This window comes from Rhodococcus sp. LB1, assembly GCF_001583455.1.
GTDB classification, from domain to species: domain Bacteria; phylum Actinomycetota; class Actinomycetes; order Mycobacteriales; family Mycobacteriaceae; genus Rhodococcus_F; species Rhodococcus_F opacus.
The window spans coordinates 474-231,159 of the sequence record NZ_LTCZ01000334.1 but is presented as its reverse complement, the minus strand read 5'-3'; the positions used below and the strand labels follow the sequence as shown (position 1 = coordinate 231,159).

Sequence of the window (230,686 nt, the reverse complement as noted above, 5' to 3'; positions counted from 1 at the left end):
CGGGGCCCGGTTCGACGGATCGCAGTGGACATTCCTGAAGTTCAAGCCGGAGGATCTGTTCGCGCTGTACGGGATCGACGTGGGGGAGATGAACGTCTGGCGCCGGGTCCTCGACCACGTCGAGGACAATCTCGCGGCGGGAATGCTGTCGACCGTCGAGGTGGATGCGCACTGGCTCCCGGACACCGTGGGCACCGGTTACCGCGAGGGTCACACCAAGACGACGATCGTCGCGAACTACATCGACCGGGAGGCCGGTGTGCTCGAGTATTTCCACAACAGCGGGTATCACCGGCTGGCCGGTGACGACTTTCGCGGGTTGTTCGGGCTCGACGTCGCCGGATCGGCGACCTTCACCCCCTACGTGGAGCAGGTCCGGTTCGACGGGGACCCGGGGTACCGGCCGGCGCGCTTCGAGGCGGTACTGCGCCATCATCTCGCCACCCGACCGGACGGGAATCCGGTGCGCGATCTCGGTGAGCGGGTGGTCGCCGACGTGCCCTGGATCCGCGACGCGGGCATCGACACCTTTCACCTGTGGACGTTCGGGGTGTTGCGGCAGTGCGGTGCCACCGCGGAATTGGCCGCCGACGTCTGCGAGTACCTCGAGCGCAACGGGTTCGCGGGGGCGGCGGCGTTCGCGCCGGGCTTCCGGGCGGTGGCGCAGGGCGCGAAGAGTGTGCAGTTCCAGATGGCTCGGGCCGCTCGCGGACGCAGTGTCGACCCGTCGGCTCAACTCGACGGCATGGCCGAGGCGTGGGAACGGTCGGTGGACGGCGTGGCGCGAGTGGTCGGACGCGAGTAGTGGATCTTCTCACCGGTGCTCGGTGGCGGTGTGTGGCAACGGAACCGGGATCGGTCACCGATCCCTCGGGACTGGCTCGTGTGCCGGGTCCGTGGTACCACGCGCAGGTGCCGGGCACCGCGGCAGGCGCGATCCGGGCGATCGACGGCGCTGCGGCGGCCGCGGCGAAGACCGATGCGGTGGACTGGTGGTTCGTCACCGACGTGTGCGGCGACGGACCGGGGCCGTGGCGTCTCGAGTTCGACGGCCTCGCCTCGCATGCGGAGGTGTGGGCCGGTGACGACCTCGTCCTGTCGTCGGAGTCGATGTTCGTGCCGGCCGCGGTCGAACTCGCTTCCCGCCCCGGCACGGTCACGCTGGCGATCCGTTTTCCGTCGCTCGATGCCGCGCTGCGCCGCCGACGGCCACGCGGACGCTGGCGGTCGTCGCTGGTGAGCGCGCAGGGACTGCGCTGGATTCGCACGAGCCTGCTCGGTCGCGCCCCGGTCTTCGGCGGTGTGCCGGCCCCGGTGGGTCCGTGGCGGGCGGCGCGTCTGCACGACGGCGCAGCCCCTGTCCTGTCGGACCGTCACGTGGTCACCACCGTGGAGGGCGGCGCGGGCGTACTGGACCTCGCCGTGCGCGTGCACCGCTCGGCCGCGCCGGCGCCTGTCGTGCGGCTCGGCGACCTCACCGTGGACGGGACAATCGTGGACTCCGGGCCCGGCGCGCAGGAGGTCCGCGCTCACCTGCGCGTCCCCGACGTCCGGTTGTGGTGGCCCCACACCCACGGCATCCCCGTGACGTATCCGCTGAGCGTCGTCCTGGGGGAGCACGTCGTCGACCTGGGTGCGGTCGGATTCCGCACCGTGTGCGCGGCGCGCGGTGACGGCGGATTCCGGCTGTCGGTCAACGGCGTCGACGTGTACTGCCGCGGCGCCGTCTGGACGCCGGTGGATCCGGTCGGGCTGGGCGGCCGGGATCAGACGCGGGCCACTCTCGAGCGGGTGGTCGGGGCCGGCCTGAACATGGTCCGCGTGCCGGGCACGGCGGTGTACGAGGACGCCGCATTCTGGGACGACTGTGCCGAACTCGGTGTCATGGTGTGGCAGGACGCCATGCTGTCGACGTTCGACCCGCCCGACGACCAGCCGTTCCTGGACCTGCTGACCGCGGAGGTCGAGGCGGTGCTGCGGCCGCTGTCCGGTAACCCCGCGCTCACCGTGTTCAGCGGAGGCAGCGAGACCGAACAGCAACCGGCAATGCTCGGACTCGCGGTGCCGCACATGACGGCGGTGCACGACGTGATCCCGGCGGTGGTCGGTAGGACGGCGCCGGGGGTGGTGCCGGTGTCGTCGTCACCGACCTCGCCGCCGGGCAGCGATGCGCTCGCGACCCACGTGGGGACGGGTATCGCGCACTACTTCGGTGTCGGGGGCTACCGGCTTCCGCCGTCCGACGTCCGTCAGGCCCGGGTGCGGTTCGCCGCCGAATGCCTCGCATTCTCGATCCCCCCGTCGGATGCGGCGATCGAGGCCGAGTTCGGCAGCCTCGCGGCGGCCGGCCACCATCCACGGTGGAAGGCGGCCGTGCCGCGGGACAACGGCGCGTCCTGGGACTTCGAGGACGTCCGCGATCACTACGTGCGGACGCTGTTCGGCGAGGAACCGTCGACGGTCCGCTGGAGCGACCCCGAGCGGTACCTCGCCCTCGGTCGGGCCGCCGTCTGCGAGGTGTTCGCGGCGACTCTCGGTTTCTGGCGACGGCCCGATTCGGGATGCGACGGCGCCCTGGTGCTCGCGCTCCGCGACCTCGAACCCGGCGCCGGGTGGGGGCTGCTCGACTCCGACGGCAGGCCCAAGGCGCCGTGGTTCGTGATGCGGCGGATGTCGCTGCCGGTCGCCGTCCTCCTCGCCGAGGACGGACTGGACGGACTGCGGATCGACGCGCTCAACGACTCCGACCACACGGTCGTGGGGGAGTTGCGGGTGCAGGTGCACACCCGCACGGGTGCCCGGGCGTTCGACGTCACCGAACCGGTGACCCTCGCCGGGCACGCGGCCCGCCGGTGGTCGCTCGACACGGTGCTCGGGCGTTTCACCGACGCGACACACGTCCACCGTTTCGGCCCCCGCGGGTACGAGAGCGTGACCGTCACCCTGTCGAGCGAGGACGGTGTCGTCGCCGAGTCCGTGCACCTCGTCGGCGGACCTGCCCGGGCCCTCGAACGCACCGTCGGCCTGACGGCGGTGGCGCGGCAGGCGGCGCCCGGGGACTGGGTCGTCGACGTCGGAACCGACGGCGCCGCCCAGTACGTCCACCTCGAACTCCGCGGCTTCGAACCGGCGGACTCCTGGTTCCACCTGCCGCCCGGCGGAGCGCGAATCGTGCCGGTGCGCAGGACCGGGACAGCGGACGCGGTGACCGGGCACGTGCGGGCGCTGAACTCGGTGGCCGTCACACCGGTCGTGCAGGTCTGCACCTGATACGGACCCCGGTCCGTCCGTGTGCGATATCGACTAGGCTGGCTCAGTCCGCAACTGGCCGCTCGTCCCGGCCCGAGCTGTTCGCCGGCAGTTCGTCATCACTGCTCAGGAGTGCGTCGTTGTCTTCCCCGCTCATCGCTGCCGAGCCCTCGTCCGACACCCCGCTCGCCGGTCTGGCGAAGATCGCGCTGGGCGACGCAGTCATCGCGCAGGTGACCGAGGCGCTCGGGCGGCATCACCTCGACATCGTCGCGCCCGCACCCGCCCGGCCGTTCGTGGCCGCGGCTCTCGCCGAGCGCACCCATCTGCTGCTGGTCACCGCGACCGGTCGCGAGGCCGACGACCTCACCGCCGAACTGCAGGAGATGATCGGCGACGCCGTGGCGCAGTTCCCGTCGTGGGAGACGCTGCCGCACGAACGGCTGTCGCCGAGCGCCGACACGGTCGGTCGCCGCGTGGAGGTGCTCCGCAGACTCGCGCGCCCGGACGACCGCTCGTACGGGGCTCCGCTCCAGGTCATCGTCACCACCGTCCGTTCGCTGGTGCAACCCATGGCCCCCGGTCTCGGTGAGATCGAACCGGTCACGCTGCGCGTGGGTGTCGAGCACGACTTCGACGGGCTGATCCAGCGGCTCGTCGAAATGGCGTACACGCGCGTCGACATGGTGGGCAAGCGCGGCGAGTTCGCCGTCCGCGGCGGCATCCTGGACCTGTTCTCACCCACCGCGGATCATCCCGTGCGCGTCGAATTCTGGGGCGACGAGGTCACCGAGTTGCGCGCGTTCTCCGTCGCGGATCAGAGGTCGCTGCCCGAACTCGACATCGACGCCGTGATCGCCCCGCCGTGCCGCGAACTGCTCCTCACCGAGGACGTCCGCGACCGCGCCGCGCAGCTCGCGGTCGACAACCAGGCCGACGCCGCGCTCGTCGAGATGCTCGACAAGATGTCGGCCGGCATCCCGGTGGAGGGCATGGAGGCACTGCTGCCCGTGCTGCGGCCGGGGCAACTCCAGTTGCTCACCGACGTGCTGCCCGAGAGCGCGCACGTGCTGCTGTGCGATCCGGAGAAGATCCGGACGCGCGCCACCGACCTGGTGCGCACCGGTCAGGAGTTCCTCGAGGCGTCGTGGACGGCGGCCTCGATCGGCGGCGCCGTCCCGCTCGACACCTCGGTGCTGAAGGGCGACGGCATCGACCTCGGCGCCTCCGCCTACCGCTCGCTCAGTCAGGTCCGGGAATCCGCGGAGACCACGGGTCTGCCGTGGTGGACGCTGAGCCCGCTCGCGTCCGGCAACGGCGAGGAACTGGAGCTGGCGGTCACGCCGGCACCCCAGGTCCGCGGTTCCGACGACCTGCTGTCGGAACTGTTCGTGAGCCTGCGCGCCCACGTCACCACCGGCGGGCGGGCCGTCATCGTGGTCGCGGGCGCCGGCACCGCGCATCGCGTGCTCGAGCGTCTTCGCGAGGCCGAGGTACCCGCGGCGGAACTCGCGCCCGGTACCGAGCCCCCGCGGGGCCAGGTCGGGGTGCTGCGCGGTTCGCTCCACGACGGCCTGGTCTTCCCCGGCGACGCCTCCACCGCCGGACTCGTCATCGTCACGGAGGCCGACCTCACCGGCAACCGGGTGGCCGCGGTCGGCGACGGCAAGAGGCTGCCGGCGAAGCGCCGCAACCAGGTGGACCCGCTCGCTCTGACCGCCGGGGACATGGTGGTGCACGACCAGCACGGCATCGGACGATTCGTCGAGATGGTCGAACGCACCATCGGCGGCGCGCGGCGCGAGTACCTCGTGATCGAGTACGCCGCCAGCAAGCGCGGACACCCGGGCGACCGTCTGTTCGTCCCGATGGAGTCGCTCGACCAGCTGTCGCGGTACGTGGGCGGCGAGCTGCCCGCGCTGAGCAAGCTCGGCGGTTCCGACTGGGCCAACACCAAACGCAAGGCGCGCAAGGCGGTTCGTGAGATCGCCGGTGAACTCGTCCAGCTGTACGCGGCGCGGCAGGCCGCACCCGGTCATGCGTTCGGCCCGGACACCCCGTGGCAGAAGGAGATGGAGGACGCCTTCGCGTTCACCGAGACCCACGACCAGCTGACGGTCATCAGCGAGGTCAAGGCCGACATGGAGAAGGCGGTCCCGATGGACCGCGTCGTCATCGGCGACGTCGGCTACGGCAAGACCGAGATCGCGGTGCGGGCGGCGTTCAAGGCCGTGCAGGACGGCAAGCAGGTGGCGGTCCTGGTGCCGACGACCCTCCTCGCTCAGCAGCACCTGCAGACGTTCACCGAGCGCATGGCGGCGTTCCCGGTGACGGTGCGCGGGCTCTCCCGCTTCACGGATGCGGGGGACTCCAAGGAGATCATCGCCGGCATGGCGGACGGCGAGATCGACGTCGTGGTCGGCACGCACCGGCTGCTGCAGACCGGGATCCGGTGGAAGGACCTGGGCCTCGTCATCGTCGACGAGGAACAGCGCTTCGGTGTGGAACACAAGGAGCACATCAAGGCGCTGCGCACCCACGTGGACGTTCTCACGATGTCGGCCACGCCGATCCCGCGAACGCTGGAGATGAGCATGGCGGGCATCCGCGAGATGTCCACGATCCTCACACCGCCGGAGGAGCGGCACCCCATCCTCACCTATGTCGGCGCGTACGCAGACAAGCAGGTCGCCGCGGCCATCCGACGGGAACTGCTCCGCGACGGGCAGGTGTTCTACGTCCACAACCGGGTCAGCTCGATCGACAAGTCGGCCCAGCGTATCCGCGACCTCGTCCCCGAGGCGCGGGTCGTGGTGGCGCACGGCCAGATGAACGAGGACACGCTCGAGCGGACCGTGCAGGGCTTCTGGGAACGCGACTACGACGTGCTGGTGTGCACCACGATCATCGAGACGGGTCTCGACATCTCCAACGCCAACACGCTCATCGTCGAACGCGCCGATTCCCTCGGCCTGTCGCAGCTGCACCAGTTGCGCGGTCGTGTCGGGCGTAGCCGGGAACGCGGCTACGCGTACTTCCTGTACCCGCCGGAGAAGCCGCTCACGGAGACGGCCTACGACCGCCTCGCGACCATTTCGCAGAACTCCGATCTCGGTGCCGGCATGGCGGTCGCGATGAAGGACCTCGAGATCCGCGGCGCCGGAAACGTGCTGGGCGCCGAGCAGTCCGGTCACGTCGCGGGTGTCGGGTTCGACCTGTACGTGCGGCTGGTGGGGGAGGCGGTCGAGGCGTTCCGGGCGGCCGCCGACGGCAAGCCGATCACGACGGAGGACGCCCCGAAGGAGGTCCGTATCGACCTGCCCGTCGACGCGCACATCCCTCCCGATTACGTCACCAGCGACCGTCTCCGGCTCGAGGGATACCGCAAGCTCGCGGCGGCCACCGAACTCGACGGCATCACGGCCGTGGTCGACGAACTCGTCGACCGGTACGGACCGCTCCCCGAGGAGGTCCGCCGACTGGTTTCGGTGGCCAAGCTGCGCCTGCTGGCCCGCGAGTACGGACTCGAGGAAATCGCCGTGGTCGGGACGCAGCTGAAGATCGCGCCGATGGCCCTGCCCGACTCGAAGCAGTTGCGTCTCAAGCGGATCTACCCGAGCGCGCAGTACCGTGCCACCACCGGGATGGTGCAGCTGCCGCTGCCCCGGGCAGGTTCCGGCGGAATCGGCGCGGAGCGGGTGCGGGACGTGGAGTTGCTGCAGTACATCGCCGATTTCGTGCTCGCGCTGGACGGCAAGGCTGCCGGGTCCGTGGTGATGGAGGCCTGACCGATGACGGTGGTCCTGCTCGACCCGTTGCGGCCCACGACGATCCCGATGCAGGCGGTCGGGGTGGTCGGTGACGGAGTGGAGTTCACCGACGAGGTACCCGAAGCCGTGCGGACGTTGCTGACCGAAGCACCCGGGGCCGCCGTCCTGGTCAGTACCGATCCCGACCATCCGGCCGTGCGCGAGTGGGTCGCGTCGGGGTCCCGGGTCATCGCGGCACCGAAGGTCCCGGGCGACAACCTCGTCGAGGCAGCCGAGGTGATGGACCGATTGTGGAGTTACGGCGGCTGGGAAGTGACGCAGACGCACCGCACCCTGTCGCACTACCTCGTCGAGGAGACGTACGAGGTGCTCGACGCGATCGAGTCGTCCGAACCCGGCGATCTCCGGGAAGAACTCGGAGACCTGCTGCTGCAGGTCCTGTTCCATTCGCGCATCGCGTCGGCGTCGGGCAATTTCGACATCGACGACGTGGCCGCGACCCTGGTGGCCAAGCTCGTGCACCGCAGTCCCCACCTCGGGGAAGACGTCGTCGGGCCGATCGACATCGCGGAGCAGGAACGGGCATGGGAGATCAGGAAGGCGGCGGAGAAGGCGCGGAGTTCGTGCCTCGACGGCGTCGCGATGAGTCAGCCCGCGGCGTCCCTCGCGGCGAAGGTGATCGCCCGCGCGAGCAAGGCCGGCCTGCCGCCCGAACTCGTGCCCGTCGAGCTCGAGTCCGGTCTGGTAGCTGAGGCGGAGGCCGAGACGAGACTCCGGGCGGCGACGCACGCGTTCATCACCCGGATCCGGGTAGCCGAGAATGCGGCGCGTGCACAGGGGAAGTCCTCGCTCGGAGCAGCGGACTGGACGGGTCACTGGCCGTCGTGAGGGCGGCCGTTCCACGCGATCGTTTCGGTTTGCCGAAATGTAACTGAGTTTTAAATCACTTCGCGTTAACTGGTGCGCACGAAACAAACTTGAGATAGGTTTACCCCTGCAAAGAAGACCGATGGTCGAAAACATTGAAGTTTTCTGAACTGCGGGGGTTCGAACGGTCTCTGCTTCCTTTGCACGCTGCACGTGGTGAGGACATCACTCCAGACAAGGGGTGGTCAGTGCTCGCATGGGACGACTGTGATGCTGCCGGGCCATTCGCCCGACGAGGAAAGACGGACAAATGAGCCTGTACACGCCTGATCGCCTGGAACCCTCCGACGGTACCGACGTCGTGGGCGTCGACCAACGCAATGGCGAAGACAACGGTCGCAACGACGGGGACGGGTCGCAGCGGCCGACGGTCACGGTCGTCGTGCCTGCCATGAACGAAGCCAAGAATCTCCCGCACGTTGCCGCGCGGATGCCGGCCGACATCGACGAGATCGTCTTCGTCGACGGACATTCCGTCGACGACACGGTCGAGGTGGCCAAGAGTCTGTGGCCTGACGCCACGGTCGTGACGCAGAGCCGAAAGGGCAAGGGCAATGCCTTGGCCTGCGGTTTCCTCGCCTCCACGTCGGACATCATCGTGATGATCGACGCCGACGGATCCACCGACCCGGCCGAGATCCCGCTGTTCGTCGGGGCTCTCGTGGCAGGCGCGGACTTCGCGAAGGGAACCCGATTCGCCGCCGGCGGAGGAAGCTCGGACATCACGTTCAGCAGAAAGCTCGGCAACAAGGCGTTGAACGCCATCGTCAACCTCAAGTTCGGGGCCTCGTTCAGCGATTTGTGCTACGGCTACAACGCATTCTGGCGCCACCACGTCCCGGTGATGGCATTGCCGTCCGTCGATGCGGCCGAGGCGCAGTGGGGCGACGGCTTCGAGATCGAGACACTCATCAACGTGCGGGTCGCCAACGCGGGCCTGAAGATCACCGAGGTGCCGAGTTTCGAACAGGACCGCATCCACGGCGAGAGCAATCTCAACGCGGTACGTGACGGGCTCCGGGTGCTGCGCACCATCAGGAGCGAGCAACGCACCTCCGCACCTGACGTGTTCCCGGCCCCCGTCTCGCGAGGCTGAGCAACCATGACGGTGTCCACACTCGTGTCCTGCTCCGTCGTGATCTGCGCCTACACCACCCAACGGTGGACCGACCTGTGTGCTGCAGTCGACTCGGTGCTCACGCAGAACGTGCCCGTGCTCGAGGTCCTGGTGGTGATCGACCACTCCGAGGAACTGTTCTCGCGTGCCGAACGGCACTTCGCAGAGCAGACCCGGGTGACCGTGCTGCGTAACTCCGGGTCGAAGGGGCTCTCCGGAGCCCGCAACACGGGCGTGCGCGCGGCGCGCGGCGACATGATCGCGTTCCTCGACGACGATGCGCGCGCCGAACCCGACTGGTACCGGGTGTCCGCCGCCCACTACTCCGACCCCGACGTGCTCGGTGTGGGGGGATTCGCGAGTCCCGTCTGGCCCGCGGACCGCCCCGTGTGGATGCCCGCCGAGTTCGACTGGGTGGTCGGCTGCAGCTACGTCGGCCAGCCGACACGTATCGAGCCGGTGCGGAACTTCATCGGCTGCAACATGTCTCTTCGGCGCACGGTCTTCGACGCCGTCGACGGGTTCAGCGACGGGATCGGCCGGGTCGGGACGACGCCGGTCGGGTGCGAGGAGACCGAACTCTGCATCCGGATCCGCGCCCACCAGCCCACTGCGCAGCTGCTGTTCGACCCCGCGATGAAGGTGGCGCACCGCGTCAGCGACGACCGCACCACGTTCCGCTACTTCCTCTCGCGCTGCTTCCACGAGGGCATGTCGAAAGCGCTGGTCTCCGATCTCGTCGGGGCCGGCGACGCGCTCAGCAGCGAACGGGCGTACACCGCGCGTGTACTCCCGCGAGCCGTCGTCACGGGAATCGCCTCCCCGCGGCACGGCGGACTGGCCCGGGCCGGTGCTGTGGTCGCGGGGCTCACGGCGACCACAGCCGGCTACGTCCGGGGTCTCGTCGGTCTGCGATCGAAGCGGGTGACGGAATGACCGGAACACTCGATCGCCGGATCGACCTCGCGCCCGCTCTCGTGAGTGACGAGGCACCGACGTGGGACGGGGCCGTCTGGGTCGGCGAACTACGCGGTCCCGTCCGAGACGACACCGAATACCGGCTGGAGCGAGCCGAGGGGTATCGGCGTGCCCGGCTGCTCGTGCGAGAAGAGCGCACCCTGTTGGGATTCGTCGAGCTGGACATCGAGGACGGCGGACTCGACGCCGCCGCATTGCGGCGCGCATCGGATGGGCTCCTGCCGGGAGCGGTGGCCGAAAGCGCCGCCGCCACCGCCGCATCCGGCCCTTCCGTCACCGTGGTGGTGTGCACCCGGGACCGGGTAGACAGCCTGAAGGTCGCCCTGGAATCGATCCTGTCGCTCGACCATCCCGACTACGAGGTGATCGTGGTCGACAACGCATCCCGCACGGATGCCACGCAGCGGTTCGTCACCGAACTCGGCGACCCCCGTGTGCGCGTCGTGACCGAGCCCCGCCCGGGCCTGTCCCGGGCGCGCAATGCGGGCGTCCGCGCGGCGAACACGGAGATCGTCGCCTTCACCGACGACGACGTCGTCGTCGACCCGCACTGGCTCACCGAACTCGTCGCCGGATTCGGCGCCGGTAATGCGGTGGCGTGCGTGTGCGGGATCGTCCCGAGCGGGGAGATCCGCACACCCGCGCAGGCGTACTTCGATCAGCGGGTGGGGTGGGCGAGTTCCTGCGTCCCACGGTTGTTCGACCTCGCGCACCCGCCCGCCGACGTGCCGCTCTTCCCGTTCCAGGTCGGCGTCTACGGCACCGGTGCGAATTTCGCGGTCGATCGGCAGGCCGTGTTCGCGCTGGGTGGTTTCGACGAAGCGCTCGGGGCGGGAGCCCCCACCGACGGTGGCGAAGACCTCGACATGTTCTTCCGCGTACTGCACGCCGGGCGGCAGTTGGCGTACCGGCCCGGGGCTGTCGTGTGGCATCGGCACCGGGCGGACAACGATGCGCTCGCCGTCCAGGCGCGCGGCTACGGACTCGGACTCGGTGCCTGGCTGGCCAAGATCGCCGTCGACCCCCGCACCGCCTGGCTCGCAGCGCGCATCGCCGTGCGGCAGGCGCCGACGTTTCTCCGTCTGTCGCGGAAGATGTCCCGCGTGGCCACCCCTCCGGACGGTCTCGCCGACGACCTTCCCGTGGGGATCGGAGCCACCGAGCTGCGGTCCATCGCGCGTGGTCCGTTCGCCTATCTGAAGGCCCGAGTGGAGGGCCGGGATCCGGCACCGCTGAGGGGGTTGACCGATGAGGGCCCATCCTGATCTCGCCGGCCGCACCGACGGCACCCGGTTCGCCACCTGGTTCGGACCGGAGGACGCGCCGCTGTTCGGCGTCGTCGATCTTCCCGCGGACGGCCGCTGCCGCGGTGCCGTCGTCCTCTGCCCGCCGATCGGCAAGGAACAGGTCGATGCGTATCGCGGAATGGTGTATCTCGCCCAGCAATTGCGGGCTCGCGGTCTACTGGTGTTGCGGTTCGACTACCGCGGCACCGGTGACTCGCCGGGCGCCCAGGACGATTCCGACGCGGTCGCCGGATGGCTCGAGAGCATCCGGAGGGCCGTCGATTTCGTGCGCAGCTGCGGCATCACGGACGTCGGGCTGGTCGGCCTCCGGGTCGGCGCCCTGCTCGCCGCACAGGTCGCCGCGACGTGCGGTCCGGTGCGGGCCGTGACCTTGTGGGACCCGGTGGTGCGCGGCCGCGCCTACCTGCGCAAGCAGACCGCGCTCCACCGGATGGTGGTCGGTCCCGAGGATGCGGACGATCCGCGGATCACCCTCATCGGTGCGGTGCTCGCACCGGCCGCGGCTACCGCACTGTCGGCGATGACTCTGCGAGCGGCCACCCCGCCGCCGGGCGCGAAGGTCCTGATGGCGTTGCGGGAGAGCGAGGTCGATTCCGTCGGGATGCGTGAGGCCGTCGCGTCCTGGAACGCCGAGAACTTCTCGGTTCACGACTACGAATCGTTCCTCGAGCCGCCGGACTTCGTGGTCCGGATCCCGTTCGGCGACATCGACCGGATCGCCGACTGGATGTCCGCGTCCTTCGGCGACCAGCACACCGGTGCGGCACTCGATCTCCGCACCACCGCCGTCGTGGATCGGACCGTCGACGGCAGGCACGTCGTCGAGACGCTGGGCTTCGCGGGAGCATCCGAACTCTTCACGATCCGAACGTCCGTCGCGGCGGAGCGGGGTGCGGCGCCCAACCCTGCGGCGCCGACCGTGATCTTCCACGGCACCGCCAACGAGCACCGCGTCGGACCGGTCCGGCTGTGGGCCGAGACGGCGCGCGAACTCGCCGCCCACGGGATCGTCGGCGTCCGCTTCGATCGTCGCGGCACCGGCGACACCGGCACGGTGCAGCGCGGCGAATGCACCACCATCTACACGGACGAATCCCGGGACGACGCCGTCGACATCATCTCCGTCAGCGGTGCGCAGCCCGAATCGGCTGTGCTCGTGGGCATGTGTTCGGGTGCGTGGAACTCGAGCTACGCCGCCCTCCGGCGTCCCGTCCGGGCGGTGGTCCTGGTCAACATGGCGGACTGGACCATCACCCGTCAGGCGTTCGTGAAGCAGTCGATGATGGACGCCGACCGGGGTTCCCTGAAGGGTGCAGCGCTCGCGCTGCTCCACCGGCACGCGGCGACGGCGAAAAGGTACCTGCGGGTGTGGATGCCGTACCGCTACTGGTTGTGGCTGGGCCGGGCCGGGTTGCTGCAGGTGCCGGAGGTCATGCTCGCTCCGCTGAACGAGCGTGGCGTGCACACCACCGTTCTGCTCTCGCCGATCGACTACGCCGCGTTCGTCGAGAACCAGGGCGAGCGCAGCCTTCGCCGGCTCCGGCGCGCCGGCTGGAACGGACGCCTGGTGACGTACCCGTCCGGCGATCACTCGCTGTACAGCACCGCCCTGCGGGACAGGGTCCTGCGGGACGTCCTCGCCACCACGCTCGGCGAACTGACCGTGGGCCCTGTCGACGACGCCCGTGACGATTCCCGGCCGGAGTTGGTCGGGTAGCCATGGGATCCCCGACAGCGACGCAGTCGCAACTACGCGCGAAGCACCGTGCCGAGCAGCCACCGCACTCCGCGGGGCGGAATCTGCAGCTCAACTCGATGGCCCTGATGCTGTCGAGTGTCGTCACCGGTGTACTCGGCCTCGCCTTCTGGGGCGCGGCCGCGCGATTGTTCCCCGCCGATCAGGTGGGCGTGGCGTCCGCTCTCATCTCGACGGCGATCATGCTGTCGACGCTGTCGAATCTCAGCCTCGGCTCGATGTTCGAGCGCTTCCTGCCCGTGGCGGGCCACCGTGCGGGACCGTTGCTGGTCAAGGGTTTCGCCGCCGTGGCCACACTGGCCTTCGTGTCGGCCGTCGGGCTCATCGTCCTCGGTCCGCGGGACACGCTGTTCGAGAACAACCTGGAAATCGCGATCTATCCGGTGTTCGTCGTCGTCCTCGCACTCTTCGCTCTTCAGGACCAGACGGTCTCAGGGCTGGGCGTGGCCCGCTGGGCGGCGTCGAAGAACGTCTTCCACGCGCTGGCCAAACTGCTCGCGGTCGTGGTGCTCGCGGCGTCGGGGTCGGCGCTCGCCATCGTCGCGTCCTGGGGGGTCACCGCGGCGATCGCCGTTGTGGTCGTGTTGACGTCGATGGGCCTGCGCATCCGGTCCGACCCTCGATACCGGCAGGTACCCGCGCTGCCCTCCAACAAGGAACTCGGAGTGTACTTCGGTTCCTCGTACGGCATTTCGGCGCTGGGGGCCATCGCCCCGCTCGTCGTCCCGCTGATCGTCGTCACTCGGGTCGGCACCGCGGCGAACGCGTACTTCGCAGTGACCTGGTCGATCGTCAGCGCCCTCTACATCATGGTGAACCTCATGGTGGGCCCGTTCGTCGCCGAGGCCGCCGCGCATCCGGACAAGATCGTCAGCCTGTCGCGCCGGTTCGTCCGCACCATTGCCGTGGTCGCGGTGGTGGGCGGATTCGGGCTGGCCTTCGTCGCGCCGCCCGCACTCGGATTCATCGGTGACGAATACCGTGCGGAAGGAACGCCTCTGCTCCACCTCGCCGCGGTGTTCGTGCCTCTCACCGTCATCGGCGCCGTCTACGACGGTCTCGCGCGGGTGTACCGCCGGCTGACCCTCGCCGTCGTCACCCAGTGCCTGGCCACGGTGGTCATCATCGTCGGCAGCCTGGTCTTCAGCGCGTCGATCGGGGTCGCGGGTGTGGGCTGGGCGTATCTCGCGGCCGAGACGCTCACCGCCGTGATCCTCGCAGGACCGCTCATCTCGTGGCTCCGCCGACTCCAGAACCGCGCCAAGTGGGAGCGGTGGCTGGCCAAGAAGAGTATGAATCCGAAACCGATGTGGCAGGTGTCCGATGTCGACGCATAGAGCGAGTACCCGCGACCTGATGCGCAGCGGGAGCCGGATGATCACCGCGATCGGTCCCGTCCGACTGCCGAGCATCGGCGAGATCCGGGACACGCTGACCCTGCTCGCGCACGCGGGTGGGCGGCACACCCCGATCGGTCTCGTCCCGGCCCCCGGGTCACGCCGGTGGGAGCACCGACCGCAGGACTTCCTCGGGCAGGTACGGGAACTCGAACCCTGTACCCGGGAGGAGGTGCCGCAGTTGCTGACCCGGCTGGCACGGTCGGGTGCGTCCGCGCACGCGCTGAACGTCGCGGTCGCGGGTGATTTCCTCCTGCTCGACATCTCCCACGGACTCGGCGACGGCAGGCTCGCGCTGTCTCTCGTCCGTGCCGTCGCCGGCGGCCGCACCGGGACGCCGGTTCCGGAATGGGCGCGGACCCGAGACAGCGCACTGCCGCTCGCACGCGCCCTGACCCGGACCTTCGCGTCGACCCCCACACGTGTCGCGTCGCTTCTCGAGTCCCGGCCCGCTGCCACACACGGTTCCGGATCGGCCGGGGTGGTCGTGCCGTGGCACCGCGCGCCCACCGCGGTCATCGCGTCCACAGCGTCCGGGACCACCGCAGAACTGCGTCGCTGGCGGGATCGGGAAATGCCCCGGGCGTCGGTGTCGTCGTTGCTGTTCGCGGCCGTCGCGCGGGCAATGCGGAGTCATGGACTGGCTGTCGACGACACGGTCGACGTCCTCTTCGACTGCCGCCGGTACCTTCCCGAGGCTGCGACGGTGAACGGTAACTTCGCTGTTCTGGTGCGCTTCTCACTGTCGGACCCGGGTGATGCCGCCGAGATGAGCGCGGCGATCACGCAGGCCACAGCGTCGGGCCGGCCGCTCGCCTCGCTCGCACTCAGCACCGCCACGTTCCGCAGGCGGGTGCGGGCCGGCAGTGCGCACGCGCAGGCCACCCACGTTCCTGCGGACCCCCGGACGCGGCTCGTGTACTCCGACATGGGAGAGGCCGCACTGCTGGCCGATCTCGACTGGACCGACGAGCCCGGCCGGCGTCTCGTCACCGCACTGAGCGAACCGGCCGACCCTGCATCGATCGTCTTCAACTCGGTGCGCCACGGTTCCGAACTGGACGTGTCGGCGTCGCTGCACGACAACGTCTTCGACCCCGAACTCGTCCGCACCGCACTCGCGGACGCATTGTGCGACCCACTGTCTCTACTGTCTCGAAGGATGTTCTGACCATGCCCTCACACGTCCTCGAGACATCGAAGCGGACTCCGCTGTACCTCACCGTTGCCGTCCTGCAGTTGTTCGTCGTCGAATTCCTCGTCGCCGGCACGTGGCGCGGTCACTACAGCTACTCCGCCAACTTCATCAGTGACCTCGGCGTCCCGTTCTGCGGCACGGACGGAAACGCGCCGTGCAGCAAGACATCACTGCTGATGGACGCGTCGTTCGTGGTGACCGGACTCGCCTACATGGTTGCCGCCGTCCTCTGGCACCGCATCGAACGGGTGCTGCCGCCGGCCCCTGTCGTCTTCCTGGTGGTGGCCGGGATCGGCGGAGTAGTGGTCGGTCTGGCGCCGTCGAACACGCACTGGGAACTGCATTCACTCGGCGCCACGCTGTTCCTCATCTTCGGCAGTCTCTTCACACTGACGACGGCACTCACCGTCTGGCCTCGGATATCCGGGCCGGCAACGTACCTCGCCCTCGCACTCGGGGTCCTCGGACTGGTGGGGTACTTCTGCTTCACCTACTCCTGGGACCTCGGACTCGGCGTGGGTGGTATCGAACGGGTCGCGGCCTACTCGGCGATCCTGGGGTTCGTCGTGTGCGTCCACCTCGTGACACAACTGCCGTCGGTTCGACATTCGGCCGTCGTCCGGGTCGGAGACAGTGCCGGTGCATAGGCAGCTGAACCGTCCACGCAGAACCCGCGCCGTGTCTGCGGCCACGGTGTTCCTCGCGCTCGTCTGCATCGGCGCCACCGGGTGGTACGCGTCGAGCGATGTCGCGCAGGCATCGAGGAAGGCCGAGTCTGTGCTCATGTTCGACGATTTCGTCGGGCCCGCCGGAACCGCGCCCGACCCCCGCTACTGGGGACACGCAGTCGGGGGAGGAGGCTGGGGAAACGACGAGGCGCAGGTCTATACGGACGATCCCGTCAATTCCCGGCTCGACGGCGAGGGCAACCTCGTGATCGAAGCACGTCCCGACGGGTCGGGTTACACGTCCGCCCGGCTTGGCACCCTCGACCGCTTCGCATTCCAGTACGGACGGGCCGAGGCCCGCATCAAGCTGCCGAGCGGACAGGGCCTGCACCCGGCGTTCTGGTTGATGGGCACGGACGTCAACCGTGTGGGCTGGCCGCAGTCGGGGGAGATCGACGTGATCGAGACGATCAACGACGCGTCGTTCTACCACAGTGCGCTGCACGGCCCCTCCGCGGACGGCACGCCCTGGGAAGTGAAAGCGGAAGGCAGCGGGAACATGTCGGAAGATTTTCACGACTACTGGGTGGAGCGGTCGCCGGACCGGGTCACGTTCGGTATCGACGACGCGGTGACCGGCGAGTTCTCGCGTGCCGACCTGGCCCCAGGGCAGGAGTGGGTGTTCGACAAACCGTTCTCCCTGTTGCTGAACGTCGCCGTCGGGGGACGGTGGCCGGGCGACGTCGGAGCCGACACGACGTTTCCCGCCACGATGCTCGTCGACTGGGTGAGGGTCACCGATGAGTGATCTGCTCACTGCGGAGCGCCTCGACACCAGGGCTCCGGAGCTGACCCGGTACTACGACGTCGCCGCGCTGGCCTCGGCGGTCGCGGGACTGACGTCCCTGGCGCCGCTTCCGTCGTCGGTGAGTTCGGTGCTACTGACGGTGTTCGTGTTGCTCGGACCGGGTCTCGCGATCGTGACGTGGATGCGGATACCGGTCGCCGCAGCCGTCGCGGCCGTCCCCGTTCTCGGACTGTCCGTGGTGACTGCGGCCACCACCGTCGTGGCCTGGTTCTACCGATGGCCCGCGACGGGTCTGCTGCTGGTGATGGTCCTTGCCGTCGTAGTGTCCGCGCTGCGGCATCGGTGGCACGACACCGGCGCCGAGCCGGTTCGCGCGGTGACCGTGCAGCAGGTGTCGCTCCGTCTGTCGCAACGGTGGCACGTTGCCCGCCGCAACCGGCCCCTGATCCTCGTTGCCGTGGCGCTCGCCGTGTGGGTGGTGGTTCTCTTCGGGCTCGGCTCCACTGCGTACTCACAGTTCGGTCTGCTGTTCGTCGGCAGCGGGCCCGGCCTGGTGGTGTGCGCGCTGATGATGCTCGGTGCGTTCGTCTGGGCTCTTCGCAAGAGGGCTGTCGGGACCGCCGCCGTGGCCGTGCTCGGCGTGATCGTGGTGGAACGGCTCACCCCGACCCTCATCACCGACGTGCCCATCTACGGGTGGACGTACAAGCACCTCGGCGTGGTCGACTACATCCAGCAGTTCCAGACACTGCCGCCCAAGGGCGTCGACATCTACGGCGAGTGGCCGGGCTTCTTCACCGCGTTCGCGTGGTTCGGCGACATCACGTCCGCGGACATGATGTCGATCGCCCACTGGTTCGCGCCGGTGATCCACGTGCTGCTGGCGGTCGTGATCGCCGCGATCGCCCGGCTCCTCGGGTTCGGCATGCGGGTGGCACTGACGGCTGCGATGGTGGCGGAACTCGCCAACTGGGTGGGGCAGGACTACTTCTCGCCGCAGGCCATCGCCCTCGTCATGGCGCTGGGTGTGGTGGCACTGCTGGTGGTGTCGACGGAGCACCGCTCTGCGGCGTACCTGTCGATCCTCGTCTTCGCCGCTCTGGTGCCCACCCACCAGCTGACCCCGTACTGGCTGTTCGGCGTGACAGTGGCCCTGGCGGTGACGCGGAAGATCCGTCCGTGGTGGATCCCGGTTCCCTACTTCGGGATCCTCGTCGCCTATCTCGTTCCCCGGCTGGACATCGTGGCACCGTACGGGCTGCTGTCCGGTTTCAACCCGGTCGACAACGCCGCCAGCAACGTGACCGCCGTCGGCACGTTCGGGAAGATCTTCACCTCCGCCGTGTGCCGTTCCCTGTCAGCGGGCATCATCCTGCTCGCCGTGGTCTGTGCGATCGTCCTCTGGCGTCGCAAGCGTCCCGCCTGGGTCGCGACCGTCATGGCGTTCAGCTCGTTCGCGCTGCTGGCCGGTCAGAGCTACGGCGGTGAGGCGATCTTCCGGGTCTATCTCTACGCCGTGCCCGGGTGCGCGATTCTCATCGCGCCGATCCTCGTGGACGCCCTCACGATCAGGTTCCGGTCCGGATTGCTCCGTCGAGTCGTCCCGGTCGGACTCGCGAGCGGACTGGCGTACGTGACGTTCGCGGGCCTGCAAGGCTATTTCGGGCTGTGGTCGCTGGTCATCGGGTATCAGTCCCAGGTGACGTTCGCAGCGGACATCCTCGCGAACGAGAAGCCGCCGGCGACGATCATGTCGCTCTATCCCGCCGGTCTTCCCACTCGGGTCAGCGCCGACTACATCACGTTCGCCGTCGTCGACAAGGACTTCGATCAACCTCTGCTGGCCTTGCCCCCGGCCGTGCTGGAGGGCTTCCCGCACGGCGGCCAGATCGAGATGCTCACCGCGGATGCGGCGGAACGCGCCGGCGACACGTATCTCGTGTTCAACACGCAGGGCACTGCCGCCATCCGCTACTACGGCTACCTTCCGGACGGATCCGTCGAGAACTTCGAGGACCAGATGCGGTCCAGCCCGGACTGGTCCGTGTACGCGCAGGACGACAACAGCACGATCTTCCGTTACACGGGGCCGCGCCGGTAACGGCCACGTCGCGTATTCGGTCACGACCGGTCGCGGCGACGCCTAGCATCGGCACATGCGGCGGATGCGCTCGGCCCTGGTCGAGATTGCGTTGACGTGCTCGGTGGCGCTGTGCGCGCTGTCCCTCACCCCGGCTGTTGCCGCCGCCGTGCCCGGCGGTGGAGCCGTCCGGACCGCCTACCCCGGATACACCGTGATCGGCAGCGACGAATTCGACGGACCCGCAAACGCGGCACCCAATCCACTGTTCTGGGGCTACGACCTCGGCGGCGGTGGGTGGGGCAACAACGAGAAGCAGGTGTACACCGACTCCCGGCAGAATTCGCGGCTCGACGGCAACGGTCGCCTCGTCGTCGAGGCCCGCAGAAACGGTGGCGGATTCACGTCGGCTCGACTCGTGACCCGTGGAAAGTTCGAATTCACGTACGGGGTGATCGAGGCACGGATTCAGGTACCGTCCGGTCCGGGAATCCATCCCGCGTTCTGGACGCTCGGAAGCAACATCACCAGCGTCGGGTGGCCTGCCTGCGGCGAGATCGACATCCTCGAAGTGATCGGGGACGGTTCGCGATACCACGCGGGAGTGCACGGCCCGACCGTCGGCGGCGGGCACTGGGAACGCTCGACGGACGGCTCTATCGGTGCGAACCTCAGCGCAGGTTTCCACGATTACGCCCTGATCAAAGCGCCCGGCCGCATCTCGGTGGGCATCGACGGGAACATCGTCGGCACGGTCACCACGGCGGACCTGCGACCCGAGGAGCGCTGGGTGTTCGACGCCCCGGCGTACCTGCTGCTCGATGTGGCCGTCGGCGGGAACTGGCCCGGACCGGTCACGTCGTCGACTCGCTTTCCCGCCACCATGCTGGTGGACTGGGTGAGGTTCTCCCAGTGACGTCCGGGACGCGCGAGTTTCGGGTGTGAATAGAATCAGCTTCATGGCCGTGTCGAACTCAGAGTGCCGCTGCGGCCACCCATTCGCCGCTCACGAGCACTACCGCAAGGGCACGTCCTGTGCACTGTGCGACTGTCCTCGGTTCCGGCGGCCGCTTCCCCGGTTGATCCGGAAGCTCGTCGGCCGCTGACCGCGATCCGCGCACGTAGTGGTGCGGATCGGGCAGCGATGTCGAACGCTCGTGCTCGCCCGTCTGCCTTACGGTGACGACGGAAACATACTACGGGTATCTTTCTGGACTATATTTCAATACGTGCGTCGTGCAAAGATGGATGTCTGGATACTTTGAATCCAATAATTCACTGACGGCAGGCGGCAGTTCGGGTGGTGACGATGGGACATCGTACAGCCGAGCGGGTGGGGACCTCGTCGAGTGCCCAGGCCGTGTGGAGAGGCGGTCTGTGGGCGATCGCGGTCGCATTCATCGTCCCGTCGCTGCTTTTCGCGGTGGGGTGGTGGTCGGGATGGGATGGAGCGTTCACGACGATCGTGATTGCCGACGTGAGTTTGCTGGTGTTCGCTGTGCTCGCCACTGCGTGTGCCGCCTGGGCTGCCTGGGTAGGGCGGGGCATGGTGCGCCACAGCTGGTCGGCGTTGGCAGGTGGGCTGGCGGCGTGGTCGGTCGGTCAAGCCATCTGGTGCTACTACGTGGTGAAGGAGGGAAGTGATCAGATACCGTTCCCCTCCGCGGCGGCTGCGGCGTATCTGTTGTTTCCGGTCGGCGCATGCGCGGCGTTGTTGCTGTTCCCGGCCGGTGACAGCGGACACTCCCGTACCCGGCTGATTCTGGACGGAATCATCGTGGCCGGTTCACTGTTCGTGGTGTCGTGGGTGAGCGTGCTCGGCAGCGTGTACCACGCGGGGAGCGACACACCGGCCAGCCTCGTGTTGTCCCTCGCCTATCCTGTCGCGGACCTGGTGATTGCGACGATGGCGATTGTGGTGCTGACCCGAGCGGTGGCCGGGCAACGCCTGACCCTGGGATTGCTGTGCATCGGGATCATCCTGATGGCACTGTCTGCCAGCGCAGTCTCCTACCTGACCGCGCTGGGCACCTATCGCAACGGCGGTGTGACCGACCTGGGCTGGGTGGCCGCCTTCGTCGCGATCGGGCTGGCGGCACTGTCGAGCACCCGCACACCGTCACCCGAACCGGTCCCGGTGCAGATTCCGTCCCGGGCACGGTTGTGGTTGCCGTACGTTCCGTTGTTGCTGGCCGTTGCCGTCGGCCTGCAGCGGGAGCTGCCCGGACTGGGCTCCGGCCCGATTCCCGCTGCGATCATGGTCCTGGTGTTCGCCTTGCTGTCACGGCAGTTCATCGTGTTGGCCGAGAACCGGCGGTTGTTGCTCACCGTCGCCCGACAGGCCTTTCGCGACCGACTGACCGGACTGGCGAACCGTGCGTTGTTTCTCGACCGTCTCGACCAGGCAGTGCAACGCCAACGGCGGGAACTGACACCGATCGTGGTGTTGTGTGTGGACCTCGACGATTTCAAAACAGTCAACGACAGCCTCGGCCATCCCGCAGGGGACGAGCTGTTGATCCGCGTTGCCGAACGGCTCACCGGGTGCATGCGGAGCACCGACACCGTAGCCCGGCTCGGAGGTGACGAGTTCGCGGCCCTGGTCGAAGGGAGCGTCGAGGATGCCCTGTCGGCCGCAGATCGGGTGCTGGAGGCATTCATCCCGCCGTTCGTCATCGACGGTGTCGCGCTCTCCATCCGTCCCAGCATCGGGCTGACCATTGCCACCTCCGAGGTCCCCGACGCGACCACCGAGAGCCTGCTCAAACAGGCAGATTTGGCAATGTACGCGGCCAAACGCTGCGGCGGTGGCTGCCTTCGCAGTTTCACGCCGAATCCGGCCGGCTTCGAGGAGTTCGACGGGCGACCCTATGTCGACCACCACGCCTCCCGCACCATCGACACCCGGCACGGGGAGATCGAGAAACTGCCTCGAGCCGTGGAACCCGCGACAGACCAGGCGCTCTCGGGGTGGGGTACCGCAACTGGATTGACGTCGGCACACAGCCGAACACGGCCATTTCGGACCGGCTGGGTGTCGCCACCCGGTCGGTCACGGCGCGGTGTGACGGCGGTGTTCGGGATTCTGCTGATTTGTGCGGTCCTGTACGGGATCTCGATCGCGGTAGGTGATCAGGCCGGCTGGATGGTGCTACGCGAGGCGCTCTACGACGGAATGACGCTGTCGGTCGCCTTCGTGGTCGCCGCTCGCGCGTGGTGGGTGCCGGCCGAGCGCCAGGCGTGGTGGCTGATCGCGCTGGGGCTGACAAGCTGGTGCGTGGGCGATGTCGTGGCGATGTCGTGGGTGCCTGAGGGGCAGTCCCCATCGGTGGCCGATCCACTGAAGTTGGCGTTCTACCCACTCGTCTACACCGGGCTGGTGTTGCTCCTCCGCGCGCGAGCGCGGCGGCTACCGGCAGAGATCTGGTTGGATGCACTCACCGCCGGGTTGACGCTGGCGGCTCTGGCAGCGGCCCTCGCATTCGGTCCGATCGAGTCGGTGGCGAGCGGGTCCCCCGCAGCGGTGATCGTCGGGTTGGCGTACCCGGTGGGAGACGTGCTGCTCCTCGCGCTTGCGGTCGGCGCCCTCGCAGTGCTGGGTTGGCGTGCCGAGCAGCGGTGGGTGCTGCTCGTTGCAGGGTTCATGCTGTTCGCGGTGGCCGACACCGTTTACCTGTTCCGTAGTGCTGACGGCTACGTCGAGGGCACGTGGATCGATGCGCTCCCGCACGCCGCGGTGGTGCTGGTGGCCTTGGCCAGTTGGCGGGCCCCCGGCCGACGGCGATCCAATCAGCTTCCCGGACTGGCTATCTGGGTCCCCCCGCTGGTGTGCACCGCTGCGGCGGTGGGCCTCCTGGTGCTCGACCACGATGCGAGGCTGTCGCGGCTCGCGGTGGTTCTGGCCGCGCTCAGCCTGGTCGCGGTCGCGGCCCGATTCGCAGTGACGTTCCGTGAAGTGGTCGTCCTGACCGACAGCCACCGCGAGGCGAGGACCGACGACCTCACGAACCTGGCAAACCGGCGGGCAATCACGGCCGCGTTGACGGCCGAATACTTCGACCATGTGGCACAGCCGGCCGGGCAATCCCACCGCCCGGGTCCCGGCATGCTGCTGATGGATCTGGACCGGTTCAAGGAGATCAATGATTCCTTCGGACGGTACGTGGGCGATCAATTGCTGCGCCAGGTCGCGGACCGGCTGGCGCGGTCGGTGCGACCGGGTGATCTGCCGGCCCGGATAGGTGGAGACGCGTTCGCGGTCCTACTCCCGTCAGGGATCGATCTTACGGAAGCCCGTGCGCTGGCTGGTCGTCTCCTCGACGCGTTGCGCGAGCCGTTCCACCTCGATGAGATCACCGTTCACGTCGAGGCGAGCATCGGGATCGCCCTCTGCCCGCAACATTGCGCCAACCCCCAGGACCTTCTTCAGCGCGCCGGGGTGGCGATGTATCGGGCCAAGTGCGACCGCCGCGCGCTCGAGGTGTACGACGCCGCCGAGTACCAACGCAGCATCGAGGAGAGGCAGTCCATCGAGGAGTTGCGCACAGCGATCGCCGGCGACGAGCTCACGTGCTACTACCAACCGAAGGTCAGCGCGTGCGACGGGCAGGTGCACAGCGTCGAGGCTCTCGTTCGATGGGAGCACCCTCGCCACGGCCTACTCCTGCCCGATCAATTCCTTCCTCACGCCGAACAGTCGGGCCTGATGCGCCCACTGACGACGAGAGTGCTGGAGCTTGCCCTGGGTCAAGCGCGCACCTGGCTCGATCGCGGGATATCGCTGACCGTCGCGGTGAACCTGTCGGTCACGAATCTGCTCGACGCAGACCTGGTTGCCGAGATCGACCGGCTCTTGAAGGACTTTCGATTACCCGCCGACGCACTCATCCTCGAGATCACCGAAAGTGTCCTGATGACCGACTACATGCGCGCCAGAAGGGTGGTCGAGGCGCTGCAGGGTCTGGGAATCGGATTGTCGATCGACGACTATGGCACCGGGTGGTCCTCCCTTGCCTATCTGCAGGACCTTGCCGTCGATGAGCTGAAACTCGACCGGGTCTTCGTCGCCCGCCTCGCCAGCGACCCTCGATCCGTCGCGATTGTGCGATCGACCGTGGAGCTCGCGCACAGCCTGGGCGCGTCCCTGGTCGCCGAAGGTGTCGAAGACGAGGAAACCCTGAGGGCCCTGCGTCGATACGGCTGCGACGTCACCCAGGGGCATTACCACGGCCGCCCGCTGCCTCCCGACCAGCTCGACCTTCGGTTGCTCGGCCGGCACCGTTGATGCGATACGACTGTCCGGCGCGTTGATCGGGACGCTCTACGTGAACAGGCCCTGACCCCAGTACTGCCCCTCGGCGAGGCCGGGCGGGCAGGCGAAGAGGGCGGAACCGACGTGCTGGATGTACTCGTTCATCGCGTCGTTCCTGGACAGGTTGAGCTGCATCGGCACGAACTGTTCCTGTGGGTTGCGGCAGTAGGCGATGAAGAAGAGTCCGGCGTCGAGGTGGCCGAAACCGTCGGAGCCGTCGGTGAAGTTGTATCCGCGACGCAGGATCTGGATGCCGCCGAGTTCCTGAGCGGATGCCAGTCGCACGTGCGCGTCGACGTCGATGACGGGGTCGTGACCCTTCTTGGAATCGAAGTCGAGTTCGTCGAATTCCGCCTTGCCGCTGAGGGGGGCGCCGGTGCCCTTGGACCGTCCGATCACGCGTTCCTGCTCGCCGAGCACGGTGCGGTCCCACTGCTCGATGAGCATGCGGATCCGCCGCGCCACGAGGTACGCGCCGCCGCCCATCCACGCCTGGTCGTCGTCGGACGCCACCCACACGTGCTGGTCGAGGACGCCGGGTTCCTCGGCCTTGATGTTGTTCGTTCCGTCCTTGAACCCGAACAGGTTTCGCGGCGTGTCCTGGGTGGTCGACGTCGACGAGGTGCGGCCGAACCCCAGCTGCGACCACCGGACGGAGGCCGTCCCGAACGCGACGCGCGCCAGGTTGCGGATGGCGTGGACGGCCACCTGCGGGTCGTTGGCGCACGCCTGGATCGCGATGTCGCCGCCGCTGCGCGCCGGATCCAGGTTGTCCGCCCGGAAGTGCGGAAGCTCTTCGAGCGCCGCGGGTTTCTTGGACGCGAACCCGAAGCGGTCGTCGAACAGCGAGGGCCCGAACCCGATGGTGAGCGTCAGCTGGGACGCCGGCAGGCCGAGCGCCTCCCCGGTGTCGCTGGGCGGAACGTAGGCTCCGTCGCCGATGGCACCGTCCGGGGTGGCCTCCTCGCCCGCGGTCATCCGCTGGGCCATCTCGGTCCACTTCTTCAGCAGTGCTTCGAGTTCCTCACGGGACTTCGTGGTGACGTCGAACGCCACGAAGTGCATCCGGTCCTGCGCGGGTGTCACGATGCCCGCCTGGTGTTCACCTCGGAAGGCGACGACGTCGGCGTGCGAGAGCGGCGGTTCGGCGGCGGTGGCACGCCCGACCAGTGCGCCGGCGCCGGCGAGGGCGGCTCCCGCCCCGACGGCGCCGAACAGACGTCGTCGGGACACTCCCTTGCGCTCGTCCACCGAGGTGGTCGTGTCGGTCGTACCGGTCGGATCAGTCATGATTATGCGCCTGCTACCACGCCCTGGACCTGGCTGACCTCGGCCGAGAGGGCGTCGATCTTGCGCGACAGTTCCTGGCGCTGTTGTTCGTTGACAGTGTCGTAGAAGACGAACCCGTCACCCTGGCGGTATTGAGCGAGTTCGGCATCGAGGTCCGCGAAACGCTGGGTGATGTTCGCGGCCAGTTCGGGATTGCGTTCGTCGATGATCGGCTGCAGTGCGGCGACCGCGGCCTGCGAGCCGTCGACGTTGGCCTGGAAGTCCCACAGGTCGGTGTGCGAGAAGATGTCTTCCTCACCGGTGATCTTCGACGTCGAGATCTCGTCGAGCAGTCCCTGCGCGTCGCCGGCGATCTTGGTGGGATCGATCGTGTAGTCCTCGGCGTTCACCTGGTCGGCGAGGTACTGGACGTCGACGACGAGTTGGTCGGCGATCGCGTTGGTGTCGGGCTGGGGACCGGTGACCCACAGATCCTTCTCGAGCCGGTGGAAGCCCGTCCATTCCTGCCCGGGTTCGAGGTCGGCCTCCCGCAGGTCGAGCTTGGGGTCGAGTTCGCCGAAGCTCTCCGCCTCGGGCTCGATGCGCTCGTAGTAGGTGCGGGAGACGGGGAAGAGTGCCTTGGCCTGATCGATGTTGCCGGCCTTGACGGCGTCGACGAACTGCTGCGTGGTGTCCTGCAGGGCCACGACCTGACTGCGGATGTAGCGGCGGTAGCCGTCGGCGGCCTCGGCGAGCTGTCCGCTCTCGTCGGAGGCGCTCATCGAGTCTCCGGTGACGGTGAACTCCTGGCGGATGCCGTCGCCGACCATGCCGGGCTTGCATGCGAGCTGGTAGGTGCCGGCGTCGGGCAGCGACACGATGAGCTGGCGGGTGAGGCCGGGACCGATGTTCTCGACCTCGCCCATCGCCCGGTCGCCCTCGGCGAATACGTAGAACTCGGTGACCTTGGTGCCGTTGTTCGTGACCTGGAACGTGCTGTTCCCGGTGGTCCCGGAGTCGGCGCTGACGTCACACGTGTCGTCGCTCGCGGTGACGGTGATGTCGTCGGTGCTCGCAGTCGACTTCTCGGTGCAGCCGGCGAGCGCCAGCGGCAGTACGGCGACCGAGGCGAGGGCGAAGGTGGTTCGGCGCGTGGTCTTCATGGGCGGAAGGTGCCTTTCATGAAACGGTCTCGTCGGGGGTGGGGGAGGCGGTGCGCTCGGGTGCCGCGGGGGCCGGTGTGGGTGCGGCGACGGGCCGGAGGAACAGGAAGAGGACCACGACGACGTACACGACCCAGGCGACGGCCTGCAGGACCGTCGGGTCGGGCCGGAAGTTGAAGATGCCGGCCAGGACGGTGCCGTACCAGCTGGACGCGTCGTAGCCGTCCGAGATGTCGAAGGCGAGTGCCGAGCCGCCGGGCAGGACTCCGCCGATCTGCAGGGCATGAATGCCGTACCCGAGGATTCCGGCGGCGACGATGATCAGGAAGATGCCGGTGTACTTGAAGAACTTCGCGAAGTCGAGCCGGACGGCGCCGAAGTACAACAGGACCGTCAATATCGCGGCGGCGACGATACCGAGCAGGAGGCCGACGAGAGGCCAGGCGCTACCCGCTGTGTTCTCTGCGTACCCGACCATCAGGAGCGCCGTCTCGACGCCTTCCCTGCCGACGGCGAAGAACGCAAGGGTGAGCACCGCGATGGGCCCCGCGACCAAAGCTTTCTCCATGCCCGCCTTGAGGTCGTGGGAGATGGTCCGCGCGGCCTTGCGCATCCACAGCACCATGACGGTGACGATCGCGACCGCGACGAGGGACGCGACGCCGGCGATGACCTCCGCGGTGAGTCCGGTGACGGTGGACGTTCCGTAATGGATGACGAGGAAGATCGCGGCCACCATCGCGACGGCGATACCGACGCCGAGCCAGACCCACTTGAGTGCATCCTTGCGCTCCGCTTTCACGAGGAACGCGGCAAGGATCATGACGACGATGCCTGCCTCGAGGCCCTCGCGCAGACCGATCAATCCACTGCCGAACAGCTGTGTGGCGATCGACGGCGCGGTCCCTGCGGCGAGGACTGACATGCACACTCCTGGGCGAGGCGGGGTCGAGCCGAGTGGTCCGCAAGGTTGGGTAGGCAACCTTGCAGTAGGCAAGGCGAACCTTAGCCCTGAAGAAAAACATACACCGCGCCTGCTAATCCGAAGAAGCCCTCACCAGCACTTTTACAACCCTTTACCTTTGGTGTGTTGCCTCGCCGCGACCCGGCGCGGTGCGGGTGCCGTCCCGCGTGGCCGGGATCGACGAGTTTCGTGTGGATGATGGAGACGTGAACCGATATCCCGCGCGGCCGAAACGTCGTTCCCGATGGCCCGGACCGCTGTTCGCTCTTCTCGCGGCGACGGTGGTCGTGGTTCTCGCCTACGGCGCATGCTCGCGGGAGCAGCAACCGAGGATCGCGATTCCGGAAGGCATCCCACCCGGGCCCGGCGCGGCCACCCCGCCGATCGACATCAACGCACCCGGGCGTTCGGCGGATCAGCTGCACGGATGGTCCGCCGGGCTGGCCGACTCGATCGGCGTCGGGAGTACCGCGCTCGAGGCGTACGGCTACGCGGCGACGGTGATGGCCGAGACGAAGCCGGAATGCGGAATCGGGTGGACCACCCTCGCCGGAATCGCGAGTGTGGAGAGCCGGCACGGCACCCACGCCGGTTCGGCGGTCGGGCCCACCGGTCAGGTGACGCCCGAGATCCGGGGTATCCCCCTCGACGGGGGACCTGGTGTCGCCGAAATCCCCGACACCGACGGCGGGGCGATGGACGGTGACCCGGTGCACGACCGCGCGATGGGTCCACTGCAGTTCATTCCCGAGACCTGGAAGCGGTGGGGGGTCGACGCGAACGGTGACGGCGTGGCCGACGCCGACAACATCGACGACGCGGCGCTGACCGCCGCCCGCTACCTGTGCGAGCGTGGCGGCGACCTCACCGCTGCGGAGGGCTGGCAGTCGGCGCTGATGGCCTACAACCTGTCGGGGGAGTACCTCACGCTGGTACGCGACCGGGCGTCCGCCTACTCGGTCGGGGTTCGCCCGTAATCCTTCCACCACCACTTTGTGACGTGATCGGCGCCACATCGATGGGTGTCGTGCGGACGGCTCGCCGTCCGCGGGGCGCGCCATCCCGCGCCGGTTTCGGTGTGCCGTTACGCTGTGTGCTGGCACGATCTGGTGTCCCTGGCACGATCGGACCGGTCGATGCACAGTGCGAAGCCCATATAAGGAGAATCAGCAAGTGTCCATCATTGAGCAGGTCGGAGCCCGTGAGATCCTCGATTCCCGTGGTAACCCCACGGTGGAGGTCGAGGTGCTGCTCGACGACGGAAGTTTCGCTCGCGCCGCGGTCCCGTCGGGTGCATCGACCGGTGAGCACGAGGCCGTCGAATTGCGTGACGGTGGCGACCGGTATGGCGGCAAGGGTGTCGAGAAGGCCGTCGAGGCCGTCCTGAGCGAGATCGCTCCGGCCATCATCGGGATCGACGCCACCGAGCAGCGGACCGTCGACCAGGCCCTGCTGGACGCCGACGGCACCCCGGACAAGTCGCGTCTGGGCGCCAACGCGCTCCTGGGTGCGTCGCTGGCGGTGGCCCGCGCGGCTGCCGAGTCGTCGGGTCTGGATCTCTTCCGTTACGTCGGTGGCCCCAACGCCCACGTCCTTCCCGTCCCGATGATGAACATCCTCAACGGAGGTGCGCACGCCGACACCGGTGTCGACGTCCAGGAGTTCATGGTCGCCCCGATCGGTGCCGCCACGTTCAAGGAGTCGCTGCGCTGGGGCGCCGAGGTGTACCACGCCCTCAAGTCGGTGCTGAAGGAGAAGGGCCTGGCCACCGGTCTCGGTGACGAGGGCGGCTTCGCCCCCGACGTCGCGGGCACCAAGGAAGCACTGGACCTGATCAGCGTCGCCATCGGCAAGACGGGCCTGGTCCTGGGCACCGACGTGGCACTCGCACTCGACGTCGCCGCCACCGAGTTCTACACCGACGGCACCGGCTACAAGTTCGAGGGCAGCAACCGGACCGCGGCCGAGATGTCGGCGTTCTACGCCGAGCTGGTCGATGCCTACCCGATCGTGTCCATCGAGGACCCGCTGGACGAGGACGACTGGGACGGCTGGGTCGCCCTGACCGATCAGATCGGCAACAAGGTCCAGCTCGTCGGTGACGACCTGTTCGTCACCAATCCGGAGCGTCTCGAAGAGGGCATCGTCAAGGGTGCCGCGAACGCTTTGCTGGTGAAGGTCAACCAGATCGGCACGCTGACCGAGACCCTCGACGCCGTCGACCTCGCGCACCGCAACGGCTACAAGACGATGATGAGCCACCGGTCCGGTGAGACCGAGGACACCACCATCGCCGACCTCGCGGTCGCCGTGGGCAGCGGTCAGATCAAGACCGGTGCCCCCGCACGCAGCGAGCGTGTCGCCAAGTACAACCAGCTGCTGCGCATCGAGGAGAACCTGGGCGACGCCGCCCGCTACGCCGGCGAGGTCGCGTTCCCGCGGTTCGCGTTCGAAGGCTGACGTTCGACAGTCGAGTAAGGGGTGTTGGGGTAGGTGGCACAGCGCGGCAGGCCGCGGTCGTCCGGAGCAAGTCCGGGCGGCCGCGGCTCCGGGCGGGGTGAACGGGTCCGCGGAAACCGGGCGGACGGCGCGCCGGGCGGAGCGCGGCGCCCCCGCACCACCAAGTCGACGACGCCGGGGCAGGCCGACGGCAAGCCGGACGCCGTCGACGGCGCCGACACAGGCAAGGTGCTTCCCGGTCGCGCCCGCCCGAGACGGGTGGGTGCGACCGGGGCCGCCCGCACAATTCGCTCCGAGCACACGATCCTCGGACTGTCGACGGGCCGGGCGCTCGTCCTCGTCATGGTCGTGCTGCTTCTCGCGCTCACCCTCGCGGTTCCGCTGCGCAACTACCTCACCCAGCGTGGGGAAGCGGATCGTATTGCGGCGGAACAGGTTCAGCTCGAAAAGGATCTGCAGGAACTGCGGATACTCGAGGAGCGCTACTCCGACCCCGCCTACATCGAGGCGCAGGCACGCGGCCGGCTCCGGTGGGTGAAGCCCGGCGACACCCCGTTCCAGGTGCAGCTGCCCGGCGACTACAAGGAGCCGGAGAAGCCGGAGGAGAAGGACGCCGAGATGGCAGGCCCCTGGTACTCCGACCTGTGGAAGACCATTTCAGAACCGCCGGCCGCGCCCGAGGTGCAGCCGGCACCGGCTCCGGCGCCCCCCATGGTGCCGCCGCCCGTACCGCCAGAACCAGGAGAACCCACCGGGTGACCACTTCGTCCGACCCGTCCAATCCCGTGCCGCAGGAAGACCTCGACGCCGTCGCCGCCCAGCTGGGCCGCGAACCGCGTGGAGTGCTCGAGATCGCGTACCGCAGTCCCGACGGCACGCCCGGCGTCGTGAAGACCGCGCCCAAACTTCCGGACGGAACACCGTTCCCGACGCTGTACTACCTGACCGATCCGCGACTGACCGCGGAGGCCAGCCGGCAGGAGTCCGCGGGGGTGATGCGTGAGATGACCGAGCGTCTCGGGCAGGACCCGGAACTCGCGGCCGCGTACCTGCGCGCCCACCAGTCGTATCTCGCCGAGCGTGACGCCATCGAGCCGCTGGGAACGGACTTCACCGGCGGCGGAATGCCCGAGCGCGTCAAATGCCTGCACGTGCTGATGGCCCACTCGCTGGCGAAGGGACCGGGCGTCAACCCGCTGGGCGACGAATCGGTGGCCCTCGCCGCGTCCGCGGCAGGCGGAAAGCTGAGGGGCACCGCGATTCCCGCGGACTGGCCCGGCATCGACGACGTCGAAAGTCCCGAGCAGTGACCCGCGTCGCCGCCGTCGACTGCGGCACGAACTCCATCCGCCTGCTCGTCGCCGACGTCGACGAGCAGGGCACACTGCACGACGTGTGTCGCGAGATGCGCGTCGTCCGGCTGGGACAGGGCGTGGACGCCACCGGGCGCCTGGCGCCCGAGGCCATCGAACGCACCCGGGTCGCGTTGAGCGAGTACGCCGGAATGATCGCGGACGCCGGCGCCACCGCAGTCCGCATGGTCGCCACGTCTGCCACCCGCGACGCGTCCAATCGGGAGGACTTCTTCTCGATGACCCGCGAGGTGCTGGGCGCCGTCATCCCCGGCGCCGGGGCCGAAGTCATCACCGGCGACGAGGAAGCACGGCTGTCGTTCAACGGCGCGGTCGGGGAACTCGATCCGTCGCAGGGACCGTTCGTGGTCGTGGACCTCGGCGGCGGTTCCACCGAAGTGGTCCTGGGCGACGAATCCGGCGTCCACGCCGCCTTCTCCACCGACATCGGATGCGTGCGCATCACGGAGCGCTGCCTCCACGACGATCCGCCGACACCTGCACAGGTCGAGGAGGCCCGCGCGTTCGCGCAGGAACGCCTGGACGAGGCGTTCGCGCATGTCCCCGTCGAACAGGCCCACACCTGGGTGGGCGTCGCCGGAACGATGACCACCATTGCCGCGCTCGCCGAAGAACTGCCCGAGTACGACGCCGAGCAGGTGCACCTGTCCCGCATCCCGATGCCCCGGCTGCGCGAGGTCTGCGACTCGCTGATCGCCATGACCCACACCGAGCGGGCCGCCCTCGGCCCGATGCACCCGGGACGGGTCGACGTCATCGGCGGCGGCGCGATCGTGACCCTGACACTGGCCGACGCATTCGAGAAGAAGGCGGGCATCGACCAACTCGTCGTCAGCGAACACGACATCCTCGACGGAATCGCATTGTCGATCGCCTGAGCTAGTGTGATCTGCGCACGGTCGCCGAGCGACACCCTCGGCGACCGGTGGCCCCTATAGCCCAATTGGCAGAGGCAGCGGACTTAAAATCCGCACAGTGTCGGTTCGAGTCCGACTGGGGGCACCACCATGCAGGCGTGCTTCAGCGGCGGGTCAGGACGTTCGGACGAGTTCCGCCCGCATCTGGGTGAACAGGAACAGTCCGGTGCGTCCCGAGATCTGCTCGTACGCGCGCACGACGTCGTCGATGAACTCCGGCACGGCTGCGTCGTCGAGGTGCGTGGTCCAGTCGGTGGATCCGACGGTGCACCACCGCGCGAATTCCTCCCGGGAACCGAAATCCCATTCGACGTCGCGCACGACGAGGTCGGTGGTGTCGAGTCCTGCCACCCTCGCGATGTCGCGGAACTTTTCCGGTTGGATGTGGATGAACGGCGCCGAGAAGTCGGTGAAGTACTCCGCCCATCGCGGGCGCGCCGCCACGGCCATCAAGACGTCTTCGACACTGGTCCGCGGGCCGGCGCACACGATCTGGATGATCACCCGTCCGCCGTCCACGGCGCTGCGGGCGATTCCGGCCAATGCCACCTGCAGGTCGGGGACCCAGTGCAGCGCGTTGAACGACACCGCGACGTCGAACTCGCCGTCGAACGGAAGGTCGCGTGCGTCGGCGATACGGAACTCGGCGCGGGTGCCGTCCGGCACGGCTCTGGATTGGGCCTTCGCGATCATCCGCGGCGATGCGTCCACTCCGACCACCGAACCGCCGGGAAGCCGTTCCGCGATCCGGAGCGTGACGAATCCGTCGCCGCATCCCACGTCGAGCACCCGTTCATTGCCCGCGAGGGCGAGTTCCGCGATCGACTTCTCCGCGACGGCGCGCTGGAGGGCGCCGACGTCGGCGTAGCCCTCGCCGTCCCAATCGACCATGACGGCCGAGCCCGGCCTACCTCAGGCGCCCTGGTGGTGCGGGCTCGAGTGTGCGCCGCCGCCGGATCGCGCGATGGACGCGCGGACGCGGGCCGTGGCCTGCCAGATCTGGGTGCTGTCGTGGACGCTGATGACCGGTATGCCCTGTTCGCGGGCATTCTGAACGGTCAGCGCGTCCTGGGATGAGCCGACCCCGTCGAGGACGTCCTCGGTGACGATCGCGCAGAGCGCGGGGCCGTCCATCTTCCGGACGGGCTCGAGTCCGTGGACCACCATCCACTGCTTGACCATCGCCCAGTGCGACACCTCTTTGTACCGCGTGGGGTTGCCGATGAAGAGAACCCGACGGGAGCGGCGGGCGCGAGCGATATCTATGTGCGTGACGGTAGCCATGGCGGAGGGTTCCTGTCCGTTGCGGGATTCCGTACTGTCAATCCCCGCTCGCGGCGGTTTCGTTACGCGTCGGTCCAAGAAGTTCGCCATTCCCGCGTACGTGAGTGAGAAAGAGTGCTCGAACACGCTTTGCCGCTCACGTACGCACGGTCCGTCAGCTGCCGAACGGGCTACCGGACGAGCCTCCGCCGCCCGGCCCGGATGTCTCGGTGACGGTGACGATGGTGGGTTCGACGGTGCCGTTGGTCAGCGGCGGGATGCTTCCCCACTGCTCGAACGACGGCACGCTCGAGCAAGTCCATTGCACCGTGTATTCGCCGGGGTCGAGGGTGGCCGTGAGCTCGCCGTCGTCTCCGCCCAACACGGTGGTCGGGCCCACGGTGGCGACCGAGACGGTTCCGTCGACGGACCGGACGTCCATCACGCACACCACTGCCCCGGGGGCGGCGTACCGGACGTCCATCACCACGACATTCCCATCGACGCCGATACCGACCGTGAGGTCTTCGGGTGCCGCGGACGCGGTGGGTGCGGCGAGTAGACCCGCGCCGGCGACAGCGGCGGCGATACCTACGGTTCGTGCAATCGTTACCTTCATCGGTGCATCCTTCCGGACTTCTTTGTTACCGGTTGATACGAGGCAGGAGCCACCCGGGAGTATCGCACCTCGAACCCTCATCTGCTGGGATGTGGAAGGTGGAACACTTGCTGGTCTGGGAGTTCAGCGTGTCGATCCGACACCTGGTGCATCGAAGGAGACGGCGAAGTGCTCGGACGGAAGAACTACACGAAGGACGAAATCGATCACGCCGAGGCGTCCGTCGCGGAGCAGGTCGCCGCGTACACGTCGCTGACGGGGGCGATTGCGGGCGAGGTCACGGGCGAGAAGGTTTTCGCCGCCCTCGAGGACTTCGAGCCGCTGTTCTTCGCCAACATGGTCCTGGTGCTGGACCGTTACTTCGTCCACCGGATCCGGGCGGTGACGGGCAAGGACGGGAACCCGCTCAACGAAGTCGAGATCATCGCGGACTCGTTGATGAGCAATGACGGCGTCCTGCGCGGCATCAGCGTCCTGAAGTATGTCTCCGACCAGTCCGTTCTGAAGCTGGAGATCGGCGACCGGATCCGCGTGAGCGCCGACGAATTCGAGCGGCTGTCGGCGGCGTTCTTCGCGGAACTGCGGTCACGGTTCCTGGCATGAGTGTCTGGTTCACGTCCGATCTGCACCTTCGTCACGCACGGCTGGTGGAGATCCGGGGCTTCGAAACGGAGATCGACGCGCACGACCAATCCATCCTCGACGCGCTGGGCGCCGCCGTCGGGAGCGGCGATCAACTCTGGATACTCGGCGACATCACCGTCGGAGGTAAGGCCGCCGAGGACTGGGCGCTGCGCGCACTCGACGAGTTCGCGCGGAAGCGGAACGTCGAAATGCATCTGATCCCCGGCAATCACGACTCGTGTCACCCGATGGCGAACCGCAACAGCCACATCCGGCAACGGGTGTTCCTGGAGACGTTCGCATCGGTGCAGTTGTTCGCGCGGCGCAAGATCGCGGGCGTGACGGTGCTGCTCTCCCATTTCCCGTACGTCGGCGACCACACCGCGGAGGACCGGGGCGTGACGTACCGGTTGCAGGACGAGGGAGACTGGTTGCTGCACGGGCACACTCACCAGGACGGCGTGCTCGACCCGTCCGTGCACCCGCGGCAGATCCACGTGGGCTGGGACAGTTGGCGCAGGCCCGTGCACGTCGACGAGATCGGGGAGATCATCGGATCGGACGCGTCGACCCGGTGACCGGTGTGGCGTCGGCGCGGTATCTGCCGGGCGTCGATCCGTGCGTGTTCTTGAACAGCCGGGAGAAGTGGGCGGCCTCGGCGAAACCCCAGCGGGCACCGATGGCCGAGACGGGCAGATCGCGGTAACGGGGGTCGGCGAGATCGCGTCGGCACTGCTCGAGACGGCGGCGTCGGATCCATCCGCTCACCGTGTCGCCGTCGGCCTCGAAGATCTTCTGCAGGTGCCGCACCGAGATGTGATGCGCGGTGGCGATCGAGTGGAGATCCAGCTCCCGGTCGGCGAGCCGCTCGTCGATGAAGGCGGTGACCCGAACTCGCAGTGCGTTCCCGCGCGACTGCTGGATCAGCCCGTCGGCGAGGTGGAGTTGCTCCGCGAAAGCGGCCGCGACCAGATCGAGGACGGCGTCGCCGAGGTGGACCGCGACGGTGGGGGAGGCGTCGGCGATCTGCTCGCCGAGCCCGCGCAACAGCGGGGTGACGACGGCACCGAGCCCCCGGCCGCCCGGCACCCGGCGCGCGGTGAGCTGGGCGATGCCGTCGGGCGGAACGCGGAGCAGGTGCCGGGGGAACATCACGACGAGCATCCGGAACCGGTCGTCGAACGACAGCTGATACGGCCGGGTCGTGTCGTAGATCGCGAAGTCGCCGGGGGCGAGCGCGGCTGCGCGGCCGTCCTGGCTCAGGACGCAAGACCCGCGCACCTGCAGTCCGAGTTTGAAGTAGTCGGGGTTGGCGGTGCGGATGGTCCGGGGTGTTCGGCGAATGACGTGCGGGGCGGCCGTGACCTCGCTGATCCGGATCGCACCGACCGTCGCGCCGCGCACGACGCCACGGAAGTCGTCGTGGTCTGCCGACGTCATCTCGAGGGGGACGAACGCGTCGCTCACCGACTCGCGGAACTCGTCGAACGAGACGAGGCGTTCCCCCGGACGGATGAGACTGCTCACGACCACCTACCTCAACTGCGTTTGACGGCTTCGCGTGCGGCGGTGCCCGACGCCAGCTTCTCCAGCAACCCGATCAGGACGAGCCGTTCCGACGCTGTCAGCGTCTCGGTCCACGTCTGCTCACGCTTGTTGTGCGCCGAGTACGTGCTGACGATGGCGTCGTGCCCGGCGTCGGTGAGTTCGAGGTCGACCGCCCGGCGGTCGCCTGCGGACGGTCGCCGCGTCACGAGACCGTCGCGCTCGAGCGTATTCACCAGCGCCGACACGGCAGACCTGCTCATCCCGGACAGCGAGGCCACCCGCTTGGCTTCGCACGGTCCGGCGAGCCACAACACGAACAGCACCCGGAATCCGGGCCAGCTCCACCCGCTGGGCCGGTGGACCGTCGACTCGAGGTCGTAGACGAGGGCACTGGTCACGCGGTGCAGCGCGAGAACCAGCCGCATGGACACCGGATCGACCTCGGGCAGTTCGTCGACGGTCTTGCCCACCGCGAAGTCCACGAAGGACAGGAAGTCCAGGTTGCTCTGGTCGGTCGTCTCGTCGGGCATGAGCACAGGTTAGCGGCCGAATCGGTGTAATCAAAGCCTTGACCATTGGCACCCGTGAGTACTTGTCAACCGCCCGACGTTGATAAGTACTCACAGGCCGCGTGCGGCATTGCCCGCGTCGACGGGCAGGACGATGCCGCTGATGTGTGCGCTGCCCTCGGCGGTGAGGAACAGCACGACCCGGGTGATCTCGGCGGCGTCCAGCCATGCCACGGGCTGGGCGTGCAGGCTGCGGAACACCGGTTCCACGTCCTGCGCTCCGGGCATCTCCAGGTCCGGCCGCATCATTCGGTAGAGGGCGTCGTTGTGAATCATCGGTGTCGAGATATTGCCCGGTGCAATCGCATTCACCGTGATGCCGTGCGGGGCGAGGTCGAGCGCCGCGCTCTTGGTGAGCCCGATGACACCCCACTTCGACGCCGCGTACGCGGCCATGTTGGTGTTGCCGGCCCGGCCGAGCATCGACGAGATGGTGACGATCCGGCCGTATCCCCGCCGGATCATTCCGGGCGCCACCGCTCCCACGGTGTTGAAGACGCCGGTGAGATTGGAACCGATCGCCTCCGACCACTGCTCCTGCGTGAGCGACTGCACCGGGGCGGCCACCGAGACGCCGGCATTCGCGACCGCGACGTCGATTCGCCCGAACTCGGACTCCGCCTCCGCGACCAATGCGTCCATCGCGGCCCGGTCCGCGGTGTCCGCCTTGGCGGTGATGCACCGGCGGCCGGTGGCGCGCACCAGCTCCGCGGTCTCGTCGAGATCGGCGGCAGTGGCCAGGGGATAGTTCACGGCCGGGCTGTCCTCGCAGCGGTCGCACAGAACTATGTCCGCTCCGCGTTCGGCCAGTGCGACCGCGTGGCTGCGGCCCTGACCGCGGGCGCCGCCGGTGATCAGGGCGACCCGGCCTTCGAAGTCTTCCATCGTCGTTCTCCTGTCCGGGCGGATCAGCGCAGCTTGATGCTGCCGCCGTCCGCCATCAGTGTCTGTCCGGTCATGTACCGCGAATCTTCGGACGCGAGGAACACCGCGACGGGCGCGATGTCGGTCTCGGGATCGCCGATCCGCTGGAGCGGAACCTTCGCCACGGACGCGGCGGCGCGTTCGGGGAATCGTTCCTGCCAGGCGAGGACGCCCTCGGTCGCGGCGAACGGGCAGATCACGTTGACCCGGATCTGATCGGCGGCCCACTCGTTGGCCGCCACCCGGCTGACGCCGCGGATCGCTTCCTTCGCCGCGGCGTACGACGTCTGGGTGGGCATGCCGTCGAGCCCGGACCCGGACGCGAAGTTGATCACCGAACCCTTCGCCGCCTTCAACTGCTCGTAGCAGGCCTGCATGAGGTGCACGACCGGATAGAACCCGGTCCGGAACGAGAGGTCGAACATCTCCTGGGTGTGGTCGATCAACAGTGCCTGCCGGGATGCGTGGGCGTTGTTGACCAGCACGTCCACGGATCCGAACGCGGCGACGGCGGCGTCCCGGATCTGCTCGGCGGACTCGCGCCGGGAGATGTCGGCGTTCAGGAAGCGAGCGGACGATCCCAGTTCCTGCTCGAGATCCTTGCCGCGTTCGTCGTCGATGTCGACGAACAGGACGTCGGCGCCCTCGCGGACGAACACCGTCGTCACGGCCCGGCCGATGCCTCCGGCGCCGCCGGTCACGATCGCCGTCTTTCCGTGCAGCCTCATCGTGTGCTCCTTCTGCCAGTGTGGCTCAGGCACCGGCGGTGTCGCCGGTCGCCAGCGCGAACTTCTCCAGTTCGGCGACGCTGAACGCGGCATAATTCTCATACGGTCCGCGGCCGGCGAAATAAGGTGTGAGAAGCTCCTCGAGCTCCTCGGGTGAGAACGCGGAACCCGCTGCGTCGAAGCGATTCTCGACCTTCGGTGCCGCCATCAGTGCGACCATCTTGCCGTACACGACGAACACCTGTCCGTTGACCTGGTCGGCGGCGGGGGAGGACAGGTAGTGGACGAGGGTGGCGACCCGTTCGGGGGACAGGGGGTCGAGTCCCGCGTCGGCCGTGTTCTCGCCGAACGCGTCGGCGGTCATGGCCGTCCTGGCGCGCGGGCAGATCGCGTTGGCGCGCACCCCGTAGCGGGACAGGCCCTGTGCCGTCGACAGTGTGAGTGCAGTGATCCCGGCCTTCGCGGCCGAGTAGTTGGGCTGGCCCGCCGATCCGAACAGGAATGCCTCGGACGACGTGTTGACGACCCGCCCGTATACGGGGCCTCCGGCGGCCTTGCTCGCCTCGCGCCAGTGCACTGCCGCGGCCCGCAACGTGGCGGCGTGCCCCTTGAGGTGGACGCGGATGACGTCGTCCCAGTCGGACTCGGAGAGGTTGAAAATCATCTTGTCGCGCAGGATTCCGGCGTTGTTGACGAGGATGTCCATCGATCCGAACGTGCTGACGGCCTCGTGCACGAGGCGTTCGCCCAGCGACCAGTCGGAGACGTCGCCGGTCACGGCGGTGGCGCGGCCGCCGGCCGCCGCGATCTCCGCGGCCACTGCGTGTGCGCCGTCGCCCATGTCGTTGACGACGACTGCCGCCCCGGCGGCGGCGAGTGCGAGGGCTTCGGCCCGGCCGAGGCCTGCGCCCGCGCCGGTGACGACGGCAGTGCGTCCGGCGAGGCTGAGTGATTCCGTCATGGGAACTCCTGATTGCGAGAAGAATTAGATTTCATTCTAGTTGTATCGCATAAACTACTGATCAGTCACCAAAGAAGCGCAATCTGATAGAGGAATGTTTTCTACTTTCCCTGCCGATTCGGCATCGATGACACCGGCTGCGGGCAGGTCTCGGTGAGTGGGAACTGTGGTCGACGTCACTGGGCGGCATGCCAGGTTGGGCGTGCTGATCCTCTCGAATCCCCCGGAGCCACATATGCATAACATGCCCCTGTCCCCAGGTGAGGCGGAGCGCGCACCGCTCTCACGCGGGAAGTCGTTCGCTCTCCTGGCCTTGATCATCCTTCTGGTCGAAGTCATCCCGCTCGCCTACAACTTCGTCACCCCGGCGCTACCGGAGATCGCGAAACACTTCGGCACCGCGAACGTCGGCTGGGTGATCACGATCGTCACGCTCGTCCTCGCCGCCTCGACTCCGCTCGTCGGCAAACTCGGCGACATCTACGGCAAGAAGCGGATGATGCTCGTGTCCGCCGCGGTGTTCGGCGCCGGTTCACTACTCGGCGCGCTGGCCCCCAACTTCGAACTCTTCCTCGTGGGCCGCGGACTCCAGGGTGCGGGGATGGCGATACTCGTGCTCGCCTACGGGTTGATCCGAGACATACTGCCCCCGTCGATCATTCCCGTGGCCGTGGGCTTCGTCGCCACCGGAATGGGCGCCAGCACCATCCTCGGCCCGATCATCGGCGGCTACCTCATCGACCACTTCGGCTACACCGGCGTGTTCTGGGCGCAACTCCTCCACGTGGCGGTCGTCGGAATCGCGGTCGCGATCTTCGTTCCCGAGACCACACTGCGGACGCGGTCGAAGCTCGACGTGCTCGGCGCGGCCATCCTCGGCCTCGGCGCATTCGTGCTGCTGTTCGGCATCGGCAAAGCCACCGCGTGGGGTTACACGGCCCCGCAGACGCTTCTGTGTGTGGGCGGCGGGCTCGCCATTCTCGCCGGCTGGCTGCTCTACGAACGCACGCCGAAGGAACCGCTCATCGACCTGCAGATGCTGAAGCAGGGACCCGTCGCGAAGACATTGGCCGCCAGCGGTTTCGTCCAGTTCGTCCTGGTCAGTCATTCGATGCTCATCCCGATGTTCGTGATGACCGATCCCGACCTCGGTCTCGGTTACGGATTCGGAGTGACCGCCCTTGCCGTCGCCGTCTACACCGTCCCCACGGGCGTCGTGTCGATGATCGCGGGCCCGGTCGGCGGATACTTCACCCGTCGTATCGGCCCGGCGCCGGTTCTGGTGTTCGGCGGCGCGTCCCTCGCTCTCGGATCGTTCCTGCTCGCTACGCTGCACGACTCGACGGTCCAGATGATGTTCGGGCAGTTGGTGATCGGCCTCGGGCTCGGTTCCGCGTCGGCGACGCTGCCGAACCTCATCATGCGCACCGTGCCCGCGCAGACGCAGGGGATTGCCGGCGGGATGCTGAACCTGTCCGGCTCGCTGGGCAGTGCGATCGGCAGTCAGGTGATGATCGCCATCGTCGCGATCCCCGGTGTCGTGCTGGTGGGCCGCGCCGCGCAGTATTCGGAGAAGGGCTTCGTCTACGCCTTCTTCACACTCGCCGTCGCGGGACTGCTGGCCGCGGTGATGGGACTTCTCCTCACTCGCAACAAGATCGAGCGTCCAGTGGACGCGACGGCGCCCAAGTCGGAGATGGTCGCCTGATCTTTCCTCCGCGCACATCGTTCCTCCGCGCGCACCGACACGAGGCCCGTATCATCTGCGGGCCTCGTGTCGGTGTGGCAGAGCCGGTGCTCAGGCGCGCACACCAGCCGCCAGCAGGGTGCGCGCCTCCTCCCGACCGTCGAGCAACCGATTGACGCGCCGGGTCACCTTCCACGCGCCGTCGATCTTGGCGAGCTCCCACCGGTTGGCGGTGATCCGGTGGACGCGGAACCCGTCGTCGTCGTGAATGATCAACTGCGACTTGCACGTGGCCACCGCGGTGTCACCGTCGACGCGCACGTGCCCGGGCTCGAGCATGTGCGCGCAGCCACCACCGATCCAGCCCTGATGCGCCTGCGACTGCACCATCGCCGTGATGGCCGCATGCCCGCGCATCACCCCGGTGTCGACGTCGTACACGCCGTCCTCGGTCCACAGCCGCGCGACCGCGTCGGCCGAACCGCTGTCGATGGCGGGACCGTAGGCGGTCATCAATTCGAGGATGGCGAGCTTGTCTTCGAGTGCGGTGACGCGTTCGGCGAGTGCGCGGACGAGTTCGTCGGTGCCGGTCATGGACGGATCCTGTCTTCGGTTGCGGTGCGGAAGGAGAGGCCGAGTTCGTCGCCCAACTGCCGGAGGGCCTCCAGTTGCTCGCAGTAGTGGGCTGCGCTCGTGGACGCGAGGGTGACGCTGACGACGGTCGTCCCGGCGTCGCGTCGTCGTTCGAGGGCGCGGGTCACGGTGTCGCGGGAGCCGATCGGGTCCAGGGGCGCGCCCGCGCTGAGGACCACGTCGAATCCGTCGGGGACGTCGACCCTGGCGAGCAGCGCGCACAACTCGTCGAGAGAGAGGCCGAACGGCACCCACCCGTCGCCGAGCGTCGCAGCGCGGCGCAGGGACCGCAGTGTCCGTCCCCCGATCCACAGCGGGACCCGCGGCTGGACGGCGTGCGGTTCGACGACGACGCCGTCGAAGTCGAAGAACGTGCCGTGGTACTCGGGTCGAGATTGCGACAGCGACGCACGGAGCGCCGCGAGTGCGTCGTCGGCGCGGGCGCCCCGGTCGTCGAAGTGGGCGCCGAGCAGGTCGAATTCCTCGCGCAGGCTGCCCACGCCGAGGCCCAGGACGAGCCGGCCGCCGCTGACGACGTCGAGCGTGCCGTAGCGCTTCGCGATCTCGAGGGGGTGGTGATACCCGAGTACGAGAACCTGGGTAGCGAGGCGGATGCCGGTGGTCTGGGCGGCGAGGAACCCGAGTGTCGCGAGCGGGTCCCAGTAGGTGCCGCCGCGCTCGACCGCGACGTCGGTGGGTACGGCGACGTGCTCGCTGCAGGTGAGGTGGTGGTAGCCGAGGCGGTCGGCAGTGCGGGCGATCGCGGTCAACTCCGCGATGCCGGCGCCGAGCTCCCAGTCTGCGCGGACGGCGGGGTGCGCGATGACGATGGGCGGCGCGATTCCTATGTGCATCAGTTCGTTACTCCGCTGTCGGGGGGTCGGTCTGTCGTCACCGTTGTAGTGGAGGTGCCCGGGTGCCGCGCGGGCATTCCCGGTGACCGGACGCGGCGGTTGTCCGAATTCTTCCCCGCGGCGGGCACGACTGGTACATTTTAAGAATTCATTTCAATTTTTGTCGGGCGTATGCGTGTGACCAGGATATTTGGAGGCGTCGATGACTGTCGTCGATTCGGATGATGCACTGTCGGTACCCGCTGCGAAGAAGGATCTGCCCCCGTCGATGGTCGAGCGGATGACGCTGATCCTCGACGCGTTCGACGGCCGCACGTCGCGCCTGACCCTCGAGGAGGTCGCGTGCCGCACCCGGCTGCCGCGGTCCACGGTGCACCGCATCCTCGACCAGTTGGTCCGCCTCGACTGGGTCGACCACGCGAGCTTCGGCTATTGCCTCGGACGGCGCGCGATGGGGCTCGGCGGCGGCGACAACGGGCACAGCCAGGTGCGGGCCGCGGCGGCCCCGCTGCTGCACGAACTGCACATGCAGACCGGAATGGTGGTGCACCTGGCCGTGCTGGACGGCGCGGAGAGCGTGTATCTGGACAAGGTGGGCGGGCGAATGGCCGCGAGCCTGCCGTCGCGGGTGGGTGGGCGCGTTCCCGCCTACACGACGGCGGGCGGCAAGGCGATGCTGGCGTGGGTCGACCCGGAGCAGGTCGACAGCATGTACGGGCCGCGGCTCAACCGGAGCACGGACCGCACGATCACCGAACTGTCCACACTGCACCAGGAGCTCAACCGGATCCGGCAGCGCCGCGGTCTCGCGTTCGAGCGGGGGGAGGCGGTGCGCGGAATCGGTTGCGTCGGTGTCGCGGTCCGCAGCGCCGACGGGCCGGTGGCCGGCATCTCGCTGTGCGGCGACGCGCGCACCGTCCAACTCGAACGCGTCGCCCCGCTCGTCGTCGACGCCGCGAGGGAAGTCACCCGGACGCTCCACCCCGAGCTGGGAACACCCCGTCGCGGCCGCCGGACCCCGGAAATGCCGGACAGCTCCTGGTCGACCGAGACCCTGGACCAGCTCCTCGCGGTGCAGTCCGGGCAATGGCTGTAGCGCCCGTGCGCGCGTGACGAGTCTCCGGACTCGCTACGCGCGCACGGGTCGCGGAGCGGCGTCGAGGCCGAAACCGCCCCGGAAGAACACCATCGGACGCTCCTCGCACACCGATTCGAGTTCCAGGACGCGTCCGATCACCACGTCGTGGTCGCCGGCGGTATGCACCGACTGCACGTCCGCGTGCACGCGCACGAGAACCCCCGGCAGCGACGGCGTCGACCACCGCGACGGCTCCCAGGACAGACCGTCGAACTTGGTGCCCCGGCTCGAGCCGAACCGGAAACAGAGGTCCGTCTGGTCCTCGCGCAGCACGTTGATCGTGAAGCGCCCCGACCGCCGGATGCGCGGCCATGCCCGCCCGCGGTGATCGGCGCAGAACAGGATCAGCGGCGGCTCCAGGGACACCGACGCGAACGACTGACACGTGAATCCCACCGGACCCTCCGTGTCGAGCCCGGTCACCACTGTCACTCCGCTGGCGAATTGGCCGAGGGCACGGCGCATCTCGTCCGGTGACGGTGCGTCCGAGCGTGTCCCGGGCTGGGTGCCGGCCGGTTCCGTTGCCATCAGACCGCCTCCGATTGCTCTTCCGTCGCCGACCCGTTCGACGATCGTCCCCGAGGCTAAGGACGGCCCGGAAACGTCACGAGATGCCGTCTCGGTCAGTGGAAATCCCCGGCCGATGCCTGCGCGAGCAGGGCGATGTCTCGCTGACCGGGATCGCTTCTGTCCGAGCCGGGAGCGCGCTGGCAACGTGACCGACCATGACGACTGACTCGAGTTACGAGGGCACCCTGAAGGAGCTGAAGACCGACCTCGGCGTGCTTCGCTACCACGAGGCCGGCGACGGCCCGCCTCTTCTGCTGCTGCACGGCTCCGGCCCCGGCGTGACGGGGTGGCGCAACTTCCGCGGCAACCTCGGCGTCTTCGCCGAGCACTTCCGCACCTTCGTCCTGGAGTTCCCGGGATTCGGGGTCAGCGACGACTTCGGCGGTCATCCGATGCTCACCGCAGGCGACGCGGTACTCCGCTTCCTCGACGGGCTCGGACTCGACGAGGTGGCGATGCTCGGAAACTCGATGGGCGGCATTGTCGCCACCCAGTTCGCCATCGCACACCCCGACCGGGTCGGCAAGCTGATCACCATCGGGGGCATCGGCAGGAACCTCTTCAGCCCCGGCCCCGGTGAGGGCATCAACCTCCTGATGGAGTTCACGGACGACCCCACCCGGGAACGACTGATCGCGTGGCTGCACTCGATGGTGTTCGACCCCGCGATGGTCACCGAGGAACTGATCGAGGAACGCTGGACGCAGGCAACCGACCCCGAGACCCTCGCCAGCGCCCGCAAGATGTACAGCAAGGCGGCGTTCGAGGCCGGCGCCAAGGCGGCACTCGAGTCCGATGCGACGCCGTACTGGGCTCAGCTGCACAAGGTGAAGGCGCCGACGCTGCTCACGTGGGGTCGCGACGACCGGGTCAGCCCGCTGGACATGGCGATCATCCCGATGCGGTCGATTCCGCGGGCGGAACTGCACGTGTTCCCGAACTGCGGGCACTGGGCGATGATCGAGCAGAAGACGGCGTTCGAGAGTGCCGTCCTCGCCTTCCTGCTCCGCAAGGACGGCACCGGACGATGAGCGGCACCGAAGAAAACTTCGACACCACAGTCGATTTCCTCGTCGTCGGCAGCGGTGGCGGCGGCATGGCCGCGGCGATCACCGCGGCCGACCGGGGAATCGACACTCTCGTCATCGACAAGGGCGCCACGTTCGGCGGATCCACCGCCATCTCCGGGGGCGGCATCTGGATTCCCAACGCCCCGACACTGCGGGAGAAGGGGGTGGTCGACTCGCGGGAATCGATCCGCCGCTACCTCGACATCATCACCGAGGGCACGGTTCCCGCCGACCGTCTCGACGCGTTCGTCGACAAGGGCCCCGAGCTGATGGACCTGCTCGACCGCAGCCCGCACATGAAGCTCTACTGGGTGAAGGGCTACTCCGACTACCACCCGGAGTACGACGGCGGCCGTCCGCTCGGACGCACCATCGAATGCAAGCCGTTCGACACCCGGGCGCTGAAGGAGGACGAGCAGTACCAGCGGCCGAACAGCATGAAGGGTCCGCTGGGACTGTGGGTCACGTCCAAGGACTACCACGACCTCGCGATGGTCAAGCGCACCTGGAAGGGCCGCAAGGCATCACTGGTCGCGGCGTGGCGGGTGGCGTCCAACGTGATCCGCCGCCGCCACATGGCCACCGGCGGCCGCGCACTCGTGGCGCGAATGCGGATGGTCCTCCAGGACGCCGGGGTGCCGCTGTGGCTGAAGACGTCGATGACGGAACTGATCGTCGACGGAACCGGTGCGGTCGTGGGCGTGCTCGCCGAGCGTGACGGGCAGACGATCCGTATCGGCGCGCGTCGCGGTGTGCTGCTCGCGACCGGCGGCTTCGACCACAACCAGGACATGCGCGCGAAGTACCTGCCCAAGCACGGCGTCCCGGACGTCAGCGCCGGCGCCCGGGAGAACACCGGCGACGGCATCGTCGCGGGCCAGAAGCTCGGCGCGGCAGTCGACCTCATGGACGACGCCTGGTGGATGCCGTCGGTGTTCCACCCGATGGGCGCCGTGATCCCGCTCGTGTCGGAGCGGTGTATTCCGCCGTCGGTGATCGTCAACGGCCGCGGCGAACGCTTCACCAACGAGTCGTCGCCGTACGTGAATTTCGTCCACGACCAACTCGACGGCGGTCACGTCCCGGCGTGGTTCGTGATGGACGGCAAGGCGAAGTCGCGGTACCCGTTCGCGCAGGTGCTGCCGGGTGTGCCGTTCCCGCAGGGGTTCTACGACTCCGGGGTCGTGCACAAGGCGGACACGCTGCGTGACCTCGCCGACGCGATCGGCGTCAAGGCCGACACCCTGGTCGCGACCATCGACCGGTTCAACGGCTTCGCCCGCACCGGCAAGGACGAGGACTTCGGCCGCGGCGACAGCGCATACGACCGGTACTACGGCGACCCGACGATGAAGAACCCGTGCCTCGACGAGATCGTCGAGGGACCGTTCTACGCGATCCGGTGCGAGGCCGGCGACCTGGGCACCAAGGGCGGCCTCGTCACCGACGCCGACGCGCGGGTGCTCCGCGAGGACGGTTCCGTCATCGACGGCCTGTACGCCACCGGCAACACGTCGGCGTCGGTGATGGGCAACGAATACGCCGGTGCGGGCGCGACCATCGGTCCCGCCATGGTGTTCGGCTACATCGCCGCGCTGCACGTCGCCGACGTGAGTGGCAAAGGGTCCCCGGACACACGACAGCACTCACGTGCGGGAGAGGTGGCGTGATGCTGAGCGATTCGCAACGACTGTCCGCCGCCCACCTCCTGCGGAACGCCGAACACGGCCGTGCGCCGATCGACCCGTTGACCACCGTGTTCCCGGGCATCGACGTCGTCGACGCCTACGAGATCGCGCTGATCAACATCCGGGCGCGGCGGGAAGCGGGGGAGACGGTGTACGGCCACAAGGTCGGGCTGTCGTCCGAGGTCATGCAGAAGATGATGGGCGTCGACGAACCCGACTACGGGCATCTGCTGTCGAGCATGGTGTACGCCGAGGGGACGCCGATCGACACCGCCCGATTCTGCTACCCGCGCATCGAGGTGGAGATCGGGTACGTCCTCGGCGAGACCCTGCCGGGGGAGGGATGCACCGAGGCGGACGTGCTGGCGGCCACCGAATACATCGTTCCCAGCATCGAACTGATCGACTCCCGCATCACCGACTGGAAGATCGGACTCGCCGACACGATCGCCGACAACGCGTCCTCGGCCGGGGTGATCCTCGGTGCCGGACGGGTGGAACCGGCGAACGTCGACATCGGCGGGATCTCCGCCGTGCTGTTCCAAGGTGAGGAGGAGATCGCGCGGGGCGAGGCGTCGGCGGTGCTCGGCAATCCCACGAAGGCCGTGGCGTGGCTGGCCCGGAAGGTCGCGAGCTTCGGAGTGCGACTGGAGGCCGGGCACGTGATCCTGCCCGGCTCGTGCACCCGCGCGATCGACGCCCGGCCCGGCGACGTGTTCCGCGCCGATTTCAGTGACATCGGTTCCGTATCAGTAGAATTCAAGTAAAGGCGACAACTGTGACCAAGGCTCTCGCCGCGATCGTCGGATCCGGCAACATCGGCACCGACCTCCTGTACAAGCTCCTCCGCTCGGAGATCATCGAGCCCCGCTGGATGATCGGCGTCGACCCGGACAGCGAGGGACTGGAGCGCGCCGCGGACCGGGGTGTGATCGCCAGTGCCGAGGGCGTCGACTGGCTGCTCGCCCAGGACGAGCGTCCCGACATCGTCTTCGAGGCCACGTCCGCCTACGTGCACCGGGTGAACGCGCCCCGTTACCGGGAACTCGGCATCCAGGCCGTCGACCTCACCCCCGCCGCGCTCGGACCTGCCGTCGTGCCCGCCGTGAACATGGGCGAGCACCGGACCGCGTCGAACGTCAACCTCATCACGTGCGGCGGCCAGGCGACCATCCCGATGGTCCACGCCGTCTCCCGGATCACCGAGGTGGCGTACGCCGAGATCGTCGCCAGCGTGGCGTCGCCGTCCGCAGGCCCGGGTACCCGCGCGAACATCGACGAGTTCACGATCACCACGAGCCGGGGCATCGAGACGATCGGCGGGGCGAAGAAGGGCAAGGCCATCATCATCCTGAACCCGGCCGAACCGCCGATGTTCATGAAGGACACCGTGTTCTGCTCCATTCCCGCCGACGCCGACCGGGACGCGATCACCGCGTCCATCCACGACGTCGCGGCATCCGTGCAGGCGTACGTCCCCGGCTACCGCCTGCGCGCCGAACCGCAGTTCGACGACCCGACGCCGATCAGCGGTGGCCTCGCCCGGGTCGGCATCTTCCTCGAGGTCGAGGGAGCGGGCGACTTTCTGCCGCCCTATTCCGGCAACCTCGACATCATGACCGCCGCCGCCACCAAGGTCGGCGAGAGCTTCGCGACGCAGATCCTCGGCGCGAGCGTCTGAGCGCGTCCGCCCCATTCACTCTTCGAAGGAATACCGATGCCTTACAGTGCTGATCTCGACATCCGGGTGACGGACTCGTCGCTGCGCGACGGCTCCCACGCCAAGCGACACCAGTTCACCGTCGAACACGTCCGCTCGATCGTCGGGGCGCTCGACGCCGCCGGGGTTCCGGTCATCGAGGTCACCCACGGCGACGGACTCGGCGGTTCCTCGTTCAACTACGGCTTCAGCCACACCCCGGAGCAGGAGCTGATCAAGGCCGCCGTGGAGACCGCGGAACGGGCGAAGATCGCCTTCCTCATGCTCCCCGGGCTGGGCGTGCAATCCGACATCCGGGAGGCGGCGGACAACGGCGCGAGCATCTGCCGCATCGCCACGCACTGCACCGAAGCCGACATCTCCGTGCAGCATTTCGGGCTCGCCCGCGACCTCGGGCTGGAGACGGTCGGGTTCCTCATGATGTCGCACAGCCAACCCCCCGAGGTGCTCGCGCAGCAGGCCCGGATCATGGCCGACGCCGGATGCCAGTGCGTGTACGTGGTCGATTCGGCCGGGGCACTGATCATGAACGCCGTCAGCGACCGCGTGTCCGCACTGGTGACCGAACTCGGCGACGACGCACAGGTCGGCTTCCACGGTCACGAGAACCTCGGCCTCGGCGTCGCCAACTCGGTGCTCGCCGTCGAGGCCGGCGCCCTGCAGATCGACGGCTCCACCCGGCGTTTCGGTGCGGGTGCGGGCAACACTCCGGTCGAGGCGTTCGCCGCCGTCACCGAGAAGCTCGGAATCCGCACGGGCATTGACACTCTGAAGATCATCGACGCCGCCGAGGACGTTGTCCGGCCGATCATGGACGGCGACTGCCTGCTCGACCGGCTGTCGCTGACCATGGGCTACGCGGGTGTCTACTCCAGCTTCCTCAAGCACGCCGATTCCCACGCCCGCCGGTACGGCGTGTCCGGTGCGGAGATCCTCATCGAGGCCGGCCGACGCAAGCTGGTCGGCGGTCAGGAGGACCAGCTGATCGAGATCGCCCTCGGTCTCGCAGACCGGGACTCCGCGGGTTCCACAGTCGCCGAGAAGAAGTCCGCCTAGGCGTTTCGCCGGGTACCGACACCAGAAAGCCGAGATCATCATGGGCCAGGTTCTTGACAGGATCGAACAGTACGCGGACGAGATCCGTGCGGAAGGCGTCGAGGGCGACAAGCTGATGCGCCTGTCCGACACCTCCGCGAAAAGGTTACGCGACTCCGGCGTGATGCGGATGCTGCAGCCCAAGGAGTACGGCGGCTACGAATCCCACCCGCGCGAGTTCGCGGAGACCGCGATGGGCATCGGCGCCATCGACGGGGCCGCGGGCTGGGTCAGCGGCATCGTCGGCGTCCACCCGTGGGAACTCGCATTCTTCGACCGCACCGCCCAGGACGAGGTGTGGGGCGAGGACTCCGACATGTGGATGGCCTCGCCGTACGCGCCGATGGGGGTCGCGACTCCCGTCGACGGCGGGTACGTCCTCAACGGACGGTGGTCGTTCTCCTCGGGCACCGACCACTGCGGGTGGATCATGATCGGCGCCGCGGTCGGCGACCGGGACGGCAACCGGGTGATGCCCCCGAAGATCCTGCACGTGCTGCTGCCACGCTCCGACTACGACATCGACCAGGACAGCTGGAACGTCGTCGGACTGCGCGGCACCGGGTCCAAGGACCTGATCGTCAAGGACGCGTTCATCCCGCAGCACCGGACCCTGCAGGCCGACAAGGTGTTCGACGGGTCCGCGCCGAAGGAGTTCGGCCGCACCCAGACGCTCTACAACTTCCCGTTCTCGTGCATCTTCCCGCTCGGCATCACGTCCTCGCTCATCGGCATCGCCGAGGGTGCGCTGGCCTGCCACCTGAATGCGCAGCGTGAACGTGTCACCGTGTCGGGCACCGCGATCAAGGAAGACCCGTACGTACTGTTCGCGATCGGCGAGGCGGCGGCGGAGATCGCGGCGTCGCGCGCGGCGATCCTCGAGACGGTCGACCGGTTCTGGGACATGACCGAGAAGGGGCAGGACGTCTCGTTCGAACTCCGCTCCATCGGCCGGCGCACGCAGACGGCCGCCGCGTGGCGGGCGGTGCGCGCCGTGGACGAGATCTTCGCACGCTCCGGTGGCGGTGCGCTCCAACTGAAGACACCCCTGCAGCGCTTCTGGCGGGACGCCCACGCCGGCCTCTCTCACGCCATCCACGTGCCGGGGTCGATCTTCCACTCCTCGGCTCTGACCCAGCTCGGCGGGGAACCTCAGGGCATCCACCGCTCGATGATCTAGGCGCTCCGCGCCCGTGCGTGGTTAGCGAGTCAACCACGCACGGGTGGCGGAGCCGCCTCCAGGAAAGGACTTTCACATGACCGACATTCGAGGACTCGGCTACCTCAGGATCCAGACGAAGGACGTGCCACGCTGGCGTGAGCTGGTGGTGGACGGGCTGGGCATGGCCGAGGGTTTCGGCCCCGAGCCCGACGGCCTGTACCTGCGCGTCGACGAGCGGCGGTCGCGGCTGATCGTCCTCCCCGGTGACACGGACAAGGCACTCGCGGTGGGGTGGGAGGTGCGCGACCAGTTCGCTCTCCAGCGGGTGCGTGAGCAGGTGGAGAAATCGGGTGTCACGGTCGACGTCCTGTCCGAGGAGGAGTCGCGCCACCGCGACGCAGAGCAGGTGATCGCGTTCGACGATCCGTCCGGCACACGGGTGGAGGTGTTCTTCGGGCCCGTGCTCGACCACAGTCCGGTCGTCACTCCGCACGGCGGGCGGTTCGTCACCGGCGCACAGGGTCTGGGGCACGTGGTCCTCCCGACGCCGGCGTTCGAGGAGGCCTACACGTTCTACACCGAGGTGCTGGGCTTCCTGCCGCGAGGGGCGATCCGGCTCGGACCGGCCGACGCCCCGGGACCGGCCCGCCGGGTGCGGTTCATGGGCGTCAATCAGCGCCATCACAGCCTCGCGTTGTGCCCTGCGCCGCGCAGCGGCGAACCCGGAATGGTGCATCTGATGACGGAGGTCGACACCCTCGACGCCGTCGGCCAGGCACTCGACCGGCTCGGCAAGCTCGGCTTCTCCATCTCGTCGACCCTCGGCCGGCACACCAACGACCGCATGGTGTCGTTCTATGTGCGTGCCCCCGGCGGCTGGGACCTCGAGTTCGGCACGGAGGGCATGCTCGTCGACGAGACGCACTACACCGCCGAGGAGATCACGGCGGACAGCTACTGGGGTCACGACTGGTCGGGTTCCGAGCCGCTGGCGGCGTTCTCATGATGTTGTCGCGCGCCCGGATCGGCGCGGTGGCCGCACTCGTCCTCCTCGGTGGAACCGCCTGTTCCACTGCGACATCCGAGACGGCGACGGACCCGGGCGCACTGCGACCGGGCCAGCTTCTCTCGTCCCGCGCCGTCGCGGACGGTCCCGCACTGCCGAGCGCCGGACGGAACGAGGTGATCACCTACGCGTCGCGGGACGGCAACGGCGACCCTGTCGTCGTGTCGGGCACCGTGTCGATTCCCCGCACGCCGGCACCCGAGGGCGGGTATCCGGTGATCAGTTGGGCGCACGGCACGACCGGCGTCGCGGACGCCTGCGCCCCGTCCGCGGATTTCGCCGGCGGCCCCGCCCACGGCTATCTCTCCGGGGTGGACGCGTCCCTCGACGACTGGGTCGCCAAGGGATATGCGGTGGTGAGCACGGACTACCAGGGTCTGGGCACGCCGGGGATCCACCCGTACATCAACGGTGACACCGAGACGAACGCCGTCGTGGACATCGTGCGCGCCGCCCGGGCGATGGATCCGGCGGTCGGCTCGACGTGGTTCGTGATCGGTCACAGCCAGGGTGGGCAGGCGGCGTTGTTCACCGCCGCGCAGGGCGGGGAGCGCGCGCCGGAACTGCACCTCGGTGGTGCGGTGGCGATCGCGCCGGGCAACGGGCTCGACCAGACGCCGCAGTACTTCCGCTCGGGTGTTCCGGGTATCGAAGCGGCCGAGGCGTTCCTCCCGCTGATCCTCCTCGGAGCCCAGGCCGCGGATCCCGCCATCGACCCGTCGGCGTTGCTGACGGAGCAGGCGCAACCGTTGCTGACGGTGGCGCGGACCGGGTGCATCGACGACATCCGGAAGGTGCCGCCCGTGCCCGCGGGTCAGGTCTTCCGTCCCGACGCCGATCTGGGACCGCTCACCGAGTACCTGGCCCGCCAGGAGCCGTCGAGGGTCCACGTGCAGGTCCCGACGCTGGTCGCGCAGAGCTCCGGCGACCTGGTGGTGAGCGAGCCGTCGACGGATCTGATGGTGAAGACGTTGCAGGACAACGGGAATGAGCTGACGTATCGGACGTACGAGGGTGCGGACCATCGCGGGACGATCGGTGCGTCGCAGAAGGACGCGCAGGATTTCGTCGCCGGGATCCTCGCCGGCTGAGGATGCCGGGACCTCGCCCGACGACGCGACCATCAACAGAATGTTGACAACAGACTGTTGATAGCGTGTGGTGGTCGGGTGACCACCGACGACCAGACACACGCGGCCGAACTCGATCAGGCACGCACGACGCTGAACGAGGCCGGTGCCGCGCGACTCGAGCGGCGTCCCTGGGAGCATTCCGGGCAGCCACGTTCGGACACCGACCTCGTCAGGTTCGCGGCGTGGGCCGGCCGGGACGCACAGGGCACGGACCCGGCGGTGCTCGCGGCCGGGCTGCGGCTGCTGTCGTCAGCTCGGGTCGAGCTCGATCAGATCGAGTCCGGCCTGCTGTTTGCTGCCCGTGCCAGTGGGATGACCTGGCCGCAGGTCGCGGAGGAGCTCGGCCTGGGTTCGGCGCAGGCTGCCCAGCAGCGTCTGAACCGGGTCCTTGCCAGGGCCGGCGACCGCGACGCGGAGGCCTGAGCATGCCGATCGTCCCCCTGCCGGACGCGTCGGAGGGTTGCGGTGCCAAGGCCCGCAACCTCGGCCTGCTGCTGCGTGCCGGATTCCGGGTGCCCGACGGATTCGTGATACCCGACCCGCTCGGCGATCCCGGTTGGGAGCGGGAGATCGACATCGGACTGCGCCGTCTCGGGCCCGGTCCGTTCGCGGTGCGCTCGTCCGCCCTCGCGGAGGACGGCGTCGAGTGCTCGTTCGCCGGACAGCTGACCACGACGCTCGGGGTCACCACCAGCGCCGAGGTGATCGAGGCGGTGCATCGCAGCGCCGCGTCGGGCTCCTCGCCCGAAGCCGTCGCCTACGCGGCTCGCACCGATCGGGAAGCCCCCGCGTCGGCCGGGGTGATCGTGCAGGTGATGGTGCAACCCGAGACGGCCGGAGTCATGTTCACCCGGCACCCGCTCACCGGTACCGAGCAGGTGGTGATCGAGGCTGCGCGGGGCCTGGGTGACACTGTCGTGGCCGGGACCGTCACTCCGGAGGCGTACCTGGTCGACGGTGCGCATGTGCAGGTCGCCCGGCACCGCGGCGGGCAACTGCTGACCACTGCCCAGGCCCTCGCCCTCGCGGCGCTGGGACGCGATATCGAGAGCCTGTTCGGCCGCCCGCAGGACATCGAGTGGGCGATCGCCGGCGACGAGATCCGGGTCCTGCAGGCCCGCCCGATCACGACCGCTCCCACCGCCGCGCTGCCAGTGCGAGCCACGTCGGGCGACGTTCTGCTGACAGGCGTGGCAGCCGGCCCGGGCACTGCCGTCGGGCCTGCGCGGATCATCGGCAGCCTGGACGACTTCGCCCGCTTTCGTCCGGGCGACGTGCTGGTCTGCCGTACGACCTCGCCGGCGTGGACCCCGCTGCTCGCCCGCGCGTGCGCGGTGGTCACCGAGACGGGCGGGATGCTCGCGCACGCCGCGATCGTGGCCCGCGAATTCGGCATCCCGGCAGTCCTGGCGGCGCCGGGGGCCATGACCATCCTGACCGAGGGCCGACGGGTCCGCGTCGACGGCACCCACGGGCACGTCGGCACCGCCACCGGCAACGCGGGGACGAGTTGATGTCGCACCGCACCCCGTCGGACATCCTGGTGCTGCACGCCGTGCGGATCCTGGGCTACGCGGAGACCGCGCGCATCGCGGCCCGGTTCGCCCTGCCTGCAGGGCTGGCCGCAGAGCACCTGCTCGATGCCGAGGCCCGTGGGTGGGTCACCCACACCGACTTTGCCGGGGACAGCGGCTGGTCCCTGACCGAAACCGGGAAGGTCCACGGCGAGCGACTGCTCGCCGCCGAGCTCGACCGGTGCGGCTCCCGCGCCGTGGTGGTGCAGGTGCACCAGGACTTCCTGCCGCACAACGTCGCCGTGGCGGATGCGTGCACCGCCTGGCAGCTGGCCGAGATGGGTTTCGGCGAGTCGACCGTGACCCTCGACGAGACGATCACCCGGCTGGCGACCGCGGCGGACGCCCTGGGCGAATTCGAGGCGCGCCTGGTCGCGGGCATGGACCGGTTCGCCGGTTATCACCGGCGGTTCGCCGGCGGCGTCGAGCGAGCGGGCACCGATCCGGCCTGGATCACGGCAACCGACCGCGACTCCTGCCACCGCGTCTGGTTCGAGTTCCACGAGGACCTCATCACTTCTCTCGGCCTGGCCCGATGACAGGCCTAGTCTCGAACTATGGGCCTGCGACTGCGAGACAGCATCGGACGTCAGTTGCGCGAGCTTCGCTACGAGCCGACGGCGAAGCGGATCCGTGCGGTGCTGAACGGGACCACCGTGGTCGACAGTGACCGTGCGGTCCTGGTCTGGGAACCGCGGCGCGTCGTTCCCACGTACGCGGTGCCGGCGGAAGACATCGACGCGGAGTTGTCGCCGGAGCCAACGGATTCGGTGCCGGCGGAAGGAGCAGGTGACGTCGGTTTCGCCCTGCCGGACGTGACGACGCTGCCGGTACTCGATCCGCGGGTGCCGTTCTCGGTGCACAGCACGGAGGGCGAACCCGTCTCGCTCCGCACCGCCGGCGCAGGGTATGCCCTGGGGTTCCGGCCCGGAGACGAGGACCTGACCGGGTACGTGGTTCTCGATTTCGACGGCTTCGACCGCTGGCTCGAGGAGGACGACGAGATCGTCGGTCATCCGCACGACCCGTTCCAGCGCATCGACGTTCGCCGCACGTCCCGCCATATCCGGGTGATGCTGGGCGACACCCTCCTCGCCGACACTCGGCGCGCGAAAATGCTGTTCGAAACACTGCTTCCGGTCCGCTACTACCTGCCGCCCGGCGACGTCGTCGCGGAACTTCAACCGAGTGCGACGACGTCGTACTGCGCCTACAAGGGCGAGGCCGCCTACCGGTCCGCGGTCACCGCCGGCGGAGTGCTTCACGACATCGCGTGGCGATACGACGAGCCCCTCGTCGACGCGTCGGAAGTTCGGGGGCTCGTGGCCTTCTTCGACGAGCGGCTCGATCTGGTCGTCGACGGTGTGGCCCGGCCTCGGCCGGTGACTCCCTGGTCCTAGGGCGTGTTTCAAAAGTGGTTTGGCTGTGGGTTTTCGATCAAGTGGGGTGTGTCGCTGCCGTTGTATGAGCGAGGTCTCCGGTATCTGGGTTTAGCGACCAAGCAAAAACCTGAATATCGGAGACCTCGTGCCCAGCGTAGCGGTGCCGGGGCGGGCGGACCTGACCGACGCGCAATGGGCGCGGTTGGTTCCGCTGCTGCCTCGGGGCAAGAAGGCGGGCCGCCCGCCGAAGTGGACGAAACGGCAGCTCATCGACGGAATCCGGTGGCGGATCCGAGCGGGGACACCGTGGCGGGACGTCCCGGCCCGGTACGGGCCATGGCAGACCGTCTACGGGTTGTTCCGACGGTGGCAGCGGGCGGGGGTGTGGGCGCAGATCCTGACCGCGTTGCAGGCACTCGCCGACGCCGCGGGTGCGATCGTGTGGGACGTCAGTGTGGACTCGACCATCGCGCGGGCCCACCAACACGCGGCCGGCGCCCGCCGGGATCCCAACTCGCAGTCCGAGCCGCCCGGCGGGGTCGAAACCGAGCCCGCCGACCATGCGTTGGGGCGCTCCCGGGGCGGGTGGACCACCAAGACCCATCTTGCCTGCGAGCAGGGCCGCAAACCACTGTCGATCGTGGTCACCGCAGGTCAGTGCGGTGACAGTCCGCAGTTCACTACGGTTGTCGAAGCGATCAGCGTGCCGCGGCCTGGTCGTGGGCGGCCCCGGAATCGACCGGACTGCGTTCTCGCGGACAAGGCCTACAGCAGCGCCGCGAACCGCACGTACCTGCGCACACGCGGGATCCGCGCGACCATCCCGACCAAGGCCGACCAAGCAGCCAACAGGAAGAAGAAGGGCTCGTCCGGTGGGCGGCCACCAACGTTCGACGCCGAGCACTACAAGCAACGCCATGCAGTCGAGTGCGGCATCAATCAACTCAAGCAGAACCGTGCTGTGGCAACCAGATACGACAAGCTTGCGGTTCGCTACACCGCCACCGTCCGGATCGCCGCCATCAATCAGTGGCTCCGCACCGCCGACTTCTGAAACACGCCCTAGTACTCCTCGCCGGCGCCGGTGTCGGCGCGCCCGAGGACGATCTCGAGCGCCCGGGCCTCGTGCGCGTGTCCGAGCAATTCGTATCCGACGACCGTGACGACCGGTGCCAGCATCACCACGATCAGACACCACGCCATCGACACGCCTTGCGCCGCCAGCACCAGTGCGAGCGCGATCGTGGCCGCGGTCAGGACGAGGAGCAGGATGTGGAACGGGTCGGGCACCCGCAGCAGATACGTGTACAGCGCGTAGACGCCCGCGAGGAAGATCGCGACGGGCGCGGCGACGGAGAGCACCGTCGCCGTCCCGCCGAGATGGGAGGCGTGTTCGATGTAATACGCCGCCACGTGTAGTCCGGCCCCCACCGCGGCCAGCGACGCGAAGAGCGCGATGTGGCTGTAACCCCAGACGAACGACCGGCTGCGGTACACCTCGAGCACCTCGGCCGACGGCAGGGTGTAGTACACCCACCACAGTCCGAACGTGAGTCCGATGCCCGCGACCGCGACGAGTACCGCGTCCAGTGTCCAGCCCTGGTGTTCGACCACGGCGGACAGTGATGCCACGGTGCCGATCACACCTTCGCCGAGTGTGATGATGACGAGCAGGCCGTGACGCTCGACGATGTGGTGTGCGTGCCAGGGTGTTCCGCCCTTGTACCGTTCGGCGATGACGGGGCTGGTCAGCTCGACGAGTATGAGTATCGCGCCGAGGCCGAACGCGTACTCGACGGTGAGGGGAGCGATCACCAACGCGACCCAGCCGATCTGCGCGATGACGAGCGTCGTGGCGTACGTCAGTGACGCGGAACGGTGCTCGGGGTCGTGTTTGGCGGCGCGCAGCCATTGGAACACCATGGCGACCCGCATGACGATGTACCCGGACACCATCACGGAATTGTCGAGTTCGACTCCGCGGTCGATGGACGCGAACATCGGAGGCATACCGAGCGCCAGGATGACGACGCCGATCATCTGGATCATGGTGGTGACCCGGTAGATCCAGTCGTCGGTGTCGTAGGCCGACGCGAACCAGGAGAAGTTGATCCACGCCCAGATGATCGAGAACATCGCGAACGCGAATCCCGCCAGCCCGGCGGCGACGTGTCCTTCGGCGACGAGGTGCGCGAACTGATCGCCTGCGACGCCGAACGCGACGACGAACGTCAGGTCGAACAGCAGCTCCAACGGCGTTGCCGCACGGTGTTCCTCGTGCGGATCACGCCCCACCATCTTCTGGACGCGGTGGGCGAGGCTCCTGCTGTTCGGTGCCGGTTGTCCGGGCGCGTTCACGGCGGTCCGCTACGGAGTTCCCTGGTCTGCCTGCACCACGAGGTCCGCGACCGCGCCGGGCTGGGACACCAGGACGGCGTGCGACGCGGGAATTTCCGTGATCCGGGCCCCCGCGCGCGTGGCCATGAACCGCTCAGCGGCTGCCGGAATCACGCGATCGTTCTGAGCGACCATGGCCCAGCTGGGGGTCGACGCCCACGACGGATCGGCGGTCGGTTCGAGGTTCGCGACGAGTGCCGCCGACTTCTGGTGTGCGATCATGTCGGCGACCGTGGCGTCCGGGACGTCCTGGGCGAACACCTCGTGGAATCGGCCGGGGTCGATGTAACCGTCGAGGTTTCTCCCGGCGATTCCGGTGGGATCGTTCTCGACGACCTTCACCTGAAGCACCGGCGGGAGCAGCTGGCTGCCGGGGAACCGGATCGGATCGAGGTTCAGCATGACCGGCTCGCCCTGCGCCGGGGCGAAGGCCGCCACGTAGACGAGGGCCTCGACGTTCGGCGAATGCACATTGGTGATGACCGCGCCGCCGTACGAGTGACCGACGAGCACCACCGGCCCCGGGATGTCCGCGAGCACCTTTTCGATGGCGGCGGAGTCGTATGCCGGTCCGCGCAACGGGTTGTCGGGCACCACGACTTCGTATCCTCGGCCGCGCAGTTCCGCGGCCACCGCATCCCAGCTGGTCGTGTCGGCGAACGCGCCGTGGACCAGCACCACCGTCGGCAGATCCTGGGCGAGGGCCGGTCCGGCCCCCACAGTGAGCGTGCCGGCAGCCGCGATCGCGCACGCGGCAACGGCGGTTCGAAGGCGAAGAAGTCGCATCACTCGTCTCCCGAGTCAGGAAAGAACACAGTGGTTAGGGGTGAAGGGGCCTGCGCGCCAGGTGTAGTCGTGCGACGACAGGCATCGCCGTACGAGAGCAACGCCGTGGCCTGGCCCTTCGTCGCTGAGATTACTCGCCTGCAGCGCGGTCGGCATCATTTCGGCTAGCGTGATCGGAGGGGGATGTTCCGCTCGTCCGTGCACGCTCCGCCGTCGTCAGGAGGAACCCCGTGGATCTCGCCTTACGTGGCACCGTCGCCGTGGTCACCGGAGCCAGCAAGGGTATCGGGCTCGCCATCACCCGGGCGCTCGCCGCGGAAGGTGCGTTCGTGGTGGCGGGGGCGCGCTCGCCCAGCCCCGAACTGGACGAACTCGTCCGCAGCGGAACAGTGGAGGCGGTGAGCGTCGACCTGTCGACCCCCACCGGTCCGGGCGAACTCGTCGCCGCCGCCACTGCTCGGGGCAGTCTCGGCATAGTCGTCAACAACGTCGGCGCCGCCCACCCGAGACTGACCGGTTTCCTCGACGTGACCGACGAAGACTGGATCACGACGATGAATCTCAACCTGATGTCGGCGGTGCGGACGATCCGCGCCGCCCTGCCCACGATGATCGCGGCGGGCCGGGGAAGCATCGTGACCACGAGTTCGGTCAACAGTTTCCTGCCCGACCCCACCGTCATCGACTACTGCGCGTCCAAGGCCGCGCTCACCAACTTCTCGAAGGCCCTGTCGAAAGAGGTGGGACCGTTGGGTATTCGGGTGAACACCGTCAGCCCCGGTCCGGTGTCGACCGCCCTCTGGCTCGGCGACGACGGGGTCGCCGCCACGGTGGCGCGCGCCGCAGGCGGTGACCCGGAGGCAGTGGCGGAGCGTGTCGCGGAGCAGGCGGTCACGGGCCGGTTCACCCGCCCGGACGAGGTGGCGGATCTCGTCGTGTTCCTCGCGAGCGACCGGGCGGGCAATGTGACGGGCTCCGATTTCGTGATCGACGGCGGACTCGTCACCACCCTCTGACGTCCGCGGCTACCGGCGGCCCAGAAGTTTCCGCATACCCTCGGCTGCCCCGCGCACGAGTGCGTCGCGGGGGAAACCGCTGCGCTTGCGCACCGCGTCGTCGTTGCCGCCCGCCACCCAGACCGGGCCGTCGGCGATGTGTGCGAGCCCCTCACGGGCAACGTCTTCGGGTTCGGCGACCTTCATTCCGGGAAGATCGAAGTTCAGGCCCGCCCGGACCATCGCCGGCGTGCGGGTGACGCCGAGGACCAGTTCGACCACGTGGACGCCGAACGGCGCGAGTTCGAGCCAGAGGCTTTCCGCGAAGATCCGGCCGAACGCCTTGGATGCGGCGTAGATGCTCTGGTCTTCCGAACCCAGGTACCCGGCCAGCGAACCGACCAGCACGATGCCGCCCCGGCCGCGGTCCTTCATCCTCGCGCCGAAATGCTGCGAAAGGTGCAGCTGCGAAGTGATGTTCAGGTCGATGACACGCTGGAAGCCGGTGAGGTCACCGCTGACGAACTCGTGTCCGTAACTGTTGGCCCCGGCGTTGAAGATCAGCAACCCGACCTCGACGTCGTCGGTGGCCGTGCGGATCCGGTCGAGGGCATCCGGATCGAGGAGATCGAGCGCGAGTGTGCGCACCAGGACGCCATGGGCGCGGACCGTGGCCGCGGTCTCCTCGAGCGGCCCGGGCTTACGGGCGATCAGCACGAGGTTGATCCCCGCGCGGCCCAGTTCCTCGGCGAAACTCGCGCCCACACCCTCGGAGCCGCCTGCGATCACGGCCCACGGACCGTAGTGCTCGGTGTCGATCATGTTGTGTCCTTCCGGAAATTGTTCAGTGGGCGACGACGGGGGTCGGGACGGGGTCGGGATCGCGCACCGGGACGACGCCCGCCTCCGCGGCTCGGGTGATCGACGCCGTCAGCGCCGAACATCCTTTCCGGGGAGTACCGGGGCGCCCCGGCCCGGCGCTGCCGATCTCATGGCACCGGGCGCGGGCCGCGTCGTCCCACTGAACGGAAGTGTGTTCCCAGCTGTTCTTCTGGACCAGGACGCTCGCGCCGCACTCAGTGCACTGCAGCGGTTGCATCGGCTTCGCGCGCCTTTCGTGCGAGGTTCTCTTCGACTTCCCTCTTCCACGACTCGACCGGCCGGGTGGTGTCGAGCTCGAACTCGAACCGCTCGGTCATCTGCGGGGTCACCGCATCGACGTCGACGTAGAACTGCTCGTACCACCGTCGCAGCTGGTAGACCGGGCCGTCTTCCTCGCACAGCAGCGGATTCTCGATGCGGGTCTTGTTCTTCCAGATCTCGATGTCCTGCTCGAAACCCTTCGCGATGAACGTGCCGAAATTCTTCGCCATCTCGGTGGCAGCGTCGCCTTCGAGGTCCTTCGACTTCTTGACGATGATGCCGTACTGCAGCACGAACCTGTCGGCGCTGACAGGGTAGTGGCAGTTGATCAGCACGGAGTCGACGTCGTGCGTCTCGTAGCGGTACGTCAGGTCGTCGACCATGAACGACGGGCCGAAATACGTCGCATCCGAGCGGCTTCCGACCATCTTGGGCTGACCCGACGCGTGCGGGCGCATGTCGTCGCGGGCCTGCCCGCGCATGAACTGGCCGGCGACGTGGCCCTCGAAGACGTTCTTGAAGTACGTGGGGAACGAGTAGTGCACGTAGAAGAAGTGCGCCATGTCGACGATGTTGTCGACCACCTCGCGGCAGTTGGTGTCGACCGTGGTCCGATACCAGACCCAGTCCGTCCACTCGTCGTCGAGTGCGCCTTCGATGCGGGGAATCGTGACGTCCGCGGGCGGCGGATTGCCCTCCGGATCGTTCCACACGAACAACATCCCGTCCTGGTCGAGCGCGTGCCACGACCGGGTCCGGGCGAGCGGCGGAACCCGGCGCGCGTACGGAATCTTCTTGCACCGGCCGTTGCTTCCCCACCGCCAGTCGTGGAACGGGCACGCCACCTCGTCGCCCTTGACCGTGCCCTGGCTGAGGTCGCCGCCCATGTGCCGGCAGTAGCCGTCGAGCACGGCGAGATCACCCGCACTGTCGGCGAAGACGACGAGCTTGGTCCCGAACGCTTCGACGGAATGGGGCTTGCCGTCCCGGAATGCCTCGGACAATCCGATGCAGTGCCATCCACGGGCGAATCGGGTGGGCGCTGCGCCCGCGTCGATTTCGCGTACCTCGACTGTCTCGGACTGTTGGGTGGTCACGATGCGTCCCGTCCTCTCCTGGGCTTGTGCGGTGCCCTGCACGCTAAGTGAGCGTGGACGGCCCGCATGACGTGGTCCCACTGGACGGGACCGGGCGGTGGGGCGGCGTTTCCCGTTGAGCGAGACGCCTGTCCACGCACGGGTGTGATCGCCCTACCCTCCGACAGATGACGAACGAGGTCCTGAGATCGATCCGCGGCCTGCTGCCGATGATCGCGGAACGCGCTGACAAGGTCGACGAGTCGCGGCGGGTGTCCGAACAGGTGATCCGTGAGCTCGGCGACGCCGGATTGTTCAAGATGCTGCAGCCCAGGCGGTACGGCGGCACGGAAAGCGATCCGGTGCACTTCTACGAGGTGGTGCGCGCCGTGTCCGGTGTGTGCGGCTCGACGGGCTGGCTGGCGTCCGTGCTCGGGGTGCACCCGTGGCACCTGGCCCTATTCGACGACCGGGCGCAGCGTGACGTGTGGGGCCACGACGATTCGGTGCTCGTGTCGTCCGCCTACGCACCCGTCGGGCGGCTCGTCCCCGTCGAGGGCGGCTACCGGCTGACGGGGGACTGGCATTTCTCCTCGGGCTGCGAGCACGCGTCGTGGGCGCTGCTCGGCGCGATGGTGGTCGGGACCGAAGGCCGCCCGGTCGATTTCATGACGGCGCTGGTGCCGCGGTCGGATTACCGCATCCACGACGTCTGGGACGTGGTGGGGATGCGCGGCACCGCCAGCAACGAGATCAGCGCCGAGGAGGTGTTCGTTCCCGACTACCGGATCAAGAGGAATTACGAGACGGCGCAACTGCGCGGACCCGGACAGAAGGTGAACCGGGGACCGCTGTACCGGCTGCCGTTCGCCACACTCTTCACCACGGCCGTCGCCGCCCCCGGAGTGGGAGTCGTGGCGGGATGCTACGAACGCTATCTGACGTTCATGCGGGAACGAGTGCGGCTCAGCCTCGGTGGCGGAAGATTCGTCGACGACCAGTTCGCCCAGGTCGCGGTGGCCCGGGCGTCGTCCGAGATCGACGCCGCGATACTGCAGATGGATCGCAACGTGCGTGAACTGTGGGAACTGGCGGAGGCCGGTGACGAACTCCCCATGGGTCTGCGCCTGCGGGTGCGCCGCGATCAGGTTCGCGCGACCGAGCGAGCCCTCGACGCGATCGACCTGCTGTTCAAGACCGCCGGCGGAAGTTCGCTGTCCCGCGGCAACGCGATCGAACGGTCGTGGCGCGACGCCCACGCGGGCAGCGTGCACGTGGCCAACGAGCCCGAACGCGCCCTCGCCCTGTTCGGCAGGGGCGCGTTCGGGCTCCCGGTGGAGGACAACCTCGTGTAGTCAGCTCCGCATGTGCTGAACTGCCCGGTAGGAGAAGACCATTGCGGTTCCGAGCGGCACACCCGGGCCGGGATAGAACCGGCCGCTGAGCGACGCGCTCGTGTTACCGGCCGCATACAGTCCGTCGATGGGTGTGCCGTCGGCGCGCAGGACCCGGGCGTCGGCGTCGGTCCGGACCCCGCCCTTGGTACCGAGATCGCTGAGCACGATGCGGGCCGCGTGGAACGGGCCCTGCGACACCGGGCTCAGTGCCGGGTTCGGTGGTGCGTCCGCACCCGTGCCCGGAGGGCAGAAGAAGTTGTCGTACGGGTCCTCTCCCCGGTGGAAGGACTCGTCGACGCCGTGCTTGGCGAAGTCGTTGAACTGTTCGACGCTGCGGCGCAGTGCGTCTGCGGGGACGCCGATCTTCTCCGCGAGTTCCTCGATCGTGTCGGCCGAGACCCAGGTGCCCGCCGCGTGATGCTTCTCGGCGGAGATGTTCGGAATGGAGATGGCAGGCAACACGGGCCCGCCCTCCTTCGAGTCGAACACGAGATACGAACTGCTGCTGCCGTGCTCGATCATCGCTCGGCCGAACTGGTCGTACGGCAGCGATTCGTTGAGGTACCGCTCTCCGGACGTGTCGACGAGAATGCCGCCGCGCACGCCCACCATGAAAGCGCCGGAGCCGTCCGGAAGTTCGACCCCGGGGCACCACCACGCCTCGTCGAGTAGTGCGGTGTCCGCGCCGATCTCCACCGCCGCCCGCAGGAGGTCGCCGGTGTTCGCGCCGCGCGGGCCCATGCTCCAGGCCGCCCGGCCCGGTGTTCCGTTCTCGGTGCGCAGGGCCGCGTTGCCCTCGATTCCGCCTGCCGCGAGCAGCACGCCGCGCGTCGCCCGGATCCGGACGGTCTCACCGGCGGCGTTCGTCGCCTCGACGCCGACGACCCGTCCGTCCTCGACGATCAGCGAGCGCGCGGCGGTCTCGGTGCGCAGTTCCACGTGCCCGGTGCCGTGCAGAGCCATGAGAAGGCGGCCGATCAGGGCGCGGCCACCGTTCAGCGTTCCCTCCGGATGCGGTTCCCCGGCCCGGTCGACGTCGGCCTCGGGCCGGATGACCTCGCGCAGGTCCCCGATCTCGTCGCTCGGCAGGTCCAGCGGGTTGATCGCGCGACCGTAGTCCATCCGGCCGGGTGCCTTGTAGTAGTCGGGGAACGCGCGCCACTCGAACTCGATGTGGGGATCGCGTTCGAGAAGGTCGACGACGTCGGGCGCGGTGGCGACGTACGCCTCCTGACGGTCGATCTCCTCGTCGCCCACCACTGCGCGCAGGTACGTGCGCGCCTTGTCCGTGGAGTCGCCGATGCCGGCGCGCTCCTGCACGGCGGTGCCCGGCAGCCACACCGCGGCGCCGGAGTACGCGGACGTGCCGCCGAACAGTGGGGTCTTCTCGAGGACGAGGGTGCGCAATCCCTGCGAAGCGGCCGTGTATGCGCCGGTCAGCGCGCCGCCCCCCGAACCGACCACCAGCACGTCGCACTCGGTTGTCCAGTCCTGCATCGTCGTTTCCTCCGTTGATGGTCTGTGGAGACTGGCGGTCCAGTCGTGGGGTTCACGCAATCGCATCCGGGCGACCTGCGGCACGTGCGGTCCCACTCACCGGACGAAATTCGATGGTTTCCCGATCCAATGCGAGAATCGACACCGGATCCGGGGCTGTGTGCGGAGTGAAGGGGGATCGAGGGTGCCGAGAATCGCCGAAGTGCGGGACGCTGCCGAACCGAGTTCGGAGGAACAGCGGGCCCGCCACGTCCGCATGCTCGAGGCCGCCATCGAACTGGCCACCGAGAAGGAACTCGCCCGGGTCCAGATGCACGAGGTGGCCAAACGTGCCGGCGTCGCGATCGGGACGCTGTACCGGTACTTTCCGTCGAAGACGCATCTGTTCGTCGCGGTGATGGTCGATCAGATCGACCGGATGGGTGCCGGGTTCAAGAAGAGTGCGCCCCCCGGCGAATCGCCGCAGGATGCGGTGTACAACGTTCTGGTCCGCGCCACCCGCGGGCTGTTGCGCCGGCCCGCATTGTCCACCGCGATGATCCAGTCCACGAGCACCGCCAACGTCGCGTCCGTGCCGGACGCGGGGAAGGTCGACCGGGCATTCCGGCAGATCATGCTGGACGCCGCGGGGATCGAACACCCGACCGAGGAAGATCTGACGGCACTGCGCCTGCTGGTGCAGTTGTGGTTCGGCGTGATCCAGTCCTGCCTCAACGGCCGCGTCTCGATTCCGGACGCCGATTCCGACATTCGTAAGGCCTGCGACCTCCTGCTCGTCAACCTGTCGCACCGCTGACGCTCGTCGGTCCGGGTGCCGGCGCGTCCGCGACCGTGAAGTGAAATTCATTCCGTCTGTCTGACCTGCGATGACGGTTTGTTTGCACGGCAAACGGTATTGATGTCTTCTCAGAAATAGAATAAATTCCAATTATGAGCCGCGGCTGAGTCCGTGAGTCAGAAGAATCCGAGGAGTAGAACATGGGCAATGCCGTCATCGTCGACGCGGCACGGACACCGATCGGGCGCCGGCGCGGGGCACTGTCCGGACTGCACCCGGCCGAACTACTCGGTGCCGCACAGCGGGGTGTCCTCGAACGGGCCGGTGTCGCCCCGGCGGACATCGGGCAGATCGTCGGTGGATGCGTCACCCAGGCGGGTGAGCAGTCCAACAACGTGACCCGGCAGGCGTGGCTGCACGCGGGACTGCCGTACGCGACGGCGGCCACGTCGCTCGACTGCGCCTGCGGATCTTCCCAGCAGGCCGTGCACGTCGTGGCGGGTCTCGTCGCGTCCGGCCAGATCTCTGCCGGAATCGGGTGCGGTGTCGAGGCGATGAGCCGGGTGTTCCTCGGCCAGGCCGTTACACCGGAGACCGGCAACCCGTACCCGGACGACTGGGCGATCGACATGGGCGACCAGTTCACGTCCGCCCAGCGAATCGCCGACCGGCGCGGGCTCGGGCGCGGCGACGTCGACGCGTTCGGGCTCGAGTCGCAGCGACGCGCCGCCCGGGCCTGGGCGGAAGGACGGTTCGACCGCGAGATCGTTCCCGTCACCGCTCCCGTCGTGGACAAGTCCGGCGCACCCACCGGTGAACTCGCGGTGGTCACCCGGGACGGGGGACTGCGCGAGACGACCGCAGAGGCCCTGTCTGCCCTGAAGCCCGTGATCGACGGCCACATCCACACCGCGGGCAACTCGTCCCAGATCAGCGACGGCGCCGCCGCCGTCCTGCTCATGGACGGCGGCCGTGCCCGCGAACTCGGATTGCGGCCGCGCGCGAGGATCGTCGCGTCCGGCATGGTCGGCTCCGACCCGTACTACCACCTCGACGGGCCGATCGAGTCGACGCGGATGGTCCTCGAGCGCGCCGGAATGTCTTTGGGCGACATCGATCTCGTCGAGATCAACGAGGCATTCGCGTCCGTCGTGCTGTCGTGGGCGCAGGTGCACGGAGCCGACATGTCGAAGGTGAACGTCAACGGCGGGGCCATCGCACTCGGACATCCGGTGGGCTCCACCGGGGCCCGGCTGATCACGACCGCCCTGCACGAACTGGAGCGCTCCGACACCTCCACCGCGCTGGTCACGATGTGCGCCGGTGGCGCGCTGTCCACCGCAACCATCATCGAACGCATCTGACCCCGAACGATCGACGAGGCCGACATGACAATGGGATTGACCGAAGAAGAGCGCGACCTGCGCGACTCGGTGCGGGGCTGGGCCACACGGACCGTGACCCCGGCCGTGCTCCGGGGGGCCGTCGAGGCCAAGACCGAGCAGCGACCGCTGTTCTGGAAGTCGTTGGCGGACCTGGGCGTACTGGGACTCCACCTGCCCGAGGACGTGGGCGGGGCGGGGTGCGGGCTGGTGGAACTGGCAGTGGTCACCGAGGAACTGGGCCGGGTCCTGCTGCCCGGTCCCTTCCTCCCGACCGTGCTGCTCGGCGCCGTCCTGCACGAGTCCGGGCGCACGGGTGAGCTCTCCGGGCTGGCCGACGGTTCGGCCCTCGGCGCCGTGGCCCTGCAGCCGGGTTCGCTGCGGCTCGTCCGGGACGGCGGAGTGGTGACGCTGGACGGTGAGTCCGGGTACGTCCTCGGCGGGCAGGTGGGCGACCTGTTCCTGCTCGCGGCGAGGGACGGCGACGAGACCGCGTTCGTAGCGCTCGCCCGCGACCGGCTCGACGTGACCGACCTGCCCAGCCACGACGTGGTGCGCCGCAACGCGACCGCTTCGGTGAGCGGCCTCGAGATCGCCGAATGCGATGTCCTGCACATCGATTCGCAGCGTGTTCTCGATCTGGCGGCCACCTTGTTCGCCGCCGAGGCCTCGGGTGTCGCCGACTGGGCGGTGACCACCGCCGCCGACTACGCCAAGGTGCGCCACCAGTTCGGCCGCCCCATCGGCCAGTTCCAGGGGGTGAAACACCGGGTAGCCCGCATGCTCTGCCTCGCCGAACAGGCCCGGGTCTGTGCGTGGGACGCGGCCCGTGCGATGAATCCCGGAAGCAGTGCCAGGGCCGCGACGGCTGCGCCGCGCTGCAGTGCGGCGGAGGCGTCTCTCGCGGCCGCGGTCGCCGGAGCAACCGGACCCGACGCGGCGTTCTCCGTCACCAAGGACTGCATCCAGGTGCTCGGCGGCATCGGCTACACCTGGGAACACGACGCCCACCTGTACCTGCGCCGGGCGCAGTCGCTGCGGATCCTGCTCGGGTCCACCGCATCGTGGCGGCGGCGCGTGGCCCGCGCGACCCTGGGCGGGGCCCGTCGGGTGCTCGGGATCGACCTGCCTCCGGACGCCGACAGCATCCGCGCCGGCGTGCTCGCGGAACTCGCGCCAGCCGCCGCACTGGACGACGCGGAGCGCAGGACGTACCTGGCCGAGAAGGGCTACACCGCACCGCACCTCCCCGCACCGTGGGGCAGGGGGGCGGGCGCCGTGGAACAACTCGTGATCGCGGAGGAACTGCGCGCGGCCGCGCTGAAGCCCCACGACATGATCATCGGCAACTGGGTGGTACCCACGCTCATCGCCCACGGCAGCGAAGAACAGTTGCAGCGCTTCGTGCCCCCGTCACTGCGCGGCGACCTCGTCTGGTGCCAGCTGTTCTCCGAACCCGGCGCCGGATCGGACCTCGCCGGCCTGACCACCCGGGCCACCAAGGTGGACGGCGGCTGGGTGCTGCGGGGGCAGAAGGTGTGGACGTCGATGGCCCGGGACGCGGACTGGGGTATCTGCCTCGCCCGCACAGATGCCTCGGTGCCCAAACACAAGGGATTGTCGTACTTCCTGATCGACATGAGGGGCAGCGACGGCCTCGACATCCGGCCGCTGCGTGAGATCACCGGCGAGGCACTGTTCAACGAGGTGTTCCTCGACGACGTGTTCGTCCCCGACGAACTCCTCGTGGGCGAACCGGGCGACGGCTGGAAGCTCGCCCGCACGACCCTCGCCAACGAACGGGTGTCGCTGTCGCACGACTCCTCGCTGGGCTCCGGCGGCGAGGCTCTGCTGACGCTGGCCGGCGAGCTGCCCGGCGGCATCGACGACGAGCAGCTGACCGTGCTCGGCAAGGTCCTCTGCGACGCACAGTCCGGCGGCCTGATGGGGCTGCGCACCACCCTGCGCTCGATCGCGGGCGGGCAACCGGGCGCCGAGTCGTCGGTCGCGAAGCTGCTCGGCGTCGAACACATCCAGCAGGTGTGGGAGGTGGCGATGGACTGGGCCGGACCGCGCGCCCTGCTCGGCGACCGGCCCCGCACGTCCGCTACGCAGATGTTCCTGAACTCGCAGTGCATGTCGATCGCGGGCGGCACCACCAACGTCCAGCTCAACATCATCGGCGAACGACTGCTGGGTCTGCCGCGTGACCCCGCGCCCGGAAAGGGAGCGTGACCTGACATGGCGATCGACGTGAAGGCCGCGCTGACCGCGGAACCGGCCGTGCGTGACGTGGCGTGGACCGAGCGTGATGTGATGCTCTACCACCTCGGACTCGGCGCCGGCGGGAACGCCCAGGACCCCGCGGAACTGCGCTGGGTGTACGAGAAGGACTTGCAGGTGCTGCCGACGTTCGCGCTCGTCGCGGGACAGGGAATCTCGGCCGGCGACGCACCGGCGTCCGGGCTGGGCCTGCCCGGTATCGACATCGACCTGCGCAAGATCCTGCACGGCGGACAGTTGCTCACCGTGCACGCGCCCATTCCTCCGTCAGGTGGGGCCCGGGTGTCCTCGCGGGTGGCGGACGTGTGGGACAAGGGCAAGGCTGCCGTCATCGTGCTCGAACAGACGGCCACCGACTCGGGCGGGAACCCGTTGTGGACCACGGGGATGCAGATCTGGGCCCGCGATGAGGGCGGGTTCGGCGGCTCCCCGGGACCTGAGTCGGTGGCCACGGTGCCGGCCCGCGAACCCGACAAGGTGCTGGTGTCGCGCACCGGGACGGCGCAGGCCCTGCTCTACCGGCTCAGCGGCGACCTCAACCCGCTGCACGCGGACCCCGAATTCGCGGCCGCGGCCGGGTTCGAAAGGCCGATCCTGCACGGGCTCGCGTCGTACGGTGTGGTGTGCAAGGCCGTCGTCGACGGGATGCTGGACGGCGATCCCACGCGACTGCGCCACTACGAGGTGCGGTTCGCGGGCTCGCTGTACCCGGGCGAGACCGTCGAGACCGCGGTCTGGTACGACGGCGACCGGTTGACCCTGCGCGCGACGTGCCCCGACCGTGACGGGCAACCGGTGCTGACCCAGGCGACGATGGAGGTGAGCGGGTGAGCGTCGGTACGCACCCCACGTTCGAGAACAGCCCGTCGGGAACGGTGCTGACGTCACCGCCCGATGGTTCCGCCGTCGACCGGGCGACCGAGGCCGCCCGGCGCGTGGTCGACGCGCTGCTGCGGACCGATCGCGGCAACGCCAACCTCGACCGCGTCGCGGAAGAGCTGAACAGCATCGCCGAGCACCTCGAGGAACACGCGCCCGCCGTCGCCGAGCGGCTGATCGACATGTGGAACGGCGAGGGCGTCACCCGGCACGATCCCGTCACCGGACCCGAGAACGCGCTCGCGCCGCCCGTGGTCCTCGAGGGGCTGTCCGACGGATCGGTCCGGGGCACCGTCACGCTGACCATCCCGTACCAGGGGCCGCCCGGGCACGTCCACGGCGGCGTGTCCGCGCTCCTGCTCGATCACGTCCTCGGCGTCGCCAACGCCTGGGGTGGAAAAGCCGGCATGACAGCGCAGTTGAGCACCCGCTACCACCGCCCGACGCCGCTGTTCGAACCACTCACCCTGACCGGGAAGCTGATGTCGGTCGACGGTCGCAAGATCACCACCGTCGGCGACATCCGGACCGCGGACGGCGAGGTGTGCGTCTCGGTCGAGGGACTGTTCGTCGACAAGACCGTGCCCCGCCCACGATGACCCCGATCAGGAGCAGACAATGATCAGGAACAGACAATGACCTCACCCGACCGTTTCGAGAACCAGGTCGTCTTCGTCACCGGCGCGGCGCGCGGGCAGGGCCGCGCCGAGGCCGTCCGGTTCGCGTCCGAGGGCGCCGACGTCATCGCGATCGACGCCTGCACCGAATTCGCGTCCACCGCCTATCCCGGCGCCACGGAAGACGACCTGGCCGAGACGGTCCGGCTCGTCGAATCCACCGGCCGGCGGATCGTCGCCGCCACCGCGGACGTGCGCGATTTCGACGGACTCTCGCGCGCCCTCGCCGACGGCATCGAGCAGTTGGGGCGCCTCGACGTCGTGATCGCGAACGCGGGCATCTGTTCGGGGGCGTTGTCGTGGGAGATCACCGCCGAGCAGTGGCAGGAGACGGTCGACGTCAACCTCACGGGAACGTTCCACACCGCGAAGGCGGCGGTTCCGCATCTGATCGAACAGGGTGAGGGCGGCGCCGTCGTTTTCACGAGTTCGGTGTCCGGGCTGAAGGGCACGCCGTTCACCGGGCACTACGTCGCCACCAAGCATGGCATCACCGGGCTCGCCAAGACGATGGCGAACGAACTCGGGGAGCACCGCATCCGCGTCAATACGGTGCACCCGGCGGGTGTGGACACCGGCATGAAGGTGCGCGACCTGCACCCGCTCATCGCCCGGTACGCGTCGACGCTCGGCTCCATCTACCAGAACTCACTGCCCTACCGCATCACCCAGCCGGAGGACGTCGCCGCCGTCGTCGCCTGGGTGTGTTCCGACGAGGCGAAATACATCACCGGGGCGCAGATTCCCGTCGACCTCGGCAACCTCATTCGCTGACGTTCGCCGTCTGTGTTCGCCGAATGTCACAGTGGTGCGGCGTTCATACGGTGATGTCCCGGCGGGCCATCTTGCCGGTCGCATTGCGGGGCAACAGGTCCGTGGTGATCCGCCAGCGGGTCGGGACCTTGAAATACGACAGGCGATCCGCGGCGTACTCGCGCAGTTCCGCCTCGGTGGTCACGGCACCCGGTCGCAACACCACGACAGCCGCCACCTCCTGACCCAGATCCTCGTGGGGCGACCCGATCACCGCGCACTCGAGCACGTCGGGGTGTTCGTCGAGGCACTGCTCGATCTCGGTGGGGTACACGTTCTCCCCGCCGCGCAGAATCAGATCCGAGCGCCGCCCGGTGAGGCGCAGGCGGCCGTTCTCGACGAGTCCGTAGTCGCCGGTCCGGAGCCACCGGCCGGGGGCGATCGCCGCGGCGGTGGCGGCCTCGTCCTCCCAGTACCCGAGCATCACGAACGGGCTGCGCACGCACACCTCACCCTCGACGCCGTCGGGCAGCCATTCGCCGTACGGATCGCGGATCTCCATGCTCACCGTGATGATGGGCCGCCCCAGCGTGCCCGGGAACTGTTCGAGTTCGGGGGCGGTGGCGACGGCGATCGCCGTGCTGCACTCGGTGAGTCCGTAACTGTCCACGAGCGCGTTGCGGGCGAACGGCACCTTCTCCCGGAGCCGTTCCTTGAACGCGACCGACGACGGTGCGGACGCCAGCGAGAACGAGGTGAGCGACGACAGGTCGTACCGGTCGAGGTCGTCGTGCTCCACGAGACGCGACGCCATGGTGGGTACCGCGCCCCAGTTGGTGACGCGTTCGCGCTCGACGAGACGCAGCACGGCGTCCACGTCGAATCCGCCCTGGTACATGACGACGGCACCGCCGGTCGCCAGCCGCGGAATCACCAGATTGTGCAGGCTCGCGATGTGGAACAGGGGAGAGGTCAGGAGGTAGCGCAGCGGGCTCGGTACCGCCGGATCGACGGGCCGTCCGCTGAATTCGCCGACCACGGCGTCGCTGAAGCGGTGGTAGTCGACGACGGCCAGGATGTTGCGCTGCGAGTGAAGCGCACCCTTGGGCCGGCCGCTCGTGCCGCTGGTGTAGAGGATGGCGGCGGGATCGTCCTCGTCGACGTCGGTGTGCGGCATCGGGGATCCCGCGTACCGCGCGAAGATCGCAGGCAGATCGTCCTCCATCGTGAGGACGGGGAGATCGGTGCTGACGGCGGTGAGCGTCTCGGCGCGTTTCGCGTCGGCGATCACCACGCTCGGGCGACTGTGGGCGAGCCCGTACTCGACTTCCCGCGGAACCCACCAGCCGTTCAATCCGACACTGATGGCGCCGAGAACCTGCGTGGCCCAGAATGCGATCACCCACTCGGGGGTGTTCGCGGCCAGGATCGCCACTCGGTCGCCCTTGCCGACGCCGTGGTCCTCGCGCAGCGCCGTCGCCAGGGCCGCGACCGCCGCGGCGTGCTCGGTGTACGACAGCCTGCGGTCGGCGGTGACGAGGTAGTCGCGGTCGCCCCACCGGAGCGACGTGGTGAGGAGTTCGCCGACCGAGCGTCCACGGTTCTTCATCACCGGCATCCGGGTGCCGAGCACAGCCTCCTCGACGAGCTCGAACCGTCCACCGGGTCCGGTGAGACGCGACATCACCTGATCCAGGTGCAACTGTGGATCTGTAGGGGCAGTCATCAAGGCGACCTTTCGTCCTCGGGCACTCGTACCGACACAACATGGCACGCCGTGACGGGCGCCCGGACGTGGTTACCACTCAGCGAGACTGCCGCGATCCGTGACGTCCCGGCGCCATTACGTTCGACAGCGAATCGCAGCTGGAGGAACACTATGACGATAGATCTCGACCCGCCCACAGTGAAGGTCGATCCGCTCGCCCCGGCCAAGCTCGGGCCGATCACTCTGCGCAATCGCGTGATCAAGGCAGCGACGTACGAGGGGCTGACTCCGAAGGGTCTGGTCACCGACGAGCTCATCGAATTCCATCGGCAACCCGCCGCCGGGGGCGTCGGTATGACGACGGTCGCGTACTGCGCCGTCGCCCCCGACGGCCGGACGTCGCCGGGCCAGATCCAGTGGACCGACGAGACGATGCCGGGCCTGCGGAAGCTGACCGACGCCATCCACGACGAGGGCGCGGCAGTGTCGGCGCAGATCGGCCACGCGGGACCGGTCGCGGCCGCGAAGTACATCGGGTATCCCGCGCTGGGCCCGTCCCGCGCGTTCCGGATGACCACCCAGAACTTCTCCAAGCCGGCGACTGCGGCAGATATCGCCCGGATCGTCGAGGCACACGCCGACGCGGCTCGCCGCGCGGTGGAGTCGGGGTTCGACGCCGTGGAGATCCATTTCGGCCACAACTACCTGATCAGCTCCTTTCTCAGCCCGAAGGTCAACAAGCGCACGGACGAGTACGGCGGATCACTGGCGAACCGCGCCCGGTTCGCGCTCGAGACCGCCCGCGCCGTACGCGACGCCGTGGGGGACAGGATCGCGATCCTCGCCAAGCTGAACATGGACGACGGTGTGCCCGGGGGCTTCTGGGTGGACGAGGCGATCCAGGTGGCGCAATGGCTCGAGCAGGACGGTTCGCTGGACGCGCTCGAGCTCACCGCGGGCAGTTCGCTGCTGAACCCGATGTACCTGTTCAAAGGCGACGCGCCGCTCCGTGAGTTCGCCGCCGTCATGCCGCAGCCGACGAAACTGGGAATCCGGTTGGTCGGCAAGCACTTCCTGAAGGAATACCCCTACCGCGACGCCTACCTCCTCGAGGACGCCCGCCAGATCAGAGCCGCCGTGACGATGCCGCTCGTCCTACTCGGTGGCATCACCGGCAAGGCGACCATGGACCTGGCGATGGAGGAAGGATTCCAGTTCGTGGCCGTCGCACGGGCACTCCTGCGGGAACCCGACCTCGTCAACCGGATCACGGAGGAGACCCACAACCCCGGTCTGTGCATTCACTGCAACAAGTGCATGACGGCCATCTACGGTGGCACCCACTGCGTGCTCCGCGTGCCGTGAGCGTGCATACCGTGTCGACAGGAGAGATGGAGTTGGAACGCACCACGATCGCCGAGATGCTGCTCGACCGGCTGGGTGACGACAGGCTGGGAGTCCGTACCCGGGAACGGGATTGGACGTGGGACGAGGTGGTCCACGAGAGTGCGGCATGCGGCGCGGTCGCATCCTCGCTGCGGACAGAGGGGCCGTTCCACATCGGCGTGCTACTCGAGAACACCCCCGAGTTCCTGTTCTGGCTGGGCGGTGCCGCGCTCGCCGGAGCCACGATCGTCGGCATCAACCCGACGCGGCGCGGGGCGGAACTCGAAGCCGAGATCCGGTACGTCGACTGCCAGCTGATCGTCACGGACACCGCGGGGAAGGCACAGCTCGCCGGTCTCGACCTCGGGCTGTCCGACGACCGTTTCCTGCTCGTCGACGACCCGGCCTACGCCGAACGCGTCGCGGCCCACGCGGTCGCGAATCCGGTGGAGGATCCCGCGATCGACGCGTCGACCCTGTTCCTGCTGCTCTTCACGTCCGGCACCACCGGCACGTCGAAGGCGGTGCGGTGCAGTCAGGGCCGGCTCGCCCGGCTGGCGTACTCGAACACCGCGAAGTACGGCCACGTGCGGGAGGACGTCGACTACTGCTGCATGCCGCTGTTCCACGGCAACGCGCTGATGGCGCTGTGGGCGCCCGCACTCGCCAACGGCGCCACCGTCTGCCTGCCGCGCAAGTTCTCCGCGTCCGGGTTCCTGCCCGACGTCCGGTTCTTCGGCGCCACATTCTTCACCTACGTCGGCAAGGCGCTGGCGTACCTGATGGCCACCCCGGAGCAACCCGACGACCGTGACAACACGCTCGTCCGCGGTTTCGGGACCGAGGCCTCCCCGGAGGACAAGACCGAATTCGTCCGCCGGTTCGGCGCCGAACTGTACGAAGGGTACGGCTCGAGCGAAGGCGCCGGTTCGGTGACGCTCGACCCCGACGCCCCCGAGGGTGCGCTCGGCAGACCCGCGAACGAGAACATCGTCATCGTCGACCCCGACACCCGCGCGGAGAAGGCCCGGGCGCGGCTCGACGAGCACGGTCGCGTACTCAACCCGGACGAGGCGATCGGCGAAATGGTCGACAAGGCCGGCGCGGCGCGATTCGAGGGCTACTACAAGAACGAGGACGCGATCGCGGACCGCATCCGGCACGGCTGGTACTGGACGGGCGACCTCGGGTACATCGACGAGGCCGGCTTCATCTACTTCGCCGGCCGGAAGGGCGACTGGATCCGGGTGGACGGGGAGAACACCTCGGCGTTGATGGTGGAGCGGATTCTGCGCCGCCACCCCAAGGTGGTCGCCACCGGCGTGTACGCCGTCCCCGACCCGCGGTCGGGCGATCAGGTGATGGCCGCCGTCGAGGTGTCGGATCCGACCGATTTCGATCCGGCGGAGTTCGCCGCGTTCCTCCGCAGCCAGGACGACCTGGGTACGAAGGCCGCTCCCCGCTTCGTCCGGGTGTCGACGGACCTGCCGGTGACGGGATCGAACAAGGTGCTCAAACGAACGCTGCAGGAACAGCGCTGGCGTTGCGACGATCCGGTCTTCCGGTGGGTGGGACGCGGTGTTCCCGAGTACCACGAGATGACCGACAGTGAGCAGGCCGCGCTGGAGCAGGAGTTCCACACGCACGGCCGGCAACGATTCCTGCACGTGTGACGGTGAGGGTGACATGAAACTGGGTGTGGTGGTTCCCGTCGAACTGGGACGGGCGGGCGAGCCCGAATGGATACTCGAATTCGCGAGGGCCGCCGAATCGCTCGGATTCGACGAGATCTCCGCCGTCGAGCATTCGGTCGTCATCGCGGACACGGCGAGTGCCTATCCGTACTCGCCCACCGGGAAGTCGCACCTGCCCGATGACTGCAGCCTGCCGGACCCGCTGGAACTGCTGTCGTTCGTCGCCGGCGCCACCACGACCCTGGGTCTCGCGACGGGCGTGCTGGTGCTGCCCAACCACCACCCGGTGGTGCTGGCGAAACGCCTCGCCACCCTGGACCGGCTGTCCGCGGGGCGCCTCCGCATCTGCCTCGGTCTCGGCTGGATGCGCGAGGAGATCGAGGCCTGCGGCGGCGACTTCGACCGGCGCGGCGCGGTCGCCGACGAGGCGATCGCGGTGATGCGGGCGCTGTGGTCGGGCACCACCGCCGTCGACTTCGCGGGCGAACACTTCTCCTTCCGCGGCGCCCAGAGCTGGCCCAAACCCCACCGGGATTCGGGAGTGCCGCTCTACATCGGCGGACACAGCCCGGCGGCCGCACGACGGGCCGGGCGGCTGGGTGACGGCTTCCAGCCGCTCGGCCTGGCCGGCGACGACCTGGACCGGGCGATCTCCCGGATGCGGGCGGCGGCGGCGGACGCCGGCCGCGATCCCGCCGACGTCGACCTCGTGCTGGGTGCCACGCTGCCGCGGCTGGACGAGGCCACACTCGACCGGTCCCGGGAACTGGGCGCGAATCGGCTCGTGCTGTCGGCGTCCCGGAACGTGCAGTCGCTCGACCAGGTCATCGACGAGATGGCCGAGTGCTCGGCCAGGTTGGGGCTCAGTCCGGCACGGTGACCGGCACGTCCTCGCTGAAGTCGACGATCAGTTCGCGCCGGGAGAACCGCCAGCCGGTGTCGCCGAGCACATACCGGTCGTGGTATCGCAGCGCGATCCGGTTGTCACGGTAGCCGTTTCGGCCGGAGTAGACGTGATGCGCGGTGCAGTAGGTCTCACCCGACGCCGTCGACCCGTCCACGTCGATCACCTGCTGGTGGACGACGTGCCGGGTCGACTGCAGATGCGAGACCGCGTCCACGACGGCGGACGCGAGCACGTCGCCGCCGCGGAGTTCGGATGCTGTGCCGGTGCCCGTCAAGGCCGGCGGGAGGACGAACGTCGCGTCGGGGTCGAACAACGACGCGAGCGTTGCCGCCTCGCGCCGGTCGACGGCTCGGGCATAGCGGGCGGTGAGTTCGGTGAGAGCGAATCCGGTGGCCATCCGACCATTCCAGCGGACATTCGGCACCGGCGACAACCACCTCCCGCTGACCGAGACATCGGCAGTGAGGCGGGGGAGCGCTGGCTAGCGTCCAGAACACACGTGGCGACAGCCACGCACACGTTTGAGGAGAACGCCGATGGATCTGAGGGAATCGCCCGCGCAGCGGGAACTCCGGCGGGAGCTGCGCGCCTACTTCGCGGCGCTGCTGCCGGAAGAGAAGCGGCGCGTCGCGGGTGAGGAGGGTGTCGGCGGCGAGCATTTTCGCGACATCGTGCGACTGCTGGGCAAGGACGGCTGGCTGGGTATCGGATGGCCCGTGGAATACGGCGGGCAGGGACGGTCGATCGAAGACCAGTTCGTGTTCTTCGACGAGGTGCAGAGGGCCGGGTTGCCGTTCCCGTTCGTCACCGTCAACACCGTCGGCCCCACCCTGATGAAGTACGGCACCGAGGAGCAGAAGGCGCGGTTCCTCCCCGGCATCCTCGCCGGCGACATCGTCTTCGCCATCGGCTACACCGAACCGGAGGCCGGCACCGACCTCGCGTCCCTGCAGACCCGGGCCGTGCGCGACGGGGACACCTGGGTTGTCGACGGCAACAAGGTCTTCACCAGTGGCGCCAACACGGCCGACTACGTGTGGCTGGCGTGCCGCACCGATGCAAATGCATCCAAGCACAAGGGCATCTCGATCCTCATCGTTCCCACCGACGATCCCGGCTTCAGCTGGTCGCCGATCCACACCGTGGGAGGGCTGACCGTCACGTCGACGTACTACAGCGGGATCCGGGTCGGCGATCAGGACGTCGTGGGCGACGTCCACGGCGGGTGGCAGCTGATCACCGCGCAACTCAACCACGAACGCATCGGGCTCGCGGCGCTGGGCGGACGTACACTCGGGCTGTGGCACCAGGTCCTCGACTGGGCCCGGGAGAACGGTGTCCTCGACATCCCGTGGGTGCAGACGGATTTCGCGCGCACTCACGCGAAGCTCGAGGCGATGCGACTGCTGAACTGGAAGATGACCGCGGCCGTCGCGCGGGATGCGTTGTCGGGGGCGGACGCCGGTGCCACCAAGACGTACGGCACCGAAACCCATGTCGAGGTCTATCGCACGCTGCTCGGGATCCTCGGCGCCGCCGGGCGGCTGCGTCCGGGCTCACCGGGCGCGATCCTCGCCGGTCAGATCGAACAGATCTCCCGGCAGAGCGTGGTCAACACGTTCGGCGGCGGCGTCAACGAGGTGCTCCGCGACATGGTGGGCACCCTCGGCCTCGGACTCGTCCGTGAGAAGAGGGTGAAATGAGCGAACTCCTCGCCCGGCTGCGCGCCTTCGAGGGACGGACGATCGTTCCGGCCACCTGGGGTCCCGATCCCGTGAACACGCCGATGATCCGGCACTGGGTCGAGTCGATGGGCGATACGAACCCCGTCTATCTCGACGACAACTCCGCACGCGCCACCGGCCGCGACGGCGCCGTGGCACCCGCCCGGCGCCGACCCGTCGGCCGTGTGGACCGAATTGATCGCCACGCTCGACGAGGCGGGATTCACGTCCGTCGTCGCCACCGATTCCGATCAGGAGTTCTTCGCCGAACTCCGCCCCGGTGACCGGGTGAACATGACCGAGGTGGTCGAGTCCGTGTCCGCGGAGAAGCAGACGGGCCTCGGCGCCGGACATTTCGTCACCACCCTCAAGACGTACCGCACCGGCGACGGTGAGGTCGTCGGCACGCAGCGGTGGCGGACCCTGCGCTTCCGGCCCGCCGAACGCCCGGCACCGCGCGCCCTGCGTCCGCGGCCTGCACTCAACGACGACAACGCCTTCTGGTTCGCGGCCGCGCGCGAGCACCGCCTCGTCATCCAGCGGTGCGTCACCTGCGGTGTGCTGCGGCACCCGACCGGACCGATGTGCGGGGAGTGCCGCTCCACCGAATGGGACACCGTCGACGCGTCGGGGCGGGGCATCGTCTACACGTTCGTCGTCAATCACCATCCGAAGATCGACGCCTTCGACTACCCACTGATCGTCGCGGTGATCGAACTCGAGGAGGGCACCCGGCTGATCGCCAACATGACGGGTGTCGAACCCGCGGATGTGCACATCGGGATGCCGGTGGAACTGGACTGGATCGACGCCGACCCGGAACTCACACTTCCCGCATTCCGGCCCGCAGCATCGGAGGAACACTGATGGACTTCACATTCAGCGAGGAACAGGAAGCGGTCCGCGGACTGGCCGCGGACGTGTTCGCCGCCAGGTCGCGGCCCGAGAGGATCACGGAGGTCGAGTCCTCGGCCGAACGGATCGACCGGGAACTGTGGCGCGAACTGGCCGGCACGGGATTGCTCGGCATCGCCCTGCCCGAGCACCTCGGGGGCGGCGGCACGGGGCTCGCCGAACTGTACGTCCTGCTCGAGGAACAGGGCAGGCACGTGGCGCCGGTACCGGTGTGGCCGCACGTCCTCGGCGCGCTCGCGATCAGCGAATTCGGGACGCGGCAGCAGCGGGAAGCCCTCGTGCCGTCCGCCGCCGACGGCAGCCTGATCCTCACCGTCGGGCTCGAGGAGTTCGGACCGTACGTCGCGGGCGAACCGTCGACGACGGCGATCGAGGTGGACGGTGGGTGGCAGGTGCACGGTGCCAAGGCCGCGGTCCCGGTGGCGCACGTCGCCGAGCGCGTCCTCGTCTCCGCGACCACCGACACCGGTCCGGCGTTGTTCCTGGTGGATCCGGACGCGGTGGGAGTGACTGCGCAGCAGGCGGAGTCGACCACGCGCGAAATCTGCGCGAACCTGACCTTCGACGCCGCCCCGGCGGAACCGGTCGGTCCGGCGGACGGTACCGCTGTCCGGTGGCTGCTCGAGCGGGTGGAACTCGCGCTCGCGGCCGCGCAGCTCGGGGTGGGCGAGGGTGCCGTGCGTCAGGCCGTCACGTATCTCAACGGCCGCACCCAGTTCGGCCGCCCGCTCGCGACGTTCCAGGCCGTGACCCATCAGCTCGCGGACTGCTACATCGACCTCGAGGCCATGCGCGTCACATTGTGGCAGGCCGTCTGGCTCCTCGCGAACGGCGAGGATCCGGGAACCGCGGTGCTGGTGGCCAAGTGGTGGGCCACCGACGGCGGTCAGCGCGTGGTTCACCGCACCCAGCACGTGCACGGCGGAATCGGAGTCGACACCGACTACCCGGTGCACCGGCACCTGCTGTGGGGCAAGCAACTCGCCGCCACTCTCGGCGGCGCGAGTTCCGACCTGGCACGTCTGGGTGCGCAGCTGGCGGCCGGCGTCGAGGTGGTCGCATGACCGCAGCCGTCGACACCGCCCGCGGCTACGGGGACGTCGCCGTCGGCGAGAACCTGCCGGAGCTGACGATCCCCCTGACCCGCACCCTGATCGTCGCCACCGCCCTCGCCACCCGCGACTTCCAGGACGTCCACCACGACCCGGCACTCGCGGTGGCGAGAGGGTCGAAGGATGTGTTCATGAACATCCTCACCACCAACGGGCTGGTGGGACGGTTCGTCACCGACTGGGCCGGCCCGCGGGCGTCGTTGCGCCGGATCGCGGTGCGGCTCGGTGCCCCCAACTACCCCGGCGACGTGATGACCCTGACCGGTGAGGTGATCGAGAAGGACGACGGCCTGGTGACCGTGAAGGTCCGCGGCGCGAACAGCCTCGGTGATCACGTCACCGGCACCGTCGTCGTCGCCTGGCCTGCACGAGGAGACCTGTGACCAGCCCCCTGTCGGGCGCCGCCGCCATCGTCGGTATCGGCGCCACCGAATTCTCCAAGAACTCCGGGCGCAGCGAACTGCAACTGGCGTGCGAGGCGATCGTCGCCGCACTCGCCGACGCGGGCATCGACCCGTCCGAGGTCGACGGACTGTCCACGTACACCGCCGAGACCAACGGGGAGGTGCTCGTCGCCCGCAACACGGGCATCGGCGAGCTGAAGTTCTTCTCCCGCATCGGGTACGGCGGCGGCGCCGCGTGCGCCACCGTCCAGCAGGCGGCGATGGCCGTGGCGACGGGCATCGCCGACGTCGTCGTCTGCTACCGCGCCTTCAACGAACGGTCCGGTGTGCGGTACGGACTCGGGCAGCACGACCGCCCGATGGACAGCACTGCGGACCGGGCGGCGTACGCCTGGCTGACCCCGCAGGGACTGTCGACGCCGGCCCAGTGGGTGGCGATGTTCGCCCGCCGGTACATGCATCGGTACGGCGCCACGAGTGAGGACTTCGGCCGGGTCGCGGTCGTCGCACGTAAGCACGCCGCCGACAACCCGGCCGCCTGGTTCCACGGGCGGCCCATCACCCTCGACGACCACCAGAAGTCGCGGTGGATCGCCGAACCGCTGCACCTGCTGGACTGCTGCCAGGAAACCGACGGCGGCCAGGCCCTCGTCGTCGTCTCCGCCGAACGCGCCAAGGACCTCCGCACCATCCCGGCGATCGTCAAGGCAGCCGCGCAGGGCTCCGGCAAGGACCAGCACATGATGGCCAGCTACTACCGGCCCGACATCACCGGAATACCCGAAATGGGCCTCGTGGGCAGGCAACTCTACGGGCAGAGCGGTCTCGCGCCCGACAACATCTCGGCGGCGATCCTCTACGACCACTTCACCCCGCTCGTCCTCCCGCAACTGGAGGAACTGGGTTTCTGCGATCCCGGCGAGGCGAAGGACTTCATCCGGGACGGTAATCTCGAGGTCGGCGGCCGACTCCCGGCGAACACCCACGGCGGCCAGATCGGCGAGGCCTACCTGCACGGCGTCAACGGCATCGCCGAGGCAGTTCGCCTGATCCGCGGAACGTCGACGACACAACCGGACGGCATCGGCAACGTGCTGGTGACCGCGGGCACCGCCGTGCCCACCAGCGGCCTGATCCTGGGTAGAGAGGACTGATCATGACGACAACCGAACGCACGACGGCAGGAGCGTGGCGAGGCGAGGACCTCGGCACCCGCACCGTGAGTTACGACGAGCGCGACGCCATCCTGTACGCACTGTCGGTGGGTGCGCGGGCCACCGAATTGGACCTCGTCTTCGAGGAGCATCTGCGGGTGCTGCCCACGTTCGCTCTCACCCTCGCCCAATGGGCGCCTGACGAACTGGGGTCGCGGGGCGCGTTCGACACGAAGACGGCGCTGCACGGATCGCAGGAACTGACGGTGCTCGCGCCGCTTCCCCGTCGCGGCGAGATCGCGTTGTCGGCGTCGGTCGGCGAGGTGTGGGACAAGGGCTCGGCCGCCGTGTTCGACGTGCGCGTCGAGTCCGAGTTCTTCGTCGCCACCTGGTCGCTGTTCGCGCCCGGCGCCGGCGGTTTCGGCGGCGATCGAGGTCCCGCGAAACCGTCTCGGCCCGAGGGTGAACCGGCCGTGGACGCTGTTCTGCGGACCGCGGGGAACCAGGCGGCGCTGTACCGGCTGACCGGCGACCGGCACCACATCCACATCGACCCGGCGGCGGCCGAGCGGATCGGACAGCCCCGGCCGATCATGCACGGCCTGTGCACGCTCGCCGCGAGCACGCTGGAACTCGCCCGAGCGCTGGACGTCCACCCGGCCGACCTCGTCCGGCTGGAGGGACGATTCGCCGCACCGGTCTACCCGGGCGACGCGCCGACGTTGCGGGCCTGGGGTGATGCGGGTGATGCGTCGTTCGAACTCGTCGAGGACGACCGCCCGGTGATCGCCGGGGCCCGCGCCGCGTTCGGCTGACAGCACGGTCGCCCGCCGTCGCCGAATGTCACACCGGTGCAGGTGAACCGAACCGGGGTGACATTCGGCGGGGGAGGCGGGGTCAGAAATGGGTCGCGAGGTACCGCGCCGGGTATTCACCGCCGCCGTGGACGGCGAGATCGGCGCCGTTCACGTACGACGCCTGGGCGCTCGCGAGGAACAGGCAGGCGCCCGCGATGTCGGACGGCACAGCCATCCGTCCCATCGGCAGGGTCCGGGTGACGGCGGCGCCGCCGTCCTCGCCGTAGACGGAGGCCGCACTCTCGGTGCGGATGAGTCCGGTGGTGATGTGATTGATCCGCACCTTCGGAGCCCATTCGAGCGCAAGCGCTTTCGTCAGCACGAGGAGCCCCGCCTTCGCCGCACTGTAGGCGGCGGTTCCGGGTTGCGGATCGTGAGCGGAGACGCTGCCGATGTTCACGATGGCCCCGCCGTCGGACTGCTGCTGCATCACCGCGTTGGCCGCCTGGGCAACGGTGAAGGGTGCCAGCAGATTCAGCGCGATGATCTTCTCGACGAACCGCGGCGAGACGGTGGCCGCGTCCGCGTCGGGTGAGCCACCCGCGTTGTTGACGAGAACGTCGAGGCGGCCGTATCGGGTCACGGCCTCGTCAATCAGTGCCGCCGCGTCGGCCGGATCACGGACGTCGGTGGCCCGGAATGCGGCGGTGCGGTCACCGTGTGCGGGCAGGGTGTCCGGCGTGGAGCGGCCACAGACGAGCACGTTCGCGCCCGCGGCGAGAAACGACGCGGCGACGACGAAACCGATGCCTTTGGTTCCGCCGGTCACGACGACGCTCCGGCCATGGAAATCGAGGGGAGGGAGGTTTGTCACGGGAAGCCTTCGGAGTGAGGGAGCGCGAGGATGCCTGGCGCTCGAATTGATCGCGTGAAAGCGGCACTAGGGCCGGAAACAAGCAAATGCTTGGTTTGATAGTAGGCGAACGGGAGTGGACATGGGCAAGCTCGACGGCAAGGTCGCATTGATCACGGGTGCGGGGCAGGGGATCGGGCAGGGAATCGCCACGGCCCTCGCCAAGGAGGGTGCGGCGATCGTCGTCGCCGGGCGAACGGAGTCGAAACTGCACACCACGTGCCGGCTGCTCGCGGGATTCGGTGCCCGCAGTGAGCCGGTCGTGTGCGACGTCAGCAGGCGTGCGGACATCGCGTCCGCCGTCGAGCGGACCGTGGACGTGTTCGGCGGCGTCGACATCCTGGTCAACAACGCCAACGACTGCACACCGGGACCGATCCTGTCGGTGGTCGACGAGGAGTACGAGCGGTCCTTCGCCACCGGGCCGCTCGCGACGCTGCGCATGATGCAGTCGTGTCACCCGCACATGAAGGCCCGGGGAGGTGGCGTCATCGTCAACCTCGTCACGTCGGCGGCGGTGCGCTGGGACGCGAGCAACTACGGCGCATACGGCTCGATCAAGGAGGGAATGCGTTCGCTGACCAGGTCGGCGGCGTGCGAGTGGGGCCGGGACGGCATCCGGGTGCTGTCCGTCGCCCCGCACGCCAAGAGTCCGGCGCTCGAGCGATGGATGGACAGGAACCCGGACGAGGCGGCGGAGTTCGTGGCGGGCATCCCGCTCGGACGGGTCGGCGACGCCGAAACCGACATCGGACGCGCCGTCGTGTTCCTCGTGAGCGAGGACGCGGGCTACCTCACCGGGGCCACCATCCCCCTGGACGGCGGGCAGTCTCGTTGGGGCTGACGGCGGGCATCCGGGTCCCGCACAGCGGGAAGGCCAGGGGCCGGCGCGCTCGATCTGCACTAGTTTCGGCAGGATCGAATTACCGTAGCGAGAGGGCACCATCGCGATGACGACCGTTGAAACACCACGCAGTTCGCGATCAGTAGTGGTCACCGTGGCCGCTGTCGTGGAGGAGACGTCCGACGCCCGGTCGCTGGTGTTCGACGTCCCCGACGAGCGCCGGCACGAATTCGCCTACAAGCCCGGACAGTTCCTGACCCTGCGTATCCCGAGCGACCGGACCGGATCCGTCGCCCGGTGTTACTCCCTGGCCAGTTCGCCGTTCACCGACGCCCTGCCGAAGGTGACGATCAAACGCACCGCAGGCGGCTACGGCTCACACTGGCTGTGCGACAACGTCGGCGTCGGAGACCGGATCGAGGTTCTGCCGCCCGCCGGGGTGTTCACACCGGCCAGCCTGGACGAAGACCTGATCCTGTTCGCCGCGGGCAGCGGAATCACCCCGGTGATGTCGATTCTCAAGTCGGCGCTCAGCGAGGGCGACGGGAAAGTCGTTCTCGTCTACGCCAATCGGGACGAGAAGTCGATCATTTTCGCCGGGGAGTTGCGGGAGCTCGCGGCCCGCCACGACGACCGGCTGACAGTCGTGCACTGGCTCGAGAGCGTGCAGGGTCTGCCGACGCCGCGGCAGTTGGCCACTCTGTCGGACCGGTTCCGGAACCACCGGGCCTACCTGTGCGGACCGCGACCCTTCATGGACGCGATCCACGAGGCGCTCGCGCTCGCGGGGACGCCGCGCGACCGCGTGCACGCCGAGGTGTTCACGTCGCTCTCCGGCGATCCGTTCGCCGACGTCGTCGTCGACTCACTGCCGGACACGGGGGAGGCGTCGACGGTGGAGGTGCAACTCGACGGCGAAGCGCACAACCTGAGCTGGCCACGAACCGCGACGCTCGTCGACGTGATGCTCTCGAAGGGACTCGACGTCCCGTACTCCTGCCGCGAAGGCGAATGTGGTTCCTGCGCATGCACGGTGGTGGAGGGCGAGGTGGACATGGAGAACACGTCGATCCTCGATCCCGAAGACCTTGCGAGCGGCTACATCCTCGCGTGCCAGGCGCGTCCCGTCTCCGAGCACGTGCGGGTGGAGTTCTGACCGGAGTCGGCTATTTCTCCGTCTGCGATGCCGCGGCGCGGGCGCCCAGATCGGCCAGACGGATCGGGTAGCGCGGGGGCCGATCGACGATCACTTCACGAGTGACGCCGAGGTCGCGGTCGACGTGGAGCAGTTCGCCCGACTGCAGCGGCATCCAGCCGGGGTCCTCGTCCATCTGCTCGCTGGCGACGACCACCGCCGGATACTCGGCGAGATGCTCGGACCTGGCACGGATCCGGCCGGGAGTGCTCGCGTGCTGGAGGTGGCGACCACCGCTCGGACCGCCCGCGCGCCGCTCGAGGAACAGCAGGTCGTGGGTGTCCGGGTACCGGAGCGCCCACAATTCGCCGGGTGTGGTCAGCAGGATGTTGAGCGCGTAGATCGGCACGTTGTCGGCCAGCCATCGGGCGGCCGAGGTGATGCCGGCCGTGACGTCGCCGCCGTTCCTGCCGATGTGACTGGTCACGAGAGCGAAGACGCGTTCCGAGTCGGTGTCGCCGTGAACGAGCGCGAGATCGGAGCCCAGTTCCGTCTCGAGCTTCGGCAGGTCCTCGACCACGCCGTTGTGGGCGAACACGCGACCGTCCTGGGCGAACGGATGGGTGTTCTGGGGAAGCAGTTCACCCGTGGTCGCGAAACGGATGTGCGCGACGAACGTGGCCGAAGAGCGATGCTTCGCCTCCTGCGCGAACTCCTTGTCCTCGTATGCGGCGAGCGGTTGCTTCTCCACGATCGGAGTTCCGTCCTCCGCGAACGTGCCGAGTCCGGTGCCGTCCGGCTCGCGGTGACTCTGCTGCGCGAGGCTGTCCGGGGCGTCCAGCAGCCAGAACGACGCGCGGACGCGATGAGGAGCGGCGGACAACCCGAACAATCGGCACATGACTTCCCTCTCGAGTGGGACGGATCAGCGGTAGTCCGGGTTGGCGAAGTCGGGGCGGCAACCCGCGTCCCACTCCGAACGTTGATTTCCGTACGCGGGGAACCCGCCGGCCTTCTTCAACATCGCGGCGACGTGCATGAGGTTGTACGTCATGAACGTGGTGTTGCGGTTGGTGAAATCGTTTCTCCGGGCCGCCCGACCCTTCGTCGAGATACGACGGGCCCGGGCCGGCCTCACCGATCCATCCGGCGTCTGCCTGCGGTGGGATCACGTAACCGAGATGCTGGAGGCTGTAGAGGATGTTCATCGCGCAGTGCTTGACCCCGTCCTCGTTGCCGGTGATCAGACAACCTCCGGCCCGCCCGTAGTACGCGTACTGGCCGTTGTCGTTGAGAATCGACGAGCAACCGTACAGTCGCTCGATCACCTGCTTCGTGACGGAACCGTTGTCGCCGAGCCAGATCGGACCGGCCAGGACCAGGATGTCGGCGTCCAGCACCCGCTGAAACAGCTCGGGCCATTCGTCGCTCGGCCACCCGTGCTCGGTCATGTCCGGATAGACGCCGGTCGCGATGTCGTGGTCCACCGCCCGGATCTGGTCGACCGCGACGCCTTCCTTCTCCATCAGGCCGACGCTGCGGTCGATCAGCCCCTGGGTGTTGCTCACCTCGGGAGACCGCTTCAGGGTGCAGTTGACGAACAGGGCACACAGACCGCTGAAACGGGGTGTCCCGTCCTGCGGCGACGGATCGGTCATCAGTCCTCCCACGAAAAGAGTCCGGAAGTCCACGATATGCCGCGGCGGACCCGGGTGTTCTCAGCCCAGCGCGGAGATCGCCTTCGCGACGCCCTCGCCGTAGGCGGGATCGCATTGCGTGCAGTTGTCGATGTGCCGCTGCACGACCTGCTGCGACGCGCCGTTGATGGCCCGCGCGGTGTTCTCGAACAACACTTGCTTCTGCTCGTCGCTCATGTTGTTGAACAACACGCGCGGCTGCGAGAAGTAGTCGTCGTCGTCCTCGCGGAAGTTGAACCGGTCGGCGAACGCGCCCACACCCTGCGCGGGATCGCGGTACCGGCTCTGCTCCTGCCACTTGCCGTAGCTGTTCGGCTCGTAGTGCAGGGTGCCACCGTTGTTGCCGTCGACCCGCATGGCACCGTCGCGGTGGAAGTTGCTCACCGGGCAACGGGCCGCGTTGACCGGGATCTGGTAGTTGTTCACACCGAGGCGGTAGCGCTGCGCGTCACCGTAGGAGAACAACCGGCCCTGGAGCATCTTGTCCGGGGAGAAGCTGATGCCGGGCACGACGTGCGCCGGGTTGAACGCGGCCTGCTCGACCTCGGCGAAGTAGTTGTCGGGGTTTCGGTTGAGTTCCCATTCGCCGACCTCGATGAGCGGGTAGTCGGCTTTCGGCCACACCTTCGTCAGGTCGAACGGGTGGTAGGGGACCGTGTCGGCGTCGGCCTCGGGCATGATCTGCACGCACAGCTTCCACTTCGGGAAATTGCCGGCCTCGATGGCGTCGAAGAGATCCCGCTGGTGGCTCTCGCGGTCGGCGCCGACCAGGGCCTCGGCCTCGGCGTCGGTGAGGTTCTCGACTCCCTGCTGCACGCGGTGGTGGAACTTCACCCAGAAGCGTTCGCCCTCGGCGTTGATGAAACTGAACGTGTGCGAACCGAATCCGTGCATGTGCCGGTACGACGAGGGGATACCGCGGTCACTCATCACGATGGTGACCTGGTGCAGTGACTCGGGCAGCGACGTCCAGAAGTCCCAATTGTTGTCGGGGCTGCGCAGATTCGTGCGGGGGTCACGCTTGACGGCGTGGTTGAGGTCGGGGAACTTCAGCGGGTCGCGGAAGAAGAAGACTGGGGTGTTGTTGCCGACGAGATCCCAGTTGCCTTCCTCGGTGTAGAACTTGACCGCGAAGCCGCGGATGTCGCGCTCGGCGTCGGCGGCGCCGCGCTCACCGGCGACGGTGGAGAAGCGGGCGAACAGGTCGGTCTTCTTGCCGACCTCGGAGAAGATCTTCGCGCTGGTGTACCGAGTGATGTCGTTCGTGACCGTGAACGTTCCGTACGCACCGGAACCCTTGGCGTGCATGCGGCGTTCCGGAATGACCTCGCGGTCGAAATGTGCGAGCTTCTCGAGGAACCAGACGTCCTGCAGCAACTGCGGCCCGCGGGGCCCGGCAGTGACGACGTTCTGGTTGTCGGGGACGGGTGCGCCTACGGCCGTGGTGAGCTTGTCGCCCGTGTTCGCAGTGGTCTCTCGGCTCACAGTGGATCCCTTCGTTGCTGGCTGTCGCTGTGGGTTATCTGGAACTGGCTGTCGGGCAAGAGGCTTCGCCGATGGACAGTCGACGTCGCGGATCGAACCACACTCACGGGACGCGACGTGGTGGTGGCCGTCTCCCGCCCTCGTGTGTGTTCACGGTCACACTGCACCATCGTTTCTTGAATTAGTCAAGAAAGCGCACGCTAACTCTCGACCGCTGTCTGCGTCTCCAGCGCCGCAACCAGGAACTCTTCCGGAACATCCGGCCAGTCGGACTGCCAGCGGCCGGCTCGCTTGTCCTCGAGGAGTGCCGTCAGCGCGGGCACCATGCGCGGTCCGCCGTCGATCAGGTAGCGCACGAAGCCGATTCGTGCACACGTCGCGGCGATGGACGCCAGCACCGGCTTCGCTTCGTCGACCCGGCCCGCCGCGACCAGGCATGCGACGAGCAGGCGACTGGCCTGCATGGCCGCCCTCGGCCGACTCTCCCGTTCGACCCTGCGCACCCACTCCTCCGCGCGGCGACACGCGACGTCGGGCTCGTCGGCCGACTGCTTCCGGATCTCGGTGGCGTCGTCGAGCTGCGCGACGATCTCGGCGAAACCGAAATCGGGTTCGCGGTTGGCCTTCCCGGCAGTGGCCGGGGGCTGGGGCGAGGCCGGCAGACCGAGCCGGACCCGCTCGTTCTCGACCCGGGCCCGCAGCCGGGGAAGTCCCAGCGACGCCGCCGCGGACGCGCCCTCGTCGAGGTGGCGGGCGGCGGACACGACGTCGCCGCGCCCCGCCTTCAGCCGTGCGCCCGTGACGAAGCGGGCGATCATGAAATCGACTATGCCGCCCTCGGGCCCGAGCTCGTAGCTCTCGTCGAGGAGTCGTTCGGCCTCGTCGAGATGGCCCAGTTCGTACATCAGCTCGCCGAGGAGTGCGCCTGCAAGTCGTGCGGCATGTGAGTGGGTGCCTGCCGACTTCGTCGCGGTCTGCACGGCCAGCCGGAAGTTGTCCTCGGCCGCGGCGATGTCGAGTTGTTCCATCGCGGCGATGCCGGCGAAGGAGTACCCGTACATCGTACTGAACGGTCCGACGGTCCGCTGGTGGTACCCGGTGGCCCACTCCTGCAGGCGGCGTGCCTCCACGAAATCGAATTGGGCGATCGCGACGGCGGATGCGAGATTCGACCCCGCCGAAACCACCCACGCGCGTAGGGTTTCCGGGCGGGCCAGACATTCCGCGATGAGGTCGGGAACTCCCGCGATGCGATCGGACGACACCGCGATCACGGCGCGGACGATGTCGGCCTCCACGCGGATGTCCGCCTGCTCGGTCTCGCTCAGCTTCGAGGACTCGAGGGTCGACGCGACCAGCGAGAGCGACCGCAGCGTCGGCGCCACCCGCTGCAGCAGGATGTTCGCCCACGCGACCGCGATCTGAATGCGGGGACTGGACTCGACCAGCGGCCGCGGCAACTTGTCGACGAGGCCGAGCAGCGCGACCATCCGCGAGTGCTCCACCAGGTACATGCCCTGCTCCTCGACCACCGCGACAGCCACGTCGCGATCACCCGCCGCCAACGCGTGATCCACTGCGTCGCTGACGTAGTGGTGGTCGGCGAACCAGTGCGCGGCCGCGCGGTGCAGGTCCGCCACGCGCGACGGATGATCGCGCTCGAGGCGTCGGCGGAGATACTCGGCGAACAGGTGGTGGTACTCGAACCACTCCCGGTCCTCGTCGAGGCTGCGCAGGAACAGATCGCGCGATTCGACCTGTTCGAGCAGGGCCTGACCGCGGGTCACGTTCGCCAGCACGCAGGCGAGGTCGCCGCAGACCCGCTCGGTGACGGACGTGGCCAGCATGAAGTCGAGAAGCGCAGGCTCGAGTGTGCTGAGCACGTTCTCCGCCAGGTACTCACCGATCGCATGGTGGCGGCCCGACATGTGCCGGATGAGATCGCCGGGATCGGCGCGATCACGCAGCGACAGCGATGCCAGTTGCAGCGCCGCGACCCACCCGTCCGTGGTCTCCTCCAGCGCCTCCACGTCGGAGTCCTCCAAATGCAGTCCACCGAGGTCGACCAGGAACCGCTGCGACTCAGTGAGGTCGAAGCGCAAAGCCACGGAATCGATTTCGACGAGTTCGTCACGCACCCGCATCTTGGCCAGCGGAAGTCCTGCCTGGCTTCGGCTGCTCACCACCATCTGCAGGTGGTGGCAGCCGTTCTCGAGGATGAAGTCCATCGCGGCGATGGTGTCGGGCGACGTCACGCGATGCCAGTCGTCGATCATCACCACCACATGGCGCCTGCTGTCGTGGACCTGATTCACCAGCGAGGTCAGCACATACCGTTCCGCTTCGGCACCGTTCTCGTCGAGCGCCTGCCCCAGTTCGTCCGCCAGGGTCGGCTCGGCCCGGCGGATCGCTTCGACGAGGTGGGACAGGAACCACACGACATTGTTGTCGTCGTTGTCGACCGTCAGCCAGGCGACGGCGGAGCCGTCCTCGATGAGCACGTCGCGCCACTGCGCGGCCACCGTGCTCTTCCCGAAACCGGCGGGTGCGTGGATGAGCGTCAACCGCCTCCGCTGACCCAGCCGGAGCAGATCCAGGAGACGGGTGCGTTCCACCAGGGACCGCATCGGGGTCGGCGGCCGGAAGCGGGCCGCGGCGCTCGGCGGAGTGGCACCCGACCGCCGACGGTAGCTGCGACTGTGCCCGGACGTCGAGGACTGCGTGGTCGGCGCCGCCGTGTGCTCGGTGCGCGGGAACTCGTCGGCCGCCGCGGGGAGCGCCATCTCGTCGACGTCGAGCCCGTGCCTGCGCTCGATGTCGCGGAGTTCCTGGCCGAATTCCGCGGCCGAAGCCGGGCGGTCGGTCGGTTCCTCGGACATGGCGCGCTCGATGGCCGCGCACACGTCGTCGGGAATGTCCTCGCCCCGCAGGTCCGGAACCGGTTGCGTCGCAATGCGGAGGAACTGCGCGACGAGCCGCTCCCCGCTCCGCCGCTCGAACGCGGCGTGCCCGGTGAGCAGGCAGAACAGGGCGGCGCCCAGGCTGTACACGTCGGAAGCCGCGGACGGTGCGTCACCCCGGAGGACCTCCGGCGCCGTGAACGCGGGTGACCCGGTGATCATGCTCGACGTGGTCTCGAATCCACCCGTGACCCGCGCGATGCCGAAGTCCGTGAGCTGCGGTTCGCCGTATCCGGTGAGCAGGATGTTGGCGGGTTTCACGTCGCGGTGCAGGGTACCGAGCCGGTGCGCCGTCTCCAGAGCGCCCGCCAGCTTCACACCGACGCGCAGCGTTTCACTCCACGGCAGCGGCCCCTCGCGGCGAATCCAGGCGTCCAGCGAATTGCGCGAGTGGTACGGCATCACGATGTACGGCCTGCCGCTGCGCGTCACACCGGACTGCAGGATGTCGACCACGTGGGGATGCCCCGACAATTTTCCCATCGCACGCTGTTCCCGCAGGAAGCGTTCGCGGTCCTCGCCATCCAGATCGGAGGACAGCACCTTGATCGCGACCGTGCGGTCGAGCGCTGTCTGAAGGCAGCGGTAGACGACCCCGAACCCTCCCCGGCCGATCTCGCGGGCGTCGTCGAATCCCTCCGACGACAGCTCCGCGACGATGTCGGTCACGACGATCCGCTTGGTAGCCTGCGGATCCGAGTCGGTCGGCCCGGAACTGCTTTCCGGGTGTCGTGGCACACTCAATGAAATCACCTTCTCGGTGCACTGACGCCAGCATATCGCGGTCGCACGACACAGAGAGCGGTGTTCGAGAACGAGTAGACCCGAGGAGAATTCGACGGTGACGGATACCGGTATTGCGACAGCGGACACGAGCCTGGCCGAGCGGACCCTGGCCCAGCTCCTCGACGCGCGGATCAGTTGCAGGGCTTACCTACCGACGCAGGTGCCGCGCGACGTGATCGAGAGGATCCTCGAGCTCGCGCAGCAGACGCCGTCGTGGTGCAACACGCAGCCGTGGCAGGTCGCGATCACCGAGGGGGAGGGGACCGAGCGGTTCCGTTCCGGGCTGGCGGAGTACGTCCGCACCCACCCGCAGGAGTCCGACTTCGAGTGGCCCCGCGAATACGTCGGCGAGCACAAGCAACGCCGCCGGGAGTGCGCCATGCAGCTGTACTCCAGCGTCGGCATCGCGCCCGGCGACCGGGCCGCGTCGGCCGAGCAGACGATGAAGAACTTCGACCTGTTCGGCGCGCCGCACGTCGCGATCGTCACCACCCACGAAGCACTCGGCACGTACGGCGCCGTGGACTGCGGCCTGTACGTCGAGACGTTCCTCCTCGCCGCGCAGAGCCTCGGGGTCGCGACCATTCCGCAGGCCGCCGTCGCGGGAAGTTCGCGGTTCATCCACGACTTCTTCTCGCTCGACGAGGACCGCAGGGTCGTCTGCGCGATCTCGTTCGGCTACCCCGACACCGAGAACCCCGTCAACGGATTCCGCACCCACCGGGAACCCGTCGCCAACGTCGCGCAGTGGGTGTCGCAGTAACGTGCTCGACTCCGAAGTGTTCGACCGGGACGCCCTGTTCGCCCGCCTCCGCCGCCGTCCCGACGTCGAGGCCCCCAACCTGACGGCCGTCGACGCCGCCGACCGGCTGATCCTCGACGAGGCCGCGGCGGCCCTGTCGGCAGCGTGCCCCGGGACGCTCGCCGTGATCGGCGACCACTACGGTGCGCTTACCCTCGGCGCCGCGGCGACGCACGGCTCCACCGGAATCCGCGTGCACCAGGACCCGCTGACCGGCGAACTGGCGCTCGCCGCCAACGCCGCGACGGTCGGGCTCGCCGACCGGTACCGGTCGTGCGCGCTCTCTGAGGAGCTGCTCGCGGGCGCAACTGTCGTGCTGATGCAGCTGCCGCGGAGTCTCGGCGAACTGACCGAGGTCGCCGAGGCGATCGCCCGCCACGCCGACCCGTCCGTCGTCGTCTACGCGGGTGGACGCAACAAGCACATCTCCACCGCCATGAACGACGTGCTGGGGCGCTCGTTCTCCGATGTCCGCGCGACCCTCGGCAGGCAGAAGTCGCGGGTGCTGATCGCGAGCGGTCCGGTGGAGGTGGCGCAGCAGACGTATCCCGTCACCGATCATCTCGCCGAGATCGGGCTGGACGTCGTCTCGTACGGGGCCGCGTTCGCCGGTCCCAAGCTGGACATCGGGACCCGGTATCTCCTCGACTTCCTTCCGCGCGTGAACCCCCGGGCCCGCGCCGCGGTCGACCTCGGCTGCGGAACGGGCATTCTCGCCGTCAGCCTGGCCCGGCTCCTCCCGGAGGTGTCGGTGATCGCCACCGACCAGTCCTCCGCCGCGGTGGCGTCTGCCGCCGCCACCGCCCGCGCCAACGGACTCGACGGACGGGTCCGCACGCTGCGCGACGACGCCATGTCCACACTCGCCACCGACAGCCAGGACGTCGTCCTGTGCAACCCGCCGTTCCACGTGGGCGCGGCCGTCCACACCGGTGGCGCGTCGAAGATGTTCACCGAAGCCGGGCGGGTCCTCCGGCCCGGCGGCGAGTTGTGGACCGTGTACAACTCGCACCTCGGATACCGGGGCCGGTTGCAGCGGCTCGTCGGTCCGACCGACGTGGTCGGCCGGAATCCCAAATTCACGGTCACCCGGTCGGTGGCCTGACCGCCACGCCGACCGGCCTCGTCTGGCGGGTGTCCCCACGGCACCGGTAGAGTCCGAATTGTCCGACCCGAAAGCGACGAACGGGAACTTGCGGTGGGTGCGGGACGTTCAACGTACAAGAAACCCGGATCCACCCGGCGAGCCACGAGAAGGGATGTGCACGGTGCGCACCACCAGTAACCCGGTGTTCCGCAACCTGCCCAAACAAGAGGGCAGCGGCGGATACGCCTCGTTCGGATCTACGACGGCCGGCGCAGCGCAGGTCACGCAGCAGTTCGGTCAGCCGCAGTACACGCAGGCCGAGCCCTACCGGACGGGCCCCGACTACCGTTCGATGACCATCGACGACGTCGTCACCAAGACGGGTGTCACGCTCGGCGTGCTCACGGTGTCGGCGATCATCTCCTACTTCCTGGTGAACAACGACGCGAACCTCGCGACCCCGCTGGTCATCGGTGGTGGCCTCGTCGGTCTCGTGCTGGTCCTCGTGGCCACGTTCGGCCGCAAGATGGACAACCCGGGCATCGTTCTCGCCTACGCGGTGGCGGAGGGCCTGTTCCTCGGCGCCCTGTCGTTCATGTTCACCGACGTCACGTTCGGTGGAGTCGGGGGAGCGGCGCTCATCGCCCAGGCCGTACTCGGCACGTTCGGCGTGTTCTTCGGCATGCTCGTCGTCTACAAGACGGGCGCGATCCGAGTCACGCCCCGCCTGACGCGGATGATCATCGGCGCCCTCATCGGTGTCGTCGTCCTCGCCCTCGGCAACGTGATCGCCAGCTTCTTCACCGAAGGCGGCCTCGGTCTCCGCGACGGCGGTCCCCTGGCGATCATCTTCAGCCTCGTTTGCATCGGCATCGCCGCGTTCAGCTTCCTGCTGGACTTCGACGCCGCCGACCAGTTGATCCGCGCCCAGGCGCCGGAGAAGGCAGCGTGGGGCGTCGCATTCGGACTCACCGTCACCCTCGTGTGGCTGTACGTCGAGATCCTGCGACTCCTGAGCTACTTCAACAGCGACTAGCAGTTCCACGAGAAGGCCCCCGAGAGCATGCTCTCGGGGGCCTTCTCTGTTGTGCGGTGCCCGGTTCGATTACCTCGGAGGTAATCGACGCGCGTATCCCGGCGGAGGAATGTCGTGTGCAGCAACCAGCACCACCCGAAGGAGCACGACATGAGCGCGTACGGAATGGCCCACCTCGAGAACGTCGACATGGGTCCGCAGATCGTCGAATACCTCGAACGCATCGACGGCACCCTCCGCCCGTTCTCCGGCAAGTTCATCGTCCACGGCGGACGCCAGGACGTGGTCGAGGGAACGTCCAAAGGCGCGTTCATCGTCATCGAGTTCCCCGACCGCGAGCACCTCGAAGGCTGGTACGCGTCCGACGCGTACCGGGAGATCCTCCCGCTCCGCGCCGAGCATTCCGACGGACTGGTGATAATGGCCGACGGAGTCGACGCCGACCACAAGGCCACCGACATCCTCGGGTAGGCGCTTCGCGCCCGTGCGTGGTTAACGAGTCTCTGCACTCGTCAACCACTCACGGGCCCGGAGGGCCTAGCTCAGGCGCTCGAGGACCATGGCCATGCCCTGCCCGCCGCCGACGCACATGGTTTCGACGCCGAACGTCTTGTCCTGCTCGCGGAGGTTGTTGAGCAGGGTGTTGGTGATGCGGGCACCGGTCATGCCGAACGGGTGGCCGAGGGCGATGGCGCCGCCGGAGATGTTCAGCTTGTCCTCGTCGATCTTCAGCTCGCGGGCCGATCCGAGAACCTGGACCGCGAACGCCTCGTTGATCTCGAACAGGTCGATGTCCGAGATGGACTTGCCCGCGATGGCGAGGGCCTTCTTGACGGCCTCGATCGGGCCCAGGCCCATGATCTCGGGGGACAGTCCGGACACCCCGGTGGACACGATGCGGGCCAGCGGGGTCAGGCCGAGGGCCTTGGCCTTGGTGTCGGACATGATGACGAGCGCGGCGGCGCCGTCGTTGAGGGGGCACGCGTTGCCGGCGGTGACGGTGCCGTCCGGCCGGAACACCGGCTCGAGCTGGCTGATGCCCTCGTAGGTGGTGCCGGCGCGCGGGCCGTCGTCGGCGGACACGACGGTGCCGTCGGGGAGGGTGACCGGGGTGATCTCCCGCTCGAAGAAGCCGTTCTTGATCGCTTCCTCCGCGCGGTTCTGGGAGCGGACGCCCCAGCGGTCCTGCTCCTCACGGGTGATGCCGGTGGCCGATGCGACGTTCTCGGCGGTCTGGCCCATCGCGATGTAGACGTCGGGAATCTGCTCGTCCCCGCGCGGGTCGGTCCACGCGACGCCGCCCTCGGCGAGCTTCGCGGTACGGGCCTCGGCATCGGCGAACTTCGGGTTCTTGGTGTTCGGCAGGCCGTCGGCGTTGCCGGTGACGAAGCTGGACACCGACTCGACGCCGGCGGAGACGAACACGTCGCCCTCGCCGGCCTTGATGGCGTGCAGTGCCATGCGGGTGGTCTGCAGCGAGGAGGAACAGTAGCGGTTGACGGTGACGCCGGGCAGGAAGTCGTATCCCAGCTGCACGGCGACGACGCGCGCGATGTTGAACCCGGACTGGCCGGCGGGCTGGCCGCAGCCGAGGAGCAGGTCGTCGATCTCGGTGGGATCGAGTTCGGGGACCTTCGCCAGAGCCGCGGCCACCATCTGCGTCGTCAGATCATCCGGGCGGATGGTCTTGAGCGAGCCCTTCATGGCTCGGCCGATCGGTGAGCGTACTGCGGAGACGATGACTGCCTCGGGCATGAAAACTCCTTTGTCAACTGCGGGGGTCTGCGCTGTGTTGCAGACCACCCGTTCTGTGGCCTTCCCGACAACTTACGTTGCCGGGCGGCACCGGGGACATCGCCATCTCACTCAGCGACCCGTCGCGTCCTGGACGCTGACGCCTCCTCGATCGCGAGGAGCTCGTCGAGGCTTGCAGGTGAGCGTCGCCGGGCACTGCGTCGCCACAGGAAACGGTTGAGCGAGGCTGTCATTCGGGTCGACAGCTTGCGTGATTCCGCGGCCTCCGACACTTCGGGCAGGTCGGGCAGCGGTCCGCCGTGCCACATGCCCAGAGCGGTCGCGAGAACGGGCACGATCTGCATCGCCGCCAATTCGTACCCCGCCGCGGACGGGTGGAAGTGGTCGGAGGAGAACATCCGGTCGGGGGCCGCCAGGAACTCCGGCGCCAGCAGGTCGGCCAACGCCACCGGGTGGCCACCCGCCGCGCTGGTCGCGGCCGCCTGCGCCCGGGCCAGGCGCAACCCCCACGTCCGGACGACGGTCCGCAGGGGCTGCGGAATCGCGGTCACCACCCCGAGGTCGGGACAGGTTCCGACGACGACCGCGCAGTCGTGGGCGCGGAGCCGTTCGACCGCTTCCCCGAGCCTGCGCGCCGACGCCCGAATCGAGTTCTTGGACGTCACGTCGTTGGCGCCGACCAGGATCACGGCGGCGTCCGGCGGCGGTCCGGCCACGAACATCGCGTCCACCTGTCCGCTGAGTCCGCGGGATGTGGCGCCGCCGATGGCTTTGGTGCTCAGCCGGATCCGCTTGCCGGTCTCGTCGGCGAGGCGCCTCGCGATCTGCACACCGGGCACTTCGTCCGCGGACAGGCATCCCACCCCGGCGGCCGTGGAGTCGCCGAAAATCATCAGATGGACGTCGTACGAGACGGTCCGTAGCCAGCGTTCGGGGACCGCGGCGCCGGGGGAGTAGACGCCGTCGGCCTCCGGCGGCTTGGCGACGTTGCGCCCGATCACACCGCGGGCCGCCGTCGCCTGGGACATCAGATAGGAGTACGCCGCCCACGACAGCGTGCCTGCGCTCGAACCTGCCACGACAGCCGCGGCGCCGGCTTTCACTCCGCTCTGCCAGGTCCTCTTGGGCACTGGTCTCACCTTTCCGCTACCTGGTGCTCATCTCACGGGTTCCAGCGGACTGCGTCCGCACCAATCTAGTCGGATCAGGGCCCCCGTGCCGGACGTCTGTGAGCATCGGATCAGGGCATCTGGGAGCATGGAGGCATGCGCATCGCGGAACACGTCGTCGACCTGATCGGCAACACCCCTCTCGTCAAGCTCTCTTCTGTCATCGGGGAGAACCACGGGACCGTTGCAGCCAAGATCGAATACCTCAACCCGGGTGGAAGCTCGAAGGACCGCATCGCGGTCAAGATGATCGACGCCGCGGAGGCGTCCGGTGAGCTGAAGCCGGGTGGGACCATCGTCGAGCCCACGTCCGGCAACACCGGCATCGGCCTCGCCCTGGTGGCCCAGAAGCGCGGATACAAGTGCGTGTTCGTCTGCCCCGACAAGGTCAGCGAAGACAAGCGGAACGTCCTCAAGGCCTACGGCGCCGAGGTCGTGGTGTGCCCCACCGCGGTCGCGCCCGAGCACCCGGACAGCTACTACAGCGTCTCCGACCGGCTCGCCCGCGAGCTCCCCGGCGGCTGGAAGCCCAACCAGTACTCCAACCCGGGCGGCCCGCAGAGCCACTACGAGACCACCGGCCCCGAGATCTGGGCCGACACCGACGGCAAGATCACGCACTTCGTCGCAGGCGTCGGCACCGGCGGCACCATCACCGGCACCGGCCGATACCTCAAGGAGGTGTCCGGCGGCAAGGTCAAGGTCATCGGCGCCGACCCCGAGGGTTCCGTGTACTCGGGTGGCACCGGGCGTCCGTACCTGGTCGAGGGCGTGGGCGAGGACTTCTGGCCGACCGCCTACGACCCGTCCATCCCGGACGAGATCATCGCGGTGTCCGACGCCGACTCCTTCGAGATGACCCGTCGTCTCGCGCGCGAAGAGGGCCTGCTGGTCGGCGGCTCGTGCGGCATGGCCGTCGTCGCCGCACTCGAGGTCGCCAAGCGTGAGGGCCCCGACGCCGTCATCGTCGTCCTGCTGCCCGACGGTGGTCGTGGATACCTCTCGAAGATCTTCAACGACAAGTGGATGGCGTCCTACGGATTCCTCCGGACCCCGCTCGACGGCAAGCCCGACGAGAAGACCGTCGGCGACGTGCTGCGCGGCAAGTCCGGCGAACTCCCGGACCTCGTCCACACCCACCCGTCCGAGACGCTGCGCGACGCCATCGAGATCCTCCGCGAGTACGGGGTGTCCCAGATGCCCGTCGTCGGCGCCGAGCCGCCCGTCATGGCCGGTGAAGTGGCAGGCAGCGTCACCGAGCGCGACCTGCTCAGTGCCGTGTTCGAGGGACGCGCACATCTGGCCGACCCGGTGGAGAAGCACATGAGCAAGCCGTTCCCGCTCATCGGGTCGGGCGAGCCCGTGTCGGCCGCCACCAAGGCGCTCGGCGACACCGACGCGCTGATGGTCGTCGACGACGGTAAACCCGCCGGGGTCATCACCCGCCACGACCTTCTCGGGTTCCTCAGCGCCGGCTCCTAGACGACACGTCGAGGGCCGGGCACGACAACTCTGGTCCCCGCTGCGCACGGAACGTACGGTGCACAGCGGGGCACCGGTCCGGTGTCCGTGAGGGGGAATCACAGTGAGTGTTCGTCTACGTCGTGTTCTGGTGGTGCCGGTCGCCCTGCTCGGGTTCGCCGCCGCCGGATGCGGGAACAGCATCGAGGGTGCCGCGGTCGCACAGCCGGGATCGTCGGACGTCGACTCGGTGTCTTCGGGAACGTCTCCTTCCGGGGCGTCCGCTGACTGCGCCGCGCTGACGAAGGCACTCGGCCGGCTGGTGTCGGACCGGCCGCATCTCACCGAGGCCGTCCTGCCCGGCTCGACCGATCCGACGTGCTCGTGGTCCAAGGGACCGACCAATGTCATGAGCACCATCACCGCGTCGGTCAAGCCGCAGGTGACGGATCCTGCCGTCCTCGTCGAGATGCGGAACGGGACGAACGTCGTCCCCGACCCCCGTTCCGCCGAGTTCGGCGGGGTGGTCCTCGACGTCGTGGCCATGGCCCTGCTCACCCCGGAACACAGCATCATCGTCAACGCGCTCGACCCCTCCGTCAGCGACGCGACCAAGCTCGAGGTCGCGTTCGCGATCGCGGAGTATCTGGAGAATTAGGTCCCCACTAGGCTGGGGGCCATGAGTGAGCAGCGCAGCAAAGCGGACAACATCAGCTGGCAGGGGTTCTCCACCAAGGCCGTGCACGCAGGATTCGACCCGGACCCGCAGACGGGCGCCGTCAACGTCCCGATCTACGCGAGTTCGACGTTCGCGCAGGACGGCGTCGGCGGCATGCGTAACGGATTCGAATACGCCCGCACCGGCAACCCCACCCGGCGACCGCTCGAGGCCAACCTCGCCGCCCTCGAGTCGGGCACGTACGGTCGCGCGTTCGGCTCGGGCATGGCCGCCACCGACTGCCTGCTCCGTGCCGCGCTTCGCCCCGGCGACCACCTGGTCATCCCGAACGACGCCTACGGCGGAACGTTCCGCCTGATCGACAAGGTCTTCACCCAGTGGGGCATCGAGTACACGCCCGCCGCGGTGTCCGACGTGGACGCGGTCCGGGCAGCCATCCGGCCCAACACCAAGCTCGTGTGGGTCGAGACGCCCACCAACCCGCTCCTCAACATCGGTGACATCGAGGCACTGTCCGACGTCGCGCACGAGGCCGGCGCGAAGATCGTCGTCGACAACACGTTCGCCTCGCCGTACCTGCAGCAGCCGCTGCAGCTCGGCGCCGACGTCGCGCTGCACTCGACCACCAAGTACATCGGCGGACACTCCGACGTCGTCGGCGGCGCACTCGTCACCGACGACGAGGAACTCGACACGGCGTTCGCGTTCCTGCAGAACGGTGCAGGCGCGGTCCCCGGACCCTTCGACGCGTTCCTCACGCTCCGCGGCATCAAGACCCTCTCCCTGCGCATGGAGCGGCACAGCGACAACGCCGAGAAGGTCGTCGAACTGCTCACCGGGCACTCCGCGGTGTCGCAGGTCATCTACCCCGGACTCGAGTCGCACCCCGGCCACAAGGTCGCGGAGAAGCAGATGCGCCGCTTCGGCGGCATGATCTCGGTCCGCCTCGCCGGCGGCAAGCAGGCCGCGCTGGACTTCTGCTCGCGCACCGAGATCTTCACGCTGGCCGAGTCGCTCGGCGGCGTCGAGTCGCTGATCGAGCACCCGGGTGCCATGACCCACGCCTCCACCGCCGGTTCGCTGCTCGAGGTCCCGGACGACCTCGTGCGCCTGTCCGTCGGCATCGAAGACGCCGCCGACCTCGTGGGCGACATCGAGCAGGCGCTGAAGTAGGCGCCTCCGGCGCCCGTGCGTGGGTGACGAGCCTCTGGACTCGTTAACCACGCACGGGGCGCGGAGCGCCCTATGCTGGCCCGCGTGGAGCCTGTCACGCTGGATCAGATCAGAGCAGCTCGTAAGCTGCTGGACCCCGTCATGCGCCGGACGCCGATGATCGCGTCCCGGGCGCTGTCGGAACGATGCGGGCACGTCGTTTCGCTGAAGTGCGAAAACCTGCAGCGCACAGGATCTTTCAAACCGCGCGGTGCGTACAACCGGATCGCGAATCTGTCGGTCGCCGAACGGGCCTGCGGGGTCGTGGCGGCCAGCGCGGGCAATCACGCGCAGGGTGTGGCCTGGGCGGCCACGGAACTGGGCATCCCGTCCACCGTGTTCATGCCCACCGGCGCACCACTTCCGAAACTCGTCGCCACCAAGGCGTACGGCGCCACCGTCCACCTCACCGGGGACACGGTGGACGACGCGCTCGTCGCCGCGAAGGAGTTCGCGGACGAGACCGGCGCCGTCCTCATCCATCCCTTCGATCACGTCGACATCGTCGCCGGACAGGGGACTGTCGGGCTCGAGATCCTCGAGCAGGAACCCGACGTCGGCACGCTCGTCGTCCCGACCGGCGGTGGTGGGCTGATCGCGGGCATCGCCGCGGCGGTCAAGGCCACCCGGCCGGACGTGCGGATCGTCGGCGTCCAGGCCGAGCAGGCGGCCGCGTGGCCGCGTTCGCTGGCGGAGGGCCGTCCGATTCCGCTGGAGACCATGTCGACGATGGCCGACGGCATCGCGGTCGGCCGGCCCGGCGACGTGCCGTTCGCCCACGTCGGCTCGCAGGTCGACGCCATCGTGACGGTCAGCGAGGACGCGCTGTCCCGGGCGCTGCTCCTGTGCCTCGAACGCGCGAAGCTCATCGTGGAGCCTGCGGGCGCAGCGGCGGTGGCTGCGTTGATCAGCTGCTCGACGGAGGAGCTGGGACTCACCGGGAAGGTGTGCGCGGTGCTGTCCGGCGGCAACATCGACCCGTTGCTGCTCACCCACGTCGTCAATCACGGCCTTCGGGCGGCCGGACGGTATCTCGGTGTGCACGTGACCATTCCGGACCGACCGGGTGGTCTGGTCAGCCTCCTGGGCGTGATCAGCGGCAACGGCGCCAGCGTGGTGGACGTCGTCCACTCCCGCACCGGCGGCGCGCTTGCGCTCGACGAGGTGGAGGTGTTCCTCACCGTCGAGACCCGTGGCCCCGGCCACCGGCAGGATCTCCTCGACGCACTGCGCGACGCCCAGTACGCAGTTCGCCTGCAGGAATAGCCGGACCTAGCTCGGCCACCCGCCCAGGGTGATCACCCGGAACTCCTGATCCACCAGCCGGGCAGGCCGCTCGAGGTTGGTGAGCCAGTCGATCGCACCGCCGCCCATCCCCACCGCGGCCGTGCTCGACGCGTGCGCGGTGGTGCACGACTCGGCCACCACGGACACGGTCCGCCACAACGAGATCGAGTCGGGATGCAGCGGCTTGACGGTGCTGGCGGTCGCGACGGCCGCACCCGACGGGATCGACACCTGACAGGTGGGGTCGCCCGGCAGGTCCTGGACCTGGACCTGCCAGCCGCCCGGTGGCGTGGTCCCGGCGGTGGCGATGTCTCCGCCGAGCGCCACCAGGACGCCACACCCGAGCAGCTCCGCCGTCGTCGACGCACAGTGGTCGGCGGAACTCGCCCGCGCGGTCGCCGTCAGGTCGAGTTCCACGCCGGCGGGGAGCGTGACCTCGGTGCCGTCGACGGTGATCGACCGCCACGACTGGGGTGCGGGGGCCGACGCCGTGGGGTCGAGTGCGCCCTCCGTGGTGCGCGCTGCGGCGAGGGCGTCGGTCAGGAACCGCGCGAACATCGGTGTGACCGTGTTCGGCCCCTCGTCGAGGGAGCGGATCTCGGCGTCCGCGCGGTCCCGGTTGACGGCGGCATCGGCGGCCGCGAGGTAGCCGCGGATCAGGTTCGACGCCGAACTCAGGGCGTCGGGGTCGGTGACGACGATGCGTGCGTGCACACCCCAGGTGGACCATTCGGTTGCGCTGCGTGCGCTGGTCATGTGGTAGTTCTCCGGTCGCGCGATCTCAGGAACCGCTGGACACGGCGTCCGGTGCGCCGAATCCTGCCGAGACCAGGGGCGCTGCCACCGTCGAATCGGGGGTCGCGGGGTCCGCTGCCGCCGCCATACCACCACCGGCGACCAGTCCGGCGATTCCGGCTGCCGCGAGGACGCGGCGAACGGGAAGCAGGCGGGAAATCCGTCGGTCTTCACTCATGCCGACCAGCTTCCCCGACGAACCTTAGAACAACCTGGGAAGAATCTGTCTCTCCTCGCCGAGTGCACAGTTGGTGCAGCGCACGCCCGGCGCGTCGCATGCAGTCGTGCCCGACAGCCGTGATTCGCCAGGTGTCGCGCTCCCGCAGGTCACGGTAGGGAACGGATCAATCCCGCAGAATCGCCTCGCATCTGCTGTGCCCCGTCGTAACGTGAACTCACTCGGTTAGGTGCACCGAGGAGGAGGAGCGCACGTATGTCAGTTGATGCAGCGGCGATCATCGTGGCGATCACCACCGCAGCGGGGGCCATCGTTCAGGGAGCGGACATACCGCAGCCGGTGAAAGATCAAGCAGCAGAAGCAATTCAGGTGGTCGAGCAGGCCTCACCCGACGTTCAGAAACAAGTAAACGACGCATTGTCGACCCTCCCCGAACCGGCCCGCGTGCAGGCCGAGCAGATGGTGGCCCAGGCCTCGGATGTGGTGAAGCAGGCAACCGACCCCTACATTCCGCCGCCACCCGCCGTCGAGGCGGCTCCGCCGCCTGCTCCGGTTCCCCCACTGGCGCTGCCGGACACGCCACTCGACCAGCCCCCAGCGATGAGCGCCCCCGACGTCGGAAACGCGATCGGGGGCCTCGCCGCTCTGCCGGGGGTCCCCGCCCTGATCAGCGGACTCGGGTCGCTGATCCCGTCCGTCCCCGCCGGCTTCCCCGGTGTCTCGCTCGCGCCGGTCGGCGCCATCGCCGTCTTCGCGCCGTGGATCCGCAAGGCCGGGTCGCTGTGCGAGGGCATCAAGCCGCCGACACTGGCGGCCCTGTACTCCGTCGAGAACGGCTTCCGATACGGCGCGACCTCACCGGTGTCCCGGGCGGGCGCCCGCGGTCCCGGCCAGTTCATGCCCCCCGCGTGGGCCAAATACGGCAAGGACGCGGACGGCGACGGCAAGGTCGACATCAACGGCGTCGCCGACCCGATGATGGCGTCCGGTCAGATGCTGTGCGATCTGTTCGGGCAGATCGAGGGCTGGAAGAAGGAGGGTGTGGTCAAGGGCGACACCCTCGACCTCACGATCGCCGCGTACAACGCGGGTGCGGGTGCGGTCCGGACCGCGGGTGGCATGCCCGCCGGCAAGTTCGACTACGAGCACGAAACGCAGCCGTACGTCGCGCGGATCCGATCGCTGGAGGAGTCGTTCGCGCGGATGCTGTCGCCGTTCTTCTACGGTGCCGCCGCCGGTGACACCAGCCGCGTAGTCGAGGCGGCCATGCGGTTCATCGGTCTGCCGTACGTGTGGGGCGGCGGCAACATCAACGGACCGTCCGGCGGCGGTTTCGACTGCTCGGGGCTGACCTCGTTCGCCGTGTACGCCGCCACCGGCGTCAAACTGCCCCGCACGTCGGAGACGCAGTGGAATGTCGGCGTGGAGGTGCCGCTGTCGCAGGCCAGGCCTGGAGACCTGCTGTTCGGCAACTGGCAGTCGGGTGGGCCGGGACACGTGGCGATCTACGTCGGCAACGGTCAGATGCTGCACGCCCCGACGACGGGTGACGTGGTGCGCATCGGCCCCGTGTTCGCCGACATGAAGGCCCGCAGGGTCTTCTGATCCCACCCACCGGCGTCGATGCAGAAAACTCCGGCCCGGGCGCTTGGCCCGGACCGGAGTTTTCGGCGGTGGATCCGAGATCAGCTGTGGTACGGCTCCGCGCTGACGAGCGTCACCTTCATGCTGCTGCCGTTGGGCAGCGTGTATTCGCGGGTTTCGCCGACCTTCGCCTCGAGCAGTGCGCCACCCAGCGGGGAGTTGGGGGAGTAGACCTCGAGCTTGTTGTCGCGTGCACCCTCTTCGCGGGTGGCGATCAGGAACGTCTCGGTGTCCTTCTCGTCGCCGTCGTAGTACACCTTCACCACGGAACCGGGCAGTGCGACACCGGACTGGGTGGGCGCTTCGCCGACCTTCGCGCTGTTCAGGAGTTCCTGAAGCTGGCGGATGCGTGCCTCCTGCTGACCCTGCTCTTCGCGGGCCGCGTGGTAGCCTCCGTTCTCCTTCAGATCGCCCTCTTCGCGACGCTCGTTGATCTCGGCGGCGATGACCGGACGATTGGCAATGAGCTGGTCGAGTTCGCTCTTGAGCCTGTCATGTGACTCCTGGGTCAGCCAGGTCACCTGGGTCTCGGTCATCTCGATCACTCCCTCGTAGTTGGAGCCGCCGGGCTCCCTCGACAGACCACTGCAACAGCAGTGATCAACGGCTCGGCAGAATTCGACGGCCGGGGCCGTTCGATCTCCGCCTTGCCGCCAATGCAGCAATACACGGTTCCAAACCGGAACCGTGTACCAGGCGATTCTAGCACGATCGGGGAGCGCAAACCCCGAATAACCCGAACGGTCGCTCGGGTGCGCTGGTGTCAGCCGCCGGTCAGGTAGGCGGGAACGTCCAGGCTGCAGCCGTAGATGTCGCCCATCGCGGGCGGGCGCGACGTGTAGACGGGGGCGGTGACTTTCACCGTCTGGTCCTCGCCGCCGGCGATGTAGACCTCGCGCCTGCCGGTTTCGGAACCGTCCTTGGAGCGGGAGCGGACGATGCAGACCGCCGCCTGGGACGGATCCTCGCGGGTGACGGTGAACGTGATGTCCAGCTGCGATTCACTCACCAGATCGAACGACGTGGCCTCACTGTCGATCTCGGAGACGGCGAACTTGTTGTAGGCGACGAACGCCACGATCACACCGACGACCAGGACCGCCGCGGACAGCGCCCACACGAGCCAGCGCTTCGGGCGCGCAGACTTTGCCTCGGCTGTGTATCGGCCCGGGGGAAGCGTTCTCGTCATCTCTCAACTCTCGTACCGCTCCGGTTCCACGTAACTCGCAGCACTCGAGCGGGGGCACGGCTGCAAGCGGAACTCTCGGGTGGAACTATAGAGGACGTGCGTCAGTGCGCCGTCAGCGATGGCGGAGGGCGAGAGCGCGCGACACGGACAAGCCGGCAACGGCTACTGGCGAAGTTGAGGTGAACGAATACGTGAGCGGATTCCGGCTCATGGCCGTCCATGCCCATCCCGACGACGAGTCGAGCAAGGGTGCCGCGACAACGGCCCGTTACGCCGCAGAGGGCAACGAAGTGAAGGTCGTGACGTTGACCGGTGGTGAACGTGGCGACATCCTCAACCCCGCGATGGACGTGCCCGGGGTGCGGGACCGCATCCACGAGGTACGCATCGAGGAGATGGCCGAGGCGGCGCGCATCCTCGGAGTCCAGCACCAGTGGCTGGGATTCGTCGACTCGGGTCTGCCCGAGGGGGACCCGAAGCCGCCGCTGCCGGAGGGCTGCTTCGCGCTCGTTCCGCTCGAGGAGTCGACCGAGGCGCTGGTGCGCGTGATCCGCGAGTTCCGTCCGCACGTCATGACCACGTACGACGAGAACGGCGGCTACCCGCACCCCGATCACATCCGGTGCCATGAGGTATCGATGGCCGCGTACGAGGCCGCTGCCGACCCGGAGCGGTTCCCCGACGCCGGGGAACCGTGGAAGGTGCAGAAGGTCTACTACTCGCACGGCTTCATCAGGAAGCGTCTCCTGCAGTTCCAGGAGGAGTACGACCGCCGCGGCGAAGAGTTCCCGATGGCCGAGTGGCTCAAGAAGTGGAAGACCGAGCAGGGCGACCTGATGGCACGCGTCACCACCCAGATCACGTGCGGCGACTATTTCCCGCAGCGTGACGACGCGTTGCGGGCCCACGCGACCCAGATCGACCCGAACGGCTCGTTCTTCGCGGTTCCGCTCGAGATCCAGCAGAAGATCTGGCCGACCGAGGAATTCGAGCTCGCCAAGACCCGCGTCACCACCTCCATCCCGGAGAACGACCTGTTCGCGGGCATCAACGAGGACGGACAGCAGTGAATGCGTTGACGGTGAGCATCGTGGCCGGCGCGGCGGACGTCCTGGCGCAGACGCCGAGCACGCCGTCCGGTCCCGAGTTCGGCAAGGCGTCGCCCATCGGCCTCGTCGTCATTCTCGCGCTGCTCGCGGGTGTGGTGCTGCTGGTGCGGTCGATGAACAAGAAGCTCAAGAACCTGCCCGAGACGTTCGAGCCGGAGCACCCCGAACCGGACCAGGAAGTGGACGAGGGCACCGACCGCGGCGCGATCCACGGTGGCGGGCCGAGCAGCACCGAACCGCCGAAGCCGACGGACACCCCGCCGAACCTGCAGAAGTAGTCGAACAGGAGCCGGACATGGACCCACGCGCACAGAACACACTCGGTGGGTCCACCAGCCCCTATCTGCGACAGCACGCCGACAACCCCGTGCACTGGCAGCAGTGGGGTCCGGCGGCGACCGAGTGGGCGCGTGAGCGGGACGTCCCGATCCTGTTGTCGATCGGATACTCGGCGTGCCACTGGTGCCATGTGATGGCCCACGAGTCCTTCGAGGACGAGGCGGTGGCGTCGCTGATGAACGAGCATTTCGTGTGCGTCAAGGTCGACCGCGAGGAGCGTCCGGACCTCGATGCCGTGTACATGAACGCCACGGTCGCGATGACCGGCCAGGGCGGCTGGCCGATGACGTGCTTCCTCACTCCCGACGGCGCCCCGTTCTACTGCGGCACCTATTACCCGGCCGAGCCGCGCGGCGGGATGCCGTCGTTCACCCAGCTGCTGGGGGCCATCGCCGACACGTGGCGGGACCGCCGCGGTGACGTCGACGACGCGGCCGCCTCGGTGGTCGCCGAGTTGCGGCGGGGAGCCGGCGGCATCCCCGAGGGCGATGTCCGCGTGGACGCGGCCCTGCTGGACGCGGCTGCCGGAGCCGTGCTGCGGGACGAGGACGCCGACCGCGGCGGGTTCGGGGGAGCCCCCAAGTTCCCGCCGTCCGCGCTGATGGAAGGCCTGCTGCGCACGTACGAGCGGTCCGGTGACGACGACGTGCTCGGTGTCGTGGCGCGGACGGCGTCGGCGATGGCGCGCGGCGGCATCTACGACCAGCTCGGCGGCGGCTTCGCCCGGTACTCGGTCGACGCCGCGTGGGTGGTGCCGCACTTCGAGAAGATGCTCTACGACAATGCCCAGCTGCTGCGCGTGTACGCGCACCTGGGCCGGCGCACGGGCTCGGACCTGGCCGTCCGGGTCACCGAGGAGACCGTCGAGTTCCTGCTGCGCGATCTGCGCACCGACAACGGGTCGTTCGCGTCCGCCCTCGACGCCGACACCGAGGGCGTCGAGGGACTCACGTACGTGTGGACCCCGGAGCAGCTCGTCGAGGTTCTCGGGCCGGAGGACGGGGAGTGGGCGGCCCGGGTGTTCGCGGTGACCGCGGACGGGACGTTCGAGGCCGGCACGTCCGTTCTGCAGCTTCCACGCGATCCGGACGACTGGGACCGCTGGCGCCGGATCCGGGGCACGCTGCTCGATCAGCGTGCGACGCGGCCGCAACCGGGACGCGACGACAAGGTGGTCACCGCCTGGAACGGCCTCACGATCACCGCGCTCGCCGAGGCCGGTGCCGGACTCGGCAGGCCGGAGTGGGTGGCCGCGGCCGCCGATTGCGCGCGTGCGGTGCTGGGCTTGCACGTCGTCGACGGGCGGCTGCGGAGGGCGTCCCTGGGAACGTCCGTGGGTGAATCGGCCGGGGTGCTCGAGGACTACGCCTGCCTGGCGACGGGCCTTCTCGCGTTGTATCAGGCGACGGGCGACACCGCGTGGCTGACGCACGCGCAGGCGCTGCTGGACCGCGCCCTCATTCATTTCGCCGACGACGAGCGGCCGGGCACCTGGTTCGACACCGCCGACGACGCCGAGACCCTGGTGACCCGTCCCCGCGACCCGGTCGACGGTGCGACGCCGTCCGGAGCGTCGTGCCTGGTCGAGGCGCTGGTCACCGCGGCCGCGGTGACCAGCGCGGACGCGTCGGGACGGTACGCAAGTGCGGCCGCCGAATCGCTCGACCGGGTGGCACTGCTTCTGGAGCGTGCACCGCGATCGGCCGGGCACTGGCTCGCGGTGGCCGAGGCGTCGGTGCGCGGCCCGATCCAGGTGGCCGTGGCAACCGACGGCGATTCCGTCCTGCTTCGGGAGGCGCGCAGACTCGCCCCAGGGGGTGCCGTCGTGGTCGGCGGCGCACCGGACTCGTCGCCGCTGCTCGCCGACCGGCCGCTGGTCGGCGGCGCGTCCGCGGCGTACGTGTGCCGCGGGTTCGTGTGCGACCGCCCGGTGTCGACGATCGAGGACCTGGGTGTCGCGTTGAGCCGGTAGTCCGGCCTACCGGAACACCACCAGCCACACGGCGATGTAGTGGCACAGGGCCGCGATCACGGTGGCGGCGTGGAAGAACTCGTGATGCCCGAACGTGGTCGGCCACGGGTTGGGCCACTTGGTGGCGTAGAGGATCGCGCCGACCGAGTAGAGGATGCCGCCGATCAGCAGCAGCACCATCGGTAGGACGCCGACCTCGTGTGTCAGTTCGGGTGCCACCGGCACGATGGCCCAGCCGAGCAGCAGATAGAGCGGCACCCCGACCCAGCGCGGTGCCGTCGGCCACAGCATTTTCAGCGCGACGCCGGCGAGCGCACCCGCCCACACGACGATCAGCAGGGTCCGTCCTGTGTCGGGCGGAAGCCCCAGCACCGCGAACGGGGTGTAGCTGCCGGCGATGAACAGGAAGATCATCGAATGGTCCGCGCGCTTCATCCACGTGCGTGCCGAGACGGTGTTCCAGTGGATCCGGTGGTAGGTGGCGCTGACCCCGAACACACCGCACACCGTGAGGCTGTAGACGGCGGTGGCGAGCGCCGCTTCCCCGGACACCTGGGTGCCCGACAGTGTGACGAGGACGATGCCGGCGATCACGGAGACGCCGAACGCCCACAGGTGGATCCACCCTCGCAGTCGGGGCTTGACGGGCAGTTCGTCGAGGCCGAAAGCGGTCACTGAACACCTCTTCTCGCTGTGCGTGGCGCTAACCTACGCAACCGTAGGTTAGCTTGTGGTGAGAGCGTACCCGTCGGTAGCAGCAAGTCGTGCGCTGTGTGACGGCCGTCGCGGATCACCTTCGGGTGCGGCGTACTCTTGCGTGTCATGGTGATCTCCAGGTGAGTGCGCGAGGACTGCTGTACAGCATCTACGAGCGTCGTCTACTGAAGCGGCTCGACGGTCTACAGCACCCTCGGCACATTGCCGTGATGTGCGACGGCAACCGGCGGTGGGCCCGCGAAAACGGCTTCGAGGACGTCAGTCACGGCCACCGCATGGGCGCCCTGAAGATCTCCGAGCTGCTCGGCTGGTGCGACGCCGCGGGCATCGAGATGGCGACCATCTACCTGCTGTCCACCGAGAACCTGCGCCGCGACCCCGGGGAACTCGACACCTTGCTCGAGATCATCACGGACGTCGTCGAGGAGATCTCCGGCCCCGACAAGAACTGGAGCGTCAAGATCGTCGGCGCCCTCGACCTCCTGCCCTCCGAACAGTCGCGCCGTCTGCGCGACGCGGCCGCCGGGACCGAGGGGCGCACCGGCACCCACGTCAACGTCGCGATCGGCTACGGCGGTCGCCAGGAGATCGCCGACGCCGTGCAGTCGCTGCTGAGCGAGAAACTCCTCGCGGGACTTTCGGGGGACGAACTGGTGAAATCGATCACAGTCGATGGCATCGACGGTCACCTCTACACGTCCGGCCAGCCCGACCCCGACCTCGTGATCCGCACGTCGGGGGAGCAGCGGCTGTCGGGGTTCCTGCTGTGGCAGAGCGCCTACTCCGAGATCTGGTTCACGGAGGCGTACTGGCCCGAGTTCCGCCGTGTCGACTTCCTCCGCGCACTCCGCGACTACGCCGCCCGGCACCGCCGCTTCGGCGTCTGACGTGAGTGGCGAAGCGTGCCGGAACACACTTCGCCACTCACCTACAGCTTCCGCAGCCGCAGTCGGTTGATCGAATGATTGGCGTCCTTGCGCAGCACGAGCGTGGCGCGCGGACGCGTCGGCAGGATGTTCTCCACGAGGTTCGGCCGGTTGATGTTGTGCCAGATCTCCTGGGCGGCAGACGTCGCGTCCCGATCGGACAGTCCGGCGTAATGGTGGAAGTGCGCGTCGGGGTCGGAGAACGATGTCTTTCGCAGCGCGAGAAAACGCTGGATGTACCAGTTCTCGATGTCCTCGATGCGGGCGTCGACGTAGATCGAGAAGTCGAACAGGTCCGACACCATCAGCCGGGGGCCGGTCTGCAGCACGTTGAGACCCTCGATGATGAGGATGTCGGGTTGTCGGATCAGGTGGTACTGGCCCGGGATGATGTCGTACGAGATGTGTGAATACACCGGCGCGGCCACTTCTTCGGCCCCCGACTTCACCTCGGTGACGAACCGCAGCAGCTTGCGGCGGTCGTAACTCTCGGGAAAGCCCTTGCGGTGCATGATCCCGCGGCGGTTCAGCTCGGCCGTCGGATACAGGAAGCCGTCCGTCGTCACCAGGTCGACGCGCGGGTGGTGCTCCCACCGCGCGAGGAGGGCCTGGAGGACACGGGCGGTGGTGGACTTGCCGACCGCCACACTGCCGGCGACGCCGATCACGAACGGCACCTGCTGGTCGGGGTGCTTCTCGCCGAGGAACGTCGCGGTCGCGGCGAACAGTCGCTGCCGTGCCGCGACCTGCAGGTGGATGAGACGCGACAGCGGCAGGTACACCTCCGCGACCTCTTCGAGGTCGATCTGCTCGCCGAGGCCCCGCAGTCCGTACAGCTCTTCCTCGGTCAGGACGAGTGGGGTCGACTTACGCAGTGTGCGCCACTGCTTCCGGTCGAATTCGACGTACGGACTGGACTCGCTCGTCCGCGCCATCAGTTCCGCTCACACTCGGGTACACGGGGGAGTGAGCGGTCCATGCCCAGAATCTCTGCCGTCGTCGTTGCGCTGGCGAGTAGCGGTTGCATAGTCGGATTGTGCTTGGTGCCACAGGCTGCGCTGTCGGCGGGTCGGGCAGACGCGTCTGCGACTAAGGTCGGACGGCATGGAATCCGTTTCGTTCGTACGCGAATACTTGCTGCTCGGGCTGGGTTTCGACCGGCTGGAGGAAGGATTCGTCGATGCGTATACCGGCGATCCCGCGCTGCGCAGGCAGGTGGAGAACGCGCCGAAGCCCGATCCGCGCGTTCTCGCGCGCACGGCGGCGAACCTCCGCGCGGAATTGCCGTCAGCGGGATTGTCCGAGGAGCGGACCCGGTTCCTCGACGTCCATCTCCGCGCCCTCGAATGCTCGGGGCGCAAGTTTGCGGGTGACGACGTCGGCTTCGTCGACGAGGTCGAGGCGTACTTCGACGTCCGGATCGAACGCGGCGACGAGGAGCAGTACCGGGAGGCGCACCGGAAGATGGACGCCGTGCTGCCCGGAACGGGGCCGCTCGCCGAACGCATCCAGGCCCACCGCGCGAAGGACGAGATCCCCGCGGACCGGTTGCAGGAATGTGTCGACGCCTTCTCGAGCGCTCTGCGTGATCTCGTGCGGGAGCATTACGCACTGCCCGACTCCGAGGTCGTCGAGTACGAGGTGGTGGGCGACAAGCCGTGGTCGGGGTTCAACTACTACCTCGGCGACTACCGTTCCCGGGTCGCGATCAACTCCGACCTGAAGCAGCACATGTCGAACCTGCCGCGGCTGATCGCGCACGAGTCGTACCCCGGCCACCACACCGAGCACTGCCGCAAGGAAGCCGGACTGGTCGGCGCGGGACAGCTCGAGCAGACGTTGTTCGTCGTCAACACCCCGCAGTGCCTGATGGCCGAGGGGCTCGCGGACCTCGCGCTCGAATCGATCGTCGGATCCGACTGGGGGCTGTGGGCGCAGGAAATCTACGCCGACCTCGGCCTGCGATTCGACGGTGAGCAGGCGCAACGCCTGTCCGGGGCGTCCGGGCAGCTGCTCGGTGTGCGTCAGGATGCGGCGATGATGCTGCACGACGAGGGCCGCAGCCACGACGACGTCGCGGCGTTCCTGCAGCGGTGGAGCCTGTCGACCCCCGAGCGGGCCCGGCAGTCGCTGCGGTTCCTGTCGTCGCCATTGTGGCGGGCATACACCAGCACCTACGTGGAGGGATACCGCCTGCTCGGTGGCTGGCTGGGCGAGGTGCCGGTCGGTGTGGAGCGGTCGGAACGGTTCCGCCGGCTGCTCGACGAGCCGCTCGTGCCCAGCGTCCTGCGCGCCGGTGAGGGGTACCTCACCGCGGGCGGTTAGGAAGTCCTCACGGGTACTTCGTAGACTGGGAGCATTCGTTTCCGCATCCAGCTTGGAGATCCCTCGATGACCGCTGTGCCCGGTACCGACGTCAACACGGCCCCACTCGCCGAACTCGACCCCGAAGTCGCCCAGGCCATGGCAGGTGAGCTGGCCCGTCAGCGCGACACGCTGGAGATGATCGCCTCGGAGAACTTCGTTCCGCGCGCGGTCCTCCAGGCGCAGGGCAGCGTCCTCACCAACAAGTACGCCGAGGGATACCCGGGACGCCGCTACTACGGCGGCTGCGAGCACGTCGACGTCATCGAGGATCTCGCCCGCACCCGTGCCAAGGAACTGTTCGCCGCCGACTTCGCGAACGTCCAGCCGCACTCCGGCGCACAGGCCAACGCGGCGGTCCTCATGGCCCTGATGAACCCGGGTGAGAAGCTTCTCGGCCTCGACCTGGCGCACGGCGGGCACCTCACGCACGGCATGAAGCTGAACTTCTCCGGCAAGCTCTACGACGTCGAGTCGTACGGGGTCAGCAAGGAAGACCACCGCATCGACATGGACGAGGTCCGCAAGATCGCCGTCGCCGCGCAGCCGAAGGTCATCGTCGCCGGCTGGTCCGCGTACCCGCGTCACGAGGACTTCGCCGCGTTCCGGTCGATCGCCGACGAGGTCGGCGCGTACCTGTGGGTCGACATGGCGCACTTCGCGGGCCTTGTCGCTGCCGGGCTGCACCCGTCGCCCGTGCCCTACGCCGACGTCGTGTCCAGCACCGTCCACAAGACGCTCGGCGGGCCGCGCTCCGGCCTGATCCTCGCCAAACAGGAGTGGGCGAAGAAGCTCAACTCCGCCGTCTTCCCCGGCCAGCAGGGCGGGCCGCTGATGCACGCCATCGCCGCCAAGGCCGTCTCCCTGAAGATTGCGGGCACCGAGGAGTTCAAGGACCGTCAGCAGCGCACCCTCACCGGCGCGAAGATTCTCGCCGAGCGTCTGACCGGCGCCGATGTCGTCGACAAGGGTGTCAGCGTCCTCACCGGCGGCACCGACGTGCACCTCGTGCTCGTCGACCTGCGCAACTCGCAGCTCGACGGCCAGCAGGGTGAGGACCTTCTCCACGAGGTCGGCATCACCGTCAACCGCAACGCGGTGCCGTTCGACCCGCGCCCGCCGATGGTCACGTCCGGCCTTCGGATCGGCACGGCGGCGCTCGCGTCGCGTGGATTCGGGGACGAGCAGTTCACCGAGGTCGCCGACATCATCGGCGCCGCACTTGCCGGATCGTCCGACGTCGAGACGCTGAAGTCCCGCGTGACGAAGCTCGCCGCCGACTTCCCGCTGTACGAGGGGCTCGAGGACTGGCGCCTGATCTAGGCGGCTCCGCCGCCCGTGCGTGGCCTGCGAGTGCAGGGACTCGTTAACCACGCACGGGCGCCGCAGGCGCCTCCACGTAACGCGATGTTCACCGACACGCCCGCCGCTCGCACGGCCGTCCGGCGTGTTTGGCAGTACCGTCGGGGGTAACAGGCAGCGGGGAAGTTGCTTGTACGGGAGGTCCTGATCGTGGCTGACACACTCAGTGCGAGGGGGCCGGCGCCCGGCCCTCGTGTGGTGACACACCAGGGACGGACCGGTCCAGCGAACCGAGTTTGCGTGGGTGCCACGCAGACCTAGGAGCCAACGTGACTGCTTCACGCTCCGTCTCAGCCCGCGTCGGACGTTCGTCCGCCGCCCCCAGGAAATCGTCGGATTCTGCAGTTCGTACATTCGTACTCGATACCTCCGTACTGCTGTCCGACCCCTGGGCCGTCACCAGGTTCGCCGAGCACCGTGTGGTGCTTCCCCTCGTCGTGATCAGCGAGCTCGAAGGGAAGCGGCACCACCACGAGTTGGGATGGTTCGCAAGAGAATCGCTGCGCATGCTGGACGACCTCCGTCTGGAATACGGTCGTCTCGACCAGCCCGTGCCGATCGGCACCGAGGGCGGCACCCTGCAGGTCGAGCTGAACCACACCGACCCGTCGGTTCTTCCGGTCGGGTTCCGCACGGACAGCAACGATTCGAGGATCCTGGCCTGCGCGCTGAACCTCGAGGCCGAGGGTGGTGACGTCGTCCTGGTCAGCAAGGACATCCCGCTGCGAGTCAAGGCCGGTGCGGTGGGTCTTCCCGCCGACGAATACCACGCCCACGACGTCGTTCCGTCGGGTTGGACGGGTATGACCGAACTGGACGTGGCGTCCTCGTCGATCGACGAACTGTTCTCCGAGGGTGTCGTCGATCTGGAGGAGGCCCGGGAGCTTCCGTGCCACACGGGTATTCGGCTGCTGGGCGGTTCGTCGAGCGCACTGGGCCGCGTGAACGCCGACAAGCGGGTGCAGTTGGTGCGGGGGGAGCGTGAGGCATTCGGTCTGCACGGACGTTCGGCCGAGCAGCGGATCGCCCTGGACATCCTGCTGGACGACAGTGTGGGGATCGTGTCGCTGGGCGGCAAGGCGGGCACCGGCAAGTCGGCGCTGGCGTTGACGGCGGGGCTGGAGGCGGTGCTCGAGCGTCGCACCCAGCGGAAAGTCGTTGTCTTCCGGCCGCTCTACGCGGTGGGCGGGCAGGAACTCGGCTACCTGCCGGGTAGTGAGAGCGAGAAGATGGGCCCGTGGGCCCAGGCGGTCTTCGACACACTCGACGGCCTCGCCAGCACCGAGGTGATGGACGAGGTGATCAGCCGCGGCATGCTGGAAGTGTTGCCACTCACGCATATTCGCGGACGGTCACTGCACGATTCGTTCGTGATCGTGGACGAGGCGCAGTCGCTGGAACGCAATGTGCTGCTCACGGTGCTCTCCCGGCTCGGCACCGGCTCCCGGGTGATCCTGACTCACGACGTCGCTCAGCGCGACAACCTGAGGGTCGGACGTCACGACGGGGTGGCCGCGGTGATCGAAAAGCTCAAGGGGCATCCGCTGTTCGCGCACATCACGTTGACGCGCAGTGAACGTTCGCCGATCGCGGCGCTCGTGACGGAGATGCTGGAGGAGTTCGGGCCGACGCCGTAGGCGCCTGCCGCGCAGCGTGATCCGCCCGATGTCACCACGGCCTGACCGGACCGAGATGACATCGGGCGGAAACGTCAGAAGGCGCGCACGATACCTTTGAGCGTGCCCCACAGGAAGTCCCGGCTACTGAAGTAGTCGCGCCAGACGGCGATCTTGCCGTCCTTCATCTCGAACGTGCCGCACACCCAGAATTCGCTGCGCAGCCGCTTGTAGATCAGGACGTCGGTGCGTTCGGTCAGCACGGCCGTTCCGTCGCCGGCGATATGGTGCAGGCGCACGTCGAATCCGACACCGGGGCGGCTCATTCCGCGGAGTATCCGCATGACGGAGCCGAGGCCGCGGATCTTGGGCAGGGACACGTTGTGCCACACGATGTCCTGGTGCAGATACTGTTGCGCGGCGTCCGGGTCGCCGGCGACGAGCGCGTCCAGGAAGGCCCGGACGACCTGGACACCCGCCGTGTCCGTTCGAGCGGTTCCCGTCGGTTCGTGCGAGTCCGTGCTCATGGTCTTCTCCCCGTCGATGTGTCGGCTCAGCGGACGAATGTCCCCCGGCCTTCCGCGTCGTAGTACTCGAGTGTGACGTTGTTGCCGGCGAACGTGGCCTTCGAGATGGTTCCGGGTGGGGCGTTCTCACCGCTGGGTGTGAAGGTGAAGGTGTCGCCGTCCCAGTGGGTGAGCGGGAAGGTCTGCCCGGCGGGTCCGAGTTGGAGTGACAGCGCGCCGTTGCTCTCGGTGACCACGGCTGGGCCCCAATACGGGTTGCCGTAGGTGCCCGCGTAAGTCGGGAGGGGCTGCGGTGGTGCCGGGTTCGCGGGGGCCGTCTGGCCGACGAGACTGCCCTCGGGCTCGTCCATCGGCGCGATGGCCTGCCGGTACAACGACCTCCAGTCCTCGCGGATCTCCCCGAACTGGACGAGGTCGGCGAACTCGGCGGTGAGGGACTCGGGGATGCCGATGGGCGACCCGTTGGTCAGCGCGACGATGGCGACGTCGGCGGACGGTATCGCGACGAAGTTCGTTGCCACCCCGAGCTGGAACCCGCCGGAGTGGCTGAGGGAGACCCGCCCTGCCGGGGTGGTCGAGACGTTGAATCCGTACCCGTACGACCCCGGACGGCTGTCCATCGACCGCGGTGGGCTGGACACCATCTGAGGACTGACCGCGGGGAGCAGTGCCTCGGGTGACACGATCTCCTTGCCCTCGAAGGTTCCGTCGGCCAGCAGCATCGCCAGCCATTTGCCCATGTCGTTGACGGAGGAGCTCACCCCGCCTGCGGGGGACTGGGCGTCGGGGTCGCGTACCGCATCGGCGACGTACTTGCCGTCGACGAGTTGGTGCGCGATTGCGCGGTCGTTGCGGGCCTGATAGTCGGCGAATCGCGAACTCGTGGAAGACATCCCCAGCGGCTGGTAGATCGTCTGCTCGGACAGCGTGGCCCAGTCCGTCCCGGACGCCGCCGCGACAGCCTCCGCCGCCGCGGTGAGGCCGAAGTTGGTGTACTCGTAGGTGATCCGGAACGGGTTCAGCGGTTCGAGCCGGAGCTTGTCGAGCACCTGCTGCTGGTTGTAACCCAGGTCCTCGAGCAGATCGCCGGCGTGGTCGGGCAACCCGGACCGGTGCGAGTACAGATCGCCGACCGTGACGTGCTCGGTGACCCACGGGTCCGCGAGGGCGAAACCGGGCGACTTGGACACCACGGGAGTGTCCCAGCCGACGACGCCGGCATCGACCTGGTGGGCCACCACCGTCGACCCCACCGATTTCGACATCGACGCCAGCTGAAACACGGTGTCGGCGTCCACCTTCTGATCGGTGCCGGCCTCGCGCACCCCGAATCCCTTCGCGTACACGGTCTGCCCACCGTGGACGACGGCGACCGCCATACCCGGCAGACCGGAACTGTCCATCAACTCGTTCGCCAGTTCGTCGAGACGGCCCACGGCGTCGTCGATCTGACCGTCCGGGATGTCGACGCCCGCGACCGTACCCGGGTTCGGCGGCGGCGAGGACTTCGAGGTGGGGTTCGCGTCGGAACCGGAGTCGTCTGCGTCGGAGCCGCAACCCGTCACGAGTGACCCGCCGAGCGCGAGAGCCGACAGAAGTATCGTCAGGTTCCGATGTCTGCGCATGGGTGATCCTCTGCTCGGGCCCGGGGTAACCGTGAACTGCCAGCCTAACGACTTCAAGCCCATGACCAGGATGTTTTCGTCACAACGCCGCCGTTGTTCCCGTCGAATTCGCCGGTGGTCGACCCGGTGCCCCGGCGCGGACGCTACGGTGTGCGGATGCCGATTGAAAAGAATGACTCGCAGCTGCTCAGTGAGCTGGCCCCGGTGGTGGACGAAAACCTCACACGTCACATCGCCGAGGCGGACGGCTGGCAGCCGCACGATCTGGTCCCGTGGGACCAGGGCAAGAACTTCGCGTTCATGGGTGGAACGGATTGGTCGGCAGATCAGTCGACGCTGAGCGACGTCGAGGCGCTCGCACTGACCGTGGGTGTGCTGGTGGCGGACAATGTGCCCGCGTACCACCGGGAGATCGCCAAGCACCTCGCCCAGGTGGGTCCGTGGTGGCGCTGGGTGGGCCGCTGGACCGCGGAGGAGAACCGGCACTCCATCGTGCTCCGGAACTACCTGATGGTGACGCGCGCCGTCGACCCCGTCGCCCTCGAGCGCGCGCGGATGGACGAGATGGTCCGCGGATACGCGATGCCGCCGATGCATCTGCTCGAGATGCTCGCGAACTCCGCGTTCGAGGAGAAGGCCGCGGCCGTGCGTCATCACAACACGGCAGCACTCGGCGAGGACCCGCTGGTGGCCGTGATCGCCGAGCGGCTGGCAACGGACGACGAACTGCAGTCGCTGTTCTACCGGAACATCGTCGAGGCCGCGTTCGAGCTGGTACCCGATCAGACGGTGCGGGCCATCGCATCGCGGATCGAGGCGTTCGACGTGCCGAGCGTTGCACTGCCCGGCGGAACCGACAGCACCGCGGTGCTCGCCGAGGCCGGCATCTACGACCCCGCCCAGCAGGGGGAGAAGGTGTTCGCTCCGCTGCTCCGCTCCTGGAACATCGCCGGGCGCACCGATCTCGGCCCGGAGGGCGAGAAGGCCCGCGACGAGCTGTCCGCGCTGCTGTAGGACTTCTGCGCGAGAGGGCCCGCACTCGATCGAGTGCGGGCCCTCTCCGTCGGCCGGGTCAGTCCTTCACCTTCGCCATCGCCAGCACGTCGAGACGCTTGTCGAGTTCTTCCTCGCTCAGCTTGTCGCCGATCAGACCCCGGTCGACGACGGTCTCGCGGATGGTCTTCTTCTCCTTCAGCGCCTGCTTGGCGACAGCCGCGGCCTCCTCGTACCCGATCGCGGAGTTCAGAGGCGTCACGATGGACGGCGACGACTCCGCGAGGGTCTTGAGGTGCTCGGTGTTCGCGACGAGCCCCACGACACACCGGTCGGCGAACAGTCGCGTGACGTTGGCCAGCAACGTCAACGACTCGAGCAGGTTCCGCGCCATCATCGGGATGTAGACGTTGAGCTCGAATGCGCCCGCGGCACCGCCCCAGGCGACCGCGGCATCGTTGCCGACCACCTGAGCGGCGACCTGGGTGGCGGCCTCCGGGAGCACCGGATTGACCTTGCCGGGCATGATCGAACTGCCGGGCTGCAGGTCGGGGAGACGGATCTCGCCGAGACCGGTGAGCGGTCCCGATCCCATCCAGCGGATGTCGTTGGCGATCTTGGTCAGGGACACCGCGATGGTGCGGAGCGCGCCGGACGCCTCCACCAGGCCGTCCCGCGCCGCCTGCGCCTCGAAACTGTTCTTCGCAGGTGTGAGGGCGTCGACGCCCGTCGCCTTGACCAGTTCGGCGACGACCTTCGGGCCGAAGCCGTCGGGGGCATTGAGTCCCGTTCCGACGGCGGTGCCGCCGATGGGCAGCTCACCGAGCCGGGGAAGGCAGGCCACGACCCGCTCCATCCCCGCCTCCATCTGGCGGGCGTAACCGCCGAACTCCTGGCCGAGGGTCACCGGGACGGCGTCCATGAGGTGAGTGCGGCCCGACTTCACGACGTGCTTCCACTCGGTGGACTTGTCGAGCAGGGCCAGGCGCAGGTGGTCGAGGGCGGGGAGGAGGTCCTTCACCGCGGACTCGGTGGCCGCGACGTGCGTCGCGGTGGGAAACGTGTCGTTGGACGACTGCGACATGTTGACATCGTCGTTGGGGTGGACGACCACACCGTTCGCCGCGGCGATCGACGCGATCACCTCGTTGGCGTTCATGTTGGAACTGGTGCCCGAGCCGGTCTGGAAGACGTCGATGGGGAACTGATCGTCGTGCTTGCCGTCGGCGATCTCGCCCGCCGCGGCGATGATGGCGTCCGCCTTCTCGGCGTCGAGGAGGCGGAGGTCCTTGTTGACCTGCGCGCAGGCTGCCTTCAGCAGACCCATTGCACGTATCTGGGTGCGCTCGAGACCTCGACCGCTGATCGGGAAGTTCTCGACGGCGCGCTGAGTTTGCGCGCGCCACAGGGCATCCACGGGCACCCGCACCTCGCCCATGGTGTCGTGTTCGATCCGGTACTGCTGCTCGTTGCTCTCGGTCATGCGTCAAACATGCCACTTCTGAGCCCGTCGTGGGGGCGCTCCCCGTGCGCCTTTCCGGTAGCTCTGGCTACCGGAAAGGCGCACGGGCAGCGGAGCTGCCTAGAACGTCGGCGGAATGGCGCCGTCCTCGCCCGTGAAGTCCACGGACGAGTACTCGCGCAGCTTCTCGAGACGGTGGTACGCGTCGATCATGCGGACGGTGCCCGACTTCGACCGCATCACGATCGACTGGGTCGAGGCGCCGCCGCCGTAGTAGCGGACACCGCGGAGCAGGTCGCCGTCCGTGACACCGGTGGCGCAGAAGAAGACGTTCTCACCGGACACGAGATCTTCGGTGGTGAGCACACGGTCCAGGTCGTGGCCTGCGTCGATGGCCTTCTGACGCTCGGCGTCGTCGGTCGGGGCCAGCCGGCCCTGCAGCGAACCACCCATACAGCGCATCGCGGCGGCGGCGATGATGCCCTCGGGCGTGCCACCCGTGCCGATCAGGATGTCGGTGCCCGACTCCGGACGCGCGGCGGCGATCGCACCCGCGACGTCGCCGTCGGAGATGAGACGGATCCGGGCACCGGTGTCCCGGACCTCCTGGATGAGCCTGGCGTGCCGCGGACGGTCGAGGATGCAGACCGTCACGTCGGAGGGGGACGCCTTGCGGACCTTCGCGACGCGCTTGATGTTCTCGGCGACGGGCGCTGTGATGTCGATGACATCGGCGGCGTCGGGGCCGACGGCGATCTTCTCCATGTAGAACACGGCAGACGGGTCGAACATCGCGCCGCGCTCGGCGACCGCGAGGACGGCGATCGCATTGGGCATGCCCTTCGCCATCAGGGTGGTTCCGTCGACCGGGTCGACGGCGAAGTCGCAGTCGGGTCCGTCGCCGTTGCCGACCTCTTCGCCGTTGAACAGCATCGGGGCTTCGTCCTTCTCGCCCTCGCCGATGACGACGACGCCGCGCATCGAGACCGAGCTGACGAGCTGGCGCATGGCGTCGACGGCGGCTCCGTCGCCGCCCTCCTTGTCGCCACGGCCGACCCAGCGACCGGCAGCCATCGCACCAGCCTCGGTGACTCGGACCAATTCCAGAGCAAGATTTCGGTCCGGGGCCTCGCGGCGACTCGAAGTGGTGCTAGCCGTCATGGGCAGTGCCTCCTGGTGCAGTCACGGTCGACGTTGTACGTCGACGCTGTGTCGGTGGCCGTCGGCCGCCGAGTGTCGAGTGGATCTCGCTGCTGATTCTCCCAGAAAGAAGTGTGACGTGCGCTGCTGGGGCGCGAATCATGGGACCGAGAATCGTTGTTCCGGGACCGACCCTGGATACTGGTGGGCGTGGCATCTGATAAACCCCGCATCCTGCACAACAACCGCGACATGGTGTGGTCGCTCGTACCCCTTGTCCTGTTCTGCGTACTGATCGCGGGTATCGCCAGCCAGTGCACGTTCAGCCCGGGCGGGCCCACCAGTGGTCCGATTCCCAGCTTCGACGTCGATGCGGCGCTGAAGTACGACGCGCAGGACCTTCCGTTCCCGGTGCGTAAGCCGGAGACACCGGAGGGCTGGACGCCCAACTCGGGCAGCCGCAGCATCGTCAGCGGCGACGGCGGCGGCGATTCGAGCACCGTCGGCTTCATCACCGAGGCAGGCCGCTACATCCAGCTGACGCAGAGCAATGCCGTCGAGACGGTGCTCGTGCCGTTCGTCGCGGGTGGTCCGCGTACGGCGACGGGAACCGAGGACGTCGCAGGTCACAGCTGGATCGTGTACGGCGGGGAGGGCGTCGAGCCGATCTGGGTCTCCGACTTCGGCGACGTCCGGCTCCTCGTGACGGGCAGTGCGTCACCCGAGGCGTTCGAGCAGCTCACCACCGCGGCGGCCGACGCCCCGATCCTCGCCGCCTGACGACCGGGGGCGTGTCAGCCCTCGTCGTCGGCGTGGGCGAGCGCCGTCTCGACGCGCTTGCGGGCCCCGGCGAGGTGCTCCTCGCAGCGTTTGGCCAGGGCCTCGCCACGCTCCCACAGCGCGAGTGACGCGTCGAGGTCGAGGCCGCCCTGCTCGAGCACCTTGACCACGTCGACGAGTTCGTCGCGCGCCGCCTCGTAGCCGAGCTCCGCGATGTCGGTGTCGTTTCCGGTGGGCTTGCTCATGTCCTACTTGTCCTTTCCCATCACCGCGGCACGGATTGCACCGTCGGCGACTCGAACGCGAATCTGGGTGCCCGGTGGGGCGTCGTCGACCGAACGCAGTACCTCGGGATCGCCGTCGGGCACGATCCGCTGAACCACGGAGTAGCCGCGGGCCAGGGTCGCGGCGGGGCCGAGGGTCGTCAGCCGTGCACGAAGGTGCTCGATCGTGGTGCTCTCCGCGGCGATCGCCCGGCTGATGTCGCGTCGCCCGGCCTCCCGCAGTCGCTCGACCTCGTCCGACCGGTGGTCGAGTGCGCGCAGCGGATCGGCGAGCACCGGCCGGCTCCGCAGCTGGGCGATCAGGTGCGACTCGCGCTGCACCCAGTTGCGCAGCGCAGCCGCGCTCCGCGACCGCAGTTCGCCGACCAGCGCCTGCTCGGCGACGGCGTCCGGTACGACCCGCTTGGCGGCGTCCGTCGGTGTCGCGGCCCGCAGGTCGGCGACGTGATCGCTGAGCGGACTGTCCGGCTCGTGACCGATGGCGCTGACCACCGGAGTTCGGCAGGCGACGATCGCGCGGCACAGCGTCTCGTCGGAGAACGGCAGCAGATCCTCCACACTGCCCCCGCCGCGCGCGAGGATGATCACGTCGACGTGCGGGTCGGCGTCCAGTTCCTTCAACGCGTCGAGGATCTGCGGAACGGCGGTCGCGCCCTGCACCGGGGTGTTGCGCACCTCGAAGCGCACGGCGGGCCAGCGGCGCTGCGCCACACTGAGGACGTCGTGCTCGGCGGCGCTGGCGCGACCGGTGATCAGCCCGATGGTGCCCGGCAGGAACGGCAGCGGACGCTTCAGCCGAGGGTCGAACAGGCCCTCCGCTGCGAGCAGCGCACGCAGCCGCTCGATCCGGGCGAGGAGTTCACCGATCCCGATCGCGCGGATCTCCGTCACCCGCAGCGAGACCGACCCGCGGCCGGTGTAGAACGACAACTTGCCGAACATCACCACCCGGCTGCCCTCGGTGAGCGGGACGGGGGAGTTCTGCAACAGCTGTGGGGAGCAGGTCACCGACAACGACATGTCGACGGACGGGTCCCGCAGCACCAGAAACGCGGTCCGGGTTCCCGGACGCGCGTTGATCTGGGTGATCTGTCCCTCGACCCAGACACTCCCGAGCCGGTCGATCCACTGTGCGACCTTGGCCGACACGGTGCGGACCGGCCAGGGCTGCTCGGCGGTACTCGGTCCGGTACTGGCTGCGCGGGGCTGTGCGGAGGTCACTTGGCCTTGGCGGAGGTGATGCGGTTGGTCAGCATGGTCTGGAACGGTGCGCGTGCCAGGGTCGCGTTCTCGTAGTCCAGCAGTGTCGTGAGGTCCTCTACGGACAGGCTGCGCAGGCGCGCCCGCAGCTGGGCGAGCGTCAGCGTGCCGTAGTCGAGTACGACGGCGATCTCGGGTTCGGCCACCGTCGGCGCGGAGGTCGAGGCCTTCTTGCTCACCGACTTCACGGACGCGGCGCCGTTGGTGGCGGCGGGAGCAGCCTTCGGGGTCGAGACCTTCTCAGGAGTGCTCTCGTCCTGCGGACTCAGCGAGTACAGGGCGAACCGGCCCGGTCCGGCCGACCGCTCGTCGGTCCCGCCGTCGACGGCGGGTACCGGATCGGTGTCCTCGTCGAAGACGGCCCAGACCGGCTGCTCCTCGTCGTGGGTCCAGTTGATCAGTGCGAAAGCCTGGTCGCCCTTGATGGCCAGCGCCGTCATGGACTGCTGAACACGCATCGTGGTCTGCAGCACCTGACTGACCGCGGTCATGGGCAGGGTCGCCGCGGTGGTCGGCAGTTTCCTGGCCTCTTCGACGGCCGTCACGGCGATTCCAGCGGCGACACGCGCCACGAACGGGGGACGAATCATTCCCACAGCCTGCCTGACAACGGCACGTTTGGGTAGCCGACGTGCCCACAGCGTCGACGACTTCGGTGCGACGATGCGCACACTACCCGGCCGAGGCCCCGCGAAAGTGTCGTCCGTACGGGGTGACCCGTAGTCTGGAGCCATGTCTTCGGCTGTTCCACTCAATGTGGGTATCACACGTTCTGCAGATTCGGGAGCGTCGCGCGCCGACGGCGAGAAGCGCGTACTGCTCGCGGAACCTCGCGGCTACTGCGCCGGCGTGGACCGCGCCGTCGAGACGGTGGAGAAGGCGCTCGAGAAGCACGGCGCCCCGATCTACGTGCGCAAGGAGATCGTCCACAACCGGCACGTCGTCGAGACGCTCACCGATCAGGGTGTCGTCTTCGTCGACGAGACCGACGAGGTGCCGGAGGGTGCGCTGCTGGTGTTCTCCGCCCACGGCGTGTCTCCCGCGGTCCACGAATCGGCCGCGGCGCGCAACCTGCGCACCATCGACGCCACGTGCCCGCTGGTCACGAAGGTCCACCAGGAAGCCAAGCGCTTCGCCCGCGACGACTTCGACATCCTCCTGATCGGCCACGAGGGCCACGAGGAAGTGGAGGGCACCGCCGGCGAGGCCCCCGATCACGTGCAGCTGGTCGACGGACCCGACTCCGTCGACGCTGTGACGGTCCGCGACGAATCGAAGGTCATCTGGTTGTCGCAGACCACGTTGAGCGTCGACGAGACGATGCAGACGGTCGCCCGGCTGCGGGAGCGTTTCCCGAATCTGCAGGACCCGCCGAGCGACGACATCTGCTACGCCACCCAGAACCGTCAGGTCGCCGTCAAGGCGATGGCGCCCGAATGCGACCTCGTCATCGTCGTCGGATCCCGCAACTCCTCGAACTCGGTTCGCCTCGTCGAGGTGGCTCTGGGTGCGGGCGCGAAGGCGTCGTACCTGGTCGACTACGCACGCGAAGTGGATCCGGCCTGGCTCGACGGTGTCCGGACGGTCGGGATCACCTCGGGTGCGTCCGTGCCGGAGATCCTGGTGCGCGGTGTGATCGATCTGCTCGACGAGCACGGATTCCACGACGTCCAGCCGGTCACGACGGCCAACGAGACGCTGGTCTTCGCACTGCCGCGCGAGCTGCGGGCCGCGCGGACCTGATCGGCTCGCTACCCGCTCCGTCCCTGCTCTAGCGGGGCTGCTCCGTTTCGAACGGCGGCTCGTACCGGTCGCGGTAGCGCACCTGCGGAATGGGGTGGGCAGGCACGTCGGGGTTCGGCCGGGGTCGCGGCGTCGTCCGCGGCGGCACCGAATGCGGCGCCTGAGTGGTGCGCGGAGGTGCCGAGCGGGGTGCCTGCGCTGCCCGGTCGACCATCGGCGGTGGGGGCGCTGTGCGTCCGCCCGACGAGGACGAGCGGCGAGGCGGTGGGGTGGCCGCCCGTCGTGCCGAACGGGGGTGCTCCCGTGCAGCGTCCTTGTCACGCGTCCGACGCGGCGGCGGAGACTGCTCCGACTCCTCGGCGGCGCGCCGAGGGCGGGCGGCGCGTGGCGCCCGCTGCGCGCGTCGTCGCTCGGACGTGCGAGCGGGACCGGTCTTGCGTTGCTGCAGCAGGAAGAGGCGGAGCCCACCGATCAGCAGGGTCACCACGGTGGCGGCGAGCATCACTGGAAAGCGGTTGACCAGTGGATACGCGACGTTGATCGCCAGGTCCTTCAGTGCGGTGCTGTTCTCGTCCGCGATGAGACTCTGCCCGAGCGGCACAGCGACGAACAGGATCAGCGGCGGCTGGACGATCGCGGTGAACAGCGCTCGGTTGCCGGCAGCCGCCACGGCGAGGACACAGCCGAGGAAATAGAACGTGGAGAACGCAGCCGTGAGTTCGGTGCCACGAGCCGCATCGACAGCGAATCCGACAAAGGTGACTCCGACGGCCAGGAGAATGACACCCCACCAGGGGAGACCGGGGACCGTAGGGACAATCGACCGCCTGTCGAGCGGCACCCCAGAGCGAGCACGTTGGGTTGCAGACACACAACGACAGTAGCGGCAACTTGTTAACTAGCCTCGTTGGCGTGACCGGTAGAGCCTGAGAGATCCTCGAGATTTGTGCGTCTCGGCCACGAATCGACGGCGCTGACCTCGGTGACGTCGCCGTCGAACACGTCGAGGTCGTGAAGCTTGCGGGCGGTCACTGTGACCCGGGACTCCATCGACGCGACGGTGAGATTGAACGAGTCGACGGCCTTGCCGAGTTGGGAGCCGAGACGGTCGAGATGCGCGCCGACGGTGCCCAGCCTCGTGTACAGCTCCCGGCCGAGCTGGTGGATCTTCGCGGCGTCCCGAGACAGCGCCTCCTGGCGCCAGGTGTGCGCGATGGTCCGCAGCAATGCGATGAGCGTGGTGGGGGTGGCGAGGATCACGTTCCGTGAGAACGCGTGCTCGAGCAGCCCGGAATCGGCGGTCAGCGCCGCGTCCAGGAACGGATCACCGGGCACGAACAGCACCACGAACTCCGGCGTCGGGTCGAACGACTCCCAGGACGTCTTGTCGGCCAACTGGTCGACGTGCGTCCGCAGCTGCCGGGCGTGCCGGGAGAGGTGCTGTTCCCGGGCGGCCGGGTCTTCCGTCTGCGCGGCGTCCAGGTACGCCGCGAACGGGACCTTGGCGTCGACCACGATCTGCTTGCCGCCCGCGAGGTACACGAGCAGGTCGGGACGGACACCCTCCTTCGACACCTGGGTGTCGAAGTCGCAGTGCCGGACCATCCCGGCCAGTTCGACCACCCGCTCCAACTGGATTTCACCCCACCGGCCCCGGATCTGCGGCGCCCGCAGCGCCGTGACGAGTCTGTTCGTCTGCGTCGACAGCATCTGTGACGTGCGGTGCATGCCCTCGACCTGCTCACTGAGTCCGGCGTACGCGTGAACCCGGCTGCGTTCGACGTGGTCCACCTGTTCCGCCAGCGCGCCGACGGCCTCGTGCAGCGGCCCGACCAGTCGCGAGATCTGCTCGCCGATCGCACCCGAGTGGCGGCGGGCAGAATCCTCGCTGACGGCGCCGAGTGACTGCCGCAGCAGGGCCTCGTTCTCGCGCAGCGCGGCGAGCTGTGCCTCCGCTCGCGCCGCCCGATCACCGCTCCGCGCCGCGTGCAGCAGCCACCCGAGGGCGGTGCCCGCGGCGAGCGCCAGGAGCATTCCGAGTGCAGCGAGTGCATTCATGTGGCTCATGGTGCACCGACCCACCGACATGTGGGGCACCGCCCAGCTACATGTGGGGCACCGCCCCAGCTACATGTGGGGCACCGCCCCAGCGACACGTCGAATCGCTCGGACGCCACGCGGCCGAGGTGTTCGAGGTTGTCGGCACGGTGCTCTACGGTCTCGGGACATGAGGATCCTGCACACTTCGGACTGGCACATCGGACGCACGTTCCACGGGGTGGACCTGCTCACCGACCAGGCCCGTGTGCTCGACGCGATCGCCGCCCTCGTCGCCGAGCACGGCGTGGACGTCGTCGTCGTTCCCGGTGACGTGTACGACCGGTCGATCCCCAGCGCGGACGCCGTCACCGTGTGCAACCGCGGCTTCGAAGCGATCCGGGACGCCGGCGCGGTCATCGTCGCCACGTCCGGCAACCACGACTCCGCGGCGCGGCTCGGGGCGGGTGCCGCGTTCTCCCGCGCGGGCGGGCTGCACCTCATGACGACGGTCGCCGGGATCGGCTCGCCCGTCGTGCTCGAGGACGCGCACGGTCCCGTCGCGTTCTACGGCATTCCCTATCTCGAGCCCGAGATCACCCGCGCGCAACTGGACGTGCCGACCGCGCGGTCACACGCCGAGATCCTCGACGCCGCGATGGACCGTGTCCGCACCGACCTCGACAGGCGGAACGACACCACACCGCTCACCAGGTCCGTGGTGCTGGCCCACGCGTTCGTCGTGGGCGCCGAGGCCACCGGATCGGAGAGGTCCATCTCCGTCGGCGGCGTCGAGACGGTGTCGGCTTCGGCCTTCGGCGGGGTCGACTACGTCGCGCTCGGCCACCTCCACTCGCCGCAGACCCTCGCGGAGAACATCCGGTACTCGGGTTCGCCGCTGCCGTACTCCTTCGGCGAGCGCACCCACAGCAAGGCGGTCTACCTCGTGGATCTCGACGCCGACGGACTGCGGACCGTCGAGCGGGTCGACCTGCCGGTGGTCCGCGGTCTCCGGCAACTGACCGGGACGGTGCACGAGTTGCTCGAGGACGACACGTACCGCGACGCCGAGGACTGCTACGTGTCGGCGGTGCTCACCGACCCGGAACGCCCGATCGACGCCATGCGCTCACTCCAGACCCGCTTCCCGTTCGCCGTTCACCTCGAGTGGCAACGCCCCGAGGGCGGCGACGATCTGCGCTACCGCGACAAGGTGCACGGGCGCAGCGATCTGCAGATCACGCGCAGCTTCCTCACCGACGTGCGCAGCGAACCGTCGACCGGCGAGATCCGGCTGGTGGAAGCTGCACTCGGCTTCGCAAACCGGGCCGGCGAAGACACCGCCCAGGTCGTCGCGCTGGAACAGACGGCATGAGGCTGCATCGACTCGAGGTCGAAGCCTTCGGGCCGTTCGCAGGATCCGTGGAAGTCGACTTCGATCGGCTCGGCGCGGACGGGCTCTTTCTGCTGCACGGGCATACCGGAGCCGGTAAGACGACAGTCCTCGACGCGGTGGCGTTCGCGCTGTACGGCACGGTGCCCGGGGCACGGAAGGACGGCAAGCGCCTCCTGTCCGACCACGCGCCCGCCGGTTCCGTTCCGACGGTGACGCTCGAGGCGACGATCGCGGGCCGGCATCTGCGTCTCGTCCGCAGCCCGGAGTTCGAGCGTCCCAAGCGCCGTGGGTCGGGGACCATCAAGGAGAACGCGAAGGCCACGCTCACCTGGCTCGACGGCCGCGGGGAGAACCTGTCACGGATCCCCGACATCGCCGACGAGGTCGGGCAGCTGATGGGCATGAGCGCCGACCAGTTCTTCCAGGTGGTCCTGCTGCCGCAGGGGGAGTTCGCGAAGTTTCTGCGCGCCGACAACGAGGAACGCGGTCAGCTCCTGGAGAGGCTGTTCGACACCACCCGATTCGGGACGGTGGAGGAGTGGTTCCTCGACCGCAGGCGCACCAGCGCTCACGACCTGGACGAGCATCAACGGGCCATCGACGTTCTGCTGGCACGGGTCGCGACGGCCGCAGGCATCGAGGGGGGCGCTGATGCCGATCCGGTGACCTGGGCCCACAAGCTCGAGGACGAGGCCCGCGAGACCCGTGACCTGGCTGCGGACGACCTGCAGAACGCCAAGAGCCGGGCGAAGATGGCCCGCGACGCGCTCACGGAGGCGCGCCGCGTCCTCGAACTCCAGAACCGCAGGCGGCGAGCCGAGGCGGAGCTCGAGGCCCACACAGCGGGGGCAGGCCGGCGGGCGGTCCTGGTCGCCGAATTGGCGGATGCGCGCCGGGCCGAAGCGGTCGCGACCGTCGCGCGCGAGGCCGACGCCGCCCGGGCCAAGGCTGCGGCTGCCGCACGGAACGTCGAGGCGATCACGGACGGATTGCGCTCGACGGCAGGCGGCGCCGATCTCGTGGCGGAGTTGTCCTGGCCTCCGACCGCTGACGAACGGGAGCACATCCGGTCGAGTATCCGGGCCTGGCGTGACGAGATCGTGCGCCTCGACGGGGCTCTCGCCGAATCCGTCGCCGCCGACCGGCTCGCTGTCGAAGTGGAGCGACTGCGCGCCCGGCAGGTCGAACTCGCCGAGACCGGTGGCGCGCTGTCCCGGGAGCGGGAACAATTGCCGCTCGCCCTGCGGGAAGCGGAGAAGGCGCTCGACTCGGCGCAGAAGGCCCGCGCCGCACTGCCCGCGCTCGTCGATGCCCGGGATCGGGCGGCCGACGCTGCCTCGGCGGCGGCGGATCTCCGTACCCGCCGCACCGAGCGCGATCGGCTCGAGCGCGGCGTGCTCGATGCTCGGCGGAAGCATCAGGACGCGCGGGAACACTGGCTCGACCTGCTGCAACGTCGGATCGCGGGCATGGCAGCCGAACTGGCGGGCACGCTCGAAGACGGTGTCCCGTGCCAGGTGTGCGGTTCACCCGAGCACCCGCAGCCTGCCGAACCGTCCGAGCTGTCGGTCACGAAGGCCGACGAGGACAAGGCTCTCGCCGCGGAGCAGAAGGCCGCGGCGGCGCTGACGACCGCGACCGAGAAATTGGGCGCGGTGGAGCGCGCGATCGACGTGCTCGTCCAGCGCGGCGGCGACGGTGACGCGGACGAACTCGCGCAGGCACTCACGGCCGCGGAGACGGCGATGGGGGAGGCGACCGCGCTCGGCGACGAGGTCGAGCGTCGGTCCGCATCGCTCACCGAGCTGCGGGACCGCGAGAGTCACCTGCAGGAGCGGTCGCGGGAGGTGGGCGTCGACGCCGCCACCGTGGCCGAGAGGATCACTGCGAGTGCGACACAGCTCGGGGAGATCCGGGCCCGGGTGAGCGAGGCGGCAGGCGACGACCCGAGCGTGGAGGCTCGTCGCGCACGACTCGACGCCCTCGCCGAGTCCGCATCCGAGCTGCTCGACGCGCGGGACGCCGGTGCCGGAGCCGAGTCGGCGGCCCGTGAACTCGCGGCCAAGGCCGAAACATTGGCCGGGGATGCCGGTTTCGACGGCACTGCCGGCGCCGTGGCCGCGGTCCGGACGCCCGCCCGCCAGAGTGAGATCGAGGCCGTGCTCACGGCGGCGCGGGACGCCGAGGTCGGGGCGCGCAGCGTGCTCGACGACCCCGAGATCGTTGCCGTCGCCGAGACGGAGCCCGTGGAATTGGCGTCCGTCCAGCACGCGCACGACGCGGCCGCGGAGGTCGTGAACGTCGCCGTCGCGGCGGCGTCCGACGCCGAGCGCCGACTGCTCGATCTGGAACGGTTCGTCGGTCAGCTCGACAAGGCCGCCGAGGCGATCGCGCCGATGCAGGCCGCGCATGAGGAGCTGGCCGCGCTCGCCGAGGTGATCGCGGGCCGTGGCCAGAACGCCAGGAAGATGTCGCTGCGGTCGTATGTGCTGGCGGCCCGGCTGGAAGAGGTGGCGGTGTCGGCATCCGCGCGGCTCGGCCGGATGTCGGCGGGACGTTACGAGTTCGTCCACAGCGACGAGGCGGGTCCGCGAGGCCGCCGCGGTGGTCTGGGACTGGACATCCGCGACGACTACACCGGGGTGGTGCGGTCGGCCAAGACCCTGTCCGGCGGTGAGTCGTTCTTGGCGTCGCTGTCGCTGGCGCTCGGTCTCGCCGATGTGGTCGCCGCGGAGTCGGGAGGCGTCGTCCTCGACACGATGTTCATCGACGAAGGATTCGGCACCCTCGACGCGGACACCCTCGACTCGGTGATGGGCGTGCTCGACGAGCTTCGTGACGGCGGCCGGGTGGTCGGGATCGTCAGTCACGTCGACGAGATGCGTCAGCGAATCCCGAGCCGGCTGCACGTGATTCGCGGACGCACCGGCTCCACCGTGGAGGTGGTCGCCGGCTGACGGCCGGTCAGTCCGCCTTGGGCGCGACGGCGGCCTGGTCGACGGTGACGCCCTCCCGTTCGGCGTCGTCGAGGTCTTCGTCCGCGGCGACGGCGTCGGCGATGTTGCTCTCGGCGCTGTGCTCGTCGATCTGCTCACCGATGTAGCGCACCACCACGGCGGCGACGGCGGCGGCGGGCACCGCGAGGAAGGCGCCGACGATCCCGAACACGGAGCCACCGGCGGTGACGGCGAGCAGAACCACGACGGCGTGCAGTTTCATGCTCTTGCTCTGGAGAACGGGCTGCAGCACGTTGCCCTCGATCTGCTGCACCACGATGATGATGATCAGCACGATCACCGCGGTGGTGAGACCGTTGGCCACCAACGCGACGAGCACGGCGAGAGCGCCGGCGACGAATGCACCGACGATCGGGATGAAGCCACCGATGAACGTCAGGATCGCGAGGACCGGTGCGAGTGGCACACCGAGAATCAGCAGTCCGGCGCCGATGAAGACGGCGTCGATGAGGCTGACCAAGGCCTGCGTGCGGATGAACCCGCCGAGCGTGTCCCACATGCGGCCCAGCACCACTTCGAGGTGACGGCCCGCGCGGCCGCCGCTGACGGAGTGCAGCCACGGGATGAACCGGGGGCCGTCCTTGATGAAGAAGAACGACAGCACCAGCACGAGGCCCAGTGTGATCAGCAGGGAGCTGGCGGTGCTGACGCCGGTGAACACGCCGGACGCGATGACCGTCCCACTTTCCTGCACCTTCACGATGATGGTGTGGATGCCCTGGTCGATCTGATCGTCCTGGAGGTTGATCGGCGGACCCTTCAACCAGTCCTGCACCTGGTTGATGCCCTGGGTGGCCTTGTTGGCCAGCTCGGGTGCCTGGTTGACGACGGACGGCACGATGCCCGCGATGATTCCGGCCACGACGGCGATGAACACGATGAGAGACGTCGCGGCGGCCGCCGCCGGGGGGATGCGTCGTCTCGTCATCGCCCGGGTCGGCGGCCACAGCACCGTGCACACCACGACGGCCAGAAGCACGGGGAGGACGATCACCCACAGCTTTTCGATGATCCACCCGAACAGCAACGCACCCAGCGAGATGGCCACGAGGACCAGCGACCACTTGGCCAGCCACATCGCACCCACCCCGATGAGATGCCCGCGGTCCGGTTTCGTGACTGTGCTCCCGGACGGTGCCGGGGCTTCCTTCTCCGTCACAGATGGTCCTCCCTACCGTGTCTGCTCAGCCGATCAGTACTGACAGTACTGGGGGACGCCGGGACGGCTCGGTGAGGTCAGCAGCAGCGGGCACCCGGGTTCGCGTCGGCGTCCGCGTAGCGCGCCTTCCAGTACTCGCGCTCGGTCGGCACCTCGGCGTCCGGATGGTTCCGGCGAAGGTGTTCGACGTACCTGCTGTAGTCGTGATCGCCCATCAGTGACCCCGTCCACCACCAGGCGGTCCGGACGGCGCCGACGACCCTATTCATCATGGTGGTGTGCCCTGTCTGTGTGGGTGTGCGCAGCACCGGGTGCGCGCACCGCTCCCGACGCGATGAGTTCGTTCCATTCCTTGTCGAGTTCCTTCTCGGCGGCGGTGGGGACGAACCCGGCAGGCGCGAAGATCTTCGACGGCTGCTCGGGTGACTCGGTGGTCGGTAGTCCACCCGCCCGGAACGCCTTGATGCACACGAGCACTCCGGCCACCACGACGACGAGGACGAGGCCGGCGAACACGATCGACAGGGTTCCCTGAATGAACGTGTTGCGGATGACGGCGTTGATGGCCTCGGGGGTCTTGGCGGAACCGAAGCTGGTCTTGCCGGCTTCCTTCGCTTCCTTGAACGCGGCGTGCTGGGACCAGTAGCCGACGGCGGTGTTGCCGGAGAAGATCTTCTGCCAGGACGCCGTCATGGTCACGATCAGGTCCCAGACGAGGGGAACGCCGGGAATCCATGCCCACTTGAACTGGCCCCTCTTCATGACGACGGCGAGGACCACGGTCAGCGCGATCGCGGCGAGCAACTGGTTCGCGATGCCGAAGAGCGGGAACAGGGTGTTGATTCCGCCGAGCGGGTCGGTGACGCCCATCAGCAGGATTGCGCCCCACAGTCCGACGACGGCGAGCGAGCACACCCAGGCTCCGACGCGCCACGACGGATCCTTGAACTTGCGGGCGGGTCCGCCGAAGTTGCCGAGCGAGTCGGACAGCATGAACCGGGCGACACGGGTGCCTGCGTCCACGGTGGTGAGGATGAACAGCGCCTCGAACATGATCGCGAAGTGATACCAGAACGACTTGAGGGCGGCGCCGCCGAGGAACTGGCTGAGCACTTCCGACATGCCGAACGCGAGCGTCGGGGCACCGCCGGTGCGCGAGATGATCGACTCCTCGCCCACGTTCTCCGCCGCCTGCGAGAGCGTGTCGGGGCTGATGTTCGGGCTGGAGAGTCCGAGGCCGTTCACATACGCGGCGGCCGTTTCGGGGGTCCCGCCGGTGAGGGTGGCCGGCGCGTTGAGCGCGAAGTACAGGTGCTGGTCGATGATGCACGCGGTCACGAGCGCCATGATCGCGACGAACGACTCGGTGAGCATGCCCCCGTATCCGATCAGCCGCATCTGCTTTTCCTTCGCCAGCAGCTTGGGCGTGGTGCCGGAGGAGATGAGGGCGTGGAAGCCGGACAGCGCGCCGCACGCGATCGTGATGAACAGGAACGGGAACAGCGAGCCCGCGAACGCGGGGCCGTTGCCCTGGATGGCGAACGTCGTGACGTCGGGCATCTTGATGGTGGGCTGCGCGACCAGGATGCCGATGGCCAGCAGGATGATCGTGCCGATCTTCATGAACGTCGACAGGTAGTCGCGCGGGGCCAGCAGCAGCCAGACGGGCAGGACGGATGCGGCGAAACCGTAGGCGATCATCAGCCAGGCGATGGTCACCTTGGAGAGCGTGAACCAGTCGGCGCCCCAGCCGGTGTCGGCGACCCAGCCGCCGGAGATGATGGCGAGGAGCAGCAGCACGACGCCGATCAGCGACACCTCGGCGACCTTGCCCGGGCGCAGGTACCGCAGGTAGACGCCCATGAACAGGGCGATCGGGATGGTCATGGCGATGGAGAAGACGCCCCACGGGCTTTCCGCGAGCGCGTTGACGACGACGAGGGCGAGCACCGCGATGAGGATGATCATGATGACGAAGACGCCGATCATGGCGGCGACACCGCCGACGAGGCCGAGTTCGTCGCGGGCCATCTGACCGAGGCTGCGTCCGCGGCGTTTCGTCGAGATCCACAGGACGAGGAAGTCCTGGACGGCCCCGGCGAAGACGACGCCGATGATGATCCACAGCGTGCCGGGCAGGTAGCCCATCTGCGCGGCGAGGACGGGACCGACGAGGGGGCCTGCGCCGGCGATGGCGGCGAAGTGGTGCCCGAACAGCACCCGCCGGTCCGTCGGCATGTAGTCCTTGCCGTTCTCCAGGATCTCGGCGGGGGTGGCCCGGTCGTCACGGGGTTGGACGAGTTTGCGCTCGATCAGCCGCGCGTAGAAGCGGTAGGCGATGAGATAGGTGCAGACGGCGGCCACCACGAACCAGACGGCGTTGATGTTCTCGCCGCGGATGAACGCGATCATCACCCAGGCGATGCCCCCGAGAAGGCCGAGGACGGCGAACGTGATCCGCGCCGCCGGTGAGATGGGGGTGCGGTCCACGACGCCGACCGCTGGTAGATCCGGATCCGTTTTCAGGTACTCGATCTCGGATTCGGGTGCGGCTCTCAAGGCCATCGCGAACTCCTTCCCAGCGCCCCCGTCGTCATTGTGTGCCAGGGGTGACGCCGTCGACAGATGCCACATCTTTTGTGGCCCCCGTCACCCTATTGCGCCGACGTTCGGTTCGACGAAAAAACGACGTCAGAAGCCAGACGAATCGGCGTCGATCCAGTCGGTGAGCCAATCCGACGGCGGATCCTCGAGCAGTTCGCCGGGCATCAGCCACTCGTACAGTTCCGCGTAGGTGCGGGTGGTGACCCCGTCGATCCGCCGGTTGAGCATCGACGGTGTCAGTTGGTCGAAGCTGTCGAGACCCATCGATGCCACCATCTGCTGGGCGCCGGCCACCGTCGACTTCTGGAACCGGAACACCCTGGCCGCCTTGTCGGGGACGTCGAGTGCGCGGGTCCGCGCCGGGTCCTGGGTCGTCACCCCGACGGGGCAGCGGTTCGTGTGGCACATCTGCGCCTGGATACACCCGACGGCGAACATCATCGCGCGGGCGGCCAGGGTGAAGTCGGCACCCTGGATGATCCGTTTGACGATGTCGGATGCGCTGGCGACCTTCCCGGACGCGCCGATCTTGATGCGGTTCCGCAGTCCGGCGCCGGTCAGCGCGTTGTGCACGAGCATCAGCCCCTCGGTGAGGGGCATGCCCATGTTGTCCTCGAATTCCACTGGACCTGCACCGGTTCCGCCCTCGGAGCCGTCGACGACGACGAAGTCCGGGGTGACGTCGCGTTCGAGCATCGCCTTACAGATGCCGAGGAACTCGGTGCGCGATCCGACGCACAATTTGAACCCGACGGGTTTGCCGCCGGAGAGCGTTCGCAGGGTGACGATGAAGTCGATCAGCTCGTTCGGGGTGGAGAACGCGGTGTGCGAGGGCGGGGAGATCACCGTCTGTCCGACCGGCACGCCGCGCGTCTCGGCGATCTCCCGCGACACCTTTGCCCCGGGCAGCACACCGCCGAGCCCGGGTTTCGCGCCCTGCGACAGCTTGATCGAAATCGCCTTCACCTGATCGAGTGCCGCGTGTTCGGCGAACTTGCCGGGGTCGAAGTGGCCGTCGTCCGTCCGGCAGCCGAAGTAGCCGGACGCGATCTCCCAGATCAGGTCGCCGCCATGCTTGCGGTGATACGGGCTGATCGCGCCCTCGCCGGTGTCGTGCGCGAACCCGCCGCGCGCGGCGCCGGCGTTGAGGGCTTCGATGGCATTCGCGGAGAGCGAGCCGAAGCTCATCGCCGACACGTTGAGAAGCGCGATGTCGTAGGGCTGTTCGCAGTCGGGGCCGCCGATGCGCACGGTCGGCGGCTCGGGCGGTGCCATCCGGGCGCGGAGCGAGTGGGCCATGAACTCGTAGCCGACGGCGTGCACGTCCCGTTCGGTGCCGAACGGCTCCTCGGCGAGGGTCCCCTTGGCCCGCTCGTAGACGAGGTCGCGGGTGTCGCGGTCGAAGGGCGTTCCATCCGTGGACGATTCGACGAAGTACTGCTGGATCTCGGGGCGAATCTTCTCGAGCAGGAACCGTGCGTGCCCCAGCACCGGATAGTTCCGCAGAATGCTGTGCCGCCGTTGCAGCAGATCCCACGTCCCCAGGGCTGCGAGCGCGAGAAGGACGACCGCGGCGAACCACCATCCGGTGGCCACACCGAGGGTCAGGGCAAGGGTGCCCAGTCCGAGGATCCATAACGCGAGGACGATCAACCAGCGGGTCACTCGCTGAGACTAGAACCTCACGTGAGTGCCGACGCGTACTCCGGCGCACTTTCCCACTCACGAGGGAGGCAGGTGGGATAGTGGACGCACGAGGTCAGCTGCCACGACAGGGGGAGTCATGTCGGAGTCACCGAGCAATCCGGAATCGTCGAGCAATCCGGTGCCGCCGAAGCCCGGCGACACGGGTGCGTACGGCTACCAGTACCCGACGCAGCAACAGCAGCCGCCGCAGTCGTACCCGGGCCAGTACGGCCCGCCGCCGCTGCCGCCCTCGAACGCCGGGTGGGCGGTGGCTGCCGTCCTCTTCTTCTGGCCGCTCGCGTTCGCCGCGTTCAACCACGTCCACGACGTGTACCCCAAGTGGGCGATGGGCGACTACCAGGGCGCCCAGTACGCGTCCGACCGCGCCAAGGCGCTCGGCAAGATCGCCCTGTGGATCTGGGTGGCGCTGATCGTCGTCTTCGTCATCGGGTACGCCATCCTGATCATCGCCCTCGTCGCGAACAGCGATACCTCCAGCTGGTGAGGCCGATGGTCGTTGATCGGACGCCGACGCCGTAGAATCCAACGACCGTGAGCCTTACCCTCGGAATCGTCGGACTGCCCAACGTCGGCAAGTCCACCTTGTTCAACGCGCTGACCAACAACGACGTGCTGGCCGCGAACTACCCGTTCGCGACCATCGAACCCAACGTCGGCCTGGTCGAACTGCCCGATCCGCGGCTGTCCGAGCTCGCCCGGATCTTCGGTTCCGAGCGCATCCTGCCCGCCACGGTGTCGTTCGTCGACATCGCCGGCATCGTCAAGGGCGCCTCCGAGGGCGCCGGCCTCGGCAACAAGTTCCTCGCCAACATCCGCGAGGCCGACGCGATCTGCCAGGTGGTTCGCGTCTTCAACGACGACGACGTCGTACACGTCGACGGCCGCGTCGACCCGGCGTCCGACATCGAGGTGATCGAGACCGAGCTCGTCATCGCCGACATGCAGACGCTGGAGAAGGCCCTGCCGCGTCTGGAGAAGGAAGCGAAGAAGAACAAGGAACTCAAGCCCATCCACGAGGAGGCGCTGAAGGCGCAGGAAGTCCTCGACGAGGGCAAGACCCTGTTCAGCGCGAAGGACAAGCTGGACTTCTCGCTGCTGCGCGAGCTGAGCCTGCTCACCACCAAGCCGTTCCTGTACGTGTTCAACGCCGACGAGGCCGTGCTCACCGACGAAGCGAAGGTCGCCGAACTGCGCGCCTCCGTCGCCCCCGCGGACTCCGTGTTCCTCGACGCCAAGGTCGAGCAGGAGCTACTGGAGCTGGACGAAGAGGACCGGCAGGAGATGCTCGACTCCATCGGACAGTCCGAGCCCGGCCTGCACGCACTCGCCCGCACCGGCTTCCACACCCTCGGCCTGCAGACCTACCTCACCGCAGGTCCCAAGGAATCCCGCGCCTGGACCATCCACAAGGGAGACACCGCCCCGCAGGCCGCCGGCGTCATCCACACCGACTTCGAGCGCGGCTTCATCAAGGCCGAGATCGTCTCCTTCGACGACCTCGTCGCCGCCGGATCCATGGCCGCCGCCAAGGCCGCGGGCAAGGTCCGCATGGAGGGCAAGGACTACATCATGGCCGACGGCGACGTGGTGGAGTTCCGCTTCAACGTCTGACGGCTGCTCCCCGCACCAACAACCCGACCACCCCTGCGCCGACGAGGGAGATCAGCCCCGTGGTGACGGCGGCGTAGTTCCAGCCGGACACCATGCCGTCGACGGTGCCTGCCGGGTCGAGGGCGATGATGCTGACGACGGTGACGCCGATGGACGAGCCGAGGTAGCGGGCGGTGTTGTTGGCGCCGCTGCCGAGTCCACCCTGGTCGGCGGGCACGCTCGCGACGGCTTGGCGGCCGAGCCCGGCGTTGAGGAGTCCGCTGGCGACGCCGGCGAGAAGTAGTCCCGGGACCAGTCGCAGCAGGGACGAGTCGGGGGAGAGGCCCGTCATCGTGAGCATGGCGACGCCGACACCGGCGAGTCCGATGACGAGTTGCGGTGATCCGGCGAGTCGCGCCGGCAGTTTCCGCGCCAGCAGCGATGCCACGACGCTCGTGCCCGACCACAGGGCGATCACCCCGGCTGCGGCTAGGGTGCTGACGTGCATCGTCTTGACCAGGAACGTGCATGCGAACGACATCAGGCCGATGATGCCCGCCCCGGTCGCGAGGGCCGCGAGGGTGGCGGCCAGGAAGTCGCGTCGGCGGAACAACGCGAGGTCGAGCATCGGGAACGGTCGCCGCCGCTCGACCGTGACGAAGGCGAGGGTGAACACGGCCGCGCCGACGCCGCAGAGCACGGTGGCGGCGGTGTTTCCCTGCCTGCCCTCGACGAGTGCGACGAGCACCAGGACCATCGCGGCGCACAGCGTGACCGCTCCGGGGACGTCTATCCGCTTGGGGACGGCGGAGTGTGACTCCGCGAGCGCGCGTGTCGCGACCTGCCCGATCACGAGCGATGCGACGGCGAGTGCCCAGTACAGGCCGCGCCACCACCCGGCGAGGTCGAGGAGGCCCGCGAGGACGGGACCGACGGCGATGCCGGCGCCGACGCTCGCGCCCCAGATTCCACTCGCCGTCGCCCTTGCCGCAGGCGTGGTGAAGGCGTGTGCGACGGCGCCGAGGCTGGCCGCGATCAATGCCGCGCCCGCCACTCCCTGGATCAGTCGTCCGACGATGAACAGCACGGGTTCCTGGCTGACCGCGCCGACCACTGCGCCCAGCGCGAGAAGCCAGGCACCCCAGTGGAACACCCGGCGCCTCCCGTAGTCGTCGGCGAGCGCGCCCGCGGTGAGCAGGACCGCGGCGAGGCCGACGCTCATCGAACTGAGAATCCACGTCTGCGCTGGGGGGCCTGCCGACAGAGCCGCGGCAACGGTGGGCATGTTGCCGAGCGGGGCACAGAACGCGACCAGGGCGACGAACGTCCCGAGCGACGCGACGGCCAGCGTGGTCTCCGGGCGGGGAGTGTGTGCGCGGATCGGTGGGGCAACCGCTGTTGGTCTGTTCACAAGACTGAACTTAGAACTAATTTGGTCTGGTGACAAGACTGAATTGCGATATCATGTGGGCGTGGCACTGGGAACCGGGTACTCGCAGCAGAACTGCAATCTCGCTCGCGCCCTCGAGGTGGTGGGTGAGCGGTGGACGATGCTCGTGCTGCGCGACTGTTTCTACGGCGTCCGCCGCTTCAGTGACCTGCTCGCCCACCTCGACATCTCGCGCGCCGTCCTGACGGATCGGCTGACCGCTCTCGTCGAGGCCGGCGTCCTCGTCCGGGTCGCCGACGGCGGTCATCCCGAGTACGAACTCACCGAGGCAGGAAAGGCGCTGTGGCCGAGTATCTATGCGCTGTCGCAATGGGGTGAGCAGTACGTGTCGCCCGGCAGCTACCCGGGCCGCGTGTTCTCGCACGCGGAGTGCGGAACGCAACTCGATCGTTTCGGGCGGTGCCCCGACTGCGGCACGATCCCGGGCCCCGAGGACCTGGTGGTCGCGCCCGGACCGGGGGAGGCCGTCCGTCCCCGCAGCGACGCCGTCGCCGTGGCATTGCGTACACCCCGCCGGATGCTCACTCCACTGCGTGCGCGCAGCGACGCCTGATCGGCGCGACCCTTACGCCGCGACGCGCAGGGGCGGTTCGAACGTCGCCCGCACCTGCAGCCACTGGGCGAGGATCTGGCATCCGGTGAGCCCGCTCGCATCGAGTGGTTCGCTGGCGTACGCGACGTGCCGCCCGCCCCGTGCGTTGACGACGCGCACACCGCGCCAGGCGAGGCGCGGCGGAAGGTAGCCGAGCACCTCGATCGCCGCGGTCCGTAGGCGGCGCAGGTCGGTGCGCCACTGCCGAGGGCTGACGCGTGTCCTGGCCGCGTTCTGGAAGCTGTTGTGGCGAATCAGTTCCCACGTCTGCGCAAGCCACGTCCGCATCGCGCGAAACGACATCCACCGGGTGAGGTCCGCGATGTCGCGCACATAGCTGTCATCGCTGGCATTGCAGATCATGTCGTCCGGGTGCGCGATCCACTGGACCGGTACGGAGTCGGGGATCGGGGCGCCGTCGCCCGCGACACCGCGCCCGCGGCAGCCCGGTACCACCCCCGCGGGTTGCTCGGGGTCGGAGACGAGACCCACCGCGGAGAGGTTGTCGGCGCGCAGGGCGCCGGAGGCTATCTGCCCGAGCACCTCGCGGATCACGGTGCATCCCTGCGAGTACCCGATCAGCATGACCGGTCCGGGAGCGTCCTCCATGGCGTCGATCAAGCGGCGGACTCCGACCTCGGTGCTCTGCCGGTAACTCAGTCCGCCCGCGGCGACCGGCCCGTACGACGCCGGATAGCCGACCCACCGCGACGCGAACCGGTCGTCGAGAGCGTCGGTGACGTCACGCAACAGTCCGGTGACGTGGCGTCGGTGGTCATCGGGGTGGGACTCTCCGGTGCCACCGACAGCGAGAACGGTCACCTGGGACATGCCTCCCATCATCCCGACCGCGAGTAAGGATCCGTTCGGTCGACCCTGAGAAGTTCCTGGCAATCGGACGCCGTGGGTTGTCACCCGATCGCCAGCGCGATCAGGGCCAGCAGCGGGGGCACGCTCTGTGACAGCGCGCCGACGACGCCGTCGCCGCGCTGTCGGCTGAGCGCCATGCGGTCCGACACGGCCAGGGCGATGCCGGCCAGAAACATGAACAGGCAGGTGTAGACGACGAGCGTCCGACCCGGAGTGTCGTGACCCGCCCACCACAGGATGACGCCGGCGATGGCGCCGGAACCGAGGAACAGGTTGTAGAAACCGACGTTGAACGCCCACAGATGGGCGGCGGGCACGTCGCCGCTCGGGATGCGGAAGATGCCCTCGTGCACCGACGGCCTGCGGAACAGGAACGATTCCCACACGAACGCCAGCAGGTGCACGCCTGCGGCGATCAGTGTGGCGATCTGCGCGACGATGATCACGGCGCACCCGCCGCGGTCGCGAGTTCGACGCCGTACCGATCGGTGACCTCGTGCAGCAGCCGGTCCATTTCCTCCGGCGAGTGCCTGCCGCGCCCGACCGCGTCGAGATCACCGAAGAAGCCGCTGTTGGACGCCCCGGCGGTGACGAGGAGGAAGTCGGCGGACTCGGAGAGGGCCGTGAACGTATTCATCGTTCCCGCCTCGATGGCGATGGTTTCCCCCGCCGCGAGCTCGTACCCGGTGTCTCCGGCCTGGACGAGAATCCGGCCGCGCAGCACGTGGTAGGACTTCGGCCACGGTTCGGCGTGCAGCGGGCCGTCCGGCGCATTCCGGGACGCTTCGACGAGGAAGACTTCGTACGCCCCGCCGGCGTGATCGCCGCCGACCAGGACCGTGATGTCGGCGTCCGGCGCGGTGAGGCGGCGGCCGTAGCCCGCTCTGATTACGTGAACGTGGGTGGACATACTGCGACGGTAGGATCGGCGCACCCTGCTGCCCATCCCAGGAATCTGGGATGGTGGTGTGCCTGTGACCAGCGCATACTGTGTTCATGCTGGAGGTCCGGGCGGAAAAGCTGCGCCGGGAGGTGCTCGCGGTCGCGGGATCGGGCGCCGGTGTCACGCAGCTGCACGAGCGCGCCCTCGAATTGGTCGGTGAGACGGTGCGCAGCGACCTGACGTGCTGGGCGATGCTCGACCCGGAGACACTCGCGATCAGTTCGATGACCAGCGGGCGCAGCCGGATACCGCAGCAGTACGAGCCGCTGCTCGCCGAATCCGAGTACAACGGCGACGATCCGGGCACGTTCGCCGAACTCGCCCGCAGTGGCCGAACCGTCGCGCGGGCCTCGGACCTCCCCGCGGACGAGGTCGCGCACAGCCTCCGTCACGGCGCGGTGTGGGCACCGCTGGGGCTCGGCAGCGAGGTCCGCATCGTGTTCCGCGTCGACGGCGTGTGCTGGGGCGCAGCCGGATTCGTGCGGTCCGGACCGGATTTCACCGACCGCGAGCTCGAGTTCCTCACGCTCGTGGCCCCCGGCCTGGCGGTCGCGACACGGGCCGCGTCCGTGCACGCCCCGGCGATCTCCGGTGGCGGCGACCAGGGTCCGGCGGTGGTGCTGACCGATGCCGCCGGCGATCCGGTCGCGCTCACGGCCGCTGCCCGCGGTTGGCAGGATCGCTTCGACGAGGTGGCCCCGGGCAGGCTGACCGTCGTGTTGCGAGCGGCGACGTTCGGGGCGCGGTCCAGCGGTTCGGGGATCTTCAAGGCGCGCGTCCGCGATGCGGAAGGGGGCTGGATTCTGGTGCGCGCCACGGCCCTGATCGGCGGCGACGAACCACAGACGGTGGTCACCCTCGAACCCGCGGTCGGCGGCGAGCTCACGGGACTGCTGCTCGCGGCCTATGCGGTGACCGCACGCGAACGTGATGTGTGCGCCGACGTGATCGCCGGCTACGCGACGTCCGAGATCGCGGGCCGCCGCGGCATCACGGTGAACACCGTCCAGGACCACCTGAAATCGGTGTACGCGAAGGCCGGGGTCCGCAGCCGCGCGGAACTCGCCGCGCGGCTGCGGACCGGTCGCGAGCACTAGCTGCGGCTCACGAACCGGCACCGCCGGAACACGCCTCCTGCGCGGCCGCCCACGTCGAACCGTCCACCCCGGGAGGAGTGCTCGACGCGTCCGGAGTTCCGCCCTCAGGCGGGGTCGAACCGTCGCCGCCCTCCGGCGGCATCATCTCGCCGCTGGGCGGCGCCATTCCGCCCGGTGCGCCGCCGCCGGCCTGGTCGGGCGGTGCGGGTACGCCGTTCTCCTCGAGGCAGGCCTGCAGTTCGTCGCTCATCGCCGCGGGCGGGGCGCCGCCCTCCACGGCGGCGCTGCTGGTGCCGGTCGACGAAGTGCCGGACGACGACTCGCCCGAACTACACGCGACGACGGAACATGCGAGACCGACAGCCATCGCCGCTCCACCGATGCCGCGAACCAATTGTGAACGCATGATCGATGCCGTTCCCTTCTGTGTGAGTGAGACACCACTACACCGCGGGAGGCTGGGAGAACGCTGCGTGCACGCTGGAAGGGCACTGTCAGCGCGGTTCGGGCCGCTCCTGGTAGCACTTGAAACTCAGTGCGAGACGGCCACGTCCGTGTGTCATCGAGCGCAGGGCGACCGGATAGTCGGTGACCTCGCTCGTCGGCACCGACGCGATCACGGTGACCTCGCCGTCCCCTGCCGGTTCGGTGCCCTCGATCTGGCCGCGCCGCCGTCCGAGATCCGCCATCACGTCACCCTGAAGCGCCGACGGCACCGTGACCTCGACGTGGTCGACGGGTTCGAGGACGAGGGTGCCCACCTTGTCGATGGCCGCCCGGAGGGCGAGCGCCCCCGCCATCCGGAAGCTGAAATCGTCGGAGTCGACCGAGTGATGCTTGCCGTCGAGAACGGTGGCCCGCAGGTCGACGAGCGGAAACCCGTGCCTGCCTCCGCGTCCCATCGATTCGGCGATCCCCTTGCCGACCGCGGGAATGAGGGACTTGGGTATCACTCCACCGCGGGTCTCGTCGACGAACTCGTAGCCTTCGTCGCGGGCGAGCGGCTCGAAGCGGACCGTCGCCACCCCGAACTGGCCGTGGCCGCCGCTCTGCTTCTTGTGGCGGCCCTCCGTCTCCACGGTGCCGAGCAGCGTCTCGCGGTAAGCGATCTTGACCGGTTCGGTCTGGAGGGTGATGCCGTACCGCCGCTTCAACCGGGTCAGCGCCACCTGCACGTGCACGTCGCCCGCGCCCCGGACCACCGTCTGGTGGGTTTCGCTGTCGCGGGTCACCTCCAGCGTCGGGTCGTCGCTGACGAGCTCCGCCAGGGCGGTGGCCAGTTTGTCCTCGTCGCCTGCGCTCTCGGCGGCCACGGCGATCCCGTAGACCGGACGCCGGTGCACGATCGGAGGCACGGTGAGGGACGAGCCGATCGGCGCGAGGGTGTCGCCCGTCGACACGTCGGTCAGCTTGATGGCGCCGACGATGTCGCCTGCCTCCGCGGTGTCGATCGCAGTGTGTTTACTGCCGAGGACGCGAAGGAGGTTGTGCAGGCGCTCCTTCGCGCCGGTGCGTTGATTGACGAGGACGTCATCGGCGTGCACGGTGCCGGACAGGATCTTCACCAACGCCACCTGCCCGACGTATTCGTCGGTCTGCGTCTTGAAGACGTACGCGAGCGGGTCCCCCGACGGATCGCACCCCACCTCGGCGACCCCGTCACCGCGCACCTTGGCGACCCCGTCACCGCGCACTTTGGCGACCCCGTCACCGCGCACTTTGGCGACCCCGTCACCGTGCACCTCGATGCCCGGGACCTCCGACGGTGCGGGCGCGATCCGGCACACGAAGTCGAGCAACCGGTCGACGGCGATCGCATCGACGGCCGACCCGCACAGCACCGGCCACAGCGAGCCCGCCGCGAAACCCGCGCGGAGCGCGTGCTCGAGTTCGGCCACGGAGATGTCCTCCCCGTCGAGATACTTCGACAGCAGGTCGTCCTCGATCTCGACCACGTCCTCCACGAGATGTTCGTGCTGTTCGTGCTCGCGGTCGGCGATGTCGGCGGGTAGTTCGTCGCTCGTGTTCGCGGACCCGCTGTCGTAGAGGATGACGTGCTCGGTGAGGAGATCGGCGACCCCGGTGAACGCCGACGCTTCGCCGACGGGCAGGTCGACCGGCTCGACTCCCGACCCGAAATGGTCGCGGATCCCGGCCAGGACGACATCGAACGACGCCCGCTCCTTGTCCATCTTGTTCACGAACAGGATGCGCGGGATGGATCGCTCGCCGGCCACCTGCCACAGCAACTCGTCGTTCACCTGCAGACCGCTGACTCCGTCGATCACGAACACGGCGACGTCCGCGACCCGGAGCGCGGTCGTCGCGTCGCCGACGAAATCGGCGTAGCCCGGCGGGTCCAGGAGGTTGATCCGGTAGTCGCCCCACGAGAAGGAGGCCAGGCCGAGCGTCAGCGACTGCGTGCGGTCGTGCTCCTCGGGCTGGGTGTCGAGCACGGTGTTACCGCTCTCGACGCGTCCGGGCCGGGTGACGACACCGGCGCGGAAGAGCATCGCCTCCGCGAGCGTCGTCTTCCCGTTACCCTGATGTCCCACCAGAGCGATATTGCGGATCAGATCCGTCTCGGTCGTCACTGCTACCCCCACCACAGCACTGTCGTTGGGTCGCTCCCGACGATACCGCGCGCGCGACCGCCGGTGAGGCGTTATCTTCCACCTCGACAGGTGGGCGCGACGTCGGTCCACCACACCCGACACCGAATGGAGACCGGCATGGCTTCGGACGAGTTCCTCGTCGAACGTTCCACCGTCATCGATGCGAGCCCCGACGTCGTTCAGCCGCTTCTCGACAACTTCCGGCAGTGGCAGTCGTGGTCGCCGTGGGAGAACGTCGATCCCGACCTGAAACGCACGTACTCCGGCCCGGAGTCGGGCGTCGGCGCCGCCTATGCCTGGGAGGGCAATCGGAAGGCGGGTGCGGGGTCGATGGTGATCACCGAGTCGGTGCCCGGCTCCAAGGTCGTGCTCGACCTGAAGTTCCTCAAACCGTTCAAGGCCGACAACGTCACGACGTTCCTCCTCGAGCCGAACAGCGCCGGGACCACCGTCCGCTGGCAGATGACCGGCAAGACCAACCGCTTCTTCACGATCGTGGGACTCCTCTTCCCGATGGACAAGATGGTGGGCAAGGACTTCGAGAAGGGGCTCGCACAGCTGAAGGCGGCGGCCGAGCAGCGTTAGGCGTCGCTTTCCGTCGTCAACTCGAGGTCGGTCATGGTCTTGAATCGGGGCGTGCCGTCGCTGCCGTTGCGTGCCTGTTCCATCACGAGGCGGGCGGCCCGTCCGTTCAGGTGGAGCGTCGCGACCTGATCGCCGAAGAACGGTCCGGCGACCTTCGACCAGTCGATGGGGACGGGTGGCACCCGCGACACCCGGCCGAGGATGAAACGCACGGTCCGCTCGGTGGCGCGCCGCCACGAGATCCGGAACGTCACTTTCATGGCGGCCGGAACGTAGTTGTGCAGGGGCGAGCACGTCAGCTGATACACCAGTGACTGCAGCTTCTCGGCGTAGTGCGCCTGCGCGACGTAGGCGTGGTGGACGTCCCCGGACAGCACCGAGATGGTGGACGGCGCCCGCCCGGCCGGCCCGGCCTTGCGTCCTGCGCCGACCTCGGCGAAGAGGCGGGCCAACCGGTCGAACGAGTCGCGGAACGCCGCCCAGTGCTCCAGGTCCGCCCCCCGCCGGATCTTCTCCGCCACGGCCGCCACCCGCGGGCCGCGGGATCCGGCGGCGAGGCGTTCGTCCCAGGACTCCAGGTCGTGAAGGGCGCGAGGCAGCAACCACGGCAGAGACGTCCCGACGAGCAGATGGTCGTAGTCGCCCTCGGTCTGACGTTCGATCCAGGAGAATTCGGGGTCGGACACCATCTCGCGGCGACCGCCGGCGAGGACACGCCCGCACCGCGAGTCGATGACGAGCAGCCGCGCGACCCCGAGGTCCCGGCGATACGACCATTGCGTGCCCTTGGCCCCGTCCGCTTCCTCGTCGGCGGCAGACGCGAATTCGCGGAGCATCGGCTCGACGTCGCCACCGTGCTTCCGAACCCGTTGATACAGTTCGTTTTCGGCGAGGTGGCTCGGCGCCAGGTTCCCGAGGTGCTGATACACCCAGTACGACGACAACGCGCCGACGATGCGCTCCTCCCACCACGACGTGGCCTCGAGTTCGTTGCGCCAGGATTCCGAGGTGTTCCAGTCGTCCCGGACGTCGTGATCGTCGAAGATCATCGACGTCGGCACGGTGGACATCAGCCAGCGCACCTGAGGGTCCGTCCACGACTCGGCGTAGAGCCAGGTGTACTCCTCGAAATTGCGCACCTGCGGCCCCGGTGGCTCGTTCACGTCGTGGATCTCGGCGACCCGGGCCTCGGTCTCGGGGGAGAGTTCGTCGGCATACACCTGATCCCCGAGCAGCAGCAGGGCGTCGGGCCACTGGTCCGGCGACTGTTCGGCCATCCGCACCGCATACGCGTCCAGGGCGTCGGCGCCGAGGTGCCGGTTGCCCTCCGTCGTGGACATCGTGGCGAACCGGCACGACCCGAACGTGAGAACCAGCGTGTCGTCGTCCTCCCGGAGCGTGCGGATCATCGAGGGGACGGCGCTCGGCAGCGGCCACACCGGGCGGCCGTCGAGGGTCACGTCGTACGGGGTGGTCGACCCTGGCTCCAGACCCTCCACGACGACGAGTGCATAGTGGTGACCCGACACGTTCCACGTGCGTTCCTCGTGGCCGAGGACCCGGACGGTGCACGCCTCGGACGTCTCGACCCACACCGTCGCATCGCACGTGCCGACATGTCTCAGCAGTGGCCCCAGAATCAGCTCCGCCACGACGTCACCTCGCCGATGTTCGTTCCATGCAGTCAGCTTACGGACGTCGGCGTCGGCGAGGGCGCTACATCCGAAGATGCCTGTCGGACAGTATGTGTCGGAGGGTTCGGCTAGCCTTTCGCGCATGGCTGAACCAGTGAAGGGGCCCGCGTCCTATTTCCCGTCGATCGAGGAGAAGTACGGTCGGCCGATCAGTGAATGGCAGACGCTCATCCGGTCGTCCGAGCTGACCAAGCACATGGAGTTGGTGAGCTGGCTGAAGTCCGAGCACCGCCTCGGTCACGGTCATGCCAACGCGTTGGTCGCGTACACCCTGAAGGAGGACGCCGCCGGCTGAGGGTTCCGGGCAGATCGGCGCCGGAGGTCGCGGGCGCCCTGGCGCAGCCGGATCAGGACCTCTCGCCGCGATGAATCCGGTATTCGGTCGCGGGATATCATTCCGACGACGAATCTGGTGTCGAGGGTTCTGCTGTCGAAGGGAATCGAAGTGAGCACGAAAATCGAACAACTGGAGTTCCAGGCGGAGACCCGCCAGCTCCTGGACCTCATGATCCACTCGGTGTACTCCAACAAGGACTCGTTCCTGCGGGAGCTCATCTCCAACGCGTCGGATGCGCTGGACAAGTTGCGGCTCGAAGCCTTCCGCAACAAGGAGCTCCACGTCGACACGTCGGATCTGCACATCGAGATCGAGGTGGACGCGGAGCAGCGCACGCTCACCGTCCGCGACAACGGCATCGGCATGTCCCACGAGGAGGTCGTCGACCTCATCGGCACGCTGGCCAAGTCCGGCACCGCAGACCTGCGCCGCAAGTTGAAGGAAGCGCAGGACGCCGCCGCCTCCGAGGAACTGATCGGGCAGTTCGGCATCGGCTTCTACTCGACGTTCATGGTCGCCGACAAGGTCACCCTGCTGACGCGGAAGGCAGGCGAGAGCGAGGCCACGCGCTGGGAGTCGAGCGGCGAGGCCACGTACACAATCGAAGCGGTCGACGACGCCCCGCAAGGCAGCTCCGTCACCCTGCACCTCAAGCCCGAGGACGCCGAGGATCACCTGCACGACTACACGTCGGAACGGAAGATCAGGGAGCTCGTCAAGCGCTACTCCGACTTCATCGCGTGGCCGATCCGGATGAACGTCGAGCGTACGGTCCCCGCGGAGGGCGACGGCGAGGACGAGGTCACCACGACGTCCGAGACGATCAACTCGATGAAGGCGCTGTGGGCGCGCTCGAAGGACGACGTCTCCGAGGACGAGTACAAGGAGTTCTACAAGCACATCGCCCACGCCTGGGACGATCCGCTCGAGGTCATCCCGATGAAGGCGGAGGGCACGTTCGAGTTCCAGGCTCTGCTGTTCATTCCGTCCCACGCGCCGTTCGACCTGTTCATGCGGGACGGGAAGACGGGTGTGCAGCTGTACGTCAAGCGCGTCTTCATCATGGACGACTGCGACCAGCTGATGCCGGAGTACCTCCGCTTCGTCAAGGGTGTGGTCGACGCTCAGGACCTGTCCCTCAACGTGTCACGTGAGATTCTTCAGCAGGACCGGCAGATTCGTGCCATCCGGCGCAGGCTCACCAAGAAGGTCCTCACCACGATCAAGGACCTGAAGGCCGAGCGGCCCGACGATTACCGCACGTTCTGGGCGGAGTTCGGCCGCGCGGTCAAGGAAGGCCTGATGTCGGACACCGACAATCGGGATGTGCTGCTGGGTATCTCGTCGTTCGCGTCCACCCACAGCGAGGAGGAGCTGACCTCTCTCGAAGACTACGTGGCGCGGATGAAGGACGGTCAGGAGCAGATCTTCTACGCAACCGGCGAATCCCGGCAGCTGCTCGAGAGCTCACCGCACATGGAGGCCTTCCGCGCGAAGGGCTTCGAGGTGCTGCTGCTCACCGATCCGGTGGACGAGATGTGGGTCGGTGCCGTGCCGGAATTCGACGGCAAGTCGTTTCAGTCGATCGCCAAGGGTGAGGTCGATCTCGACACCGAGGAAGACAAGAGGGCGCACGAGTCGGAGCGGGAGGAGCAGGAAAAGGACTTCGCCGGCCTGCTCTCCTGGATGGCCGACGCGCTGAGCGAGCAGGTCAAGGAGGTGCGGCTGTCGACGCGGCTGACCACGTCACCGGCTTGCATCGTCGGCGACGCGTTCAGCATGTCGCCGGCACTCGAGCGGATGTACCGGGCGTCCGGACAGCCCGTCCCCACCACGAAGCGCATCCTCGAGCTGAACCCGACCCACCCGCTCGTCACCGGGCTGCGGGCGGCGCACAGCGAACGCAACGAGGATCCGGCGCTGGGGGAGACCGCGGAGCTGCTCTACGGGATGGCGTTGCTGGCCGAGGGCGGCGAACTCGAGGATCCCGCCCGGTTCACCACCATGCTCGCCAACCGTCTCGCCAGGACGGTGTAGTTCACCTTGCTGGTATTGGTCACGGGGGGAACAGGTTTCGTCGGGGCGTGGAGCGCGAAGGCGGCGGTGGACGCCGGTCACCGGGTGCGCTTCCTCGTGCGGGATCCTGCTCGCCTCGTGACCAGTGCCGCGGCACTCGGACTGGACACGTCCGATCACGTCGTCGGTGACATCACGGACGCCGAGTCGGTGCGCCGCGCGCTGGACGGCTGCGACGCCGTCATCCACGCCGCGGCCGTGGTCGCGGTCGACCCGCGGCGCGCGGAGGAGATGTTGCAGACCAACCTGGCCGGCGCGCAGAACGTGCTGGGAACCGCGGTCGAACTGGGCCTCGACCCGATCGTCTACGTCTCGAGTATCGCGGCGCTGTTCCAGCCGGGGGCCCGGCTGCTCACTCCCGAACTGCCGGTGTGCGGGCCTCCCGACGCCTACGGCCGGAGCAAGGCACGTGTGGAGCAGTACGCTCGCGACCTTCAGGCCGACGGCGCACCGATCGCGATCACCTATCCGGGCATGATCATCGGCCCGCCCGCGGGGAACCAGTTCGGCGAGGCGGCCCAGGCAGTCGAGGCCGCCGTTCACCTGCGGGGTCTGCCCGGGCGGAGCGCGGCGTGGACGATGGTCGACGTCCGGGAGGTGGCGAGCGCGCACGCCGCCCTCCTCGAGTCGGGACGCGGCGCCCGCCGGCACATGCTCGGTGGTCCCCGGATTCCGATCGCCGGGATCGCGGAGATGCTGGGCGTGATCACCGGCAAATGGATGGGGGTGTTCCCGGTTCCGGACGCCGCGTTGCGCCTGGTGGGCAGGCTGGTCGACGCCGTCGACCGGTTCGTCTCCATCGACACCCCGATTTCGGAGGCCGCGATGGAGTACTACACGCGGATGCCGGACACGGACGACCGCCCGAGCGAGAGCGAACTGGGTGTGAAGTACCGGGATTCGGCGGAGACCCTGGCCGACACCGTTGCGGGGCTGACGCAGGCGGGCAGGTTGTGAGCTTCACTCGTGCGGAGTTGGAGTCGTTCCGGGACGCCGAGGTTGCGGACCTCATCGGACCGGGCTGCCGACTGCTGTTCGTCGGTATCAACCCGGGACTGTGGACGGCCGCGACCGGGGCGCATTTCGCGCGCCCGGGCAACCGTTTCTATCCGGCCCTGCTGGCCGCGGGGATCATCGAGCGTCCGATCGATCCGACGGCAGGGATGTCGGACGCGGATCGCGATCACCTGATCGAGCGGGGCGTCGGCATCACCAACCTTGCCTCGCGTGCCACGGCGAAGGCGGACGAGTTGACCGGTGAGGAGCTGGCCGTCGGCGCCGAGCGCTTGCGCACCGTGGTCCGCGACACCACTCCCCGGGTGGTCGCCGTCGCCGGAATCACCGCATATCGCAGGGCTTTCGGGGAGCGTGCCGCGAGGAAGGGCAAGCAGCCGCGCGACCTCGAGGGCGCGGAGTTGTGGCTGGTCCCGAACCCCAGCGGGCTCAACGCCCACGAAACCGTCGCCACGCTGGGCGCGTCGTACCGGGAGGCGGCGATCGAGGCGGGAATCGTATCCGGCTGACCGGGCAGGTCGCTAGGCTGCGGAGATGACCGTCGTCTACAACCTCTTCTTCGTCTGCCACCTGCTCGGCATGGCCGCCCTCGTCGGCGGCTATTTCGCGGTGCTCGGGGCGCCGCGGATCTCCGAGGTCATGGTGTGGGGTGCGCGGCTCCAGTTCGTGACGGGACTGATCCTGGTCGGGCTCGGCGAGGCCGCACTGGACAAGGATTACAACCACGTCAAGATCGGCGTGAAGCTTCTGCTCTCGCTGGTGGTGGTCGCGCTCGCCGAGATCGTCCGGGGCAAGCAGAACAAGGGGCAGGAGAACCCGAACCTGGTCCACGTGACGGGTGGGCTCGGCATCGTCACCGTGCTCGTGGCCGCCCTCTGGACCTGATCCCACGCCGGTTTCACTTCTTCGGCGGGGCAAGGATTTTCATAGCCAGTCGCTGCGCGGACTCGGGCATCCGGTCCTTCATCGACATCGCGAACTCGCCTGCCTTCGTGCGCACGGACGTGCCCCTGCCGAACCGCCGGTTGAAGGCGGATCCCTCGGTCGGCTGATCGAAGTGGAGGGGCGGGGCGCCGTCCGCGGCGCCGAGAGCGCGCCCGATCACCATCCGCTGAATCTCACTGGTGCCCTCGAAGATGGTGTACAGCTTGGCGTCCCGGTACCACTTCTCGACGGGGTGGTCGCTGATGTACCCCCACCCACCCATCGTCTGCAGTGCGCGTTCGGTGGTCTTCACAGCGACCTCCGACGCCGCGAGTTTCGCCATCGAGCCCTCGCCGTGGCGGAACTCCACTCCCGCCGCCGCCATCCACGACGCCCGCCAGGTGAGCAGCCGCGCGGCGTCGATCTGGGTCGCGAGGTCGGCCAGCGGAAAAGCGATGCCCTGGTTGTCGATGATCGGGCCGCCGAATGCCTCGCGGCGGTTCGCGTACTCGGTGGCGTATTCGAGCGCGGCGCGGGCGATGCCCAGCGCCTGAGCGGCGACCATGGGGCGTGTCTGCTCGAACGTGCCGAGGGTGGCCGATTTCCGCCGGGGCGCGCCGGTGGCCACCTCTTCCTGCACCTCACGGGCCTTCCGCATGCGGTTCTGCAACTTGTCGTCGCCGCCGAGCAGATGGTCGGCGGGAACCCGCACCTGATGGAACTTCAGCTCCGCCGTGTGCGACGCGCGGCAGCCCAGCTTGTCGAGTTTGCGGACGAGTTCGATACCCGGACTTCCGCCGGGCACCACGAAGAGCGCCTGACCGCGATGGCCCAGGTCCGGATCGACGGTCGCGTTCACGACGTGCACGTCGGCGATTCCCCCGTTGCCGATCCACATCTTGTGCCCCTCGATCACCCACTCGTCGCCGTCGCGCGTCGCGGTGGTCCGCAGGTTGCGGACGTCGCTGCCGCCCTCGGGTTCGGAGATGCACAGTGCGGCGAGTTTCAGGTTGCCGGGCTCGCCGAAGCACTCGGGCGCCCAGCGCAGCATCTGCTCCGGCGTCGCGGCCTGCCCGATCGACGACAGCGCCAGCGCGGGCATCACGACGGCCAGCCCGATTCCGGCGCAACCCCAGAACAACTCCTCCATGAAGAGGGGGAGAGACAGTCCCGTCGGGTCGCCGATGAGGTCGCGGTAGAACAGCGGACTGTAGAAGCCCTCTCGTGCGGCCTGCTCGAGAACGTCCCAGGGGAACTCCTGCGCGCGGTCGTGCTCGGCCGCCACCGGCCGGATCACGTTCTCCGCGAAGGCGTGCGTCCGCTCGACGAGGTCTTTCTGCGCCGGAGTGAGAGCGAGGCTGAAAGTCATGGCAGTCCCTCGGTTGCCGCGTTGGTGTGCAACAACGTAACACTCACGGCCTGCCGCGGCCGGGGTTCGCATTATCCTGGATGGTGAGATAGCGATCCCATTATCTGGTCGAAGTTGCTAGCGTCGGAGACATGAACGGCGACGAGACGGTCTACACCCACGGTCACGACGAATCGGTGCTGCGAAACCATCGATGGCGCACCGCCGAGAACTCCGCCGGTTACCTGCTCCCGCACCTGCGCGCAGGCATGGCGTTGCTCGACGTCGGGTGCGGGCCGGGCACGATCACCGCCGACCTCGCGGGACTCGTCGCACCCGGAGTCGTCACCGCCGTCGAGATGAACGACGAGGCGCTGTCCCTCGCCCGGAACGAGTTCGCGAAGCGGGGAGTCCCGAACGTCCTGACCGTGGTGTCGGACGTCCACGCCCTCGACTTTCCCGACGACAGCTTCGACGTCGTGCACGCGCATCAGGTCTTGCAACACGTCGGAGATCCGGTGCAGGCGCTGCGCGAGATGACGCGGGTGTGCAGGCCCGGCGGAATCGTCGCCGCCCGCGACGCGGACTACGGCACGTTCACATGGTTCCCGCCGACACCGGAACTCGACGAATGGCTGACGCTGTACAAAGCCATCGCGCGGGCGAACGGTGGCGAACCGGACGCCGGCCGTCGCCTGCGGGCGTGGGCGCACGAGGCGGGTCTCGGCGACGTCGTGAACACCGCGAGCACGTGGTGCTTCTCCTCCGACGAGGATCGCGAGTGGTGGGGAGGTTCCTGGGCCGATCGCTCGCTGCAGTCGAACTACGCGGACCGGGCGCTCGAACTGGGGCTCGCCACCGGGGCGGACCTGGAACGCATCGCGGCGGGCTGGCGTTCGTGGATGCGGGAGGACGACGGCTGGTTCGCGCTCCTGCACAGCGAGATCCTCTGCCGGGTGCAGTAGCGCGGAGGGAAAATCTCGCAACGAGTGCCCGCGGATGGAACACTCGCCCCATGACGACGTTACGGGTGGGTCGACTGTGGTTGGCGGGACTGATGGTGGCTCTGATCGGGCTGGTGCTCGTACCCGGCGCCTCCGCGGCCCCGGACCGAGCAGTCTTCTCCGGCGCCTCGGACCAGGTGATCACGGTCTACGCCCCGTCCGCGGGGGCAGTGGTCGCCCAACTGACCGCCTGGGAACGGACTGCGGACGGCACGTGGCAGGTGTTCGCGGGCCCCGTCCCCGCCGACGTCGGCGCGGAAGGAATCGGGGCGGCGAACGAATTCTCCACCCGCACGCCGGCCGGTGTCTTCCCGCTGTCGCAGGCATTCGGCCGGCAGCCCGCCCCGGAGACGGCCATGCCGTACTTCCAGTCGGACCGGCGCGACTGGTGGGATTCGAATCCGCTCTCGCCGACGTACAACACGCACGTCCGGCAGGACGCGAACCCCGGCGGTAACAGCGAGAACCTCTACGCTGCCGGACCGCTGTACGACTACGCGGTCGTGATCGGCCACAACGCCGCCCGCGTTCCCGGCCTCGGTTCGGCGATGTTCCTGCACGTCACGGACGGCACCACCACCGAGGGGTGCGTCGCCATCGACCGCGACGCGCTGACCTCACTCCTCGGCCGGCTCGACCCGGCGAAGAACCCCGTCATCGAGATCGCGGTAGGCGCGTAGCGCCCGTGAGTGGTTGACGAGCCCAGAGACTCGCTAACCACTCACGGGCGGCGGAGCCGCCTACAGGCCGGGACGCTTGCCGATGGTGAGGGTGGGCGTGGAGACACCGGCGAAGAAGTCCTCGCCCTTGTCGTCGACCACGATGAACGCGGGGAAGTCCTCGACCTCGATCTTCCAGACCGCTTCCATGCCGAGCTCTTCGTACTCGACGATCTCGACCTTCTTGATGCAGTCGAGGGCGAGACGCGCCGCGGGGCCACCGATGGACCCGAGGTAGAAGCCGCCGTACGACTTGCAGGCGTCGGTGACCTGCTTGGAGCGGTTGCCCTTCGCGAGCATCACCATCGAACCGCCCGCGGCCTGGAACTGCTCCACATAGGAGTCCATGCGACCGGCGGTGGTGGGGCCGAAGGAACCGGACGCCATGCCGTCGGGGGTCTTGGCCGGGCCGGCGTAGTACACCGGGTGGTCCTTGAGGTACTGCGGCATGTCCTCGCCGGCGTCGAGCCGTTCCTTGATCTTGGCGTGGGCGATGTCGCGTGCGACGACGAGCGGGCCGGTGAGCGACAGCCGTGTCTTCACCGGGTGCTTGGACAGCTCGGCGAGGATCTCGGGCATCGGCTTGGTGAGGTCGATCTTCACGGCGGCGCCCTTGCCGGTGCCGGAGACGCCGTCGGTCTCGGCGTCGAGCTGGGCGTCGGTGACCTCGGGGAGGAACCGGCCCGGGTTGAATTCGAGCTGCTCGAGGAAGACGCCCTCGGGGGTGATCTTCGCCTTGGCCTGGCGGTCCGCCGAGCAGGACACGGCGAGAGCGACGGGCAGCGACGCGCCGTGGCGGGGGAGGCGGATGACGCGGACGTCGTGGCAGAAGTACTTGCCGCCGAACTGTGCGCCGATGCCGATCTGACGGGTCAGCTCGAGCACCTTCTCCTCGAGCTCCAGGTCGCGGAAGCCGCGGCCCGTGATCGCACCCTCGTTGGGGAGTTCGTCGAGGTAGTGCGCGGACGCGTACTTGGCCGTCTTGAGTGCGAACTCGGCGGACGTGCCGCCGACGACGATCGCGAGGTGGTACGGCGGGCAGGCTGCGGTGCCGAGGGCGCGGATCTTCTCCTCGAGGAACCGCATCATGCCGTCCGGGTTCAGGATCGCCTTGGTCTCCTGGAACAGGTAGGACTTGTTGGCGCTGCCGCCGCCCTTGGCCATGTACAGGAACTTGTAGGCGTTCTCGTGGCCGGTCGCCGTGTCGGCGTAGAGCTCGATCTGGGCGGGGAGGTTGCTCCCGGTGTTCTTCTCGTCCCACATCGTGATCGGCGCGTTCTGCGAGTACCGCAGGTTGAGCCGGGTGTAGGCGTCGTAGACGCCCCGGGCGATGGCCTTCTCGTCGTCGCCGGGGGTGAGGACGTGCTGGCCGCGCTTGCCCATGACGATCGCGGTGCCGGTGTCCTGGCACATCGGCAGCACGCCGGCCGCGGAGATGTTGGCGTTCTTGAGCAGATCGAGTGCCACGAACTTGTCGTTGCCCGACGCCTCGGGATCGTCGAGGATGCTCGCGAGCTGCGTCAGATGGTCGCTGCGCAGGTAGTGCGAGATGTCGTGGAGCGCGGTCTCGGTGAGCAGGCGCAGCGCCTCGGGCTCGACGGACAGGAAGGTGCGGCCGTCGGGTCCTTCGACAGTCGACACCCCCTCGGTGGTCAGCAGCCGATACTCGGTGGGGTCCTCACCGATGGGCAGCAAGTCCTCGTAGAGGAAGTCGGCCATTCTATCTCCTGGACAGCGGGTTGTGTGAAGTTCGTATCCAGGCTAGACGCGGGCTCCGGCGGCCCTGTGACGCGGGGGCATGCTTCGACCTGCGTAGTGGCGTGGCTCACAGAGGTTTCACAGACAAATCCGTACACTTGACTTGATGCGTGTATACGAAGCAGATCGGCCGGCCGAATGACCCTTGAAGTCCAGTACGCCGGAGCTGTCGACGGCGAGAAGTCCGGTGCACGCGCCAAGCGTCCCGTGCTGCATGCCTACCTGGACATCGCGATCGTGGTGGTCGTCCTCGCGGCCACGAACCTGATCGCGCACTTCACCACCGCGTGGGCGAGTATCGCCACCGTTCCCATCGCCGCTGTCGTGCTGCTCGTGCTCACCCGGCGGCGCGGGCTCGGCTGGGCAGAACTGGGGCTCTCACCCCGGCACTGGCGAAAGGGGTCGCTGTACGCGCTGGCGGCGATGGGACTCGTGATCGGCGTCGTGGCGATCGGCGCAGCCCTGCCGATCACCCGCCCCTTCTTCATGGCCGACCGGTACGCCACCCTGTCCGGTGCGCTCATCGCGTCGATGATCGTCATCCCGTTGCAGACCGTCATCCCCGAGGAGCTCGCGTTCCGCGGCGTGCTGCACGGCACCCTCGACCGGGTGTACGGCGCACGTGGTGTCTTCGCGGCGGGATCGCTGATGTTCGGTCTCTGGCACATCGCGTCTTCGCTGGGGCTGACGTCGGGCAACAAGGGACTGTCCAGCTTCCTCGGTGGCGGCGTCCTGGGTCAGGTGCTCGGCATCCTCGCGGCGGTCGTCGCGACCGCGGCCGCGGGCGTCGTGTTCACGTGGCTCCGTCGTCGCAGCGGCAGTCTGATCGCGCCCATCGCGCTGCACTGGTCGCTGAACGGCGCGGGTGCGCTCGCCGCCGCCATCGTGTGGCACACGACCATGGCCTGAGTCCGCAAGTCAGCCGGCTTCCGGCGTGCCGAGCCATTCGAGCAGCTTCTCGTACACCGACTCGTGGTTGAGCATCGTGAAATGGTTCGCGGGCGCGAGGTGCATGCCGTCCTCGTCGCGGAAGCCGATCATCCGCGTCCGGTTCCGGCCGGACGCACTCGGCACGAGCACCATGCCGTCGCCGAGCAGGCGTCCCAGTGGATGTCTCGGGCTGCGGGTGATGGTCGCGGAGACGAAGCAGTACGTCACGCCGTCGAGGAGCGGGACCTCACTGCACGCCGCGGCGCGGAGCGCGTCGGGATCGCGATCGCGCCAGTCCTCGTCGACGAGCGAACCCTGGTTCAGATCCCGGATGCCGGCGCTCCTTCTGCGTAGGAGCCCGGAGATGGCACGCGTCTCGGGCAGTGTGGCCAGCCCGGCGCTCGCGTAGTGGACGGCCTGCTCCAACGGGGCGCCGAGGTGGGGTGAGCCGAGACTCACGACGTGCCGCACCCGCCTCACCCACGGGCGGTCGTCGAGGAAGGCGATCCGGCAGGCGCTGCGGGCCACGAGGCCACCCATGGAATGCCCGATGAGTGCGATCGACTCGACCTCGACCGGCCAGTGCTCGGTGACCGTGTCCAGAAGTTCGGACAGGCTCCTGCCGTTGTCCGAGATGTGCCTGCCGGAGTTGTACCGGATCTGCAGCGCCGTGTAGCCGAGGTCCGTTGCGAGCCGTTCACCGTAGGTGGGACGGCGGCCCAGCGCCCACGCGTCCTCGGTCTCGACGAGTCCGTGCAGGAAGACGACGATGCGGCCGCCGGCGCGCGGAAAGGCGTCGGCGAGCGTGCCCGCGTCCGGCGCGAGCGCGACACCGTTCACCCGTATCGCCAGGGGTTCGGCGAGCGGCGACCCCTCCGATTCCAGTACGTCCCCGATCAGACCCTGGATCGCGGCGATGGCCTGGGCTCCGCGGCGTGTCTGGGACGGGGCGACGTTCTCCGACGACGGGAGGTCGAGGAACCGTCCTGCGAGGGAACCGCCGAGACGTGCGGTGTCGGCGACGAGTGTGTACGCGGCGCCCGAGATCTCGTCGTGGAGCAGTTTGGCGGGGACGGCGTGGGAGCCGACACCGAGCCGGATGCCGGCGAAGACGCGATCCGATATGGCGCGGTGGATGCTGCCGATGCCGGTGGCGGCGGCCCCGATTTCCTCGAGGGCCAGCCGGGCGAGGGCCCGCACCTCGGAGCGGCGTCTGATCTGCGGGTCGGTCACGAGATTTGAGTGTACGCATGTGCACTGAGATGCGCGCGTGTTACGGAAGTACCGAATATATGCGCCGTAGTCGATTATTTCGAGAATAAATCAACGGTGAAGCGGAAAAGTTGATCTTCGGAAGGTCGACTCAATTGGTCGACCGACCAATTACGGGAAAATCGCTGGTGACGTGGATAATGAACATGTTCACGTCACGGATTAATCGTCGTGATAGGTACGTGATGAGTCGCTCGAAGCGTGCCGACAACGCCGTGACGGGGCTCGCGCGCCTGAGCGTGCGAACCCCGTCACGGGTGTTCAAGTCTTGTGCCAGCGGAAATGCTAGCCAATCGTGGCCGCGGCCGCGGTTGCGGCGTCTGCGCCACCGCCCACTGCGTCGGCGGAACCCGAGAAGAAGTCCAGGGCACCGGCGAGGTCGGAGAAGGCGGAGAAGAATTCGGACAGGAAGGCGAGATCCATGCTTTTAACTCCTTGCTCGGTTGTGGGCATTTATGTCGGCGCTGAGCGGGCGCCGGATTCATTCCTACCGTTATTGAAATGAGATCGCAATCCGAAGGTTTAACCGAAATGAAACGCGGGACGAATTACCGGGTTCCGACCAGGTGAGAAGCCCGTGTCCGGATTCACATCCGTCGGGCCTGATCCCACGATGTGGGAGCCGCGGCGCTGTCCGAATACCGCCGTCGCCGGGCGCCGGCGGGGCTATCCTCGTCCCACGACGTGTAGCGCCTTCCGGACATACCGACGTATAGGGGAATCCATCATGCGCAAGACCATCGTCACCGGTATCGCGGTCGCGGCCATCGCTCTGCTCGGCGCGGCCGGCTGTTCCGACGACAGCTCGAACGAGGCTCCGATCGCGACCACGACGACCTCTTCCGCGTCCGACCGGGTGGAAGGCGCGATCAGCAGTGTGCAAGCTACGGCGTCGTCCGCCGTCAACACCGCGCGCGAGGCCACGCAGAACGCGATCAACTCGGCCATCGCGGCGGTCCCGATCGGATTCGAGTCGGGAACCGCCGAGCTCAACGCCATCTCGGACGTCACCGTCCAGGCGGTAGCCGCTGCGATGAAGGCCGGCGACAGCAAGATCGAGATCGAGGCGTACGCCACCAACTCGGACGAGGCGGCCGCCGAACTACTGGCCGATCAGCGCGCCCAGGCCGTCGCCAACGCGCTCGAGGCGCAGGGCGTCGACAAGAGCCGCATCTCGGTCGAGGGAACGGCCAACCCGCCCGAGGGTGTCAACGTCGATCAGGTGGAGATCACCGTCGAGGACAGCTGACCGGCAGAGGTCAGTGCAGAACCGCCCGGTGCTCGTTGCTGTACGGGATGTGCTCGGCGGTCCTGCCGTCGCGGAGTTTGAGCACCCACTCGGGATCGGACAGCAGCGCGCGGCCGACGGCCACGAGGTCGAACTCGCCGTTCTCGTACTGCCGGAGCAGGCGGTCGATACCGGCGGTGTTCGAGGCGCCGTCCGAGGTGAAGGCCGTCGTGAACACGTCGTCGAGACCCACCGAGCCGACCGTGATGGTGGGTAGTCCGGTCAGCCGTTTGGTCCAGCCGGCCAGGCCCAGGTCCCCGTCGTCACCGGCCAGCTCGGCGAACGCCGGTTCCCAGTGCCTGCGGGTGGACGGGTGCAGCACGTCGACGCCGGCGGCGACGAGGGGTGCGAGCACGGCCGCGAGTTCGTCGGGGGACTGCGCGATCCGCGAGTCGTAGTGGTTCGACTTCCACTGGCTGAAGCGGTAGACGATCGCGAAGTCCTCGCCGACGGCCTCGCGGATCGCTGCGACCACCTCGACGGGGAATCGGGTGCGGGCCTCGAGGGATCCGCCGTAGCCGTCGGACCGGACATTCGTGCGGTCCCACAGGAACTGGTCGAGCAGATAGCCGTGCGCACCGTGGAGTTCGATGCCGTCGAAGCCCACGTCGCGCGCGTTGACGGCGGCCGCCACCCAGGACTCGCGCAGCGCGTCGAGATCGGATGAGGTGAATTCGCGTCCCAGGCGGGTCCCGTCCAGAGCGATTCCGGACGGGCTGGCGGTGGTCACGTCGGGATTCAGGCGGGGCTGCGGACCGCGTTCGACGCCCAGATGCCAGAGTTGCGGGATGATCTGCCCGCCCTCGTCGTGGACCGCGTCCACCACCGATTTCCAGCCCGCGAGGCTGTCCTGTCCGTAGAGCAGCGGCACCCTGGTGTGAGATCCGGCGGCCGGGTCGGGAATGTACGTCCCCTCGGTGATGACGAGTCCGACGCCGCCCGCCGCGCGTCGACGGTAGTAGGCCGCGACATCGTCCCCGGGAATGCCGCCGGGGGAGAAAGCCCTGGTCATGGGCGCCATCGTAAAGCGGTTCCGCAGCTGGAGGGATTTGACGGCGAACGGCTCGAAGAGGCCGTCGACGGGCAGCGGTGTTTCGGTCATGCCTGTCTGCAACTGATCTTGGTTACGCACTATTCCTGCATATGGCCTGCTGTGTAGTTGTAATCTGAAGTCACAGTCGACACTCGCTGCCGGCGCGTGGGCCCTCGCCCGCGCCCGGTCTGACGGGAGGGTGCACTGATGGGCACGAACGACGCACAAGCTGCCGATCTGGTGCTTTTCGGTGACGTGGTCACCATGAACGATGCCGCGCCACGCGCTCGGGCGGTTGCGGTGCGAGACGGGCGGATCGCCGCTGTCGGCAACGATGCCGCCGTGTTCCCGCTGATCGGACCGGCAACGATCACGGTCGACCTGCACCGCGCATGCATACTTCCCGGCTTCATCGAGGCGCACGGCCACCCGCTGAACTCCGCGGTGTTGCTCGGTGAACCGGTCGTGGACATCAGGCCGGTGACCATCGCCGACGCGGGGGAGGTGGTCGACGCCGTCCGCCGCGCCGTCGACGAGCACCCCGACGGCGCCGTGCTCAACGGATGGGACCCACTGCTGCAGAAAGGGCTGCCCGAGCCGACCCGTGACTGGCTCAATTCCGTCGCTCCCGATACGTCCCTGGTGATCCTGCACAACACCGGCCACGTGGCCTACTTCAACGACGTCGCCGCGCGGGAATCCGGATTGACCAAGGACACGCCGGACCCGGAGGGCGGCAGTTTCGGTCGTGACAAGTCGGGTGAACTGGACGGTTCGGCGTTCGAGGCGCCCGCGGTGATGGCGGTGGCCGCCTCGATCCTCGCGGGCGCGAGCACCCGGCTCCCGGAACTCCTCGCCGCGGAATGCGCGCGGATGAATGCGGCAGGCATCACCACCGCCAGTGAGATGGCATTCGACCCACGGTTCCGCAGCGCCCTGACGGCGTTCGCCCGGTCCGGCGCACTCACCACCCGACTGCGGTTGTACGAGATGTCCAACCCGGAGCGCACCTCCGAAGTCTCACCCGGAGTCGGCAACGACCTGCTGCGCCAGGTGGGCATCAAGATCTGGTCGGACGGGTCGCCGTGGGTGGGCAATGCGGCCACCAGCTTTCCGTACCTCGACACGGACGTCACTCGGTCGCTCGGCCTCGCCGGAACGCGTGGCGAGGCCAATTACACCGAGGACGAGATTCTCGAGATCAGCAAGCCGTATTTCGAGAACGGCTGGCAGATCTCCTGCCATGCCAACGGTGACGCCGCGGTCGCCCTGGTCCTCGACGCGTGGGAGCGGATGCTCGCCGACTCTCCACGAGAGGATCACCGACTCCGGCTCGAGCACGTCGGGGCGATGACCCCGGACCAGTTCCGCCGAGCGACCGAACTCGGCGTCACGTGCAGCCTGTTCGTCGACCACCTCTACTACTGGGGCGACGTGCTCGTCGACGACCTGTTCGGTCCCGAGCGTGGAGCACGTTGGGCGGCTGCCGGTTCCGCGATCAAGGCGGGCCAGCGGATCTCGTTCCACAACGACGGCCCGGTCACCCCGACCAACCCGCTGCGCAACATCGCCGACGCCGTCACCCGCCGCACCCGATCGGGACGTGTGCTCGCTCCCGAGGAACGGATCTCCGTCCCGGATGCACTGCGGGCGGAGACGATCAACTCGGCGTGGCACCTCCGGAGCGAGGACGCCATCGGGGCAATCGTCCCCGGTATGCACGCCGATCTCGTCGTGTTGTCGGCCAACCCGCTTCTGGTGGATCCCGACGACATCGCGGACCTCGAGGTGCTCGCCACGATCCTGGAGGGTCGGACGGTCTTCGGAAAGCTGGAGTGATCCGGGTGGCGCCCGGGTCGAGGGCTCTGCGGTCGATCGGGACGTCAGCCGGAAACTGGATCCGGACTTCGGGTTACACCCGCAAATGGCTGGTTCTCGGCGTCGTGATCGGGACCGTCGCCGGGCTCGGGGCGGTCGTGTTCTACGTCGCGCTGTCGGAGGCGACGCAACTGCTGATCGTCGGCATCGGGGGCTACCACCCGCCGACCGCGGCGGGCGACGGTGGGGCGGTCGGCAGCCGGGAGTTCACGAGACGGTGGGCGATCCCGCTCGTGGTGTGCCTGGGTGGACTGGTGTCGGGCATCATCGTGTTCACGCTGGCACCGGAGGCCGAGGGGCACGGCACCGACGCGGCGATCGACGCCGTTCACCGGGACCCCCGCATGATCCGCGTCCGCGTCGTCCTCGTGAAGCTGGTCGCGTCCGCGATCACGATCGGGTCCGGCGGATCCGGCGGTCGCGAGGGCCCCACCGCGCAGATCTCGGCGGGTTTCGGATCGCTTCTCGCCCGCAGGCTGGACCTGTCCCCACGGGACGGTCGAATCGCCGTGGCGATCGGCATCGGCTCCGGTATCGGCGCGATCTTCGGCGCCCCGCTCGGCGGCGCGGTGTTGTGCTGCACGATTCCCTACAAGGAAGACTTCGATTTCGAGGTGCTCGTGCCGGCGCTGGTCACGTCGATCGTGAGTTACACGGTGTTCGGTAGCTTCCTCGGATTCGGGCCGCTGTTCGGGTACGCCGCTCAGGACTACGTCTTCGACACCCCGGTCCAGCTGGTGTGGTTCGCGCTCATCGGTGTGCTCGGCGGCCTGATCGGATTGCTGTACAGCGGGACGTTCTACACGGCCGTCGATCTCACCCACCGTCTGCCCGGCAGCCGGATCGTCAAACCGGCGGTCGGCGGGCTGCTCGTCGGACTGATGGCGCTCGTGTTGCCGGAGGTGCTGGGCAGCGGTTACGGCTGGATCCAGCAGTCGATGGCCCGCGGCGACCTCACGGCCATCCCGCTGTGGGTGGTGCTGCTGTTGCCGTTCGCGAAGATCCTCGCGACGTCGCTGTCCATCGGCTCGGGGGGATCCGGCGGCATCTTCGGCCCGGGAATGGTGATCGGGGCGTTCACCGGTGCCGCGGTGTGGCGACTGCTGGAACCGATCGCCCCGGGCGTCCCCGACAATCCGGCGCCCTTCGTCATCGTCGGCATGATGGCCTGCTTCGGGAGCATCGCCCGCGCTCCTCTCGCGGTGATGCTGATGGTCGCGGAGATGACGGGAAGCGTCGGTGTGCTGGTGCCGGGAATGATCGCCGTCGGGCTCGCCTATCTCATCGTGCGTCGATCCGGGAAGACGATCTACCGGGCGCAGCTCGAGAACCGTGCGGAGGCTCGGCTCGCCCCGGGATGATCGGATCGGGGTCCGTGTGCGGAGGGCCGGGTGGATTCCGGCATGCTTGTGGCCATGACTGTTCACGTTCCTCAGTACGTCGACCTCCTCTGGCCAGCGCTTCAGGCTGCCATTGCTCTCGGTGGTTCGGCGTCCAACGAGGAGCTCGACAGCGCCGTCGTTGAGCGAGAAGGGCTTTCGTCCGACGTGCAGGGTGTGCTGCACGGTGACGGTCCGAGCACCGAGATCGAGTACCGGTTGGCGTGGGCCCGCACCTACCTCAAGGGGATGGGTCTGCTCACGAACAGCCGGCGCGGGGTGTGGAGTGTGACGGAGAAGGGCCGCGAGGTCGCCGAGAGCGAGATCCGCCCCCTGCACGCCGAGTTCTCCGCCGAGAACCGCAAGAAGAATGCCGCCCGCAAATCGGCGAAGGCCGCGTCCCGCCGCAACGACGAACCGGATGCCAACATCGCCGAGGCCGAGAACGACGCGGACTGGAAGGACCTCCTGCTCGACACGGTCCTGAAGATGTCGCCGCCCGCGTTCGAGCGGCTGACCCAGCGGTTGCTGCGGGAGGCCGGATTCTCGAGCGCGTCCGTCACCGGTCGCGGCGGTGACGGGGACATCGAGGGGCTCGGCGTGTATCAGTTGTCGTTGCTCAGTTTCCCCGTGTTCTTCCAGTGCAAGCGCTACAGCGGCAGCGTCGGGGCCGGCGCGGTGCGCGATTTCCGCGGCGCGATGGCGGGGCGCGGCGAGAAGGGCCTGCTCATCACCACCGGAACGTTCACCGGTGACGCCCGCACGGAGTCCAAGAGGGACGGCGCACCGCCGATCGACCTGATCGACGGCGACCGGCTGTGCGACCTGTTGAAGGAGCATTCACTGGGTGTCCAGACCACCACGCGCCTCGTCGAGGACGTCGAGGTCAGGTCGGATTACTTCCACTCGCTGGAGCCGAAATGATCAGCGTCGGGTCACCGCCCCGGCACCCGGACACTCTTTCCCGTTGCGGTATGGCCACGAAGCGATCACGCAGGCCCTGAAGCGGTGCCGCCACCGTCTTCCCGTGTGTAAAGAGGAAGTTAAATACACATGTCACTGACGTGAAAAGCGACCGAGGGAAGTCGATATGACGACCACATCGCCGTGGCCGTTGATGGGCCGCACGGTCCGGCCGCCGGCGGGGATGCTGGCGGACCGTCGGTTCGGGATGCTCGTCGACCAGTTCTTCGGACTCTTCCACGACGCCAGCCAGGGCGGTGGGGCGCTGGCCGTCTACCTTCACGGTGAACCGGTCGTCGACGTGTGGGCCGGGTGGGCGAGCCGCGACACGTTCTGGCAGGACGACACCGTCACCCTCACGTTCTCCACGGGCAAGGGCGTCGCGTCCACCGTTCTGCACCGTCTCGCGGGACGCGGGATCATCGACTACGAGGCGCCGGTGGCGCAGTACTGGCCCGAGTTCGCCGCCGAGGGCAAGGACGAGATCACGGTGCGTGAACTGCTGTCGCACCGCGCCGGACTGCACCGGGTTCGCGGGCTCGTGCCCGGACCGCTGAGTCTGATGGACCATTCGCTGGTCAGTGCCGCACTGGCCGCGGCGACCCCGGATCAGCGGCGGCTGAAGGTCCCCGGCTATCACGCGGTGACGTTCGGCTCGCTCGTCGCCGAACTGACGTCCCGCGCGGCCGGAAAACCCTTCACCGAGCTGGTGCGCACCGAGGTCGCCGAACCGCTCGGGGTGAAGGAGTTCTGGTACGAGGTGCCGCCGGCCGAGCGTGCCCGGATCGCGAGGACCTTCCCGCACATCAACCCGTTCGGCGTTCCGTGGGGAGCCACGTCGTTCGCGATGTCGCGGCTGCCGGGTCTGCGCAACGTCGCCGACGCCGGCATGCCCGCCGGCTTCGACGCCCTCGTCCGCAACCCCGCGATCCACGACAGCGTCATGCCGGGGTGGAACGGCGTGTTCAGCGCCCGCGCGCTGGCGCGGATGTACGGGGCGCTGGCGAACGGCGGAACCGTCGGCGGCGTGGAGTTCCTCCCGCCGGACGTCGTGGCGCAACTGAGCCAGGTGCAGACGACGGCCCGCGACTACGTCCTGGGCATACCGATGAACTGGCGGCTCGGCTACCACGCGGGGATGGTGGCACGCCGCAGGCAGCCGTCGAATACCTTCGGGCACTACGGCTTGGGTGGGTCGGGCGCATTCGCCGACGCCGACAGCGGGCTGTCGATCGCATTCGTCACCAACCGCCTCGGCAACATGCTGACTCCCATCGCCGACCTCCGCCTGCCGAAGCTCGGCTCGACGGCGCTCGCCATCGCCGAGAGGCTGTAGCCGAGCAGTTCCGGCCGCCGGCGAACCAATTCGATTTCGACGCGCCGTTTTTCGATCGTCGCGAGCCGCAGGTCTGGAGAGCGGGGGACCGGTAGCATCGTGTCCGTGACCGACGCGACCGCCCACACCAGCCGTCCCGATCGGTTGCGTGTCCTCGTCTACAGCGACGATGCGAACACCCGCCAGAAGGTTGTTCTGGCGCTGGGGACGCGTCCGCACCCCGACCTTCCGGAGTTGGAGTACGTCGAGGTGGCGACCGCGCCCGTGGTGATCCGGCAGATGGATGCCGGCGGTGTCGACCTTGCCGTTCTGGACGGGGAGGCGGTGCCCGCGGGCGGGATGGGGATCGCGAAGCAGTTGAAAGACGAGATCGACGACTGCCCCCCGATCCTGGTCCTGACCGGGCGCCCCGACGACGCCTGGCTGGCCACCTGGTCGCGGGCCGAGGCCGCGGTGCCGCATCCGCTCGACCCGATCCGGTTGTCCGAAGCGGTCATAGCGCTGCTGCGCACCCGCCTCTCAGCTTAGGCTCTCCTGACTCCGATTTCCGCCGCGTGAAGGTGCATCGAGCGCCTGTGCCGCAGGGGTTTTCCGTACTTCGAGATCGCCTGGAACTCGCACGGTCAAATCGACCGGGCTCGACGACTTCCCTTGTACGCTGTGGCATAACTCACAAGAGCGTAGCTTCGGAAACGACCGCCCGGGAATCGGGCGGACAGGCTCGGGAAGAGGGGAGCTGAGACGGCATGAATGTCTACGTGCCGATCCTCGTGCTCGGGGCGATTGCGGTCGCGTTCGCGGTCTTCTCCGTGATCGTGGCGAGGATCGTCGGTCCGAGGCGCTACAACCGTGCCAAGCTCGACGCCTACGAGTGCGGCATCGAGCCGACGCTCTCGCCTCTGGGTGCGGGCCGCATCCCGGTGAAGTACTACCTGACGGCCATGCTCTTCATCATCTTCGACATCGAGATCGTGTTCCTCTATCCGTGGGCTGTTCATTTCGATGCTCTCGGCTTCTTCGGTCTCGGGGCCATGGCCCTGTTCATCTTCAACGTCTCCGTCGCCTACGCGTACGAGTGGCGGCGTGGCGGTCTCAGTTGGGACTGATCGGTCCCGTCAGCGATCCAAAAGCTAAGTCGGAAGAGAAGAGTCGGATATGGGCATCGAGGAGAAGCTGCCGAGCGGCTTCCTGCTGACCACGGTCGAAGGGCTCGCGGGTTACGTCCGCAAGGGTTCGCTGTGGCCGGCGAGTTTCGGGCTCGCCTGCTGCGCGATCGAGATGATGGCCACCGCCGGCGGACGCTTCGACATCGCCCGTTTCGGCATGGAGGCGTTCCGGGCCTCACCGCGGCAGGCGGACCTGATGATCGTGGCAGGCCGGGTGAGCCAGAAGATGGCGCCGGTTTTGCGGCAGATCTACGACCAGATGGTCGAGCCGAAGTGGGTGCTGGCGATGGGTGTCTGCGCGTCGTCGGGCGGCATGTTCAACAACTACGCGATCGTGCAGGGCGTCGACCACATCGTGCCGGTGGACATCTATCTGCCGGGATGCCCGCCGCGGCCCGAGATGCTGCTGAACGCGATCCTCACGCTGCACGAGAAGATCCAGCAGATGCCGCTCGGCGTCCACCGGGAGGAGGTGGCGCGTGCGGCGGAGCAGGCGGCGCTGGCCGCCACCCCCACCATCCAGATGAAGGGCCTTCTTCGATGACCGGGGCGAGCGGCCGTGGTTCGAGGGAGCGAAGCGAACCGAGCGGTTGGGGCCGGGGCCGTGCGGTGGTGTCGGGGGTGCGAAGTGAGCCGAGCGGTTGGGGCCGGGGCCGTGCGGTGGTGTCGGGGGTGCGAAGTGAGCCGAGCGGTTGGGGCCGGGGCCGTGCGGTGGTGTCGGGGGTGCGAAGTGAGCCGAGCGGTTGGGGCCGGGGCCGTGCGGTCTGGACCGAGGAACGAGGGAGCGTAGCGAGTGAGTGACGAGGGAAGACCGCACGACAAGGCCCCGGCACCCGCGAGCGAAGCGAGCCGAGTTACAGAACAGATCGGTGTGCGCAAGGGGCTGTTCGGGGTGCGGGGTAGTGGGGATACGTCGGGGTATGGGCGGTTGGTGCGTCCGGTGTTGTTGCCGGGGAGTACGCCGCGGCCGTATGGCGGGTATTTCGACGAGGTCGCGGATGGGCTGGGGGCGGCGTTGGCGGAGTCGGGTGTGGGTTTCGAGGTGGCGATCGAGTCGGTTGTGGTGTTTCGGGGTGAGGTGACGTTCGGTGTGCGGCGGGAGTTTTTGCCGTTGGTGGCGCGGGCGTTGCGTGATGAGCCGGATCTGCGGTTCGAGATGTGTCTGGGTGTGAATGGTGTGCATTTCCCGCAGGATGCGGGCCGGGAGTTGCATGCGGTGTATCCGTTGTTGTCGATCACGCACAATCGTCGGATTCGTCTGGAGGTTGCGGCACCGGATGCGGATCCGCATATCCCGTCGTTGTACGACGTGTATCCGACGAACGATTGGCACGAGCGGGAGACGTACGACTTCTTCGGGATCGTGTTCGATGGTCATCCGTCGTTGACCCGGATCGAGATGCCGGATGACTGGCCGGGTCATCCGCAGCGGAAGGACTATCCGCTCGGCGGCATTCCCGTCGAGTACAAGGGCGCGGAGATCGCGCCGCCCGACGAGCGGCGGGGGTACAACTGATGAGCGAGGACACGGTTTTCACGGTCGCCGGTCAGGACTGGGACGAGGTTGTCGATGCGGTGAAGGCGTCGTCGGGTGATGCGGGTTCGGAGGGCGCCGAGGAGCGGATCGTCGTCAATATGGGTCCGCAGCATCCATCGACGCACGGGGTGTTGCGGCTCATCTTGGAGATCGAGGGTGAGACCGTCACGGAGGCCCGGTGCGGTATCGGTTATCTGCATACGGGGATCGAGAAGAACCTCGAGTACCGGACGTGGACGCAGGGCGTGACGTTCGTGACGCGGATGGATTACCTGTCGCCGTTCTTCAACGAGACGGCGTATTGCCTCGGTGTGGAGAAGTTGCTGGACATCACGGACCAGGTTCCGGAGCGGGCGAGCGTCATCCGGGTCATGTTGATGGAGCTCAACCGCATCTCCTCGCATCTGGTGGCGCTGGCCACGGGTGGTATGGAGTTGGGGGCGGTCACGGCGATGCTGTTCGGTTTCCGGGAACGCGAGCTGGTTCTGGACGTGTTCGAGATGATCACGGGACTGCGCATGAATCACGCGTACATCCGGCCGGGCGGTTTGTCGCAGGATCTGCCGGAGGGTGCCGTGGAGAAGGTGCGCGAGTTGCTCACGTTGATGCCGGAACGGCTGCGGGACATGGAGAATCTTCTCAACGACAACCGCATCTGGAAGGGGCGTACGCAGGGCATCGGGTATCTCGACCTCACGGGGTGCATGGCGCTCGGCATCACCGGTCCGATGCTGCGTGCGACGGGTCTGCCGCACGATCTGCGTAAGTCGCAGCCGTATTGCGGTTACGAGAATTACGAGTTCGACGTCAGCACCGATACGGGGTGTGACGCGTATGGCCGCTACCTGATCCGGGTCGACGAGATGAAGGAGTCGCTGAAGATCGTCGAGCAGTGCCTCGACAAGTTGCGGCCGGGCCCGATCATGGCGGAGGACAAGAAGATCGCGTGGCCGGCGGATCTGACGCTGGGCCCCGACGGTCTGGGCAATTCGCCCGGGCACGTCCGCGAGATCATGGATTCGTCGATGGAGTCGCTGATCCATCACTTCAAGTTGGTGACGGAGGGTTTCCGGGTGCCGCCGGGCCAGGTGTATGTGGCGGTGGAGTCGCCGCGGGGTGAGCTCGGTGTGCACATGGTGAGCGACGGCGGCACCCGCCCGTACCGGGTGCATTTCCGGGATCCGTCGTTCACGAACCTGCAGTCGGTGGCGGCCACGTGTGAGGGCGGCATGGTTGCGGATGTCATTGCGGCGGTCGCGAGCATCGATCCGGTGATGGGGGGCGTGGACCGATGACCGAGCAAGCAGCACCGAAGCAAACCCCCATCTTCATCGAGTTCGGGCCCCGGCCGGAGGAGCACGGGCTGCTGGTGCGGCCGGGTGCGCGTGAGGAGTATCCGCCGGAGGTTCGTGCGCGGCTGGACGCCGACGCCGACGTCGTCGTCGCGCGTTACCCGAATTCGCGTTCCGCGCTGCTACCGCTGCTGCATCTGGTGCAGGCGGAGGACGGCTGCATCATGCCGGCGGGGATCGAGTTCTGTGCCGGCCGGCTCGGATTGACCGGCGCGGAGGTGGCCGCGGTGGCGACCTTCTATTCGATGTACCGGCGCGACCCGACGGGCGACTACTACGTCGGAGTGTGCACCAACACGTTGTGCGCGATCATGGGCGGCGACGCGATCCTCGCCGCCCTGGAGGAGCACCTCGACCTGCCGCACGGTGGCACGTCCGCGGACGGCAAGGTCACGCTGGAGCACATCGAGTGCAATGCGGCGTGCGATTACGCCCCGGTGGTGATGGTCAACTGGGAGTTCTTCGACAACCAGACCCCGGAGTCGGCTCGCTCACTCGTCGATTCCCTGCGTTCGGGTGAACGGGTGTCGCCGAGTCGCGGCGCGACGCTGTGCACGTTCCGGGAGACCGCCCGCATTCTCGCCGGGTTCCCCGACGAGCGTCCCGGTGCGCTGGCGGAGGGCGGTACCGCGGGTGACGCCACACTGGCCGGCCTGCGCGTGGCGCACGAACGGGGCATGGCGGCGCCGGATCCTGCGGACACGTCGCTGATCCCGGAGCCGCCGTCGCGGGACACCGAGCCGGTGGCGGCGGAATCGGCGAAGGACCAGCCGTCGCCTGCCCCGTCCGCGACGGTGCCGCCGGATCGGTCCACCTCCGAGACGGATCCGGCGGCCACCGACCCGGGTCGAAAGGGAGACTGACATGCCGCTGACCCCTGTCCTCAGCCGCTACTGGGACGAGCCCGAGTCCTGGACCCTCGACACGTACCGTCGCCACGACGGGTACGAGGCCCTGCAGAAGGCGCTGCGCATGGAGCCGGACGAGGTCATCTCGACGGTCAAGGAGGCAGGACTGCGCGGTCGCGGTGGTGCCGGGTTCCCGACCGGGATGAAGTGGTCGTTCATCCCGCAGGGCGACGACAAGCCGCACTACCTCGTGGTCAACGCCGACGAGTCCGAACCGGGCACCTGCAAGGACATGCCGCTCCTGCTGGCCACGCCGCACGCGCTCGTCGAGGGCGTCATCATCGCGGCGTACGCGATCCGCGCCGGGCACGCCTTCATCTATGTGCGCGGCGAGGTGGTGCCGGTGCTGCGCCGGCTGCACGCCGCGGTCGCGGAGGCGTATGCGGCGGGTTACCTCGGCAAGAACATCCTGGGCACCGGTTTCGACCTCGAACTGGTCGTGCATGCGGGTGCAGGGGCGTACATCTGCGGGGAGGAGACGGCGCTGCTCGATTCGCTGGAGGGTCGCCGTGGTCAGCCTCGGTTGCGTCCGCCGTTCCCCGCGGTGGCCGGTCTCTACGCGTCACCGACCGTCGTCAACAACGTCGAGTCGATTGCGAGCGTCCCACCGATCATCGTGAACGGCATCGAGTGGTTCCGGTCGATGGGCAGTGAGAAGTCGCCCGGCTTCACCCTGTACTCCCTGTCCGGGCACGTGACGAAGCCCGGACAGTACGAGGCCCCGCTCGGAATCACCCTGCGGGAGTTGCTCGAGTACGCGGGTGGAGTCCGCGCAGGGCACCGATTGAAGTTCTGGACTCCGGGCGGTTCCTCGACACCGATCTTCACCGACGAGCATCTCGACGTCGCCCTCGACTACGAGGGTGTCGGCGCCGCCGGATCGATGCTGGGCACCAAGGCCTTGCAGATCTTCGACGAGACCACGTGCGTGGTGCGTGCCGTGCTCCGCTGGACCGAGTTCTATGCGCACGAGTCGTGTGGCAAGTGCACGCCCTGCCGGGAAGGCACCTATTGGCTGGTGCAGATCCTGGAGCGGCTCGAGCGAGGGGAGGGGACCGACGCCGATCTGGAGAAGCTGCTCGACATCGCCGACAACATCCTCGGCAAGTCGTTCTGCGCTCTCGGTGACGGTGCGGCCAGCCCGATCATGTCCTCCATCAAGTACTTCCGCGACGAATACCTCGCACACTTCGAGCAGGGTGGCTGCCCGTTCGACCCGCATCAGTCGACGCTCATGGCTGGAGTACACGCATGATCCGGCGCGGGGGCCGTCCGGTCTGGACCGACGAGCGAGGGAGCGCAGCGAATGAGTGACGAGGGAAGGGCGGGCGTGAAAGCCCCGGCGCCCACTAACGAAGTAGGCGTCGTCATCGACGGCGTCGAGGTGAGTGTCCCCAAGGGCACGTTGGTGATTCGTGCCGCGGAGATGATCGGCATTCAGATCCCGCGGTTCTGCGATCACCCGCTGCTCGATCCGGTCGGCGCCTGCCGCCAGTGCCTCGTCGACGTGGAGGGGCAGCGCAAGCCGCTCGCCTCCTGCACCACGACTGTCACCGACGGCATGGTCGTCCACACCCAGCTCACGTCGCCCGTCGCCGACAAGGCGCAGAAGGGTGTGATGGAGTTACTGCTGATCAACCATCCCCTGGACTGCCCGGTGTGCGACAAGGGCGGCGAGTGCCCCCTGCAGAATCAAGCGATGTCGAATGGGCGCGCGGAGTCGCGTTTCGGTGAGGTCAAGCGCACGTTCCCCAAACCGATTCCGCTGTCCACGGAGGTCCTGCTGGACCGTGAGCGGTGCGTGTTGTGCGCGCGGTGTACCCGGTTCTCCCAGCAGGTCGCCGGCGACCCGTTCATCGAACTCATGGAACGGGGCGCACTGCAGCAGGTCGGGATCTACGCGAAGGAACCGTTCGAGTCGTATTTCTCCGGCAACACCGTCCAGATCTGCCCGGTGGGTGCGCTGACGGGTTCCGCGTACCGTTTCCGGGCCCGCCCGTTCGACCTGGTTTCCAGCCCCAGCGTGTGCGAGCACTGTGCGAGCGGGTGCGCCCAGCGCACCGACCACCGGCGGGGGAAGGTGCTGCGCCGGCTGGCGGGCGACGATCCGGAGGTCAACGAGGAGTGGAATTGCGACAAGGGGCGGTGGGCGTTCGCCTACGCCACCGAGCGTGACCGGATCACCGCCCCGTTGGTCCGCGGCGACGACGGCATTCTGGCACCCGCCTCCTGGTCCGAGGCCCTGGCCGTCGCGGCGCGGGGATTGGCCGCCGCGCGGGGGAACGCGGGTGTTCTCGTCGGGGGCCGGTCCACGTGGGAGGACGCGTACGCGTACGCGAAGTTCGCGCGAACAGCGCTCGGCACCAACGACATCGACTTCCGCAGTCGCGCGCACTCCGGTGAGGAGGCCGAGTTCCTGGCCGCCCGGGTGGCGGGGCAGCGACTCGCGGTCACCTACGAGGACCTCGACGTCGCGCCGGTCGTCCTTCTCGCCGCGTTCGAGCCGGAGGAGGAATCGCCGATCGTCTTCCTCCGGCTGCGCAAGGCCGCGCGCGCGAAGGCCGTTCCGGTCTACTCGATCGCCCCGTACACGTCCCGTGGGCTGGAGAAGATGTCCGGCCGGCTGCTGCGGTCCGCGCCGAATGCGGAGGCGGAGGTCCTCGACGGACTCCGCACGGGTGATCTGGACTCGGGTGTCACCGAGCTGCTGCGCCGGCCGGGTGCGGTCATCGTGGTCGGGGAGAGACTCGCCGGGGTGCCGGGGGCGCTGTCCGCGGCGATCCGGCTGGCCGACGACACCGGGGCCCGGCTGGCCTGGGTGCCGCGACGGGCCGGCGAACGAGGCGCGCTCGAGGCGGGCGCGCTGCCCGGACTGCTCCCGGGTGGCAGACCGGTGGGCGATCCGGAGGCGCGGCGGCAGGTCGCGTCCGTATGGAACGCCGCGGATCTGCCGGACACCGCAGGCCGGGATACCGCGGGCATCCTCGCCGCGGCCGAGGCGAAGACGCTCGGGGCGCTGGTGATCGGCGGTGTCGAGGCCGACGACCTCCCCGACCCGCAGGCCGCGCTGGCCGCCGTCGAGGCGGCAGGGTTCGTCGTGAGTCTGGAACTGCGCCACAGTGCGATCAGCGAGCGCGCGGACGTGGTGTTCCCCATCGCACCGGTCATGGAGAAGCCGGGCACCTTCCTCGACTGGGAAGGGCGCACACGCGATTTCGACGCCGCCCTCCGTGCCACCGGGTCGATGCCCGATCAGCGGGTGCTCCACGCGATCGCCGGCGAAATGGGTGTCCCGCTGGGTCTTCCGGACGCCGCGACCGCACGGCGCGAACTCGAGAGGCTCGGCGCCTGGGACGGTAACTTTCCGGATCCGCCCGACCACCCGCAACCGCCGCGGCGGGAACCCGGGCCGGGGGAGGCGGTGCTCGCCACCTGGCGGATGCTCCTCGACTCGGGACGGCTGCAGGACGGGGAGCCGCACCTGGCGGGCACTGCCCGCACTCCGGTCGTTCGGATGTCCGCGGCCTCGGCGGCAGAGTCGGGTGCCGCTGACGGAGATCCGGTCACCGTCACGACGGAACGGGGCGCCGTCACGCTGCCGTTGGTGATCACCGACATGCCGGATCGAGTGGTGTGGCTGCCCCTCAACTCGCCCGGATCCGCCGTCTACCGGCAACTGGCCGCCCGGGCGGGGAGCGTCGTGAACGTCCGCCGCGCGGCCGGCACCAGCGGGATGGTCGCGGGAGGTGCGCTGTGACGATCGAGGCCGTCTACCCCGACCCTGCGCTGTTCGGCCACGACCCGTGGTGGCTGGTGCTCGGCAAGGCCCTGGCCATCTTCGTGTTCCTCGTCCTCACCCCGCTTCTGACGATCCTGGCCGAACGCAAGGTCATGGCCTGGATGCAGATGCGCGTCGGCCCGAACCGGGTGGGCCCGCGGGGCATGCTGCAGAGCCTCGCCGACGGCATCAAGCTCGCACTGAAGGAGGGGATCGTCCCGAAGGGTGTGGACAAGCCGATCTACATCCTGGCGCCGATCATCGCCGCGGTGCCTGCGTTCATGGCGTTCGCCGTGATCCCGTTCGGCCCGGCGGTGTCGATCTTCGGGCACTACACGCCATTGCAGCTGACGGACCTCCCCGTGGCCGTCCTCTACGTCCTCGCGGCCACATCGATCGGCGTCTACGGCATCGTGCTCGCCGGCTGGGCGTCCGGCTCCACGTACCCGTTGCTGGGAGGGCTGCGCTCGACGGCGCAGGTGATCTCGTACGAGATCGCGATGGCGTTGTCGTTCGCGGCCGTCTTCCTGGACGCCGGAACGATGTCCACGTCGGGCATCGTCGCCGCCCAGGAACACACCTGGTACGTCTTCCTGCTGCTGCCGTCGTTCCTCATCTACGTCACGTCGATGGTCGGCGAGACCAACCGGGCGCCCTTCGACCTGCCCGAGGCGGAAGGCGAACTGGTCGGCGGGTTCCACACCGAGTACTCCTCGCTGAGCTTCGCGATGTTCATGCTCGCCGAGTACGTGAACATGGTGACGGTCTCGGCGCTCGCCACCACACTGTTCCTCGGCGGTTGGCACGCCCCGTTCCCGCTCAGCCTGTGGGACGGCGCCAATTCCGGCTGGTGGCCGGTGCTCTGGTTCACGCTGAAGGTCTGGGGTTTCCTGTTCGTGTTCGTCTGGCTGCGGGCCACGCTGCCCCGGCTGCGGTACGACCAGTTCATGGGTCTCGGCTGGAAGATCCTGATCCCGATCTCGCTGGTGTGGGTCATGATCGTCGCCACCGTCCGGGCCTTCCGCAACGAGGGTTACGACGCCCGGTCGATCGCGCTCGTCGTCGCCGGCCTCGTCGTGGCCCTCGTCGTGGTGGTGCTCCTGTGGAAGCGCCTGCGTCCGGGCGGCGTTCGCGCACCCGAGAAGCCGGTCGAGCCGCGGGGACGTGCCGAACTGGCCCCGGAGACACTCGAACCGTTCGACCCCATGGCCGGTGGATTCCCGGTCCCGCCGATGCCGGGTCAGACGCTGCCTGCGTTCCGGCGCACGCCCGTCTCCGTCGCCGGCGCGCACTCCACCGGTCCCACCCAGGAGGACAGCGATGACTAAATTCCTCGGCCCCATAGCGGGTTTCGGCGTGACCTTCTCGACGATGTTCAAGAAATCGAACACCGAGTTCTACCCCGAGGAGAAGGTGCCGACGGCGGCCCGCTACCACGGCAGGCATCAGCTCAACCGTTACGCGGACGGGTTGGAGAAGTGCATCGGGTGCGAACTGTGTGCCTGGGCGTGCCCCGCCGACGCCATCTACGTGGAGGGCGCCGACAACACCGACGAGGAACGCTTCTCGCCCGGCGAGCGGTACGGCCAGGTGTATCAGATCAACTACCTGCGCTGCATCGGGTGCGGGCTGTGTATCGAGGCGTGCCCGACGCGGGCGCTGACCATGACCAACGAGTACGAGATGGCCGACGACAACCGGGCCGGTCTGATCTACGAGAAGGACCGGCTGCTGGCCCCGCTCGAGTCCGGCATGGTCGAGTCGCCGCACCCGATGGCCCCGGGCACCACCGCTGAGGACTACTACCGCGGCACGGTGACCGGGGGAGCGGCGGCTGCGGCGCAGGACGAGTCCGAGGTCGAGGACACGGCGGGGGACAGGCCGTGATCGAGGGAGGAGAGCCGACGTGGTGAACACGATGCCGTCCGCGGTCCAGCTGGTCGCGGAACCCTTCACCCAGACCTCGACGGGCGAGGGTGTGCAGTTCTGGGTCCTCGCGACCGTGGCCGTGATCGGCGCGCTCGGAGTGGTCAGCGCAACCAAGGCCGTGTACTCGGCGATCTTCCTCGCGACGACCATGATCATCCTGGCTGTCTTCTACATCGCCCAGGGCGCACTCTTCCTCGGCGTCGTGCAGATCGTGGTGTACACCGGCGCGGTCATGATGCTGTTCCTGTTCGTGCTCATGCTCATCGGCGTCGACTCCTCCGAATCCCTCGTGGAGAACCTCCGCGGTCAGCGGGTGGCCGCGATCGCGGCGGGACTGGGATTCGGCCTCCTGCTGATCGGCGGTATCGGGAGTGCGTCCGTCTCCGCGTTCACCGGTCTCGATCAGGCCAACGCGGGGGGCAACGTCGAGGGGCTGGCCGAACTCGTGTTCCTCCGGTACGTGTGGGCTTTCGAACTGACCGGTGCGTTGCTGATCACCGCGACCATCGGAGCGATGGTGCTCGCCCACCGGGAGCGTTTCGAGCCGCGGAAGGACCAGCGCGAATTGTCCCAGGACCGCGTCCGCGAGGGTGCCCGTGTCACACCGCTGCCCAGTCCGGGTGTCTACGCGCGGCACAACGCCGTCGACATACCGGCGTTGCTGCCCGACGGCACGTTCTCCGAGCTGTCCGTCAGCCGGTCGCTCGAGCGGCGGCCGAGCCTGCCCGCCCGGGCGCTGGGCACCGCGGACGTCGCGACCCCCGAACCCGGTGCCACCGACGAGGGGGGTCGGCGATGAACCCTGAGAACTACCTCTACCTGTCGGCGCTGCTGTTCACGATCGGTGCGGCCGGGGTGCTGATCCGCCGCAACGCGATCATCGTGTTCATGTGCATCGAACTGATGCTCAACGCCTCGAATCTGGCGTTCGTGACGTTCGCCCGGATGCACGGCAACCTCGACGGCCAGGTCTTCGCGTTCTTCACGATGGTCGTCGCGGCCGCCGAGGTCGTCGTCGGTCTGGCGATCATCATGACCATCTTCCGTTCCCGCCGTTCGGCTTCCGTCGACGACGCCAACCTCCTCAAGAACTGACGGGTCCCCGATGACGCACATCCTCGAGAAGGTGACTTTGCCCGACGACGACTCCCCGATCGGCGGTGCGGCATGAGCGGAACGCTCTCGTCGGCCGTGTGGCTGCTGCCGGTTCTGCCGCTCTTCGGAGCCGCCGTGCTCCTGCTGGCGGGCCGGCGCAGCGATGCGTGGGGTCATCTCCTCGGCTGCGCGACGGCACTGGTCTCCTTCGCGCTCGGCGTCGCCTTCTTCGTCGACATGCTGGGCCGGGACGCAGCCGAGCGGGTCGTGCACCAGACCCTGTTCAGCTGGGTGCCCGTCGGCGAACTCCAGGTGGACTTCGGTCTCCAACTCGACCAGCTGTCCGTGTGCTTCGTGCTGCTGATCACCGGGGTGGGTTCGCTGATCCACATCTATTCGGTCGGCTACATGGCGCACGACCCGGAACGACGGCGTTTCTTCGCCTACCTCAATCTGTTCCTCGCCGCGATGCTGCTGCTGGTGCTGGCCGACAACTTCCTCGGCCTGTACGTCGGCTGGGAGGGTGTCGGTCTCGCCTCGTACCTGCTCATCGGGTTCTGGCAGTACAAGCCGTCCGCGGCGGCGGCCGCGAAGAAGGCGTTCGTGGTCAACCGCGTCGGTGACATGGGTCTGGTCCTCGCGATCATGATCATGTTCTCGACTTTCGGCTCGATCGAGTTCGCCGACGTGTTCACTCGTGCCCACGCCGCCAGCGAGGGCGTGCTGACCGCGATCGGGCTCGCGCTGCTGCTCGCCGCGTGCGGCAAATCGGCGCAGGTCCCGTTGCAGTCGTGGCTCGGTGACGCCATGGAAGGCCCGACACCGGTGTCGGCGCTCATCCACGCCGCGACCATGGTCACGGCGGGTGTGTATCTGATCGTCCGGTCCAACGCGATCTTCGACCTGGCCCCGAATGCCCAGCTCGCCGTCGTGATCGTCGGCGCGGTGACCCTGCTGTTCGGCGCGATCATCGGCTGCGCGAAGGACGACATCAAGAAGGCGCTGGCGGCATCCACGATGAGCCAGATCGGGTACATGGTGCTGGCCGCCGGTCTGGGACCGGCCGGGTACGCGTTCGCGATCATGCTGCTGCTCACCCACGGCTTCTTCAAGGCCGGCCTGTTCCTCGGCGCAGGCTCGGTGATGCACGGCATGAACGACGAGGTGAACATGCGCCGCTACGGCGGGCTGCGCACCGTCATGCCGATCACGTTCGTCACGTTCGGGCTGGGATACCTGGCCATCATCGGGATTCCGCCGTTCTCCGGCTTCTTCTCCAAGGACAAGATCATCGAAGCGGCGTTCGCCGCCGAGGGCGTTCAGGGCGTCGTCCTCGGGACGGTCACGCTGCTCGGCGCGGGACTCACCGCCTTCTACATGACCAGGGTGATGCTGATGACCTTCTTCGGACAACCGCGGTGGGCTTCCGGGGCGAGCGACGCGAGCGGGGATCTTCCCGTCGCCGACCCACACGAATCGCCAGGGGTGATGACGGTGCCGATGATTCTGCTCGCGGTCGGTTCGGTCGCCGCCGGCGCCCTACTCGCCGTCGGCTCCTCCCTGCAGCACTGGCTGGAACCGGTCGTCGGCGCCCACCACGGCGAGCCCGCCCTGCCCGTTTGGGCGATCACCGCACTCACTCTGGTAGTGGTGCTCGCGGGAGTCGCGGTGGCCTACCGGCAGTACGCCCGGCAGCCGATCCCCGAGGTCGCGCCGGAGAAGGTCACCGCATTCACCGCCGCAGCCCGGAAGGACCTGTACGGCGACGCGTTCAACGAGGCGGCGCTGATGCGTCCCGGGCAGGAACTGACGCGAACACTCGTGACCGTCGACGGCAGGGGAGTCGACGGCGCCGTCAACGGGTTCGCCGCGCTCGTCGGCGGAACGTCGATGCGGGTGCGGCGTCTTCAGACCGGGTTCGTCCGGTCGTACGCGCTGTTCATGTTCGCCGGTGCGGCACTTCTGGTCGCGACGATGCTGGTGAGGCTGTGGTGAGCGGGTTCCCGTGGCTGACCGCCCTCTGGGTGCTGCCACTCGTCGGTGCCGGTGTGGTCCTGGCTCTGCCCGTCCACAAGCGCGCGCTCGCGAAATCCGTTGCCGTGGGCGTGTCCGTGGTGGTGCTGTGCCTGGCGGTCGTGCTGGCGATCCGGTTCGATCCGACCGGGGAGCAGTACCAGTTCGTGGAATCGCACGCCTGGATCCCGGCGTTCGGCACCCGGTACATCCTGGGCCTCGACGGCATCGCGCTCGTCCTGGTGCTCCTCACCGCCGTTCTGGTCCCGCTGTTGTTGCTGGCAGGGTGGAACGACGGTGACACCGCGCCCGACTACGGGCAGCGGCGGATGGCCCACACGTACGTGGCACTGACGCTGATGGTCGAGGCGATGGTGATCGTGTCGTTCACCGCCCTCGACGTCCTGCTCTTCTACATCTTCTTCGAGGCCATGCTCATCCCGATGTACTTCCTGATCGGAGGATTCGGCGGGGTGGGGAGGACGTACGCCGCGGTGAAGTTCCTGCTCTACAACCTGTTCGGCGGCCTGATCATGCTGGCCGCGGTCATCGGGGTGTACGTGGTGACGGCGCGTCAGGACGTCTTCGGCGGCGGCACTTTCGACTTCCGGGTGATCGTCGCCGAAGGGCTGGACGCCGACCCCGGCGTGCTGAAAGCGCTGTTCCTCGGTTTCATGTTCGCGTTCGCGGTCAAGGCGCCGTTGTGGCCGTTCCACACGTGGCTGCCGGGCGCCGCGGTGGAAGCCACCCCGGCCAGCGCGGTGCTCATGATGGCCGTCGTCGACAAGGTCGGGACGTTCGGCATGCTGCGCTACTGCCTGCAGATGTTCCCCGAGGCGTCCGCGTACTTCGCGCCCTTCGTCACGGTGCTGGCGGTGATCGGCATCATCTACGGCGCGGTGCTGGCCATCGGCCAGACCGACGTGATGCGACTGATCGCCTACACGTCGATCTCGCACTTCGGGTTCATCATTCTCGGCATCTTCGCCATGACGAGCCAGGGACAGGCCGGATCGACGCTGTACATGGTCAACCACGGCATCTCGACGGCGGCGCTGTTCCTGATCGCGGGGTTCCTGGTGTCGCGGCGCGGCACCCGCCTCATCGCCGACTACGGCGGGGTGCAGAAGGTCGCGCCGGTGATGGCAGGGACGTTCCTCGTGGCGGGCCTCGCCACGCTGTCGCTGCCCGGCCTGGCGCCGTTCATCAGCGAGTTCCTCGTCCTGGTCGGCACGTTCTCGCGCTACCAGATCGCTGCCGTGGTCGCGACTTTCGCGCTCGTCCTCGCCGCGATCTACGTGCTGTGGCTCTATCAGCGGATGATGACCGGGCCGCTGAAGGAGGGCAACGAGACCGTCCGCGATCTCGTGCGCCGTGAGATCGCGGTCGTGGCGCCGTTGATCGCCCTGCTGCTCGTCCTCGGCGTCTATCCCAAGCCCGTGCTGGACGTCATCACACCCGCGGTGAGCCATGTCCTCGTCACCGTCGGTCAGCACGATCCAGCACCCACCGTCGCCGGACAGGACCCAGAGGGAGGCACACACCGATGAGTACCTCCGAACTCGTACTCGCCCAGTCCCCGACGTTGCGCGCGCCGGACATCGAATACGGTCAGCTGGCACCGATGTTGATCGTGTTCGGCGTTGCTGTCGCCGGTGTGCTCGTCGAGGCGTTCCTGCCCCGGCGCGGCCGCTACTCGAGCCATCTCGTACTCGCGCTCGGAGGACTCACCGCCGCGTTCGTCGCCGTCGTCATGCTCGCCGGAACCCGCGACTCCACAGTCGCGGGCGCGGTGGCCGTCGACGGCCCGACGCTGTTCCTCCAGGGAACGATCCTGCTGATCTCGATCCCCGCGATCCTGCTCATTGCCGAGCGGAGCGTCGACAGCGGGGTCGCCGCCGCGACCGCGGAGGTCACGGCCGCGAGTGCAGCCGAGCCGGAAGGCGGAACCGACGCCTTCACCCCGCAGGCATTCGCCGTCCCCGGCAGCGTCGCCGAACGGGAGGCCACCAAGAACGCCCCGGGGCACACCGAGGTCTTTCCCCTCACCCTGTTCGCGGTCGGCGGGATGCTCCTGTTCCCGGCGTCCAACGACCTCCTCACCATGTTCGTGGCGCTCGAGGTCCTGTCGCTGCCGCTGTATCTGCTGTGCGGGCTGGCACGGCGTCGCCGTCTCCTGTCGCAGGAGGCGGCACTCAAATACTTTCTGCTCGGGGCGTTCTCGTCGGCGTTCTTCCTGTTCGGGGTGGCCTTGCTGTACGGCTACGCCGGAACCGTCGAGTTGCCGAGGATTGCCGACGCGCTCGCCCGGGGCACCGACGACAAGACGCTGGCGCTGATCGGTACCGCGCTGCTGTCGGTGGGCCTGTTGTTCAAGATCGGCGCCGTCCCGTTCCACTCCTGGATCCCCGACGTCTATCAGGGTGCACCGACCCCGATCACCGCCTTCATGGCGGCGGCCACCAAGGTCGCGGCCGTCGGCGCGATGCTGCGCATCTTCTATGTGGCACTGCCCGACCTGCGGGCGGACTGGCGGCCCGTGATGTGGGGCGTCGCCATCCTCACCATGGTTGTCGGTGCGGTCATGGCGGTCACGCAGAACGACGTCAAGCGGATGCTCGCGTACTCGTCGGTCGCGCACGCAGGATTCATCCTCACCGGTCTGGTCGCGGCCAACCGGGCCGGTCTGTCGTCCACGATGTTCTACCTCTTGGCCTACGGATTCAGCACGCTCGGCGCGTTTGCCGTCGTCACGCTGGTGCGGGACAGTCGGGGCGAGGCGACGGACCTGTCCCGCTGGGCGGGGCTGGGCCGGCGCTCGCCCCTGGTCGGCGGAGTCTTCGCGCTGTTCCTGCTGGCGTTCGCCGGAATCCCCTTGACGAGTGGGTTCGTCAGCAAGTTCGCGGTCTTCCAGGCCGCTATCGAGGGCGGCGCCGTTCCGCTCGTTCTCGTCGGTGTCGTCAGCAGCGCGATCGCGGCGTTCTTCTACGTCCGGGTCATCGTCCTGATGTTCTTCTCGGAGCCGCAGAGCGACGCCCCGACGATCGTGGTGCCCAGCATGTTCACCGCCGCGGCCATCGCGGTCGGAGTGGTGGTGACGGTGGTGCTCGGAATCCTGCCGCAGGGGGCACTCGATCTGGCCGACCAGGCCGCGGTGTTCTTCCGCTGACTCGGGGCGCTGCCGGTTCGTCGCGGGGCGCGAGCGTCCGATGTGACGGATGTAGTCCAAGTGGCTGGCGGGACCCGTGTGAGTGTGGTGGAATGCAAACCGGACAAGATACCGACTGAGCGAGAGTGAATGTCGGAGACACGCCGGAGCGCGACCGATCGGATATGGGGGCCACAGTGCAGATTTCTCGGAGAGACCTGTTCCGATACGCGGCAGCGGGATCCGCCGTGGCCGGGATCGGGGCGCTCACGTCCACCACGTCCTCGGTCGGCGTCGCGAAGGCGGACAGCCTCGGCGTCCTGATCGACTACGCCGGTGGGGTGCCGTCGGCGGACGCCATTCTCGAGGCCGGCTATGCCGGCGCCATCCGCTATGTGTCCGATCGCCGTCCCGGCGCCGAATGGATGGAAGGCAAGCCGATGCTCGCCGACGAGGCGCAGGCGTTGCTCGACGCCGGACTGTCGGTCGTCTCGTGCTACCAGTTCGGCAAGGGGCCGACGGCCGATTGGCGCGGCGGTCTCGAGGCGGGCAAGCGGCACGCGGAGCGCGGACTCGAATTGCACCTCGCCGCAGGCGGTTCCGAGGACCGGCCCATCTACGCGTCGATCGACGACAATCCCACGCCCGCCGATTTCCTCACCATGATCGCCCCGTACCTCGCCGGGTGGGAGTCGGTGGTCGGCAAGGGCAACACCGGCATCTACGCCAACTCCACGACGCTGGATCTGGCCGTCCTCGCCGGGCTCGGATCGTGGTACTGGCAGCACGATTGGGGCACACCCGAGGGGTACGTCCACCCGTCGGCGCACCTGCACCAGTACGAGATCGACGCGAGCAACGTCGACGGGGTCGGCATCGATCTCAATGACATCCTCAAGCCCGACTACGGGCAGTGGTGACCGGGCTAGGCCGCCGGTTGCCCGCCCATCCGGGCAAGCCACTCCCGGGCGTCGTCGGGTAGTTTGCCGGCGGCTTCCGCTGCGCGGCACCACTTCTTGGCCGCGGCGAGAAAATTCATCGGGTTGTACGCGTCTTCCTCGCGTGACCACAGGTTGTCGCCGGCGTAGTGCAGGATCGTGATGTTCGCGGCCGCGTGCTCCGAACCGTCGCCGGGATCTTCCATCGGGTTGTCGATCTCGCAGATGACCCATCCGCGGTCCTCGTCGATCACGTACCAGTTCGCCGGGAACGCGGTCATCCGGCTGCCGGGGAACGCCGACATGGTGCGCGTGACCCATGTCCGAATGGCCTCGCGTCCGTCGAAGTCTCCGAAAGCGTGCTCGACGTACGTGGCGTCCTCTGTGAAGAGGTCGGCGAAGCCGTTCCAGTCTCCGCGTTCGACGCAGCGGCTGACGGTTCGCTGGTAGTGCGCGAAGGCCTCTTCGAGCTCGGCACGACTCCACGGCATGTGTGCATCCCTTCTCTCGTCCGGCACCCGAATGCGAGCGCCCCCGGAAAATGAGAACACGTTTCAGTTCGTATGTGGGACGTTTTCCGGTGGTTGGGACGGCGTGAAACGCTCCTCGAGGCAACTCCGATTACCTGGTGTCACTCTTTTCACTCTGGAACCCGGAGGTCTCCCATGGAGCTGCTTCTCAATTTCGTGTACACCGTCGCCTCGGTCCTCTATACCGCGCTGTTCGTCAATGGATCCTGATGAAGATGTGCACACTACACACTTTGTGTATGGTGCACAATAATGCCTCGGGCAGAATGGCGGTAACTACTGGAGGTGTCGGTGTCCGATCGTGACGAGGTGGCGGCAGATGTCGAGAACGAATTGACATTGCTGTCGCGCTATCACGCCCATGCGCAACGGGCGGGATTCCAACTCGACCGTTCCGCCTACCTACTCCTCGGACGCCTGGAACTGGAACATCCGCTCAGCCTGAAGCAGCTCGCCGAGGCATTCCGACTCGACATCTCGACCATCAACCGGCAGATCGGCGCGTTGCTGAAGCGCGGCCTCGTCGAACGCGTCCCCGACCCGGACGGCGGAATGGCCCGCAAGGTAGAGGCCACCGCGCTGGGGCTCGAACAACTTCACGCCGACCGGGCGCTGGGCCGAAAAGGCGTCGAGCGCATCATCGCCGAGTGGAGCGACCACGACCGGGGCGAGCTGCGCCGGCTGCTGACGAAGTTCAACGGCGAGATCGAGACGTACGACGGCAAATCCTGGCCGCGCGCCGGGCGGACGTCCTGACGGACCTCGTCAGGACTGGACGTGGGCGGTCGCGTCCCGGGCGAGGTCCGGTTCCTCGGCGATGACCGTGAGGTGAGGGTGTTCCGGCGGCGAGTCGTGCCACCCCTTCCACGCCATCAGGGACCACCGCGACAGCCCCGACAGGGCAGACCCGAGGCTGGCGAACGAGGCGGTGCTCAGTGCCGAGCCTGCCGACCCGACCGATCCGATCGAGAGCACCGAGCCGACACTCCCGATGGACAGGATGGAGTAGGCGGAACCGATCGAGAGGATCGACCCCTCCGACCGAATCGACAGTATGGACCGCCGGGCGTGTCGCGATCGCAGTGAGTGGTCGGGTGCGTGATGCGTCGAGGGCATTCCTCGGTCTACCACGGTGGTGCCGTCGGCAACAGTGAAGTGGTGCAGACATGAGCGAAGGGCCCTCCGGAAGATCCGGAGGGCCCTTCGCTCGTCAGCTGTGAAGAGTTACGCGACCTGGAACATGCCGACGGTGGGGAGGAAGCTGCACGTGATCGGCGCGGCGCCTTCCTTCTGCGTGGTCAGTCCACCCGACACGACCGCGAGGACGCGGCCCGGGCCGGTGTCCGCGATCGCCGACAGGGTTGCCGGTCCGTCGGGGTTGATCTTGGCCTCGTTGGTGAGGTTCTGGGTGGCGCGCCGCTGGTTGTCCAGGTTGATCCACGTCACGGTCAGCGGATTGGGCTGTTCGGCGGCAACGGAACTGGTTCCGAGGGCGGTGAACACGAAACCGGCCTGACCTGCCTTGGGTCCGGGCGGGGGCAGCTGGGCCGGACCGGGGACCGCGAGTGCGGTGCCCACGGAGTCGGCGCCCTCTCCGATGCAACCCTTGCCGATGGTCGGGTAGAGGAACTGCGCGATGACGGGTGCGTTCTCCTGCGGGATCTCGGGTCCGCCGCCGCCGCTGCCGTCGAGGAACGTGATGACGCGCTCGAGGGTGGACTTGAGTTCCGGCGGGATGCCGGGGGACTCGAGGAGGATGCGGGCCTGGTCCAGGATCGCGTCCTGAGGTCCTGCGGCGATGTCTTCGGTACCAGCTGCTGCGCCGATGATCGCGGGTGCGAACGATGCGAGCATCTCCACGGGGATGCCTTCGGGCACGGGCGGCGGCGTCGGCTGCGCATTCGCCTGGGCCGGCACTGCCATAGCGGCTGCTGCGGCAACAGCGAGAGCAGTGACTGCTCTGCGCATACCTCGGGTTCGAAGCACAGTCTCCCCATCCTTAGTCATAACAGCGTGGACGACAACTCAATCCACGTCTGACGGCTCGGGGGGTCACTCTATGTACAGCGCCCCCGGGTTGTACAGCTCACGAGTACGTTCACCGATAGCTGCGGCATCCCGGTGGGAGTGTATGGCATACAGACCCCGACGGTGATCTTCCGGTGACCATAGCTTGTGGCACGTGTGGTTCGTGTGATTGGTGATGCAACTGTTACGCGCGGCTACGGACACCTCGGGGCCCGCGGAGAGCGCCGTCTACGCTGTGCGGGACCGTTTCGGGATCGGCTGAGACATCTACACACCTCACGGGGAGAGCACCACACTGTGTCCGACCATGCAGCGTCCGACGACGGAGCAGCCTCCGACGACCCGTCATCCGAGCGTTCCCCCACGTCGTCCTGGGGATCGTCCGCCCTGCACGGCTTGTTGCGGTGCGCGCCTGTGCTTCTCGTGTTGTCGGTGCTCGGGCGCATGGCGTGGACGCTGTTGAGTCCCAACGGGATGAACCTCGTCGACCTGCACGTCTACGTCGACGGTTCCGAGGCCCTCCGCGGTGGCAGTCTCTACGACTTCACCTATTCGGAAGTGACACCGGACTTTCCGCTGCCGTTCACCTACCCGCCGTTCGCCGCGCTGGTCTTCTTTCCCCTGCATTTCCTGCCGTTCCCCCTGGTCGGGGTCGGCTGGCAATTGCTCACCATCCTCGCCCTGTACGCGCTGGCGCGAATGAGCCTCGAGCTCGTGCTCGGTGACGCCGCGCGCAGCCCGCACTGGCGGGCGGTCGCGGTGCTGTGGACCACGGTGGGGGTGTGGGTGGAACCGGTGCGCACCACGCTGGACTACGGCCAGATCAACGTCTTCCTCGCGCTGCTCGTGATGACCGCGGTCCGCAGCTCCCGGTGGTGGCTGTCCGGTGCGCTCGTCGGTTTCGCCGCCGGGATCAAACTGACCCCGGCGATCACCGGCCTCTACTTCCTGATGCAGCGCCGGTGGAAGGCCGCGGTCTTCTCGGGCGTCGCGTTCGCCGCGACCGTCGGAGTCAGCTATCTCCTGATCGGCTCGGAGGCTCGGGAGTACTTCACCCACCTGCTCGGTGACGCCGATCGCATCGGGCCGGTCGGCTCGGTGTGGAATCAGTCCCTGCGCGGCGCGTTGTCGCGGCTGCTCGGGTACGACGTCGAGACGGGCGTCCTCTGGTTGCTGGCGGTGGCGGTCACGGCGGTCCTCGCCGTCCTGGCCTGGCGGGCGATCGCCCGGGACGATCGGCTCGGCACCCTCGTCATCGTCGAGTTGCTGGGGCTGCTCGTCTCACCGATCTCGTGGTCACACCACTGGGTGTGGGTCATCCCGATGCTGATCTGGCTGCTGCACGGCCCCTACGGATCGATGCTGGGCACCCGGATCCTCGCCGGATACTGGCTCGTCACCACCCTCATCGGCGTGCCGTGGGTGCTCAGCTTCTTCCAGGACTCGATCTGGCTGATCTCCCGGCCCGCGGTACTCGCGTGGCTGGGCACGGTCGACGTCGTCGGCGCATTCGGTGTCTACGCCTGGGTCGCCTACGCCGGGCGCCGCACGAAGCGTGCCGCGGCTGCCGCCACGGTCAGCCCGCCAGTGAGTCGATCTGCGCAGCAAGATCCAGATCCAGCTGCGTGAGCCCGCCGGCGGAATGCGTCGACAGTGTGTAGGTGACCTTGCGCCACCTGATGTCGATGTCCGGATGGTGGTTCGCCGCCTCCGCCGCCTCCGCGACCTTCCGGACCAGCTCCACGGCTTCGGGGAAACTCGGCGACTCGACGGTGCGGACGAGGGAATCACCCGCCCGCCGCCACCCGGGCAGTTCTGCGAGCGCGGTGTCGATCTCTCCGTCTGACAGCAACTCGGCCATACCCCATGATGGTGCGGTGCCAGTGGAACGTGCAAGGCCTGTCGACCACGCCGGAGAGGTGGTGGCGGCCGCGATCATCGTCGACGGCCGGCTGTTGCTCGCCCAGCGGACCCGGCCCCCGGAACTCGCGGGACTGTGGGAGCTGCCCGGGGGCAAGGCGGAGGCCGGGGAGACCGCCGAGGACGCGCTGCGCCGCGAACTGTGGGAAGAACTCGGGGTCGAGGTGTCGGGCGGCGACCGGATCGGTGACGACGTGCCGCTGCCCGACGGCCGGGTGCTCCGCGCGTACCGGGTCGAGCTGGTGTCGGGAACACCCGTCGCGCTCGACCACGCGGAACTGCGGTGGGTGGATGGACGGGAACTGGGGGAGATCGACCTCGTCGGCAACGACCGCGGGTGGGTGCCGGACCTGCGAGTGCACCTGAACGGGTGGGGCTGACCTCAGGCCGCGCGGGCTTTCTTGAGCCCCTTCTTCAGTTCCTTCTTGGAAGCGCCCTCGTTCTCGAGCTTCTTCATGCGCATGATGACCACCGGGCACTTGATGCAGCGCGTCTTGCTGCGGCAGCACTTCTTCTTCGGTTTGAGACCCGAGACCTTGCCGGCCTTCACCTTGCCCATACTCGGCTCGGCCTTCCTACTACGGTGAACACCGGTATCCGCCGGCTACACCCAGGTTAGCGTCCCCTCAGCTTTCGGCCCCGATCCACACGCGGGACAGGCCGAATTCGACGTGGCGCAGATCACTTTACGCTGGTCGGGCAGGCCCCGGGCAGCCGGCGATGCGCGAAGTAGCCGCTCGGGCGGGTAGTATTCACGTGGCCGCGATGCCTGCACTGGGCGATTTACCATCGCCTCGACGAGGATTCTGAATCGAGATGACAAGGCGGCCGCCAGAAAGCCGTGCGAGGGAACTTTCGCGTGGCCGAATCAACTCAGCCAGGAGAGCCACCGCGTGACCATCACCAGCTTCCGTAACGTTGCCATCGTCGCACACGTCGACCACGGCAAGACCACTCTCGTCGACGCCATGTTGCGTCAGTCGGGGGCATTCGAGGAGCGCGCCGAACTGGTCGATCGCGTCATGGACTCCGGCGACCTCGAACGCGAGAAGGGCATCACCATCCTCGCGAAGAACACCGCCGTCCACAAGCATCACGGCGACGGCAGTGTCACGGTCATCAACGTCATCGACACCCCCGGTCACGCCGACTTCGGTGGTGAGGTCGAGCGCGGCCTGTCCATGGTCGACGGTGTCGTCCTGCTCGTCGACGCGTCCGAGGGCCCGCTGCCGCAGACCCGCTTCGTGCTGCGCAAGGCGCTCGCCGCGTCGCTGCCCGTCATCCTCGTGGTCAACAAGACCGACCGTCCCGACGCCCGCATCGAAGAGGTCGTCTCCGAGAGCCACGACCTGCTGCTCGACCTGGCTTCCGACCTCGACGACGAGGCCGCCGAAGCTGCCGAGCTCGCCCTCGACCTTCCCGTTCTGTACGCCTCCGGCCGCGAGGGCAAGGCGTCCAAGGTTCAGCCCGAGAACGGTCACGCACCGGACGCCGAGAACCTCGACGCCCTGTTCGAGGTGCTCCTCAACTACGTGCCCGCGCCCAAGGGCAACGTCGACGCGCCGCTGCAGGCTCACGTCACCAACCTCGACGCGTCCGCGTTCCTCGGCCGCCTCGCGCTGGTCCGTATCCACAACGGCGAGCTGACCAAGGGCCAGACCGTCTCCTGGTGTCGCGAGGTGGACGGCGAGCCCGTCGTCACCAAGGCCAAGATCACCGAACTGCTCGCCACCAAGGGTGTCGAGCGTCAGCCCGCCGAGAAGGCCGTCGCCGGCGACATCGTCGCCGTCGCCGGTTTCCCCGACATCATGATCGGCGACACCCTCGCCGACCTGGAGAACCCGGTCCCGCTGCCGCGGATCACCGTCGACCAGCCCGCCATCTCGGTGACCATCGGCACCAACACCTCGCCGCTCGTCGGCCGGGTCAGCGGACACAAGCTGACCGCCCGCATGGTGAAGTCGCGCCTCGACCAGGAACTCGTCGGCAACGTCTCGCTCAAGGTCCTCGACATCGGTCGCCCCGACGCCTGGGAGGTCCAGGGTCGTGGTGAGCTCGCGCTCGCCATCCTGGTCGAGCAGATGCGCCGCGAGGGCTTCGAGCTCACCGTCGGCAAGCCGCAGGTGGTCACCCGTCAGGTCGACGGCAAGGTGCACGAGCCCTTCGAGGAGCTCACCATCGACAGCCCCGAGGAGTACCTCGGCGCCATCACCCAGCTCCTCGCCAACCGCAAGGGCAAGATGGTGCAGATGGCCAACCACGGCGCGGGCTGGGTCCGGATGGAGTTCATCGTTCCCTCGCGCGGCCTGATCGGCTTCCGCACCGACTTCCTCACCGAGACCCGCGGCACCGGCATCGCGAACGCCGTGTTCCACGGCTACGCGCCGTGGGCCGGCGAGATCCGCGCCCGCCACACCGGCTCCCTCGTCTCGGACCGCACCGGCTCGGTCACCCCGTTCGCGATGATCCAGCTCGCCGATCGCGGAACGTTCTTCGTCGAGCCCGGCGCCGACACCTACGAGGGCATGGTCGTGGGCATCAACCCGCGCCAGGAGGACCTCGACATCAACGTCACCCGCGAGAAGAAGCTGACCAACATGCGTCAGTCCTCCGCCGACGTGATGGAGACCCTCGCCAAGCCCATCAAGCTCGAGCTCGAAGGCGCGATGGAGTTCTGCGCCGGCGACGAGTGCGTCGAGGTCACCCCGGAGGTCGTGCGCGTGCGCAAGGTGCACCTGTCGGCCACCGACCGTGCCCGTGAGCGTTCGCGTTCCAAGGCCCGCGACAAGGCGGCCCTGTAGTCGGCACGTCCGACCACATCAGACACAGCCGGGCGAATGTACCTTCGGTCGATCGGCGACCGAAGGTACATTCGCTCGAGGGTTTCCGGAGCCTTCCGGTATCTCTGAGGAAAGGCGGCGCGGTGGTTGCTGGGGGTCGGCTCGAGAGAGTTCGAGGAGTGCGGGGCCGAAAGCGTGGGAACGGTGTGGCAGTGACCGCGCTCCTGCTGGCAGTGTCGACGGCGATACTCACGTCGTGCACCGCCGATCCACCCCCGCCGGTCGAGAGCACCGACAGCCCCAAGCCGACGGCGTCGCCGACCGAGAAGCAGCCTGTCGTCGTGGCCATCGACGACGTGGGCAGCGGGTTCAACCCGCACCTCCTGTCGGACCAGTCGCCGGCGAATTCCGCGGTCAGCGCCCTCGTGCTGCCGAGCCCGTTCCGTCCGGTGCCCGATCCCGCCCATCCCGGCGGCAGCAACTGGATTCCCGACTCCTCGCTCGTGATCTCCGCGGACGTCACGTCGCAGGAACCGTTCACCGTCACATACCAGCTGCGGAACGAGGCGCAGTGGTCCGACGGCGCGCCCATCGCCGCCGAGGACTTCCGCTACCTGTGGCAGCAGATGATCAGTGCCCCTGGCGTGGTCGACCCCGCCGGCTACGAACTGATCGAGGACGTCAGGTCGTCCGGTGGCGGCAAGACGGTCAGCGTCGTCATGAAGGCCGCCTACCCGGCGTGGCGTGAACTCTTCACCGACCTGCTGCCGTCACATCTCATCAAGGATTCCCCCGGTGGCTTCGCGACCGGACTGTCCGAGAACATCCCGGTGTCGGGCGGGCACTTCCACATCAAGTCGATCGACCGCGGACGTGACGAGATCCTGCTCGAACGCAACGACCGGTTCTGGGACAAGCCGGCGACGCCCGACCAGATCCTGATGCGCCGCGACGGCACGCCGTCGCAGCTCGCCGACTCGATGCGCAACAACGATACGCAGGTCGTCCAGATTCACGGGGGCACAGCCACTTCCGCCCAGCTCGCAGCGATCCCCACAGTGCGAACGGGTTCGTCGTTCCAGCCGCGCGGACTCGACCTCACGCTGAACGGCCGGGTTCCCGAACTCGCGGACGTCCGGGTGCGGAAGAGTCTGCTGGAGCTTCTGGACACCGAACTGCTCGCCGTCGTCGGCGCCGGCAGCGAGGCGTCGGCGGTCCCGGCGCGCTCGCAGGTCTACGCCCCCTCCGATCCCGGTTACACCGCGACCGCACCCGCGCGGCCGAGCCGCGAGCAGGTGCTGGCGAAGCTGGCCGAGTACGGATACGTCGCCGAAACCCCCACGGACACCGTCGTTCCCGCAGGGGCGGCGCCGTCGACCCAGCTGGTCCGCGACGGCGTCCCGCTGACGCTCGTCATCGGGACACCCGAGGGTGACGACACCGCGAGCGCGGTCGCCAACACGGCCGCCGACCAGTTGCGTGGCGCCGGCGTCGACGCCACCGTGACGTCCCTGCCCGCCGAGGAGTTGTACGGGGAGTCGCTCAGCAAGGGCGACATCGGAGCGGTCGTCGGATGGTCGCGCGCCGGGTCCGACCCCGCGACGGCGTTGGCCTCCCGTCACAGCTGCCCGCCCGCTGTGGTCGCTGCGACCCAACCGAACACCGAAACCACCGGCCCCGAACGTGATTCGGTCGCGGAGGCCGAGGCCCCGTCGAACCTGTCGGGAGTCTGCGACCCCACCCTGCAGCCGTCCATCGACGCCGCGCTGCGGGGGGTCGGTGATGTGCCGCAGGCTCTCGCCGACGCCGACCGCAAACTCTGGGATCTGGCGGCGGTGCTGCCGATCATGCAGGACCGCACGCTGGTCGCGGCGGGACCCGGCGTCGACGGGGTGTCGCTGTCGGGCGCCGTGCCGGTCGGAATATTCAGTGACGCAGCGGACTGGAGCAGGATCAAGGAATGAGTGAGCGGCGACTTCTGCTGGTCCATGCCCATCCCGACGACGAGACCCTCACCACCGGCGGCACCATCGCGCGCTACGCCGCCGAGGGTGCCGACGTTCACGTCCTGACGTGCACGCTCGGCGAGGAAGGCGAGGTGATCGGCGAGGAGTGGGCGCAGCTGGTCGCCGACGCCGCCGATCAGCTCGGTGGGTTCCGGATCGGCGAACTGAAGTCCGCGCTGTCGTGTCTCGGTGCGGGAAGGCCGCGGTTCCTCCTGGGGGCGGGGCATTTCCGTGATTCCGGCATGGCGGGCACGGCGTCGGCGGCAGACCCCCGCGCCTTCGTCAACGCCGACCGCGACTCCGTGACCGCCGCGATGGTGGCGGTCATCCGGGAACTGCGGCCGCACGTCGTGGTCACCTACGACCCGGACGGCGGGTACGGGCACCCCGACCACATCCAGGTGCACACGATCACCACCGCGGCCGTCGAGGCGGCGGGTTCGGCGAAGTACCCGGACTGCGGCGAACCGTGGGAGGTCGCGAAGCTGTACTGGACGGTGACCGAGGCGAGCGCGCTCGAGTCGGGAATCTGCCGTATCGGCGACATCCCCGACGGCTGGCGGCTGCCGGAGCCCGGCGAATTGCCGAGTGTCCCGGACGCCGACGTGACGACGGTGATCGACGTGCGGAGCGTGCTCGACGCGAAGAGGGAAGCGTTGTCGGCGCACGCCACCCAGGTGACGGTGGCGCCGAGCGGAACCGAGTACGCGCTCTCCAACGACATCGCGCAGCCGATTCTGGCGGAGGAACATTTCGTACTGGTACGCGGTGCCGTCGGGGATCGGGACGCCGACGGCAGGGAACGGGACCTCTTCGGTGGCGTCGGTCACTGACCGCCGGTATCTGTGACGGGGGTTACGTATTACACTGTGGCCCACGTCACGCAGCGGCCTATGTCGAGTCCGCGTGACACCCGTCAGGAGAGGCGATAGATGTACAACTGGGATGTTCAGAACGCCATCGTCGCGTTCGTCGATACGCTTCGGCCTTCGTGGCCGGCCCAGCACGACCTGTACTACAGCGTGCTGTACGGATTCGCCGACATGCAGAGCCATTTGCTGACCCTGCTGGGCTACCCGCCCGTCGCCTGATCCACTATTGACACATGACCGTCGGCGCCGCAGCGAAACCCGGACACCTCGATGTTCTGGGGAGGGTCACCCTCGCGCTGCTGGTGTTCGACGGTTTTCTGTGCGCCGTCCTCTCGGTGCTCTTCCTGCCCACCTACCTCGGGGCCACACCGTTCCCGATCAGCATCCTCGCCGCCGCGGTCGCCAACCTGGCGCTGGTGATCGCTGCCCGGTCGACGACCGGCCGGGTGGGGTCGGGAATGCTGCCGCTCGCGGGATGGGGATTCGGATTCCTGCTCTGCATGTTCGGCGGTCCGGGCGGCGACGTGCTCATGCTCGCCTCCGTCTGGACGCTCCTGCTCCTGATCGGTTCACTGGTCCCGGCGGCGGTCTACCTGTGGAAAGTCAGCGCGAAGGCGGCGTTCGGATCTGTTTCACCGACAGTGGGCGAGGGTACGCGGTAGCGACCAGCAGTCTGCTGAAGGAGCACCGCGATGACAGATCAGAACTTCACGACCGACGACGCCGGCATCCCGGTGTCGAGTGACGAGCACTCGCTCACGATCGGGACGGACGGGCCGATCCTGCTCCAGGATCACTATCTGATCGAGAAGATGGCCCAGTTCAACCGCGAACGCGTTGCGGAGCGCCAACCGCACGCCAAGGGGGGCGGGGCGTTCGGACGGTTCGAAGTTACCGAAGACGTCTCCGCTTACACGAAAGCCGATCTCTTCCAACCCGGCAAGAAGACGGACCTGCTGATCAGGTTCTCGTCCGTGGCCGGCGAGCGGGGCAGCCCGGACACGTGGCGCGACCCACGTGGATTCGCCGTCAAGTTCTACACCGACCAGGGCAACTACGACATGGTCGGGAACAACACACCTGTCTTCTTCATGCGCGACCCGATGAAGTTCCAGGACTTCATCCGCTCGCAGAAGCGACGGGCCGACAACAACCTCCGCGACCACGACATGCAGTGGGACTTCTGGACGTTGTCACCGGAGTCGGCGCACCAGGTCACGTGGCTGATGGGCGACCGCGGCATCCCGCGCACCTGGCGGCACATGAACGGGTACTCCAGCCACACGTACATGTGGGTGAACGCCGCCGGCGACAAGTTCTGGGTGAAATACCACTTCAAGACCGACCAGGGCATCGAGTTCTTCACACAGCACGAGGGCGACCAGATGGCGTCGATGGATACCGATTACCACACGCGAGACCTGTGGGAGCACATCGAAGGCGGCGAGTACCCGAGCTGGACCTTGAACATGCAGATCATGCCGTTCGAGGATGCCGACGACTACCGGTTCAACCCGTTCGACCTCACCAAGGTGTGGCCGCACAGCGACTACCCGCTGATCCCCGTCGGCAGGATGACGCTCGACCGCAACCCCACGGATTACCACTGCGAGATCGAACAGGCCGCGTTCGAGCCCAGCAACCTGGTCCCCGGCATCGGCCCGAGCCCGGACAAGATGCTGATCGGGCGGCTGTTCTCCTACCCGGACGCCCACCGCTACCGGATCGGCGCCAACTACAAGGAGCTGCCCGTCAACAAGCCGCACGTGCCCGTCCGCTCGTACTCGAAGGACGGCAACATGCGGCACCACAACCCCGGGGATCCGGTCTACGTGCCGAATTCCAAGGGCGGCCCGCACGCGGACCCGTCGCAGGTGGGGGAGACCGCCACCTGGTACAGCGCCGGCGACATGGTCCGCTCGCCGTACGCGCTCCACAGGGAGGACGACGACTGGGGTCAGGCCGGGACGATGGTCCGTGAAGTGCTCGACGACGCCGCCCGGGACCGCCTGGTGGACAACATCGTCGGCCATCTGCTGAACGGTGTCAGCGAACCGGTTCTGGCGAAGGCGTTCGAGTACTGGCGCAACGTCGACAAGACCCTCGGCGATCGGATCGCCGACGGTGTCGGGAAGAAACAGTCGGAGACCGACCCCAAGGCGGGCGAACAGGCCAATGCGGCGCGGAGCAGCGCGCAGGCGAAGGCCTAACGCTCGAACGCCACCAGGTGCCGAGGCTGGTACAGCATCATCTCGCCCGCCCCGGGAATCTTCAGGGACGTGGTGAGGCCGTACCCGTCGTCGCGGATTCCGCGGGTGAACTCGGCGCCCTTGGCCTCGAGTTCCGCGACGGTCGACTCGATGTCGTCGCACATCAGGGAGATCTCGTGATGCGGCCGAGTCGACCACGGCTCACCGCCGCGATCGTCCGAGGTGGGGTGCACACCCATCTCGGACGGTCCGGTGCGGAAAATCAGCCAACCGCCGCCGGCGTCGACGTGTGACCAGCCGAGCACGTCCCGGAAGAAGTCGCGGGCCGCTTCGGCGTCGTCGGCGTAGACCAGTGTGTGCACGGCAGTGATCATGTGGGCAGCTTAGTGCGATTCGTCCGTCACACTGGGAGAATGTCGAACGACGAACTTTCCGGACTGACCATCGCCGTCACCGCCGAACGCCGGGCCGCCGAGTTCATCACGCTCCTCGAACGGCACGGGGCCGCCATCGTCCACACACCGGCCATTCACGTGCTGCCGCTCGTCGACGACTCCGACCTGCGGTCTCGCACCGCTGACATCATCGCGTCCCCGCCGGACCTCCTCGTCGTGAGCACCGCCGTCGGCTTCCGGGGATGGCTGGATGCGGCGCGGGCCTGGGACGAGGAAGACGCACTGCTCGCCGCCCTGCAGTCGGCGCGGATCATCACCCGCGGTCCCAAGGCGAAGGGCGCCGTCCGCGGCGCCGGCCTGCGCGAGGAGTGGTCGCCGGAGACGGAATCGTCCGAAGAGGTGCACGAACACCTCGTCGCCGAGGGTGTGCGCGGTCTACGCGTCGCGGTCCAGTTGCACGGCACCATCACCGAATGGGAGCCGATGACCGACCTGAGCGTCTCCCTCGCCGGTGCCGGGGCCGAGACCACGGCCGTGTCGGTGTACCGGTGGATCAGACCCGAGAACCAGCAGCCGCTGCTGACGTTGCTCGACCAGATCATCCGAGCCGAGGTCGACGCCGTCACCTTCACCAGCGCACCCGCCGTGTCGTCCCTCCTCAGCACCGCGAAGGACACCGACCGCGTCGAGGCCCTCCTGCACGCGTTCCACGGTCCGGTCGCACCCGTCTGCGTCGGCTCGGTGACAGCCTCACCCCTCACCGCCCTCGGCGTCGACACCATGCAACCCGCCCGGCCCCGGCTCGGCAGCATGGCCAAATACATCATCGAGGAACTCCCGAACCGGCGGCATGCGGGGTGAATGGCACTTTCGGCGCTTCAGATAAGGCGGATGTACCGTTCGCCCGGAACTACCGGATCAGGCCGGCGGCACTGGTGGCGTCGGACAGCACCGACTCGAGCATGGCGGGGGTGAGCCGGCCGGTGAAGGTGTTCTGCTGGCTGACGTGGTAGCAGCCGAACAAGTGCAGGGGACGTTCGGCGCCGGGGAGTTCGACGTGCGCGCCGTGCCCGAACTTGGGCCGCGGCCGGGGGACGGCCCAGCCGGCGTCGTCGAGGACGGGGAGCAGCGACTGCCAGCCGAATCCGCCGAGCACGATCACCGACCGCAGGTGGGGTTGCAGGATGCGCAGTTCGGCGTCGAGCCAGTGGCGGCAGTTGTCGCGTTCGTCCGGGGTGGGCTTGTTCGCGGGCGGCGCGCAGTGCACCGGGGACGTGATGCGGACGCCGAACAGCTCGAGGCCGTCGCCGATGTGGGTGGCGGTCGGCTGGCTCGCGAGTCCCACAGCGTGGAGTGCGGCGTAGAGGAAGTCGCCGCTGCGGTCGCCGGTGAACATGCGCCCGGTCCGGTTCGCGCCGTGGGCGGCGGGGGCGAGACCGACGATCAGCAGCGACGCATCGGGTGGGCCGAATCCGGGAACCGGTCGACCCCAATAGGTTTCGTCACGGAACGACGCGCGCTTCTCACGCGCGACCTTCTCCCGCCACTCGACGAGGCGGGGGCAGGCTCGGCATTCGATCAGCTGGGCGTCGAGACCGGCGATGTCGGTCAGCGCCGCGCCCACACGTCACCTCCGCCGGGTGTCACCGACTCGACGAGCGACCACGCCTGACCGGCAGGCAGATCGATCACCAGGTATTTCCCGGTGCCTGCGGGTGTGGCGGCGATGACGGTCGCCACCCCCGCCCGCCGTTGGAAGAACGTCTGACGGACGGTCCACCCGATGATCCCGTCGGCCTCGAGGCTGTCCCGGGCGCGGTCGAGGGAGCCGCTGCGGGTGATCAACCACCCGGGCAGCACCGCATGGCCGAGTCCACGGTACCGATCCCACGCCAGTACCACGCCGCCGACCGCGAGCGCGACGATCGCGGCCCACGCTGCCCAGAACACGGGCCGATCGAGGATCACGAAGACCAGGGCGACGGCGAGCGCGATCTCGGCGGGGATCAGGGCCCGCGTGTAGCGCCGCCGCTGGGCGACCGGGCCGTGAGGGGTGAGCGGGACCGCAGCCTGACGGTGGTCGCCGATGACGGTGGCCATCACCCGCTCCGCTTCCGCACGCGGCGCCTGGGGGAGCAGGAGCGAGGACTCCCGCCTCTCGGCGCTGACGCCGGTCATGACGGCATCCAGTCGGGCGCCCCCGGCGAGCCGGAGGAGGAGCGGTTCCTTGAGGGTCGTCCCGCGGAGGCGGGCGCGGTCCAGGGTGGTCTGGCGGGTCTTCAGCAGCCCGTGGCTGACGTGCAGGGTGCGGCCGTTGTCGGTCAGCGTCATGTTGCCGTACGTGAGGAGGTACCGGATGCAGGCCAGGGCGCTGGCGGCGATCAGGAGGACGATGATCCCGACGACGACGGCGATGGCGATCCCGACGCGCTCGGCGGATTCGATGCCCTCGGCCACCGTCGACGAGCGGGCGATCTTCGCGCCGATTCCGTACTGGAACGCGAGACCGACGATCGCCGCGATGGTCACCACCCCGGTCACCGAGAACGGGGCGTAGCGGACCCAGGCCGGTGTCCAGTGGCCGATCTCGGTCACTGCAGGCTCCTGCGTGACCGCAGTGTGTTCGACGTCGGGTAAGGGCTGCCGGGCGAGCAGTGCGGCCCGCAGGTCGGGAACCAGCCCGGTGGAGAGGGCGTTGAGTTCGAACTTCGCCGCGTCGGGTTTGGAGCCCACCTGCTGGCCGGTGCCGATGCGCACGATCGACAGCCCGAGCAGGCGATGCAGGACCCCCGCCTCGACGTCGACGGATCGGATGCGGTTGCGTGGTACCGACAGCAGGCGTTTGCGGAACAGGCCCTGCCGCAGTTGCACGTGGACCGGACCGATGCGGTAGCTCGTCGTGAACCACCGCGAGATGCCGAACACGACGAACACGACGATGGCGACGAGACTCCACACGTGGTTGCCGCTCTGGGTGCCGATCACCAGCGAAATCAGCAACACGGGCAGAAGTTTGACGATCTCGTCGACCGGGTGGACGAGCAGCATCCGGCGGTCCAGGCGCAACCAGGGCTGTTCCTCCTCGGCGGCGACCGCGGCCTCGCCGTGCGCGATGGGGGGAGCGATTCCCGGTTCCGGTGCCGCACTCATGTGGCGTCACCGACATTGGTGCCCGCGATCTCGGTGAGCCGCGCGACGGTGCGGTCGGCGGTGTCCTGGTCGAGGGCGGAGATCTTGACGGCACCGGCCGACGACGCCGTCGTGACGGTGACGGTCGCCAGCCCCAGCATCCGGTCGATGGGTCCGCGTTCGGTGTCGACGGTCTGGATGCGGGAGATCGGCGCGATGCGTCGTTCCTGGGTGAACCAGCCGCTGCGGGTGTAGACCGCGGTGTCGCTGATTTCCCAGCGGTGCACCCGGTACCGCCAGAGCGGGACGACGGCGACGTGGAGGATCGCGAGCACGACGGTGATCGAGAGGACTGTGACGTGCACCCACACGGGCCACCAGTGGAAGACGAGGGCGACGGCTTGCACGAGGAAGAGCGGAAGCCAGAGAAGGGCGGCATTGATCGCCCACAGTTGCTTGGCCTTGGGGCTGGGCCGCCACAGCGGGTCCGCCATCGTGACGGTGGTGGGCACACTCATGCCCCTACTTTGGCCGTGCCCCGGCATTCTGTCGAGAACCGACCTATCGTGGGAGAACCCCCCGAAGTGAAAGGAGCGCAGACATGACGTCATTCGATGCGGCCGATTCTCCGGAGGTTCCCGAGGCAGACCGGCTGGAGCAAGAACTCGCCGTGGACGACGACAGTTCCGACGAGGTCGAAGAAGTGTCGTCACTGGAGGTGAACGAGGCGGACGTGGCCGAGCAGAGCCGGGCGGTTCCGGTCGACGAGGACTACCCCCGCGGGTAGCGATCCGCACGGTTCGCGGGAGTCTGGGTGGCAGTGGTCGTCGTCGATGGCGCATGATCGCTGGGTGACCCATTCAGGTGAAGAATCCGGCCGGCCCACGATGCTTCCCATGCCCGGTGTTCCGGCACCAGCTCCGTCCGGCGCGTCTGCGCAGGAAGTGGCCCCCTCCGCCTCCGCGATGCGGCGGGTGCTGCGACGTGCCCGTGACGGCGCCACTCTGAACGTGGACGAGGCGACGACCCTGCTGCAGGCCCGCGGCGACGACCTGGCCGACCTGTGTTCGTCGGCGGCGAAGGTCCGGGACGCCGGGTTGCTGGCGGCGGGCAGACCCAAGGCTGTCACGTACTCGCGCAAGGTGTTCATTCCCCTGACGCGGTTGTGCCGGGACAAGTGCCACTACTGCACGTTCGTCACCGTGCCCGGCAAGTTGCGGGCCGAGGGGCGCGGCGCGTATCTGGAACCGGACGAGGTGCTGGAGATCGCCCGGCAGGGTGCCGAATTGGGCTGCAAGGAAGCCCTCTTCACACTGGGCGACCGTCCCGAGGATCGGTGGCCGGAGGCCAAGCAGTGGCTGGACGAGCGCGGCTACGATTCGACGCTCGACTACCTGCGTGCGATGTCGATCCGTGTCCTCGAGGAGACCGGGCTGCTGCCGCACCTGAACCCGGGTGTGATGAGCTGGGAGGAGATCTCCCGCCTCAAGCCGGTGGCCCCGTCGATGGGCATGATGCTCGAGACGACGTCCACCCGGTTGTTCACCGACAAGGGTGAGTGCCACTACGGCAGCCCCGACAAGGATCCGGCGGTGCGGTTGCGCACGCTCACCGACGCCGGACGGCTGAGTGTGCCGTTCACGACGGGCATTCTGGTGGGTATCGGCGAGACCGTCCGGGAACGGGCGGAATCGATCATGGCGATCCGCAAGTCGCACAAGGCGTTCGGGCACGTCCAGGAAGTGATCGTCCAGAACTTCCTCGCCAAGCCCGACACCGCGATGCGCGACACCCCGGACGCGGGCCTCGAGGAATTCCTCGCGACCATCGCCGTGTCCCGGTTGCTGCTCGGCCCCGGGATGCGCATCCAGTCGCCGCCCAACCTGGTGTCGAACACCGAGTGCCTGGCGTTGCTGGGTGCGGGTGTCGACGACTGGGGCGGCGTGTCGCCGCTGACCCCGGACCACGTGAACCCGGAGCGGCCGTGGCCGAACCTGGACACCCTGGCCGAGATCACGGCGGAGGCCGGGTTCGAGCTCACCGAGCGCACGGCGGCGCAGCCGCAGTTCGTGCTGGCCGGCTCGCCCTGGATCGATCCGCGGATCACCGGGCACGTGCAGGCCCTCGCGGACCCGCACACCGGGCTGGCCAAGCTCGACACGAGGCCGGTCGGGTTGCCGTGGCAGGAGCCGGACGAGTCCTGGGAGTCGACGGGCCGGGTGGATCTGAACACCGAGATCGACACCGACGGCCGCAACACCGAGACGCGCAGCGACCTCGGCAGCGCGTTCGGGGACTGGGAGACCGTCCGCGAGCAGGTGCTGGAGTTGAGCGGCCCGGTGCGGGTGGACACGGACGTCGTCGCGGCGCTGCGCAGCGCCGAACGTGATCCGGCGGGGCTGTCGGATGACGAGTACCTGGCGTTGGCGACGGCGGAGGGTCCGGGGCTCGAGGCGATGGTGGCGTTGGCGGATGCGCTCCGCAAGGACGCCGTCGGCGACGAGGTGACCTATGTGGTGAACCGGAACATCAACTTCACCAACATCTGCTACACCGGCTGCCGCTTCTGCGCGTTCGCGCAGCGCAAGGGCGACGCGGACGCGTTCACGCTGTCCACCGGCGAGGTCGCGGACCGGGCCTGGGAGGCGCACGTCGCGGGCGCGACGGAGGTCTGCATGCAGGGTGGCATCGACCCGGAGCTCCCGGTCACCGGGTACGCCGATCTGGTGCGCGCGGTGAAGGCGCGGGTGCCGTCGATGCATGTGCACGCGTTCTCCCCGATGGAGATCGTCAACGGCGCCTCCCGCGGTGGGCAGAGCATCCGGGACTGGTTGACGGAACTGCGCGAGGCGGGTCTCGACACCATTCCCGGCACGGCCGCGGAGATCCTCGACGACGAGGTGCGCTGGGTGCTCACCAAGGGGAAGCTGCCCACCGCCACCTGGATCGAGGTGGTGACCACGGCGCACGAGCTGGGTCTGCGGTCGAGTTCGACGATGATGTACGGGCACGTCGACAACCCGAAGCACTGGGTCGGGCATCTGCGGGTGCTGCGCGGAATCCAGGACAAGACAGGCGGATTCACCGAGTTCGTCCCCCTGCCGTTCGTGCATCAGAGTGCGCCACTGTATCTGGCGGGCGCGTCGCGTCCCGGTCCGACCAACCGTGACAACCGGGCCGTCCACGCCCTGGCTCGGATCATGCTGCACGGGCGGATCCCGAACATCCAGACCAGCTGGGTGAAGCTGGGGGTCACCGGTACCCAGGTGATGTTGCAGGGCGGCGCCAACGACCTCGGCGGCACCCTGATGGAGGAGACCATCTCCCGGATGGCGGGTTCGGAGCACGGATCCGAGAAGACCGTCGAGGAACTGCGGGCCATCGCCGAGGGAATCGGCCGCCCGGCACGCGAACGCACCACGACACACGCCCGACGCGAGGGAAGGACACCGGCCGCATGAGCGAGACGGACCGGCTGGGCGACGACCAGGTCGTCACCATCCTGGATCGTGCCGCACGGGGCATCAACCCCGTGCTCGATCTGGCTCTCACGGATCCGTTCGGAATCAAGAGCCGGACGTTCACCCCGACAGTGGAGGACCGGAGCGCCGCGGAGGCGCTGCTCGACGGTATCGCCTGGGTTCTCGACACCGTCCAGTTCCCGGGGACGGCGTCGTGGGAGAAGGCGAGCGACGACGAGCGGGCCCAGTGGTGGGTGACGCGGATCGGTGCCCTGAACACGATCGCGGTCGCATTCCCGGGCATCTTCGGTGTGCTGCTCAATCGGCTCCCGATCCAGGACGTGCTCGGGTTCGCGAATCAGGCCGTCGTGCTCGTCGCCGTCGCCCGGGAACACGGCGTGACGAACCGGTCCGACCAGGTGGACCTGCTGGCGTCCGTACTCTGCCGGCGTGAGACGGATGCGCCCGCGGTGCTCGCCGACACGGCGCGATCCGATTCCGCGGACAGCGAGTCGGTGTGGCTCCCGTTCGCGCTGATCGGAGCGCTGTGGCGCACCGCCCGCACGGTGCGCGCGCTCAGTGACGAACTCGACAAGCGTCCTGGGCCGGGCTCGACCTACTCTCTGCTGGGCAACATCCCGGTGGTCGGTGTGGTGGCCGGGTATCTCGGCGAACGGGGCGCGCTGGTGAGAGCCGCGAAACAGGGCGAGCAGTGGATCGCGTCCCGGGCGCCGCTGCCCGCGGCGGTACGCCGGGTCAGGTAACCCTCACCGCAGAGAGGTCCGCCGGGCAGGCGATAATAGTTTCTTCCGCGGGGTACAAGCGGCCCGTACCTCGTGCTTACTCGTGTCAGAAAGGCAGGGAGAGCGGCAGTGCCCTACACGATTGCTGAACCGTGCGTGGATGTGTTGGACAAGGCGTGTATCGAGGAATGCCCTGTCGACTGCATCTACGAGGGCGGACGGATGCTCTACATCCATCCGGACGAATGCGTGGACTGCGGCGCCTGTGAACCCGTCTGCCCCGTCGAGGCCATCTTCTACGAAGACGACGTCCCGGAGCAGTGGAACGGCTACATCGCCGCGAACGTCGACTTCTTCGACGACCTCGGTTCCCCCGGCGGCGCGGCGAAGCTGGGCAAGGTCGACTACGACCCGCCTTTCGTCAAGGCTCTGCCCCCCATGGGCGAGGACTAGATGTGCCTCGTATCCCGGTAGCACAAGCACTTCCCGACTTTCCGTGGGACTCGCTCGAGTCGGCGAAGGCGAAAGCCTTCGCCCACCCGGGTGGCATCGTCAACCTGTCGGTGGGGACCCCGGTCGATCCTGTCGCCCCGATTATCCAGGACGCGCTGACCGCGGTCGCCGCGGTCCCGGGATATCCGACGACGCACGGCACCGAGGAACTGCGTAATGCCGCGGTGGAGGCGCTGCGTCGCCGCTACGGAATCACCGGCATCGATCCGGCAGCGGTGCTGCCCGCGATCGGCACGAAGGAGCTCATCGCCTGGCTGCCACGCCTTCTCGGGCTCGGCGCCGACGACCTCGTCGTCATTCCCGAGCTGGCGTACCCGACCTACGAGGTCGGCGCGCTCCTCGCGGGTGCGCGGGTGATCCGGGCCGACGGTCTCAACCGGCTCGGCCCGGAGGGCGCGTCGCTGATCTTCGTGAACTCGCCGTCCAACCCCACCGGCAAGGTGCTCGGGCTCGAGCATCTGCGCAAGGTGGTCGACTGGGCGCGTCGCCGCGGCGCGATCGTGGCGTCCGACGAGTGCTACCTGGGATTGAGCTGGGAAGGCGAAGCCCTCTCGATTCTCGACGAGCGGGTGAACGACGGCGACCTCACCGGGCTCCTCGCGGTGCACTCACTGTCGAAGACCTCCAACCTCGCGAGTTACCGCGCGGGGTTCGTCACCGGTGATCCGGCGTTGGTGGCCGAACTTCTCGAGGTCCGCAAGCACGCGGGCATGATGGTTCCGTTGCCGATCCAGTCGGCGATGACCGCCGCGCTCAGCGACGACGACCACGAGAACGAGCAGCGTGAGCGGTACCGCCGTCGCCGCGACATCCTTCTCGCAGCCGTGCGCGGCGCCGGATTCACCGTCGACAACTCCGAAGCCGGGCTGTACCTGTGGGCGACGCGCGGCGAAGCCTGCCGGGACACCGTCGAGTGGTTCGCCGAGCGGGGCATTCTCGTGGCACCCGGGGAGTTCTACGGTCCCGGCGGCGGCACACACGTGCGCATCGCCCTCACGGCCAGCGACGAACGAATCGCGGCCGCGGCCGAACGACTGGTCTGACCCGAGTCGGCCCGAACTGGGCGGTCACGGTGAAAGTATTGGGCCGTGACCCTCGACGACGTCGCCGACGAACTGTACGGCCTCGACCCCGGTGAGTTCGTCGAGGCCCGCACCGCGCGGGTGACTGCGGCGCGGGACAACAAGGACCGCGCGCTGGCGACCGAGATCGGGAAGCTGCGGAAGCCGACGGTCGTCGGCTGGCTCGTCAATCTGCTCGCCCGCGAGCTACCCGACGAGGTCGACGCGCTCCTCACTCTCGGTGAAGCCCTCCGCGACGCGCAGCGACACCTGTCCGGCCCGGACCTTCGGCGGCTGAACACGCAACGGCAGCAGGTGGTGCGCGCGTTGGCGCGCAAGGCCGGTGAACTCGCCGCCGAGCGAGGCCGGACGGTCGGGGAGGACGCCCTGCGGGATGTCGGTCAGACGCTGCACGCCGCACTCGCCGACGCCGAGACCGCCGAACAGGTGCGGCGTGGCCGGGTGGTGACGGCGGCGAGTTACAGCGGATTCGGTCCGGCCGGACTCACCGTCGTCCAGGGAAAAGCCGCGACGAAGACCCCGAAGTCCGAACCCGCCACCACGCCCTCGGCCGAGAAGTCGGGGAGGAAGTCGAAGAAGAAGTCGGCGGAGCGCGACCACGACGCCGAACGGGCGGCGGCGGAGGCGGAACTGGCGGACGCCACGTCGAAGGCGGACGAGGTCCGCGGCGCGCTGGACGACGCGAACGCGGAGCTGGAGCAGGCGCGGTCGACGCTGACGGAGATCGACCACCGGATCGAGGAACTGCGCGCCGAACTCGAACATGCCGAGCAGGAGCGGCAGTTCACCCGGAACGCGGAGAAGGCGTCGGCGGAGGCGGTGCACCGGGGGGAGCGAGACCTCGACGCGGCGGAGCGGCGGGTCGAGGACGCCCGGCGCGCGGTCGACGATCTCGGCTGAGGACGTCCCGGATCCTTGACCTCGAGCGCCGTTCAGGTTCTAGCCTGGCGTCATGTCCTTCACCCAGCAGGAACTCGACTATCTGGCGTCACAACGACTGGGCCGGCTCGCGACGGTCCAGCCGAATGGAACCTTGCAGGTCAGTCCCGTCGGCTTTCACTACAACGCCGCCACGTCCACGATCGACATCCAGGGCTACAACATGGCGGCGAGCCGCAAGTTCCGCAACGTCGCCGGCAACGGGAAGGTGGCGTTCGTCGTGGACGACGTGCCGTCCGTCGACCCGTGGCGGGTGCGCTGCGTCGAAATCCGCGGGCGCGCCGAGGCACTCGACGCCGACGCGGCCCAGGCGAACGATCTCGGCGGACCGACCATTCGTATCCACCCCGAACGGATCATCAGTTTCGGACTCGGCGCTACCGACCAGGACGTCCATCAACTCGTGTCGAACGCACGCGACGTGTAAGGCGAACTACGCGACGTCCGGGCGGTAGCCGGCTGCGAGGACGGCGACGGTGGACGGCGGTGTCAGGACGGTGGCGGTGCCGGTCGGCCGGTTCGCCGGAGTCCCGTATCCTTCGGCCGACCACGGGACGACGGTGTCGTCGCGCACGACCGCGGGTCCGCCGTCGAACAGCGCGAAGGCGCCGTCGGGCAACGACGACCACGCGGCCTCGTGAGTGCGCTGGTGGGAATCGACCAGCCGTTCCCCGTGCAGCCGGGCGTCCATCTCGTCCGCGCCGGGCAGCCCGCCCCCGTGTGCCGACTGCCAGGCGACGCGAAAGTCGTTGTACCGCTCGCGTCGGCACAGGGCGCACGGCCGGTGCCCGGCGGCGAGGGCGACCGCCTCGTCGTGGAAGAACAGGACCGTGTAATGGCCCTCGCTCCACTGGGCGACGGTGCGGGCCGGGTAGTCGGTGACGCAGATGATCCACCGCTTGCCGGAATGGTTGCGCACGACGGTGTGCCCGCGGTGCAGGCAGCCCCGGTTCCCCATGAACCGGCCACGGAGTGGAATCGCGACGATCTCGGATCGGGGTGACACGCGATTCCGTTCGGCCATGTGCCGATGGTAGCCAGCCGACCCGCGCGTCAAAACCGGATGAGTACCCCCATCCGGCGCTAACCTGGGCTCAAGGGTTCCGCTCGGACGGGTCTCCCCGTCCGCCCGCGGTCCCGGTCACAGTTCCTCACGATCTGAGGGCAGGAGGCAGGCAGCATGGACGCCATCACCCAGGTTCCGGTGCCCACCAACGAGCCGGTCCACACGTACGCGCCGGGCAGTCCCGAACGTTCCCGAGTGCAATCGGCACTCACCGATATCGCCACCAATCCCGTCGACATCCCGCACGTGATCGGCGGCAGACACCGGCACGGCAACGGCGAGCGCGTCGACGTCGTGCAACCCCATCGGCACGCCGCCGTGCTCGGCACGCTGCGCAGCGCCACCCACGACGACGCGTCGGCGGCGGTCGAGGCGGCCACGGCCGCGGCACCGCACTGGCGGGCCCTCTCGTTCGACGACCGCGCCGCGGTCATCCTGCGCGCCGCCGACCTGCTGTCCGGGCCGTGGCGCGAGACGCTCGCCGCGGCGACGATGCTCGGCCAGTCGAAGTCGGTTCAGCAGGCGGAGATCGACGCGCCGTGCGAGCTGATCGACTTCTGGCGCTTCAACGTTCACTTCGCACGCCAGATCCTCGCCGACCAGCCGATCTCGTCACCGGGTGTGTGGAACCGGCTCGAATACCGTCCGCTCGAGGGGTTCGTCTACGCCATCACGCCGTTCAATTTCAGCGCGATCGCGGGGAACCTGCCGACCGCGCCCGCGTTGATGGGCAACACCGTGATCTGGAAGCCGTCGTCGACGCAGACCGTCGCCGCGTACTGGACCATCAAACTGCTCGAGGCGGCGGGAATGCCACCCGGCGTGATCAATCTGCTCACCGGCAGTGGGCAGGCGGTCTCGGAGGTGCTGCTGAGCGATCCCCACCTCGCGGGTATCCACTTCACCGGTTCGACCCGGACGTTCCAGCATCTGTGGAGCGAGGTGGGCGCGAACATCGGGAAGTACGCCGGCTACCCCCGGCTGGTGGGGGAGACCGGCGGGAAGGACTTCGTGGTCGCGCATGCGTCGGCCGACGAGGACGTGTTGCGGACGGCGCTGATCCGCGGTGCGTTCGAATACCAGGGCCAGAAGTGTTCGGCCGCTTCCCGTGCGTACGTCCCGAAGTCGCTGTGGCGGCGGATGCGGGACACGTTCACCGCGGAAGTCGACGCCCTCACCTACGGTGACGTGACGGATCTGGAGAATTTCGGTGGCGCCCTCATCGACCGGCGTGCGTACGACAAGAACGTCGCGGCCATCGAACGTGCCCGCAGCGCTGCCGGCCTCGAGATCGCCGTCGGCGGCAAGTACGACGACAGCGTCGGCTACTTCGTCCGCCCCACGGTGCTCCTCGCGGACGACCCGGCCGACGAGGCGATGACCACCGAGTACTTCGGTCCGATCCTGACGGTGCACGTGTACGACGACTCGGCGCCGAACGCGTTCGCCGACGTGCTCGCCAAGGTCGACTCGGCGGCCCCGTACGCGCTGACCGGTGCGGTGATCGCCGACGACCGCCAGGCCGTCGAGCAGGCAACGTCTGCTCTCCGGTTCACCGCCGGAAACTTCTACGTCAACGACAAGCCGACCGGTGCCGTCGTCGGGCAGCAGCCGTTCGGGGGCGCCCGTGCCTCGGGCACGAACGACAAGGCGGGGTCCAAGCTCAACCTGCTGCGGTGGGTGTCGGCCCGCACGATCAAGGAGACGTTCGTCCCGGCCACCGATTACCGTTATCCGCACATGGGGTCGGAATGAAAGCGCCCACGGTTCTGGCGAATCCGCTGCGCCCGGCGATCCTCGCGGCGGCCCGGTCGTCCCGCGTCGAACGGGCGGTCACGGGTGCCCCCGTCACGCGGAAACTCGTCGACCGCTTCATCGCCGGGGAGAGCCGGGAAGCGGTGCTGTCGTCGGTCCGGGAGATCCTCGATTCGGGCCGGTCGGTGTCGATCGACTTCCTCGGTGAGGACACGCGAGACGCGGCAGGAGCCCAGGCGACGGTCGACGAATATCTGGCGCTCGTCGCCGATCTCGGGGTGCTACCGGAAGCAGCGGAAGGGACTTCGGGTGTTCGCCGGCTCGAGGTGTCGGTGAAACTGTCGGCGCTCGGGCAGGCGCTCGCCGGCGACGGCCGCAGGATCGCCACCGACAACGCCCGCACGATCTGTGCCGCCGCGGAGGCGGCCGGGGTGTGGGTGACCGTGGACGCCGAAGACCACACGACCACCGATTCGACGCTGGCGATCGTGCGCGAACTCCGCAACGACTACCCCTGGCTCGGTGCGGTGGTGCAGTCGTACCTGCGACGCACCGAGGACGATTGCCGTGCCCTCGCCGGACAAGGTTCGAGGGTCCGGCTCTGCAAGGGCGCGTATCGGGAACCCGAGTCCGTGGCCTTCCAGGACCGCGCCGCCGTGGACGCGTCGTATCTGCGCTGCCTCGGGATCCTCATGGACGGATCCGGGTACCCGATGGTGGCCTCGCACGATCCCGCCGTCATCGACGCCGTCGCCCCGCTGGTCGGGCGCACCGGCCGCGCCGCGGACGCCTACGAGCACCAGATGCTGTTCGGGATCCGGGACGTCGAACAACGTCGGCTCGCCAACGAGGACAAGCAGGTTCGGGTGTACGTGCCGTACGGCAGTCAGTGGTACGCGTACTTCATGCGGCGACTGGCCGAGCGTCCCTCGAACCTGCGGTTCTTCCTGCGCTCGGTGGTCACGCGGGACTGAACGACGCGGGCCGCCGATCGGCTGCGGCGGGGAATCGCCGTTGTAAGGTTTCGCGGTGACGACTTCGGGCGGGGGATGGACCGGTGCGGTCCTCTACGCCGTCGTCATCGTGCTTGCCACGGTGCTCGCTTCGACCCGCATCGGCGAGGTCCGGCTCACTCGTCCGCCGCGCACCGCGGTGGTGCTGTGGTTGCTGATCGCCGTGCCGTCGCTGCTGCAGATCGTCGTCCCCGCAGTCCTCGACGCCCTCGAGCGTGACCCCACCCAGATCCGGGACCACCAGTGGTGGCGGATCGTCACCTCGGTTGCGGTGCAGGACGGGGGACTGGCCGGAACCGTGGTGAATCTGCTCGTTCTCGCCTGGGTGGCCCCGCTCGCGGTCCGGGTCTGGGGTGGAGCGCGGGCCGTACTGTTGTTCGTGGCGAGCCAGATCATCTTCGGCCTGTTCACCGCGTTCCTGTTCCCGTCGCCCGGCGCGGGCAACTCGGGTGCCACGCTCGCGCTGGCCGCGTCCCTCGCCGGCCTGGTGGTGATGCAGTCCAAGGAGTGGCGGGCACTCGCCGCAAGCGGCGGCATCGTCGTCGCCGGTGTCCTGCTGGTGGTCGTCGACGACGCCCACGGACTGGCTGTTCTGACCGGGGCGCTGCTGGGCGCGGCGCTGGCCACCGTCAGTCCGCCACCGGGAGACCCACCGGACCGCGTCCGGGCCCTGTGAGAAGCTGACCGTGTGCTGCTGCGATCTCTGAATCCTCTGGCCGTCGCCCAGGGCGACGACATTCCCGACGCCATCCGGATCGGCGACACCACCCTGTCGCGCGGCGACGTGCTCGGTGCGGCGACGTCCGTGGCCGAACGTGTGGCACGCGCGGATCGGGTCGCGATCCTCGCCACCCCCACCGTCACCACCGTCCTCGCCGTCGTGGGCTGCCTCATCGCCGGCGTGACCGCGGTGCCGGTGCCGCCCGATTCCGGCCCCGCCGAACTCGAGCACATCCTGCGCGATTCCGGCGCGCAGGCGTGGCTGGGTGAGGCGCCCGCGGACGCGGCGGGCCTGCCCGTCGTTCCGGTCCGCGTCCACGCCCGGTCGTGGCACAGCTACCCGGAACCGCCCGAGTCGGGCATCGCGTTCGTGCTCTACACCTCCGGCACCACGGGACCGCCCAAGGGAGTCCTGATCAGCAGGAAGGCCGTCGCCGCCGGTCTCGACGCCCTCGCGGACGCCTGGCAGTGGACCGGCAACGACACACTGGTACAGGGACTTCCACTGTTCCACGTCCACGGTCTCATCCTCGGTGTGCTGGGACCGTTGCGTATCGGCAGCCGTCTCGTCCACACGGTCAAGCCCACCCCGGCCGCCTACGCCGCGGCACGGGGGACGATGTATTTCGGTGTTCCCACGGTGTGGAGTCGCATCGCCGACGACCCCGAGTCGGCGCGCGCGCTGTCGGGTGCCCGACTGCTGGTGTCGGGCAGCGCCCCTTTGCCCGTGCCGGTGTTCGAGAAGCTGCACGAGCTGACCGGGCTCGCACCCATCGAGCGGTACGGCATGAGCGAGACGATGCTCACGCTCAGCACCCGGGCCGACGGCGAGCGTCGCCCGGGGTGGGTCGGTGTGCCGGTCCGCGGCGTCGAGACCCGGCTGCGCGACGAGCGCGGCGGCGACGTCCCCCACGACGGCGAATCCATCGGCGGTCTGCAGGTGCGCGGCCCGATGCTCTTCGACGGCTACTTGGGCCGGCCCGACGCGACGGCCGAATCGTTCACGGACGACGGCTTCTTCAAGACCGGCGACGTCGCCGTCATCGACCCGGAGGGGTTCCACCGCATCGTCGGCCGCGAATCCACGGACCTCATCAAGTCGGGCGGATTCCGGGTCGGGGCAGGAGAGGTGGAGACCTCCCTCCTCGGCCACCCGAGTGTGCGGGAAGCCGCGGTGGTCGGCCTTCCCGACCCGGACCTCGGTCAGCGGCTCGTGGCGTTCGTGGTGGGGGACGACGTGTCGGAATCCGAGCTGATCGAGCACGTGGCCACCGAACTGTCGGTGCACAAGCGGCCCCGCGAGATCCGTGTGGTCGAGTCGCTTCCACGGAACGCGATGGGCAAGGTGCAGAAAAAGCAGCTGTTCTGAAATCGGTAAGGTGGCGGGCGATACCGGCCCAACACGGATTGGCAGGCGCACAGTGAGTGTCGAGAGCATCGTTCAGAGCACCCGAATCGTCCTCGCCTCACGGCCGGACGGCGCGCCCACCGCCGACAACTTCCGGCTCGAGGCGGTGAACCTCCCCGAACCCGCCGACGGTCAGGTGCTGGTCCGCGTCATCTACCTGTCCCTCGACCCGTACATGCGCGGCCGGATGAGTGCCGCCGAGTCCTACGCCGACCCGGTCGAGATCGACGAGGTCATGGTCGGTGGCACCGTCGGGCAGGTGGTCGATTCGCGGCACTCGGATTTCGCAACCGGTGACTACGTTCTCGGGTATGCGGGCTGGCAGTCGCACGCCGTGGTCGACGGTAACCAGCTCCGCACGCTCGACCGCGACGCCGCGCCGCTGTCGACCGCCGTCGGAGTTCTCGGCATGCCGGGCTTCACCGCGTACTCCGGCCTGTTGAAGATCGGGCAACCGAAGGCGGGCGAGACGGTGGTCGTCGCGGCGGCCAGTGGTCCGGTCGGGTCGGCGGTGGGGCAGATCGCGAAACTGAAGGGCGCCCGGGCCGTCGGGATCGCGGGCGGACCGGAGAAGTGTGCCTACCTGCTGGACGAACTCGGATTCGCCGCCGCTGTCGACCACCGGTCCCCGAACTTCGCCGAGGAACTGCGCGCCGCGTGTCCCGACGGCATCGACGTGTACTTCGAGAACGTCGGCGGTGCGGTGGCCGCGGCAGTGCTGCCGCTGCTCAACCTGTATGCGCGAGTGCCCGTGTGCGGCCTGATCGCGCAGTACAACGACACGGAGGCCCCCGAGGGGCCGGATCGGCTGCCGGGGTTCTTCACCCGGGTGCTGGTCAAGAGTCTCACGATCCGCGGATTCATCCAGCGCGAGTTCGTCTCCGAGATGTACGCGGACTTCCAGCGTGATGTGTCCGGGTGGATCCGGGAGGGGCGATTCGCTTACCGCGAGGACATCGTCGACGGGCTCGAGAATGCGCCTGCGGCGTTCATCGGCCTCCTCCGCGGCAGCAACTTCGGCAAGATTGTGGTCCGGGTCGCCGAGGAGACCTGACAGACCCTCGTCTGTGGCACCTCACACCCGCGGGGAGGCCGGGAGGGCCCCGCTCCGCCCGGAGCCGATACTCGATCGGCGGTCGAAGCGCCGACGGACACGGGTCCGGACGACGGCCGTCCACGTGGGATCACCCGTATTCGCCCTGGACAGGGCGCTGTCGTGATACAACGGTGACAGAAGCGAACCCTCGTTATGTTTTCGTGATGTCGATGGTGCGGGAGTTCGGTGTCATCCACATATGGGAGTGATCAGATCTATGACGAATCATAGTTCGGGGCCGGGTTCGCAGATCCTCGTCGACGGCAGGCCGGCCTCGGCCCCGCTGCGCGACACGCTGACCGTCGCGCAGAAACTGGTCCGGCATTTCGCCGACAACGTGACCCCGTGCGGTTCGCTTCCCGGCGAACAACTGCAGAGCGACGTCATGGATTTCACGATCGTCTGCCTCGGCCTCGGTATCCAGATGCTCGACGAGGGCATCAGCCCGACGGACGAGGACCTCGCAGAGGTACGCAACAGTTCCGCGCGCTGGGCCCGCGAGGGATTCCCGTTGAAGCTCGTACTCCGCATCCTCCACGAAGGTATCCAGGAGGCCGGCGACCTCGTCGCCTCGAACGCCCGCGAGGAAGACCTGCCCGAACTCCTGGTCATCCAGAAGGTGATGTTCAGCCTCCTCGAGTGCGTGACCGTCGCCGCCACGACCAGTTACGTGGAGGAACTCGAAGCCGTCAACAGCGAACGTGACGGTGCCGCGGTCAATCTCGTCACGGCGCTGCTCAGCGGCAGAAAGGCGGCGACCGCCGCGCGGCACGCAGGCGTGGAGTTGGCCGACGAGTACGTGGTGCTGGGGCTGTCGATTCCGTCGCATCCCACGGAGGCCGTGACCCACCGGCGCAAAACCGTCGTCGCCCGGCAGAAGCTCCGCCGGTTGCAGATCGAGCTCGCGGACGCCGCGGGTGGTGCCGCCCTCTGTTCGCTGAGCCCGGACGGTGGAACGCTGTTGCTGCCCGGCTCACCCGAGCGGGCCTGGATGGTGTCCCTGCTCGACCGCATCGGAGCGGCCGCCGGAGTTCCGCTCACCGCCACGGCAACCCGGGTTCGCACTGCCGGTATCCCCGCGGCGGCGGACCAGGTCCACGAACTCCTCGACCTCGCCCATCAGCTGGCGCTGGAACCGGGCCTCTACGAGATGGACGATCTGGCGCTCGAATACCAGCTCACCCGGCCCGGACCGGGCAGAACCCACCTGGCGCGGATCCTCGAGCCGTTGCAGGGCTCACCCGAACTGATCGAGACGCTCGAGGTGCACATCGGCCACGATCTCAATCGGCAGCGCACCGCGAAGCAGATGCACCTTCACACCAATACGGTGGATTACCGGCTCAAGAGGGTGGCGCAGCTGACGGGCTGCGATCCGACCCGCCCGTCCGGGCTGCGGCAGATCCAGGCCGCGCTCGTCGCCCGCCGGCTCGAGGTCGCGCAACCCGAGCGCTGACTCGCTGGTCGCCCGGAGGCCGGGGTTGATACCGCCCCGTCACTAGCGCAGCATCGTACGCTGCACCGTTCGCTACGATGTGGGGCGGATCATATTCGGTCCGGGTGTGTCGGTGGTCGTCTCGTGACCGAAATGTTAGGGAGGCAGGCGATGGCCGGAGGGCGTCATTCGAGCGCGGGGCAGGAGCGCGACGGTCGCTCGCCCGGGTTCTACGCGGTGTGCGCCGCCGTCGTGATCGGACTCGTGGCCTCCGTTGTCGTCGTCGTTCAGGCGGTGCGCTCCTGGGCCGACGACTGCGATCAGGTCGCCGACTACACCCTCGCCGCCGACCCGAGCATCGTGCCCGCTCTGAGCAGCATTCTCGGCGAAGCGAAAGACACCGACCTGGGCTGCGCGAACGTCGCCGTCAGCGGCGCGACGTCCGGCGACATCGCGGGACGGCTCGGCAAGGGAACCGACGCCCCGGATCTCTGGATCCCCGACACCGGCGCCTGGGTGGGCAAGGCGGCACTCACCGCAGCCGGTCCCGTCGAGGTGATGACGGGTTCGATCGCATCGTCACCCGTCGTCCTGGCGTCCCGCGAGGCGGACGCCCCCACGTCGCCGACGTGGCTCGCCGCGCTCCAGATCAACGACATCCAGCTGGGCAACCCCCTCGTGACCGGCGTCGCGCAGGCTCCGATCAACGCGGCACTCGCCGAGGGCCAGGCCGATCCCGTGTCCGCGGGGACGGTGCGGGCGGCGCTGGTCCCGCTCGCGCAGGAGGAGAGTGCACGCACCGTGGACGAGCCCGTCGGCGAGGAGATGCTGCAGGGCGTCGTCGACAACGGTGGAGTCGCCGTGGCCACCGAACAGTCCGTGCTCGACTTCTCCGACGGTGACGGCGCCCGCACGCTCACCGCGACGGTGCCCCCGACGGGCAGCAACTTCATGAACTTCCCGCTCGTCGTCACGTCGCCGGCCCCCGACCGGCACTACAAGGCCACCCAGGTGGCACGTGCCGTCGCCGCTGTTCTCGGTGGCGCCGAGGCCCGCGCGGTACTCGCGGAGAACGGATTCCGCGGACCCGACGGGAGTCCACTGGCCGACGGCCGCGGTGTCGGCAGGGTCACCAAGCTCGCGCTCGAGGACGAGTCGGCACTACAGGACGCCCTCGGCGGGTGGGCGTTGATGGCGTTACCCATTCGCACGCTCGTCGCGATCGACGTGTCGGGGTCGATGGAGACCCCCGCAGGCAACCGGTCGCGCATGGATCTCACGGTCGATGCCGCACTCGCCGGCAATGCGATGTTCCCGGACAGCGTGTCGGCAGGCCTGTGGGCGTTCTCGCAGGGGCTGGGCGGGGGACCGCAGGACTACAAGGAGATGGTCCCGATCCGGCGCTACGACACGGTGGTCGACGGTGTCACGCAACGCCAGTTGATGGCGCAGCAGGCGACGAAGGTCGAAGGGCTCATCGGCGGTGGCACCGGGCTGTACGACACGACGCTCGCCGCGTTCCGGACGGTGCAGGAGACGTACGATCCGCGCGCCGTGAACAGTGTGATCATCCTGACCGACGGTGCCAACGAGGACCCGGACTCCATCACCAGGGACCAGCTGATGAGCATCCTGGAGCGGGAGATGGATCCGGCACGCCCCGTCATCATCGTGACGATCGGCATCACCGACGACGCCGACGCGGCCACGCTTGCCGAGATCTCGCGGGTGACCGGAGGGTCGAGCTACGTCGCGAAGGATCCCGCCGACATCGCGAACGTGTTCGTCAACGCGCTGGCGGCCCGCGGTCGGAGCTAGGGGAATTCCGTTCCGGCACAGTCGGACATTTCGAGCACACCCCTAGCCATTCACCTGCCGACAGTGCTTGGGTGGAAGTCAGGGGTGGACCCATTCGAGGAGCTCGTCATGGCCAAGCCGTTCAGAGGTGTCGTCAACCTGGATATTCGTGACTCGGTCCCGGACTGGGGACCGTACGAGCAGCCGAAGGCACCGTCCGGCGCACCGAACGTGCTGTACATCGTCCTCGACGACGTCGGGTTCGGCGCCCTGGGCTGTTACGGCGGGCCGATCGAGACGCCGAACATCGACAAGATCGCCGACAACGGGCTCCGCTACACCCAGTGGCACACCACTGCCCTGTGTTCGCCGACCCGGTCCTGCCTGCTGACCGGCCGCAATCACACCACCAACGGGATGGCCTGCATCAGCGAATGCGCGGTCGGCTTCCCCGGCGCGAACGGGCACATTCCGCCGGAGTGCGCGACCCTCGCCGAGGTCCTGGTCGAGCAGGGATTCAGCACGGCGATGGTCGGCAAGTGGCACCTGTGCGCCGAGGACGAGATGAACCTCGCCTCCACCAAACGCAACTGGCCCGTCGGCCGCGGCTTCGACCGCTTCTACGGCTTCCTCGGCGCGGAGACCAACCAGTGGTACCCGGACCTCGTCCACGACAACCACCCCGTGCAGCAACCGGCTACCCCGGAGCAGGGCTACCACCTCAGCGTCGACATCACCGACAAGGCCATCGAGTACCTCGACGACGTCAAGGCGATCGCCCCCGACCGGCCGGTGTTCCTGTACTACGCACCCGGCTGCGCGCACGCACCGCACCAGGTGCCCCGGGAATGGGCCGACCGTTACCGGGGCCGGTTCGACGACGGCTACGAGGCGCTGCGCGAGCAGACCCTGGCCCGGCAGAAGGAGATGGGCCTGGTCCCGCAGGACACCGAACTGCCCCCGGTGAACCCGATCGGGACCCCCGACACCCGCACCGGACCCGACGGGCAACCGTTCCCGCCGCTCGACTTCACCCGACCCTGGGACGCCCTCTCCGCCGACGAGAAGCGGCTCTTCGCCCGGATGGCCGAGGTGTACGCGGGGTTCCTGTCGCACTGCGACGACCAGATCGGGCGCCTGATGGCCTACCTCGAGGACACCGAACAGCTCGAGAACACCATCGTCATGCTGGTCTCCGACAACGGCGCCAGCGGTGAGGGCGGCCCGGACGGTTCGGTCAACGAGAACAAGGTCGCCAACGGCGTGCCGGACGATCTGGCCGAGAACCTGAAGATGCTCGACGAGCTCGGCAGCACCAAAACCTACAACCACTACCCGAACGGGTGGGCGATGGCGTTCAACACCCCGTTCAAGATGTGGAAGAGGTATTCGTACAACGGCGGCACCAGCGACCCGTGCATCATCTCCTGGCCCGCCGGAATCGCCGCCCGCGGCGAGACCCGCGACCAATACCACCACGCCATCGATCTCGTCCCGACCGTCCTGGACTGCCTCGGGCTCGAACTGCCCGACACCGTCAGGGGCCACACCCAGCACCCGCTGCAGGGGGTGAGCATGCGGTACAGCTTCGACGCGGCCACCATCCCGACGGCCAAGCACACCCAGTTCTACTCGATGCTCGGCACCCGAGGCATCTGGCACGACGGCTGGCAGGCCGTCACCACCCACCCGGCGATCAGCGGCTGGGCCCGGTTCCCCGACGACACCTGGGAGCTCTACCACACCCAGATCGACCGCGCCGAGCTGCACGACCTCGCCGCCGAGGAGCCCGGGCGGCTGGCCGAGCTGATCGGGCTGTGGTTCCACGAGGCCGGCGCCAACCAGGCGCTGCCCCTCGACGACCGCTCGGCGGTCGAGATCCTCACCACCGCGCGCCCCCAGCTCGCGCCGCCGCGCAACCGCTACGTCTACCGCGCGGGCGGTGCCGAGGTCCCCGAGTCGGTCGCGGTCAACATTCGCAACCGCTCCTACTCGATCGGTGCACTGGTCGATCTCCCCGAACCCGGGGCATCGGGGGTGCTGTTCGCGCACGGCAGCCGCTTCGGTGGGCACGCCCTGTACGTCAAGGACAACCGCCTGCGTTACGAGTACAACTTCCTCGGCAGCGAGGAACAGCGGATCGTCGCCACCGAGGACCTGCCGACCGGCGAGAACCTGCTCCTGGCCGCCTCGTTCGACAAGGACGGTGAGGATCCGCCCGGCATCGCCCACGGGGTGCTGACCCTGTACTACGGGGACCGGAAGGTCGGCGAGGGCCGGATCCGAACTCAGCCCGGCAAGTTCAGCATCGCCGGGGAGGGTCTCACCGCCGGCCGCGACACCGGGGAACCCGTCACCGACGACTACCCCGGCACCGCCCCGTGGGCGTTCACCGGCGGCACCCTGAACCGGGTGGCCGTCGACGTCAGCGGCGAACCCTACGTCGACCTCGAACGCGAAGCCGCCGCCATGCTCTCGCGTGAGTGAGAGCGGAAACGCCATGACGGAGCCCCTTCCGAGCTGGCGTGAGCGTGCCGGCAAGGCGGCCGTCCTGGAATTCGTCGGGCGTGTGACGGCGGAGGACGTTCCCGTGGAGGAGCGGATCGCGGTCTTCGACAACGACGGCACACTGTGGTGTGAGAAGCCGATGCCCATCCAGCTCGACTTCATCCTGCGCCGCCTCGTCGTCATGGCCGAGCACGATCAGGAACTTCGCACCCGTCAGCCCTGGCAGGCCGCCTACACGCGCGACTACGACTGGCTCAACGCCGTCATCACCGATCACTACCGCGGCGACGACAGCGGGGTGACGGTGCTCGCCGTCGGGGTGCTGGCCGCGTTCGCCGACGTGACCGTCGAGGAGTTCGAGGCCGGGGCGGACCAGTTCCTGCGCACCGCCCGGCATCCCACCCTCGACCGGGACTACCTGGCGTGCAGCTATGCACCGATGGTGGAGTTGCTCGCGTACCTGGCCGTCAACGGATTCCGCAACTACATCGTCTCCGGCGGCGGCCGCGATTTCATGCGGCCGATCAGTCACGACGTGTACGGCATTCCGCGGCAGAGGGTCATCGGTAGCGGGGTGTCGCTGATCTGGAAGCACGACGGCGTCAGGGGCGCGATCGTCCGCAGAGCCGAGGCCGACGTCCTCGACGACGGACCCGAGAAGCCGGTGCAGATTTGGAACCGGGTCGGCAGACGGCCCCTCCTGGCGGCGGGAAACAGCAACGGGGACATCCCGATGCTGCAATTCGCGGAGCAACCGGACCGGCCGTCGTTGCGGCTGCTGCTGCGCCACGACGACGCCGCCCGCGAATTCGACTACGTCGCGGGCGCCGAGCAGGCACTCGAACTGGCCGACGCCAACCGCTGGACCGTGGTGAGTATCGAAAAAGACTGGGCAACGGTGTTCCCATCGCTTCCTGACCAGGTCGGATGAGTCCTGTCACGGCCATGGGATCTGCCTACGCGCGGTGGTTGCGGCGGTGAGGAATCGACAGTTGAGGACACCGCGGCGGCGTAAACTTGTCGGGACAGATCGCTGTCGCCACCTGGCGAATCCCTACCGCCGTTCGTGAGGGCACATCATGGTCGCGATGGACTCGTTGCGGGTTTCGTCCGCCCAGGAGGCGCTCTGGCTGGCGCAGAAGTTGGCGCCCGGCCTGTCGAACAATATTGCGGCCTATCTCGACATTTCCGGCGACATCGACCCTTCGGTGATGAAAGCCGCGCTGCGGCGAGTGGCGGACGAGGCTCGCTCGGTACTGGTGAATTTCGTCGAGGACGAGGATGGCCCCCGCCAGGTCGTGCGGGACTCGAAGTCGTGGAAGCCGTTCTTCATCGATGTCAGTGCGGAAGCAGACCCCGAATCGGCGGCGAAAGCGTCGATGTCAGAGGTCGGCGCCGTACCCTTCGATCTCGAACGGGATGCGCTGTATCGAGCAGGCTTGATCAAGGTTCACGGCACGCGATACTTCCTGTGCGCCGTGTGCCACCACATCGTGATGGACGGGTTCGGCGTCGCGATTCTTGCCCGTCGAATCGGTGAAATCTACACAGCGCTGCAGACCGGAAGACCGATTCCTGAATCCGGATTCGGTGGACCGGAGTTGATCGTCGACGAAGATGCCCGCTATCGGCGGTCCGACCGATTCACTCGCGACAAGGAGTTCTGGCGGAACTACACCGCTGCCTTGCCCGAACCACTTCGCCTGCCGCGGCATCCGAGTTCGCCGGTTCCCGTGACTGTGCATCACAGCCTGACGGTGTCGGACGACGAGACCGCGCAATTGCTGACGGCGGCAGAGTCGATCGGGATACCGATGCCGGGCTTCCTGGCGGCAGCGGTAGCCGGACTCTTCCATCGCCTCTCGGGGATGTCGGAGTTCATGATGCGATTGGCCGTCGCCAATCGGGTCGGGGCCGCACGACGCACACCGGGGTTGGTGTCGAATGCGGTGCCGTTCCGGGTGGAGATCCCACCGCGGGCGCTTTTCGCCGCCGTCGCACACGACGTGGGTACCGAGATTCGTGCCATCTTGCGTCATTCCCGTTATCAGGGCTCCGATGTCAGGAGAGACAGAGGACTGTCCGGATCCGTGGAGAATCGTTTCGGTCCGATTCTGAATATCATTCCGTTCTTCGATTCGATCGATTTTGCAGGCAATCCGGCATCCATGCGCGGCGTGTCGTTCGGCCCCGTGGACGACCTCTCGGTTTCGATCTACTACGGCGGTCGGGGCAGTGCCGGAATGAACGTCGAGATCGACGCGAACGGCGCGCTGTACAGCGGTGAGGATGTGCGGCTATATGCAGATCTGCTGATGGCGTTCGTCCGTGCGGTCGTCGCCGACCCGGAAGGCCGGATAGAGGAACATGACTTCCTCCGACCCGCCGAACGCGAACTGGTTCTGCGTACCTGGAACGACACGACGGTACCGGTACCCCGGGCCACGATTCCCGACCTGGTCGAACAGCGGGCCGCCGCGACACCCGACGCGGTGGCACTCACTCTCGGCGATCGGCACTGGACATATCGAGACGTGAATGGTCGAGCGAATCGGTTGGCGCGGTACCTCATCGCTCGCGGTGTGGGCCCGGAATCCCTCGTGGCAGTCGCGATGCAACGGTCCTCCGAGTTGATCGTCGCGCTCCTCGCGACTCTCAAGACCGGCGGCGGGTATCTCCCGATCGATCCGAACTATCCCAGCGCGCGAACCGCTTTCATTCTCACCGATGCCGCACCGCTCCTGCTTCTGACCGACACCGCGACCGCGGCATCTTTGCCGGACAACGACATTCCCTGTCTCGTGTTGGACCTGGACGACGCCGACACCGACGGCATGTCAGCGGTGATCAACCCCGTCGACGATGACCGGATCGCCCCGCTGAGTCCGGGCAATACCGCGTACGTCATGTATACGTCCGGTTCGACCGGCACCCCGAAAGGGGTCGTCATCAGCCACCGCAACGTGGTGTCGTTGTTCGCCGGAACCGATCGGTGGTGCGGTTTCGGAGGCGGGGACGTGTGGGCGTGGTGTCATTCGCAGGCCTTCGACTTCTCGGTGTGGGAGTTGTGGGGGGCATTGATGCACGGCGGGCGGGCCGTGATCGTGCCCTGGGAAGTGGTGCGCTCGCCCGCCGAGTTGTGGAATCTGGTGCGGCGGGAGCAGGTGACGATCCTCAATCAGACCCCGTCCGCGTTCTACGAGTTCGCAGATGCCGAACGAGAGGACCATTCCCCGGGGCCTGATTCGGTACTGCGAATGGTGGTGTTCGGCGGAGAGGCATTGGACCCGGGCCGGCTACGCGGTTGGTTCCCGGGCGAACGTTCGAACAGTCCGATTCTGGTGAACATGTATGGCATCACCGAAACCACTGTGCACGTGAGCTATCTGGAGTTGACCGCACGCGCCGGGGACGGCGGTCGAAGCCCGATCGGGATTCCTATCGGTAACACGCGGGTCTTCGTGTTGGGGTCGGGATTGGTGCCGGTGCCGATCGGTGCGGCGGGGGAGTTGTATGTCGCAGGGTTCGGGGTGGGCCGAGGATATGTGGGTAGGGCCGGGTTGACGGCGGAACGGTTCGTAGCGTGCCCGTTCGGAGAACCCGGTTCGCGAATGTATCGCTCCGGCGACGTGGTGCGGTGGACGTCCGACGGCATGCTCGATTTCATCGGACGCGTGGACGAGCAGGTGAAGGTGCGGGGATTCCGGGTCGAGCCGGGGGAGGTCGAGACGGCTCTGATGTCACATCCCGCGGTGACGCAGGCGGCGGTGATCGCCCGCGAGCCCCCTTCCGGCGCCGATCGTGCGGACGGGGACACCGGAACCGACACGCAGCTGGTGGGGTATGTGGTGCTCGACAGGGGCGTCTCGCTCGTCCGTGACAGAGCACGGGAGGCCGAGCTGGTGTCGCAGTGGCGGCGGGTATACGACGACCTGTATTCCGGGGACGCGTCCCATGCCGGTGAGCAGCTCGACCCGACGGAGTTCGGAGAGGATTTCGGGGGGTGGAACAGTAGCTATACCGGGAAGCCCATCGCCCTCGAGCACATGAGGGAATGGCGCGCGGCGACCGTGGCTCGGATTCGCGAGCTCGGACCGGCTCGGGTGTTGGAGATCGGGGTCGGAACAGGACTGCTGCTCTCACAGTTGGCGCCGCACTGCGAAGAGTATTGGGGCACGGACTTTTCCGCTCCCACGATCGACGCCTTGCGATCTCGGTTGGCGGAGCGGCAGGACCCCTGGGTCGAGCGGGTGCACCTGCGGGTCCAGGCCGCCGACGACCTCGGGGGTGTGCCGCACGGTGTTTTCGACACCGTGGTGTTGAACTCGGTCGTGCAGTACTTCCCGAACGCGGGGTATCTGATCGACGTGATCGGCACGGCACTGCGATTGCTCCGTCCCGGGGGCGCGCTGTTCCTCGGAGACGTCCGGAATCTCGCGTTGCTCCGGGAATTCGCGACTGGCGTGCAGATCGCCCACGCGGATGCCGACACGACTGCCATGGTGCTTCGCGATCGGGTGCGCCGGGGCATTGCCGCCGAGCAGGAGTTGCTGCTCGCGCCCGAGTTCTTCACAGCATTGCCGACGCTGATCCCCGACATCGGCGGAGTCGACATTCAACTCGAGCGCGTCCGGGCGGTCAACGAATTAAGCTGTTACAGATACGAAGTCGTGCTGCGCAAGAAGCCGGCGAAGACCCGGTCGCTGGCTGATGTGCCGTCGACGTCGTGGCAGCGATTCGGCGATCCCACCGTCTTGCGGCAGTTCCTGACGGGCCGGCGTCCGGACCGTGTGCGGGTGATCGGTGTGCCGCACGCGGGGTTGGCGCCCGACGTCGATGCCACACACGCGCTCGACGACGCCGCTGACCGCGATCACGTCTCCGCCCGGCGTGACGCGGACCGTCGAACGGACGCGATGTTGCCGCAGGACTGTCACGACATCGGTGAGGAGCTGGGGTTCGCGGTGTCGGTGACCTGGTCACCGACACCGGGCCTGATGGACGTGATATTCACTGACATCACCACCCGGCCGCACGAGAATACGCAGGCATCGGTCGCGGTATCCGATGTCTATCTGCCCGACGGTCCACTCGGCGACATGACCGAGTACGTCAACGACCCCGGTGCAAGCAGGCTGTCGTCCGAGGTTCGGCGCTTCGTGGCCGGACGACTGCCGGAGTTCATGGTGCCCGCGGCGGTGGTGGTGCTGGATCGGTTACCGTTGACCGTGAACGGCAAGCTCGACCGGAAAGCGTTGCCGGCACCGGAATTCATCGGTGGCGTGTTTCGGGCCCCGCGGTCACCGGTGGAGGAGACTCTCGCGTCGCTCTACGGTGACGTGCTCGGTGTTCCGCGGGTGGGGATCGACGACAGTTTCTTCGACCTGGGCGGGCATTCTCTGTCCGCGACGCGGTTGGTGGGTTTGATCCGCAACGCGCTGGGCGTGGAGGTGCCGATCCGGGTGGTGTTCGAATCCCCGTCGGTCGCGGAGTTGGCGCCCCGGCTGGGGGAGGCCGCGGTGGCGCGGGTGCCGTTGCTCCCGCGGGCGCGGCCCCATCGGGTGCCGTTGTCGTTCGCGCAGGCTTCCGGTGGCAGTGCGGTTGACCGGCGCCCTCGACATCGAGGCGGTGGTCGCGGCGGTCGGGGATGTGGTGGCCCGGCACGAGAGCCTGCGGACGGTGTTCGGGGAGGACGAAGGGGTGCCGTTCCAGCGGATCCTGCCCGCGGAGGAAGTCCCGATTCCGGTGCACGCGGAGAAGATCGATCAGGCGCGGTCGAGGCAGGCCGTTGCGGAGGCGGCGGGATATCGGTTCGATCTGTCCGGCGAGATTCCCATTCGAGCAACACTGTTGGAATGTGGTTCCCGAGAGCACATCCTGGTATTGGTGCTGCACCATATCGCG

The 230,686-nt window shown here is 68.2% G+C and carries 205 protein-coding genes, 1 tRNA gene and 4 pseudogenes (1 of these 210 running past the window's edge); 140 read left to right on the top strand and 70 right to left on the bottom strand.

Features of this window, described 5'->3' with window-relative positions:
- The 15 genes from AZG88_RS34115 to AZG88_RS34045 all read left to right on the top strand — a co-directional run.
- Nucleotides 1–805, top strand: the 3' portion of a protein-coding gene (locus tag AZG88_RS34115; RefSeq protein WP_061700323.1) for a DUF1839 family protein. 161 nt of this gene lie to the left of the window's left edge; only the last 805 of its 966 coding nucleotides appear in the window; its start codon lies beyond the left edge, outside the window; it ends in the stop codon at nucleotides 803–805.
- A gap of 32 nt (nucleotides 806–837) precedes the next feature.
- The gene (locus tag AZG88_RS34110; protein ID WP_231914288.1) at nucleotides 838–3,270 is read left to right on the top strand and encodes a glycosyl hydrolase; all 2,433 of its coding nucleotides are present in this window, start codon (nucleotides 838–840) and stop codon (nucleotides 3,268–3,270) included.
- 119 nt (nucleotides 3,271–3,389) lie between these two features.
- Entirely contained in the window at nucleotides 3,390–7,037 is a 3,648-nt protein-coding gene (gene mfd, locus AZG88_RS34105) for a transcription-repair coupling factor (RefSeq protein ID WP_005238834.1), read from the top strand.
- Nucleotides 7,038–7,040: 3 nt separating this feature from the next.
- Nucleotides 7,041–7,907, top strand: coding sequence for a MazG family protein (locus AZG88_RS34100; RefSeq protein ID WP_061700321.1), 867 nt, complete (start codon nucleotides 7,041–7,043; stop codon nucleotides 7,905–7,907).
- Nucleotides 7,908–8,196: 289 nt separating this feature from the next.
- Entirely contained in the window at nucleotides 8,197–9,042 is an 846-nt protein-coding gene (locus AZG88_RS34095) for a glycosyltransferase family 2 protein (RefSeq protein WP_005238836.1), read from the top strand.
- Nucleotides 9,043–9,048: 6 nt separating this feature from the next.
- Nucleotides 9,049–9,999, top strand: a complete 951-nt coding sequence (locus AZG88_RS34090; protein ID WP_061700320.1) for a glycosyltransferase family 2 protein — start codon at nucleotides 9,049–9,051, stop codon at nucleotides 9,997–9,999.
- Nucleotides 9,996–11,306, top strand: coding sequence for a glycosyltransferase family 2 protein (locus AZG88_RS34085; protein WP_061700319.1), 1,311 nt, complete (start codon nucleotides 9,996–9,998; stop codon nucleotides 11,304–11,306). Before AZG88_RS34090 ends, AZG88_RS34085 begins: the two co-directional genes overlap by 4 nt.
- Complete coding sequence (locus tag AZG88_RS34080; protein WP_061700318.1) at nucleotides 11,290–13,065, top strand: alpha/beta fold hydrolase; 1,776 nt, start codon at nucleotides 11,290–11,292, stop codon at nucleotides 13,063–13,065. The genes AZG88_RS34085 and AZG88_RS34080 overlap by 17 nt, the downstream gene beginning before the upstream one ends.
- A 2-nt stretch (nucleotides 13,066–13,067) precedes the next feature.
- On the top strand, nucleotides 13,068–14,441 hold the full coding sequence (locus AZG88_RS34075; protein WP_061700317.1) for a lipopolysaccharide biosynthesis protein: 1,374 nt from the start codon (nucleotides 13,068–13,070) through the stop codon (nucleotides 14,439–14,441).
- On the top strand, nucleotides 14,428–15,672 hold the full coding sequence (locus AZG88_RS34070; protein WP_061700316.1) for a hypothetical protein: 1,245 nt from the start codon (nucleotides 14,428–14,430) through the stop codon (nucleotides 15,670–15,672). Before AZG88_RS34075 ends, AZG88_RS34070 begins: the two co-directional genes overlap by 14 nt.
- Nucleotides 15,673–15,674: 2 nt before the next feature.
- The gene (locus AZG88_RS34065) at nucleotides 15,675–16,346 is read left to right on the top strand and encodes a DUF998 domain-containing protein (protein ID WP_005238842.1); all 672 of its coding nucleotides are present in this window, start codon (nucleotides 15,675–15,677) and stop codon (nucleotides 16,344–16,346) included.
- Nucleotides 16,347–16,377: 31 nt separating this feature from the next.
- The gene (locus tag AZG88_RS34060) at nucleotides 16,378–17,175 is read left to right on the top strand and encodes a glycoside hydrolase family 16 protein (protein ID WP_061700340.1); all 798 of its coding nucleotides are present in this window, start codon (nucleotides 16,378–16,380) and stop codon (nucleotides 17,173–17,175) included.
- Entirely contained in the window at nucleotides 17,168–19,276 is a 2,109-nt protein-coding gene (locus AZG88_RS34055) for a hypothetical protein (protein WP_061700315.1), read from the top strand. Before AZG88_RS34060 ends, AZG88_RS34055 begins: the two co-directional genes overlap by 8 nt.
- 55 nt (nucleotides 19,277–19,331) lie before the next feature.
- Nucleotides 19,332–20,171: a glycoside hydrolase family 16 protein gene (locus AZG88_RS34050; protein WP_061041489.1), complete on the top strand. Its 840-nt coding sequence runs from the start codon at nucleotides 19,332–19,334 to the stop codon at nucleotides 20,169–20,171.
- A gap of 393 nt (nucleotides 20,172–20,564) precedes the next feature.
- Nucleotides 20,565–24,539 carry a bifunctional diguanylate cyclase/phosphodiesterase gene (locus tag AZG88_RS34045; RefSeq protein ID WP_061700314.1) on the top strand — a complete coding sequence of 1,325 codons (3,975 nt, stop codon included), beginning with the start codon at nucleotides 20,565–20,567 and terminating at the stop codon, nucleotides 24,537–24,539.
- A 36-nt stretch (nucleotides 24,540–24,575) separates the two neighbouring features.
- Here the strand turns inward: AZG88_RS34045 and efeB are convergent, their stop codons facing one another.
- The 3 genes from efeB to efeU are packed head-to-tail and all read right to left on the bottom strand — an operon-like array spanning nucleotide 24,576 to nucleotide 27,923.
- Complete coding sequence (gene efeB / locus AZG88_RS34040; RefSeq protein ID WP_061041488.1) at nucleotides 24,576–25,856, bottom strand: iron uptake transporter deferrochelatase/peroxidase subunit; 1,281 nt, start codon at nucleotides 25,854–25,856, stop codon at nucleotides 24,576–24,578.
- A 2-nt stretch (nucleotides 25,857–25,858) separates the two neighbouring features.
- On the bottom strand, nucleotides 25,859–26,998 hold the full coding sequence (gene efeO / locus AZG88_RS34035; protein ID WP_061041487.1) for an iron uptake system protein EfeO: 1,140 nt from the start codon (nucleotides 26,996–26,998) through the stop codon (nucleotides 25,859–25,861).
- A 16-nt stretch (nucleotides 26,999–27,014) separates the two neighbouring features.
- Entirely contained in the window at nucleotides 27,015–27,923 is a 909-nt protein-coding gene (efeU, locus tag AZG88_RS34030; RefSeq protein ID WP_061041486.1) for an iron uptake transporter permease EfeU, read from the bottom strand.
- A 245-nt stretch (nucleotides 27,924–28,168) separates the two neighbouring features.
- On the opposite strand from efeU, the gene AZG88_RS34025 reads away from it, so the two are divergent.
- The 6 genes from AZG88_RS34025 to AZG88_RS34000 all read left to right on the top strand — a co-directional run bounded on the left by AZG88_RS34025 (nucleotide 28,169) and on the right by AZG88_RS34000 (nucleotide 32,800).
- The gene (locus AZG88_RS34025) at nucleotides 28,169–28,939 is read left to right on the top strand and encodes a lytic transglycosylase domain-containing protein (RefSeq protein WP_037179302.1); all 771 of its coding nucleotides are present in this window, start codon (nucleotides 28,169–28,171) and stop codon (nucleotides 28,937–28,939) included.
- Between the two features lie 196 nt (nucleotides 28,940–29,135).
- A complete protein-coding gene (eno, locus tag AZG88_RS34020) occupies nucleotides 29,136–30,422 on the top strand; it encodes a phosphopyruvate hydratase (protein ID WP_005238851.1) in 1,287 nt (428 codons plus the stop codon).
- A 33-nt stretch (nucleotides 30,423–30,455) separates the two neighbouring features.
- Complete coding sequence (locus AZG88_RS34015) at nucleotides 30,456–31,181, top strand: FtsB family cell division protein (RefSeq protein WP_061041485.1); 726 nt, start codon at nucleotides 30,456–30,458, stop codon at nucleotides 31,179–31,181.
- The gene (locus tag AZG88_RS34010) at nucleotides 31,178–31,732 is read left to right on the top strand and encodes a DUF501 domain-containing protein (protein ID WP_005238853.1); all 555 of its coding nucleotides are present in this window, start codon (nucleotides 31,178–31,180) and stop codon (nucleotides 31,730–31,732) included. Before AZG88_RS34015 ends, AZG88_RS34010 begins: the two co-directional genes overlap by 4 nt.
- A complete protein-coding gene (locus AZG88_RS34005; RefSeq protein ID WP_005238854.1) occupies nucleotides 31,729–32,673 on the top strand; it encodes a Ppx/GppA phosphatase family protein in 945 nt (314 codons plus the stop codon). The genes AZG88_RS34010 and AZG88_RS34005 overlap by 4 nt, the downstream gene beginning before the upstream one ends.
- A 50-nt stretch (nucleotides 32,674–32,723) precedes the next feature.
- A tRNA-Leu gene (locus AZG88_RS34000) sits at nucleotides 32,724–32,800 on the top strand.
- 26 nt (nucleotides 32,801–32,826) lie between these two features.
- On the opposite strand, the gene AZG88_RS33995 is transcribed toward AZG88_RS34000, so the two are convergent.
- From AZG88_RS33995 to AZG88_RS33985, 3 genes are all read right to left on the bottom strand, one after another.
- Nucleotides 32,827–33,603: a class I SAM-dependent methyltransferase gene (locus AZG88_RS33995; RefSeq protein ID WP_061700313.1), complete on the bottom strand. Its 777-nt coding sequence runs from the start codon at nucleotides 33,601–33,603 to the stop codon at nucleotides 32,827–32,829.
- Nucleotides 33,604–33,624: 21 nt separating this feature from the next.
- Nucleotides 33,625–33,996: a hypothetical protein gene (locus AZG88_RS33990; protein WP_005238857.1), complete on the bottom strand. Its 372-nt coding sequence runs from the start codon at nucleotides 33,994–33,996 to the stop codon at nucleotides 33,625–33,627.
- A gap of 154 nt (nucleotides 33,997–34,150) precedes the next feature.
- Nucleotides 34,151–34,594 (bottom strand): hypothetical protein, encoded by a 444-nt coding sequence (locus AZG88_RS33985; RefSeq protein WP_005238858.1) that lies wholly within the window; start codon nucleotides 34,592–34,594, stop codon nucleotides 34,151–34,153.
- 168 nt (nucleotides 34,595–34,762) lie between these two features.
- Between AZG88_RS33985 and AZG88_RS33980 the strand changes: the two genes are divergently transcribed.
- Both AZG88_RS33980 and AZG88_RS33975 read left to right on the top strand, forming a co-directional pair.
- Nucleotides 34,763–35,197 carry a hypothetical protein gene (locus AZG88_RS33980; RefSeq protein WP_061041481.1) on the top strand — a complete coding sequence of 145 codons (435 nt, stop codon included), beginning with the start codon at nucleotides 34,763–34,765 and terminating at the stop codon, nucleotides 35,195–35,197.
- The gene (locus tag AZG88_RS33975; RefSeq protein ID WP_061700312.1) at nucleotides 35,194–35,796 is read left to right on the top strand and encodes a metallophosphoesterase; all 603 of its coding nucleotides are present in this window, start codon (nucleotides 35,194–35,196) and stop codon (nucleotides 35,794–35,796) included. Before AZG88_RS33980 ends, AZG88_RS33975 begins: the two co-directional genes overlap by 4 nt.
- Here the strand turns inward: AZG88_RS33975 and AZG88_RS33970 are convergent.
- The 5 genes from AZG88_RS33970 to AZG88_RS33950 form a co-directional block, all read right to left on the bottom strand.
- Complete coding sequence (locus AZG88_RS33970; RefSeq protein WP_061700311.1) at nucleotides 35,768–36,751, bottom strand: helix-turn-helix domain-containing protein; 984 nt, start codon at nucleotides 36,749–36,751, stop codon at nucleotides 35,768–35,770. The genes AZG88_RS33975 and AZG88_RS33970 overlap by 29 nt on opposite strands.
- A 5-nt stretch (nucleotides 36,752–36,756) precedes the next feature.
- Nucleotides 36,757–37,296 (bottom strand): MarR family winged helix-turn-helix transcriptional regulator, encoded by a 540-nt coding sequence (locus AZG88_RS33965; protein ID WP_061700339.1) that lies wholly within the window; start codon nucleotides 37,294–37,296, stop codon nucleotides 36,757–36,759.
- Nucleotides 37,297–37,386: 90 nt separating this feature from the next.
- On the bottom strand, nucleotides 37,387–38,220 hold the full coding sequence (locus AZG88_RS33960) for a mycofactocin-coupled SDR family oxidoreductase (protein WP_061700310.1): 834 nt from the start codon (nucleotides 38,218–38,220) through the stop codon (nucleotides 37,387–37,389).
- Between the two features lie 23 nt (nucleotides 38,221–38,243).
- Nucleotides 38,244–38,987, bottom strand: a complete 744-nt coding sequence (locus AZG88_RS33955) for an SDR family NAD(P)-dependent oxidoreductase (RefSeq protein WP_005238864.1) — start codon at nucleotides 38,985–38,987, stop codon at nucleotides 38,244–38,246.
- A gap of 25 nt (nucleotides 38,988–39,012) precedes the next feature.
- On the bottom strand, nucleotides 39,013–39,948 hold the full coding sequence (locus AZG88_RS33950) for a 3-oxoacyl-ACP reductase (protein WP_061700309.1): 936 nt from the start codon (nucleotides 39,946–39,948) through the stop codon (nucleotides 39,013–39,015).
- Nucleotides 39,949–40,192: 244 nt separating this feature from the next.
- Between AZG88_RS33950 and AZG88_RS33945 the strand changes: the two genes are divergently transcribed.
- Nucleotides 40,193–41,656 (top strand): MFS transporter, encoded by a 1,464-nt coding sequence (locus AZG88_RS33945; protein WP_025432145.1) that lies wholly within the window; start codon nucleotides 40,193–40,195, stop codon nucleotides 41,654–41,656.
- 90 nt (nucleotides 41,657–41,746) lie between these two features.
- On the opposite strand, the gene AZG88_RS33940 is transcribed toward AZG88_RS33945, so the two are convergent.
- The gene (locus AZG88_RS33940; protein WP_005238867.1) at nucleotides 41,747–42,229 is read right to left on the bottom strand and encodes a nuclear transport factor 2 family protein; all 483 of its coding nucleotides are present in this window, start codon (nucleotides 42,227–42,229) and stop codon (nucleotides 41,747–41,749) included.
- Nucleotides 42,226–43,122, bottom strand: a complete 897-nt coding sequence (locus AZG88_RS33935; protein WP_061700308.1) for an LLM class F420-dependent oxidoreductase — start codon at nucleotides 43,120–43,122, stop codon at nucleotides 42,226–42,228. Before AZG88_RS33935 ends, AZG88_RS33940 begins: the two co-directional genes overlap by 4 nt.
- Before the next feature lie 202 nt (nucleotides 43,123–43,324).
- Here AZG88_RS33935 and AZG88_RS33930 point away from each other — a divergent pair, with 202 nt between their 5' ends.
- Nucleotides 43,325–44,218, top strand: a complete 894-nt coding sequence (locus tag AZG88_RS33930; RefSeq protein ID WP_061041474.1) for an IclR family transcriptional regulator — start codon at nucleotides 43,325–43,327, stop codon at nucleotides 44,216–44,218.
- A gap of 33 nt (nucleotides 44,219–44,251) precedes the next feature.
- On the opposite strand, the gene AZG88_RS33925 is transcribed toward AZG88_RS33930, so the two are convergent.
- Nucleotides 44,252–44,788, bottom strand: coding sequence for a flavin reductase family protein (locus AZG88_RS33925; protein ID WP_061041473.1), 537 nt, complete (start codon nucleotides 44,786–44,788; stop codon nucleotides 44,252–44,254).
- A 197-nt stretch (nucleotides 44,789–44,985) separates the two neighbouring features.
- Between AZG88_RS33925 and AZG88_RS33920 the strand changes: the two genes are divergently transcribed.
- The 13 genes from AZG88_RS33920 (at nucleotide 44,986) to AZG88_RS33860 (ending at nucleotide 57,774) form a co-directional block, all read left to right on the top strand.
- Entirely contained in the window at nucleotides 44,986–45,861 is an 876-nt protein-coding gene (locus tag AZG88_RS33920; RefSeq protein ID WP_061700307.1) for an alpha/beta fold hydrolase, read from the top strand.
- Entirely contained in the window at nucleotides 45,858–47,570 is a 1,713-nt protein-coding gene (locus AZG88_RS33915) for an FAD-binding protein (RefSeq protein WP_061700306.1), read from the top strand. Before AZG88_RS33920 ends, AZG88_RS33915 begins: the two co-directional genes overlap by 4 nt.
- Complete coding sequence (locus AZG88_RS33910) at nucleotides 47,570–48,355, top strand: 2-keto-4-pentenoate hydratase (protein WP_061700305.1); 786 nt, start codon at nucleotides 47,570–47,572, stop codon at nucleotides 48,353–48,355. The genes AZG88_RS33915 and AZG88_RS33910 overlap by 1 nt, the downstream gene beginning before the upstream one ends.
- A gap of 11 nt (nucleotides 48,356–48,366) precedes the next feature.
- Nucleotides 48,367–49,269 (top strand): acetaldehyde dehydrogenase (acetylating), encoded by a 903-nt coding sequence (locus AZG88_RS33905; protein ID WP_061700304.1) that lies wholly within the window; start codon nucleotides 48,367–48,369, stop codon nucleotides 49,267–49,269.
- A 36-nt stretch (nucleotides 49,270–49,305) separates the two neighbouring features.
- Entirely contained in the window at nucleotides 49,306–50,364 is a 1,059-nt protein-coding gene (gene dmpG / locus AZG88_RS33900) for a 4-hydroxy-2-oxovalerate aldolase (RefSeq protein WP_061700303.1), read from the top strand.
- 40 nt (nucleotides 50,365–50,404) lie between these two features.
- Entirely contained in the window at nucleotides 50,405–51,583 is a 1,179-nt protein-coding gene (locus AZG88_RS33895; RefSeq protein WP_061700302.1) for an acyl-CoA dehydrogenase family protein, read from the top strand.
- 76 nt (nucleotides 51,584–51,659) lie between these two features.
- Entirely contained in the window at nucleotides 51,660–52,571 is a 912-nt protein-coding gene (gene bphC / locus AZG88_RS33890; RefSeq protein ID WP_005238877.1) for a biphenyl-2,3-diol 1,2-dioxygenase, read from the top strand.
- Nucleotides 52,568–53,722, top strand: coding sequence for an alpha/beta hydrolase family protein (locus AZG88_RS33885; protein WP_061700301.1), 1,155 nt, complete (start codon nucleotides 52,568–52,570; stop codon nucleotides 53,720–53,722). The genes bphC and AZG88_RS33885 overlap by 4 nt, the downstream gene beginning before the upstream one ends.
- Nucleotides 53,723–53,800: 78 nt before the next feature.
- A complete protein-coding gene (locus AZG88_RS33880; RefSeq protein ID WP_025432148.1) occupies nucleotides 53,801–54,187 on the top strand; it encodes a hypothetical protein in 387 nt (128 codons plus the stop codon).
- Between the two features lie 2 nt (nucleotides 54,188–54,189).
- A complete protein-coding gene (locus tag AZG88_RS33875) occupies nucleotides 54,190–55,278 on the top strand; it encodes a PEP/pyruvate-binding domain-containing protein (protein ID WP_061700300.1) in 1,089 nt (362 codons plus the stop codon).
- Nucleotides 55,278–55,877 (top strand): hypothetical protein, encoded by a 600-nt coding sequence (locus tag AZG88_RS33870; protein ID WP_061700299.1) that lies wholly within the window; start codon nucleotides 55,278–55,280, stop codon nucleotides 55,875–55,877. Before AZG88_RS33875 ends, AZG88_RS33870 begins: the two co-directional genes overlap by 1 nt.
- A gap of 18 nt (nucleotides 55,878–55,895) precedes the next feature.
- Entirely contained in the window at nucleotides 55,896–56,738 is an 843-nt protein-coding gene (locus tag AZG88_RS33865; RefSeq protein ID WP_061700298.1) for a DUF427 domain-containing protein, read from the top strand.
- Between the two features lie 142 nt (nucleotides 56,739–56,880).
- Nucleotides 56,881–57,774 (top strand): IS5 family transposase, encoded by an 894-nt coding sequence (locus AZG88_RS33860; protein ID WP_197487983.1) that lies wholly within the window; start codon nucleotides 56,881–56,883, stop codon nucleotides 57,772–57,774.
- Between the two features lie 8 nt (nucleotides 57,775–57,782).
- Here the strand turns inward: AZG88_RS33860 and AZG88_RS33855 are convergent, their stop codons facing one another.
- Together AZG88_RS33855 and AZG88_RS33850 are read right to left on the bottom strand one after the other, a co-directional pair.
- Nucleotides 57,783–59,018, bottom strand: coding sequence for a low temperature requirement protein A (locus tag AZG88_RS33855; protein ID WP_025432149.1), 1,236 nt, complete (start codon nucleotides 59,016–59,018; stop codon nucleotides 57,783–57,785).
- Between the two features lie 69 nt (nucleotides 59,019–59,087).
- Complete coding sequence (locus AZG88_RS33850) at nucleotides 59,088–59,903, bottom strand: alpha/beta fold hydrolase (protein WP_005238890.1); 816 nt, start codon at nucleotides 59,901–59,903, stop codon at nucleotides 59,088–59,090.
- A gap of 230 nt (nucleotides 59,904–60,133) precedes the next feature.
- Here AZG88_RS33850 and AZG88_RS33845 point away from each other — a divergent pair, with 230 nt between their 5' ends.
- Nucleotides 60,134–60,919: an oxidoreductase gene (locus tag AZG88_RS33845; RefSeq protein WP_061041464.1), complete on the top strand. Its 786-nt coding sequence runs from the start codon at nucleotides 60,134–60,136 to the stop codon at nucleotides 60,917–60,919.
- 9 nt (nucleotides 60,920–60,928) lie between these two features.
- On the opposite strand, the gene AZG88_RS33840 is transcribed toward AZG88_RS33845, so the two are convergent.
- Genes AZG88_RS33840 through AZG88_RS33830 form a run of 3 tightly spaced genes read right to left on the bottom strand, consistent with a single transcriptional unit; the run spans nucleotide 60,929 to nucleotide 63,138 of the window.
- Complete coding sequence (locus tag AZG88_RS33840; protein WP_061700296.1) at nucleotides 60,929–61,720, bottom strand: SDR family NAD(P)-dependent oxidoreductase; 792 nt, start codon at nucleotides 61,718–61,720, stop codon at nucleotides 60,929–60,931.
- 22 nt (nucleotides 61,721–61,742) lie between these two features.
- Nucleotides 61,743–61,997, bottom strand: a complete 255-nt coding sequence (locus AZG88_RS33835; RefSeq protein ID WP_005238896.1) for a hypothetical protein — start codon at nucleotides 61,995–61,997, stop codon at nucleotides 61,743–61,745.
- The gene (locus tag AZG88_RS33830) at nucleotides 61,975–63,138 is read right to left on the bottom strand and encodes a Rieske 2Fe-2S domain-containing protein (protein WP_005238898.1); all 1,164 of its coding nucleotides are present in this window, start codon (nucleotides 63,136–63,138) and stop codon (nucleotides 61,975–61,977) included. The genes AZG88_RS33835 and AZG88_RS33830 overlap by 23 nt, the downstream gene beginning before the upstream one ends.
- 167 nt (nucleotides 63,139–63,305) lie before the next feature.
- On the opposite strand from AZG88_RS33830, the gene hsaA reads away from it, so the two are divergent.
- The gene (gene hsaA, locus AZG88_RS33825) at nucleotides 63,306–64,472 is read left to right on the top strand and encodes a 3-hydroxy-9,10-secoandrosta-1,3,5(10)-triene-9,17-dione monooxygenase oxygenase subunit (RefSeq protein ID WP_061041461.1); all 1,167 of its coding nucleotides are present in this window, start codon (nucleotides 63,306–63,308) and stop codon (nucleotides 64,470–64,472) included.
- On the opposite strand, the gene AZG88_RS33820 is transcribed toward hsaA, so the two are convergent.
- Nucleotides 64,473–66,011: an FAD-dependent oxidoreductase gene (locus AZG88_RS33820; protein ID WP_061041460.1), complete on the bottom strand. Its 1,539-nt coding sequence runs from the start codon at nucleotides 66,009–66,011 to the stop codon at nucleotides 64,473–64,475. It lies immediately after the preceding gene.
- A gap of 184 nt (nucleotides 66,012–66,195) precedes the next feature.
- On the opposite strand from AZG88_RS33820, the gene AZG88_RS33815 reads away from it, so the two are divergent.
- The 6 genes from AZG88_RS33815 (at nucleotide 66,196) to AZG88_RS33790 (ending at nucleotide 72,784) form a co-directional block, all read left to right on the top strand.
- On the top strand, nucleotides 66,196–66,807 hold the full coding sequence (locus AZG88_RS33815) for a TetR family transcriptional regulator (protein ID WP_061041459.1): 612 nt from the start codon (nucleotides 66,196–66,198) through the stop codon (nucleotides 66,805–66,807).
- A 182-nt stretch (nucleotides 66,808–66,989) separates the two neighbouring features.
- On the top strand, nucleotides 66,990–68,153 hold the full coding sequence (locus tag AZG88_RS33810; RefSeq protein WP_005238916.1) for a steroid 3-ketoacyl-CoA thiolase: 1,164 nt from the start codon (nucleotides 66,990–66,992) through the stop codon (nucleotides 68,151–68,153).
- Between the two features lie 24 nt (nucleotides 68,154–68,177).
- Nucleotides 68,178–70,406, top strand: a complete 2,229-nt coding sequence (locus AZG88_RS33805; RefSeq protein ID WP_061700295.1) for an acyl-CoA dehydrogenase — start codon at nucleotides 68,178–68,180, stop codon at nucleotides 70,404–70,406.
- Between the two features lie 6 nt (nucleotides 70,407–70,412).
- Complete coding sequence (locus tag AZG88_RS33800) at nucleotides 70,413–71,285, top strand: MaoC/PaaZ C-terminal domain-containing protein (RefSeq protein ID WP_005238920.1); 873 nt, start codon at nucleotides 70,413–70,415, stop codon at nucleotides 71,283–71,285.
- Nucleotides 71,282–71,932 (top strand): PaaI family thioesterase, encoded by a 651-nt coding sequence (locus AZG88_RS33795; RefSeq protein WP_007300176.1) that lies wholly within the window; start codon nucleotides 71,282–71,284, stop codon nucleotides 71,930–71,932. The genes AZG88_RS33800 and AZG88_RS33795 overlap by 4 nt, the downstream gene beginning before the upstream one ends.
- Before the next feature lie 36 nt (nucleotides 71,933–71,968).
- On the top strand, nucleotides 71,969–72,784 hold the full coding sequence (locus AZG88_RS33790; protein ID WP_061700294.1) for a mycofactocin-coupled SDR family oxidoreductase: 816 nt from the start codon (nucleotides 71,969–71,971) through the stop codon (nucleotides 72,782–72,784).
- 43 nt (nucleotides 72,785–72,827) lie between these two features.
- Here AZG88_RS33790 and AZG88_RS33785 read toward each other — a convergent pair whose 3' ends face one another.
- Nucleotides 72,828–74,489, bottom strand: a complete 1,662-nt coding sequence (locus AZG88_RS33785; RefSeq protein ID WP_061700293.1) for a class I adenylate-forming enzyme family protein — start codon at nucleotides 74,487–74,489, stop codon at nucleotides 72,828–72,830.
- 153 nt (nucleotides 74,490–74,642) lie between these two features.
- On the opposite strand from AZG88_RS33785, the gene AZG88_RS33780 reads away from it, so the two are divergent.
- The 3 genes from AZG88_RS33780 to AZG88_RS33770 are packed head-to-tail and all read left to right on the top strand — an operon-like array spanning nucleotide 74,643 to nucleotide 78,431.
- Nucleotides 74,643–75,836, top strand: coding sequence for an NADH:flavin oxidoreductase (locus AZG88_RS33780; protein WP_005238933.1), 1,194 nt, complete (start codon nucleotides 74,643–74,645; stop codon nucleotides 75,834–75,836).
- Between the two features lie 26 nt (nucleotides 75,837–75,862).
- On the top strand, nucleotides 75,863–77,530 hold the full coding sequence (locus AZG88_RS33775; protein ID WP_061700292.1) for an AMP-binding protein: 1,668 nt from the start codon (nucleotides 75,863–75,865) through the stop codon (nucleotides 77,528–77,530).
- A 13-nt stretch (nucleotides 77,531–77,543) separates the two neighbouring features.
- Nucleotides 77,544–78,431 (top strand): LLM class F420-dependent oxidoreductase, encoded by an 888-nt coding sequence (locus tag AZG88_RS33770; protein ID WP_061700291.1) that lies wholly within the window; start codon nucleotides 77,544–77,546, stop codon nucleotides 78,429–78,431.
- Here AZG88_RS33770 and AZG88_RS33765 read toward each other — a convergent pair.
- Nucleotides 78,415–78,855, bottom strand: coding sequence for a nuclear transport factor 2 family protein (locus tag AZG88_RS33765; protein WP_061041452.1), 441 nt, complete (start codon nucleotides 78,853–78,855; stop codon nucleotides 78,415–78,417). The two genes, AZG88_RS33770 and AZG88_RS33765, sit on opposite strands and share 17 nt — an antisense overlap.
- 139 nt (nucleotides 78,856–78,994) lie before the next feature.
- On the opposite strand from AZG88_RS33765, the gene AZG88_RS33760 reads away from it, so the two are divergent.
- From AZG88_RS33760 to AZG88_RS33735, 6 genes and pseudogenes are all read left to right on the top strand, one after another.
- Nucleotides 78,995–80,161, top strand: coding sequence for an acyl-CoA dehydrogenase family protein (locus AZG88_RS33760; protein ID WP_061700290.1), 1,167 nt, complete (start codon nucleotides 78,995–78,997; stop codon nucleotides 80,159–80,161).
- Nucleotides 80,158–81,049: pseudogene (locus AZG88_RS33755) on the top strand (bifunctional MaoC family dehydratase N-terminal/OB-fold nucleic acid binding domain-containing protein). The gene AZG88_RS33760 and the pseudogene AZG88_RS33755 overlap by 4 nt, the downstream one beginning before the upstream one ends.
- Complete coding sequence (locus AZG88_RS33750) at nucleotides 81,049–82,161, top strand: acyl-CoA dehydrogenase family protein (protein WP_061700289.1); 1,113 nt, start codon at nucleotides 81,049–81,051, stop codon at nucleotides 82,159–82,161. The pseudogene AZG88_RS33755 and the gene AZG88_RS33750 overlap by 1 nt, the downstream one beginning before the upstream one ends.
- Complete coding sequence (locus tag AZG88_RS33745) at nucleotides 82,158–82,592, top strand: MaoC family dehydratase (RefSeq protein WP_061700288.1); 435 nt, start codon at nucleotides 82,158–82,160, stop codon at nucleotides 82,590–82,592. The genes AZG88_RS33750 and AZG88_RS33745 overlap by 4 nt, the downstream gene beginning before the upstream one ends.
- On the top strand, nucleotides 82,589–83,767 hold the full coding sequence (locus AZG88_RS33740) for a lipid-transfer protein (RefSeq protein WP_061700287.1): 1,179 nt from the start codon (nucleotides 82,589–82,591) through the stop codon (nucleotides 83,765–83,767). Before AZG88_RS33745 ends, AZG88_RS33740 begins: the two co-directional genes overlap by 4 nt.
- Before the next feature lie 2 nt (nucleotides 83,768–83,769).
- A complete protein-coding gene (locus AZG88_RS33735) occupies nucleotides 83,770–84,582 on the top strand; it encodes a MaoC/PaaZ C-terminal domain-containing protein (RefSeq protein WP_005238945.1) in 813 nt (270 codons plus the stop codon).
- 82 nt (nucleotides 84,583–84,664) lie between these two features.
- On the opposite strand, the gene AZG88_RS33730 is transcribed toward AZG88_RS33735, so the two are convergent.
- Complete coding sequence (locus tag AZG88_RS33730) at nucleotides 84,665–85,438, bottom strand: SDR family oxidoreductase (protein WP_061700286.1); 774 nt, start codon at nucleotides 85,436–85,438, stop codon at nucleotides 84,665–84,667.
- A gap of 121 nt (nucleotides 85,439–85,559) precedes the next feature.
- Between AZG88_RS33730 and AZG88_RS33725 the strand changes: the two genes are divergently transcribed.
- On the top strand, nucleotides 85,560–86,321 hold the full coding sequence (locus AZG88_RS33725; RefSeq protein ID WP_061700285.1) for an SDR family NAD(P)-dependent oxidoreductase: 762 nt from the start codon (nucleotides 85,560–85,562) through the stop codon (nucleotides 86,319–86,321).
- A gap of 106 nt (nucleotides 86,322–86,427) precedes the next feature.
- On the top strand, nucleotides 86,428–87,477 hold the full coding sequence (locus AZG88_RS33720) for a ferredoxin--NADP reductase (protein WP_061700284.1): 1,050 nt from the start codon (nucleotides 86,428–86,430) through the stop codon (nucleotides 87,475–87,477).
- A gap of 10 nt (nucleotides 87,478–87,487) precedes the next feature.
- On the opposite strand, the gene AZG88_RS33715 is transcribed toward AZG88_RS33720, so the two are convergent.
- The 4 genes and pseudogenes from AZG88_RS33715 to AZG88_RS33700 all read right to left on the bottom strand — a co-directional run bounded on the left by AZG88_RS33715 (nucleotide 87,488) and on the right by AZG88_RS33700 (nucleotide 94,336).
- On the bottom strand, nucleotides 87,488–88,357 hold the full coding sequence (locus tag AZG88_RS33715) for a class II glutamine amidotransferase (RefSeq protein ID WP_061700283.1): 870 nt from the start codon (nucleotides 88,355–88,357) through the stop codon (nucleotides 87,488–87,490).
- Between the two features lie 24 nt (nucleotides 88,358–88,381).
- A pseudogene (locus AZG88_RS33710) lies at nucleotides 88,382–89,114 on the bottom strand (flavodoxin family protein).
- A 60-nt stretch (nucleotides 89,115–89,174) separates the two neighbouring features.
- A complete protein-coding gene (locus tag AZG88_RS33705) occupies nucleotides 89,175–90,638 on the bottom strand; it encodes a catalase (RefSeq protein ID WP_005238953.1) in 1,464 nt (487 codons plus the stop codon).
- 200 nt (nucleotides 90,639–90,838) lie between these two features.
- Entirely contained in the window at nucleotides 90,839–94,336 is a 3,498-nt protein-coding gene (locus AZG88_RS33700; RefSeq protein WP_061700282.1) for a serine/threonine-protein kinase, read from the bottom strand.
- A 103-nt stretch (nucleotides 94,337–94,439) separates the two neighbouring features.
- On the opposite strand from AZG88_RS33700, the gene AZG88_RS33695 reads away from it, so the two are divergent.
- From AZG88_RS33695 to AZG88_RS33680, 4 genes are all read left to right on the top strand, one after another.
- Complete coding sequence (locus AZG88_RS33695) at nucleotides 94,440–95,147, top strand: nitroreductase (protein ID WP_061041592.1); 708 nt, start codon at nucleotides 94,440–94,442, stop codon at nucleotides 95,145–95,147.
- Between the two features lies 1 nt (nucleotide 95,148).
- Complete coding sequence (locus AZG88_RS33690) at nucleotides 95,149–96,291, top strand: class I SAM-dependent methyltransferase (RefSeq protein WP_061700281.1); 1,143 nt, start codon at nucleotides 95,149–95,151, stop codon at nucleotides 96,289–96,291.
- Nucleotides 96,292–96,454: 163 nt separating this feature from the next.
- On the top strand, nucleotides 96,455–97,309 hold the full coding sequence (locus tag AZG88_RS33685; RefSeq protein ID WP_179443148.1) for a Bax inhibitor-1/YccA family protein: 855 nt from the start codon (nucleotides 96,455–96,457) through the stop codon (nucleotides 97,307–97,309).
- 150 nt (nucleotides 97,310–97,459) lie between these two features.
- Complete coding sequence (locus AZG88_RS33680) at nucleotides 97,460–97,780, top strand: DUF1330 domain-containing protein (protein ID WP_061700338.1); 321 nt, start codon at nucleotides 97,460–97,462, stop codon at nucleotides 97,778–97,780.
- A 66-nt stretch (nucleotides 97,781–97,846) separates the two neighbouring features.
- On the opposite strand, the gene AZG88_RS33675 is transcribed toward AZG88_RS33680, so the two are convergent.
- Nucleotides 97,847–99,064 (bottom strand): acetyl-CoA C-acetyltransferase, encoded by a 1,218-nt coding sequence (locus AZG88_RS33675; RefSeq protein WP_061700280.1) that lies wholly within the window; start codon nucleotides 99,062–99,064, stop codon nucleotides 97,847–97,849.
- 107 nt (nucleotides 99,065–99,171) lie between these two features.
- Complete coding sequence (locus AZG88_RS33670; protein ID WP_061041595.1) at nucleotides 99,172–100,194, bottom strand: SGNH/GDSL hydrolase family protein; 1,023 nt, start codon at nucleotides 100,192–100,194, stop codon at nucleotides 99,172–99,174.
- 135 nt (nucleotides 100,195–100,329) lie between these two features.
- Here AZG88_RS33670 and AZG88_RS33665 point away from each other — a divergent pair, with 135 nt between their 5' ends.
- The 4 genes from AZG88_RS33665 (at nucleotide 100,330) to ilvA (ending at nucleotide 104,851) form a co-directional block, all read left to right on the top strand.
- Nucleotides 100,330–101,715: a cystathionine beta-synthase gene (locus AZG88_RS33665; protein WP_005238969.1), complete on the top strand. Its 1,386-nt coding sequence runs from the start codon at nucleotides 100,330–100,332 to the stop codon at nucleotides 101,713–101,715.
- A 103-nt stretch (nucleotides 101,716–101,818) separates the two neighbouring features.
- Nucleotides 101,819–102,352, top strand: coding sequence for a hypothetical protein (locus AZG88_RS33660; RefSeq protein ID WP_061700279.1), 534 nt, complete (start codon nucleotides 101,819–101,821; stop codon nucleotides 102,350–102,352).
- A 21-nt stretch (nucleotides 102,353–102,373) separates the two neighbouring features.
- Nucleotides 102,374–103,546, top strand: coding sequence for a cystathionine gamma-synthase (locus tag AZG88_RS33655; RefSeq protein ID WP_061700278.1), 1,173 nt, complete (start codon nucleotides 102,374–102,376; stop codon nucleotides 103,544–103,546).
- Between the two features lie 72 nt (nucleotides 103,547–103,618).
- Nucleotides 103,619–104,851, top strand: coding sequence for a threonine ammonia-lyase (ilvA, locus tag AZG88_RS33650; RefSeq protein WP_061700277.1), 1,233 nt, complete (start codon nucleotides 103,619–103,621; stop codon nucleotides 104,849–104,851).
- Nucleotides 104,852–104,857: 6 nt separating this feature from the next.
- Here the strand turns inward: ilvA and AZG88_RS33645 are convergent, their stop codons facing one another.
- The gene (locus AZG88_RS33645; RefSeq protein ID WP_061041597.1) at nucleotides 104,858–105,628 is read right to left on the bottom strand and encodes an FAD:protein FMN transferase; all 771 of its coding nucleotides are present in this window, start codon (nucleotides 105,626–105,628) and stop codon (nucleotides 104,858–104,860) included.
- Nucleotides 105,629–105,653: 25 nt separating this feature from the next.
- On the bottom strand, nucleotides 105,654–105,845 hold the full coding sequence (locus AZG88_RS33640) for a hypothetical protein (protein WP_009479096.1): 192 nt from the start codon (nucleotides 105,843–105,845) through the stop codon (nucleotides 105,654–105,656).
- A 255-nt stretch (nucleotides 105,846–106,100) separates the two neighbouring features.
- Here AZG88_RS33640 and AZG88_RS33635 point away from each other — a divergent pair, with 255 nt between their 5' ends.
- Nucleotides 106,101–107,450, top strand: a complete 1,350-nt coding sequence (locus AZG88_RS33635) for a C40 family peptidase (protein ID WP_005238977.1) — start codon at nucleotides 106,101–106,103, stop codon at nucleotides 107,448–107,450.
- An 80-nt stretch (nucleotides 107,451–107,530) separates the two neighbouring features.
- On the opposite strand, the gene greA is transcribed toward AZG88_RS33635, so the two are convergent.
- Complete coding sequence (gene greA / locus AZG88_RS33630; protein WP_005238978.1) at nucleotides 107,531–108,025, bottom strand: transcription elongation factor GreA; 495 nt, start codon at nucleotides 108,023–108,025, stop codon at nucleotides 107,531–107,533.
- Nucleotides 108,026–108,252: 227 nt separating this feature from the next.
- On the bottom strand, nucleotides 108,253–108,678 hold the full coding sequence (locus AZG88_RS33625) for a DUF4307 domain-containing protein (protein WP_005238979.1): 426 nt from the start codon (nucleotides 108,676–108,678) through the stop codon (nucleotides 108,253–108,255).
- Between the two features lie 191 nt (nucleotides 108,679–108,869).
- Here AZG88_RS33625 and mca point away from each other — a divergent pair, with 191 nt between their 5' ends.
- The 3 genes from mca to AZG88_RS33610 are packed head-to-tail and all read left to right on the top strand — an operon-like array spanning nucleotide 108,870 to nucleotide 112,098.
- On the top strand, nucleotides 108,870–109,748 hold the full coding sequence (gene mca, locus AZG88_RS33620; RefSeq protein ID WP_005238981.1) for a mycothiol conjugate amidase Mca: 879 nt from the start codon (nucleotides 108,870–108,872) through the stop codon (nucleotides 109,746–109,748).
- Nucleotides 109,745–110,065: a hypothetical protein gene (locus tag AZG88_RS33615; protein WP_025432157.1), complete on the top strand. Its 321-nt coding sequence runs from the start codon at nucleotides 109,745–109,747 to the stop codon at nucleotides 110,063–110,065. The genes mca and AZG88_RS33615 overlap by 4 nt, the downstream gene beginning before the upstream one ends.
- Before the next feature lie 17 nt (nucleotides 110,066–110,082).
- Nucleotides 110,083–112,098 (top strand): thioredoxin domain-containing protein, encoded by a 2,016-nt coding sequence (locus AZG88_RS33610; RefSeq protein WP_005238984.1) that lies wholly within the window; start codon nucleotides 110,083–110,085, stop codon nucleotides 112,096–112,098.
- A 6-nt stretch (nucleotides 112,099–112,104) separates the two neighbouring features.
- Here AZG88_RS33610 and trhA read toward each other — a convergent pair whose 3' ends face one another.
- Nucleotides 112,105–112,773: a PAQR family membrane homeostasis protein TrhA gene (gene trhA, locus AZG88_RS33605; RefSeq protein WP_005238985.1), complete on the bottom strand. Its 669-nt coding sequence runs from the start codon at nucleotides 112,771–112,773 to the stop codon at nucleotides 112,105–112,107.
- A 161-nt stretch (nucleotides 112,774–112,934) separates the two neighbouring features.
- Between trhA and AZG88_RS33600 the strand changes: the two genes are divergently transcribed.
- Nucleotides 112,935–113,702, top strand: a complete 768-nt coding sequence (locus AZG88_RS33600) for an isoprenyl transferase (protein ID WP_005572244.1) — start codon at nucleotides 112,935–112,937, stop codon at nucleotides 113,700–113,702.
- Between the two features lie 41 nt (nucleotides 113,703–113,743).
- Here AZG88_RS33600 and coaA read toward each other — a convergent pair whose 3' ends face one another.
- Nucleotides 113,744–114,676: a type I pantothenate kinase gene (gene coaA / locus AZG88_RS33595; RefSeq protein WP_005238987.1), complete on the bottom strand. Its 933-nt coding sequence runs from the start codon at nucleotides 114,674–114,676 to the stop codon at nucleotides 113,744–113,746.
- Between the two features lie 169 nt (nucleotides 114,677–114,845).
- Here coaA and AZG88_RS33590 point away from each other — a divergent pair, with 169 nt between their 5' ends.
- From AZG88_RS33590 to AZG88_RS33580, 3 genes are all read left to right on the top strand, one after another.
- Nucleotides 114,846–116,066: a hypothetical protein gene (locus AZG88_RS33590; protein WP_061700276.1), complete on the top strand. Its 1,221-nt coding sequence runs from the start codon at nucleotides 114,846–114,848 to the stop codon at nucleotides 116,064–116,066.
- A 66-nt stretch (nucleotides 116,067–116,132) separates the two neighbouring features.
- Entirely contained in the window at nucleotides 116,133–117,428 is a 1,296-nt protein-coding gene (gene glyA, locus AZG88_RS33585) for a serine hydroxymethyltransferase (protein ID WP_061700275.1), read from the top strand.
- A 308-nt stretch (nucleotides 117,429–117,736) separates the two neighbouring features.
- A complete protein-coding gene (locus AZG88_RS33580) occupies nucleotides 117,737–119,104 on the top strand; it encodes a PhoH family protein (protein ID WP_025432159.1) in 1,368 nt (455 codons plus the stop codon).
- A 74-nt stretch (nucleotides 119,105–119,178) separates the two neighbouring features.
- Here the strand turns inward: AZG88_RS33580 and AZG88_RS33575 are convergent, their stop codons facing one another.
- Nucleotides 119,179–119,610: a limonene-1,2-epoxide hydrolase family protein gene (locus AZG88_RS33575; RefSeq protein ID WP_061700274.1), complete on the bottom strand. Its 432-nt coding sequence runs from the start codon at nucleotides 119,608–119,610 to the stop codon at nucleotides 119,179–119,181.
- Nucleotides 119,611–119,636: 26 nt separating this feature from the next.
- Nucleotides 119,637–121,235: a serine hydrolase gene (locus AZG88_RS33570; RefSeq protein WP_061700273.1), complete on the bottom strand. Its 1,599-nt coding sequence runs from the start codon at nucleotides 121,233–121,235 to the stop codon at nucleotides 119,637–119,639.
- 156 nt (nucleotides 121,236–121,391) lie between these two features.
- On the opposite strand from AZG88_RS33570, the gene AZG88_RS33565 reads away from it, so the two are divergent.
- Nucleotides 121,392–122,249, top strand: a complete 858-nt coding sequence (locus AZG88_RS33565; protein WP_061700337.1) for an acyl-ACP desaturase — start codon at nucleotides 121,392–121,394, stop codon at nucleotides 122,247–122,249.
- 58 nt (nucleotides 122,250–122,307) lie between these two features.
- On the opposite strand, the gene AZG88_RS33560 is transcribed toward AZG88_RS33565, so the two are convergent.
- A complete protein-coding gene (locus tag AZG88_RS33560; protein WP_061700272.1) occupies nucleotides 122,308–123,711 on the bottom strand; it encodes a class II fumarate hydratase in 1,404 nt (467 codons plus the stop codon).
- Between the two features lie 99 nt (nucleotides 123,712–123,810).
- Entirely contained in the window at nucleotides 123,811–124,851 is a 1,041-nt protein-coding gene (gene glpX / locus AZG88_RS33555; protein WP_039952719.1) for a class II fructose-bisphosphatase, read from the bottom strand.
- A gap of 189 nt (nucleotides 124,852–125,040) precedes the next feature.
- On the opposite strand from glpX, the gene AZG88_RS33550 reads away from it, so the two are divergent.
- Entirely contained in the window at nucleotides 125,041–125,610 is a 570-nt protein-coding gene (locus AZG88_RS33550) for a DUF4245 domain-containing protein (RefSeq protein ID WP_009479114.1), read from the top strand.
- A gap of 14 nt (nucleotides 125,611–125,624) precedes the next feature.
- On the opposite strand, the gene AZG88_RS33545 is transcribed toward AZG88_RS33550, so the two are convergent.
- Genes AZG88_RS33545 through AZG88_RS33535 form a run of 3 tightly spaced genes read right to left on the bottom strand, consistent with a single transcriptional unit; the run spans nucleotide 125,625 to nucleotide 127,744 of the window.
- On the bottom strand, nucleotides 125,625–125,855 hold the full coding sequence (locus AZG88_RS33545) for an exodeoxyribonuclease VII small subunit (RefSeq protein ID WP_005239000.1): 231 nt from the start codon (nucleotides 125,853–125,855) through the stop codon (nucleotides 125,625–125,627).
- 3 nt (nucleotides 125,856–125,858) lie between these two features.
- On the bottom strand, nucleotides 125,859–127,115 hold the full coding sequence (gene xseA / locus AZG88_RS33540) for an exodeoxyribonuclease VII large subunit (protein WP_005239001.1): 1,257 nt from the start codon (nucleotides 127,113–127,115) through the stop codon (nucleotides 125,859–125,861).
- The gene (locus tag AZG88_RS33535; protein ID WP_061700271.1) at nucleotides 127,112–127,744 is read right to left on the bottom strand and encodes a lipid droplet-associated protein; all 633 of its coding nucleotides are present in this window, start codon (nucleotides 127,742–127,744) and stop codon (nucleotides 127,112–127,114) included. The genes xseA and AZG88_RS33535 overlap by 4 nt, the downstream gene beginning before the upstream one ends.
- Nucleotides 127,745–127,886: 142 nt before the next feature.
- Between AZG88_RS33535 and AZG88_RS33530 the strand changes: the two genes are divergently transcribed.
- Nucleotides 127,887–128,897 (top strand): 4-hydroxy-3-methylbut-2-enyl diphosphate reductase, encoded by a 1,011-nt coding sequence (locus tag AZG88_RS33530; protein WP_005239003.1) that lies wholly within the window; start codon nucleotides 127,887–127,889, stop codon nucleotides 128,895–128,897.
- A 28-nt stretch (nucleotides 128,898–128,925) separates the two neighbouring features.
- On the opposite strand, the gene AZG88_RS33525 is transcribed toward AZG88_RS33530, so the two are convergent.
- The gene (locus tag AZG88_RS33525) at nucleotides 128,926–129,768 is read right to left on the bottom strand and encodes a DUF6542 domain-containing protein (RefSeq protein ID WP_061700270.1); all 843 of its coding nucleotides are present in this window, start codon (nucleotides 129,766–129,768) and stop codon (nucleotides 128,926–128,928) included.
- Between the two features lie 23 nt (nucleotides 129,769–129,791).
- A complete protein-coding gene (locus tag AZG88_RS33520) occupies nucleotides 129,792–130,955 on the bottom strand; it encodes a DNA recombination protein RmuC (RefSeq protein WP_061700269.1) in 1,164 nt (387 codons plus the stop codon).
- Between the two features lie 169 nt (nucleotides 130,956–131,124).
- On the opposite strand from AZG88_RS33520, the gene AZG88_RS33515 reads away from it, so the two are divergent.
- Both AZG88_RS33515 and AZG88_RS33510 read left to right on the top strand, forming a co-directional pair.
- On the top strand, nucleotides 131,125–132,309 hold the full coding sequence (locus AZG88_RS33515; protein WP_061700268.1) for an exonuclease SbcCD subunit D: 1,185 nt from the start codon (nucleotides 131,125–131,127) through the stop codon (nucleotides 132,307–132,309).
- Nucleotides 132,306–135,287: an AAA family ATPase gene (locus tag AZG88_RS33510; protein ID WP_061700267.1), complete on the top strand. Its 2,982-nt coding sequence runs from the start codon at nucleotides 132,306–132,308 to the stop codon at nucleotides 135,285–135,287. Before AZG88_RS33515 ends, AZG88_RS33510 begins: the two co-directional genes overlap by 4 nt.
- 7 nt (nucleotides 135,288–135,294) lie before the next feature.
- Here AZG88_RS33510 and AZG88_RS33505 read toward each other — a convergent pair whose 3' ends face one another.
- The 4 genes from AZG88_RS33505 to AZG88_RS33490 all read right to left on the bottom strand — a co-directional run bounded on the left by AZG88_RS33505 (nucleotide 135,295) and on the right by AZG88_RS33490 (nucleotide 140,775).
- A complete protein-coding gene (locus tag AZG88_RS33505) occupies nucleotides 135,295–136,506 on the bottom strand; it encodes an AI-2E family transporter (protein ID WP_005239017.1) in 1,212 nt (403 codons plus the stop codon).
- Nucleotides 136,507–136,583: 77 nt separating this feature from the next.
- Nucleotides 136,584–136,775 carry a YbdD/YjiX family protein gene (locus AZG88_RS33500; protein ID WP_005239019.1) on the bottom strand — a complete coding sequence of 64 codons (192 nt, stop codon included), beginning with the start codon at nucleotides 136,773–136,775 and terminating at the stop codon, nucleotides 136,584–136,586.
- Nucleotides 136,768–139,071, bottom strand: a complete 2,304-nt coding sequence (locus tag AZG88_RS33495; RefSeq protein WP_025432164.1) for a carbon starvation CstA family protein — start codon at nucleotides 139,069–139,071, stop codon at nucleotides 136,768–136,770. The genes AZG88_RS33500 and AZG88_RS33495 overlap by 8 nt, the downstream gene beginning before the upstream one ends.
- Nucleotides 139,072–139,197: 126 nt before the next feature.
- Nucleotides 139,198–140,775, bottom strand: coding sequence for an FMN-binding glutamate synthase family protein (locus tag AZG88_RS33490; RefSeq protein WP_005239048.1), 1,578 nt, complete (start codon nucleotides 140,773–140,775; stop codon nucleotides 139,198–139,200).
- Nucleotides 140,776–140,893: 118 nt separating this feature from the next.
- Between AZG88_RS33490 and AZG88_RS33485 the strand changes: the two genes are divergently transcribed.
- Nucleotides 140,894–141,301, top strand: a complete 408-nt coding sequence (locus tag AZG88_RS33485; RefSeq protein WP_005239052.1) for a CD225/dispanin family protein — start codon at nucleotides 140,894–140,896, stop codon at nucleotides 141,299–141,301.
- Between the two features lie 47 nt (nucleotides 141,302–141,348).
- On the top strand, nucleotides 141,349–142,428 hold the full coding sequence (gene ychF / locus AZG88_RS33480; protein ID WP_005239054.1) for a redox-regulated ATPase YchF: 1,080 nt from the start codon (nucleotides 141,349–141,351) through the stop codon (nucleotides 142,426–142,428).
- Here ychF and AZG88_RS33475 read toward each other — a convergent pair.
- Nucleotides 142,418–143,818, bottom strand: a complete 1,401-nt coding sequence (locus AZG88_RS33475) for an MFS transporter (RefSeq protein WP_005239055.1) — start codon at nucleotides 143,816–143,818, stop codon at nucleotides 142,418–142,420. The two genes, ychF and AZG88_RS33475, sit on opposite strands and share 11 nt — an antisense overlap.
- A 55-nt stretch (nucleotides 143,819–143,873) precedes the next feature.
- Between AZG88_RS33475 and AZG88_RS33470 the strand changes: the two genes are divergently transcribed.
- Complete coding sequence (locus tag AZG88_RS33470; protein ID WP_082833545.1) at nucleotides 143,874–144,410, top strand: winged helix-turn-helix transcriptional regulator; 537 nt, start codon at nucleotides 143,874–143,876, stop codon at nucleotides 144,408–144,410.
- 12 nt (nucleotides 144,411–144,422) lie between these two features.
- On the opposite strand, the gene AZG88_RS33465 is transcribed toward AZG88_RS33470, so the two are convergent.
- The 3 genes from AZG88_RS33465 to AZG88_RS33455 all read right to left on the bottom strand — a co-directional run bounded on the left by AZG88_RS33465 (nucleotide 144,423) and on the right by AZG88_RS33455 (nucleotide 146,229).
- Nucleotides 144,423–145,292 (bottom strand): cutinase family protein, encoded by an 870-nt coding sequence (locus tag AZG88_RS33465; RefSeq protein WP_082833544.1) that lies wholly within the window; start codon nucleotides 145,290–145,292, stop codon nucleotides 144,423–144,425.
- A gap of 68 nt (nucleotides 145,293–145,360) precedes the next feature.
- Nucleotides 145,361–145,765 (bottom strand): DUF1304 domain-containing protein, encoded by a 405-nt coding sequence (locus AZG88_RS33460; RefSeq protein WP_005239058.1) that lies wholly within the window; start codon nucleotides 145,763–145,765, stop codon nucleotides 145,361–145,363.
- Nucleotides 145,762–146,229: a hypothetical protein gene (locus AZG88_RS33455; RefSeq protein ID WP_061700266.1), complete on the bottom strand. Its 468-nt coding sequence runs from the start codon at nucleotides 146,227–146,229 to the stop codon at nucleotides 145,762–145,764. Before AZG88_RS33455 ends, AZG88_RS33460 begins: the two co-directional genes overlap by 4 nt.
- A gap of 86 nt (nucleotides 146,230–146,315) precedes the next feature.
- Between AZG88_RS33455 and AZG88_RS33450 the strand changes: the two genes are divergently transcribed.
- Nucleotides 146,316–147,359 carry a helix-turn-helix transcriptional regulator gene (locus AZG88_RS33450; protein WP_061041629.1) on the top strand — a complete coding sequence of 348 codons (1,044 nt, stop codon included), beginning with the start codon at nucleotides 146,316–146,318 and terminating at the stop codon, nucleotides 147,357–147,359.
- A gap of 7 nt (nucleotides 147,360–147,366) precedes the next feature.
- Here AZG88_RS33450 and AZG88_RS33445 read toward each other — a convergent pair whose 3' ends face one another.
- The gene (locus tag AZG88_RS33445; protein WP_231914286.1) at nucleotides 147,367–147,765 is read right to left on the bottom strand and encodes a hypothetical protein; all 399 of its coding nucleotides are present in this window, start codon (nucleotides 147,763–147,765) and stop codon (nucleotides 147,367–147,369) included.
- Nucleotides 147,766–147,853: 88 nt separating this feature from the next.
- Nucleotides 147,854–149,953: an elongation factor G gene (locus AZG88_RS33440; protein WP_061700264.1), complete on the bottom strand. Its 2,100-nt coding sequence runs from the start codon at nucleotides 149,951–149,953 to the stop codon at nucleotides 147,854–147,856.
- 138 nt (nucleotides 149,954–150,091) lie between these two features.
- Here AZG88_RS33440 and AZG88_RS33435 point away from each other — a divergent pair, with 138 nt between their 5' ends.
- A complete protein-coding gene (locus tag AZG88_RS33435) occupies nucleotides 150,092–150,559 on the top strand; it encodes an SRPBCC family protein (RefSeq protein ID WP_061700263.1) in 468 nt (155 codons plus the stop codon).
- On the opposite strand, the gene AZG88_RS33430 is transcribed toward AZG88_RS33435, so the two are convergent.
- The gene (locus tag AZG88_RS33430) at nucleotides 150,556–152,211 is read right to left on the bottom strand and encodes an alkaline phosphatase D family protein (protein ID WP_061041608.1); all 1,656 of its coding nucleotides are present in this window, start codon (nucleotides 152,209–152,211) and stop codon (nucleotides 150,556–150,558) included. The genes AZG88_RS33435 and AZG88_RS33430 overlap by 4 nt on opposite strands.
- A gap of 124 nt (nucleotides 152,212–152,335) precedes the next feature.
- Here AZG88_RS33430 and AZG88_RS33425 point away from each other — a divergent pair, with 124 nt between their 5' ends.
- From AZG88_RS33425 to AZG88_RS33405, 5 genes are all read left to right on the top strand, one after another.
- Nucleotides 152,336–152,548 (top strand): DUF4287 domain-containing protein, encoded by a 213-nt coding sequence (locus AZG88_RS33425; RefSeq protein ID WP_005239064.1) that lies wholly within the window; start codon nucleotides 152,336–152,338, stop codon nucleotides 152,546–152,548.
- Nucleotides 152,549–152,698: 150 nt separating this feature from the next.
- Nucleotides 152,699–154,627 (top strand): molecular chaperone HtpG, encoded by a 1,929-nt coding sequence (gene htpG / locus AZG88_RS33420; RefSeq protein WP_061041630.1) that lies wholly within the window; start codon nucleotides 152,699–152,701, stop codon nucleotides 154,625–154,627.
- Between the two features lie 6 nt (nucleotides 154,628–154,633).
- On the top strand, nucleotides 154,634–155,623 hold the full coding sequence (locus tag AZG88_RS33415; protein ID WP_061041609.1) for an SDR family NAD(P)-dependent oxidoreductase: 990 nt from the start codon (nucleotides 154,634–154,636) through the stop codon (nucleotides 155,621–155,623).
- Nucleotides 155,620–156,189: a mismatch-specific DNA-glycosylase gene (locus AZG88_RS33410; protein WP_061041610.1), complete on the top strand. Its 570-nt coding sequence runs from the start codon at nucleotides 155,620–155,622 to the stop codon at nucleotides 156,187–156,189. Before AZG88_RS33415 ends, AZG88_RS33410 begins: the two co-directional genes overlap by 4 nt.
- Before the next feature lie 25 nt (nucleotides 156,190–156,214).
- The gene (locus AZG88_RS33405) at nucleotides 156,215–156,565 is read left to right on the top strand and encodes a hypothetical protein (RefSeq protein WP_005253680.1); all 351 of its coding nucleotides are present in this window, start codon (nucleotides 156,215–156,217) and stop codon (nucleotides 156,563–156,565) included.
- Between the two features lie 13 nt (nucleotides 156,566–156,578).
- Here the strand turns inward: AZG88_RS33405 and AZG88_RS33400 are convergent, their stop codons facing one another.
- Entirely contained in the window at nucleotides 156,579–157,973 is a 1,395-nt protein-coding gene (locus tag AZG88_RS33400; protein WP_025432172.1) for an acyl-CoA dehydrogenase family protein, read from the bottom strand.
- A gap of 131 nt (nucleotides 157,974–158,104) precedes the next feature.
- Between AZG88_RS33400 and AZG88_RS33395 the strand changes: the two genes are divergently transcribed.
- Both AZG88_RS33395 and AZG88_RS33390 read left to right on the top strand, forming a co-directional pair.
- The gene (locus AZG88_RS33395; protein ID WP_061041611.1) at nucleotides 158,105–158,917 is read left to right on the top strand and encodes a class I SAM-dependent methyltransferase; all 813 of its coding nucleotides are present in this window, start codon (nucleotides 158,105–158,107) and stop codon (nucleotides 158,915–158,917) included.
- A gap of 50 nt (nucleotides 158,918–158,967) precedes the next feature.
- A complete protein-coding gene (locus AZG88_RS33390; RefSeq protein ID WP_061041612.1) occupies nucleotides 158,968–159,636 on the top strand; it encodes a L,D-transpeptidase family protein in 669 nt (222 codons plus the stop codon).
- 60 nt (nucleotides 159,637–159,696) lie between these two features.
- Here AZG88_RS33390 and AZG88_RS33385 read toward each other — a convergent pair whose 3' ends face one another.
- Nucleotides 159,697–161,394 (bottom strand): fumarate hydratase, encoded by a 1,698-nt coding sequence (locus tag AZG88_RS33385; RefSeq protein ID WP_005239073.1) that lies wholly within the window; start codon nucleotides 161,392–161,394, stop codon nucleotides 159,697–159,699.
- Between the two features lie 177 nt (nucleotides 161,395–161,571).
- On the opposite strand from AZG88_RS33385, the gene AZG88_RS33380 reads away from it, so the two are divergent.
- Nucleotides 161,572–162,342: a CPBP family intramembrane glutamic endopeptidase gene (locus AZG88_RS33380; protein WP_037231569.1), complete on the top strand. Its 771-nt coding sequence runs from the start codon at nucleotides 161,572–161,574 to the stop codon at nucleotides 162,340–162,342.
- A 9-nt stretch (nucleotides 162,343–162,351) separates the two neighbouring features.
- Here AZG88_RS33380 and AZG88_RS33375 read toward each other — a convergent pair whose 3' ends face one another.
- Both AZG88_RS33375 and AZG88_RS53080 read right to left on the bottom strand, forming a co-directional pair.
- A complete protein-coding gene (locus tag AZG88_RS33375; RefSeq protein ID WP_061041614.1) occupies nucleotides 162,352–163,596 on the bottom strand; it encodes an esterase/lipase family protein in 1,245 nt (414 codons plus the stop codon).
- A gap of 324 nt (nucleotides 163,597–163,920) precedes the next feature.
- Complete coding sequence (locus AZG88_RS53080) at nucleotides 163,921–164,058, bottom strand: hypothetical protein (protein WP_179443149.1); 138 nt, start codon at nucleotides 164,056–164,058, stop codon at nucleotides 163,921–163,923.
- A gap of 304 nt (nucleotides 164,059–164,362) precedes the next feature.
- Between AZG88_RS53080 and AZG88_RS33370 the strand changes: the two genes are divergently transcribed.
- Complete coding sequence (locus tag AZG88_RS33370) at nucleotides 164,363–164,884, top strand: OmpA family protein (protein WP_005239080.1); 522 nt, start codon at nucleotides 164,363–164,365, stop codon at nucleotides 164,882–164,884.
- Nucleotides 164,885–164,894: 10 nt separating this feature from the next.
- Here the strand turns inward: AZG88_RS33370 and AZG88_RS33365 are convergent, their stop codons facing one another.
- The gene (locus tag AZG88_RS33365; protein WP_061041615.1) at nucleotides 164,895–166,025 is read right to left on the bottom strand and encodes an NADH:flavin oxidoreductase; all 1,131 of its coding nucleotides are present in this window, start codon (nucleotides 166,023–166,025) and stop codon (nucleotides 164,895–164,897) included.
- Nucleotides 166,026–166,163: 138 nt separating this feature from the next.
- Here AZG88_RS33365 and AZG88_RS33360 point away from each other — a divergent pair, with 138 nt between their 5' ends.
- The 20 genes from AZG88_RS33360 (at nucleotide 166,164) to AZG88_RS33265 (ending at nucleotide 189,358) form a co-directional block, all read left to right on the top strand.
- The gene (locus AZG88_RS33360; protein WP_005239084.1) at nucleotides 166,164–167,795 is read left to right on the top strand and encodes an amidohydrolase; all 1,632 of its coding nucleotides are present in this window, start codon (nucleotides 166,164–166,166) and stop codon (nucleotides 167,793–167,795) included.
- A complete protein-coding gene (locus AZG88_RS33355) occupies nucleotides 167,792–169,195 on the top strand; it encodes a chloride channel protein (RefSeq protein WP_061700262.1) in 1,404 nt (467 codons plus the stop codon). The genes AZG88_RS33360 and AZG88_RS33355 overlap by 4 nt, the downstream gene beginning before the upstream one ends.
- A gap of 42 nt (nucleotides 169,196–169,237) precedes the next feature.
- On the top strand, nucleotides 169,238–170,137 hold the full coding sequence (locus AZG88_RS33350; RefSeq protein WP_005253670.1) for a restriction endonuclease: 900 nt from the start codon (nucleotides 169,238–169,240) through the stop codon (nucleotides 170,135–170,137).
- A gap of 166 nt (nucleotides 170,138–170,303) precedes the next feature.
- Nucleotides 170,304–171,512, top strand: a complete 1,209-nt coding sequence (locus AZG88_RS33345; protein ID WP_005239102.1) for a serine hydrolase domain-containing protein — start codon at nucleotides 170,304–170,306, stop codon at nucleotides 171,510–171,512.
- 105 nt (nucleotides 171,513–171,617) lie between these two features.
- Nucleotides 171,618–172,040: an Rv3143 family two-component system response regulator gene (locus AZG88_RS33340; protein ID WP_025432177.1), complete on the top strand. Its 423-nt coding sequence runs from the start codon at nucleotides 171,618–171,620 to the stop codon at nucleotides 172,038–172,040.
- 218 nt (nucleotides 172,041–172,258) lie between these two features.
- Nucleotides 172,259–172,618 carry an NADH-quinone oxidoreductase subunit A gene (locus AZG88_RS33335; RefSeq protein ID WP_005239104.1) on the top strand — a complete coding sequence of 120 codons (360 nt, stop codon included), beginning with the start codon at nucleotides 172,259–172,261 and terminating at the stop codon, nucleotides 172,616–172,618.
- A gap of 49 nt (nucleotides 172,619–172,667) precedes the next feature.
- Nucleotides 172,668–173,222, top strand: coding sequence for a NuoB/complex I 20 kDa subunit family protein (locus AZG88_RS33330; RefSeq protein ID WP_005239105.1), 555 nt, complete (start codon nucleotides 172,668–172,670; stop codon nucleotides 173,220–173,222).
- Nucleotides 173,223–173,471: 249 nt separating this feature from the next.
- Nucleotides 173,472–174,194: an NADH-quinone oxidoreductase subunit C gene (locus AZG88_RS33325; protein ID WP_005239106.1), complete on the top strand. Its 723-nt coding sequence runs from the start codon at nucleotides 173,472–173,474 to the stop codon at nucleotides 174,192–174,194.
- Entirely contained in the window at nucleotides 174,194–175,510 is a 1,317-nt protein-coding gene (gene nuoD, locus AZG88_RS33320) for an NADH dehydrogenase (quinone) subunit D (RefSeq protein ID WP_005239107.1), read from the top strand. The genes AZG88_RS33325 and nuoD overlap by 1 nt, the downstream gene beginning before the upstream one ends.
- The gene (gene nuoE / locus AZG88_RS33315) at nucleotides 175,507–176,430 is read left to right on the top strand and encodes an NADH-quinone oxidoreductase subunit NuoE (protein WP_061700261.1); all 924 of its coding nucleotides are present in this window, start codon (nucleotides 175,507–175,509) and stop codon (nucleotides 176,428–176,430) included. Before nuoD ends, nuoE begins: the two co-directional genes overlap by 4 nt.
- 1 nt (nucleotide 176,431) lies before the next feature.
- A complete protein-coding gene (gene nuoF / locus AZG88_RS33310) occupies nucleotides 176,432–177,730 on the top strand; it encodes an NADH-quinone oxidoreductase subunit NuoF (RefSeq protein WP_005239110.1) in 1,299 nt (432 codons plus the stop codon).
- 51 nt (nucleotides 177,731–177,781) lie between these two features.
- Nucleotides 177,782–180,232 carry an NADH-quinone oxidoreductase subunit G gene (locus tag AZG88_RS33305; protein ID WP_061700260.1) on the top strand — a complete coding sequence of 817 codons (2,451 nt, stop codon included), beginning with the start codon at nucleotides 177,782–177,784 and terminating at the stop codon, nucleotides 180,230–180,232.
- Entirely contained in the window at nucleotides 180,229–181,581 is a 1,353-nt protein-coding gene (gene nuoH / locus AZG88_RS33300; RefSeq protein ID WP_005239113.1) for an NADH-quinone oxidoreductase subunit NuoH, read from the top strand. The genes AZG88_RS33305 and nuoH overlap by 4 nt, the downstream gene beginning before the upstream one ends.
- Nucleotides 181,574–182,140 carry an NADH-quinone oxidoreductase subunit NuoI gene (gene nuoI / locus AZG88_RS33295; protein ID WP_005239114.1) on the top strand — a complete coding sequence of 189 codons (567 nt, stop codon included), beginning with the start codon at nucleotides 181,574–181,576 and terminating at the stop codon, nucleotides 182,138–182,140. The genes nuoH and nuoI overlap by 8 nt, the downstream gene beginning before the upstream one ends.
- 31 nt (nucleotides 182,141–182,171) lie before the next feature.
- Entirely contained in the window at nucleotides 182,172–182,981 is an 810-nt protein-coding gene (locus AZG88_RS33290) for an NADH-quinone oxidoreductase subunit J (protein WP_005239115.1), read from the top strand.
- Nucleotides 182,978–183,277 (top strand): NADH-quinone oxidoreductase subunit NuoK, encoded by a 300-nt coding sequence (gene nuoK, locus AZG88_RS33285; RefSeq protein ID WP_005239116.1) that lies wholly within the window; start codon nucleotides 182,978–182,980, stop codon nucleotides 183,275–183,277. Before AZG88_RS33290 ends, nuoK begins: the two co-directional genes overlap by 4 nt.
- 72 nt (nucleotides 183,278–183,349) lie before the next feature.
- Nucleotides 183,350–185,272 (top strand): NADH-quinone oxidoreductase subunit L, encoded by a 1,923-nt coding sequence (gene nuoL / locus AZG88_RS33280; RefSeq protein WP_061700259.1) that lies wholly within the window; start codon nucleotides 183,350–183,352, stop codon nucleotides 185,270–185,272.
- On the top strand, nucleotides 185,269–186,840 hold the full coding sequence (locus AZG88_RS33275) for an NADH-quinone oxidoreductase subunit M (RefSeq protein ID WP_005239118.1): 1,572 nt from the start codon (nucleotides 185,269–185,271) through the stop codon (nucleotides 186,838–186,840). The genes nuoL and AZG88_RS33275 overlap by 4 nt, the downstream gene beginning before the upstream one ends.
- Nucleotides 186,837–188,459 (top strand): NADH-quinone oxidoreductase subunit NuoN, encoded by a 1,623-nt coding sequence (gene nuoN / locus AZG88_RS33270; RefSeq protein WP_061700258.1) that lies wholly within the window; start codon nucleotides 186,837–186,839, stop codon nucleotides 188,457–188,459. The genes AZG88_RS33275 and nuoN overlap by 4 nt, the downstream gene beginning before the upstream one ends.
- Before the next feature lie 164 nt (nucleotides 188,460–188,623).
- Entirely contained in the window at nucleotides 188,624–189,358 is a 735-nt protein-coding gene (locus AZG88_RS33265; protein ID WP_061700257.1) for a DUF1906 domain-containing protein, read from the top strand.
- Nucleotides 189,359–189,363: 5 nt separating this feature from the next.
- On the opposite strand, the gene AZG88_RS33260 is transcribed toward AZG88_RS33265, so the two are convergent.
- Complete coding sequence (locus tag AZG88_RS33260; protein WP_061700256.1) at nucleotides 189,364–189,867, bottom strand: nuclear transport factor 2 family protein; 504 nt, start codon at nucleotides 189,865–189,867, stop codon at nucleotides 189,364–189,366.
- 324 nt (nucleotides 189,868–190,191) lie between these two features.
- Between AZG88_RS33260 and AZG88_RS33255 the strand changes: the two genes are divergently transcribed.
- Complete coding sequence (locus AZG88_RS33255; RefSeq protein WP_025432180.1) at nucleotides 190,192–190,662, top strand: MarR family winged helix-turn-helix transcriptional regulator; 471 nt, start codon at nucleotides 190,192–190,194, stop codon at nucleotides 190,660–190,662.
- Nucleotides 190,663–190,671: 9 nt separating this feature from the next.
- Here the strand turns inward: AZG88_RS33255 and AZG88_RS33250 are convergent, their stop codons facing one another.
- Together AZG88_RS33250 and AZG88_RS33245 are read right to left on the bottom strand one after the other, a co-directional pair.
- On the bottom strand, nucleotides 190,672–191,022 hold the full coding sequence (locus tag AZG88_RS33250) for a hypothetical protein (RefSeq protein ID WP_005239128.1): 351 nt from the start codon (nucleotides 191,020–191,022) through the stop codon (nucleotides 190,672–190,674).
- Nucleotides 191,023–191,130: 108 nt separating this feature from the next.
- Nucleotides 191,131–191,913 (bottom strand): Rv1157c family protein, encoded by a 783-nt coding sequence (locus AZG88_RS33245; protein ID WP_179443150.1) that lies wholly within the window; start codon nucleotides 191,911–191,913, stop codon nucleotides 191,131–191,133.
- Nucleotides 191,914–192,231: 318 nt separating this feature from the next.
- Here AZG88_RS33245 and AZG88_RS33240 point away from each other — a divergent pair, with 318 nt between their 5' ends.
- A complete protein-coding gene (locus AZG88_RS33240; protein WP_061700255.1) occupies nucleotides 192,232–193,563 on the top strand; it encodes a mannosyltransferase in 1,332 nt (443 codons plus the stop codon).
- Here AZG88_RS33240 and AZG88_RS33235 read toward each other — a convergent pair.
- Nucleotides 193,511–193,795, bottom strand: coding sequence for a 4a-hydroxytetrahydrobiopterin dehydratase (locus AZG88_RS33235; protein ID WP_005239148.1), 285 nt, complete (start codon nucleotides 193,793–193,795; stop codon nucleotides 193,511–193,513). The two genes, AZG88_RS33240 and AZG88_RS33235, sit on opposite strands and share 53 nt — an antisense overlap.
- 58 nt (nucleotides 193,796–193,853) lie before the next feature.
- Here AZG88_RS33235 and AZG88_RS33230 point away from each other — a divergent pair, with 58 nt between their 5' ends.
- Nucleotides 193,854–194,234: a (deoxy)nucleoside triphosphate pyrophosphohydrolase gene (locus AZG88_RS33230; RefSeq protein WP_061700254.1), complete on the top strand. Its 381-nt coding sequence runs from the start codon at nucleotides 193,854–193,856 to the stop codon at nucleotides 194,232–194,234.
- Between the two features lie 2 nt (nucleotides 194,235–194,236).
- On the opposite strand, the gene AZG88_RS53075 is transcribed toward AZG88_RS33230, so the two are convergent.
- On the bottom strand, nucleotides 194,237–194,413 hold the full coding sequence (locus tag AZG88_RS53075) for a hypothetical protein (protein WP_005239152.1): 177 nt from the start codon (nucleotides 194,411–194,413) through the stop codon (nucleotides 194,237–194,239).
- A gap of 334 nt (nucleotides 194,414–194,747) precedes the next feature.
- Here AZG88_RS53075 and typA point away from each other — a divergent pair, with 334 nt between their 5' ends.
- From typA to AZG88_RS33205, 6 genes are all read left to right on the top strand, one after another.
- Nucleotides 194,748–196,655, top strand: a complete 1,908-nt coding sequence (typA, locus tag AZG88_RS33225; RefSeq protein ID WP_005239154.1) for a translational GTPase TypA — start codon at nucleotides 194,748–194,750, stop codon at nucleotides 196,653–196,655.
- Nucleotides 196,656–196,777: 122 nt separating this feature from the next.
- Entirely contained in the window at nucleotides 196,778–198,598 is a 1,821-nt protein-coding gene (locus AZG88_RS33220) for an ABC transporter family substrate-binding protein (RefSeq protein ID WP_005239156.1), read from the top strand.
- Nucleotides 198,595–199,473 (top strand): N-acetyl-1-D-myo-inositol-2-amino-2-deoxy-alpha-D-glucopyranoside deacetylase, encoded by an 879-nt coding sequence (mshB, locus tag AZG88_RS33215; RefSeq protein ID WP_061700253.1) that lies wholly within the window; start codon nucleotides 198,595–198,597, stop codon nucleotides 199,471–199,473. Before AZG88_RS33220 ends, mshB begins: the two co-directional genes overlap by 4 nt.
- Nucleotides 199,474–199,572: 99 nt before the next feature.
- Nucleotides 199,573–199,731 carry a hypothetical protein gene (locus AZG88_RS53070; protein ID WP_005239161.1) on the top strand — a complete coding sequence of 53 codons (159 nt, stop codon included), beginning with the start codon at nucleotides 199,573–199,575 and terminating at the stop codon, nucleotides 199,729–199,731.
- Between the two features lie 14 nt (nucleotides 199,732–199,745).
- Nucleotides 199,746–200,174: a hypothetical protein gene (locus AZG88_RS33210; protein ID WP_061041619.1), complete on the top strand. Its 429-nt coding sequence runs from the start codon at nucleotides 199,746–199,748 to the stop codon at nucleotides 200,172–200,174.
- Nucleotides 200,175–200,204: 30 nt separating this feature from the next.
- Nucleotides 200,205–201,722, top strand: a complete 1,518-nt coding sequence (locus tag AZG88_RS33205; RefSeq protein WP_061041620.1) for a catalase — start codon at nucleotides 200,205–200,207, stop codon at nucleotides 201,720–201,722.
- Here AZG88_RS33205 and AZG88_RS33200 read toward each other — a convergent pair.
- On the bottom strand, nucleotides 201,719–202,096 hold the full coding sequence (locus AZG88_RS33200) for a VOC family protein (protein ID WP_061700252.1): 378 nt from the start codon (nucleotides 202,094–202,096) through the stop codon (nucleotides 201,719–201,721). The two genes, AZG88_RS33205 and AZG88_RS33200, sit on opposite strands and share 4 nt — an antisense overlap.
- A 39-nt stretch (nucleotides 202,097–202,135) precedes the next feature.
- Here AZG88_RS33200 and AZG88_RS33195 point away from each other — a divergent pair, with 39 nt between their 5' ends.
- Nucleotides 202,136–202,978 (top strand): uroporphyrinogen-III synthase, encoded by an 843-nt coding sequence (locus AZG88_RS33195; RefSeq protein WP_025432182.1) that lies wholly within the window; start codon nucleotides 202,136–202,138, stop codon nucleotides 202,976–202,978.
- 49 nt (nucleotides 202,979–203,027) lie between these two features.
- Here the strand turns inward: AZG88_RS33195 and AZG88_RS33190 are convergent, their stop codons facing one another.
- The 3 genes from AZG88_RS33190 to AZG88_RS33180 are packed head-to-tail and all read right to left on the bottom strand — an operon-like array spanning nucleotide 203,028 to nucleotide 205,764.
- Nucleotides 203,028–203,741 (bottom strand): uracil-DNA glycosylase, encoded by a 714-nt coding sequence (locus AZG88_RS33190; RefSeq protein WP_061700251.1) that lies wholly within the window; start codon nucleotides 203,739–203,741, stop codon nucleotides 203,028–203,030.
- Entirely contained in the window at nucleotides 203,726–205,267 is a 1,542-nt protein-coding gene (locus tag AZG88_RS33185; protein ID WP_061041622.1) for a PH domain-containing protein, read from the bottom strand. Before AZG88_RS33185 ends, AZG88_RS33190 begins: the two co-directional genes overlap by 16 nt.
- Nucleotides 205,264–205,764: a PH domain-containing protein gene (locus AZG88_RS33180; RefSeq protein ID WP_061041623.1), complete on the bottom strand. Its 501-nt coding sequence runs from the start codon at nucleotides 205,762–205,764 to the stop codon at nucleotides 205,264–205,266. The genes AZG88_RS33185 and AZG88_RS33180 overlap by 4 nt, the downstream gene beginning before the upstream one ends.
- A gap of 83 nt (nucleotides 205,765–205,847) precedes the next feature.
- Here AZG88_RS33180 and AZG88_RS33175 point away from each other — a divergent pair, with 83 nt between their 5' ends.
- The 7 genes from AZG88_RS33175 (at nucleotide 205,848) to AZG88_RS33145 (ending at nucleotide 212,411) form a co-directional block, all read left to right on the top strand.
- A complete protein-coding gene (locus tag AZG88_RS33175) occupies nucleotides 205,848–206,033 on the top strand; it encodes a hypothetical protein (RefSeq protein ID WP_005239177.1) in 186 nt (61 codons plus the stop codon).
- Between the two features lie 46 nt (nucleotides 206,034–206,079).
- Nucleotides 206,080–208,707: a bifunctional FO biosynthesis protein CofGH gene (locus AZG88_RS33170; protein ID WP_061700250.1), complete on the top strand. Its 2,628-nt coding sequence runs from the start codon at nucleotides 206,080–206,082 to the stop codon at nucleotides 208,705–208,707.
- On the top strand, nucleotides 208,704–209,471 hold the full coding sequence (locus AZG88_RS33165; RefSeq protein WP_005239183.1) for a hypothetical protein: 768 nt from the start codon (nucleotides 208,704–208,706) through the stop codon (nucleotides 209,469–209,471). Before AZG88_RS33170 ends, AZG88_RS33165 begins: the two co-directional genes overlap by 4 nt.
- A gap of 108 nt (nucleotides 209,472–209,579) precedes the next feature.
- Complete coding sequence (gene fdxA / locus AZG88_RS33160) at nucleotides 209,580–209,903, top strand: ferredoxin (protein WP_005239185.1); 324 nt, start codon at nucleotides 209,580–209,582, stop codon at nucleotides 209,901–209,903.
- 2 nt (nucleotides 209,904–209,905) lie between these two features.
- Nucleotides 209,906–211,006, top strand: coding sequence for a succinyldiaminopimelate transaminase (gene dapC, locus AZG88_RS33155; RefSeq protein ID WP_061700249.1), 1,101 nt, complete (start codon nucleotides 209,906–209,908; stop codon nucleotides 211,004–211,006).
- A gap of 45 nt (nucleotides 211,007–211,051) precedes the next feature.
- Nucleotides 211,052–211,945 carry a hypothetical protein gene (locus AZG88_RS33150; RefSeq protein ID WP_061041568.1) on the top strand — a complete coding sequence of 298 codons (894 nt, stop codon included), beginning with the start codon at nucleotides 211,052–211,054 and terminating at the stop codon, nucleotides 211,943–211,945.
- A gap of 52 nt (nucleotides 211,946–211,997) precedes the next feature.
- Nucleotides 211,998–212,411, top strand: coding sequence for a PPOX class F420-dependent oxidoreductase (locus tag AZG88_RS33145; RefSeq protein WP_061041569.1), 414 nt, complete (start codon nucleotides 211,998–212,000; stop codon nucleotides 212,409–212,411).
- 6 nt (nucleotides 212,412–212,417) lie between these two features.
- Here the strand turns inward: AZG88_RS33145 and AZG88_RS33140 are convergent, their stop codons facing one another.
- Nucleotides 212,418–213,008, bottom strand: coding sequence for a hypothetical protein (locus AZG88_RS33140; RefSeq protein WP_061041570.1), 591 nt, complete (start codon nucleotides 213,006–213,008; stop codon nucleotides 212,418–212,420).
- A 156-nt stretch (nucleotides 213,009–213,164) separates the two neighbouring features.
- Here AZG88_RS33140 and pruA point away from each other — a divergent pair, with 156 nt between their 5' ends.
- From pruA to AZG88_RS55805, 11 genes and pseudogenes are all read left to right on the top strand, one after another.
- Nucleotides 213,165–214,805, top strand: coding sequence for an L-glutamate gamma-semialdehyde dehydrogenase (pruA, locus tag AZG88_RS33135; protein WP_061041571.1), 1,641 nt, complete (start codon nucleotides 213,165–213,167; stop codon nucleotides 214,803–214,805).
- Nucleotides 214,802–215,779 carry a proline dehydrogenase family protein gene (locus AZG88_RS33130; protein ID WP_005239198.1) on the top strand — a complete coding sequence of 326 codons (978 nt, stop codon included), beginning with the start codon at nucleotides 214,802–214,804 and terminating at the stop codon, nucleotides 215,777–215,779. The genes pruA and AZG88_RS33130 overlap by 4 nt, the downstream gene beginning before the upstream one ends.
- A 55-nt stretch (nucleotides 215,780–215,834) precedes the next feature.
- Nucleotides 215,835–216,494, top strand: coding sequence for a rhomboid family intramembrane serine protease (locus AZG88_RS33125; protein WP_061700248.1), 660 nt, complete (start codon nucleotides 215,835–215,837; stop codon nucleotides 216,492–216,494).
- 12 nt (nucleotides 216,495–216,506) lie between these two features.
- Nucleotides 216,507–217,907, top strand: a complete 1,401-nt coding sequence (locus AZG88_RS33120) for an acyl-CoA synthetase (protein ID WP_061700247.1) — start codon at nucleotides 216,507–216,509, stop codon at nucleotides 217,905–217,907.
- Nucleotides 217,908–217,959: 52 nt separating this feature from the next.
- Nucleotides 217,960–219,000, top strand: a complete 1,041-nt coding sequence (locus AZG88_RS33115) for an NADP-dependent oxidoreductase (protein ID WP_061700246.1) — start codon at nucleotides 217,960–217,962, stop codon at nucleotides 218,998–219,000.
- 259 nt (nucleotides 219,001–219,259) lie between these two features.
- A complete protein-coding gene (locus tag AZG88_RS33110) occupies nucleotides 219,260–220,498 on the top strand; it encodes a PucR family transcriptional regulator (protein WP_061700335.1) in 1,239 nt (412 codons plus the stop codon).
- Nucleotides 220,499–220,648: 150 nt separating this feature from the next.
- Complete coding sequence (locus tag AZG88_RS33105; RefSeq protein WP_061700245.1) at nucleotides 220,649–222,295, top strand: substrate-binding and VWA domain-containing protein; 1,647 nt, start codon at nucleotides 220,649–220,651, stop codon at nucleotides 222,293–222,295.
- 108 nt (nucleotides 222,296–222,403) lie between these two features.
- Complete coding sequence (locus AZG88_RS33100; protein ID WP_061041578.1) at nucleotides 222,404–224,761, top strand: arylsulfatase; 2,358 nt, start codon at nucleotides 222,404–222,406, stop codon at nucleotides 224,759–224,761.
- 13 nt (nucleotides 224,762–224,774) lie between these two features.
- Entirely contained in the window at nucleotides 224,775–225,713 is a 939-nt protein-coding gene (locus AZG88_RS33095) for an HAD family hydrolase (protein ID WP_005239215.1), read from the top strand.
- 148 nt (nucleotides 225,714–225,861) lie between these two features.
- Nucleotides 225,862–230,220, top strand: a pseudogene (locus AZG88_RS55810) (amino acid adenylation domain-containing protein); the annotation flags it as partial.
- 151 nt (nucleotides 230,221–230,371) lie between these two features.
- Nucleotides 230,372–230,686, top strand: a pseudogene (locus AZG88_RS55805) (condensation domain-containing protein); the annotation flags it as partial.

Coding starts and splice junctions, on each gene's coding strand:
- AZG88_RS34075 (WP_061700317.1), top strand. CDS start 13,068: ATGGGATCCCCGACAGCGACGCAGTCGCAACTACGCGCGAAGCACCGT.
- AZG88_RS33665 (WP_005238969.1), top strand. CDS start 100,330: ATGCGCATCGCGGAACACGTCGTCGACCTGATCGGCAACACCCCTCTC.
- coaA (WP_005238987.1), bottom strand. CDS start 114,676: ATGGCGCGGACGAGCGAGTCCAGTCCGTACGTCGAATTCGACCGGAAG.
- AZG88_RS33675 (WP_061700280.1), bottom strand. CDS start 99,064: ATGCCCGAGGCAGTCATCGTCTCCGCAGTACGCTCACCGATCGGCCGA.
- AZG88_RS33200 (WP_061700252.1), bottom strand. CDS start 202,096: ATGATCACTGCCGTGCACACACTGGTCTACGCCGACGACGCCGAAGCG.
- AZG88_RS33515 (WP_061700268.1), top strand. CDS start 131,125: ATGAGGATCCTGCACACTTCGGACTGGCACATCGGACGCACGTTCCAC.
- AZG88_RS33260 (WP_061700256.1), bottom strand. CDS start 189,867: ATGCCGTGGAGTCGTGCCGAGCTCGAAGAGGCCTTCGCGCACTACCAG.
- AZG88_RS33180 (WP_061041623.1), bottom strand. CDS start 205,764: ATGAGTGTGCCCACCACCGTCACGATGGCGGACCCGCTGTGGCGGCCC.
- AZG88_RS33560 (WP_061700272.1), bottom strand. CDS start 123,711: ATGACCGAGAGCAACGAGCAGCAGTACCGGATCGAACACGACACCATG.
- AZG88_RS33870 (WP_061700299.1), top strand. CDS start 55,278: ATGTCGCACCGCACCCCGTCGGACATCCTGGTGCTGCACGCCGTGCGG.
- nuoE (WP_061700261.1), top strand. CDS start 175,507: ATGACCGAGCAAGCAGCACCGAAGCAAACCCCCATCTTCATCGAGTTC.
- AZG88_RS33400 (WP_025432172.1), bottom strand. CDS start 157,973: ATGACTTTCAGCCTCGCTCTCACTCCGGCGCAGAAAGACCTCGTCGAG.
- AZG88_RS33305 (WP_061700260.1), top strand. CDS start 177,782: ATGAGTGACGAGGGAAGGGCGGGCGTGAAAGCCCCGGCGCCCACTAAC.
- AZG88_RS53080 (WP_179443149.1), bottom strand. CDS start 164,058: ATGGATCTCGCCTTCCTGTCCGAATTCTTCTCCGCCTTCTCCGACCTC.
- AZG88_RS33495 (WP_025432164.1), bottom strand. CDS start 139,071: ATGGCCTTGAGAGCCGCACCCGAATCCGAGATCGAGTACCTGAAAACG.
- AZG88_RS33245 (WP_179443150.1), bottom strand. CDS start 191,913: ATGACTAAGGATGGGGAGACTGTGCTTCGAACCCGAGGTATGCGCAGA.
- nuoD (WP_005239107.1), top strand. CDS start 174,194: ATGAGCGAGGACACGGTTTTCACGGTCGCCGGTCAGGACTGGGACGAG.
- AZG88_RS33645 (WP_061041597.1), bottom strand. CDS start 105,628: ATGACCAGCGCACGCAGCGCAACCGAATGGTCCACCTGGGGTGTGCAC.
- AZG88_RS33960 (WP_061700310.1), bottom strand. CDS start 38,220: ATGGAAGACTTCGAAGGCCGGGTCGCCCTGATCACCGGCGGCGCCCGC.
- AZG88_RS33965 (WP_061700339.1), bottom strand. CDS start 37,296: ATGCCCGACGAGACGACCGACCAGAGCAACCTGGACTTCCTGTCCTTC.
- AZG88_RS33385 (WP_005239073.1), bottom strand. CDS start 161,394: ATGGCCGACTTCCTCTACGAGGACTTGCTGCCCATCGGTGAGGACCCC.
- AZG88_RS33500 (WP_005239019.1), bottom strand. CDS start 136,775: ATGAATAGGGTCGTCGGCGCCGTCCGGACCGCCTGGTGGTGGACGGGG.
- AZG88_RS33835 (WP_005238896.1), bottom strand. CDS start 61,997: ATGCAACCGCTGCAGTGCACTGAGTGCGGCGCGAGCGTCCTGGTCCAG.
- AZG88_RS33775 (WP_061700292.1), top strand. CDS start 75,863: ATGGAGTTGGAACGCACCACGATCGCCGAGATGCTGCTCGACCGGCTG.
- AZG88_RS33170 (WP_061700250.1), top strand. CDS start 206,080: ATGGCGCATGATCGCTGGGTGACCCATTCAGGTGAAGAATCCGGCCGG.
- nuoK (WP_005239116.1), top strand. CDS start 182,978: ATGAACCCTGAGAACTACCTCTACCTGTCGGCGCTGCTGTTCACGATC.
- AZG88_RS33910 (WP_061700305.1), top strand. CDS start 47,570: ATGCTGAGCGATTCGCAACGACTGTCCGCCGCCCACCTCCTGCGGAAC.
- AZG88_RS33810 (WP_005238916.1), top strand. CDS start 66,990: ATGGGCAATGCCGTCATCGTCGACGCGGCACGGACACCGATCGGGCGC.
- AZG88_RS33635 (WP_005238977.1), top strand. CDS start 106,101: ATGTCAGTTGATGCAGCGGCGATCATCGTGGCGATCACCACCGCAGCG.
- AZG88_RS33095 (WP_005239215.1), top strand. CDS start 224,775: ATGACGGAGCCCCTTCCGAGCTGGCGTGAGCGTGCCGGCAAGGCGGCC.
- AZG88_RS33590 (WP_061700276.1), top strand. CDS start 114,846: ATGGAATCCGTTTCGTTCGTACGCGAATACTTGCTGCTCGGGCTGGGT.
- AZG88_RS33640 (WP_009479096.1), bottom strand. CDS start 105,845: ATGAGTGAAGACCGACGGATTTCCCGCCTGCTTCCCGTTCGCCGCGTC.
- AZG88_RS33840 (WP_061700296.1), bottom strand. CDS start 61,720: ATGATCGACACCGAGCACTACGGTCCGTGGGCCGTGATCGCAGGCGGC.
- efeU (WP_061041486.1), bottom strand. CDS start 27,923: ATGTCAGTCCTCGCCGCAGGGACCGCGCCGTCGATCGCCACACAGCTG.
- AZG88_RS33465 (WP_082833544.1), bottom strand. CDS start 145,292: ATGATGGGAGGCATGTCCCAGGTGACCGTTCTCGCTGTCGGTGGCACC.
- AZG88_RS33445 (WP_231914286.1), bottom strand. CDS start 147,765: ATGCGTTCACAATTGGTTCGCGGCATCGGTGGAGCGGCGATGGCTGTC.
- AZG88_RS33655 (WP_061700278.1), top strand. CDS start 102,374: ATGAGTGAGCAGCGCAGCAAAGCGGACAACATCAGCTGGCAGGGGTTC.
- AZG88_RS33920 (WP_061700307.1), top strand. CDS start 44,986: ATGACGACTGACTCGAGTTACGAGGGCACCCTGAAGGAGCTGAAGACC.
- AZG88_RS33930 (WP_061041474.1), top strand. CDS start 43,325: ATGACTGTCGTCGATTCGGATGATGCACTGTCGGTACCCGCTGCGAAG.
- AZG88_RS33940 (WP_005238867.1), bottom strand. CDS start 42,229: ATGACCGGCACCGACGAACTCGTCCGCGCACTCGCCGAACGCGTCACC.
- AZG88_RS33765 (WP_061041452.1), bottom strand. CDS start 78,855: ATGGCCACCGGATTCGCTCTCACCGAACTCACCGCCCGCTATGCCCGA.
- AZG88_RS33865 (WP_061700298.1), top strand. CDS start 55,896: ATGGGCCTGCGACTGCGAGACAGCATCGGACGTCAGTTGCGCGAGCTT.
- AZG88_RS33345 (WP_005239102.1), top strand. CDS start 170,304: ATGACGACCACATCGCCGTGGCCGTTGATGGGCCGCACGGTCCGGCCG.
- AZG88_RS33210 (WP_061041619.1), top strand. CDS start 199,746: ATGACCGTCGGCGCCGCAGCGAAACCCGGACACCTCGATGTTCTGGGG.
- AZG88_RS33110 (WP_061700335.1), top strand. CDS start 219,260: ATGACGAATCATAGTTCGGGGCCGGGTTCGCAGATCCTCGTCGACGGC.
- AZG88_RS33140 (WP_061041570.1), bottom strand. CDS start 213,008: ATGGCCGAACGGAATCGCGTGTCACCCCGATCCGAGATCGTCGCGATT.
- AZG88_RS33335 (WP_005239104.1), top strand. CDS start 172,259: ATGAATGTCTACGTGCCGATCCTCGTGCTCGGGGCGATTGCGGTCGCG.
- AZG88_RS33535 (WP_061700271.1), bottom strand. CDS start 127,744: ATGATTCGTCCCCCGTTCGTGGCGCGTGTCGCCGCTGGAATCGCCGTG.
- AZG88_RS33365 (WP_061041615.1), bottom strand. CDS start 166,025: ATGACCGAAACACCGCTGCCCGTCGACGGCCTCTTCGAGCCGTTCGCC.
- AZG88_RS33520 (WP_061700269.1), bottom strand. CDS start 130,955: ATGAATGCACTCGCTGCACTCGGAATGCTCCTGGCGCTCGCCGCGGGC.
- AZG88_RS33855 (WP_025432149.1), bottom strand. CDS start 59,018: ATGGTGGGGCGTGATCCGCACGAGGAACACCGTGCGGCAACGCCGTTG.
- AZG88_RS33875 (WP_061700300.1), top strand. CDS start 54,190: ATGCCGATCGTCCCCCTGCCGGACGCGTCGGAGGGTTGCGGTGCCAAG.
- AZG88_RS33205 (WP_061041620.1), top strand. CDS start 200,205: ATGACAGATCAGAACTTCACGACCGACGACGCCGGCATCCCGGTGTCG.
- AZG88_RS33570 (WP_061700273.1), bottom strand. CDS start 121,235: ATGCGCAGACATCGGAACCTGACGATACTTCTGTCGGCTCTCGCGCTC.
- AZG88_RS33975 (WP_061700312.1), top strand. CDS start 35,194: ATGAGTGTCTGGTTCACGTCCGATCTGCACCTTCGTCACGCACGGCTG.
- AZG88_RS34065 (WP_005238842.1), top strand. CDS start 15,675: ATGCCCTCACACGTCCTCGAGACATCGAAGCGGACTCCGCTGTACCTC.
- AZG88_RS34045 (WP_061700314.1), top strand. CDS start 20,565: ATGGGACATCGTACAGCCGAGCGGGTGGGGACCTCGTCGAGTGCCCAG.
- AZG88_RS34085 (WP_061700319.1), top strand. CDS start 9,996: ATGACCGGAACACTCGATCGCCGGATCGACCTCGCGCCCGCTCTCGTG.
- AZG88_RS33895 (WP_061700302.1), top strand. CDS start 50,405: ATGGGCCAGGTTCTTGACAGGATCGAACAGTACGCGGACGAGATCCGT.
- AZG88_RS33565 (WP_061700337.1), top strand. CDS start 121,392: ATGCCGATTGAAAAGAATGACTCGCAGCTGCTCAGTGAGCTGGCCCCG.
- AZG88_RS33390 (WP_061041612.1), top strand. CDS start 158,968: ATGACGACGTTACGGGTGGGTCGACTGTGGTTGGCGGGACTGATGGTG.
- AZG88_RS33990 (WP_005238857.1), bottom strand. CDS start 33,996: ATGGCTACCGTCACGCACATAGATATCGCTCGCGCCCGCCGCTCCCGT.
- AZG88_RS33425 (WP_005239064.1), top strand. CDS start 152,336: ATGGCTGAACCAGTGAAGGGGCCCGCGTCCTATTTCCCGTCGATCGAG.
- pruA (WP_061041571.1), top strand. CDS start 213,165: ATGGACGCCATCACCCAGGTTCCGGTGCCCACCAACGAGCCGGTCCAC.
- AZG88_RS33455 (WP_061700266.1), bottom strand. CDS start 146,229: ATGTCCACCCACGTTCACGTAATCAGAGCGGGCTACGGCCGCCGCCTC.
- AZG88_RS33185 (WP_061041622.1), bottom strand. CDS start 205,267: ATGAGTGCGGCACCGGAACCGGGAATCGCTCCCCCCATCGCGCACGGC.
- AZG88_RS34080 (WP_061700318.1), top strand. CDS start 11,290: ATGAGGGCCCATCCTGATCTCGCCGGCCGCACCGACGGCACCCGGTTC.
- AZG88_RS33235 (WP_005239148.1), bottom strand. CDS start 193,795: ATGGCCGAGTTGCTGTCAGACGGAGAGATCGACACCGCGCTCGCAGAA.
- AZG88_RS33195 (WP_025432182.1), top strand. CDS start 202,136: ATGTCGAACGACGAACTTTCCGGACTGACCATCGCCGTCACCGCCGAA.
- AZG88_RS33360 (WP_005239084.1), top strand. CDS start 166,164: ATGGGCACGAACGACGCACAAGCTGCCGATCTGGTGCTTTTCGGTGAC.
- efeB (WP_061041488.1), bottom strand. CDS start 25,856: ATGACTGATCCGACCGGTACGACCGACACGACCACCTCGGTGGACGAG.
- bphC (WP_005238877.1), top strand. CDS start 51,660: ATGACCGACATTCGAGGACTCGGCTACCTCAGGATCCAGACGAAGGAC.
- AZG88_RS33780 (WP_005238933.1), top strand. CDS start 74,643: ATGACGATAGATCTCGACCCGCCCACAGTGAAGGTCGATCCGCTCGCC.
- AZG88_RS33175 (WP_005239177.1), top strand. CDS start 205,848: ATGACGTCATTCGATGCGGCCGATTCTCCGGAGGTTCCCGAGGCAGAC.
- AZG88_RS33380 (WP_037231569.1), top strand. CDS start 161,572: ATGACCCTTGAAGTCCAGTACGCCGGAGCTGTCGACGGCGAGAAGTCC.
- AZG88_RS33745 (WP_061700288.1), top strand. CDS start 82,158: ATGACCGCAGCCGTCGACACCGCCCGCGGCTACGGGGACGTCGCCGTC.
- AZG88_RS33760 (WP_061700290.1), top strand. CDS start 78,995: ATGGATCTGAGGGAATCGCCCGCGCAGCGGGAACTCCGGCGGGAGCTG.
- AZG88_RS33435 (WP_061700263.1), top strand. CDS start 150,092: ATGGCTTCGGACGAGTTCCTCGTCGAACGTTCCACCGTCATCGATGCG.
- nuoF (WP_005239110.1), top strand. CDS start 176,432: ATGCCGCTGACCCCTGTCCTCAGCCGCTACTGGGACGAGCCCGAGTCC.
- glpX (WP_039952719.1), bottom strand. CDS start 124,851: ATGACGGCTAGCACCACTTCGAGTCGCCGCGAGGCCCCGGACCGAAAT.
- AZG88_RS33575 (WP_061700274.1), bottom strand. CDS start 119,610: ATGAGCACGGACTCGCACGAACCGACGGGAACCGCTCGAACGGACACG.
- AZG88_RS34095 (WP_005238836.1), top strand. CDS start 8,197: ATGAGCCTGTACACGCCTGATCGCCTGGAACCCTCCGACGGTACCGAC.
- AZG88_RS33450 (WP_061041629.1), top strand. CDS start 146,316: ATGCTGGAGGTCCGGGCGGAAAAGCTGCGCCGGGAGGTGCTCGCGGTC.
- AZG88_RS53075 (WP_005239152.1), bottom strand. CDS start 194,413: ATGGGCAAGGTGAAGGCCGGCAAGGTCTCGGGTCTCAAACCGAAGAAG.
- nuoI (WP_005239114.1), top strand. CDS start 181,574: ATGACTAAATTCCTCGGCCCCATAGCGGGTTTCGGCGTGACCTTCTCG.
- AZG88_RS34100 (WP_061700321.1), top strand. CDS start 7,041: ATGACGGTGGTCCTGCTCGACCCGTTGCGGCCCACGACGATCCCGATG.
- AZG88_RS33530 (WP_005239003.1), top strand. CDS start 127,887: ATGTCTTCGGCTGTTCCACTCAATGTGGGTATCACACGTTCTGCAGAT.
- AZG88_RS53070 (WP_005239161.1), top strand. CDS start 199,573: ATGTACAACTGGGATGTTCAGAACGCCATCGTCGCGTTCGTCGATACG.
- hsaA (WP_061041461.1), top strand. CDS start 63,306: ATGACGAACGAGGTCCTGAGATCGATCCGCGGCCTGCTGCCGATGATC.
- AZG88_RS33785 (WP_061700293.1), bottom strand. CDS start 74,489: ATGACTGCCCCTACAGATCCACAGTTGCACCTGGATCAGGTGATGTCG.
- AZG88_RS33290 (WP_005239115.1), top strand. CDS start 182,172: ATGCCGTCCGCGGTCCAGCTGGTCGCGGAACCCTTCACCCAGACCTCG.
- AZG88_RS33130 (WP_005239198.1), top strand. CDS start 214,802: ATGAAAGCGCCCACGGTTCTGGCGAATCCGCTGCGCCCGGCGATCCTC.
- AZG88_RS33145 (WP_061041569.1), top strand. CDS start 211,998: ATGTCCTTCACCCAGCAGGAACTCGACTATCTGGCGTCACAACGACTG.
- AZG88_RS33945 (WP_025432145.1), top strand. CDS start 40,193: ATGCCCCTGTCCCCAGGTGAGGCGGAGCGCGCACCGCTCTCACGCGGG.
- AZG88_RS33105 (WP_061700245.1), top strand. CDS start 220,649: ATGGCCGGAGGGCGTCATTCGAGCGCGGGGCAGGAGCGCGACGGTCGC.
- AZG88_RS33350 (WP_005253670.1), top strand. CDS start 169,238: ATGCTTGTGGCCATGACTGTTCACGTTCCTCAGTACGTCGACCTCCTC.
- ilvA (WP_061700277.1), top strand. CDS start 103,619: ATGCTGGCCCGCGTGGAGCCTGTCACGCTGGATCAGATCAGAGCAGCT.
- AZG88_RS33725 (WP_061700285.1), top strand. CDS start 85,560: ATGGGCAAGCTCGACGGCAAGGTCGCATTGATCACGGGTGCGGGGCAG.
- AZG88_RS33250 (WP_005239128.1), bottom strand. CDS start 191,022: ATGCCCTCGACGCATCACGCACCCGACCACTCACTGCGATCGCGACAC.
- AZG88_RS33925 (WP_061041473.1), bottom strand. CDS start 44,788: ATGGCAACGGAACCGGCCGGCACCCAGCCCGGGACACGCTCGGACGCA.
- AZG88_RS33545 (WP_005239000.1), bottom strand. CDS start 125,855: ATGAGCAAGCCCACCGGAAACGACACCGACATCGCGGAGCTCGGCTAC.
- AZG88_RS33715 (WP_061700283.1), bottom strand. CDS start 88,357: ATGTGCCGATTGTTCGGGTTGTCCGCCGCTCCTCATCGCGTCCGCGCG.
- AZG88_RS33100 (WP_061041578.1), top strand. CDS start 222,404: ATGGCCAAGCCGTTCAGAGGTGTCGTCAACCTGGATATTCGTGACTCG.
- efeO (WP_061041487.1), bottom strand. CDS start 26,998: ATGAAGACCACGCGCCGAACCACCTTCGCCCTCGCCTCGGTCGCCGTA.
- AZG88_RS33625 (WP_005238979.1), bottom strand. CDS start 108,678: ATGACGAGAACGCTTCCCCCGGGCCGATACACAGCCGAGGCAAAGTCT.
- AZG88_RS33995 (WP_061700313.1), bottom strand. CDS start 33,603: ATGGTCGATTGGGACGGCGAGGGCTACGCCGACGTCGGCGCCCTCCAG.
- AZG88_RS33165 (WP_005239183.1), top strand. CDS start 208,704: ATGAGCGAGACGGACCGGCTGGGCGACGACCAGGTCGTCACCATCCTG.
- AZG88_RS33405 (WP_005253680.1), top strand. CDS start 156,215: ATGACCGTCGTCTACAACCTCTTCTTCGTCTGCCACCTGCTCGGCATG.
- AZG88_RS33770 (WP_061700291.1), top strand. CDS start 77,544: ATGAAACTGGGTGTGGTGGTTCCCGTCGAACTGGGACGGGCGGGCGAG.
- glyA (WP_061700275.1), top strand. CDS start 116,133: ATGACCGCTGTGCCCGGTACCGACGTCAACACGGCCCCACTCGCCGAA.
- AZG88_RS33720 (WP_061700284.1), top strand. CDS start 86,428: ATGACGACCGTTGAAACACCACGCAGTTCGCGATCAGTAGTGGTCACC.
- AZG88_RS33370 (WP_005239080.1), top strand. CDS start 164,363: ATGCGCAAGACCATCGTCACCGGTATCGCGGTCGCGGCCATCGCTCTG.
- AZG88_RS33330 (WP_005239105.1), top strand. CDS start 172,668: ATGGGCATCGAGGAGAAGCTGCCGAGCGGCTTCCTGCTGACCACGGTC.
- nuoN (WP_061700258.1), top strand. CDS start 186,837: ATGAGTACCTCCGAACTCGTACTCGCCCAGTCCCCGACGTTGCGCGCG.
- AZG88_RS33510 (WP_061700267.1), top strand. CDS start 132,306: ATGAGGCTGCATCGACTCGAGGTCGAAGCCTTCGGGCCGTTCGCAGGA.
- AZG88_RS33950 (WP_061700309.1), bottom strand. CDS start 39,948: ATGACGGAATCACTCAGCCTCGCCGGACGCACTGCCGTCGTCACCGGC.
- AZG88_RS33750 (WP_061700289.1), top strand. CDS start 81,049: ATGGACTTCACATTCAGCGAGGAACAGGAAGCGGTCCGCGGACTGGCC.
- AZG88_RS33800 (WP_005238920.1), top strand. CDS start 70,413: ATGGCGATCGACGTGAAGGCCGCGCTGACCGCGGAACCGGCCGTGCGT.
- AZG88_RS34055 (WP_061700315.1), top strand. CDS start 17,168: ATGAGTGATCTGCTCACTGCGGAGCGCCTCGACACCAGGGCTCCGGAG.
- dmpG (WP_061700303.1), top strand. CDS start 49,306: ATGCCTTACAGTGCTGATCTCGACATCCGGGTGACGGACTCGTCGCTG.
- AZG88_RS33850 (WP_005238890.1), bottom strand. CDS start 59,903: ATGCGACTTCTTCGCCTTCGAACCGCCGTTGCCGCGTGCGCGATCGCG.
- AZG88_RS33985 (WP_005238858.1), bottom strand. CDS start 34,594: ATGAAGGTAACGATTGCACGAACCGTAGGTATCGCCGCCGCTGTCGCC.
- AZG88_RS33265 (WP_061700257.1), top strand. CDS start 188,624: ATGGGGGCCACAGTGCAGATTTCTCGGAGAGACCTGTTCCGATACGCG.
- AZG88_RS33610 (WP_005238984.1), top strand. CDS start 110,083: ATGGACCCACGCGCACAGAACACACTCGGTGGGTCCACCAGCCCCTAT.
- AZG88_RS33915 (WP_061700306.1), top strand. CDS start 45,858: ATGAGCGGCACCGAAGAAAACTTCGACACCACAGTCGATTTCCTCGTC.
- AZG88_RS33735 (WP_005238945.1), top strand. CDS start 83,770: ATGACGACAACCGAACGCACGACGGCAGGAGCGTGGCGAGGCGAGGAC.
- nuoL (WP_061700259.1), top strand. CDS start 183,350: ATGAGCGGAACGCTCTCGTCGGCCGTGTGGCTGCTGCCGGTTCTGCCG.
- AZG88_RS33805 (WP_061700295.1), top strand. CDS start 68,178: ATGACAATGGGATTGACCGAAGAAGAGCGCGACCTGCGCGACTCGGTG.
- AZG88_RS33485 (WP_005239052.1), top strand. CDS start 140,894: ATGTCGGAGTCACCGAGCAATCCGGAATCGTCGAGCAATCCGGTGCCG.
- AZG88_RS33955 (WP_005238864.1), bottom strand. CDS start 38,987: ATGAGGCTGCACGGAAAGACGGCGATCGTGACCGGCGGCGCCGGAGGC.
- AZG88_RS33885 (WP_061700301.1), top strand. CDS start 52,568: ATGATGTTGTCGCGCGCCCGGATCGGCGCGGTGGCCGCACTCGTCCTC.
- mshB (WP_061700253.1), top strand. CDS start 198,595: ATGAGTGAGCGGCGACTTCTGCTGGTCCATGCCCATCCCGACGACGAG.
- AZG88_RS34090 (WP_061700320.1), top strand. CDS start 9,049: ATGACGGTGTCCACACTCGTGTCCTGCTCCGTCGTGATCTGCGCCTAC.
- AZG88_RS33395 (WP_061041611.1), top strand. CDS start 158,105: ATGAACGGCGACGAGACGGTCTACACCCACGGTCACGACGAATCGGTG.
- AZG88_RS34050 (WP_061041489.1), top strand. CDS start 19,332: ATGCGGCGGATGCGCTCGGCCCTGGTCGAGATTGCGTTGACGTGCTCG.
- AZG88_RS34070 (WP_061700316.1), top strand. CDS start 14,428: ATGTCGACGCATAGAGCGAGTACCCGCGACCTGATGCGCAGCGGGAGC.
- AZG88_RS33680 (WP_061700338.1), top strand. CDS start 97,460: ATGAGCGCGTACGGAATGGCCCACCTCGAGAACGTCGACATGGGTCCG.
- AZG88_RS33820 (WP_061041460.1), bottom strand. CDS start 66,011: ATGCAGGACTGGACAACCGAGTGCGACGTGCTGGTGGTCGGTTCGGGG.
- AZG88_RS33790 (WP_061700294.1), top strand. CDS start 71,969: ATGACCTCACCCGACCGTTTCGAGAACCAGGTCGTCTTCGTCACCGGC.
- AZG88_RS33935 (WP_061700308.1), bottom strand. CDS start 43,122: ATGCACATAGGAATCGCGCCGCCCATCGTCATCGCGCACCCCGCCGTC.
- greA (WP_005238978.1), bottom strand. CDS start 108,025: ATGACCGAGACCCAGGTGACCTGGCTGACCCAGGAGTCACATGACAGG.